205 protein-coding genes, 5 tRNA genes and 3 pseudogenes (2 of these 213 running past the window's edge) are annotated in these 228,310 nt (G+C 63.4%); 124 read left to right on the top strand and 89 right to left on the bottom strand.

The window, feature by feature from the left end:
- Positions 1 to 487, top strand: the 3' end of a protein-coding gene (gene codB, locus UIB01_RS03365; protein WP_038656869.1) for a cytosine permease. It extends 791 nt beyond the left edge of the window; only the last 487 of its 1,278 coding nucleotides appear in the window; its start codon lies beyond the left edge, outside the window; the stop codon is at positions 485 to 487.
- 13 nt (positions 488 to 500) lie between these two features.
- Complete coding sequence (codA, locus tag UIB01_RS03360) at positions 501 to 1,736, top strand: cytosine deaminase (RefSeq protein ID WP_038656867.1); 1,236 nt, start codon at positions 501 to 503, stop codon at positions 1,734 to 1,736.
- On the opposite strand, the gene UIB01_RS03355 is transcribed toward codA, so the two are convergent.
- Complete coding sequence (locus tag UIB01_RS03355) at positions 1,730 to 2,416, bottom strand: c-type cytochrome (RefSeq protein WP_038656864.1); 687 nt, start codon at positions 2,414 to 2,416, stop codon at positions 1,730 to 1,732. The two genes, codA and UIB01_RS03355, sit on opposite strands and share 7 nt — an antisense overlap.
- A gap of 487 nt (positions 2,417 to 2,903) precedes the next feature.
- Between UIB01_RS03355 and UIB01_RS03350 the strand changes: the two genes are divergently transcribed.
- Together UIB01_RS03350 and UIB01_RS03345 are read left to right on the top strand one after the other, a co-directional pair.
- A complete protein-coding gene (locus tag UIB01_RS03350; protein WP_038656862.1) occupies positions 2,904 to 3,407 on the top strand; it encodes an acyl-CoA thioesterase in 504 nt (167 codons plus the stop codon).
- A 118-nt stretch (positions 3,408 to 3,525) separates the two neighbouring features.
- Positions 3,526 to 3,843 carry a zinc ribbon domain-containing protein YjdM gene (locus tag UIB01_RS03345; RefSeq protein ID WP_038656860.1) on the top strand — a complete coding sequence of 106 codons (318 nt, stop codon included), beginning with the start codon at positions 3,526 to 3,528 and terminating at the stop codon, positions 3,841 to 3,843.
- Positions 3,844 to 4,232: 389 nt separating this feature from the next.
- On the opposite strand, the gene UIB01_RS03340 is transcribed toward UIB01_RS03345, so the two are convergent.
- Positions 4,233 to 4,958, bottom strand: coding sequence for a DUF1294 domain-containing protein (locus UIB01_RS03340; RefSeq protein ID WP_038656858.1), 726 nt, complete (start codon positions 4,956 to 4,958; stop codon positions 4,233 to 4,235).
- Positions 4,959 to 5,086: 128 nt separating this feature from the next.
- On the opposite strand from UIB01_RS03340, the gene UIB01_RS03335 reads away from it, so the two are divergent.
- A complete protein-coding gene (locus UIB01_RS03335) occupies positions 5,087 to 5,917 on the top strand; it encodes an NYN domain-containing protein (RefSeq protein WP_038656857.1) in 831 nt (276 codons plus the stop codon).
- A 10-nt stretch (positions 5,918 to 5,927) separates the two neighbouring features.
- Here UIB01_RS03335 and UIB01_RS03330 read toward each other — a convergent pair whose 3' ends face one another.
- Positions 5,928 to 7,283: a diguanylate cyclase domain-containing protein gene (locus UIB01_RS03330; RefSeq protein WP_302474634.1), complete on the bottom strand. Its 1,356-nt coding sequence runs from the start codon at positions 7,281 to 7,283 to the stop codon at positions 5,928 to 5,930.
- 258 nt (positions 7,284 to 7,541) lie between these two features.
- Between UIB01_RS03330 and UIB01_RS03325 the strand changes: the two genes are divergently transcribed.
- Positions 7,542 to 7,922 carry a hypothetical protein gene (locus tag UIB01_RS03325; RefSeq protein ID WP_038656853.1) on the top strand — a complete coding sequence of 127 codons (381 nt, stop codon included), beginning with the start codon at positions 7,542 to 7,544 and terminating at the stop codon, positions 7,920 to 7,922.
- Between the two features lie 12 nt (positions 7,923 to 7,934).
- On the opposite strand, the gene UIB01_RS03320 is transcribed toward UIB01_RS03325, so the two are convergent.
- From UIB01_RS03320 to UIB01_RS03295, 6 genes are read right to left on the bottom strand one after another with little or no spacing between them, the layout of a single operon-like run.
- Positions 7,935 to 8,861, bottom strand: a complete 927-nt coding sequence (locus UIB01_RS03320; protein WP_038656851.1) for an ABC transporter permease — start codon at positions 8,859 to 8,861, stop codon at positions 7,935 to 7,937.
- A complete protein-coding gene (locus UIB01_RS03315; protein WP_038656849.1) occupies positions 8,861 to 9,997 on the bottom strand; it encodes an ABC transporter permease in 1,137 nt (378 codons plus the stop codon). The genes UIB01_RS03320 and UIB01_RS03315 overlap by 1 nt, the downstream gene beginning before the upstream one ends.
- Positions 9,990 to 11,567, bottom strand: coding sequence for an ABC transporter ATP-binding protein (locus tag UIB01_RS03310; RefSeq protein WP_038656847.1), 1,578 nt, complete (start codon positions 11,565 to 11,567; stop codon positions 9,990 to 9,992). The genes UIB01_RS03315 and UIB01_RS03310 overlap by 8 nt, the downstream gene beginning before the upstream one ends.
- Complete coding sequence (locus tag UIB01_RS03305) at positions 11,564 to 12,667, bottom strand: BMP family ABC transporter substrate-binding protein (protein ID WP_038656845.1); 1,104 nt, start codon at positions 12,665 to 12,667, stop codon at positions 11,564 to 11,566. Before UIB01_RS03305 ends, UIB01_RS03310 begins: the two co-directional genes overlap by 4 nt.
- Positions 12,668 to 12,692: 25 nt before the next feature.
- Positions 12,693 to 13,079 (bottom strand): VOC family protein, encoded by a 387-nt coding sequence (locus tag UIB01_RS03300; protein WP_038656843.1) that lies wholly within the window; start codon positions 13,077 to 13,079, stop codon positions 12,693 to 12,695.
- The gene (locus UIB01_RS03295) at positions 13,076 to 14,086 is read right to left on the bottom strand and encodes an isopenicillin N synthase family dioxygenase (protein WP_038656841.1); all 1,011 of its coding nucleotides are present in this window, start codon (positions 14,084 to 14,086) and stop codon (positions 13,076 to 13,078) included. The genes UIB01_RS03300 and UIB01_RS03295 overlap by 4 nt, the downstream gene beginning before the upstream one ends.
- Before the next feature lie 435 nt (positions 14,087 to 14,521).
- Between UIB01_RS03295 and UIB01_RS03290 the strand changes: the two genes are divergently transcribed.
- The 4 genes from UIB01_RS03290 (at position 14,522) to UIB01_RS03275 (ending at position 19,155) form a co-directional block, all read left to right on the top strand.
- Complete coding sequence (locus UIB01_RS03290; protein ID WP_038656839.1) at positions 14,522 to 16,078, top strand: sensor domain-containing diguanylate cyclase; 1,557 nt, start codon at positions 14,522 to 14,524, stop codon at positions 16,076 to 16,078.
- A gap of 207 nt (positions 16,079 to 16,285) precedes the next feature.
- Positions 16,286 to 16,735 (top strand): DUF2231 domain-containing protein, encoded by a 450-nt coding sequence (locus tag UIB01_RS03285; RefSeq protein WP_038656837.1) that lies wholly within the window; start codon positions 16,286 to 16,288, stop codon positions 16,733 to 16,735.
- A complete protein-coding gene (locus UIB01_RS03280) occupies positions 16,732 to 18,030 on the top strand; it encodes a PQQ-dependent sugar dehydrogenase (protein WP_038656835.1) in 1,299 nt (432 codons plus the stop codon). Before UIB01_RS03285 ends, UIB01_RS03280 begins: the two co-directional genes overlap by 4 nt.
- A 201-nt stretch (positions 18,031 to 18,231) precedes the next feature.
- A complete protein-coding gene (locus UIB01_RS03275) occupies positions 18,232 to 19,155 on the top strand; it encodes a DMT family transporter (protein WP_080695044.1) in 924 nt (307 codons plus the stop codon).
- A 31-nt stretch (positions 19,156 to 19,186) separates the two neighbouring features.
- On the opposite strand, the gene UIB01_RS03270 is transcribed toward UIB01_RS03275, so the two are convergent.
- A complete protein-coding gene (locus tag UIB01_RS03270; protein ID WP_038656833.1) occupies positions 19,187 to 19,582 on the bottom strand; it encodes an SRPBCC family protein in 396 nt (131 codons plus the stop codon).
- A gap of 280 nt (positions 19,583 to 19,862) precedes the next feature.
- Here UIB01_RS03270 and UIB01_RS03265 point away from each other — a divergent pair, with 280 nt between their 5' ends.
- From UIB01_RS03265 to UIB01_RS03255, 3 genes are all read left to right on the top strand, one after another.
- Entirely contained in the window at positions 19,863 to 20,609 is a 747-nt protein-coding gene (locus tag UIB01_RS03265; RefSeq protein WP_038656831.1) for an SAM-dependent methyltransferase, read from the top strand.
- 60 nt (positions 20,610 to 20,669) lie between these two features.
- Positions 20,670 to 21,062, top strand: a complete 393-nt coding sequence (gloA2, locus tag UIB01_RS03260) for an SMU1112c/YaeR family gloxylase I-like metalloprotein (RefSeq protein ID WP_038656830.1) — start codon at positions 20,670 to 20,672, stop codon at positions 21,060 to 21,062.
- 129 nt (positions 21,063 to 21,191) lie between these two features.
- The gene (locus UIB01_RS03255) at positions 21,192 to 21,650 is read left to right on the top strand and encodes a hypothetical protein (RefSeq protein WP_038656828.1); all 459 of its coding nucleotides are present in this window, start codon (positions 21,192 to 21,194) and stop codon (positions 21,648 to 21,650) included.
- A 42-nt stretch (positions 21,651 to 21,692) separates the two neighbouring features.
- Here the strand turns inward: UIB01_RS03255 and UIB01_RS03250 are convergent, their stop codons facing one another.
- A complete protein-coding gene (locus UIB01_RS03250) occupies positions 21,693 to 22,151 on the bottom strand; it encodes a carboxymuconolactone decarboxylase family protein (protein ID WP_038656826.1) in 459 nt (152 codons plus the stop codon).
- Positions 22,152 to 22,245: 94 nt separating this feature from the next.
- On the opposite strand from UIB01_RS03250, the gene UIB01_RS03245 reads away from it, so the two are divergent.
- Positions 22,246 to 23,043, top strand: coding sequence for a helix-turn-helix transcriptional regulator (locus UIB01_RS03245; RefSeq protein ID WP_038656824.1), 798 nt, complete (start codon positions 22,246 to 22,248; stop codon positions 23,041 to 23,043).
- Positions 23,044 to 23,136: 93 nt separating this feature from the next.
- Here UIB01_RS03245 and UIB01_RS03240 read toward each other — a convergent pair whose 3' ends face one another.
- Positions 23,137 to 23,442 (bottom strand): ArsR/SmtB family transcription factor, encoded by a 306-nt coding sequence (locus UIB01_RS03240; RefSeq protein ID WP_038656822.1) that lies wholly within the window; start codon positions 23,440 to 23,442, stop codon positions 23,137 to 23,139.
- Between the two features lie 88 nt (positions 23,443 to 23,530).
- Positions 23,531 to 24,655, bottom strand: a complete 1,125-nt coding sequence (locus UIB01_RS03235; protein ID WP_038656820.1) for an alkene reductase — start codon at positions 24,653 to 24,655, stop codon at positions 23,531 to 23,533.
- A gap of 336 nt (positions 24,656 to 24,991) precedes the next feature.
- Here UIB01_RS03235 and UIB01_RS03230 point away from each other — a divergent pair, with 336 nt between their 5' ends.
- Both UIB01_RS03230 and UIB01_RS03225 read left to right on the top strand, forming a co-directional pair.
- Positions 24,992 to 25,981, top strand: a complete 990-nt coding sequence (locus UIB01_RS03230; RefSeq protein WP_038656818.1) for a GlxA family transcriptional regulator — start codon at positions 24,992 to 24,994, stop codon at positions 25,979 to 25,981.
- A 92-nt stretch (positions 25,982 to 26,073) separates the two neighbouring features.
- Complete coding sequence (locus UIB01_RS03225; RefSeq protein ID WP_038656816.1) at positions 26,074 to 27,255, top strand: MFS transporter; 1,182 nt, start codon at positions 26,074 to 26,076, stop codon at positions 27,253 to 27,255.
- Between the two features lie 22 nt (positions 27,256 to 27,277).
- Here UIB01_RS03225 and UIB01_RS03220 read toward each other — a convergent pair whose 3' ends face one another.
- Positions 27,278 to 27,652 (bottom strand): VOC family protein, encoded by a 375-nt coding sequence (locus UIB01_RS03220; protein ID WP_038656814.1) that lies wholly within the window; start codon positions 27,650 to 27,652, stop codon positions 27,278 to 27,280.
- 107 nt (positions 27,653 to 27,759) lie between these two features.
- Entirely contained in the window at positions 27,760 to 28,470 is a 711-nt protein-coding gene (gene rutR / locus UIB01_RS03215) for an HTH-type transcriptional regulator RutR (RefSeq protein WP_038656812.1), read from the bottom strand.
- A 282-nt stretch (positions 28,471 to 28,752) separates the two neighbouring features.
- On the opposite strand from rutR, the gene rutA reads away from it, so the two are divergent.
- The 9 genes from rutA to UIB01_RS03170 all read left to right on the top strand — a co-directional run bounded on the left by rutA (position 28,753) and on the right by UIB01_RS03170 (position 35,491).
- Positions 28,753 to 29,835: a pyrimidine utilization protein A gene (rutA, locus tag UIB01_RS03210; RefSeq protein ID WP_038656810.1), complete on the top strand. Its 1,083-nt coding sequence runs from the start codon at positions 28,753 to 28,755 to the stop codon at positions 29,833 to 29,835.
- Positions 29,835 to 30,581, top strand: a complete 747-nt coding sequence (gene rutB / locus UIB01_RS03205) for a pyrimidine utilization protein B (RefSeq protein ID WP_038656808.1) — start codon at positions 29,835 to 29,837, stop codon at positions 30,579 to 30,581. The genes rutA and rutB overlap by 1 nt, the downstream gene beginning before the upstream one ends.
- 79 nt (positions 30,582 to 30,660) lie before the next feature.
- On the top strand, positions 30,661 to 31,047 hold the full coding sequence (gene rutC, locus UIB01_RS03200) for a pyrimidine utilization protein C (protein ID WP_038656806.1): 387 nt from the start codon (positions 30,661 to 30,663) through the stop codon (positions 31,045 to 31,047).
- 65 nt (positions 31,048 to 31,112) lie between these two features.
- Positions 31,113 to 31,910: a pyrimidine utilization protein D gene (gene rutD / locus UIB01_RS03195; protein ID WP_038656804.1), complete on the top strand. Its 798-nt coding sequence runs from the start codon at positions 31,113 to 31,115 to the stop codon at positions 31,908 to 31,910.
- Positions 31,911 to 31,920: 10 nt separating this feature from the next.
- Complete coding sequence (locus UIB01_RS03190; RefSeq protein ID WP_038656802.1) at positions 31,921 to 32,511, top strand: malonic semialdehyde reductase; 591 nt, start codon at positions 31,921 to 31,923, stop codon at positions 32,509 to 32,511.
- A gap of 13 nt (positions 32,512 to 32,524) precedes the next feature.
- The gene (rutF, locus tag UIB01_RS03185) at positions 32,525 to 33,052 is read left to right on the top strand and encodes an NADH-dependent FMN reductase RutF (RefSeq protein WP_038656800.1); all 528 of its coding nucleotides are present in this window, start codon (positions 32,525 to 32,527) and stop codon (positions 33,050 to 33,052) included.
- Positions 33,053 to 33,230: 178 nt separating this feature from the next.
- On the top strand, positions 33,231 to 33,635 hold the full coding sequence (gene dksA / locus UIB01_RS03180; protein WP_038656797.1) for an RNA polymerase-binding protein DksA: 405 nt from the start codon (positions 33,231 to 33,233) through the stop codon (positions 33,633 to 33,635).
- A gap of 9 nt (positions 33,636 to 33,644) precedes the next feature.
- Entirely contained in the window at positions 33,645 to 34,847 is a 1,203-nt protein-coding gene (gene zigA / locus UIB01_RS03175) for a zinc metallochaperone GTPase ZigA (protein ID WP_038656795.1), read from the top strand.
- Entirely contained in the window at positions 34,847 to 35,491 is a 645-nt protein-coding gene (locus UIB01_RS03170) for a DUF1826 domain-containing protein (protein ID WP_038656793.1), read from the top strand. The genes zigA and UIB01_RS03170 overlap by 1 nt, the downstream gene beginning before the upstream one ends.
- A 49-nt stretch (positions 35,492 to 35,540) precedes the next feature.
- On the opposite strand, the gene UIB01_RS03165 is transcribed toward UIB01_RS03170, so the two are convergent.
- On the bottom strand, positions 35,541 to 35,870 hold the full coding sequence (locus tag UIB01_RS03165; protein ID WP_015275686.1) for a four-helix bundle copper-binding protein: 330 nt from the start codon (positions 35,868 to 35,870) through the stop codon (positions 35,541 to 35,543).
- A gap of 212 nt (positions 35,871 to 36,082) precedes the next feature.
- On the opposite strand from UIB01_RS03165, the gene UIB01_RS03160 reads away from it, so the two are divergent.
- The 3 genes from UIB01_RS03160 to UIB01_RS23215 all read left to right on the top strand — a co-directional run bounded on the left by UIB01_RS03160 (position 36,083) and on the right by UIB01_RS23215 (position 38,346).
- Positions 36,083 to 36,670 (top strand): IMPACT family protein, encoded by a 588-nt coding sequence (locus tag UIB01_RS03160; protein WP_038656790.1) that lies wholly within the window; start codon positions 36,083 to 36,085, stop codon positions 36,668 to 36,670.
- 460 nt (positions 36,671 to 37,130) lie between these two features.
- Positions 37,131 to 38,081 (top strand): adenosine deaminase, encoded by a 951-nt coding sequence (locus tag UIB01_RS03155; protein ID WP_038656788.1) that lies wholly within the window; start codon positions 37,131 to 37,133, stop codon positions 38,079 to 38,081.
- 100 nt (positions 38,082 to 38,181) lie between these two features.
- Positions 38,182 to 38,346: a hypothetical protein gene (locus UIB01_RS23215; protein WP_180983545.1), complete on the top strand. Its 165-nt coding sequence runs from the start codon at positions 38,182 to 38,184 to the stop codon at positions 38,344 to 38,346.
- A gap of 3 nt (positions 38,347 to 38,349) precedes the next feature.
- Here UIB01_RS23215 and UIB01_RS03150 read toward each other — a convergent pair whose 3' ends face one another.
- Positions 38,350 to 39,522 (bottom strand): Bcr/CflA family multidrug efflux MFS transporter, encoded by a 1,173-nt coding sequence (locus UIB01_RS03150; RefSeq protein WP_038656786.1) that lies wholly within the window; start codon positions 39,520 to 39,522, stop codon positions 38,350 to 38,352.
- Between the two features lie 203 nt (positions 39,523 to 39,725).
- Here UIB01_RS03150 and UIB01_RS03145 point away from each other — a divergent pair, with 203 nt between their 5' ends.
- The gene (locus UIB01_RS03145) at positions 39,726 to 40,373 is read left to right on the top strand and encodes a TetR family transcriptional regulator (RefSeq protein ID WP_038665361.1); all 648 of its coding nucleotides are present in this window, start codon (positions 39,726 to 39,728) and stop codon (positions 40,371 to 40,373) included.
- Positions 40,374 to 40,377: 4 nt separating this feature from the next.
- On the opposite strand, the gene UIB01_RS03140 is transcribed toward UIB01_RS03145, so the two are convergent.
- Positions 40,378 to 40,569 carry a heavy-metal-associated domain-containing protein gene (locus UIB01_RS03140; RefSeq protein ID WP_038656784.1) on the bottom strand — a complete coding sequence of 64 codons (192 nt, stop codon included), beginning with the start codon at positions 40,567 to 40,569 and terminating at the stop codon, positions 40,378 to 40,380.
- Positions 40,570 to 40,716: 147 nt separating this feature from the next.
- Between UIB01_RS03140 and UIB01_RS03135 the strand changes: the two genes are divergently transcribed.
- From UIB01_RS03135 to UIB01_RS03120, 4 genes are all read left to right on the top strand, one after another.
- Complete coding sequence (locus UIB01_RS03135) at positions 40,717 to 43,095, top strand: heavy metal translocating P-type ATPase (RefSeq protein ID WP_038656782.1); 2,379 nt, start codon at positions 40,717 to 40,719, stop codon at positions 43,093 to 43,095.
- A gap of 76 nt (positions 43,096 to 43,171) precedes the next feature.
- Complete coding sequence (cueR, locus tag UIB01_RS03130) at positions 43,172 to 43,585, top strand: Cu(I)-responsive transcriptional regulator (RefSeq protein ID WP_038656780.1); 414 nt, start codon at positions 43,172 to 43,174, stop codon at positions 43,583 to 43,585.
- A gap of 283 nt (positions 43,586 to 43,868) precedes the next feature.
- Positions 43,869 to 45,449, top strand: a complete 1,581-nt coding sequence (gene mqo / locus UIB01_RS03125; protein WP_051605038.1) for a malate dehydrogenase (quinone) — start codon at positions 43,869 to 43,871, stop codon at positions 45,447 to 45,449.
- 209 nt (positions 45,450 to 45,658) lie between these two features.
- Entirely contained in the window at positions 45,659 to 47,581 is a 1,923-nt protein-coding gene (locus tag UIB01_RS03120) for a methyl-accepting chemotaxis protein (RefSeq protein WP_038656778.1), read from the top strand.
- Positions 47,582 to 47,630: 49 nt separating this feature from the next.
- Here the strand turns inward: UIB01_RS03120 and bfr are convergent, their stop codons facing one another.
- Positions 47,631 to 48,098: a bacterioferritin gene (gene bfr / locus UIB01_RS03115; RefSeq protein WP_038656776.1), complete on the bottom strand. Its 468-nt coding sequence runs from the start codon at positions 48,096 to 48,098 to the stop codon at positions 47,631 to 47,633.
- 244 nt (positions 48,099 to 48,342) lie between these two features.
- Between bfr and UIB01_RS03110 the strand changes: the two genes are divergently transcribed.
- Genes UIB01_RS03110 through UIB01_RS03100 form a run of 3 tightly spaced genes read left to right on the top strand, consistent with a single transcriptional unit; the run spans position 48,343 to position 53,955 of the window.
- Positions 48,343 to 49,422, top strand: a complete 1,080-nt coding sequence (locus UIB01_RS03110) for an efflux RND transporter periplasmic adaptor subunit (protein WP_038656774.1) — start codon at positions 48,343 to 48,345, stop codon at positions 49,420 to 49,422.
- A gap of 4 nt (positions 49,423 to 49,426) precedes the next feature.
- Complete coding sequence (locus tag UIB01_RS03105) at positions 49,427 to 52,471, top strand: efflux RND transporter permease subunit (protein WP_038656772.1); 3,045 nt, start codon at positions 49,427 to 49,429, stop codon at positions 52,469 to 52,471.
- Positions 52,468 to 53,955 carry an efflux transporter outer membrane subunit gene (locus tag UIB01_RS03100; RefSeq protein ID WP_038656769.1) on the top strand — a complete coding sequence of 496 codons (1,488 nt, stop codon included), beginning with the start codon at positions 52,468 to 52,470 and terminating at the stop codon, positions 53,953 to 53,955. The genes UIB01_RS03105 and UIB01_RS03100 overlap by 4 nt, the downstream gene beginning before the upstream one ends.
- A 191-nt stretch (positions 53,956 to 54,146) precedes the next feature.
- Here the strand turns inward: UIB01_RS03100 and UIB01_RS03095 are convergent, their stop codons facing one another.
- The gene (locus UIB01_RS03095) at positions 54,147 to 55,037 is read right to left on the bottom strand and encodes a PA4780 family RIO1-like protein kinase (protein ID WP_038656767.1); all 891 of its coding nucleotides are present in this window, start codon (positions 55,035 to 55,037) and stop codon (positions 54,147 to 54,149) included.
- A gap of 158 nt (positions 55,038 to 55,195) precedes the next feature.
- Here UIB01_RS03095 and ada point away from each other — a divergent pair, with 158 nt between their 5' ends.
- The 3 genes from ada to UIB01_RS03080 are packed head-to-tail and all read left to right on the top strand — an operon-like array spanning position 55,196 to position 57,360.
- Positions 55,196 to 56,236, top strand: a complete 1,041-nt coding sequence (gene ada, locus UIB01_RS03090) for a bifunctional DNA-binding transcriptional regulator/O6-methylguanine-DNA methyltransferase Ada (protein ID WP_038656765.1) — start codon at positions 55,196 to 55,198, stop codon at positions 56,234 to 56,236.
- A gap of 52 nt (positions 56,237 to 56,288) precedes the next feature.
- Complete coding sequence (locus tag UIB01_RS03085; protein ID WP_038656763.1) at positions 56,289 to 56,531, top strand: hypothetical protein; 243 nt, start codon at positions 56,289 to 56,291, stop codon at positions 56,529 to 56,531.
- 43 nt (positions 56,532 to 56,574) lie between these two features.
- Positions 56,575 to 57,360, top strand: a complete 786-nt coding sequence (locus tag UIB01_RS03080; RefSeq protein ID WP_038656761.1) for a TatD family hydrolase — start codon at positions 56,575 to 56,577, stop codon at positions 57,358 to 57,360.
- Between the two features lie 13 nt (positions 57,361 to 57,373).
- Here UIB01_RS03080 and UIB01_RS03075 read toward each other — a convergent pair whose 3' ends face one another.
- From UIB01_RS03075 to nfi, 4 genes are all read right to left on the bottom strand, one after another.
- Positions 57,374 to 59,404 (bottom strand): methyl-accepting chemotaxis protein, encoded by a 2,031-nt coding sequence (locus UIB01_RS03075; RefSeq protein ID WP_038656759.1) that lies wholly within the window; start codon positions 59,402 to 59,404, stop codon positions 57,374 to 57,376.
- Positions 59,405 to 59,665: 261 nt separating this feature from the next.
- Positions 59,666 to 60,502 (bottom strand): regulatory signaling modulator protein AmpE, encoded by an 837-nt coding sequence (gene ampE, locus UIB01_RS03070; RefSeq protein ID WP_038656757.1) that lies wholly within the window; start codon positions 60,500 to 60,502, stop codon positions 59,666 to 59,668.
- Between the two features lie 16 nt (positions 60,503 to 60,518).
- Positions 60,519 to 61,070, bottom strand: coding sequence for a 1,6-anhydro-N-acetylmuramyl-L-alanine amidase AmpD (gene ampD, locus UIB01_RS03065; RefSeq protein ID WP_038656754.1), 552 nt, complete (start codon positions 61,068 to 61,070; stop codon positions 60,519 to 60,521).
- A 114-nt stretch (positions 61,071 to 61,184) separates the two neighbouring features.
- Positions 61,185 to 61,910, bottom strand: a complete 726-nt coding sequence (gene nfi, locus UIB01_RS03060; RefSeq protein ID WP_038656752.1) for a deoxyribonuclease V — start codon at positions 61,908 to 61,910, stop codon at positions 61,185 to 61,187.
- 157 nt (positions 61,911 to 62,067) lie between these two features.
- Between nfi and UIB01_RS03055 the strand changes: the two genes are divergently transcribed.
- Positions 62,068 to 63,057: a GlxA family transcriptional regulator gene (locus UIB01_RS03055; RefSeq protein ID WP_038656751.1), complete on the top strand. Its 990-nt coding sequence runs from the start codon at positions 62,068 to 62,070 to the stop codon at positions 63,055 to 63,057.
- A gap of 146 nt (positions 63,058 to 63,203) precedes the next feature.
- Here UIB01_RS03055 and zapE read toward each other — a convergent pair whose 3' ends face one another.
- The 3 genes from zapE to UIB01_RS03040 form a co-directional block, all read right to left on the bottom strand.
- A complete protein-coding gene (gene zapE, locus UIB01_RS03050) occupies positions 63,204 to 64,298 on the bottom strand; it encodes a cell division protein ZapE (protein ID WP_038665354.1) in 1,095 nt (364 codons plus the stop codon).
- Between the two features lie 169 nt (positions 64,299 to 64,467).
- Positions 64,468 to 65,826 (bottom strand): tryptophan--tRNA ligase, encoded by a 1,359-nt coding sequence (locus tag UIB01_RS03045; RefSeq protein ID WP_038656749.1) that lies wholly within the window; start codon positions 65,824 to 65,826, stop codon positions 64,468 to 64,470.
- A gap of 49 nt (positions 65,827 to 65,875) precedes the next feature.
- A complete protein-coding gene (locus UIB01_RS03040) occupies positions 65,876 to 66,502 on the bottom strand; it encodes an alpha/beta hydrolase (protein WP_038656747.1) in 627 nt (208 codons plus the stop codon).
- 138 nt (positions 66,503 to 66,640) lie between these two features.
- On the opposite strand from UIB01_RS03040, the gene UIB01_RS03035 reads away from it, so the two are divergent.
- Entirely contained in the window at positions 66,641 to 67,072 is a 432-nt protein-coding gene (locus UIB01_RS03035; RefSeq protein WP_038656745.1) for a Z-ring associated ZapG family protein, read from the top strand.
- A 50-nt stretch (positions 67,073 to 67,122) separates the two neighbouring features.
- Here the strand turns inward: UIB01_RS03035 and nadC are convergent, their stop codons facing one another.
- Positions 67,123 to 67,971, bottom strand: a complete 849-nt coding sequence (gene nadC, locus UIB01_RS03030; RefSeq protein ID WP_038656743.1) for a carboxylating nicotinate-nucleotide diphosphorylase — start codon at positions 67,969 to 67,971, stop codon at positions 67,123 to 67,125.
- A 428-nt stretch (positions 67,972 to 68,399) separates the two neighbouring features.
- Here nadC and UIB01_RS03020 point away from each other — a divergent pair, with 428 nt between their 5' ends.
- The 3 genes from UIB01_RS03020 (at position 68,400) to UIB01_RS03010 (ending at position 72,300) form a co-directional block, all read left to right on the top strand.
- Positions 68,400 to 70,655 carry a DUF1631 domain-containing protein gene (locus UIB01_RS03020; protein ID WP_038656739.1) on the top strand — a complete coding sequence of 752 codons (2,256 nt, stop codon included), beginning with the start codon at positions 68,400 to 68,402 and terminating at the stop codon, positions 70,653 to 70,655.
- 122 nt (positions 70,656 to 70,777) lie between these two features.
- Positions 70,778 to 70,951, top strand: a complete 174-nt coding sequence (locus tag UIB01_RS03015; RefSeq protein WP_038656737.1) for a DUF3094 family protein — start codon at positions 70,778 to 70,780, stop codon at positions 70,949 to 70,951.
- Between the two features lie 53 nt (positions 70,952 to 71,004).
- Positions 71,005 to 72,300 (top strand): NAD(P)/FAD-dependent oxidoreductase, encoded by a 1,296-nt coding sequence (locus UIB01_RS03010; RefSeq protein ID WP_038656735.1) that lies wholly within the window; start codon positions 71,005 to 71,007, stop codon positions 72,298 to 72,300.
- Positions 72,301 to 72,413: 113 nt separating this feature from the next.
- Here the strand turns inward: UIB01_RS03010 and UIB01_RS03005 are convergent.
- From UIB01_RS03005 to rluD, 6 genes are all read right to left on the bottom strand, one after another.
- Positions 72,414 to 72,489: transfer RNA gene (locus UIB01_RS03005), tRNA-Lys, on the bottom strand.
- 5 nt (positions 72,490 to 72,494) lie between these two features.
- A tRNA-Pro gene (locus tag UIB01_RS03000) sits at positions 72,495 to 72,571 on the bottom strand.
- A 9-nt stretch (positions 72,572 to 72,580) separates the two neighbouring features.
- A tRNA-Asn gene (locus UIB01_RS02995) sits at positions 72,581 to 72,656 on the bottom strand.
- 197 nt (positions 72,657 to 72,853) lie between these two features.
- Entirely contained in the window at positions 72,854 to 75,418 is a 2,565-nt protein-coding gene (gene clpB, locus UIB01_RS02990; RefSeq protein ID WP_038656733.1) for an ATP-dependent chaperone ClpB, read from the bottom strand.
- Between the two features lie 176 nt (positions 75,419 to 75,594).
- Positions 75,595 to 76,329, bottom strand: coding sequence for a peptidoglycan editing factor PgeF (pgeF, locus tag UIB01_RS02985; RefSeq protein ID WP_038656731.1), 735 nt, complete (start codon positions 76,327 to 76,329; stop codon positions 75,595 to 75,597).
- Positions 76,326 to 77,300: a 23S rRNA pseudouridine(1911/1915/1917) synthase RluD gene (gene rluD / locus UIB01_RS02980; protein ID WP_038656729.1), complete on the bottom strand. Its 975-nt coding sequence runs from the start codon at positions 77,298 to 77,300 to the stop codon at positions 76,326 to 76,328. Before rluD ends, pgeF begins: the two co-directional genes overlap by 4 nt.
- Positions 77,301 to 77,505: 205 nt before the next feature.
- Here rluD and UIB01_RS02975 point away from each other — a divergent pair, with 205 nt between their 5' ends.
- The 4 genes from UIB01_RS02975 to UIB01_RS02960 all read left to right on the top strand — a co-directional run bounded on the left by UIB01_RS02975 (position 77,506) and on the right by UIB01_RS02960 (position 81,900).
- Complete coding sequence (locus tag UIB01_RS02975) at positions 77,506 to 78,495, top strand: outer membrane protein assembly factor BamD (protein WP_038656727.1); 990 nt, start codon at positions 77,506 to 77,508, stop codon at positions 78,493 to 78,495.
- A gap of 120 nt (positions 78,496 to 78,615) precedes the next feature.
- Positions 78,616 to 78,849: a PP0621 family protein gene (locus tag UIB01_RS02970; protein ID WP_038656725.1), complete on the top strand. Its 234-nt coding sequence runs from the start codon at positions 78,616 to 78,618 to the stop codon at positions 78,847 to 78,849.
- The gene (locus UIB01_RS02965) at positions 78,839 to 80,431 is read left to right on the top strand and encodes a sensor histidine kinase (RefSeq protein ID WP_038656723.1); all 1,593 of its coding nucleotides are present in this window, start codon (positions 78,839 to 78,841) and stop codon (positions 80,429 to 80,431) included. The genes UIB01_RS02970 and UIB01_RS02965 overlap by 11 nt, the downstream gene beginning before the upstream one ends.
- Positions 80,432 to 80,562: 131 nt before the next feature.
- Positions 80,563 to 81,900, top strand: coding sequence for a sigma-54-dependent transcriptional regulator (locus tag UIB01_RS02960; protein WP_038656721.1), 1,338 nt, complete (start codon positions 80,563 to 80,565; stop codon positions 81,898 to 81,900).
- A gap of 41 nt (positions 81,901 to 81,941) precedes the next feature.
- On the opposite strand, the gene UIB01_RS02955 is transcribed toward UIB01_RS02960, so the two are convergent.
- Positions 81,942 to 83,000 (bottom strand): DUF2333 family protein, encoded by a 1,059-nt coding sequence (locus UIB01_RS02955; protein ID WP_038656718.1) that lies wholly within the window; start codon positions 82,998 to 83,000, stop codon positions 81,942 to 81,944.
- Positions 83,001 to 83,217: 217 nt separating this feature from the next.
- Here UIB01_RS02955 and UIB01_RS02950 point away from each other — a divergent pair, with 217 nt between their 5' ends.
- The gene (locus UIB01_RS02950; protein WP_038656716.1) at positions 83,218 to 84,813 is read left to right on the top strand and encodes a response regulator; all 1,596 of its coding nucleotides are present in this window, start codon (positions 83,218 to 83,220) and stop codon (positions 84,811 to 84,813) included.
- 147 nt (positions 84,814 to 84,960) lie between these two features.
- Positions 84,961 to 86,922 carry a methyl-accepting chemotaxis protein gene (locus UIB01_RS02945; protein WP_038656714.1) on the top strand — a complete coding sequence of 654 codons (1,962 nt, stop codon included), beginning with the start codon at positions 84,961 to 84,963 and terminating at the stop codon, positions 86,920 to 86,922.
- A gap of 55 nt (positions 86,923 to 86,977) precedes the next feature.
- Here the strand turns inward: UIB01_RS02945 and UIB01_RS02940 are convergent, their stop codons facing one another.
- Entirely contained in the window at positions 86,978 to 89,257 is a 2,280-nt protein-coding gene (locus UIB01_RS02940) for a YgiQ family radical SAM protein (RefSeq protein WP_038656712.1), read from the bottom strand.
- Positions 89,258 to 89,425: 168 nt separating this feature from the next.
- Between UIB01_RS02940 and UIB01_RS02935 the strand changes: the two genes are divergently transcribed.
- Positions 89,426 to 91,288: a diguanylate cyclase gene (locus UIB01_RS02935; RefSeq protein ID WP_038656710.1), complete on the top strand. Its 1,863-nt coding sequence runs from the start codon at positions 89,426 to 89,428 to the stop codon at positions 91,286 to 91,288.
- Here the strand turns inward: UIB01_RS02935 and alr are convergent.
- The 9 genes from alr to rnr form a co-directional block, all read right to left on the bottom strand.
- Positions 91,276 to 92,352 (bottom strand): alanine racemase, encoded by a 1,077-nt coding sequence (gene alr / locus UIB01_RS02930; RefSeq protein ID WP_038656708.1) that lies wholly within the window; start codon positions 92,350 to 92,352, stop codon positions 91,276 to 91,278. The two genes, UIB01_RS02935 and alr, sit on opposite strands and share 13 nt — an antisense overlap.
- 135 nt (positions 92,353 to 92,487) lie before the next feature.
- Positions 92,488 to 93,882 (bottom strand): replicative DNA helicase, encoded by a 1,395-nt coding sequence (gene dnaB / locus UIB01_RS02925; protein ID WP_038656706.1) that lies wholly within the window; start codon positions 93,880 to 93,882, stop codon positions 92,488 to 92,490.
- Positions 93,883 to 93,985: 103 nt separating this feature from the next.
- Positions 93,986 to 94,432, bottom strand: coding sequence for a 50S ribosomal protein L9 (gene rplI / locus UIB01_RS02920; protein WP_038656704.1), 447 nt, complete (start codon positions 94,430 to 94,432; stop codon positions 93,986 to 93,988).
- Between the two features lie 21 nt (positions 94,433 to 94,453).
- A complete protein-coding gene (locus UIB01_RS02915; protein WP_038656703.1) occupies positions 94,454 to 95,347 on the bottom strand; it encodes a YybS family protein in 894 nt (297 codons plus the stop codon).
- Between the two features lie 34 nt (positions 95,348 to 95,381).
- Positions 95,382 to 95,612, bottom strand: coding sequence for a 30S ribosomal protein S18 (gene rpsR, locus UIB01_RS02910; protein WP_003283112.1), 231 nt, complete (start codon positions 95,610 to 95,612; stop codon positions 95,382 to 95,384).
- Positions 95,613 to 95,640: 28 nt separating this feature from the next.
- Complete coding sequence (gene rpsF / locus UIB01_RS02905; RefSeq protein ID WP_038656701.1) at positions 95,641 to 96,057, bottom strand: 30S ribosomal protein S6; 417 nt, start codon at positions 96,055 to 96,057, stop codon at positions 95,641 to 95,643.
- A 180-nt stretch (positions 96,058 to 96,237) separates the two neighbouring features.
- Positions 96,238 to 98,403, bottom strand: coding sequence for a PAS domain-containing protein (locus UIB01_RS02900; protein ID WP_038656699.1), 2,166 nt, complete (start codon positions 98,401 to 98,403; stop codon positions 96,238 to 96,240).
- Positions 98,404 to 98,575: 172 nt separating this feature from the next.
- Entirely contained in the window at positions 98,576 to 99,331 is a 756-nt protein-coding gene (rlmB, locus tag UIB01_RS02895) for a 23S rRNA (guanosine(2251)-2'-O)-methyltransferase RlmB (RefSeq protein WP_038656697.1), read from the bottom strand.
- Positions 99,328 to 101,829: a ribonuclease R gene (gene rnr / locus UIB01_RS02890; RefSeq protein WP_038656695.1), complete on the bottom strand. Its 2,502-nt coding sequence runs from the start codon at positions 101,827 to 101,829 to the stop codon at positions 99,328 to 99,330. The genes rlmB and rnr overlap by 4 nt, the downstream gene beginning before the upstream one ends.
- 204 nt (positions 101,830 to 102,033) lie before the next feature.
- Here rnr and UIB01_RS02885 point away from each other — a divergent pair.
- A tRNA-Leu gene (locus UIB01_RS02885) sits at positions 102,034 to 102,120 on the top strand.
- 116 nt (positions 102,121 to 102,236) lie between these two features.
- Positions 102,237 to 102,323, top strand: a tRNA-Leu gene (locus UIB01_RS02880).
- A 157-nt stretch (positions 102,324 to 102,480) separates the two neighbouring features.
- Here UIB01_RS02880 and UIB01_RS02875 read toward each other — a convergent pair.
- From UIB01_RS02875 to UIB01_RS02825, 11 genes are all read right to left on the bottom strand, one after another.
- Complete coding sequence (locus UIB01_RS02875; RefSeq protein WP_038656694.1) at positions 102,481 to 103,776, bottom strand: adenylosuccinate synthase; 1,296 nt, start codon at positions 103,774 to 103,776, stop codon at positions 102,481 to 102,483.
- Between the two features lie 90 nt (positions 103,777 to 103,866).
- Positions 103,867 to 105,054 carry an ATP phosphoribosyltransferase regulatory subunit gene (locus UIB01_RS02870; protein ID WP_038656692.1) on the bottom strand — a complete coding sequence of 396 codons (1,188 nt, stop codon included), beginning with the start codon at positions 105,052 to 105,054 and terminating at the stop codon, positions 103,867 to 103,869.
- 282 nt (positions 105,055 to 105,336) lie between these two features.
- Positions 105,337 to 106,203: a protease modulator HflC gene (gene hflC, locus UIB01_RS02865; RefSeq protein WP_038656690.1), complete on the bottom strand. Its 867-nt coding sequence runs from the start codon at positions 106,201 to 106,203 to the stop codon at positions 105,337 to 105,339.
- Entirely contained in the window at positions 106,203 to 107,378 is a 1,176-nt protein-coding gene (gene hflK, locus UIB01_RS02860) for an FtsH protease activity modulator HflK (RefSeq protein ID WP_038656688.1), read from the bottom strand. Before hflK ends, hflC begins: the two co-directional genes overlap by 1 nt.
- A 98-nt stretch (positions 107,379 to 107,476) precedes the next feature.
- Complete coding sequence (hflX, locus tag UIB01_RS02855; RefSeq protein ID WP_038656686.1) at positions 107,477 to 108,778, bottom strand: ribosome rescue GTPase HflX; 1,302 nt, start codon at positions 108,776 to 108,778, stop codon at positions 107,477 to 107,479.
- 11 nt (positions 108,779 to 108,789) lie between these two features.
- Positions 108,790 to 109,044, bottom strand: coding sequence for an RNA chaperone Hfq (hfq, locus tag UIB01_RS02850; RefSeq protein ID WP_003283098.1), 255 nt, complete (start codon positions 109,042 to 109,044; stop codon positions 108,790 to 108,792).
- 93 nt (positions 109,045 to 109,137) lie between these two features.
- Entirely contained in the window at positions 109,138 to 110,109 is a 972-nt protein-coding gene (gene miaA / locus UIB01_RS02845) for a tRNA (adenosine(37)-N6)-dimethylallyltransferase MiaA (RefSeq protein ID WP_038656684.1), read from the bottom strand.
- Positions 110,110 to 110,190: 81 nt separating this feature from the next.
- On the bottom strand, positions 110,191 to 112,068 hold the full coding sequence (gene mutL, locus UIB01_RS02840; RefSeq protein ID WP_038656682.1) for a DNA mismatch repair endonuclease MutL: 1,878 nt from the start codon (positions 112,066 to 112,068) through the stop codon (positions 110,191 to 110,193).
- A complete protein-coding gene (locus UIB01_RS02835) occupies positions 112,065 to 113,480 on the bottom strand; it encodes an N-acetylmuramoyl-L-alanine amidase (protein ID WP_038665351.1) in 1,416 nt (471 codons plus the stop codon). The genes mutL and UIB01_RS02835 overlap by 4 nt, the downstream gene beginning before the upstream one ends.
- Positions 113,481 to 113,497: 17 nt before the next feature.
- Complete coding sequence (gene tsaE, locus UIB01_RS02830; protein WP_038656680.1) at positions 113,498 to 113,968, bottom strand: tRNA (adenosine(37)-N6)-threonylcarbamoyltransferase complex ATPase subunit type 1 TsaE; 471 nt, start codon at positions 113,966 to 113,968, stop codon at positions 113,498 to 113,500.
- A complete protein-coding gene (locus UIB01_RS02825; RefSeq protein ID WP_038656678.1) occupies positions 113,956 to 115,446 on the bottom strand; it encodes a bifunctional ADP-dependent NAD(P)H-hydrate dehydratase/NAD(P)H-hydrate epimerase in 1,491 nt (496 codons plus the stop codon). Before UIB01_RS02825 ends, tsaE begins: the two co-directional genes overlap by 13 nt.
- 74 nt (positions 115,447 to 115,520) lie before the next feature.
- Here UIB01_RS02825 and queG point away from each other — a divergent pair, with 74 nt between their 5' ends.
- Positions 115,521 to 116,663 carry a tRNA epoxyqueuosine(34) reductase QueG gene (gene queG, locus UIB01_RS02820; protein ID WP_230585284.1) on the top strand — a complete coding sequence of 381 codons (1,143 nt, stop codon included), beginning with the start codon at positions 115,521 to 115,523 and terminating at the stop codon, positions 116,661 to 116,663.
- Here the strand turns inward: queG and ftsH are convergent.
- The 4 genes from ftsH to mpl form a co-directional block, all read right to left on the bottom strand.
- Positions 116,614 to 118,461 carry an ATP-dependent zinc metalloprotease FtsH gene (ftsH, locus tag UIB01_RS02815; RefSeq protein WP_038656676.1) on the bottom strand — a complete coding sequence of 616 codons (1,848 nt, stop codon included), beginning with the start codon at positions 118,459 to 118,461 and terminating at the stop codon, positions 116,614 to 116,616. The genes queG and ftsH overlap by 50 nt on opposite strands.
- A gap of 97 nt (positions 118,462 to 118,558) precedes the next feature.
- A complete protein-coding gene (locus tag UIB01_RS02810) occupies positions 118,559 to 118,849 on the bottom strand; it encodes a YceK/YidQ family lipoprotein (RefSeq protein ID WP_038656674.1) in 291 nt (96 codons plus the stop codon).
- A 1-nt stretch (position 118,850) separates the two neighbouring features.
- Positions 118,851 to 119,480, bottom strand: coding sequence for a flavin prenyltransferase UbiX (gene ubiX / locus UIB01_RS02805; RefSeq protein WP_038656672.1), 630 nt, complete (start codon positions 119,478 to 119,480; stop codon positions 118,851 to 118,853).
- A gap of 141 nt (positions 119,481 to 119,621) precedes the next feature.
- Positions 119,622 to 120,971, bottom strand: coding sequence for a UDP-N-acetylmuramate:L-alanyl-gamma-D-glutamyl-meso-diaminopimelate ligase (gene mpl / locus UIB01_RS02800; RefSeq protein ID WP_038656669.1), 1,350 nt, complete (start codon positions 120,969 to 120,971; stop codon positions 119,622 to 119,624).
- A 214-nt stretch (positions 120,972 to 121,185) separates the two neighbouring features.
- On the opposite strand from mpl, the gene exaC reads away from it, so the two are divergent.
- The 4 genes from exaC to eutC all read left to right on the top strand — a co-directional run bounded on the left by exaC (position 121,186) and on the right by eutC (position 126,638).
- Positions 121,186 to 122,706, top strand: coding sequence for an acetaldehyde dehydrogenase ExaC (exaC, locus tag UIB01_RS02795; RefSeq protein WP_038656667.1), 1,521 nt, complete (start codon positions 121,186 to 121,188; stop codon positions 122,704 to 122,706).
- Positions 122,707 to 122,903: 197 nt separating this feature from the next.
- A complete protein-coding gene (gene eat, locus UIB01_RS02790; RefSeq protein WP_038656664.1) occupies positions 122,904 to 124,352 on the top strand; it encodes an ethanolamine permease in 1,449 nt (482 codons plus the stop codon).
- A 14-nt stretch (positions 124,353 to 124,366) separates the two neighbouring features.
- On the top strand, positions 124,367 to 125,758 hold the full coding sequence (locus UIB01_RS02785; RefSeq protein ID WP_038656662.1) for an ethanolamine ammonia-lyase subunit EutB: 1,392 nt from the start codon (positions 124,367 to 124,369) through the stop codon (positions 125,756 to 125,758).
- Between the two features lie 85 nt (positions 125,759 to 125,843).
- Complete coding sequence (gene eutC / locus UIB01_RS02780) at positions 125,844 to 126,638, top strand: ethanolamine ammonia-lyase subunit EutC (RefSeq protein WP_038656660.1); 795 nt, start codon at positions 125,844 to 125,846, stop codon at positions 126,636 to 126,638.
- A 6-nt stretch (positions 126,639 to 126,644) separates the two neighbouring features.
- Here eutC and UIB01_RS02775 read toward each other — a convergent pair whose 3' ends face one another.
- Entirely contained in the window at positions 126,645 to 128,198 is a 1,554-nt protein-coding gene (locus UIB01_RS02775; RefSeq protein ID WP_038656658.1) for an alkaline phosphatase D family protein, read from the bottom strand.
- 87 nt (positions 128,199 to 128,285) lie between these two features.
- The gene (locus UIB01_RS02770) at positions 128,286 to 128,714 is read right to left on the bottom strand and encodes a RidA family protein (protein ID WP_038656656.1); all 429 of its coding nucleotides are present in this window, start codon (positions 128,712 to 128,714) and stop codon (positions 128,286 to 128,288) included.
- A gap of 225 nt (positions 128,715 to 128,939) precedes the next feature.
- Between UIB01_RS02770 and UIB01_RS02765 the strand changes: the two genes are divergently transcribed.
- The 8 genes from UIB01_RS02765 (at position 128,940) to UIB01_RS23360 (ending at position 134,160) form a co-directional block, all read left to right on the top strand.
- On the top strand, positions 128,940 to 129,752 hold the full coding sequence (locus UIB01_RS02765; RefSeq protein WP_038656654.1) for a M90 family metallopeptidase: 813 nt from the start codon (positions 128,940 to 128,942) through the stop codon (positions 129,750 to 129,752).
- A gap of 107 nt (positions 129,753 to 129,859) precedes the next feature.
- Entirely contained in the window at positions 129,860 to 130,387 is a 528-nt protein-coding gene (ppa, locus tag UIB01_RS02760) for an inorganic diphosphatase (protein ID WP_038656652.1), read from the top strand.
- A gap of 192 nt (positions 130,388 to 130,579) precedes the next feature.
- The gene (locus UIB01_RS02755; RefSeq protein ID WP_038656650.1) at positions 130,580 to 131,815 is read left to right on the top strand and encodes a tyrosine-type recombinase/integrase; all 1,236 of its coding nucleotides are present in this window, start codon (positions 130,580 to 130,582) and stop codon (positions 131,813 to 131,815) included.
- A complete protein-coding gene (locus tag UIB01_RS23045; protein WP_125886051.1) occupies positions 131,812 to 132,357 on the top strand; it encodes a hypothetical protein in 546 nt (181 codons plus the stop codon). Before UIB01_RS02755 ends, UIB01_RS23045 begins: the two co-directional genes overlap by 4 nt.
- A gap of 96 nt (positions 132,358 to 132,453) precedes the next feature.
- Positions 132,454 to 132,684, top strand: coding sequence for an AlpA family transcriptional regulator (locus UIB01_RS02750; protein WP_125886052.1), 231 nt, complete (start codon positions 132,454 to 132,456; stop codon positions 132,682 to 132,684).
- Positions 132,685 to 132,686: 2 nt separating this feature from the next.
- Positions 132,687 to 132,968, top strand: a complete 282-nt coding sequence (locus tag UIB01_RS02745; protein WP_038656648.1) for a hypothetical protein — start codon at positions 132,687 to 132,689, stop codon at positions 132,966 to 132,968.
- A 1-nt stretch (position 132,969) separates the two neighbouring features.
- Entirely contained in the window at positions 132,970 to 133,548 is a 579-nt protein-coding gene (locus tag UIB01_RS02740) for a hypothetical protein (protein ID WP_230585283.1), read from the top strand.
- Between the two features lie 12 nt (positions 133,549 to 133,560).
- Entirely contained in the window at positions 133,561 to 134,160 is a 600-nt protein-coding gene (locus UIB01_RS23360) for a hypothetical protein (protein ID WP_230585282.1), read from the top strand.
- A gap of 137 nt (positions 134,161 to 134,297) precedes the next feature.
- Here UIB01_RS23360 and UIB01_RS02730 read toward each other — a convergent pair whose 3' ends face one another.
- From UIB01_RS02730 to UIB01_RS02720, 3 genes and pseudogenes are all read right to left on the bottom strand, one after another.
- Positions 134,298 to 134,753 carry a hypothetical protein gene (locus UIB01_RS02730; RefSeq protein WP_038656646.1) on the bottom strand — a complete coding sequence of 152 codons (456 nt, stop codon included), beginning with the start codon at positions 134,751 to 134,753 and terminating at the stop codon, positions 134,298 to 134,300.
- Between the two features lie 28 nt (positions 134,754 to 134,781).
- A complete protein-coding gene (locus tag UIB01_RS02725) occupies positions 134,782 to 139,668 on the bottom strand; it encodes a DEAD/DEAH box helicase (RefSeq protein ID WP_038656644.1) in 4,887 nt (1,628 codons plus the stop codon).
- Between the two features lie 1,403 nt (positions 139,669 to 141,071).
- A pseudogene (locus tag UIB01_RS02720) lies at positions 141,072 to 142,106 on the bottom strand (DinB/UmuC family translesion DNA polymerase); the annotation flags it as partial.
- 506 nt (positions 142,107 to 142,612) lie between these two features.
- Between UIB01_RS02720 and UIB01_RS22625 the strand changes: the two are divergent.
- The gene (locus tag UIB01_RS22625; protein ID WP_071534424.1) at positions 142,613 to 142,975 is read left to right on the top strand and encodes a cupin domain-containing protein; all 363 of its coding nucleotides are present in this window, start codon (positions 142,613 to 142,615) and stop codon (positions 142,973 to 142,975) included.
- A gap of 23 nt (positions 142,976 to 142,998) precedes the next feature.
- Positions 142,999 to 143,562, top strand: a complete 564-nt coding sequence (locus UIB01_RS02715) for a chlorite dismutase family protein (protein WP_026084028.1) — start codon at positions 142,999 to 143,001, stop codon at positions 143,560 to 143,562.
- A 144-nt stretch (positions 143,563 to 143,706) separates the two neighbouring features.
- Here the strand turns inward: UIB01_RS02715 and UIB01_RS02710 are convergent, their stop codons facing one another.
- The 4 genes and pseudogenes from UIB01_RS02710 to UIB01_RS02695 form a co-directional block, all read right to left on the bottom strand.
- The gene (locus UIB01_RS02710; protein ID WP_011914409.1) at positions 143,707 to 145,872 is read right to left on the bottom strand and encodes a site-specific integrase; all 2,166 of its coding nucleotides are present in this window, start codon (positions 145,870 to 145,872) and stop codon (positions 143,707 to 143,709) included.
- Positions 145,869 to 146,888, bottom strand: a complete 1,020-nt coding sequence (locus UIB01_RS02705; protein ID WP_011914410.1) for a tyrosine-type recombinase/integrase — start codon at positions 146,886 to 146,888, stop codon at positions 145,869 to 145,871. Before UIB01_RS02705 ends, UIB01_RS02710 begins: the two co-directional genes overlap by 4 nt.
- Positions 146,889 to 146,946: 58 nt before the next feature.
- Positions 146,947 to 147,195: pseudogene (locus UIB01_RS02700) on the bottom strand (Y-family DNA polymerase); the annotation flags it as partial.
- Positions 147,182 to 147,613, bottom strand: coding sequence for a LexA family protein (locus UIB01_RS02695; RefSeq protein ID WP_031310724.1), 432 nt, complete (start codon positions 147,611 to 147,613; stop codon positions 147,182 to 147,184). The pseudogene UIB01_RS02700 and the gene UIB01_RS02695, both read right to left, overlap by 14 nt.
- Before the next feature lie 83 nt (positions 147,614 to 147,696).
- Between UIB01_RS02695 and UIB01_RS02690 the strand changes: the two genes are divergently transcribed.
- Both UIB01_RS02690 and UIB01_RS02685 read left to right on the top strand, forming a co-directional pair.
- Positions 147,697 to 148,410, top strand: coding sequence for an SOS response-associated peptidase family protein (locus UIB01_RS02690; protein WP_021206726.1), 714 nt, complete (start codon positions 147,697 to 147,699; stop codon positions 148,408 to 148,410).
- An 84-nt stretch (positions 148,411 to 148,494) separates the two neighbouring features.
- Complete coding sequence (locus UIB01_RS02685; protein WP_038656633.1) at positions 148,495 to 149,145, top strand: GIY-YIG nuclease family protein; 651 nt, start codon at positions 148,495 to 148,497, stop codon at positions 149,143 to 149,145.
- Positions 149,146 to 149,363: 218 nt separating this feature from the next.
- Here the strand turns inward: UIB01_RS02685 and UIB01_RS02680 are convergent, their stop codons facing one another.
- Positions 149,364 to 150,854: a sensor domain-containing diguanylate cyclase gene (locus UIB01_RS02680; protein WP_038656631.1), complete on the bottom strand. Its 1,491-nt coding sequence runs from the start codon at positions 150,852 to 150,854 to the stop codon at positions 149,364 to 149,366.
- Between the two features lie 199 nt (positions 150,855 to 151,053).
- On the opposite strand from UIB01_RS02680, the gene UIB01_RS02675 reads away from it, so the two are divergent.
- The 12 genes from UIB01_RS02675 to dxs all read left to right on the top strand — a co-directional run bounded on the left by UIB01_RS02675 (position 151,054) and on the right by dxs (position 165,584).
- Complete coding sequence (locus tag UIB01_RS02675) at positions 151,054 to 151,989, top strand: ABC transporter substrate-binding protein (protein WP_038656629.1); 936 nt, start codon at positions 151,054 to 151,056, stop codon at positions 151,987 to 151,989.
- Complete coding sequence (locus UIB01_RS02670; protein ID WP_038656627.1) at positions 151,983 to 154,376, top strand: putative bifunctional diguanylate cyclase/phosphodiesterase; 2,394 nt, start codon at positions 151,983 to 151,985, stop codon at positions 154,374 to 154,376. Before UIB01_RS02675 ends, UIB01_RS02670 begins: the two co-directional genes overlap by 7 nt.
- A gap of 97 nt (positions 154,377 to 154,473) precedes the next feature.
- Positions 154,474 to 154,971, top strand: a complete 498-nt coding sequence (locus tag UIB01_RS02665) for an RNA polymerase sigma factor (protein ID WP_038656625.1) — start codon at positions 154,474 to 154,476, stop codon at positions 154,969 to 154,971.
- Positions 154,972 to 155,166: 195 nt separating this feature from the next.
- Positions 155,167 to 156,690 (top strand): pyridoxal phosphate-dependent decarboxylase family protein, encoded by a 1,524-nt coding sequence (locus UIB01_RS02660; RefSeq protein ID WP_038656623.1) that lies wholly within the window; start codon positions 155,167 to 155,169, stop codon positions 156,688 to 156,690.
- Between the two features lie 11 nt (positions 156,691 to 156,701).
- Complete coding sequence (locus tag UIB01_RS02655) at positions 156,702 to 158,021, top strand: lysine N(6)-hydroxylase/L-ornithine N(5)-oxygenase family protein (RefSeq protein ID WP_038656621.1); 1,320 nt, start codon at positions 156,702 to 156,704, stop codon at positions 158,019 to 158,021.
- A complete protein-coding gene (locus UIB01_RS02650; RefSeq protein WP_038656619.1) occupies positions 158,018 to 159,172 on the top strand; it encodes an MFS transporter in 1,155 nt (384 codons plus the stop codon). Before UIB01_RS02655 ends, UIB01_RS02650 begins: the two co-directional genes overlap by 4 nt.
- Positions 159,169 to 159,756: a GNAT family N-acetyltransferase gene (locus tag UIB01_RS02645; RefSeq protein ID WP_038656617.1), complete on the top strand. Its 588-nt coding sequence runs from the start codon at positions 159,169 to 159,171 to the stop codon at positions 159,754 to 159,756. Before UIB01_RS02650 ends, UIB01_RS02645 begins: the two co-directional genes overlap by 4 nt.
- Positions 159,753 to 161,561 (top strand): IucA/IucC family protein, encoded by a 1,809-nt coding sequence (locus UIB01_RS02640; RefSeq protein WP_038656615.1) that lies wholly within the window; start codon positions 159,753 to 159,755, stop codon positions 161,559 to 161,561. Before UIB01_RS02645 ends, UIB01_RS02640 begins: the two co-directional genes overlap by 4 nt.
- A complete protein-coding gene (locus UIB01_RS02635) occupies positions 161,545 to 162,306 on the top strand; it encodes a siderophore ferric iron reductase (protein WP_038656613.1) in 762 nt (253 codons plus the stop codon). The genes UIB01_RS02640 and UIB01_RS02635 overlap by 17 nt, the downstream gene beginning before the upstream one ends.
- A 141-nt stretch (positions 162,307 to 162,447) precedes the next feature.
- The gene (locus UIB01_RS02630; protein WP_003283056.1) at positions 162,448 to 162,690 is read left to right on the top strand and encodes an exodeoxyribonuclease VII small subunit; all 243 of its coding nucleotides are present in this window, start codon (positions 162,448 to 162,450) and stop codon (positions 162,688 to 162,690) included.
- Complete coding sequence (locus UIB01_RS02625) at positions 162,690 to 163,577, top strand: polyprenyl synthetase family protein (protein ID WP_038665337.1); 888 nt, start codon at positions 162,690 to 162,692, stop codon at positions 163,575 to 163,577. Before UIB01_RS02630 ends, UIB01_RS02625 begins: the two co-directional genes overlap by 1 nt.
- 108 nt (positions 163,578 to 163,685) lie before the next feature.
- On the top strand, positions 163,686 to 165,584 hold the full coding sequence (gene dxs, locus UIB01_RS02620; RefSeq protein WP_038656611.1) for a 1-deoxy-D-xylulose-5-phosphate synthase: 1,899 nt from the start codon (positions 163,686 to 163,688) through the stop codon (positions 165,582 to 165,584).
- Positions 165,585 to 165,698: 114 nt separating this feature from the next.
- On the opposite strand, the gene UIB01_RS02615 is transcribed toward dxs, so the two are convergent.
- The gene (locus UIB01_RS02615) at positions 165,699 to 166,172 is read right to left on the bottom strand and encodes a LabA-like NYN domain-containing protein (protein ID WP_038656609.1); all 474 of its coding nucleotides are present in this window, start codon (positions 166,170 to 166,172) and stop codon (positions 165,699 to 165,701) included.
- A gap of 116 nt (positions 166,173 to 166,288) precedes the next feature.
- Between UIB01_RS02615 and UIB01_RS02610 the strand changes: the two genes are divergently transcribed.
- Positions 166,289 to 166,969, top strand: a complete 681-nt coding sequence (locus tag UIB01_RS02610; RefSeq protein WP_038656606.1) for a YciC family protein — start codon at positions 166,289 to 166,291, stop codon at positions 166,967 to 166,969.
- A gap of 77 nt (positions 166,970 to 167,046) precedes the next feature.
- Positions 167,047 to 167,475 (top strand): VOC family protein, encoded by a 429-nt coding sequence (locus tag UIB01_RS02605; RefSeq protein WP_038656603.1) that lies wholly within the window; start codon positions 167,047 to 167,049, stop codon positions 167,473 to 167,475.
- Between the two features lie 10 nt (positions 167,476 to 167,485).
- Here UIB01_RS02605 and UIB01_RS02600 read toward each other — a convergent pair whose 3' ends face one another.
- Positions 167,486 to 168,316 carry an SDR family oxidoreductase gene (locus UIB01_RS02600; protein ID WP_038656601.1) on the bottom strand — a complete coding sequence of 277 codons (831 nt, stop codon included), beginning with the start codon at positions 168,314 to 168,316 and terminating at the stop codon, positions 167,486 to 167,488.
- Positions 168,317 to 168,399: 83 nt separating this feature from the next.
- Here UIB01_RS02600 and UIB01_RS02595 point away from each other — a divergent pair, with 83 nt between their 5' ends.
- Positions 168,400 to 169,215, top strand: a complete 816-nt coding sequence (locus UIB01_RS02595; RefSeq protein WP_038656599.1) for a substrate-binding periplasmic protein — start codon at positions 168,400 to 168,402, stop codon at positions 169,213 to 169,215.
- Between the two features lie 2 nt (positions 169,216 to 169,217).
- Here the strand turns inward: UIB01_RS02595 and hrpB are convergent, their stop codons facing one another.
- Both hrpB and UIB01_RS23630 read right to left on the bottom strand, forming a co-directional pair.
- On the bottom strand, positions 169,218 to 171,740 hold the full coding sequence (gene hrpB / locus UIB01_RS02590) for an ATP-dependent helicase HrpB (protein ID WP_038656597.1): 2,523 nt from the start codon (positions 171,738 to 171,740) through the stop codon (positions 169,218 to 169,220).
- Positions 171,741 to 171,799: 59 nt separating this feature from the next.
- Positions 171,800 to 172,105 (bottom strand): hypothetical protein, encoded by a 306-nt coding sequence (locus UIB01_RS23630; RefSeq protein WP_080695042.1) that lies wholly within the window; start codon positions 172,103 to 172,105, stop codon positions 171,800 to 171,802.
- 405 nt (positions 172,106 to 172,510) lie between these two features.
- On the opposite strand from UIB01_RS23630, the gene pmcY reads away from it, so the two are divergent.
- The 5 genes from pmcY (at position 172,511) to UIB01_RS02560 (ending at position 176,032) form a co-directional block, all read left to right on the top strand.
- Positions 172,511 to 172,927, top strand: a complete 417-nt coding sequence (gene pmcY / locus UIB01_RS02580) for a periplasmic Zn2+ metallochaperone PmcY (RefSeq protein ID WP_038656593.1) — start codon at positions 172,511 to 172,513, stop codon at positions 172,925 to 172,927.
- 25 nt (positions 172,928 to 172,952) lie between these two features.
- Complete coding sequence (locus tag UIB01_RS02575) at positions 172,953 to 173,843, top strand: cation diffusion facilitator family transporter (RefSeq protein ID WP_038656591.1); 891 nt, start codon at positions 172,953 to 172,955, stop codon at positions 173,841 to 173,843.
- 758 nt (positions 173,844 to 174,601) lie between these two features.
- Positions 174,602 to 175,081 (top strand): Lrp/AsnC family transcriptional regulator, encoded by a 480-nt coding sequence (locus UIB01_RS02570; protein WP_038656589.1) that lies wholly within the window; start codon positions 174,602 to 174,604, stop codon positions 175,079 to 175,081.
- A 164-nt stretch (positions 175,082 to 175,245) separates the two neighbouring features.
- Entirely contained in the window at positions 175,246 to 175,638 is a 393-nt protein-coding gene (locus tag UIB01_RS02565; RefSeq protein ID WP_038656587.1) for a globin, read from the top strand.
- Between the two features lie 175 nt (positions 175,639 to 175,813).
- Complete coding sequence (locus UIB01_RS02560) at positions 175,814 to 176,032, top strand: DUF2788 domain-containing protein (protein WP_003298283.1); 219 nt, start codon at positions 175,814 to 175,816, stop codon at positions 176,030 to 176,032.
- A gap of 20 nt (positions 176,033 to 176,052) precedes the next feature.
- Here the strand turns inward: UIB01_RS02560 and UIB01_RS02555 are convergent, their stop codons facing one another.
- Positions 176,053 to 176,691 (bottom strand): pseudouridine synthase, encoded by a 639-nt coding sequence (locus UIB01_RS02555; protein ID WP_080695041.1) that lies wholly within the window; start codon positions 176,689 to 176,691, stop codon positions 176,053 to 176,055.
- A gap of 290 nt (positions 176,692 to 176,981) precedes the next feature.
- On the opposite strand from UIB01_RS02555, the gene urtA reads away from it, so the two are divergent.
- The 13 genes and pseudogenes from urtA (at position 176,982) to UIB01_RS02490 (ending at position 192,718) form a co-directional block, all read left to right on the top strand.
- Positions 176,982 to 178,250, top strand: coding sequence for an urea ABC transporter substrate-binding protein (gene urtA, locus UIB01_RS02550; protein ID WP_038656584.1), 1,269 nt, complete (start codon positions 176,982 to 176,984; stop codon positions 178,248 to 178,250).
- A gap of 145 nt (positions 178,251 to 178,395) precedes the next feature.
- The gene (gene urtB / locus UIB01_RS02545; RefSeq protein WP_038656582.1) at positions 178,396 to 179,967 is read left to right on the top strand and encodes an urea ABC transporter permease subunit UrtB; all 1,572 of its coding nucleotides are present in this window, start codon (positions 178,396 to 178,398) and stop codon (positions 179,965 to 179,967) included.
- Complete coding sequence (gene urtC / locus UIB01_RS02540; protein ID WP_038656580.1) at positions 179,964 to 181,043, top strand: urea ABC transporter permease subunit UrtC; 1,080 nt, start codon at positions 179,964 to 179,966, stop codon at positions 181,041 to 181,043. Before urtB ends, urtC begins: the two co-directional genes overlap by 4 nt.
- Complete coding sequence (gene urtD / locus UIB01_RS02535; RefSeq protein WP_003283036.1) at positions 181,040 to 181,891, top strand: urea ABC transporter ATP-binding protein UrtD; 852 nt, start codon at positions 181,040 to 181,042, stop codon at positions 181,889 to 181,891. The genes urtC and urtD overlap by 4 nt, the downstream gene beginning before the upstream one ends.
- A gap of 171 nt (positions 181,892 to 182,062) precedes the next feature.
- Positions 182,063 to 182,761 (top strand): urea ABC transporter ATP-binding subunit UrtE, encoded by a 699-nt coding sequence (urtE, locus tag UIB01_RS02530; protein ID WP_038656578.1) that lies wholly within the window; start codon positions 182,063 to 182,065, stop codon positions 182,759 to 182,761.
- A gap of 154 nt (positions 182,762 to 182,915) precedes the next feature.
- Positions 182,916 to 185,456 (top strand): annotated as a pseudogene (gene mgtA, locus UIB01_RS02525) (magnesium-translocating P-type ATPase); the annotation flags it as partial.
- 204 nt (positions 185,457 to 185,660) lie between these two features.
- A complete protein-coding gene (locus UIB01_RS02520; protein ID WP_038665331.1) occupies positions 185,661 to 186,494 on the top strand; it encodes an urease accessory protein UreD in 834 nt (277 codons plus the stop codon).
- Positions 186,495 to 186,634: 140 nt separating this feature from the next.
- A complete protein-coding gene (gene ureA / locus UIB01_RS02515) occupies positions 186,635 to 186,937 on the top strand; it encodes an urease subunit gamma (protein WP_038656573.1) in 303 nt (100 codons plus the stop codon).
- A gap of 1 nt (position 186,938) precedes the next feature.
- Entirely contained in the window at positions 186,939 to 187,502 is a 564-nt protein-coding gene (locus UIB01_RS02510; RefSeq protein WP_080695040.1) for a GNAT family N-acetyltransferase, read from the top strand.
- Entirely contained in the window at positions 187,499 to 187,804 is a 306-nt protein-coding gene (locus UIB01_RS02505; RefSeq protein ID WP_038656570.1) for an urease subunit beta, read from the top strand. The genes UIB01_RS02510 and UIB01_RS02505 overlap by 4 nt, the downstream gene beginning before the upstream one ends.
- Before the next feature lie 105 nt (positions 187,805 to 187,909).
- Positions 187,910 to 189,610, top strand: coding sequence for an urease subunit alpha (gene ureC, locus UIB01_RS02500; protein ID WP_038656568.1), 1,701 nt, complete (start codon positions 187,910 to 187,912; stop codon positions 189,608 to 189,610).
- Positions 189,611 to 189,995: 385 nt separating this feature from the next.
- Entirely contained in the window at positions 189,996 to 191,468 is a 1,473-nt protein-coding gene (locus UIB01_RS02495; protein WP_080695039.1) for an NCS1 family nucleobase:cation symporter-1, read from the top strand.
- Positions 191,469 to 191,536: 68 nt separating this feature from the next.
- On the top strand, positions 191,537 to 192,718 hold the full coding sequence (locus UIB01_RS02490) for a GAF domain-containing sensor histidine kinase (RefSeq protein WP_038656564.1): 1,182 nt from the start codon (positions 191,537 to 191,539) through the stop codon (positions 192,716 to 192,718).
- Here the strand turns inward: UIB01_RS02490 and UIB01_RS02485 are convergent, their stop codons facing one another.
- Positions 192,719 to 192,985 carry a DksA/TraR family C4-type zinc finger protein gene (locus UIB01_RS02485; protein ID WP_038656562.1) on the bottom strand — a complete coding sequence of 89 codons (267 nt, stop codon included), beginning with the start codon at positions 192,983 to 192,985 and terminating at the stop codon, positions 192,719 to 192,721. It abuts the gene before it with no gap.
- Positions 192,986 to 193,289: 304 nt separating this feature from the next.
- On the opposite strand from UIB01_RS02485, the gene UIB01_RS02480 reads away from it, so the two are divergent.
- A complete protein-coding gene (locus UIB01_RS02480; protein WP_038656560.1) occupies positions 193,290 to 194,009 on the top strand; it encodes a TorF family putative porin in 720 nt (239 codons plus the stop codon).
- A 117-nt stretch (positions 194,010 to 194,126) separates the two neighbouring features.
- Here UIB01_RS02480 and UIB01_RS02475 read toward each other — a convergent pair whose 3' ends face one another.
- Both UIB01_RS02475 and UIB01_RS02470 read right to left on the bottom strand, forming a co-directional pair.
- Positions 194,127 to 194,990: an isocitrate lyase/PEP mutase family protein gene (locus UIB01_RS02475; protein WP_003301755.1), complete on the bottom strand. Its 864-nt coding sequence runs from the start codon at positions 194,988 to 194,990 to the stop codon at positions 194,127 to 194,129.
- A 109-nt stretch (positions 194,991 to 195,099) separates the two neighbouring features.
- Positions 195,100 to 195,972, bottom strand: a complete 873-nt coding sequence (locus UIB01_RS02470) for a DMT family transporter (RefSeq protein ID WP_038656557.1) — start codon at positions 195,970 to 195,972, stop codon at positions 195,100 to 195,102.
- A gap of 266 nt (positions 195,973 to 196,238) precedes the next feature.
- Here UIB01_RS02470 and UIB01_RS02465 point away from each other — a divergent pair, with 266 nt between their 5' ends.
- The 5 genes from UIB01_RS02465 (at position 196,239) to UIB01_RS02445 (ending at position 200,424) form a co-directional block, all read left to right on the top strand.
- Positions 196,239 to 196,724 (top strand): GNAT family N-acetyltransferase, encoded by a 486-nt coding sequence (locus UIB01_RS02465; protein ID WP_038656555.1) that lies wholly within the window; start codon positions 196,239 to 196,241, stop codon positions 196,722 to 196,724.
- A gap of 153 nt (positions 196,725 to 196,877) precedes the next feature.
- Positions 196,878 to 197,378 carry an urease accessory protein UreE gene (gene ureE, locus UIB01_RS02460; protein ID WP_038656553.1) on the top strand — a complete coding sequence of 167 codons (501 nt, stop codon included), beginning with the start codon at positions 196,878 to 196,880 and terminating at the stop codon, positions 197,376 to 197,378.
- The gene (locus UIB01_RS02455) at positions 197,375 to 198,067 is read left to right on the top strand and encodes an urease accessory protein UreF (protein WP_038656550.1); all 693 of its coding nucleotides are present in this window, start codon (positions 197,375 to 197,377) and stop codon (positions 198,065 to 198,067) included. The genes ureE and UIB01_RS02455 overlap by 4 nt, the downstream gene beginning before the upstream one ends.
- Positions 198,068 to 199,134: 1,067 nt before the next feature.
- Positions 199,135 to 199,749: an urease accessory protein UreG gene (gene ureG, locus UIB01_RS02450; protein WP_038656548.1), complete on the top strand. Its 615-nt coding sequence runs from the start codon at positions 199,135 to 199,137 to the stop codon at positions 199,747 to 199,749.
- Positions 199,750 to 199,851: 102 nt separating this feature from the next.
- Positions 199,852 to 200,424: a HupE/UreJ family protein gene (locus UIB01_RS02445; protein WP_038656545.1), complete on the top strand. Its 573-nt coding sequence runs from the start codon at positions 199,852 to 199,854 to the stop codon at positions 200,422 to 200,424.
- Between the two features lie 16 nt (positions 200,425 to 200,440).
- Here UIB01_RS02445 and UIB01_RS02440 read toward each other — a convergent pair whose 3' ends face one another.
- From UIB01_RS02440 to UIB01_RS02415, 6 genes are all read right to left on the bottom strand, one after another.
- Positions 200,441 to 200,683 carry a DUF2789 domain-containing protein gene (locus tag UIB01_RS02440; protein WP_038656543.1) on the bottom strand — a complete coding sequence of 81 codons (243 nt, stop codon included), beginning with the start codon at positions 200,681 to 200,683 and terminating at the stop codon, positions 200,441 to 200,443.
- 80 nt (positions 200,684 to 200,763) lie between these two features.
- The gene (amn, locus tag UIB01_RS02435; RefSeq protein ID WP_038656541.1) at positions 200,764 to 202,239 is read right to left on the bottom strand and encodes an AMP nucleosidase; all 1,476 of its coding nucleotides are present in this window, start codon (positions 202,237 to 202,239) and stop codon (positions 200,764 to 200,766) included.
- Positions 202,240 to 202,473: 234 nt separating this feature from the next.
- Complete coding sequence (gene scpC, locus UIB01_RS02430; protein WP_038656539.1) at positions 202,474 to 203,985, bottom strand: succinyl-CoA:acetate CoA-transferase ScpC; 1,512 nt, start codon at positions 203,983 to 203,985, stop codon at positions 202,474 to 202,476.
- Positions 203,986 to 204,321: 336 nt separating this feature from the next.
- The gene (locus UIB01_RS02425) at positions 204,322 to 205,428 is read right to left on the bottom strand and encodes an SPM autocatalytic domain-containing protein (RefSeq protein WP_230585281.1); all 1,107 of its coding nucleotides are present in this window, start codon (positions 205,426 to 205,428) and stop codon (positions 204,322 to 204,324) included.
- 56 nt (positions 205,429 to 205,484) lie between these two features.
- A complete protein-coding gene (locus UIB01_RS02420) occupies positions 205,485 to 207,134 on the bottom strand; it encodes an acyl-CoA dehydrogenase family protein (protein ID WP_038656536.1) in 1,650 nt (549 codons plus the stop codon).
- A gap of 131 nt (positions 207,135 to 207,265) precedes the next feature.
- A complete protein-coding gene (locus UIB01_RS02415; RefSeq protein WP_038656534.1) occupies positions 207,266 to 209,266 on the bottom strand; it encodes a sensor histidine kinase in 2,001 nt (666 codons plus the stop codon).
- A 224-nt stretch (positions 209,267 to 209,490) separates the two neighbouring features.
- Between UIB01_RS02415 and UIB01_RS02410 the strand changes: the two genes are divergently transcribed.
- The 10 genes from UIB01_RS02410 to lnt all read left to right on the top strand — a co-directional run bounded on the left by UIB01_RS02410 (position 209,491) and on the right by lnt (position 219,061).
- Complete coding sequence (locus UIB01_RS02410) at positions 209,491 to 210,285, top strand: hydroxymethylpyrimidine/phosphomethylpyrimidine kinase (RefSeq protein ID WP_038665328.1); 795 nt, start codon at positions 209,491 to 209,493, stop codon at positions 210,283 to 210,285.
- A 14-nt stretch (positions 210,286 to 210,299) separates the two neighbouring features.
- A complete protein-coding gene (gene thiE, locus UIB01_RS02405) occupies positions 210,300 to 210,941 on the top strand; it encodes a thiamine phosphate synthase (protein WP_038656532.1) in 642 nt (213 codons plus the stop codon).
- Positions 210,942 to 210,996: 55 nt separating this feature from the next.
- Positions 210,997 to 212,280 carry a glutamate-1-semialdehyde 2,1-aminomutase gene (hemL, locus tag UIB01_RS02400; protein WP_038656530.1) on the top strand — a complete coding sequence of 428 codons (1,284 nt, stop codon included), beginning with the start codon at positions 210,997 to 210,999 and terminating at the stop codon, positions 212,278 to 212,280.
- Between the two features lie 8 nt (positions 212,281 to 212,288).
- On the top strand, positions 212,289 to 212,912 hold the full coding sequence (locus tag UIB01_RS02395) for a hypothetical protein (protein ID WP_038656528.1): 624 nt from the start codon (positions 212,289 to 212,291) through the stop codon (positions 212,910 to 212,912).
- A gap of 117 nt (positions 212,913 to 213,029) precedes the next feature.
- Entirely contained in the window at positions 213,030 to 213,566 is a 537-nt protein-coding gene (locus UIB01_RS02390; protein ID WP_038656526.1) for a tetratricopeptide repeat protein, read from the top strand.
- Between the two features lie 96 nt (positions 213,567 to 213,662).
- Positions 213,663 to 214,976 carry a tRNA (N6-isopentenyl adenosine(37)-C2)-methylthiotransferase MiaB gene (gene miaB / locus UIB01_RS02385; RefSeq protein ID WP_038656524.1) on the top strand — a complete coding sequence of 438 codons (1,314 nt, stop codon included), beginning with the start codon at positions 213,663 to 213,665 and terminating at the stop codon, positions 214,974 to 214,976.
- Positions 214,977 to 215,094: 118 nt separating this feature from the next.
- Positions 215,095 to 216,102 (top strand): PhoH family protein, encoded by a 1,008-nt coding sequence (locus UIB01_RS02380; protein WP_038656522.1) that lies wholly within the window; start codon positions 215,095 to 215,097, stop codon positions 216,100 to 216,102.
- Positions 216,095 to 216,577: an rRNA maturation RNase YbeY gene (ybeY, locus tag UIB01_RS02375; RefSeq protein ID WP_038656520.1), complete on the top strand. Its 483-nt coding sequence runs from the start codon at positions 216,095 to 216,097 to the stop codon at positions 216,575 to 216,577. The genes UIB01_RS02380 and ybeY overlap by 8 nt, the downstream gene beginning before the upstream one ends.
- A gap of 9 nt (positions 216,578 to 216,586) precedes the next feature.
- The gene (locus UIB01_RS02370; RefSeq protein WP_015275519.1) at positions 216,587 to 217,429 is read left to right on the top strand and encodes a CorC family transporter; all 843 of its coding nucleotides are present in this window, start codon (positions 216,587 to 216,589) and stop codon (positions 217,427 to 217,429) included.
- A 117-nt stretch (positions 217,430 to 217,546) separates the two neighbouring features.
- Positions 217,547 to 219,061: an apolipoprotein N-acyltransferase gene (lnt, locus tag UIB01_RS02365; protein WP_038656517.1), complete on the top strand. Its 1,515-nt coding sequence runs from the start codon at positions 217,547 to 217,549 to the stop codon at positions 219,059 to 219,061.
- 99 nt (positions 219,062 to 219,160) lie between these two features.
- On the opposite strand, the gene UIB01_RS02360 is transcribed toward lnt, so the two are convergent.
- Entirely contained in the window at positions 219,161 to 219,934 is a 774-nt protein-coding gene (locus UIB01_RS02360) for a YdcF family protein (RefSeq protein ID WP_038656515.1), read from the bottom strand.
- 65 nt (positions 219,935 to 219,999) lie between these two features.
- Complete coding sequence (locus UIB01_RS02355; protein WP_180983543.1) at positions 220,000 to 220,452, bottom strand: hypothetical protein; 453 nt, start codon at positions 220,450 to 220,452, stop codon at positions 220,000 to 220,002.
- A 260-nt stretch (positions 220,453 to 220,712) separates the two neighbouring features.
- On the opposite strand from UIB01_RS02355, the gene leuS reads away from it, so the two are divergent.
- From leuS to UIB01_RS02330, 5 genes are all read left to right on the top strand, one after another.
- On the top strand, positions 220,713 to 223,319 hold the full coding sequence (leuS, locus tag UIB01_RS02350) for a leucine--tRNA ligase (protein WP_038656513.1): 2,607 nt from the start codon (positions 220,713 to 220,715) through the stop codon (positions 223,317 to 223,319).
- 43 nt (positions 223,320 to 223,362) lie between these two features.
- Positions 223,363 to 223,968, top strand: coding sequence for an LPS-assembly lipoprotein LptE (locus tag UIB01_RS02345; RefSeq protein ID WP_038656511.1), 606 nt, complete (start codon positions 223,363 to 223,365; stop codon positions 223,966 to 223,968).
- 36 nt (positions 223,969 to 224,004) lie between these two features.
- Positions 224,005 to 225,033, top strand: coding sequence for a DNA polymerase III subunit delta (holA, locus tag UIB01_RS02340; protein ID WP_038656509.1), 1,029 nt, complete (start codon positions 224,005 to 224,007; stop codon positions 225,031 to 225,033).
- A gap of 93 nt (positions 225,034 to 225,126) precedes the next feature.
- Entirely contained in the window at positions 225,127 to 225,285 is a 159-nt protein-coding gene (gene arfA / locus UIB01_RS02335; protein ID WP_038656507.1) for an alternative ribosome rescue factor ArfA, read from the top strand.
- 62 nt (positions 225,286 to 225,347) lie between these two features.
- The gene (locus UIB01_RS02330) at positions 225,348 to 226,646 is read left to right on the top strand and encodes a lytic murein transglycosylase (RefSeq protein WP_038656505.1); all 1,299 of its coding nucleotides are present in this window, start codon (positions 225,348 to 225,350) and stop codon (positions 226,644 to 226,646) included.
- 86 nt (positions 226,647 to 226,732) lie between these two features.
- On the opposite strand, the gene UIB01_RS02325 is transcribed toward UIB01_RS02330, so the two are convergent.
- The 3 genes from UIB01_RS02325 to lipB all read right to left on the bottom strand — a co-directional run.
- Entirely contained in the window at positions 226,733 to 227,077 is a 345-nt protein-coding gene (locus UIB01_RS02325) for a hypothetical protein (RefSeq protein WP_038656503.1), read from the bottom strand.
- Positions 227,078 to 227,289: 212 nt separating this feature from the next.
- The gene (gene lipA / locus UIB01_RS02320; RefSeq protein WP_038656501.1) at positions 227,290 to 228,267 is read right to left on the bottom strand and encodes a lipoyl synthase; all 978 of its coding nucleotides are present in this window, start codon (positions 228,265 to 228,267) and stop codon (positions 227,290 to 227,292) included.
- Positions 228,260 to 228,310, bottom strand: the 3' portion of a protein-coding gene (lipB, locus tag UIB01_RS02315) for a lipoyl(octanoyl) transferase LipB (protein ID WP_038656499.1). It continues 606 nt past the right edge of the window; 51 of the gene's 657 nt are visible here — the last part of the coding sequence; the start codon falls outside the window, past its right edge; it ends in the stop codon at positions 228,260 to 228,262. Before lipB ends, lipA begins: the two co-directional genes overlap by 8 nt.

The raw sequence follows: 228,310 nt of genomic DNA, 5'->3' as shown, positions 1-228,310 counted from the left end.
GGTGCTGCAGGGCCTGTCGATGGCGGCAGTGGTGATGCTTTTCCTCAACCTCTGGACCACCCAGGACAACACCATCTACAACTTCGCCGCCGCCGGCTGCAACCTGCTGCGCACCGAGCGTCGCCGCCTGGTGACCCTCGGCGGTGCCTTCGTCGGCACGCTGCTGGCGCTCGGCGGCATGTACGAACTGCTGATCCCCTTCCTGATCCTGCTCGGTTCGATCATCCCGCCCATCGGCGGCGTGATCATGGCCGACTACTTCTACCGCCATCGCGGGCACTATCCGAAGCTATCCGAGGCGCATCTACCCAAATACAACAGCCTTGGCCTGGCGGCCTATGTGCTGGGCGCCGCCTGCGCGTATTTCTCGCCCTGGGTGGCGCCCATCGTCGGCATACTGGTGGCCGCCGCGGCCTATATTGTGCTGTATGAGGGCCAGCGCCTGGCCCTGTCGCGCACGGTGCTGACGCAAACCGACGCACGCTGATCAAGGAGCCACCATGAACATCCTCAACGCCCGCCTGCGCGGCCGCAGCGGCCTGTACCGCATCGAACTAGACGGCGCACGCATCGCTTCCATCAGCGCGCAGCAGGCGCCGGCCGAAGCCAACGAGGGCGATATCGACGCCGCCAGCAATCTGGTGGTGCCGCCCTTCATCGAGCCGCACATTCACCTCGACGCCACCCTCACCGCCGGTCAGCCAGCCTGGAACATGAGCGGCACGCTGTTCGAAGGCATCGAGCGCTGGGGCGAGCGAAAGGCGCTGGTCACCCACGAGGACACCAAGGCGCGGGCGAAGAAGACCATCGACATGCTGGTCGACCACGGCATCCAGCATGTGCGAACCCACGTCGACGTCACCGACCCGACGCTGTCGGCGCTCAAATCGATGATCGAGGTGCGCGAGGAAACCCGCCACCTGATCGACCTGCAGATCGTCGCATTCCCACAGGAGGGCATCGAGTCGTTCAAGGGCGGTCGCGAGCTGATGACCGAGGCGATCACCATGGGCGCCGATGTGGTCGGCGGCATTCCGCACTTCGAAAACACCCGCGACCAGGGCGTCAGCTCGATCAAGTTCCTCATGGACCTGGCCGAGCGCACGGGCTGCCTGGTGGACGTGCACTGCGACGAAACCGACGACCCGCAGTCACGCTTTCTCGAAGTGCTCGCCGAGGAGGCGCGGGTGCGCGAGATGGGTGAGCGCGTCACCGCCAGCCACACCACGGCGATGGGCTCCTACGACAACGCCTACTGCTCCAAGCTGTTCCGCCTGCTCAAGATGTCGAAGATCAACTTCGTCTCCTGCCCGACCGAGAGCATCCACCTGCAGGGCCGCTTCGATACCTATCCCAAACGTCGCGGGCTGACCCGTGTGGCCGAGATCGACCGCGCCGGGATGAACGTCTGCTTCGGTCAGGATTCCATCGTCGACCCCTGGTATCCACTGGGCAACGGCAACATCCTGCGCATCCTCGAAGCCGGGCTGCACATCTGCCATATGCTCGGCTACGAGGACCTGCAGCGCTGCCTGGACCTGATCACCGACAACAGCGCACGCACCCTGAACCTGGGCGAGCGCTACGGACTGGAAGTGGGGCGTCCGGCGAATCTGCTGGTGCTGTCGGCGCCGGACGATTACGAGATGCTGCGCACCCAGGGCCATTCCCTGCTTTCGGTGCGCAATGGTGAAGTGCTGATGCGCCGCACGCCGGCGCAGATCCAGCGTTACTGAGCGGCGGCGGTGGTCTTGCGCAGGCGGTTGATGTTGGCCATTTCCTCGGCCGGGGTCAGCTTGAGGTGCGATAGATAGGCCGCCAGCGCCTCGACGTCCGCGGCCGACAGGTGACTGGCAACGCCGATCATCACCGAGCCGGCACGGCTGGGGTCGTTCTCGCGGAAGCGCGTTAGCGCCTTGCGGATGTACTCATCGGGCTGGCCGGCCAGCCGCGGCATGGTTTCCATCCCCTCGGCATGCGCGCCGTGGCAGCCGGTGCAGGTGGTCTTGAAGATCTTCTCGCCGCTTTTGTGCAATGCCAGGTTCGGTGCGCCCTCCGGCGGATTGACCTTCTGCTGGCTGAAGTACACCGCGATGTTCACCCGCTCCTCCATGCTCAGGTTCTGCGCCAGCTTGGACATGACGAAATCGGTGCGCTCACCGCTGGCGAACTTCTCGAAGGCATGGAACAGGTACAGCGGATTCTGCCCGGCGAGATTGGGGATGTGCTTGCGCTTGCTGTTGCCGGTTTCGCCGTGGCAGTACGAGCAGAACACTGCGCGTTCCTGACCCGCCAGGCTGGCCTGCTCGCGACGCTGTTCATCGGCCATCAGGTAGTTGAATCGCTCCATTGCCTCCTCGCTGGCATGGGCAAGCGGGACGAAGCAGGCGAGCAGAGCTAGAGCAAGCGTACGCATGAGGAGGCATCCGTTACTGAAGTAGTTAGTGGTCTGCTTGTAAGTTCAGTTGGTCAATTTCGGCGCCCCGATACGGTGTTGCTGCTCCTCGCCATAGCCCCGCTATGACTCGTCGCAGCGCCATGTCTCGGAGCCATGGTCACCCGAACTTGCCTCAACCCACTCACCGCACAGGCCATTAGGATTTTTTGGGCATCCGACTATAAGAAGCGCCGGACGAGCGGACCCCGGCACAGGTCAACAAAAGTGCTGTTCAGCCGGGCGTCAGGACCATCCGTGAGCCACGTCACAAGCGGCCACAGGACCTGACGACAGCACACGATACTCATGCCGTAGCTGCCGCTTTTTCCGCCAAATGACAGAAGTGCGCGCCTTTGCCGCATTGACGATAGAAAAAATCGATGAAGCGTTTAGCTGGAAACGCCAGACAGGGAGAAGGCATTCGACTAAAGTAGCAACCCTTCACCACCGAGGAGCCGTAACCCCCATGCTAGATGGACATGCAGAGCTGACCATGACCGTGCTGATGACGCCGGACAAAGCCAATTTCTCCGGCAACGTACATGGCGGCACGCTGCTCAAGTATCTCGACGAGGTCGCCTACGCCTGCGCCAGCCGCTACGCCGGGCAATACGTCGTCACCCTCTCAGTGGATCAGGTGGTATTCCGCCAGCCCGTGCATGTCGGTGAACTGGTCACCTTCCTCGCCTCGGTCAACTACACCGGCACCACTTCGATGGAGATCGGCATCAAGGTCGTGACCGAAGACATTCGTTCGAAGACCGTGCGTCACACCAACAGCTGCTTCTTCACCATGGTCGCCCTCGGCGAGGACGGCAAACCGGTGCCGGTGCCGCCGCTGAACCCGAAGACCCCCGAGCAGCAGCGTCGCTTCGCCCAGGCCTACCAGCGCCGCGAAATTCGCCGTGAGCTGGAGCACCGCTACAGCGAACTGCGTGCCGGCAACGAGCGCCTAGCCGCCGTGAAGTAAGCGTCTCACAGCGAATTGCGTGGACTCCTGGCAGCCTGGAGTCCACGGTCAGCGCCCAATTTGTAACAAAACCTTATACAATGCACGGCTTTCCGCAATTCCCACTGAAGGACCTGCCGTGAGCACCTTGCCGCCCTGCCCAAAATGCAACTCCGAATACACCTACGAAGACGGCCAGATGCTGGTCTGCCCCGAGTGCGCTGCTGCCGCGAGCGAAAGCGACAAGGTGATCAAGGACTCGGTAGGTAACACGCTGCAGGATGGCGACACCGTCACGGTGATCAAGGACCTCAAGGTCAAGGGCTCGTCGCTGGTGGTCAAGGTCGGCACCAAGGTGAAGAACATCCGCCTGTGCGACGGCGACCACGACATCGACTGCAAGATCGACGGCATCGGCGCGATGAAGCTCAAGTCCGAGTTCGTCAGGAAAGTCTGAGCCGCGGCAGTCGCGGCAACGCTTCGGTCATCCGGCCAGACGCTTCGCAGGCCGGACCAAACCAAAAGCCCAAACGCTTCGCCCCGGGGCGGGCCTCCCACAAAAAGCAGACCGGTGCACGCCGAACCTGTAGGAGGCGCGTCCTCGCGGCGAATGCAGACCGCAACGCTGCCCAGAAGCCCAGACCCGGAAGCCCAGAAGGCCCCAACCCAGGCCTCCCATAAAAGCAAACCGGTGCACGCCGAACTGTAGGAGGCGCGCCCTCGCGGCGAATGCAGACCGCAGGGCTGCCCTAGCGCCCAGAAGCTTCGCCCCGGGGGCGGGCCTCCCACAAAAGACAGGCCAGTGCACGCCGAACCATTAGGTGGCGGGCCTCGAGGGCCGACGCCTTACAACAGTCGCAACAACCAATCCAGCCGCTCGCGGGTAAAGCCGCTGCCGATGAACAGCAGATCGATCCAGAACGCCTGGTGCAGGACCACGATCAGCCAGAACGTCAGCTGATAGCTCAGTTTGCGGGTTTTGTGGCGAAAGACCTGCTGCGCCACCAGCGCGCCCGGCCAGCCGCCCGCCAGCTCGAAGAAGTGCAGCGTGGTTTCCGGCGTGCGCCAACGATCCTTCAGCGCGCTGTGCTTGTCGCGCCAGTAGAGAAAGAAGGTCAGCAGGCTGGCGATGGCATAGATTGCCAACGGCAACACCGCACCGAGGCGCAAGAGGCTGCCCATCAGCGGCAGCAGACAGAGCAGCGCGAACAGCACCAGCTTGAGCGGAAGCCGCTGAATGTTCCCGGCGACCAGCTGACGCGCAGGCTTTCGGGCGCGCCCTGTCGCGGGCGAGCGGGCCTGTTGCTCGGCCGGCTTGCGCTGGCTAGCCGGGCGTTGGCGAATCGCGGGCTGGTCCAGCGTCATTGGTGCATCCAGCCGCAGATGCTCGGCGCGCAAGCGGCCCTGCGGGTCGCGCCCGGCCACGAACAGTACCCGGTCGCCCACCAGTGGCCGCCGTTCGCCATGCACGGCCGATATGTGCGCGAACACGTCCTCGCCGCCCGCCTCCGGGCGAATGAAGCCGAAGCCTTTCTGGTCATTCCAGCTCTTCAGCGTGCCTCGCTGTTCCATGCCCCGAAATCCATGTAATCAAAGCAGCGCATGCTAACCGAGCTCGGCATGCGTTGGCTGCACGCTGCTATGGCCAGGGCACGCCCGTCGGCGTTATGGTCAGGCGATCTCCAGTCCAGGGAAGAATCATGGCCAGCAAACCCAGTAGTTCGAACAAACAGAAGCACCTCGCGGTTCTGATCGACGCCGACAACGCGCCCGCCGCCATCGTCGAGGGGCTGTTCGAGGAGATCGCCAAGTACGGCGTCGCCAGCGTCAAGCGCATCTATGGCGATTGGACCAAGCCCAACCTCGGCAGCTGGAAGAAGGTGCTGCTCGACTATTCCATCCAGCCGATCCAGCAGTTCGCCTATACCTCGGGCAAGAACGCCACCGACAGCTCGCTGATCATCGATGCCATGGACCTGCTCTACACCCGACGCTTCGACGGCTTCTGCCTGGTTTCCAGCGACAGCGACTTCACCCGCCTGGCCGCGCGCATCCGCGAGGAAGGTCTGACGGTGTACGGCTTCGGTGAGCAGAAGACGCCCTCGCCGTTCGTCTCCGCCTGCGACAAGTTCATCTACACCGAGATTCTGCGCGCCGATGCGGCCAAGACCACGTCCGAGCCACCGTCATCCGAAAAGCTCGCCGCAGGCGCCGCGCAGGTGGAGGAAAGCAGCAAGCCCTCGAAGACAGGCGACAAGGGCGACACCATCAAATGCCAGCAGGTGCCGGTGGACTTCATCGCCAAGGTGCTCGACGACCTGTCCGAGGAGGACGACTGGATTCAGCTGGGCACCCTCGGGCAGAACATCAGCAAGCTGCGCCCCGCCTTCGATCCGCGCCTGTATGGCTGCAAGAAGCTCAGCGACCTGATCGCCAATCAACCCAAGCGCTTCGACCTGGAATCACGTGGCAGCAGCGCCACGGGCGGCAAGGACCTCTACGTGCGGCTGCGCAAGCCCGGCAAGCACTGACGCGTCACCTTCAGCCCGGCTCGACCGACGCGTCCCGGCAGACCCGGTCGCGCCCGTCACGCTTGGCCCGATACAGCGCCGCGTCGGCACGTCGCAGCAGGCTGTCTGCGGTATCCGCCGGGCCAAGTTCGGCCACCCCGGCGCTGACGCTCTGGGGCTGACCAGAGCCGAAGGAAAATGCGCGCACCCGCTCGCAGATACGTTCAGCGAACACCTCGGCCTGCTGCCCGTTGGTTTCCGGACACAGCACCAGAAACTCCTCGCCGCCCCAACGCCCTACGGCGTCGGTGCCGCGCAGGCAGCTCTGCAGCAGCCCGGCAATCTCGCGCAGTACACGGTCCCCCGTCTGGTGGCCGAACTCGTCGTTGATGCGCTTGAAGTGGTCGATATCCAGCATCACGATCGACAGTGGCCGGTGATACCGCCGCGCCTGCTCCAACGCCACGGCGAAACGGCCATCGAGTGCCGCCCGATTGGCCAGGCCCGTCAGCGCGTCGGTCTGCGATTTGATATGCAGTTGCTCGTTCACCCGGCGCAGACGCCCTATCCAGAACAGGCTGGTCAACAGCACCACCGAGAAGACCACAACGAGCTGCACGACCAGCCGGTAGTCGGTGCCAGCCTCTACGCGAATCGGTACGTGGCGGTTGGCGATCTGGTTGAGCTCCACTGGCGTGACCGTCGCGATGGCCTTGTCGAGAATGTCGCGTAGCAGCGGTTCGCTGTTCAGTACACCGATCCGGAACTGGTTGTCGAAGCCGCTCACCTGTCCGGCGATTTTGAGATTGAACCAACCCTCGTGGCGGATGGTGTAGGCCGCCATGGTCAGCGAGCGGATGGTCAGATCGGCCTTGCCTTCGTTGACCAGTGCCAGCGCCTGGGCGTCCGTTTCGGTGCGGATGATACGCAGCTGCGGGAAATCATGACGGATGCGCTCCTCCACCGACGTGCCGGAAGGCAGTGCCACGCTTGCACCGACGAGCGCCGACAGATTCACCACGTGCGGATGATCCTCCCGCGCGATGAGTACGTTGGCATCCGTGAACAACGGCTGGGTGAAGATCAGCCAGGCATCACGCTCCGGCGTCTGATTGAGAAAGCTCAGCAATTGGCAACGCCCGGCCTTGGACTCAGCCAATGAGGCATCCCAGTCTCGGCTAGGCACCACCTGCAATTGCAGGCCCGCCCGCTCGGCGACCAGACGCAACAGGTCCGCGGCAATACCTTCGTGCTCACCGCGCGCATTGAGCATCTCGAACGGCAGCCAGTCCGGATCGACGCACACGCTGACGGAATCCCGCTCGGCCAGCCAGGCACGCTCTGCCGCGCTCAGTTCGAGTGTCGTCTCGGCGGCAGCACCAGCCATACCAACGTAGAGCGCGAGCAACCCGCCGCACAGAAACCTAGCCACTTGAGCCACCCCGCATAGAGCCGCATGCAAGACTGCGACAGCAGCAGTTCAACATGCTGGAAACGGGACGGCAAGGCGAACTACGGCTAAATGCCATTACTCGGCAGATGGCTGCCGCAGCGCCACCTCATCATTTGCAATCATTGATTCGCGCGGCCATCGAACCGACCGGCCCCGACTCCTTCTAAAGGGGACCGAATGACGGAGGTTCCCATGACCAGAAAGCTAATTCTTGCTTGCGGCCTGGCGCTTTGCGCTCCGCTTGCCGTAGCGCAGACACCCCAGCCGGAGATCATCACCCACCTCAACGGCCTGGACATCGAGGTCAGCCCCATGGGCGTGCCGGCCAAATCCGAAGGCGTTGAAGGCGAGCTGCTCGGCGTGCGCGCAGTGAAGGTGATGAACCGCACCGGCGGCCAGGTTTCCTGCGAGTTCCACGTGCCTGCCGACGCCCGTTCGGATACCTCGGCATCGCCGGTATTCACCATAGCGCCCAACACCCAGCGCACCGAACGCGTTCCGGGCGACTACTCGCCGGACGAGCCCTACGCGGAAATCACCTGCCGCTCCAGCGACCAGAGCCCGTCGCAATAAGCGTCGCGGGCGTCAGCGGCGCTCTTCACGGATGAAGGGAATGCCCAGTGCGCCCGGCTGGTTGCCGGAGACGTTCTTGCCGCTTGCGACCCAGATCATCACCGCCAGGGTCACGGCGTAGGGCGTCATCAGTACGAAGTACTGCGGCAGGCGCACGCCGGCGGCGGCAAGTTGTGGAATCAGCGCCTCGATGCAGCCGAATAGCAGCGCACCGGCCAGGGCCTTCCACGGCGACCAGCGCGCGAAGATCACCAGCGCTACGGCGATCCAGCCACGGCCGCCGATCATGTCGGCGATCCACAGCTTGGTGCTGAGCACCGAGATATAACCGCCGGCCAGGCCGATCAGCGCGGAGCCGGCGAGAATTGCTGCGAGCCGATAACCGAGCACGGAAATCCCTGCCGCATCCGCGGCCTGCGGGTTCTCCCCGACCGCGCGCATCCGCAGGCCGGTGGTCGTGCGAGTAAGAAACCAGACCACGGCGAGAAAGATCAGCGGCGTCATGAACACCAGCGGGTTCTGCACGAAGACCTTGCCCAGCAGCGGCAGCTCCGACAGCGGCCATAGCTCGACCGCGCCCAGCCCCTTGACCGGCTTGTTGGTCCAGTCCAGCAAGGTGCCGAGCAAGCCGGTCAGGCCCTGACAAAAGAACACCAGCGCCAGGCCGGCGATTACCTGGTTGATGCGCAGCACCAGCACCATCAGCGCGAACAGCAGCGACACCACCGCCGCCGCGCCCATCGCCAGCAACAGCGACATGCCGTGGCTGCCGAACGCAAGCTGCGCGCCGATGCCAGCCAGCGCGCCGACCAGCATCAGCCCTTCGGCGCCGAGGGCCAGCACCCCGGCGCGCTCGGTGAGAATCAGCCCCAGCGCCGCGAGGGCGAAGGGCACGGCGAAGTCCGGCGTATTGCCGAGCCAATTGGCGATCATGTCCATCAGCTCTCGCCTCCCTGAACGCGGCGGATACGGTGGCGGATAAAGAAATCCGAGGAGGCAACACAGATCACCAGGATCGCCTGGATCAGCTGCACCATGGAAAAGGGGATCTGGTAGAACACCTGCAGGCTGCGCCCGGCGACGAAGAGCATCGCCATCAGCAGCGCCACCACCAGTGCCGCCACCGGGTTGTTGCGCGCAAGGAAGGCGATAAGAATTCCGGAAAATCCGTAGCCCTGATAGAACGACTGGGTCAGCCGCCCTTCCTGCCCCGCCGTGATGAGAAAGCCGGCAATCCCGGCCATGGCGCCGGAAATCAGCACCGTGCCGATGATCATCTTCTGTACCGGCACGCCTACTGCGCCGGCCACCCGCGGGTTGGCATCGACGAAGCGCAGGTAGAGCCCGGCGCGGGAAATGCCGAGGAACCACAGCGCCAGCAGTGCAACGACCACCGCCAGCGGCACTGCCGCGCTGATACCGTCGAACAGCTCCGGCAGGCGCTCGAACGGCTGGAACTGCGGCGAATACGGGAACGAGCTCTTCGGGTCCTTCCAGCTGCCATAGAGCAGATGCAGCAGGAAGTTGATCGCCAGGTAATTGAGCATCAGCGTCGAGATGATCTCGTTGACCTTCAACCGCAGCTTGAGCAACGCCGGCGCCAGGGCCCAGAGCAGACCGCAGATGATTGCTGCTGCCAGCATCAAGGGCAGACGTAGCGCCTGCGGGCCGATCTCAAACAGCGAGATCGCCGTGGCACCGATGGCGCCCCAGATCATCTGGCCCTCGAGGCCCAGGTTCCAGAACTTGGCGCGAAACGCCATGCAGCCGGCCAGGCCGACGAGGATCATCGGCGCGGCCTGAAACAGCACCGCGGTAAGGCTCTGCGCATCGAACACCGTCAGGATGACGAACTCGTTGAGCAGCTCGCCGGCCGGCACCCCAGCGGCGATCAGGATTGCGGCGGAGATGCCCAGCCCCAGCAACAGGGCGAGCCCGATGATCGCGGCCTGCCAATGCCAGGCCAGTTGCTGGCGAATCTCCAGTGCGTAACGCCGCGACAACAGCGGCTGTCTCGGGCGCTTTGCCATCTGAGCGGCCTGCTCCAGCATCACGGGGCGTACCTGTTCATTCATGGCTTACCCCTTCTAGATTCAACTCACCATCGCCCGGCTCTGCATGGCTGACCATCGCCCTACCAATGGCCTGACGATCCGCCGGCCGGTCGAATTCCGCGACGATGCGCCCGGCATTCATGACGCCGATGCGATCGGCCAAGGCCAGCACCTCATCGAGGTCCTCGCTGATTACCAGCACCGCCGCGCCGGCATCCCGCGCCGCACGCAGCCGGGCATGCACCGCGGCGGTGGCGCGCACGTCGAGGCCACGGCTGGGGCTGTGCACCAGCACCAGTTGCGGGTCGCGGGAGAATTCGCGGGCGATCACCAGCTTCTGTGCGTTGCCGCCGGAAAGCAGCGCGGCCTTCTGTTTCAGCGAGCGCACACCCTGTACATCGAAACCGGCCACCGCATCGGCGGCCTCGGCCTCCAGACGCTTGCGCCGCAGATTGAAGAACGAGCCATAGCGCCCGCTGTGGATCTGCCCGACACCGAAGTTCTCCGCCACCGACAGCTCACCAGCCAGCGCGGTGCCGTAGCGGTCGGCTGGAATCGAGGCGATGCGCAGCTCCCGGCGCTGTTCCGGGCTGGCCCGACGCAAGTCACCGAAGCCGGTCAATTCCAACGCGCCTTCGCAGCGCTCCGGAAGCCCCATCAACACGTTGGCCAACTCGCTCTGGCCATTGCCGCCTACACCGGCGATCCCGTAGATCTCGCCAGCTCGCAGGCTCAGGGTCACGCCATTGAGTGCGCCATGCCCGCCCGCGCCGGTCGACCTGAGATCCCGCACCTGCAGGCGTATCTCGCCCGGTGTCGCTGGCTGGTATTCGCTGGCCGGCGCCGATTCACCCACGGTCAGGCGAACCAGCTCGGGCACCGAGACCATTTGCGGATCGAGGGTCTGGATGGTGCGCCCGCCGCGCATCACGGTGACGCGGTCGGCAAAGCGCTTCACGTCGCTCATCTTGTGGGTGACCAGGATCACCGCCGCGCCCTGACGGGCAAAGGCACGCACCGTTTCCAGCAGGCGCTCGGCTTCCTGATCGGTGAGTACCGCGGTCGGCTCGTCGAGGATCAGGATCCGCGCGCCAGCCAGCAGCACCTTGAGAATTTCTACCCGTTGCTGCTCGGCTACCGAGAGCGACTCGGTGGTCTTGCGCGGGTCGATAACAAAGCCCAGCTCAGCCGCCTTTTCCGTTATCTGTGCCTCCAGCGCGCTGAGGCGTTGGCGGTGGCTGCCGTTGAAGCTTTTGTTGCCGGGCTGCTCGGGCAAGCCGAGCAGGATGTTCTCGGCAACCGTGAATGGCTTCACCAGCTTGAAATGCTGGTGAACCATGCCGATGTGGTAGCGACTCGCATCCCGCGGGCCGCTAAGGCGCACCGGGTTGTCGTCGATCAACAGCGATCCGCTTTCCGGTGCGTAGAGGCCGGCGGCGATATTCATCAGCGAGGACTTGCCCGCGCCGTTCTCGCCGAGCAGCGCGTGCACTTCGCCCCATTTGGCGGTGAAGTCCGCCTGGGACAGGGCCATGAAGCCGTCGAACGACTTGCTCACCCCGGTCAGCTGGATCGCGTTCAGGTTGCTCATTGCTGAGTGATCACTCCTTTAACGAACCAGTCCATCTGCCACAGTGCGGGGTCGGCCATGACCTCGCCAGCGGCGATGCGCTCGGTGCCGTCACGGTCGAGCATCGGCCCGGCGTAGATCTTCTTCTCGCCTTTGAGCAGCTCTTCGCGGGCGGCCATGATCTTGGCCTTGTCCGCTTCGGAAACCGCAGGTCCACAGCAGGCTGCATCGGTGCCGCCTTCGGCCATGGACAGCAGCGCGCCGTTCTCCGGCGGCGTCCAGTTGCCGGTGCTGATCTTCTTCAGCTCCGGCGCGAGGAACTTGTCCCACACCCAGACCGAGGAGCAGACGGTGGCGTCCGGGGCGAATTCGCGCATGTCGCGGTGGTGCCCGGTGCCGTGCACGCCGCGCTCCTGGGCGACGATCTGCGGCGTCGGGCTGTCGACGTGCTGGCCGAGCACATCAGCACCGGAATCGATCAGCGCCATCGCGGCGGCGCGTTCCTTGACCGGATCGTTCCAGGCGCCGGTGTAGACCACGGTGACCGTGGCGTCCGGGTTGATCTGCTGGGCGCCGAGGGCGAAGGCGTTGACCGTCCAGTTCACCTGGCCAAAGGGGTTGGCCGCGACGAAGCCGAGCTTGCCGGTCTTCGACGCCGCGCCCGCGGCCATGCCGCACAGGTACTGGCTCTCGTAGGTGCGCCCGTAGAAGGATTCGAGGTTGCCGCTGTTGGTGGTGCCCGAGCCGTTGAGGAAGGCCACGCCCGGATACTTGTCGGCCAGCTCCTTGAAGGTATCGGAATAGCCGAAGGCGGTGCCGATGATGACGTTGGCGCCACGCTGGATCAGCCGGTCCACGGCCGGGCGGATCGAAGAGGCATTCTCCGGCACGCTCTCGACGTACTGGATCTTGGTATCAAGCTCGGTTTCGAGCTTCTGCCGCGCCTCGTCGAAGGCCTGGGTCCAGCCACCGTCATTGCGCGGGCTGATGTAGAGCATGGCGATCTTCGCCGGTTTATCGAGGGTCAGCCCCTGCCCTTCCTGCGCCGCGGCGGCGCCAACAGTCGTCGCCAGGCCGAGAGCCACCGCCGCACACAAGGTCCGTTTCATCTGATTGAGCATTTTTGGTCTTCCTGAGGTTGGCACGTCAAAGCATGTGGTTGATGCGAAACACGTTGTTTTCCGGGTCCAGCAGCACCGCCTGATACCAGTGGTAATAGGTTTCGTAGGGCGCCTTGATCAGCGTCGCGCCCATCGCGACGGCAATAGGCACCAGGCGGTCGACCTCATCTTTCGAGTCGACGTCGATGTTCAGCAGGAACTTGCAGCCGCGGGTGTCGGCGAATTCGTCCAGATGCAGCAGTTCGTAGGCTTCCGGCGCGTTGAAGCCGATGCAGCTCTTGCCGGTATCCAGCCCGCGAAAGATCGGCGAGGCGATCTCGGGGATGTTCGTGAAGCCGAACAGCTCGCGGTAAAACCCGCTCAGCGCCTCGATGTCCCGCGCGAAGACGTTGACGTAGGACAGCGTGCTCATGCGACCTCCAGGCCTTTGCCGAAGGTGGTCTGCTTGACGAACTTGGAGAGCAGGTTGTCGCCGGAGGTGACCGGCGCATGGCGTGGCGCTTCGCCCTCGCTCAGGCATCCCGGCAGGCACTCGATCAGCGCGTCATAGTTGGGTTGGTGGAAGAACACCAGCGACTGCCGGCCGTTGTCGGCCGGGCTGTCGGCCGGCGGGTTGACCACCCGATGCAGCGTGGAAATCCACTGATCGTTGGTCCACTGCATCATCAGGTCACCGATGTTCACGGCGAATCCATTCTCCACATAGGGCACGTCCACCCACTCGCCCTGGCGGTTGCGCGCCTGCAGGCCGCCCAGCGCGTTGTCCGGCTTGACGATGGTCAGGCTGCCGTAATCGGTGTGGGCGCTTGCGCGCAATTGCCCGGGTTCGACCGCGCCCTTCACGTCCGGGTAGCTGAGGCTGCGGAACATGCTGATGTGCTTGTCGATCTTGTCGTCGAAGAAGGTTTCCGGCAGCTCCAGCGCCAGGGCGAAGATGCGCATCAGCGCCTGCGCCAGCTCACTCATGGCCGCGAAGTACTCGCGGTAAGCCTGCTCGAAGCCTTCGATGCCGGTGGGCCAGACGTTCGGCGCGAAATGCGGGCCGGCTGCGGCGCAACGGTAGTAGTCCTCATCCGGCACATCGCTGGGCCCGATGGAAAAGGATTCCTTGAGATCGCCGGGTGCGGCCTCCTCCATCGAATACGACAGACTCTCTTCGGCAATGGCGCTGTAGCCGCGCACCATTTCCGGGCTGGGCCGGTCGACCTTGCGCTTTTCCGGCAACGGCAAGGCGAAGAATTGCCGCGTCAGCCGCGACACGCGCTCGATCAATTCAGTGGGGATCTGGTGGTTGGTGATGACCAGAAAACCGATGTCGCGACAGGCCTGGTCCACGGCCTTGGCCACCTGGGCTTTGCCCTCCGGTGTACCGGCGAAGTATGGCGCCAGGTCGATGACGGGAACGTATTGCAGAGTCATGGATGACGCACTCCTCGAACGCAAGACTGAAACCTGAGCGCTTCGCCGATGGCGCGGGCGCTTCTCTGTATGCATGCCGCAGCGGGCCGGTCGCTGCGTTTGCACGCGAGAGCGACAGCGAGGAAAGAGCAGGAAGCGTGCCACTGATCCGATTCGCTTATGGATCAGCCACTTAGCGTTTGCGATGAGAAAAAAACGGATCAAATGGTCTGGTTTGGAGCACTTGGTTTGTGCGCGCGATACGAAAGCGTGCCCGATAGCAGTTCGCCCGATGTGCTAGACCGCCCAATGGCCATTTGCTAGCGTGACGCACCGCCTGTGGTTCTGACCGCAGAAACCGGAGAGATCCAGGCCACGCATCGGTAGCCTGACGCAACAGGGCGTAAAGGACTGCCTACAGAGCCCGCGCGCAGCCCTCGGGAGAGAGAAGGAACGATGCTGACCAGACGCCGACGCTCTTTTGCAGGCTTCATCCTGTTGTCCCTGCTGCTGGTCGGTGTCTCCGCTCAGTTGCTCCTTCTTTCGGAAATCCAGCGCTGGGACGCCCGCTTCGCGCAGCAGGTGCAGAACGTCTCCGCCGTGATACGCCACCAGCTCGATACCAATGAGGCCGTTCTGGCAGGCTTCTCGGCATTCCTCCAAGCCGTGGATCAAAGCGACGAGGCCGCTGCGGCGCGCTATGCAGAAGCTGTAGTCACGGCCTATCCGCAGGTCTACATGCTCGAAGTCGCCCGCGGCGTTCCTCTGGCCGAGCAATACGCCTTCGAGGAGCTGCTGCGCCTCAGCTGGCGCGCCGACTTCAGGCTCAAGGAATTTCCCAGCCCGACACGGCAGCCTGTGCACGTGCAGCTGCCCTTGAGCGAAACCTGGCCGGTGCTGTTCATGTACCCGCAGCTGGTACAGGCCAGCACCATCTATGGTGTCCGGCTGGAGACAGTCGGGCACCTGTCCCATGCGCTGGCCCGGAGCCGGCAAACCAGGCGCCCGGTCGCTTCGCCGACATTCGCCCTGTACGAGGGCGGCAACGCCTACATCCTGCTGCAGTCGGTGAGCCGTCCCGAGTCACCTCGCCCAGGCGCCGGCCCCAACTTCTTCGGCAGCAGCATGGTCGCCCTGCTGCTGATGAAAACAGACGCCTTGCAACAGGCCGTGCTTGCCATGGATGTGGATCGGCAGCTACGCATCGAGGCGTTTCTCGATAGCGACGTCGGCGCACCGAGCCAACTACTCTCGACCGAGCCTGCGCCGGCAAGCCCGTTAGATCGCCTGTTGCTACCGCGCCTGACGGAGCGCGTCGAGATCGGCAGCCGCTCGCAGCCGACCACGTTGATTCTCGAGCGCCAGCTGCGTATGGGCAACGTACTGACTCGGGAAACGCTGACCGTCCTGCTGATCCTGATCGCCGTGCTGGCGCTGTTGCCGGCCGTGTTGCTGCGCCACTACCGCACCACCGCGATGGTAGAGCGCGAATATCAGCGTTCCAGCTACCTGGCCACTCACGATGCGCTGACCCGGCTACCCAACCGTCAGCTGCTGGCAGACCGTTTCGCCGAGGCCTACGCGTTCATGCAGCGACACGGAACACCCTTTGCCGTGATGGTCGTCGATCTGGATCGTTTCAAGGAAACCAATGATCGCTTCGGTCACAAAGTTGGCGACCAGGTGCTGATCGCCGTCACTGAGCACATGCGCCAGGCCATTCGCGTGTATGACACTGCCGCGCGCTACGGCGGTGACGAGTTCGTCGTACTGGTCAGGGATATTCCCAGCGCCGTTGACGCTGAAGCCGCCGGTCGCAAGCTACTGCAGGCGATCAGCATGCCCATTGAAACCGACGCCGGCGAGCAGCGGGTGTCCTGCAGCATCGGCATTGCCCTGTGCCCCGACGACGGCGAGTCTCTCGACGAATTGCTGGCAGCAGCCGATCGCGCCATGTACCGGGTCAAGCAACAGGGCCGCGAGAACGTCGCACTGGTCGACAGCGAAGCCTGACTAACCGCGCAGCGCTAGCCTCGCCGCTGCGTCAGTACTCTCTCCTGCGTCAATGCCTCCCCGTTGCAACGAACACCCGGCTGTCCATCGGCAGTGAACTAACCCCGCGCCGTCACGATCCCCTTTAAAGCACAGCCAGAGCGATCCCGGCCGCCAGCGCATCCGCGCCGAGCATGAGGTCAGGTCTCAAGCGATGAGGATACCTACGTGACCGTTATCACCCACCGCACCCAAACTACCACGCACAGCATCTCCCGCCACGTACCGAGCCCGCTGCATGGGACGTTGCTCGGCGGCACCGTACCGCTATTCCTTGGCGCCATGCTGAGCGACATCGCCTACTTCAAGACCTATGAAATCCAGTGGAGCAACTTCTCAGCCTGGCTGATCGCCGGCGGGCTGGTGTTCTGCGGCCTGGCGTTGCTGTTCGCCGTAGTGAACCTGATCCGCGCCCAGCACAGGAAAGGGCGACCACTGGTCTACTTCGCACTCCTGCTGGCGACCTGGCTGCTGGGTTTTATCAATGCGCTGGAGCACGCCAAGGACGCCTGGGCAACGATGCCGCAGGGCCTGGTGCTGTCGGTGATCGTCACGCTGCTGGCCTGCGCTGCAACCTGGATCGGCCTGAGCAACCTGCGCGACGGAGGTGAGGCATGAAGCATTCAAGCTCAAGCGCACTGACCGCCCTGGCCATGGCCGTTCTGCTGAGTGCGTGCGGTGGCGAGCAGGACTCCGCCCAGCATTACGGGACGAATCCCAAGCTGCCCGAGCCGGAACGTGGTCTGCTGCCCAGCATGAAGATCGCCGAGCCAACCCCCTGGGGCGATCAGGTACCCACCGTGCCGGACGGTTTCAGCGTGACGGCGATCGCTACCGATCTGAAGATTCCCCGCCAGACGCTTGTCCTGCCCAACGGCGACATCCTCGTCGCCGAGGGGCGTGGCGGCAATGCAGCCAAGCTCAAGCCGAAGGACGTCATCGCCGGCTATCTCAAGGCCAAGGGCAACACCTCGGTGGAAAGCGGCAACCGCCTGACCCTGCTGCGCGATGCGGACGGCGACGGCACCTACGAACTGCAGACCGTGTTCGCCGAAGACCTCAACGCGCCCTATGGGCTGGCCTTCCACGACGGCAATCTGTACGTCGCCAATCAGGACGAACTCGTTCGCTTCGACTATCAGGACGGCCAGACCGAGGCCAGCGGCGCACCGACCAAGGTTGCGGACCTGCCGTCGGAGATCAACCACCACTGGACCAAAGCCCTGACCATCAGCCCGGACGGCCATTACCTGTATGTCGGCATCGGCTCCAACAGCAATATCACCGAGCGTGGTATGGAAGCTGAGGTCGACCGCGCCATGGTCTGGCAGGTCAACGCCGAATCCGGCGCCTACAAGCCCTACGCCACCGGCCTGCGCAACCCCACCGCGATGGCGATACAGCCGGAAACCGGCCAGTTGTGGACGGTAGTCAACGAACGCGACGAACTTGGCGAAGACCTGGTGCCGGATTACCTGACGTCGGTTAAGGAAGGCGGCTTCTACGGTTGGCCCTACGCCTACTGGGGGCAGAACGTCGATGACCGCGTGCGACCACAGGACAAGGACAAGGTCGCCGCCAGCATCACGCCGGACTACGCCCTCGGCTCGCACGTGGCCGCACTGGGCCTCGATTTCTCTTCGGATGTCATGGGTGAGCAGTTCGCCCAAGGCGTGTTCATCGGTGAGCACGGCAGCTGGAACCGCAAGGACCCGGTCGGCTACAAGGTGATCTTCGTGCCCTTCCGCGACGGTCGCCCGGCGGGTGAGCCGATCGACTTCGCCACAGGCTTTCGCACCGACGACGGCAAGACTCGTGGCAGGCCGGTCGGCGTAACCGTCGACCCGCGCGGCGCGCTGATCGTCGCCGATGACCTGGCCAATGTGGTGTGGCGGGTGACGCGGGAGCAGTGATGAGCGAGCCGGTAACCCAGCGGCTACCGGCGGCTTATCCGCTCGTTCCAATCATCGCGGAACCCTGCGCACTGACTCTGGCTGCGCATTCGCTCTTACTCGCCGCCCTCGGGTGTAGCGGCCTGCCTCGCGGCTATAGCAACGCGCACGCGCCTCGGCTCCAAACCAGCAGCATTGAACCGAAGGCATAGGATTTACTAGATGGTGCAGCATTCACCGCCACAGAACGGGGGACCTTCAGTAGGGAAGACGGCGGGCCATGGTGCACTGTTCGTCGCGCTTGCAGCGCTATGCTGGGGGTTGTCAGGCGGGATCGGCGGCATTCTCGCCGCCGAGGGCTGGAGCCCGATCGTGGTCTCGCTCTACCGGGGCGCAATAGGGCTGCTGTTCGTTCTCGTCTGGCTTGTCCTAAGGCCGGGCGGTAGCGGATTGGCGAGCCGCCAGCTGTGGTTCTGGTCCGCAGTGGCCGGTGTGGGCGTGGCGGGCAACTTCTCTTTCTATTTCCTGAGCATCGCCGAGGGCAGCGTTGCGGTTGCGGCCACCCTGATGTATTCCGCACCGGTGTTTGTCTATCTCGTCTCCTTCGCGTGCAGGCTCGAAAGGCCCACTCCATTCAAGTGGGCGGCGATCGCCATGGTGATGCTGGGCGTCATTTTGCTAACCGGCATCTATGACATCGGAGCGGGTGACATTACCGCCATCGCTGCCGGAGCCGGCCTGCTTTCCGGCGTGTCCTACGCGGTGTTTATCTTTGCCTTCAAGTACGCCGCCCCTCATGGCAGCCCCCAGGCGATTCTGGTGATAGCGTTCGCGGTACTCGTTGGCATACTTGGCTGGATGGGCGATGCGGAACAGGCAGTGGCCGTGCTCCACGCACCGAATTGGCCCCTGTTTGTGGTGCTAGGTGTGCTGGGGGCCGGGCTGTCCTTCATCTTCTACATCATCGGCCTCAACCAAACCGCACCGGCTGTAGCGTCTATCGTGGCCATGGTCGAGCCGGTAACCGCTTCGCTGTTCGGTGTCGTGGTGTTGAACGAGAGTCTGGCTGCACTACAGATGCTCGGGATGGCTCTGATTCTGCTGACGGTCACGGCCCTGGGTGTCCATTCGAAAGATGGAACCTAGACCTGATACGGCCATGGCGAACCGCTAGCGACTATTGCTCGAGCAGATCCTTGAGCCGCTGCAGGTCCGCCTCGACCGCAAGCGCATCTGCGGCAAACTGCTCATCGCTCATGTCGGGCTGGCGGAACAGCGTGAAAACGAACTCACTTCCGCCACTGCTCCGCATAACGCGCATGGGGTTGCGCACGACCCGCCCCGACGCCAGTTCGACCTCGTGATCCATGACACCGAACGCGTTCGGCGCAGCGAAGTGGATCCGGACCTGACCGAACGGCGCCTCCGCCACCCACGCATCGCCCTGTTGCCTGACGTCGGAACGTGCCAGCCCAGCGGCCCACTGCGGCAGATTGCGCGGGTCGGCGGCAAACTCATACACCTCGTCCGGATCACGGCTGATGAAGATGCTGATATGGCGAACGTGGTGCATGGATCAGGCCTTCGGTCGTTTCGTGTCGTGCGTTTTTACTCGACATACACCCCACCCGCGAGCCCCGAAACGATGGGATAGCGACGTCCAGGCAAAGAATCCGCTGAACTGCTTCAAGTTGAGATGCTGGTCGGTCACGCCCGCACGCCCGGATTCCAAGCGCGTCGCCTACATCGCGCATCTTCCCCAGCGGGCGAGCGTGCGCGCAGGTGCGCCGAGCGGCGCTACGGATACACTGGACGGGTAAGCCATCGTCCCTGCCGCCGAGGAGGCTGCACTCATGGATATCCCACGGATCTTCAACATCACCGAGAGCGCTCACCGCATCCACAATCCGATCACACCCGAGAAGCTCGCTACGCTCGGCGCAGCGCTGCGGCTGCAGCCGGGGGATCGAGTGCTCGATCTTGGCAGCGGCTCGGGGGAAATGCTCTGCACCTGGGCGCGCGATCACGGCATCGTCGGCACGGGTGTCGACATGAGCCAGCTGTTCAGCGAGCAGGCGACGCTCCGCGCTGTGGAGCTGGGTGTCGCCGACCGAGTCGAGTTCATCCATGGCGATGCGACCGGCCATGTCTCGCACGAGAAGGTCAGCGTGGCCGCCTGTGTCGGCGCAACCTGGATCGCTGGTGGCGTCGCCGGCACGCTCGAACTGTTGGCGCGCAGCCTGCGCAGTGGCGGGATTATCCTGATCGGCGAGCCCTACTGGCGCCAGTTACCGCCGACCGAGGACGTCGCCAGAGGCTGCCTGGCCCATGCGATCAGCGACTTTCTCGTCCTTCCCGAACTTCTCGCGTCTTTCCGGCAGCTGGGCTACGACGTGGTCGAAATGGTCCTGGCGGACCAGGATGGCTGGGACCGATACGAGGCGGCGAAATGGCTCACCATGCGCCGCTGGCTGGAGGCCAATCCCGACGATGAGCTGGCGCAGGAAGTCCGCGCCCAACTCAGCTCGGAGCCGGAGCGCTACGCCACCTATACGCGGGAATACCTCGGCTGGGGCGTCTTCGCGCTGATGCCGCACTGATGCGTAGCAAACGGAGCCGGGCGCCGGCTGTCCATCCGTATTCTGCTCACTGGAATGCCCATGCTGCTATCTATCCACCACGCCGCGATCATCTGCTCCGACTATGCCGTGTCGAAGCGCTTCTATACCGAGACGCTGGGCCTCACGGTGATCGCCGAGCACTACCGGGAATCACGGCAGTCCTACAAGCTCGACCTGGCACTGCCGGACGCAGGGCAGATCGAGCTGTTCTCGTTTCCCGACGCACCGCCGCGCCCCTCGCGGCCGGAGGCGCAGGGGTTGCGGCATCTGGCTTTCGCGGTGGATGACGTCGCGGCCTGCAAGGCTGAACTGGAAGCCAAGGGCGTGGCGGTCGAACCCATTCGGGTTGATGAGTACACCGGCCGCCGCTTCACCTTCTTCGCCGATCCGGACGACCTGCCGCTGGAGCTGTACGAAAGGGCGTCGCGCTAGATCGGCAGCCGATATGGCCGAGCAAAACAGCAAGCAAGCATGCCCTTGTTTCCATACGCCGTCCTCGGCTAGGGTGCCGCCTCGACGAAATCGCGGTCATCAGGAGCATGCAGATTGATCAGAACAGGGATGTTGGCGCTGGGTTTGGCCCTGGCGCTATCGACACAGGCGGCCGAGCGACAGGTCTATCTGGTGGCCACGGTGCAACTGGATGGCTCCAGCCTGGCGCAGAGCATCTTCCTTCACGAGCCACAAATCACCGAGCTGCAGGGCTGCCTCGACGCCGTGCTCGACGGGCAGAGCAAGCGTGACTGGCTCCTGTACCGGCACATCTTTCGCCGCGACCGCTTCAAGGGCTTCTCCGGCCATATCCGCTACCAATGCGCCTACAGCGAGCAGCGCTTCAGCAGCTGGCACGATGGCCCACGCTATAACAAGCCGTACCTGATCGGTGTAAACGACGATGCCCAGATTAGCGTGGTGCGCACACCCAGCCAGGCGCAGTGCATGACCCAGCTGCGCGCGCTGCCGGCGGCGCGGCAGGCTCAGAGCTTCTGTGCCATGGGCAATCAGGAACTGCAGCCGTGAACCGGAGCCGCCCGACCAACAGGTCAGGCGGTACGGCACGCATCAGCCCGGCTGGTAGCTGCCCGGCACCGGCGCGAAGGAAACGCCGAAGCGGTTCCAGGCGTTGATGGTGGCGATGGCCAGGGTCAGGTTGGCGAGCTGGGCTTCGGAGAAATGCTCGCGCACCTCCTCGAACAGCGTCTGCGACACGCCCTGGGGCAGCAGGGTGTTGGCCTCGGCCCAGGCCAGGGCGGCGCGTTCGCGGTTGGTGAAGAATGGGGTTTCGCGCCAGGCACTCAGGGAATAGATGCGCTGCTCGGTTTCGCCCAGGGCGCGGGCGTCCTTGGTGTGCATATCGAGGCAGTAGGCGCACTGATTGATCTGCGAGACGCGGATCTTCACCAGCTCCATCAGCGGCTTGTCGACGCCATCCTCGCGGCGGCTCTGCCGTGCCAGGTAGGTTTCCAGCCCTATCATTGCCGTCATTACATCGGGGGCGGCAGCCTGGTAGTTCATGCGCATGGTGGTCACTCCTCGGTTTGAATGTGCAGCCAAGGCTACGCAGCCGCCGAGCTGAGCTATTGTAGATTTTCGACATCTTCGAACGCCGCCTGCCATGTCCGCCCTGCACGAACGACTGCCACCCATCGATGGCTTCCTGACTTGCCCGCCTACGCCTGCACTGGCTGCCTACGTGCAGCGCTTCTGGTGGCTGGAGGGTGACGCCGCCACGGTGTATGACGAGCAGATGCTGCATCCGGACGGCGCCTGCGGGGTCATCTTCAACTTCGCCGATCCGCTGGCCTTCGATGGTCATCTGCACAAGCCGCGCGCACTGATCGCCGGGCCGCAGCTGGCCAGCTCGCGGTTGCAACTGGCAGGGCAGGTAAGGCTGATGGGCGTGCGTTTTCGCCCTGGGATGGGCGCGGCGTTCTTTGGCGTCAGCCTGGATGAGCTGGCCGGCTTCCACGGTGCCGACTGGCAGCGGCTGGGCTTCGCCGCATTGGTCGACCAATTGGCCGAGTTGAGCCGCGAGGCGCAGCTGCTGCTGGTGGAGCAGGAGTTGATGAGGCGTTTGCAGGCGGCGCAGGAGCGACGCTCACCGGTGCAACAGCTGCTGGCGCAGATCACTGCGACCCAGGGCCGACAGCGTCTGGCTGATCTGCTACAGGCGGTGCCACTCGGGCAGCGTCAGCTGGAACGCCTGTTCCGCTACCAGGTGGGCCTGACGCCCAAGCAGTTCAGCCGCATTCAGCGCGTCGCGCTGGTGCGCAACCAACTGCGCTCCGGCCAGCCGCTGTTGGACACCGCCCTGGCCTGCGGCTACAGCGACCAGGCGCACTTCATTCATGACTTCAAGACGGTGGTCGGCATGACGCCGGGGCAGTATCGGACGAGCAGGATAAGGCGATAACGGCCGTAAGCCCTGAGCCAGCGTGCCACCACCTGCGGGAAGGGATCGGCCGGGGTGGCCTTACGCGAAACGCTCAAGGCTCTGCTAGCCCGCTCAGATGGCTTTGCTGAGTGCTTCGAGCAACTGGGCTACCTTCTCTTCGTTTCGCTTGTAGTAGGTCCAGGGACCGATACGCTGCGAGGTCACCAACTGCGCGCGCTGCAGCGCCGCCAGGTAGTTCGAGACGGTGGACTGCGACAACCCCACACGCTCCTGGATGATGCTAACGCACACACCCAGCTGTTCGGGATCGGCTTCCTGCTCGGGGAAGTTGATCTTCGGGTCCTTCAGCAGGGTTAGGATGGCCAGGCGTGTGGGGTTATCCAGGGCCTTCAGCGCTTCACTGATGTCTATGCTCATATCCGCGGCAGGTAATGGGTTTTCGCGATCTTACGATACTTTGTCGGTGCTGGCTGCGCGCACTCCACGGGAGCGCGCGCATGCCGACTCAGTGCGCGTACGTCGGGTAGTCGATGTAACCCTTTTCGGTGCCGCCGTACATGCTGCTGGCATCCAGCGGATTCATTGGCCAGCCATGGGCAATACGGGCCGGCAGGTCCGGGTTGGCAATGAACGGACGGCCGAAGGCGATCAGGTCCGCCCAACCGGCTTCGATCGCCGCGGTGGCGCGCTCCGGGGTGTACTTGCCTGCGTAGATGATCGTACCGCTGAAAGCCGCCCGCACTGCCTCGCGGAAACTGCCGGGCAAATCGGGCGCGGTGTCCCAGTCAGCCTCGGCCAGTGATACGTACGCGACGCCGATGGTTTGCAGAATCTTCACCGCTTCGATGTAAGTCTCATGCGGGTCTTGCTCCACCAGGCCGAGGTAGACGCGCTCCTCGTCCGTGCTGGCGAACAGCGGCGCAAAGCGAACCCCCACGCGCTCGGCACCTATGACGTCGGCTATCGCCTGGACCGCTTCGCGCAGAAAACGCAGCCGGTTCTGCAACGAGCCGCCGTATTCGTCTGTCCTGCTGTTGGTGTGAGCGGAGATGAACTGGTTGACCAGATAACCGTTGGCGCAGTGAATCTCGATGCCATCGAAGCCTGCTTCCATCGCATTGCGCGCGGCTTGGGCGTAGAGCTGCACCAGCTCTTTGACCTCGGCATTGGACAGCGCCCGCGGCATCGAGGGCTCGACCAGCGCGCCCTCGCCAGGGCCCGTCTCGATAAACACCTTGACGTTGGTCGCCGCAATGGGCGACGGCGCAACAGGTTGCTCACCGCCGGGTTGCAGCGAGGTGTGCGAGACACGGCCGACATGCCACAGCTGGGCGAAAATTACGCCGCCCTCGTCATGCACCGCCTGGGTAACGGCCTTCCAGCCTTCGACCTGTTCCGGGCTGTGAATCCCGGGTGTCCAGGCATATCCCTGGCCACGCGGCTCGATCTGGATGCCTTCCGTCACCATGAAGCCTGCACTGGCTCGTTGCTGGTAGTAGGTCGCCATTACGGCGTTCGGAATATTGCCTGGCTGCGAACTGCGCGAGCGTGTCAGCGGTGGCAGCACGACGCGGTTACGCAGGGCGAAGGAGCCAAGCGAGGCAGGTGTAAAAAGAGCTTTATGATTCATAACGTAATATTTGGATATCGTGATTTATAGATATTGGTTGACAGAGGTCATCTCACGTATGTGAGTTCGCCGCTACAGCCGTGCCGTCGGGTATTACCGCAACTGCGACAAGAGGCCGATCGTCGGCTTCATATCGATAAATGTCAATATCTAGATTTTAGCAGCGCTAGGAATATGCATATTCGGATCGAGTCTCTAGGCGGCACTCGGTGGTGGCGACTGCACCGCCGTTGGCCGCGTCCCGTCGCGAACTTGGCAAGATCCGTGGGAACCTTGTCATTGTGACAACGTCGGAGCCGCCGCACACTGCATGCATCTTCCCGCAAAGGTGCACCCATGGACGCCATTCGCACCATCGCTTGCCTCGTGTATCCCGATGTCATGAGCCTGGACGTCACCGGTCCGCTGCAGGTTTTCGCCTCAGCCAATGTAGAGCGGCAGCGCCAGGGTTGGCCGGCTGCTTACGAACTCCTTCTGCTTGGTGACGCGCCAGGCGCCGTTGCCACTTCGGCGGGGTTCAAGTTGGTCGCCGATGCAGCCTGGCCCGAGATCGATCCTGGATCGTTGGATACCCTGCTGGTTCCGGGTGGCCTTGGCGTCACGGCGCAGAGGCACAACGGGCCGCTGCTGGCTTGGCTTAGAGCCGCCGAGCAACGGGTGCGACGGCTGGGGTCGGTGTGTTCCGGCGCGTTGATCCTCGCCGAAGCCGGGCTGTTCGACGGGAGCAAGGCGACCACCCACTGGGCAGACCTCGAAGCCCTTGGCGAGTACGCCGCCGTAGAGGTGCATGGCGACAGTCTGCATACCTTCGACCCAACTGATCCTGCTGCGGCGCATCTGTTCAGCTCGGCTGGCGTCACGGCGGGCATCGACCTGGCGCTGGCCCTGGTGGAGGCGGATCTAGGCCGTGCGCTGGCCCTCTCGGTGGCTCAGCGGCTGGTGATGTTTCTGCGCAGGCCCGGCGGGCAGACGCAGTTCAGCCCGATGCTCGCAACGCCCAGCAGCGCGGTGGGCCGCCTGACCGCGCTTCTCGAGTGGCTGCCTGGTCATCTGGGTGACGATCTTTCCATCGAAGCCCTGGCCGAGCAGGCGCACATGACGCCGCGCACCTTGTGCCGGCTGTTCAATCAGGAAGTCGGCATGGGGCCGGGCCGCTATATCGAGCGGCTACGTCTGGAAGCCGCGCGCAGCTTGCTGTTGAGCGCCGAAGCCTCGATCACAACGGTGGCGCGGCTAACCGGCTTCGGGCATCCGGAGAACCTGCGGCGCAGCTTTCAGAAACACCTGTCGGTAAGTCCGCGAGATTTCTCACAGCGCTTCGGCTGAGCCCGACGCGCCACACCCTTCGCTCACAGCAGGCCCTTGGCACATCGCCGGGCACGCCTGTGCCCGTTTCCCAGCGTCGCGAGGCGATCTTCATGCATCTACTTTTCCGCAACTCCCAGGTGTTTCGCTTGTTCATGGCTCAGGCGTTGTTCTGGTCCTGTTCGATGACCGGCATCATCCTCACTTCGATCGTCGGCCTGCGCTTGGCGCCCTTCCCGAGCCTGGCATCGTTGCCGCTTGCGGTGCTGATGCTTGGCGGCCTGCTCGCGCTGCAGCCGATCGCCTGGCTCATGCAGCGCCATGGACGCAAAGTTGGCTTTCTGTTCGGCGCACTGGCCGGGGTGCTTGGCGGGCTGGTAAGCGCGCTGTCGCTGTGGCTCGACAGCTTCACCCTACTCTGCCTCGGTTCCTTGCTGATCGGTGGTTATCAGGCATCAGCCATGTACTACCGCTTTGCGGCGATGGAGGCCGTGAGCGAAGCCTTCAAGGGCCGCGCCACGGCCTGTGTGATCGGCGGTGGCGTGATCGCCGCGCTGGTCGCCCCTTCGCTTGGCAATGCCGCTCGCGGATTGATTGATACACCCTTCGCTGGCGCCTATCTGCTGATCGCTGCGCTGGCAGCGGTGGGCGTGGCGGTACTTTCCGGCCTCAGCACCTATGGCGCGACAAGCGCATCCCCGAGCGCACCGTCGCGGGTGTCGTGGCGCGAGCTGCTTTCGCGCCCGACGGTCAGGGCCGCTGTGCTGACCACTGCCGCCGGTCACGGGTTGATGATTCTGGTGATGAACGCAACGCCTTTGGCGATGCATGGCGAAGGGATGGATTTGCAGGCCAGCGGCCAGGTGATCCAGTGGCACATGCTCGGGATGTTCCTCCCGGCCTTCGTCGCCGGACCTCTGGTCGACCGGCTGGGCAGCCGCATGGTGGCCTGCGTGGGCAGTGGTCTGCTGGTCGTAAGCGCAGTCGTCGCTCTACTTGGCGTCAGCCACTGGCACTTCATGATCAGCAGCTGCCTGCTCGGTATCGGCTGGAATCTCATGCTCGTCGCCGGCTCGGCGCAGCTGGGCCAAGGCCATGCAGTGGATGAGCGAGCCCGGGCGCAGGGCTTGATGGAGCTGAGCAACGGCAGCGTCGCGGCAGTGATGTCGTTCGCCTCCGGCGCGCTGATTGCCCAGGCAGGCTGGGCGGCAGTGAATATCGGGCTGCTGCCGATCGTGACGCTGGTGGTGCTGGTGCAGATGTCGCTGGGGTATCGGCAAAGGCAGACGGCGTAACGCTACGCAGCCGGAGACGCGCTCAGGACGGTTTCTGCTCGGAAATCAGATGAATGATATTGGCCGGGCTGGAGATCCAGAACGCCCGGAAGCCGTCGGGCAGGGGTTCGATTTCGTCGCGACGGGCGCAATGCTGCTGTTGCAGAAAGGCCGAAGCAGCGTCCAGATCGTCCGTCACGATTTCCAGCCAGATTTCCGCCTGGCTGACGCCCGCCACGCGATCGAGCCAGAGCACCTTGTCGCCGAATTCGAAGCGCGGTGTCTGTTCGCCATCCGCGTCGTTCGGCGTCAGCTCCTTCAGCCCCAGGGTTTCACGGTAGAAGGCGACGGTGCTGGTGTACTCATGGGTAGGCACCTTCATCGCCATGTTTCGGCCGGGCAGGAATCTCGGATTCATCGGGTCGCTCCACTGGCGCGCCGACCACCCCGGCCGGCGCCGCTAGCAAGCCAGTACAGACGCCATCGGCCGTGCGCGCAAGGCGCCAAGGCAGGCGCTGCGGCTGCTCATCGCGGCCTCACCCCGTCCAGTATCAGCGCCTGCAGGCTCTTCAGCGTTTCCTCGAAGAACGCCGGATCATCCAGGGTCTTGCCGGCCACGGCCTCGACCTGCACGCGGAAGTCGGCGTAGTGCTGGGTAGTCGCCCAGAGCGAGAAGATCAGGTGGTGCGGTGCGATGGGGGCGAGCTTGCCGGCGTCGATCCAGGTCTGGATCACCGCGACCTTGTTTTCCACCAGGTCGTGCAGCGGCTGCTGCAGCTCGCCCAGCAGCAATGGCGCGCCCTGCATGATCTCCATGCAGAACAGCCGTGATTCGGCGGGATGGTCGCGGGAGAGTTCGAGCTTGACCCGCAGGTAGTCGCGGATCGCCTCGACCGGGTCCTGCTCGACGGAAAACGCCTGCAGCGGTTGCAACCAGACCTCCAGCAGCTGACGCAGGACGTTGGTGTAAAGCTCTTCCTTGTTGCCGAAGTAGTACAGCAGGTTGGTCTTGGAGACGTCTGCCTGGGTCGCCACCTGATCGAGACTGGTGCCGTGCAGGCCGAAACGGGAGAACAGCTCGAGCGCTGCCTGGAGGATGCTGGCACGCTTGCTTTCGATCATGCGCAGGCGTCGGTCCTGGGCACTGGCACTCGGCACGCGAGCTGCGCCCTTTGGTCGAGGGGTCTTGCTGGCAGTGAGGCGCTTGCGGGGCGAAACGGGAGGCTGATCTGTCACGGGATTACCGGATGGGTTCGTACGAGCCGCTACTGTAGCGCGGCGAGTGTGTGGCGCACGAGCGACGAAGGCGGCTGCGACTGCTGCACGATCTTCGTGCGCCGCGCACAAACCAGGTGCTCCGATTCAGACCAAATGGTCCACATTACACCACCTAAATAACTCATCTCCTTGATTCAAAAGCAAAATCAGATTCTGGCCTGCATCCTGCTAATGCACTTGCGACCCTGCCCGTCACGTTCGGGCAGCGCTTTCTAGCCATTGCGTACAGAGGTGCTACCCATGGATGTTGGTGTTTTCATTCCGATCGGCAACAACGGCTGGCTCATTTCCGAAAATGCGCCGCAGTACATGCCGACCTTCGAACTGAACAAGGCCATCGTGCAGAAGGCCGAGGGCTACGGCTTCGATTTCGCGCTGTCGATGATCAAGCTGCGTGGCTTCGGCGGTAAGACCGAGTTCTGGGAGCACAACCTGGAATCCTTCACGCTGATGGCGGGCCTGGCCGCGGTCACCAGCAAGATTCAGTTGTTCGCCACCGCCGCCACCCTGACCCTGCCGCCGGCCATCGTCGCGCGCATGGCTTCGACTATCGATTCGATCTCCGGCGGCCGCTTCGGTGTGAACCTCGTCACCGGCTGGCAGAAACCAGAATACACGCAGATGGGCATGTGGCCGGGGGATGAATTCTTCGGCACTCGTTATCAGTATCTCGGCGAGTACGCCCAGGTGCTGCGCGACCTCTGGGCCACCGGCCGCAGCGACTTCAAGGGCGAGCACTTCCAGATGGAGGACTGCCGCGTCAGCCCGAAACCTCAGGCGGACATGAAGATCATCTGCGCCGGCTCATCCGATGCCGGCATGGCCTTCTCGGCGCAGTACGCCGATTACAACTTCTGCTTCGGCAAGGGCGTGAATACCCCGACCGCTTTCGCACCGGCCACCGAGCGACTGCTCAAGGCCACCGAGAAGACCGGCCGCCACGTCACCTCCTGTGTGCTGTTCATGGTGATCGCCGACGAAACCGACGAAGCCGCTCGGGCCAAGTGGGAGCACTACAAGGCCGGCGCAGATGAGGAAGCCATCGCCTGGCTTGGCGAGCAGGGTGCCGCCGACAAGGGCGCCGACAGCAACATCCGGCAGATGGCCGACCCGACTTCGGCAGTGAACATCAACATGGGAACGCTGGTGGGTTCCTACGCCAACGTGGCAAGGATGCTCGATGAGATCGCCACCGTACCCGGCATGCAGGGCGTGATGCTGACCTTCGACGATTTCCTCGAGGGCGTCGAAGCCTTCGGCCAGAAGATCCAGCCGCTGATGCAGAGCCGCCGGCACGTCACCGCGCTGAAGGAATCGGCCTGATGAACGCCGTCGAACAGATCTCCGGCTACGGCCTGAGCGCAACGGACGAACCTGTACAACTGCCGGCACGACCCGAGCCGCTGGCGATGAAGGCGAGCGAAACCGCGCTAATCGTGGTGGATATGCAGAACGCCTATGCCAGCCGCGGCGGCTATCTCGACCTGGCGGGTTTCGATATTTCAGCGACCCAGCCGGTGATCGAGAAGATCCGCCAGGCATTGGGCGCAGCCCGCGCCGCCGGCATACAGGTGATTTTTCTGCAGAACGGCTGGGACAACGGGTACGTCGAGGCCGGCGGGCCGGGTTCGCCGAACTGGCACAAGTCCAACGCGCTGAAGACCATGCGAAAGCGCCCGGAACTGGCCGGCACACTGCTTGCCAAGGGCGGTTGGGATTACGCGCTGGTGGATGAGCTGGCGCCGCAGCCCGGCGACATCCTGGTGCCCAAGCCGCGCTACAGCGGTTTCTTCAATTCGCAGCTGGACAGCACCCTGCGTGCCCGTGGCATCCGCAACCTGGTGTTCACCGGCATCGCCACCAACGTATGCGTGGAATCGACCCTGCGCGACGGCTTCCACCTGGAGTACTTCGGCGTGGTGCTGGCCGATGCCACCCACCAGGCCGGGCCGGAGTTCGCCCAGCAGGCGGCGCTGTACAACATCGAAACGTTCTTCGGCTGGGTCTCCAGCGTCGACGCCTTCTGCCGGAGCTTCGCGACCACACCTGAAGTGGCGGTCGCCAGCTGATTACCCCCAAGTGCCCGACCGCGGCGCCCGCAGAGGCGCCCGCCGGGTTCGCCTGAATGCCTTGCAAGGAATCAACGACATGCCCAAGCAATCCATCATCCCCGCTGGCTCCGGCAAACCGCTTGCCCCCTACGTGCCCGGCTCCATGGCCGATGGCGTGCTCTACGTTTCCGGCACCCTGCCGTTCGACAAGGACAACAACGTGGTCCACGTCGGCGACGCCGCCGCGCAGACCCGCCATGTGCTGGAAACCATCAAAGGCGTCGTCGAGGCTGCCGGCGGCAGCATGGACGACGTCACCTTCAACATGATCATGCTCACCGACTGGGCCAACTACGCCAAGGTCAACGAGGTGTACGCCGAGTACTTCCCCGGCGAGAAGCCCGCGCGCTACTGCATCCAGTGCGGACTGGTGAAACCCGATGCGCTGATCGAGATCGCCAGTATCGCCCACGTCGGCCAATAGCACCTGCCGGAGCGGGCCAGCCGGCGCGCCGGCCGCCCGCATCTCGCCCCCGCGGAGGGAGTGACATGCACTACGAACTTCATGGCCGCATGGAGCCCGATGCACCGACCCTGGTGCTCAGTTCCGGCCTCGGCGGCGCCGCCGCCTTCTGGACGCCGCAGCTGCCGGCGCTGACCCAAGACTACCGAGTGCTGGTCTACGATCAACTGGGGACCAACAAGAGCCCGGCGAACCTGCCGGCGGGCTATTCCATCGAATCCATGGCAGTGGAATTGCTGGAGCTGCTGGACACCCTGGGCATCCGCCGCTGCCACTTCATCGGCCATGCCCTCGGTGGGCTGGTCGGCTTGCAGATCGCCCTGCTGCGGCCGCAGTTGCTGCAGAGTCTGGTGCCGATCAATGCCTGGAGCAGCCCCAACCCGCACAGCGCGCGCTGCTTCGCGGTGCGCCTGAAACTGCTGCACGACAGTGGCCCGGCGGCCTATGTGCAAGCACAATCGCTGTTCCTCTACCCAGCCGACTGGATCGCAGCCAACAGCGAGCGACTGGCACGCGACGATGCCCATGCACTGGCGCATTTCCCACCGACGATGAATCTGGTGCGGCGCATCGAGGCGCTGCTGGCCTTCGATATCGAGGCCGAGCTGGTGCGCATCACCACCCCGACCCTGCTGATAGCCAACCGCGACGACATGCTGGTGCCCTGGCAACACTCGCAGCACCTGGCCGCCGCCCTGCCCAATGCCCAGCTGGCGCTGCTGAACTACGGTGGCCACGCGTCCAGCGTCAGCGACAGCGAACCCTTCAACCAGATCCTGCTGGACCATCTTGCCGAGCAATGCGGCCAGGTCGCAGCAGCCTGAGGAACCGAACATGCACGCCCCCATCGACTCGAATGCCCTCGCCACGCTGTTCAGTGAGGCCCGCACCCACAGCGCCTGGCTGGACAAAGCGGTGCCGGACGGCCTGCTCGAACAGCTCTACGAGCACGTCCGCCTTGGCCCGACCGCCGTCAACAGCTGCCCCGGCCGCTTTGTCTTCATACGCACGCCGGAGGGAAAGGCAAAGCTCGCGCCCTGCCTGTCCAAGGGCAATCTGGAAAAGACCCTGGCCGCGCCGGTCACGGTGATCGTCGCCTATGACGAGGACTTTCCGGAAACCCTGGCGGAGCTGTTCCCCTTTGCCGACGCCCGCAGCTGGTACGCCGGGCAACCGGCACTGATCACCGAGAACGCACTGCGCAACAGCTCGCTGCAGGCCGGTTATCTGATCCTCGCTGCCCGCGCTTTGGGGCTCGATTGCGGACCGATGTCCGGCTTTGACGGCAGGGCGCTGGACGAGGCCTTCTTTGCCGGCACCTCCTGGAAATCCAACCTGCTGATCAACCTCGGCTACGGCGACGCCAGCAAGCTGCGCGACCGCCTGCCACGCCTGCCCTTCGACCGCGCCTGCGTCCTCGCCTGATGGAGAACCGATCATGCAACTGGCTCAATGCGAAACCACCAGTCAATTCAGCGCTCCAGTGATTCGTGAGGACTACCGCGACGCCATGGCGCGCCTGGCCGCGGCGGTCAACATCATCACCACCGACGGCCCCTGCGGCCGCGCCGGCTTTACCGCCACCGCGGTGTGCAGCGTCACCGACGAACCGCCGACGCTGCTGGTGTGCCTGAACCGCAGCGCTTCGGCACATCCCATCGTCACCGCCAACGGGCAGCTCTGCGTAAACACCCTGGCCGGCGCGCAGCGGGACTTGTCCAACCTGTTCGGTGGCAAGACGCCCATGGCCGAGCGCTTCGCCGCGGCGCAGTGGAGCACCGGCGTGACCGGTTCGCCGCTGCTCGACGGCGCCACGGTGTCGTTCGACTGCCGCATCAGCCACAGCGCCAGCGTCGGCACCCACGACATCCTCTACTGTGAAGTGCTCGCCGTGTATCGCCGCGACAGCGCCGATGCGCTGGTGTACTTCGGCCGCAACTACCACGGGCTGCCCGGCGCCGTCTGATCGACCCAGCGCCCCCCACTGCCCGAGCCCGCCGCGCGATCTGCGCTGCGGGCTTTTTTCGTTTTGTCGTGGCGAACGCTTCGTACCTGTGAGCCGTTACCGCACCTAGACAGCGCTTGCGCCTTGCTCTAACTGTTATGTTATAACTATTACATTCCTGCCAGATGCGTACCTTCCGATGACTGAAGCCGAACTCCTCGCCCAGCCCGCCGCTGCCTATATGAACGCGGAACAACAGACGTTCTTTCGCGACCTGCTGCTGCGCCAGCGTCAGGAATTGCAGAGCCGCATCGCTGAGGAATTCGACGCCTTGCGCGAAGTTGAACCCAGCAGCGATCCGGCGGATATCGGCAGCGCCGAAGAACAGCGCCAGTGGCAGCTGCGTGTGCTCGAACGTGAGAAGAAGCTGCTGGACAAGATCGACGACGCGCTGGATGCCATCGCCCGCGGCGAATACGGCTGGTGCGCCGAAACCGGCGACCCCATCGGCCTGCAGCGCCTGTTGCTACGCCCCACCACGACGCTGTCGATCGAGGCGAAACAACGCCAGGAACAGCGCGAAAAACACCAACGATCCGCCTGAGAGACCGCCATGAACCGCCTCCCCGTTACCGTCCTGTCCGGCTTCCTCGGTGCCGGCAAGAGCACCCTGCTCAACCACATCCTGAAGAATCGCGAAGGCCGCCGCGTGGCGGTGATCGTCAACGACATGAGCGAGATCAACATCGACGGCAACGAGGTGCAGCGCGGTGTAAGCCTCAATCGCGCCGAGGAAAAGCTGGTCGAGATGAGCAACGGCTGCATCTGCTGCACCCTGCGCGAGGACCTGCTCGAAGAGGTCGGCAAACTCGCCCGCGAAGGCCGCTTCGACTACCTGTTGATCGAGTCCACCGGGATTTCCGAACCGCTGCCAGTGGCCGAAACCTTCACCTTCCGCGACGAGCAGGGCCAGAGCCTGGCCGACCTGGCTCGGCTGGACACCATGGTCACGGTGGTCGACGGGGTTAATTTCCTGCGCGACTTCCAGGAGGCCGAGAGCCTCGCCAACCGCGGCGAAACTCTTGGTGAGGACGACGAGCGCTCGGTCACCGAGTTGCTGATCGAGCAGGTGGAGTTCGCCGACGTCATCCTGATCAGCAAGATCGACCTGATTTCCGCCGCCGAGCGCGAAGAGCTGACCGCCATCCTCGGCCGGCTCAACACCCACGCCGAGATCCTGCCGATGAGCATGGGCCAGGTGCCGCTCGCAAGCATCCTCGACACCGGTCGCTTCGACTTCGAGCGCGCAGCGCAGGCACCGGGCTGGCTCAAGGAAATGCGCGGCGAGCATGTGCCGGAAACCGAAGAATATGGCATAGCCTCGACCGCCTACCTGGCGCGCCGGCCGTTCCACCCCCAACGCTTCTACAACTTCCTCAATCGCGAATGGAGCAACGGCCGTTTGCTGCGCTCCAAAGGCTTTTTCTGGCTGGCTACCCGCCCCGAAGAAGCCGGCAGCTGGTCCCAGGCCGGCGGGCTGATGCGCTACGACTACGCTGGGCGCTGGTGGCACTTCACCCCGGAATCGGCCTGGCCGAGCGACAGCGAAAGCCGCACGGCGATCCTCGCCAAATCCCGTGGCGAGTTCGGCGACTGCCGCCAGGAACTGGTCTTCATCGGCCAGAACATCAACTTCGACCAGCTGCGCCGCGAACTCGACGCCTGCCTGCTGAACGACAGCGAGTGGGCCGTGGGCGTCACCGGCTGGCTGCGCCTGCCGGACCCGTTCGGCCCCTGGCACGAGCAGGTCGCCTGATGCTGGCGCAGCAGATCATCCGCTCACAGCCGCGCCAGTTGCTGGGCGACTCCCCGGCAGTACTCGGCGAAGCGCTGAACGATGGCGTCAACCTCAGCGTATGGCAGCGCCAGCTGCCGCTGCACATTGCCGAGTTCGCCGAGACACTCCTGGCCTTGGGCGAGCCGCTGGCCGAATCGCTGACCCTCGAACCAGTCGGCGAGGACGAGGTGCAGCTACCAACCCTGGCGGCTGCTTATCGGGACCTTTCCGGCCATGCCGGTTTCGTCGCCGACATCTCCTGGCTGGTGCGGGCGTTCAGCTGCCTGGTCGACGCGCGGCGTATCGGCCTGCGCCTGCGCGTGCTGGACAAACCCATGTGCCCGCGCTTTCACGTCGATCATGTACCGCTGCGGCTGATCACCACCTACGCCGGCGCAGGTAGCGAATGGCTTCAGGAGGGCGGAATGCAGCGTCGGCGCCTGGGCGATCCGGCAGCCGAACCGACTGACCCGGCCGCCATCCAGCGGCTCGTCGCTGGCGACGTAGCGTTGTTCAAGGGGGAGAAATGGCTGGGTAACGAAGGCGCGGGGATCATTCATCGCTCGCCGCAGGCGACAACGGCTGAGCGCCGTCTGATTCTGACGCTGGACTGGCTGGCCTGAAGCCGGAGGGCCAACAACCGCGGCTGCGACCCTCCCAACCAACGACCGATCAGGCGGCCATCTTTTCGCACTCTTCAGCGCACTTGCGGCAGGCCTCGGCGCAGGCCTGGCAATGGTCGTGTGTGTGCTTGCCACACTCCTCGGCGCAATCGCGACAGACCTGTGCGCAGAGTTTGCAGAAGGCTTTCGCATAGGGGCTGTCGCGAGTCATCAGCACTGCCGCGATCGCACACATGTCGGCGCAGTCACGATCGAGTTCGATGCAGCGCGCCATCATCTTCACGTCGTCCTCGCGCAAGCAGGATGCCGCACAGGTTTCGCAAACCAGCGCGCAGTTGGAGCAAGCCTGGATGCACGACTGGTAAGTGGAATTGAGCATGGAATTTCCTCCAGCTGAAGTGCCAGCGAAATGCGGTACGGCGGGACCTTCTCCAGGTCATGCGCGCGAACCGCGCCCTACTAGGTAGGGGTTGGACGATCCATCGAAGTTCAATCCGTTCGCCGGACGGGCCATGCGGCACGACGCAGCGCAGCCGCAGCGGCGCCGCTACAATGGCCACCCCGTAAATCATCACCGACGCCGTAATTGCCATGCCCTTCACCCTGTCCGCGCCATGCGAGTTACTGGAAGTCATCAGCAAAAGCCGCTTCCTCGCCAAGGCCGCACCCGTGCAGAGCGCCGAAGAGGCCCAGGCCTTTATCCAGGCGGTCAGCGATCCCACCGCTACGCATAACTGTTGGGCCTGGAAGGTCGGCAATCAGTACCGTTTCAGCGACGACGGCGAACCGGGCGGCACGGCGGGTCGGCCGATACTCACCGCCATCGAAGGGCAGGATTTCGACCGGGTCGCGGTGGTGGTGATCCGCTGGTTCGGCGGCATCAAGCTCGGCACCGGCGGCCTGGCCCGCGCCTATGGCGGCACCACGGCGAAGTGCCTGCAGGCAGGCGAGCGCAGCGAGCTGGTGTCGCGCTCGCACTGCCGCTGCCATTGCCGCTTCGCCGAGCTGGCCCTGTTCAAGGCACGCCTGGCGGAGTTCGACGCGCTGCTGGAAGCCGAGCATTTCGATGCCGAAGGCGCGACGCTGGAACTTGCCCTTCCCGCCGCTCAGCTGCAGCCACTGCAGAGATTGCTCGCTGATATCACCCGCGGGCGCAGCCAGCTGCAAGCGTTGAACTAGAGCCTGCGTTGCCCACAAATACTGTGGACGCAATTGTGGATAACAATTGTATGGCCGCCTGTGAAGCGCTTGCGGCGGGCGCTCGACGAAACTGCACAATTTTTAACCAGCCAGCCTCCTGCGCCCCAATGGAGTGCGTTAAGCGCTTGAATTGCTAGATTTTTTGACTGGCCAGTCGGCTACTGACGTTTTGCCATCAATCGCGTTCCGCCAGCTCGAGGTTATGCCCGATTTGCGTGGAGAACTTTGTGGATAACATTGGGAACAACCTCGCCAACGCCCGTCAGAACTGGGCTGCAGACCGCTGGTCAATTAATCGCCAAACTGCAGCAACGGCAATGAAGCGGTCATTCGTCTGTCATGCAAAGATGCTTGAACGGGACAAACTGGTCAGCTGGCATATCAGTTGCTCCAACCCGCCGATAGAATGCCCGCACACCCGAAAGACGAGAATTTCGCGATGCACGACTGGCTCAACAATCTGCCCAAGGCCGAACTCCACCTGCACCTTGAGGGCTCGCTGGAACCCGAACTGATGTTCCGCCTGGCCGAGCGCAACAAGATCGCCCTGCCCTGGAACGACGTGGAGGCACTGCGCAGCGCGTACAACTTCGGCAACCTGCAGGAATTCCTCGATCTCTACTATGCCGGCGCCGACGTGCTGCGCACCGAGCAGGATTTCTACGACCTGACCTGGGCCTACCTGCAGAAGTGCGAAGAGCAGAACGTCGTGCATACCGAACCGTTCTTCGACCCGCAAACCCATACCGACCGTGGCGTGCCGTTCGAGGCCGCGCTTAACGGCATCAGCGCCGCGCTGGCCGATGGCCGCGAACTGCTGGGCATCAGCAGCGGGTTGATCCTCAGCTTCCTGCGTCACCTGCCGGAAGAGGAAGCCTTCAAGACGCTGGAGCAGGCGCTGCCCTATCGCAACGCCTTCTTCGCCGTTGGCCTGGACAGCTCCGAAGTCGGCCATCCGCCAAGCAAGTTCCAGCGCGTGTTCGACAAGGCACGGGGCGAAGGCCTGCTGACCGTCGCCCACGCCGGTGAGGAAGGCCCGCCGGAATACATCTGGCAGGCGCTGGATCTGCTCAAGGTCAGCCGTATCGACCATGGCGTGCGTGCTGCGGAAGACCCGAAGCTGATTGCCCGACTGATCGAGGAGCAGATTCCGCTGACCGTCTGCCCGCTGTCCAACACCAAGCTCAAGGTGTTCGCCGACATGCGCCAGCACAACATCCTCGACCTGCTGGAACAGGGCGTGAAGGTCACGGTGAATTCCGATGACCCGGCCTACTTCGGCGGCTACGTGACGGAAAACTTCATCGCGCTGCACGACAGCCTGGGCATGACCGAGGAACAGGCCCGCCGCCTAGCCCAGAACAGCCTGGACGCGCGCCTGGCCTACTGAACCGGTCGGTCGGCACAGGCCGACCTGCGACACCATGGCTCGTCCCACGGGCCATGGCAGCGCCTAGACTGTGCGGCAACCCACATACGAGGAGATCACCATGAACATTCTCGTCCGCCCGTTGACGCCCTATCCCGACAGCGCCTGGCAGGTAAGCCTGGACCGGCAGAAAGTCACCTTTCGCAGCGAAGCCGAGGCACGCGCCTTCGTTGAAACCCTGCACCGTCGCCTGCAGGCGCCGCATCCCCTGCCACTCAGCGCCTGATTGTCATTCCGTGCTGGCACGCGCAGTGGTGTAGGCCACGATCGTTGCCAGCAAGCCGCACAGGCTGATGATTGCTGCCAACGGCACCGCCGTGCCGTTGTGCAACGCCCCCACCGCGGAAGCGGCGATAGCCGCAATGGTGAACTGCATGCTGCCAAGCAGGGCCGAGGCGCTGCCGGCATTGGCGCGCTGGTCAGCCATGGCGCAGGCCGTGGCGTTCGGCAGCAAACAACCGAGGCAGGACACGCAGCAGAACAGCGGAATCAGCAACGGCCAGAGTGATTCAGGCTGCGCCGCCGCCACCGCCAACAGCGCCAGTGCACTGCCGAAGAAAAACCAAACCCAGCGCCGCACCCAGAACTCCGGCCCGCGCCAGCGCACCAGGCGCACGTTGACCTGCGCCATGAGGATAAAGCCCGCCGCGTTGATGCCGAACAGCCAACCGAAGTGCTCGGGTTTGACGCCATACAGCTCGATGAAGACGAACGGCGAGCCGGTGATATAGGCGAACATGCCGGCCATACACAGCGCGCCGGTCAGCACGTGGCCGATGAAGAAGCGGTCACGGAACAGCCGCAGATATTGTCCCAGCGCACCGGACATCGGCTGGCGCGGCAGCCCGTCCGGATAGGTTTCCGGCAACCACAGCGTGACTGCCACCAGACACATCGCGCTGAACAGCGTCAGCAGGATGAAGATCGACGGCCAGCCGAACGACGCCAACAAAGCGCCGCCCGCCACTGGCGCGAGGATCGGCGCCAGGCCCATGACCAGCATCAGCTGCGAGAACACCTTGGCGCTGGTCATCGGGTCGCACAGGTCTCGCACCACGGCGCGCGCCACCACCATGCCGGCACAGCCGCCGAGCGCTTGGACGAAGCGCACACCGATCAGCCAGTCCATGGACGGCGCGAAGGCGCTGGCCAGCGATGCCAGGGTGAACAGCGTCACGCCGACCAGCAGCGGCCCGCGCCTTCCGTAGCGATCGGCCAGCGGCCCGTAGACCAGCTGACCGATGGCCAGACCGATGAAGTAGGCCGCCAGCGATAGCTGTACGTGATCGACGCTGGTGCCGAACGACTGCGCCAGCAAGGGGAAGGCCGGCAGGTACATGTCGATCGCCAGAGGACCGAACGCGCTGAGCGCGCCCAGTATGAGAAGAATCCGCAGGGACATCAGAAGCTCGCAAAGCTGAAAAGAAGACTGGTCGAGTGAGTTGTTGGGACCTCGACCTTGCCCGGGAATTTGCACCGGCGCGCAAGATGCTGTTACATACACCGCCGATTGTAAACATGCATCACGACGAGATGCGCCGTTACACTGGCCGCCTCCATCGCTGCTGGACGCCCGAAGCAGCTGTCATCTGCCTGAACCTGCCCATGCGCCGAACCAAAGAAGAAGCCGAGAAAACCCGAATCGCCATCCTCGCCTCTGCCGAGCGGCTGTTTCTGGACAAGGGGGTGGCCCACACCAGCCTCGACCAGATCGCCCGTGACGCCGGTGTGACGCGCGGCGCGGTGTATTGGCATTTTCAGAACAAGGCGCACCTGTTCCACGAGATGCTCAATCAGATTCGCCTGCCTCCCGAGCAGATGACCGAGCGCCTGTGCAGCTGCAATCATCAGCAGCCGCTGCAGGCACTGATCGCCCTGCGCAACCTGACGGTCGAAGCCATCAGCACGCTGGCCAGCAACGAGCAGAAGCGCCGGATCTTCACCATCCTCCTGCACAAGTGCGAGTTCACCGATGAACTGCGTGAAGCCGAAGAACGTCATCACGCCTTCATCAATCAGTTCATCGATCTGTGCGAGAACCTGCTGCGCAACGCCTCGGCCTGCCTACGCCCTGGCGTAACGCCACGGCTAGCGGCGCTGTCGCTGCATGCATTGGTGGTGGGGCTGTTCACCGACTGGACGCGGGATACCGAGCTGTTTGCGCCAGAGGTCGATACCAAAGCGCTGATCGACCCGCTGTTCCGCGGTCTGGTCCGCGACTGGCCGGCCGATCCCGACCAGCCCACCGGCTGAGCGATCAGCTCACCTGATAACCCTCTTCGCTGATTGCCTGGCGAATCGCCTGTTCGCTGGCGCTGCTCTGTACCTGCACCGTTCCGGCCGCCAGGTCCACCTGCACCTGCGCCTGCGGGTCCAGCGCCTGGATGGCCTGGGTCACCGCGCGCTCGCAGTGGCTGCAGGTCATTCCGCTCACATTGAATATTTGCATCGTGTTTCTCCTCGATTGGTGAATGCGCCGATTCTCGACCTTGCCACCCGGGCAAGGTCAAGGCACCTGCTGTCGCAGATCATGGTGTTGACCTTGCCATAGGGTTAAGGTCGATCCTGCAGCCATCGCAATCGAGGAGTCTCTGCCATGTCCAGCGCCACCCATACGCTGCCGGTCAGCGGTATGACCTGCGCCAGCTGCGCCGGCCGTGTCGAGCGCGCCCTGCTCAAGGTGCCGGGCGTCGCCGCGGCCAGCGTCAACCTGGCCAACGAACAGGTGCGTATCGAAGGCGATGACCTGGGTGTGGCGACGCTGATCGAGGCCGTGCAGAAGGCCGGCTATGGCGTACCGCTACAGAGCATCGAGCTGAATATCGAAGGCATGACCTGCGCCAGCTGCGTCGGCCGGGTCGAGCGTGCACTGCTCAAAGTGCCCGGTGTACGCAGCGCCGCGGTGAATCTGGCCAGCGAGCGCGCGCATGTCGAGGTGATCGGCACGCTGGATACTGCCCTGCTGATCCAGGCAATCGAGGCTGCCGGCTACAAGGCAAGCGCCGGCGACCAGCAGCGCCCCGAAAAAGATGCCGAGCGGCGCCTGCAGCGCGAACGCTGGGCGGTGATCGCCGGCCTGCTGCTGGCCGCACCGCTGGTGCTGCCGATGTTCGGCGAGCTGTTCGGACAGCACTGGATGCTGCCGGCGTGGATCCAGTTCCTGCTCGCCACGCCGGTGCAGTTCATCCTCGGCGCGCGCTTCTACGTGGCCGGCTGGAAGGCGGTGCGCGCCGGTGCCGGCAACATGGACCTGCTGGTCGCCATCGGCACCAGCGCCGGTTACGGCCTGAGCCTCTATCAATGGTGGGCGACCCCGGCCGGGCAGATGCCACATCTGTACTTCGAGGCCTCGGCGGTGGTGATCGCCCTGGTGCTGCTGGGCAAGTACCTGGAAAGCCGCGCCAAGCGCCAAACCAGCGCAGCGATCCGGGCACTGGAAGCCTTGCGTCCGGACCGCGCGACACGGGTGACCGACGGCCGCGAGGAAGACGTCGCCATCGCCGCGCTGCGCCTGGACGACCTGGTGCTGGTCAAGCCCGGCGAGCGCTTTCCGGTGGATGGCGAAGTGGTCGAGGGCGAAAGCCAGGCCGACGAAGCGCTGATCAGCGGTGAGAGCCTGCCGGTGAACAAGGCGCCGGGCGATCGCATCACCGGCGGCGCGATCAACGGCGAGGGGCGGCTGCTGGTGCGCACCACGGCGCTCGGTGGCGAGACCGTGCTGGCGCGGATCATCCGCCTGGTGGAAGACGCCCAGGCGGCCAAGGCGCCGATCCAGAAGCTGGTGGACCGGGTCAGCCAGGTGTTCGTACCGGCCGTGCTGGTGATCGCCGTATTCACGCTGATCGGTTGGCTGCTCAATGGCGCATCGGCCGAGGTCGCGCTGATCAACGCGGTGGCGGTGCTGGTCATCGCCTGCCCCTGTGCCCTCGGCCTGGCCACGCCGGCGGCGATCATGGCCGGCACCGGCGTGGCGGCGCGCCACGGCATCCTGATCAAGGACGCCGAGGCGCTGGAAGTCGCCCATGCGGTCACGGCCGTGGCCTTCGACAAGACCGGTACGCTGACCTCGGGCAAGCCGCAGATTATCCACCTGCATGCCGTGGACGGCGACGAGGCGCGGATACTGCGCCTGGCCGGCGCCCTGCAGCGTGGCAGCGAACACCCGCTGGCGCGCGCCGTGCTGCAGCGCTGCGAAGCCAATGGCATCGCCGTGCCGGATGTGCAGATGAGCCAGGCCCTTAGCGGCCGCGGCATCGCCGGAACGCTGGACGGCCAGCAGCTGGCGCTGGGCAACCGGCGCATGCTCGAAGAGTACGGCCTGCAGCCGGGCGAGCTGCTGGAAACCGCCCAGCGCTGGGAAGCCGAGGGCCGCACCCTCTCCTGGCTGGTGGAACATACGCCCGAGCCGCGCATCCTCGGCCTGTTCGCTTTCGGTGATAGCCTCAAGGACGGTGCCGCAGCGGCCATTGCCGCGCTGGCCGCGCGGCACATCCGCAGCCACCTGATCACCGGCGACAACCGTGGCAGCGCGCGGGTGGTGGCCGAAGCGTTGCACATCGATGACGTGCATGCCGAAGTGTTGCCGGCGGACAAGGCCGCCACCGTGGCGGAACTGAAGAAAGGCGGCGCCGTGGTGGCGATGGTCGGCGACGGCATCAACGATGCCCCGGCCCTGGCCGCGGCGGATGTCGGCATCGCCATGGGCGGCGGCACCGACGTAGCCATGCATGCGGCCGGCATTACCCTGATGCGCGGCGATCCGCGGCTGGTACCAGCGGCGCTGGAGATCAGCCGGCGCACCTACCGCAAGATCCAGCAGAACCTGTTCTGGGCCTTCATCTACAACCTGGTGGGCATCCCGCTCGCTGCCTTCGGCTTTCTCAGCCCGGTGGTGGCCGGCGCGGCGATGGCGCTGTCGAGCGTCAGCGTGGTGAGCAACGCGCTGCTGCTCAAACGCTGGAAGCCAGAAGAATGATGGTCTTGTCGTCGCTTCGAACGTCTGCAAAGCGGGCGGCACTCTGCCGGCCATTGCCGACGGGCCAGGAGCTCGTATGAACATTGGCCAGGCAGCAAAGAAAAGCGGTCTCTCGGCGAAGATGATTCGCTACTACGAGTCCATCGACCTGATCGCCCCTGCCGGGCGTGGTGCCAATGGCTATCGCCGCTATGGCGAAGAGGATCTGCACCGTCTGGCCTTTATCAAGCGATCGCGTGACATGGGCTTTTCATTGGACGAAGTGAGCCGGCTGCTCGCGCTCTGGCAGGACCGCCAGCGTGCCAGCGCCGACGTCAAAGCCCTGGCTGGCGCCCATATCGATGCGCTTAACCAGAAGATCGATGAGCTGGTAAGCCTACGCGACACGCTGCAAGAGCTGGTCAATGCCTGCCAGGGTAACGACCGGCCTGACTGCCCGATCCTCAGGGACCTGGAATCCGGCTGCTGTCGCCACGGCAGCAACAGCTGAGCAACACGCCGACCCAACTTCGCGGCAGACGGTGATTGCCATATGCTTAGCTCCCTAATAGACTCCGCGCCCCTCGCAAGGAGGCGGTCGCGATACGTCTGCAATCGACCGTTCGGAACATAGGTCGAGCATCACCGCCGCCTTGCCTTCAGGCCTTTGGCCTAGCCGTATGCGCCTGTCCTCCATCGGATCTTAATCAGCTGCCCTGCGCGGGTGGCGAGCCATTCCGTTGATCGATACGCGCTGCCCCGCTTAACCCTTACCAGGCAAAACAGAACCCTTGATGAAAAATTTGATCCTGGCGCTGACGTGCTTCGCATTGATCGCCTGCTCCAAGCCCAATGAACCCGAAAAGACCGTGGATGCCCTGCTGATCGGCGGCGGCATCATGAGTGCAACCCTGGCGACCTACCTGCACGAACTGGAGCCAAGCTGGAGCATGGAGGTCCACGAACGCCTGCCGAGCGTGGCCGACGAGAGTTCCAATGCCTGGAACAACGCCGGCACCGGGCACTCCGCCTTCTGCGAGCTCAACTACACGCCGGAGAAAGCCGACGGCAGCATCGACATCAGCAAGGCCGTGAGCATTGCCGAATCGTTCGAAGTCTCCAAGCAGTTCTGGGCTCATCAGGTCGAGCGCGGGGTGCTTCAGGAGCCGCGCCGGTTCATCAACGCCGTCCCGCACATGAGCTTCGTCTGGGGCGAGCGCAATATCGACTTCCTTCGCAAGCGCCACGCAGCCCTGCATCAGAGTCCACTTTTCAAGGGCATGGAATACTCCGAACAGCCGCAGCAGATTGCCGAGTGGATTCCGCTGGTGATGAACGGGCGCAGCGACGCCCAGCAGGTCGCAGCCACCCGCATGCCGATCGGCACCGACGTGAACTTCGGCGAGATCACCCGTCAGCTGTTCGACGCTCTGAGCAAAAGCGAGCAGGTCAAGCTGCAGCTGCAGCATGAGGTGCGCGACATCGTGCGCAACGACGATGGCACCTGGACCGTCGTCTCCGCCAATCTCGCTGACGGCGGAACCGAGACCAGCGTAAAGGCGCGCTTCGTCTTCATCGGCGCCGGCGGCGGCGCGTTGAAGTTGCTGCAGATGGCCGACATTCCCGAAGCCAAGGGCTACGCAGGCTTTCCGGTAGGTGGCCAGTTCCTCATGACACGCAACCCCGAGGTTGTCGCGCAGCATCAGGCCAAGGTCTACGGTCTCGCATCGGTCGGTTCGCCCCCGATGTCCGTGCCGCACCTGGATACCCGCGTGATCGATGGCGAGCGAGTGTTGCTGTTCGGCCCCTTCGCCACATTCTCGAGCAAGTTCCTGAAGAACGGTTCGCTGATGGACCTCCCCGGCTCCTTGAGCACTGACAACGCCGTGCCGATGGTCCAGGCCGGCCTGGATAACCTCGATCTCAGCCAATACCTGGTTGGCCAGCTCATGCTCAGCCAGGAAGATCGTATCGCCGAGCTGAAGGACTATCTCCCGGAGGCTGATGCCAACGACTGGGAGCTGATCACCGCGGGGCAGCGCGTCCAGATCATCAAGGACGATCCGGAGAAAGGCGGTGTACTGCAATTCGGCACTGAAATCGTCAGCGCTGCGGACGGCTCCATTGCCGCGCTGCTGGGCGCCTCGCCTGGCGCCTCGACCGCCGCGCCGATCATGCTCAACCTGTTGAAAACCACCTTCAAGTCGCAGGTCGAATCGGCTGCCTGGCAGGCGAAACTCAAGAACATGTTCCCGGCTTACGGTCTCGCGCTGAACGATGACGCAGCCCTCACCGAACAGGTGCGTACCATGACCAGCCAGCGGTTGCAGCTCGATACGGCTGCAGCGGCCACCCTGGAAATTTCGCCGAACTGATCCGGTGCACGAAGAATCCGCCTTGCGGGTTCTTCGTGACTTGTGGGCCGTTCGCCGACGTCGCAGAAGCCTCGACGACCATTCGTCGACTTTATGGCGTCATATTTAGAACACCCTCAAGTCACTATCCATGGTGCCGAGAACACGGCATGCCTCTGCTGTCGACGGTCTGTCGCGGCCCATCTGATCGTCCCCCAAGTGGTATTTCAATGAACAACTGGTTTGCAAACATTGGCGTCAGCAGGAAACTCGCACTGGGCTTCGGCGCCGTGCTGGTCCTGACCCTCATCCTCGCTTGGAATGGCTGGGGCAGCCTTGGCAGCGTCATCCAACGCAGCGGCTGGATGACCGAAATCTCGCTGCTGAACAAGACGCTGACCGATCTGCGCATCGCCCGTCTGCAGTTCATGCTGGCCAACGGCGACGCCGAGTCCACCGAACGGCTGGACAAGAACCTCGGCATCTACCTGGCGCAGCAGACCAAGCTGCTCAATACGTTCAAGAATCCGATCAACGTCACTCAGCTCAAAGAGCAGGCCGGCTACAACGCGCAGTATCAGAATTCGCTGAACGACATGCGCAAGGCCTATGCGCAGGCCAACGCCGCGCGCACCACCATCGATGGCGCCGCCACTCGCCTGGGCGAGCTGACCGCCGGCGTCACCAATCATGTGCTGCAGCTGCCGGACTATGAAGAAGATCGCTTCGCGCAGCTCCTGGCGATCAGCCAGATCAAGGAAGACGTGCAGCGCGCGCAATACCTGCTGCGCGTCTATATGGCAGCACCGGCCAACGATGCCGTTAAGGCCATCTACACCCAGCTTGATACCGCGCAGGCCACGCTAGGCCGCCAGGCCGGAGCTCTCGACGCCGACAGCGGCGCCGCAATGCAGCAGGTCCGCTCGGTGCTCGGCGAGTACCGCGGCGCCATCGAGTCGCTGGAGACGGCCACCCAGGCGATCGCCAAGGCACGCCAGGAGATGACCGATCAGCAGAAGGAAATCGTCCGCATCAGCGACTCGCTCTACCAGTTCCAGCTCGACCGTCTCGATATCGAAAGCGGCGATGCACGCAGCCGCCTGATCGTCAGCACACTGTTGGCGCTGGTGCTCGGTGTGCTGGCCGCCTGGGTCATTACCCGGCAGATCATCCTGCCGCTGCGGGCCACCCTGGCTGATGTCGAGCGCATCGCCTCCGGCGACCTCAGCGAAACCGCGCAGATCCAGCGTCGCGACGAGCTGGGCGTGCTACAGCGTGGCATTCAGCAAATGGGCTCGACGTTGCGCGAGCTAATCGGCGGCATCCGCGATGGCGTCAGCCAGATCAGCGCCGCCGCCGAGGAGCTGTCGGCGGTCACCCAGCAGACCAGTGCCGGCGTGAACAGCCAGAAAGAGGAGACCGACCAGGTCGCCACCGCCATGCACGAGATGTCGGCCACCGTTCAGGAAGTCGCGCGCAATGCCGAGCAGGCAGCCCTGGCCGCCACCGAGGCGGACGGCGAAGCCCGCGAAGGCGACCGTGTGGTGCTCGAGGTGGTCAACCAGATCGAACGCATGGCCGACGCCGTGGTGCGCTCCACCGAGGCGATGACCGCGCTGCAGAGCGAAAGCGACAAGATCGGCAGCGTGATGACGGTGATCCGCGCCGTGGCCGAGCAGACCAATCTGCTGGCGCTCAACGCCGCCATCGAAGCCGCCCGCGCCGGAGAGGCCGGACGTGGTTTCGCCGTGGTCGCCGATGAGGTGCGCGGCCTGGCGCAACGTACGCAGAAATCCACCGAGGAGATCGAGGGGCTGGTCGCCGCACTGCAGAACGGCACCCAGCAGGTCGCGGCGATCATGCACACCAGCCGCGACCTGACCGACAGCGGCGTCGAACTGGCGCGCCGTGCTGGCGCTTCGCTCAGCAGCATTACCCGTACCGTTTCGAACATTCAGGCGATGAACCAGCAGATCGCCGCGGCCGCCGAAGAGCAGAGTGCGGTAGCCGAAGAGATCAGCCGTAGCGTGGTGAACGTGCGTGACGTGTCGGAACAGACCGCTGCAGCCAGCGAGGAAACCGCGGCGTCGAGCACCGAGCTGGCCCGTCTGGGCGGTCAGTTGCAGATGATGGTGAGCCGCTTCCGGCTCTGACGGAACGCAAGCGCCCGGCGAGACAGGCCATGTCTCGCCGGGCGAAGGCTCAGCTGGCCTGGGATTGCAGGTAGTTCTGCAGGCCGATGCGGTCGATCAGCCCGAGCTGCTGCTCGAGCCAGTAGGCGTGGTCTTCCTCGGTATCGTGCAGTTGCAGCGCCAGCATATCGCGGGTCGGATAGTCGCCGTGCTGTTCGGCCAGCGCGATGCCCTGGGCCAGCGCGGCACGCACCTTGTACTCCAGCGCCAGATCGTTGCGCAGCATTTCCGGAACGGTATGGCCCGGATTGATCGGCTCCGGCGTCATGTCCGGCGTGCCTTCGAGAAAGAGGATGCGCTGCAACAGTGCATCGGCGTGCTGCGTCTCTTCTTCCATCTCGTGGTTGATGCGCTCGTAGAGCTTGCTGAAGCCCCAGTCGGCATACATCCGCGAGTGCAGGAAATACTGGTCGCGCGCCGCCAATTCTCCGCGCAACAGCTCCTTCAGATAGTCGATTACCGGTGCCTGGCCTTGCATTGCCTATTCCCCATGACTGATGCGTCTTCAACAGCGGGCAAGCATCCCCGCTGAGTCTGTGCCGGTCAAGCGCTGCGCAGCCGCAGCGCGCCAGCTTCAGTGTGGCAGAGCCCGGGCAGAAAGCGACCGTGTGGTCACGTCATTGGCAACACTTTGCCGGCGAACTCCTGCGCCGGCGCGGGGCTCTATTGTCAGTCCCAGCGGGTGCCAAAGTGCCCGCAACGCCCATCAGACAGGAGCCCCGATGACGTCAACGCGAGCATTCCCAGCGTCCCGGGCCTGGTTGACGATCATCGTCTGTGCGCTGCCGCTGCTCGGCGGTTGCTCCTCGGAAGCCGAGCCGGCACCCGAACCGCCAAGGGTGGCGCTGGTCGAGCCCTTGCGGCCAGCTGAACCCAAGGCCGAAGCCCTGCGCTTTTCTGGTGTGGTGCAGAGCGTGACCACCACCCAGCTGTCGTTCGAGGTAGCCGGGCGCATCGAGCGCATCCTGATCGACGAAGGCACTCGCGTGCGCCGCGGGCAGCCGCTGGCCCAGCTGGACCGCACCGACTACCGCCTGCAGATGCGCGAGGCCGAGGCGCGCCTGCGCCAGCTGGAAGCGGATCTGGCGCGCAAACGCACTCTGCTTGCCGAAGGCATCCTCGCCCCGGCCGCCATCGAAGCGCTGGAGGCCAACACCGTGGCCGCCCGCGTGGCGCGCGATAGCGCCCAGCGCGATCTCGATCACAGCACCCTGAACGCGCCATTCGATGGCGTGGTGGCGCGCCGTCTGGCCGAGCCGGACATGGTGGTGGCGGTCGGCACACCGGTGTTCGAGATGCAGGACAACCGCCATATCGAGGTCAGCGTCGACCTGCCAGAAAGCGCCGCGCTGAGCATTCCGCTCGGACCCGAGCTCGAGGCCGAGGCTGAACTGGTGATCGCCGACCTGCGTCTGCCGCTGCGCTACAAGGAACACAGCACTCAGCCGCGCGAAGGCGCGCGCACCTATCGCCTGGTACTGCAGGGCGAACCGCCGGAGGATTTCAACCTGCTGCCCGGTATGGCCATGCGCGTCAGCCTGCAACGGCCCGCATTGCCGCAGACAGCCGATGACGGTTTCCGCCTGCCGCTATCGGCATTGCAGACCGGCAGCGACGGCAAACACTTCATCTGGCAGGCTGACGATGGCCGCGCGCGGCGCCATCCGGTTCAACTGCAGCGAGTCGATGGCGATCAGGCGCTGATTCGCGGCGATGCTCTGCAGGCGCAGATGCCGATCATCGTCGCTGGCGGCAGCAAGCTGCACGACGACCAACCGATCGAAGCGCGGGAGCGGAACTGAGCCGATGGATTTCGCCCGTTACGCCATCCACCGCCCGGTCAACATCTGGATTCTGGTACTGATCTGTCTGTTCGGCGGCATTCTCGCGTTCTTCGAGATCGGTCGCCTGGAGGACCCTGAGTTCACCATCAAGCAGGCCATCGTCAATGTGCAGTACCCCGGCGCCACGGCGCTGGAGGTCGAACAGCAGGTGACCGAGCCGCTGGAAAGCGCCATCCAGCAGATGTCGCAGATCAAGGAGATCCGCTCGCGCTCGATGCCGGGCATCGCCGAGATCCGCGTGGAGATGCAGGACCGCTACGCTGGTGATGCGCTGCCGCAGATCTGGGACGAGCTGCGCAACAAGATCAACGATGCCCAGGGCGACCTGCCGCCCGGCATCGAGCCGCCGCAGGTCAACGATGATTTCGGCGACGTCTACGGCATCTTCTACGCGCTCACTGGCGACGGCCTGACCCTCAAGGAGCTGCACGAAACGGCCAAGGACCTGCGCCGCGCGCTGCTCACCGCCGACGGCGTCGGCAAGGTGGAGATCGCCGGCGTGCAGGAGGAGCGCATCCTGGTGGAGGTCGACCAGGCGCAGCTGGCCGCACTCGGTGTTGCTCCCGACGAGATCGCCGCGGCGCTGGCCGATACCGATGCCGCCGTCGATGCCGGCGGGGTGAATGCCGGTGAATTCTTCGTACGCCTGCGCCCGAGCGGCGCTTTCGATTCGCTGGAAGAACTGCGAGCGCTGCCGGTCGGCCAAGGACCGCAGCGGGTCGAACTGGGCGCGATCGCCAAGCTCTCGCGGGAATATGCCGAGCGGCCGCAGCAGATCATCCGTCACAACGGCCAGCAGGCGCTGACGCTCGGTATCAGCGGGGTTTCCGGGGCGAATATCGTCGAGGTCGGGCATAGCGTCGAAGCGGTCCTGCAGGCCAACGAGCACCGCATGCCGCTGGGCGCCGAGCTGCATCCGCTGTATGAGCAGCATCAGATCGTCGACGAATCGGTAAACAGCTTCGCGCTCAACGTGTTCCTCTCGGTAGCCATCGTGGTCGGCGTGCTGTGCATCGCCATGGGCCTGCGCGCCGGCTTCATCATTGGCGCGGTGCTGTTCCTCACCGTGCTCGGCACGCTGCTGGTGATGTGGCTAGCGGGCATCGAGTTGGAGCGGATTTCCCTCGGCGCGCTGATCATCGCCATGGGCATGCTGGTGGACAACGCGGTGGTGGTCTGCGACGGCATGCTGGTGCGCCAGCGCCAGGGCAAGAGCATTCTCGAAGCATCGCAGCAGACGCTTCGGCAGACGCAATGGCCGCTGCTCGGCGCGACCATCATCGGCATCCTCGCGTTCGCCGGCATCGGCCTGTCCCAGGACACCACTGGCGAATTCCTCTTCTCGCTGTTCTTCGTCATCGCCGTGTCGCTGCTGCTCAGCTGGCTGTTGGCGCTGCTGCTGGTGCCGCTGTTCGGCCATTACCTGCTGCGCAATGCAAAAACCGACGAGGACCCCGACGCCGCGTACAACGGCCCCTGGTACAACCGTTATCGGCGGCTGGCCGGTGGCGTGCTGCATCGGCCCTGGCTGACCATCGGCGTGCTGGTGGTGCTGACGGTGGTCAGCGCAGTGATTTTCACCCGCCTGCCGCAGAGCTTCTTTCCACCGTCGAGTACGCCGCTGTTCTACGTCAACCTGTTCCTGCCGCAGGGCACGCATATCCGCGATACGGCGCGCACCGCGAGCGACGTCGAGGAGTACCTGGCGGAGATGGAGGGCGTCAGCGGCGTGTCCAGCTTCATCGGCGCCGGGGCCTCGCGCTTCATGCTGACCTACATGCCGGAGCAGCCGAATTCGTCGCTGATGCACTTTCTCGTGCGCACCGAGGATGCCGAGCTGATCGACGGCCTGGTGCGGCAGATCAACCAGGAGTTGCCGCAGCGCTACCCCTCGGCCGATGTCACGGCTGCGCAGTTCATGTTCGGCCCCAACGCCGAGGCCAAGCTGGAGGCGCGCATCAGCGGTCCGGATATCGAGGTGCTGCGAGCCATCTCCGCCGAAGGCCGCAAGCGACTGCAGGATGAGGGCAAGGTATTCAACGTGCGCGACGACTGGCGCCAGCCGGTGCTGGTGCTGCGCCCGCAACTGGCCCTGGATCGCCTTGCAGACGCCGGTCTGACCCGCCAGGCGGTGGCGCGCGCGTTGGCCGCCGGCAGCGAGGGCCAGCGGGTCAGTCTGCTACGCGAGCGCGACGAGCTGATCCCGGTGCTGCTGCGCGCCGCGCCGGAGGACCGCGTCGGCAGCGACGACCTGCTGCAACGTTTGATCTGGAGTCCGGCGGGCAACGGCTACGTGCCGCTGGCGCAGGTCGCCGATGGCATCGAGCCAACCAGCGAGGACAGCATCATCGTGCGCTACGACCGCGAGCGCACCATCTCCATTCGCGCCGAGCCGCGGGATGGCGAGAATACCAACGAGGCACACCAGCGCATCCGTCCCCTTATCGAGGGCATCGAACTGCCGGTCAACTACAGCCTGAAATGGGGCGGCGACTACGAACAGTCATCCGATGCCCAGCAGGCGCTGGCCAGCACGCTCGCGGTGCCCTATCTGGCGATGGTGCTGGTCACCGTGCTGCTGTTCGCTAAGGTGCGCCAGCCGCTGATGATCTGGCTGGTGGTGCCCATGGCAATCTGCGGGGTGAGCTTCGGCCTGCTGCTCACCGGCCAGGCGTTCGGCTTCATGGCGCTGCTCGGCCTGCTCAGCCTGACCGGCATGCTGATCAAGAATGCGGTGGTGCTGGTGGACGAGATCGACCGGCAGATCGATGACGAGGTGCCGCGGCTGACCGCCATTATCGAAGCCTCGGCGTCGCGCCTGCGACCGGTGATGATGGCCGCCGGCACCACGGTGCTGGGTATGGTGCCGCTGCTGTTCGACCCGTTCTTCGCCAACATGGCGGTGACCATCATGGGCGGCCTGGGCTTCGCCACGCTGCTGACCCTGCTGGCGGTGCCCTGCCTGTACCTGCTGTTCATGAAAGTGCGTCCGGAGGAAACCGCATGACCGCCAAGGCCCTGGCCGCCCCGCTGCTGCTCGCCCTGGCTCTGAGCGCCTGCTCCAGCGCACCGCAGCATGCCGATCCGCAACTGCCGGAAGGCTGGTTCAGTGCCGCCGGCGCGCAAGCAGCGGATGCCGAAACGCTGGCCGCCTGGTGGCACCAGTTCGATGACCCGCAGCTCACCGCGCTGGTCAGCCGCGCCATGCAGCAGAACCACGATGTACGTCTGGCGATGGCGCGCGTAACGGCTGCACGAGCCCAGCTGCGCCAGTCGCGTGCCGGCCTGCTGCCGAGCTTCGACCTGCCCGGTTCGGCCAGCCGCCAGTGGGTCGAGAACGATCAGGACGCCGAACCTGGAAGCCCGCTGGCCGACTTCATTCCTGACGATGATGTGATCAGCGTCGACACCTGGGAGCTGGCCTTGCAGGCGACCTGGGAACTCGACCTGTTCGGCGCCACCCGCGCCCGGCGTGACAGCGCGGCCCGGCAACTGCGTTCGGCCGAGGCGCAGACGGTGGCGGCGCGGCTCGCCGTGGCCTCGAACACCGCACAGGGCTATCTGCAACTACGCGCGCTGCAGGGCCAGCGCGCCCTGCTGGTCGAAGGCATCGAAGTGGCGCGCGAGCTGGAGCGCATCGCCGGGCTGCTGTTTCACGCCGGCGAGGTGACCCGACTGGATGTGGAAGCCACCTCCGCCGAGCGCGCGTCGCTGGAAGCCGATCTGGACGAGCTGGACATTCATCTGGCCGAAGCGCAGCTGGCGCTGGACACCCTGCTCGCCGAGCCGCCGGGCAGCACCGCCGCGCGTCTCGCCGCCAGCGCGCCGGTGCCGCTGGCCGAGCAGCGCATCGCCCCCGGCCAGCCCGTCGACTTGCTGCGCCGCCGTCCGGACCTGATCGCCGAAGCGGCGCGGCTGGACGCCGCCGAGCTGCAATCGCTGGCCGCCCGCCGCGACCTGTTTCCGAAACTGGCGGTGCAGGCCGCCGTGGGTCGCTCGGGCTTCGCGTTGGGCGACGCCATTTCCAGCGCCTCGAAATTCGCCCGGGTCGGCGCCACCTTTGGCCTGCCGCTGCTGGACTATCCACGCCGCGGCGCCGCCATCGACCTGGCCGATGCCGAGGGCGAGACGGCCTATGTCGCCTTCGAGCAGGCCCTGACGCGAGCCTTGGAGGAAGTAGAGCGCGGCCTGACGAGGATGGCCGGTCAGCAGCGCAGGCACACGTCCCTGAGCCGCACCCGCGAGCACCGTGAACGGGCACATCGGCTGGCGCAACGCAGCTACGAGCTGGGTGAGGCGAACCTGAGCGAGGTGCTGGACGCCCAGCGCGGTGCGCTGCAGGCCCGCCAGCGGGCGCTGGAAGGCAGGACCGCGCTGGCGACGGCGCAGGTGGCGTTGTATGTAGCGTTGGGTGGTGGGTGGCAGGCGGAGGCCGCGGAAACTTCGGATACACCGAGCGAGGCCAGTGCTTTGGAGCGATCACAGCCCTGATTGGCGTTCAGGGACAACAAACCTAGAGAGCTCTGCGGGTTCGGATGGCGGGGCGCCCTTCTCGTTGGTTGCTTTCTCCTGGCCCAGGCGACGTTGTGCAGGCAAGAGAAAGCAACCCCGAGCAGGGCGGAACCAAACTGGCAAACGGCTGGCTAATCAACCCAACCGCACGGTACCTGAGCAGCCAACGATCAACCCCTCATCCATGGCGGCTCCGGCGGCTCATCCTTCGGCGCATCGTCCGCGCCGCGCAAGGCCTCCCGCCGCTCCTGCTCGGCCAGCGTGGCCTTGATCTCCCGCATTACCGCTTCGATATCCGCGGCATCTTCCGGCTCGGCAAACTCGCCAGTCAGCTCGGTTTCGGGCGTCAGCTTGCCCTGCTCATACAGCGCCCACATCTCCTTGGCATAGCGGGTGAACTTGAGCTCCGGTGCGAACCGGCCGAAATAGGCCGACATATTGCCGACATCGCGCTCGAGCATCTCGAACGCGTGGTTGTTGCCGGCCGCATCAACCGCCTGCGGCAGGTCGATGATCACCGGGCCGTGTTCGTCGAGCAGCACGTTGAATTCGGACAGGTCACCGTGCACCAGCCCCGCGCAAAGCATCTTGACCACTTCGTGGATCATGAAGGCATGGAACTCGCGGGCATCGTCCGGATGCAGCTCGACGTCATTGAGCCGTGGCGCGGCGTCGCCATCCTCGCCGGCGATCATCTCCATCAGCAGGACGCCATCGAGAAAGTCGTACGGCTTGGGCACACGCACGCCGGCGTCGGCCAGGCGAAAGAGCGCCGCGACTTCGGCGTTCTGCCAGTTCTCTTCCTTCTCCTTGCGGCCGTGCTTGGATGCCTTGGCCATGGCGCGGGCATCGCGGCTGCTGCGCACCTTGCGGCCTTCCTGGTACTTCACGGCCTGGCGGAAGCTGCGCTTGTTGGCTTCCTTGTAGACCTTGGCGCAGCGCAGCTCATCGCCACAGCGCACCACGTATACCGCTGCTTCCTTGCCGCTCATCAGCGGCCGCAGCACCTCGTCGATCAGGCCATCCTCGATCAGCGGTTCGAGTCGTTTAGGCGTTTTCATCAGCGGCTTGCAGGTCCTTCTCGGTCAGGGCGATGCTGCAGGTTACGGCAATCACGGGGCGGCTTCCATGCTCCCCATCGACTTTGAAAGCACGCTTTGGATTGGCGCACGGCCCGCCGAGGTCCGACAATCGCTGCATCAACCAGGGGAGTCGCGCCATGCTCGACCAGGACCGCTGCTGGCAAGCGCTATGCGAACGTGATGCCGCCTTCGATGGCCGCTTCGTATTCGCCGTGCGCTCGACCGGCATTTTCTGCCGCCCCAGCTGCCCGGCACGCCGGCCGGCCCGCGAGCGTACGGCGTTCTATATCGATCCGGCAGCGGCCCAGGCCGCCGGATACCGGCCATGCCGCCGTTGCTCGCCCTGCGGCCCGAGCCCGAGCGAGCAGCTCGATGCACTGGTGGTCGCCGCCTGCCGCCTGCTCGACGAAACCGAAGCGCCGCTGCCACTGCAGCAGCTGGCCGCGCGTATCGGACTGTCGCCTGCCTATCTGACACGCGCATTCAAGGCGCGCACCGGCATGACGCCGCGCGCCTGGTCAGCGGCACGCCGCCGCGAACGCCTGGAAACCCACCTGGCGAAAGCCGATTCGGTACTCGATGCCGCCCTCACCGCCGGCTATTCCGGCACACGGGCGCCCTATGCGGACGCGCAGGCGCTGACGCCGGCCCAGCGCCGCCGCAAAGGTGCTGGCGAAACCCTGCGCTATGCCCTGGCGCCCTGCCCGCTCGGCCTGCTGCTGATCGCCAGCAGCGACAAGGGTGTCTGCGCGCTGCTATTCGGTAACGACGAAACGGTGCTGGAAGACGAGTTGCGCTCGCGCTTTACCGCCGCACAACTGCAGCGCGATCAGGCCGGGCTGGGTGAATGGCTGCAGGCAATTGTCGGCCAACTGGAGGAACCACAGCGGGCCGCCCAGTTGCCCCTCGACCTGCGCGGCACAGCCTTTCAGCAACGGGTCTGGCAGGCATTGCAGCAGATCCCCGTCGGCGAGACCCGGCGCTACGGCGAGCTGGCGGCGACCCTCGGCAGCCACGCCCGGGCAGTCGCCCGCGCCTGCGCCAGCAACCCGGTCGGCCTGCTGGTGCCCTGCCACCGCGTGGTCGGCAGCCATCAGGCGCTGACCGGCTATCGCTGGGGCCTGGAACGCAAGGCCGCACTGCTCGAGCGTGAAGCGCAGGGTGATTCGGGAGCCTGAGGTGTTTTCGGCGGTCGGATACTTCAGTGCCGCCAACCGCAGGAAGCCCGCCATGACCGATCTAAAGCGTTACCGCATTCACTACCGCATCAACGGCGAGCCCGCCTCGCTGCTGATCAGCTCGTTCGAAGTGCCCGGTCTCGAGCAGGCCGAGCTGGAAATTCTGCTGCATCACGTGCGCGAGCCGCGCGCCGCCGGCGACGCGCCCTGGGAAGACCCGGTCCATCCAAGCGAGGCCAGCCGACTGAGCGAACTGGGCGTCAGCGACATCCAGATCGAAGAGGAAAGCCGTTGAAGGCGATGTAGCATTACCGTCCGCCCACCGTACGGAGCCTGTCGTGCAACTGATCGACACCCATACTCACCTCGATTTCGAAATGTTCGATGACGACCGGGCGCAGGTCATTGCTCGCAGCCAGAACGCCGGAGTCGAGCGCATTGTGGTGCTCGGTGTACATGAAGCCAATTGGCAACGTGTCTGGCAGCTGGCCTGCGAGCAGCCGAGTATTTATGCCGCGCTGGGCCTGCACCCGGTGTTCATCGAAGAGCATCGGGACGAGCATCTGCAGCAATTGCGCGACTGGCTGGAGCGCCTGCACGGCGATCCCAACCTCTGCGCCATCGGCGAGATTGGCCTGGACTACTACGTCGAGGATCCCGACATCGAGCGTCAGCACGAACTACTCGAAGCCCAGCTGGCACTGGCCGCGGAATTCAGCCTGCCGGTACTGCTGCATGTGCGTCGCGCCCATGCACCGATGATCGCCATGCTCAAGCGACACAAGCTGGAGCGCGCGGGTGTCGTGCACGCATTCAGTGGCAGCTGGGAAGAGGCGCGGGAGTACTTGCGCCTGGGCTTCAAACTCGGGCTCGGAGGCGCCGGCACCTGGCCGCAGGCGCAGCGCATGCAGCGGGTGCTGAAACAGTTGCCGCTGGATGCCATCGTGCTGGAAACCGACTCGCCGGACATTCCACCAGCCGGCCACGCCGGCGAGCGCAACAGCCCGGAACTGCTGCCCGATATCTGCCGGATGCTGGCCGAGCTGAAGGGTGTCAGCGCCGAAGAGCTGGCCACAGCCAGCTATCGCAACAGCTGTGAACTGTTCGGCTGGCCGCAGCCCTGAACGCTGCCCGTGCTCAGACCCGGAACGCGCCGATCAGCTGCTGCAGCCGTCCCACCAGCTGAGACAACTCGCGGCTCGCCTGCTCGGTATGCCCCGCTCCCTCGGCGGTCCGCTGGCCGGCCTCGTTGATGGCAACGATGTTGCGATCGATATCGTGCGCCACCGCAGTCTGCTGCTCCGCCGCCGCCGCGATCTGCTGGTTCTGATCGACGATCAGCCCGACCGCACCAAGGATATTCTCCAGCGCCTGCTCCACCTGCCCGGATTGGCCGACGGTGTCTTCGGCAAGCGCATGGCTGGCGTGCATGGTTTTCACCGCCGCGCCGACGCCGTTCTGCAGACGCGCGATCATCTGCTCGATTTCCGCGGTGGACTTCTGCGTCCGCTGCGCCAGCCCGCGCACCTCATCGGCAACCACCGCGAAGCCACGCCCCTGCTCCCCGGCACGCGCTGCCTCGATGGCGGCATTGAGTGCCAGCAGGTTGGTCTGCTCGGCAATCGTCTTGATAACGTCCAGCACCTGGCTGATCGCCTTGCTATCACCAGCCAACTGGTTGATCACCTGCACCGACTGCTCGATTTCACCAGCCAGCCGCTGGATACCACCGACCTGCGCCACCACCAGCTCGCGACCGCTGACGGTCTCCTCGTTGACGCTCTGCGCGCTGCCTACCGCCGCCTCGGCACTGCTGGCAACCTCCTGGGCCGTGGCGGACATCTCGTTCATCGCCGTGGCGACCTGCTCGATCTGGCCGCGCTGCTCGGACACGGTCTGGTTGCTCTCGCCGGAGACGCTTTCGACCCGCTGCGCCTGGCGCTCGACCTCGGCGACCGTCTGACCGACGCGCTCGATCAGTTCGCGGATCTGCGCCACGGTGGTATTGAACACCTGCCCCAGCTCGCCCAATTCGTCGCGGCTCTGCACCTGATAGCGGACGGTCATGTCGCCACCGGCAACCCTGCCCATGATCTCACCCAGGTTGTGCAGCGAGGCGCGTGTCGAAGCGTAGAAACCGGCATACAGGTACGCCACAAGGCACAGCACCACCGCCAGCGCCGAGAGCAGCAACGTCATCAACAGGCGCTTCTGCTCCAGCCGCTCGGCCAGCTCCACCTCGAGGTAACCGAGGATGGCATCGTTGAGCTGGTAGGTCTTCGCCATCTCGGCGCTGATGCGCTCGTAGAACTGCTCCCACGGGCGGTCCAGCGCATCGGCCATGATCACCTCGTCCTGCAGGATGTCGCTGCTCGCCTGCAGCGACTCACGGCTGGCGTTGGCGAAGGAATCGAGCTTGCGCCGCGCGGCCTCGCTCGCGCCGAGAGCATCCTGCAGTTGCGCGGCGTACTGCGCCTGCTGCTTTTCCAGCTCCAGCACGAGGTTGTCCAGCGTGTTGCTGGCATCGGAGTTCAGGTAGCCCTGGCCGAAGGTGTAGGAGCCCACCGCGCGGCCCTCGCCGAGCGATGCGCTGATGGCCGGGGTTACCGTAGTCAGCAGCTCGGCCAGCAGACGTACCTCGCGCTCGAGGTCCTGGCTGAGACCGGACTGCCCGGCGACCAGCTTGATCATCACCTGCGACTGCCCCAGCAGCGTTTCTGCCATGGCAGCTTTGGACTGTACTGATTGCTCGGCCTGGGCGGCATTCAGCCCGGCTACCAGACCATCGCGGCGAGCATTGAATTCGGCCACCTGTTCGGGCGCATCGCCGACCGGCGCAAGGGCCTGCAGCTGCGCTGCCAGCTCCGCTTCGACACGGTTCAAACGAGTCTGCAGCGCCTCGACATTGCCGGTCTGGCCGATGATCGACTCGATTCGCACGAGGTCCTTCCAGTCCTCCATGCTGCGCCGCACCTGCAGGGTCGAGCCGAGCAGCTCCAGGCTCTGCAATTCCGTGCGGGTGCCGACGAACGCCCGGTATGAATCGCGCACCAGGTAGTAATTGCTCAGCAACATGGGAACGAAGAACAGGACGCTGACCAGGCTGAACTTCATGCCGAAGCTCAGGCGGTTCATGAACGCGATCGCGGGATACAACAGACTATTCACACGACGTCTCCCAATTTTATTGGTATGGGCTTGCACGCAATTGCAGCGCGCAGCAGGGCTCGTCAGAGAGTGGCATCTGCCCGGGTTATACGGGATATCGGTAGGTGCTTTTGTAACTTAAGGTAATAGCCAAATGATGGCCATCCGACAAGCGGTTGCTGCCACAGGCGCAGCCGCTCTGGCTCGCAGGCTGCAGCGTGTCGGCGCGCGAATGGCCATCCAGCAATTTGATGGCTGGCCATTCACTGGGCCTGCTCCTGCTCAGGCGAGGAGGGTCAGGACCGCAATCACCGCGTACCAGAAGACCCGTGTGCGCACCAGCAATGCGGCTATTCCATCGAGCCGGGCGATGCCCGCCTCACCATCGATTTGAGGCGACAGGTCGGCAGCCAGCGGGCCCGCATCAGCCAGCAGGCGCCGCGCAGACACATCCCAGCTGAGCAACTCGTGCAGCAATGCCCGGTTGACGGCGACAAAGTTGCCGACCAGGGCGAAGCTGCCCAGCAGCACCCGCACCGGCAGCCAGTCGAAAGCATGCCGCAGCTGCTCGGCGCGCTCGCGCAATCCTTCTAGCTCGGCATGTTCGGCGCACAGCGCCAGCAACCGGTAGGCCAAGGCCGCCATCGGCCCCAGCAGCAGGTACCAGAAGATGACGGCGAAAAAACCCTCGTAGCTCTTCCACAGCAGCCGTGTCTGCACCGCCTGCAGCAGGCTGGGCGGATCCTGCTCCTGCAAGCCGATGTCCCGCTCGGCGGCCAGTGCCGCCGCCTCCTGATCACCGCGTCGCCACGCATCGCGGAAGGTACCGAGCTCGGACTTGGCATGCCCACGGCCCAGGCTGTAGAGCAGCACCAGCAGATGCAGCGGCAGGCTTAGCCAGCCGTACGCCAGAGGCTCCAGCGCCGCCAGCAGCAGGCCGAGCAGCGCCACCGGCAGCAGCACCAGCAGAAGCAGTACAAGCCAGGGCGCCCGCTGCAGGCTGGGGCTGGTTTCGGCCTGACGCAGTCGCGTCAGCCAGGGTCCATCGTTCTGCAGGCGTGGTCGCCAGTCGGAAAATTTGTCCACCAGCAGCACGAGCAGGATTACCAGAAAACTCATCGCTCTTTTCCTTTCGTCAGCAGGTAATGGTAGCCGTGCGCAACCGCTGCCAGTCGAATGCCGGGCCGGGGTCGGTCTTGCGCCCGGGGGCGATATCGCTGTGACCGCAAACCCGCTCGGGGGTGATGGCCGGATAGGCGCCCTGAAGAACCCGGCAAAGCTCGATCAGCGCCTGATACTGCGCCTCGCTGAAGGGTTGGTCATCAGTCCCCTCCAGCTCGATGCCAATTGAGAAATCATTGCAGCCGTCACGGCCATCGAAACAGGACACACCGGCATGCCAAGCACGGTCCAGACAGGAGACGAACTGAGTGATCGCGCCATCACGCTCGATGAGAAAATGCGCCGAGACTTGCAGTTCGGCGATTTCTTCGAAGAACGGATGCTCGCAGCGCTGCAGTGCATTCTGGAAGAACTGCTGAACCTTGCCGGTACCAAACTGCCCCGGCGGCAGGCTGATGTTGTGAATCACCAGCAGGGATATCTCGCCGGCCGGACGCTGGTTGAAGTTCGGCGACGGGCAGTGGCGGACGCCATGACACCAGCCGGTGGCGCAATCCAGATGCATCTTGAAGGTCCATGCTGACAGCAAGCCCGCAGGCTAGCGCCTGCACGACGGCGCCTGCAAGCGCAGCCGCCACGGCTGGCAATCGCGGTTACAACCTGACAGGAGCGCCAGCTACTAGGCGTTGCCGGCCATGCGGCGTGCAGCGGCCTTTTCCTCCCGCCGCGAGGCCAGCCGATCGGCCAGACGAGTCGGCTCGGGCAGGCGGTAGCGCGTCAGGTAGCGCTTTACCAGCTCCGGCGCCGTGGCGATGCTGACGCGGTTGCCAGGCGAGATGATCAGCGGCCGCACCTTGTCCTTGCTGCGCAACACGTAGCCGATCATTTCGCCAGTCTTCTTGTCGCGCAACTCGACCTGCGCACCGCGCATCAGGTCAAGCTCATCATGCTCGCCGGTGAGCAGCTTCTTCGCCACGCCAATGGTGGGCAGGCCAGTTACCACACCGAGATGTGCGGCGATTCCCAGGCGCCGCGGGTGGGCGATACCGTGGCCGTCGGAAAAGATCAGATCGGGGACCGCTGGCAGCTCGGCGAGCGCCTGGAGGACTGCCGGCAGCTCGCGAAATGACAGCAGACCAGGGATATACGGCATATTCGTGGGGATTCGCGCCAGGCTGCTGCCGACCAGCTCGAGCGTATCGGCATCCAGCAGCACAGCTGCTGCTCGGGTGATGCTTCCGCCTTCTTCGAAGCCGACATCCACCCCGGCAATCAAGCGCAACGGCGGAAAGTCATCCTGCAGTCGTACCTGCGAGGCCAGCGTCTGCTGCATTGCTCGCGCAGCTGCCGGGCTGCCGTCCCAGTCGCCGAATGGCACAGCGGGATACGGATTGGGTTCGCTCATGATTGGCTCCTGTACGTCTGCGATTCGACGCCCTGCCGGTGCAACGGTTCAGCCGCACAGCAACAGTTCAGACTGGACAGCACCCCGGAAAAATAGGACGCTCCAGCCGTCGCACGGCAGTTTTACCCTGTTATTCCATCACAATAATTAGAATCGCATGCCCAACCTCGCCTCGATCAGACACGTCAGCATACTGGCCACGGAAGGAGTGTTCGCCTCGACGCTCATGCAGGCCAAGGACTTTTTTCACATGGCCAGCCTGCGCTATGGCAAGCAGCTCGGTCTGGACTTGCACCCCGCATTCGAAACCCGCCTGGTCAGCCCCGACGGCCGAGCAGTAAACACCTTCAGCGGTACCGCCATAGCGGTGGATAGCCTGCTGGACGATGCCGATATGGTGATCCTGCCGGCATTCTGGGGCGATTTCGATGCCCTCTGCGCGCAGTATCCGGAAGTCGCGCCGTGGTTGCGCGAGCGGCACGCTGCCGGCAGCGTCATCTGCGGCGAAGCCACCGGCGTCTTCTGGATGGCTCAGGCTGGTTTGCTGGAAGGCCGCGAGGCAACCACCCACTGGCGTTTTGCCAACGACTTCGCCGAGCGCTTTCCCGGCGTGCACTTCAGCGCCGACAAGCACCTCACCGACAGCGACAACCTCTACTGCGCAGGCGGCACTACCTCGGCCTGCGACCTGTACATGTATCTGGTAGAGCGCTTTTGCGGCGCGCATGTGGCGCAGGGCATGGCCCGCGATGTGCTATTCGAACTGCAACGCAGCTACAGCCCGGGGCGTCTGGGTTTCGGCGGGCAGAAGCTGCATCTGGATACGCGAATTCTGCAGATTCAGGAGTGGCTGGAAGCGAACTTCGCCGAAAAATTCCGCTTCGAGGATGTGGCGCGCCAGCATGGCATGAGCATCCGCAACTTCATGCGGCGCTTCCAGGCCGCCACAGGCGACAAGCCGCTGCACTATCTGCAGCGACTGCGGATCGAGACGGCCAAGAGCCTGCTCGCCACCACCGGTAAGAGCATCAAGACGATCAGTTATGAAGTGGGCTACGACGATGCCAGCTTCTTCGCCCGTCTGTTCCGCCAGCACACCGAGCTATCACCCAATCACTACCGGCAGAAATACCGGCCGGAATCGTAGGGCAATCTCGGAAAAAGCTGCTGAAACAGGATACCGACTGCCCGCAAGCCCCTTCGCGATCGAGCGCGCCTACCAAGGCGCAGTACCCGAATGTTCAGAGGCAGCAGCCAAGTCGCGAAGAGTGGGACTTCGCGACCGGCGTATCGTCAGGGCTTGTGCGGGCGCGCCAGGTACTCGTGGGACTGCATCTCCAGCAGGCGACTCAGGGTGCGCTGGAATTCGAACTCCAGACGGCCGCCGGTATAGAGGTCCTTGAGCTCGACCTCGGCAGAGATGATGAGCTTGACGTTGCGGTCGTAGAACTCGTCCACCAGGTTGATGAAGCGGCGCGCCATGTCGTCCTTGGTGACATTCATCTGCTCGACGTTGGCCAGCAGGATGGCACCGAAGATCTTGCCCAGCTCGATGTAGTCGTTCTGGCTGCGCGGCCCGTCGCACAGCTCGCGGAACTCGAACCAGGCCACATCGTTGCCAGTCTTCACCGCGCGAATCTCGCGGTTCTCGACCATCAGCACGTCCTTGTCGACGACCCGGCAGTTTTCCGGCAGCAGGCTCTTGAAGCTGCGCTCCAGGCTCTGCTCGGCCTCGGCATCGAGGGGGAAGTGGAACAGCTCGGCCTGCTCCAGCGCACGCAGGCGATAGTCGATGCCGCTGTCGACGTTGACGATCTCGGTGTGCTTCTTCAGCAGCTCGATCGCTGGCAGGAAACGCGCACGCTGCAGACCGTCCTTGTACAGACCGTCCGGCACGATGTTGGAGGTCGCCACCAGGCTCACGCCGTTCTTGAACAGCTCCTCGAGCAGGGTGGCGAGAATCATCGCGTCGGTGATATCGGAGACGAAGAATTCGTCGAAACAGATCACCCGCGACTCGTCGGCGAAGCGCTTGCCGATGATGGTCAGCGGGTTCTTCTCGCCCTTGAGGGTTTTCATTTCCTCGTGCACGCGCTTCATGAAGCGGTGAAAGTGCGTACGCGTCTTCTGCTTGAACGGCAACGCGTCGAAGAAGGTATCGACCAGGTAGGTCTTGCCGCGGCCAACGCCGCCCCAGAAGTAGATGCCCTTGATCGGCTCCTGCTGTTTCTTGCCGAACAGCTTGCCGAGCAAGCCGCTCTTGCTGCGATCGTCGGCCACCAGATCGTCGTACAGACGCTGCAGGTGACGCACCGCGTTTTCCTGGGCGGCATCGTGGAAGAAGTCAGGACGTTTCAGGTCGGCCTGATAGCGCTCAAGAGGGGTCATGGCGGAGTTCGGGTAGTGAAACGGGGCCGACACTTTAGCGGCGCCCTCGGTGGTTGGCAATTTACTCAGGTCGTTCAAGCGTCAGCCCTCCTGGGACACCCATTCTTGAAGATCGCCGTAGAGCCGCGGAACGCAACCGCACGGTGCGTTCCGCCCTGGCGACAACGCGTCAGCCAACGAGCGTGGCCAGCGCCTCGCGTACCCGCAGCATGGCCGCGTCGAGCGCTTCGGCGCTCTCGAAGTGCGGACTGTCGGCGATGCATTCGTCGTCCAGCCACAGGGTGAATTGATCACCTTCGTCCTCGCGAAGTTCCAGCGCGTCCGGCCCGCCGGCGATCAGCCTTTGAGTCAGGCTACCGATCGCCTTCGGGTTGCTGAGCGGGCGGGACAGCAGCAGCTCCTCGCCATCCGGCGCGAAGAAACGGAAGCGGAAGGCACCATCGGCCTCGCGGAAGCTGGCGAAGCGCGCCACCTTGCTGGACTTCTTCTTGGCTGGCGCTGCGCTTTTCACTTCGCTGCGGAAGTTGCGCAGGCCGACGGCCTCGCGCAGCTCGCCGAGGAACGGGGTAGCAATCCGGCGCGCCTTGGCGGCGCCCGCCTGGAGGATGTCCTCCAGTTCGGCCGGCTTGGTGATCAGTTGGTGATACAGCTCGCGCGCCTCGCCCAGCTCGTTGTCGAGCAATTCGAACAGGCGCTGCTTGGCATCACCCCAAGCCAGCCCGTCGAGCAATTGCTGGCGGAAATCGGACTGCTGCTGCGCGGTGGCGAAGGCCTGATAAAGGGTGAACAGGTGGGAGTTGTCCGGGTCCTTCGGCTCGCCCGGCAGGCGCGAGTCGGTGACGATGCGCGCGACCGCTGCCTTGAGCTCCTTGGCGCTGCCGAACAGCGGAATGGTGTTGTCGTAGCTCTTGGACATCTTGCGCCCGTCGAGCCCCGGCAGCGTGGCGACACCCTCTTCGATCACCGCTTCGGGCAGGGTGAAGAACTCGCGGCCGTTGCCGAACAGGTGATTGAAGCGCTGGGCGATATCGCGGGCCATTTCCACATGCTGGATCTGGTCGCGGCCAACCGGCACCTTGTGCGCATTGAACATCAAGATGTCCGCCGCCATCAGCACCGGGTAGCTGTACAGACCCATGGTCACGCCGGCGTCCGGGTCCTCGCCGTTCTCGACGTTCTTGTCCACCGAGGCCTTGTAGGCATGGGCGCGGTTGAGCAGCCCTTTGGCCGTTACGCAGGTCAGCAGCCAGGTCAGCTCGGGGATTTCCGGGACATCGGACTGACGATAAAAGGTCACCCGCTCGGCATCCAGGCCGCAGGCCAGCCAGGTCGCGGCGATTTCCAGGCGCGAGCGCTGGATGCGCAGCGGGTCGTCGCACTTGATCAGCGCGTGGTAGTCAGCCAGGAAATAGAAGGAGTCGGCGGCCGCGTCGCGGCTGGCCAGGATTGCCGGGCGGATCGCGCCGGCGTAGTTGCCCAGGTGCGGCGTGCCGGTGGTGGTGATACCGGTCAGGATGCGGGTAGTCATACAGTCATTCTCGATCGTTGCGCGCGGCGGAGAGGAACAGGCTCGGGCATCAAAGACGCGGAGCAACCAGCTCCTTCAGTTCCACCAGTTTGCCGTGAAAAAAGTGGCCGCATTCTGCCACTTTCAGCAGCTCATGGGGGTGCTGTAGCTGTGCGGAAAAGGCGTAAACCGACTCAGCATCGATGACCTCATCCTGCTCCGGCTGAATGATCGTCAGCCGACAATCCTCAGCCAGCGACAGCTCGGCAAGGCGCGAAACCGCCGGCGCCACCATCATCAGCCGTTCTACCGCTACGCCCTCGGCGTTCAACCGCCCGGCCAGATTGCCGGCGACAAAACCACCGAAGGAGAACCCCAGCAGCGTCAGCGGCAGCTCCGGGTTCTGCTCGCGCAGCCAGCGCAGCGCAGCCTCGGCATCATCCACCTCGCCCTCGACCATATCGTGCGCACCGGCACTGCCGCCGACGCCGCGATAATTGAAGCGCAGCGTGCTGTAGCCAGCATCCCGCGCGGTACGCTGCAGGGTCGAAACCACCTTATTCAGCATGGTGCCGCCCTTGACCGGGTTCGGATGGCAGATCAGCGCCAGCCCAGCCGGCTGAGGTTGATCGAAGTACAGCGCTTCAAGCGCCCCGCAAGGGGCATCAAGCGTGAGGGGGGTTTCGCGTTTCAACAAAGCAGGAACTCCGTGACCTTGGGACGAGTCGACTCGTCTTGCTAACTAGCTGCCAATAACCGCCGCCTCGCGTTGCGGTATACAGAGCAGGTACGAGACGTTAACGTAAGCACAGCCGTTTATATAGAGGAAGGACTCGTGGAACAGACCCTCGCGACCTGGTTGCTCCCGATCGTCGGCCTGATCGCCGGCGTCGCCATCGGTTATCTGGTGGCACGCAGCAGCGCACCCAACCGCACACAGCGTCAGGTCGATGACCTGCAAGAGCGTTTCGACACCTATCAGAGTGAAGTGGTTACCCACTTCAACACCACCGCCAGCCTGCTGCGCAAACTGACCAACAACTATCAGGACATCCAGGATCACCTGTCTGACGGCGCCAACCGCCTCGCCCTCGACGAACAGACCCGTCAACGCCTGATGGCGGCACTGCACAGCGAAGAAAACCATGGCACTCGGGGGCGTCTCTCGTCGCCTACCTTCACCGAGCCGCCGAAGGACTATGCGCCCAAGGGCGACGACACCCCCGGCACCCTGCACGAGAATTTCGGTCTGAAAAGCCGCCACTGACCGATCCGCCTGGCGCACCCGCTGCGCCAGGCCCCACAACCTCCCCGCCCTTACTGCCGCAAACGCATCGACAGATCCACCGCCCGCACATGCTTGGTCAGCGCGCCGATGGAGATGTAATCCACCCCCGTTTCCGCCACGCTACGCAGGGTTTCGTCGCTGATCCCACCTGACGCCTCCAGTTTGGCGCGCCCGCCATTAATCGCTACTGCGGTGCGCATATCGTCCAGACTGAGCTCGTCCAGCATGACGATATCGGCGCCTGCCCTGAGCGCCTGCTCAAGCTCGTCCAGACTCTCCACCTCGACTTCCACAGGCTTGCCAGGCGCAATGCGATGCGCCGCGGCGACTGCTTCTGCGATGCCGCCGCAGGCCGCGATGTGGTTCTCCTTGATCAGGAAGGCGTCGTAAAGACCGATTCGATGGTTATGGCAGCCGCCGCAGGTGACAGCATACTTCTGCGCCAGACGCAGCCCGGGAATCGTCTTGCGCGTGTCGAGCAAGCGCACGCCGGTGCCCTCGACCATGTCCGCGTAGCGACGGCAGCGCGTTGCCACCCCGGAAAGCATCTGTAGAAAGTTCAGCGCGCTGCGCTCACCGGTGAGCAGTGCACGTGCAGGTCCCTCGAGGTGAAACAAAACCCGATCGGCATCGACCCTTTCGCCATCGGCGACCTGCCAATGGACCGCCACCCGCGGGTCGACCTGGCGAAAGACGGCATCGACCCAGGCAGTGCCACTAATCACGGCTACCTCACGGGTTATGACCGACGCATGCGCCAGCCGCTCGGCGGGGATCAGCTGCGCGGTGATATCACCGCTGCCAACATCCTCAATTAGTGCTCGGCGTACGTTCGCCTCGATTTCGGCAGACAGATCGGCAAGGGTTAGATTCGGCATGGCAGGCTCCTGAATATGGCGAAGATTATAAAGGCTCGATCCGCTGGCGATAGCGACAACCTGCTAACGCAAGCAGACCTCCAGACCGACCTTTCATACCTCTCGGCGGAAAACCTGCGAGTATCTGTGAGGCAAGTCATGTCCAATGAAAAACCGGACTTGGCGTATGCAACCAATGCTTATAATGCCGTCTAAGAATTTGGCGCCACCGAAATGGCGACCCTTGGCTGACGAAGCGCCGTTGTAAAATCAAACTGCTCGGCTATGCTGCGCCAGGAATCCGGCTCGATATGTCAAACCCGCACTAGATTGCGGTCTCGCCCGGAACCTTCCGCCTTGCCCTGCCGACGTGGTTACCTTTATATAAGACGCTGCTGGAAATCTGGCGTTGTGTCCGCCCTTAAGCAGGCGACCGCAGGAGAGTCTCGATGCGAACCGATGCGAAAGTGGTGCACCTGAACAAGGCTGCCCCTGAGCAAAAGCCTTCCTCGGCGGCAGGCCGCCTGCCCGTGGCGCTCATCAGCGTGCGCGACAAGGCTGCTCAGCAACTCCGCCAGGCTTTGCAGTCGTTGTTCGACAATGCCGATGACTCGCTTTTCGAGATCGCCGACCGCGCGACCAGCAATGCCGAACAGAACGCTTTCTTCGAAGCCATGCGCGACTTGCGCATGAAGCGCCGCAACATCGAGCGCGGCTTTCTGCAACAGCTGTTCGAAGCCTTTGCCAAGCTGAATCAGTACGAGATCGGCAAGCCGCCAGCCCTTGACACTGTCTCCTTTGACAGCCTGTCGCTGGTGCAGAACGACGAACTGGAAGAATCGGTCGCCATCGACACCATGGTTGCCAAGGTCATGACCCGGGCCGCGCAACCACTGGCACACCTGACCACGCGTATGAACGCACTTATCAGCAAGAAGCTCGACGATAAGAGCAATCCGCTGGGTCCACATGCGCTCTGTGACTACTTCATCGAAACCAGCAGCAGCCTGGGTGTGGAGATCAAGGTCAAGCTGATCATCTTCAAGCTCTTCGAAAAGTACGTGCTCGGGGATATCGACCAGCTATACGCCGAGGCCAACCAGACCCTGGTCGCCGCCGGCATCCTGCCGGAGCTGCACTCCACCCCGCCACGCCGCCAGCAACGGCAAGGCGCGCCAGCCGCCAGCAACGCACCATCAGCCCCACTTGGCCAAGCAAGCCATGCGGATGAGGGACTGCAGGAAGCCGCCTTCAGCGCACTGCACAGCCTGCTTTCCGAGCTCCGCGGCAGCAGCGTACTGCCAGCTCGCAACGTACCCAGCGACGCCATACCGATCTCCAGCAGTGACCTGCTTCGGCTGTTGTCGCATATGCAGGCGCGCGCGCCTCAGACCGTCGACGACTTTGACCTCCAGGACCAGCTCGGCAACCTGCTGAGCCGGGTCAGCGCCAAAACCGGCAAGTCTCGCGTGGTTGGCGAGATCGATGACGACGTGATCAACCTCGTCGCCATGCTGTTTGAATTCATTCTTGACGATCGCACCTTGCCGGACTCGCTGAAAGCGCTGATCGGCCGCCTGCAGATTCCACTGCTCAAGGTTGCGGTGCTGGACAAAACCTTCTTCAGTCGCGGCAGCCACCCGGCACGCCGCCTGCTAAACGAAATCGCTTCTGCAGCGATGGGCTGGGGCGATCAGGACGAAGCGCAGCGCGACAGCCTGTACCAGAAGATCGAGCAAATCGTCGCGCGACTGCTCAACGACTTCACCGACGATCCAGCCATTTTCTCCGAGCTGCTGGCTGATTTTCTCGCATTCATGGGCGATGAGCGCCGCCGCAGCGAGCTGCTGGAGCAGCGCACCCGCGATGCCGAAGAAGGCCGCGCCAAGGCCGAAATTGCCCGCCAGGAAGTGGAGCACGCGCTGAACCAGCGCCTGCTCGGCAAAACGCTACCGGAAGTCGTGGTTCGCCTGCTGCAGGAAGCCTGGAGCAAGGTATTACTGCTTACCTGCTTGAAACACGGCACCCAGTCCGAGGAATGGCAGGCCGCCCTCGACACCATGGACGACTTGGTCTGGAGCGTTACGCCCCATGAAGACGAAGAGTCGCGCGCGCGACTGCTGGAGCTAGTGCCCAGCCTGCTCAAGGCTCTACGCGAAGGACTGGTTAGCGCTGCATTCGACCCCTTCTCCACCGGCGACTTCTTTACCCAGCTCGAAGCGCTTCACGTTCAGACCCTGCAGCGCTTCCAGCAACCGCAGAACATTCCTGACGAAGCCGCAACGGACGACGACAACCAGCCGGAGCCAGCCGCATCTGCGGCCGCAGCCAAACCGGCGATGGTCGAAGTAGTCGACGAGATCGTTCTCCTTGCACCGGGCGAAAGCCGCGACCAGGAACCCGAAATCAGCCTGCCTGATAACGACGACGCCCTGATTCAGGTCGATAACCTGCGAGTAGGTAGCTGGGTGGAGTTCCAGGAGGACGAAGAGCACAAGTTGCGCTGCAAGCTGGCAGCAGTGATCAAGCCCACCGGCAAGTACATCTTCGTCAACCGCACCGGCATGAAGGTCTTGGAAAAGACTCGTATGGGCCTGGCCAGCGAGTTCCAGCGCGGCGCCATTCGATTACTCAACGACACCCTGCTGTTCGATCGCGCACTGGAGTCGGTAATCGGCAACCTGCGCAAGCTGAAGAACACCTAACTCATTCGGCGAGCATGCCGCCGGGCATGCTCGCACCGCCCTCCGCGCGGCAAAGTGCCGCACTTCGCGCTTGGCTTTTGCCCCTGCACAGCTAGAATGCCTGCATTCTATTCGAGGTGCCTATGCCCAGCCGCCTGAACCCCGAAGACCAGCAGCGCGTCGACGAATACCTCCGCGCACCGCAGCACCAGGTCGAACGCCAGCCGTTCCGCCCGTGGATTCTGCTGCTGATCGTACTGATCGTGGTAATCGGGCTAGGGCTGCTGAGCCGCCTCTTGAGCCGCCTGGTGCTTTGAGCTCCGCTCGCCCGGCCGCGCCGCCGACTTCTTTGTAGCTATGAGTCATCCCCATGTCACATCGAATCGTAATTGTCGGCGGCGGCGCCGGCGGGCTTGAGCTCGCCACCCGCCTGGGCAGGACCCTCGGCAAGCGCGGTAAAGCCCGGGTCACGCTGGTCGATGCCAACCTCACGCACATCTGGAAGCCCCTGCTGCACGAAGTGGCTGCGGGCTCGCTGAACTCGTCTGCGGACGAGCTCAACTATGTCGCCCAAGCCAAGTGGAATCACTTCGAATTCCAGATGGGGCGCATGGCCGGCCTGGACCGCACCAGCAAATGCATACGCCTGAACGCCACTTGCGATGAATTCGGCGTGGAACTGGTGCCGTCGCGCACGCTGAACTACGACACCCTGGTGATCGCAGTCGGCAGTACGACCAATGACTTCGGCACGCTCGGCGCTGCCGAGCACTGCATCTTCCTCGACACCCGCGAGCAGGCCGAACGCTTTCATCGGCAGCTACTGAGCCATTACATGAAGGCGCATGCCGGAGAGGGCACTTCGAGCGAGATAAGCATGGCCATCGTCGGCGCTGGCGCAACCGGAGTAGAGCTGGCCGCAGAGCTGCTGCACGCCGCCAAGGAGCTTGCCGCCTACGGCCTGGACGGCATCAAGCCGGAAGATGTGAAGATCACGCTGATCGAGGCCGGGCCAAAAGTGCTGCCCGCCCTCCCCGAGCGCATCAGCCAGCCTGTGCACCAAACGCTGCTCGATCTGGGCGTGAAGGTTCTCACCGGCTCGGCCGTCAGTGAAGTCACAGCCGAAGGCCTGCATACAAAACAGGGCGAGTTCGTCCCGGCCAGCCTCAAGGTCTGGGCGGCCGGGATCAAGGCTCCAGGATTCCTCCACGAGCTTGATGGCCTTGAGAGCAACCGCATTAACCAGCTGGTCGTGCATCCGACATTGCAGACCACCCGTGACGACAACATCTTCGCGTTCGGCGACTGCGCCGCCTGCCCCCAGCCAGACAGTGACCGCAATGTCCCGCCCCGCGCGCAGGCAGCCCACCAGCAGGCCTCGATGCTGGCCCGCTCGATCCGCAATCGGCTGGAAGGCAAGCCGCTGCCGACCTATCGCTACAAGGACTACGGCTCACTAATTTCGCTGTCGAGCTTTTCGGCGGTGGGCAATCTGATGGGCAACCTGACCGGCAACGTAATGCTAGAAGGCTGGCTGGCGCGAATGTTCTACATCTCGCTGTATCGCATGCACCAGATCGCGCTGTACGGCGTCCCGCGAACGCTGCTGATGATGCTCGGCGACAAGCTGAGCCGCACCACCGAGCCGCGTCTGAAACTGCACTGATACGAGCTGGCGCGCCTGCGGGTGCGCCAGCCACGCTGCTACAAATCGCGGGCAAAAAAAAGCTGGAGATCCATGTGGATATCCAGCTTTTCAGGCTTCTTCAGAAGCTCGTATGGTGGGTCGTGTAGGATTCGAACCTACGACCAATTGGTTAAAAGCCAACTGCTCTACCAACTGAGCTAACGACCCAAAAATGGTCGGGGTAGGGGGATTCGAACTCCCGACATCCTGCTCCCAAAGCAGGCGCGCTACCGGACTGCGCTATACCCCGATTGGAATTTGGCTCCGCGACCAGGACTCGAACCTGGGACCCAATGATTAACAGTCATTTGCTCTACCGACTGAGCTATCGCGGAACAACTTTAATTCCAGCTCTTCGGCGTTACGTTACCGCCTCAGAGGCGCGCCATTTTACGGTTCCCGGCTCGCCTGTCAACCCTAAAAATGCGATTCCTTACAACACTTTGCGTTCACCCTGCGGTTCGGCGAAAACACTGCGCCGCCAGGCATCGCCTGCAGGGATGATTCCCCTCCCGCAGGGTCACTGCATTGCTCAATCGAAAACGATTTGCTCGCCCTCGACCCGAGCCTTGACGCTGCTGCCCGGCGCGAACTGACCCGAGAGGATCTGCTGCGCCAGCGGGTTCTCGATCCAACGCTGAATCGCGCGCTTGAGCGGCCGCGCTCCGTAGACCGGGTCGTAACCGACGGCGATCAGCTTATCCATCGCCTCCTGGCTGAGCTCAAGGCTCAGTTCGCGCTCTGCCAGACGCTTGCGCAGACGCCCCAGCTGAATGTCGGCGATGCCAGCGATCTGCTCACGACCAAGCGGATCGAACACCACCACTTCGTCGATGCGATTGATGAACTCTGGGCGGAAGTGATGTGCCACCGCATCCATCACTGCTGCCCGCTGCGCATCTGGATCACCGACCAGCTCCTGGATCTGTGTCGAGCCCAGGTTCGAGGTCATCACGATCACGGTGTTCTTGAAGTCCACCGTGCGGCCGTGGCTGTCGGTCAGACGGCCATCCTCAAGCACCTGCAACAGCACGTTGAACACATCCGGATGGGCCTTCTCCACCTCGTCCATGAGCACCACTGAATAAGGCTTACGGCGTACCGCTTCGGTCAGGTAACCACCCTCTTCGTAGCCGACGTAGCCCGGCGGCGCACCGATCAGGCGCGCAACAGAGTGCTTCTCCATGAACTCGGACATGTCGATGCGGATCATCGCCTCCTCGGTGTCGAAGAGAAACTCGGCCAGCGCCTTGCACAGCTCGGTCTTGCCGACCCCGGTCGGGCCGAGGAAGAGGAACGAGCCACTTGGGCGATTCGGGTCGGCCAGCCCGGCGCGTGAGCGGCGTACGGCATTGGATACGGCTACCACGGCTTCATGCTGGCCGATGACACGGGTGTGCAGCATGTCCTCCATACGCAGCAACTTGTCGCGCTCGCCTTCCAGCATCTTTGACACCGGGATGCCGGTCCACTTGGAAACCACCTCGGCGATTTCTTCGTCGGTCACCTTGTTACGCAGCAGCTGATTCTCTTTCTTGCCGTGCTGGTCGACCATCTCCAGGCTGCGTTCGAGATCTGGAATGATGCCGTACTGCAGCTCGGCCATGCGCGCCAGGTCGCCCTTGCGCCGCGCCGCCTCGAGCTCGGCCTTGGCCTGCTCGATCTTCTGCTGGATCTGCGCCGAGCCCTGCACCTCGGCTTTCTCAGACTTCCAGATTTCCTCCAGATCAGCGTATTCGCGCTCCAGCTTGGCGATGTCGCCCTCCAGCTTCGCCAGGCGCTTCTTGGTGGCCTCGTCGTCCTCCTTCTTCAGCGCCTCACGCTCGATCTTCAACTGGATCAGACGACGATCCAGGCGATCGAGCTCTTCGGGCTTGGAGTCGATCTCCATACGGATGCGGCTGGCCGCCTCGTCGATCAGGTCGATGGCCTTGTCCGGCAACTGGCGATCGGTGATATAGCGGTGGCTCAGCTTGGCCGCTGCGATAATCGCGCCATCGGTGATGGTCACGCCGTGGTGCACCTCGTAGCGTTCTTTCAAACCACGGAGGATGGCGATGGTGTCTTCCTCGCTCGGCTCGTCGACCAGCACCTTCTGGAAACGCCGTTCAAGAGCGGCATCCTTCTCAATGTACTGGCGATACTCGTCCAGCGTGGTAGCACCGACGCAGTGCAGCTCGCCACGCGCCAAGGCGGGCTTGAGCATGTTGCCGGCGTCCATGGCGCCTTCGGCCTTGCCCGCGCCGACCATGGTATGCAGCTCGTCGATAAACAGGATGACGCGGCCTTCCTGCTTGGACAGCTCATTGAGCACGGCCTTGAGACGCTCCTCGAACTCGCCGCGGAACTTCGCACCAGCGATCAGCGAGCCCATGTCCAGCGCCAGCAGGCGCTTGTCCTTGAGCCCATCCGGCACCTCGCCGTTGACGATGCGCTGCGCCAAGCCTTCGACGATTGCGGTTTTGCCGACCCCCGGCTCGCCGATCAGCACCGGGTTGTTCTTGGTACGCCGCTGCAGGACTTGGATGGTGCGACGGATTTCGTCGTCGCGGCCGATCACCGGGTCAAGCTTGCCGTCCTCGGCGCGCTTGGTCATGTCCACGGTGTACTTGTCCAACGCCTGCCGCGACTCCTCGGCATTGGGGTCGTTCACCGCATCGCCACCGCGCAAATTGTTGATGGCGTTTTCCAGCGCCTTCTTGCTGACCCCTTGGGCCAGCAGCAGCTTGCCCAGGCGGGTATTGCTGTCCAGCGCAGCGAGCAGCACCAGTTCGCTGGAAATGTACTGATCGCCCTTCTGCTGGGCGAGACGATCAGCCTGATTGAGCAGTCGGGCGAGATCCTGCGATAGATTCATGTCGCCGGTCGGATTCTGCAGCTTGGGCAGCTGATCGAGCTCCTTGGTCAGCGCCTGACGCAGAGCATTGATATCGAAGCCAACCTGCATCAGCAACGGCTTGATCGAGCCACTCTGCTGCTCCAGCAACGCCTGCATCAGGTGCAGCGGTTCAATGGCGGAGTGATCCAGGCCGACAGCAATGGACTGGGCATCGGAGAGTGCAAGCTGCAGCTTGCTGGTCAAACGATCGATACGCATGGGTGTTCATCCTCAAGTGGAGCAGGCCGACGCCTTGAATCGCGCCATATACGAAACCTGCGAGATGCAGCATAGATGAGGATGATTGTTGGAGATTCAAGGCAGATGACATTGATGCAGGTCATGCCAAGACCGCAGAGTCACCGCTTAATTCACGCCGCGTAGCGCGGCGCATGTCATGCCAGCCAGATCAGGCTGGCGAAACGACCGGTGCGCGGGGCGCGACGATAGGAGTAGAAACGCGCGTCGCTAAAGGTACACAGGCCGCCGCCATAGACCGCGCCAACGCCAGCAGCGGCGAGGCGGATGCGCGCCAGCTGGTAGAGGTCAGCCATGAAGCGCCCTGCATTGTGGCTTGGTACGAACGCCGTCGCGGCTGCAGGGTGCTGCGCAAGGAATGCATCGCGTACCTCTGGGCCGACCTCGAATGCGGCCGGCCCGATCGCCGGCCCCAACCAGACCAACACTTCATCGGCAGGGACCGACAGAACGTCCAGCGTGGCCTCGAGCACGCCACCAGCCAGCCCGCGCCAACCGGCATGTGCTGCGGCAACTCGGGTTCCGGCACGATCACAGAACAGTACCGGCAGGCAGTCCGCAGTCAGCACGGCACAAGCCTGGCCCGGCGTCTCGCTCCAACTGGCATCGGCAGTCTCGCGGCTTCCAGATGTGGCACGGACAGCAATACTCGAATGCACTTGCTCCAGCCAGACAGGATTGCACCCGAGCACTTCTTGAAGATGCTGCCGATTCCAGGCAACCGCCGCCGGCTCGTCACCGACATGATCGCCCAGATTGAAACTGTCGAACGGCGCGACACTGATACCGCCTCGCCGCGTGGTCACACAGGCATGGACGCCTGCCGGGGCGGGCCACTCGGGTACGAGCCAATCCTCGCCCCAGGCGCTCACCCGACGAAGGCCTCGCGATCCTGTTGCAGCAGGGTCAGCAACCAGACGAAGTCGTCCGGCAGCGGCGACTCCCATTTTATCCTCTGCCCGGTCACCGGATGATCGAGTTCGAGGAAGCGCGCATGCAGCGCCTGCCGCGGGAACTCGCGCAATGTCTGCACCAGCGTCGGATTCGCCGCCGGCGGAATGCGGAAGCGCCCGGCATACAGCGGGTCACCGACCAGCGGGTAACCGAGATGGGTCATGTGCACACGAATCTGGTGAGTGCGCCCGGTTTCCAGCTTGACCCTGACATGGGTGTGCGAGCGGAACCGCTCTAGCACACGGTAGTGACTGACCGCCGGCTTGCCGCCCTCCACCACTGCCATGCGCTGACGCTGCTGGCCGTGCCGACCGATCGGCGCATCGATCGTGCCACCGGTGATGATCACGCCGATGACGATCGCCTCGTAGATGCGACTGACACTGCGCGCCTGCAGCTGCTCGACCAGGCGGGTCTGCGCCTGCAGCGTTTTGGCGACCACCATCAGGCCGGTGGTGTCCTTGTCCAGCCGATGGACAATGCCGGCACGCGGCACGTTTATCAGATCAGGAACGTGATGCAGCAGTGCATTGAGCAACGTGCCGTCGGCATGGCCGGCAGCAGGGTGCACAACCAGCCCGGCGGGCTTGTCGATCACCAGGATCTGATCGTCCTCATAGACGATCTCGAGCGGAATGTCCTGCGCCACCCATTCGCCCTGCGCCTGCTGTTCGGCATTCAATTCGAGGACGGCGCCCGCATGCACGGTGTCGCGGGGGCGCAGCACGGCACCATCTACGGTAAGTAGACCATCCTTGATCCAGGCGGAGAGACGCGAGCGCGAGTGCTCGGAAAAGAGCTGCGCCGCGACCTGGTCGAGACGCTGCCCGCCAAGGTCAAACGGCACCTCGGCACGGAGTTGGATGGCCTGTGTGGAAGTCGTGGACATACGGCGAGATAGGTTCGTCTGAGAGAGGCAGGTGACATCCACTGGTGATGGATGAACCCGGGGACCGCAGATGGCGGAGCGGCCTTTGGTTTCGGCTACACGCTTGTGTTTAAATACGGCGTCTTTGTCCCGGCGCACCGGGGCGCTCATCATAACAGGACGGCTCCGCGCGAGACAGCCAGCCGTCACAGGGACGCAAGCCGCCATGCAAGTGAAACACCTGCTGCTGATCGCCATTCTCGCCCTCACCGCCGCCTGTTCATCCAACGAAACCGTCGACGAAAACCTGGGTGAAGTCGAGCTGTACCAGCAAGCACAGGCCGACCTGGACAACAAGAGCTACACCAGCGCCATCAGCAAGCTCAAGGCCCTGGAGTCGCGCTACCCGTTCGGTCGCTTCGCCGAACAAGCGCAACTCGAGCTGATCTACGCCTATTACCGCAACGTCGAGCCGGAAGCCGCACGCTCGGCGGCCGAGCGTTTCATCCGCCTGCATCCGCAGCATCCGAACGTCGACTACGCCTACTACCTGAAGGGTCTAGCTTCCTTCGATCAGGACCGCGGCCTGCTTGCACGCTTCCTGCCGCTGGACATGACCAAGCGCGACCCGGGTGCCGCGCGCGACTCTTTCAACGAGTTCGCCCAGCTCACCAGCCGCTACCCGAACAGCCGGTACTCGCCAGATGCCAAGGCGCGCATGATCTACCTGCGCAACCTGCTGGCGGCCAACGAAATCCACGTCGCCCACTACTACCTCAAGCGCCAGGCGTATGTCGCCGCCGCCAACCGTGGCCGTTATGTGGTGGAGAACTTCCAGGGCACGCCGGCCGTGGCAGACGGTCTGGCCGTGATGACCGAGGCCTACCAGCGCCTGGGTCTCGACGACCTGGCCGACACCAGCCTGAAGACCCTGCAGCTCAACTATCCAGACCATGCAACTCTGGAAGGCGGCAAGTTCACGCCAATCGAGCGCGAAGACGACAACCGCAGCTGGCTGAGCAAGGCAACCCTCGGCTTCATTGAAGGCGAAGCGCCGCGCCCGGACACCTCCCGCGCCAACCGCGACGTACTGCGCCAGTACGAGAATGCGTCGCGCGATCTGCCTGAAGAGCTGCGCCCGGTGCTCAAGGAAGCGGAGCAGCAGGAACAGAAGCGCTCCTGGTGGAGCCGCCTGACCTTCGGCCTGTTCGACTGAATGCACTGAGCTGGCGCCGCAGCGACGCACACACCGCACGGCGCCTGCGCCACCAAGGGCCAGGACAGGCTCTGGCTCGACCGATCAACGGTCGCCACGCTTAATCGGGAAGGAATCGTTATGGGTCTGTTTCGCCTGCTCATCTGGGTCGCGCTGATCGCCGCCGCATTCTGGCTCTGGCGTCGCCTGTCGCAAAAGAGGACTTCCGCAAAGCCGCAACAGACCACCCTGCCGATGGTCCGTTGCGCCCAATGCGGCGTCCACGTGCCACAGGACCAGGCGCTGCAGTCGCAGGACCGCTGGTATTGCAGCAGGGCTCACCTGGAGCAGGACAGCAACGCTGGTGGGCGCTGAAAACCTCACCTTCTTCGGCGATCAAGGGCGGCGAATCCTTCGCCTGTATCACCTCTATCGCCTGACCATCGGCCTGGCGCTGGTGTTACTGATCAGCGCCGACCTGCATAACGACCTGCTGCAGATGAGCAATCCGCAGCTGTTCCAATATGGCGCCTGGCTCTACCTAATTCTTAATATCCTGGTCGCCGTGCTCGTTCAGAGCCCGGAGCGTGACCTGCCCGTCCTTGGCCTTGCGCTAATGGACGTGATTCTGCTGTCGGCGCTGTTCTACTTCGGCGGCGGCACCCCAAGCGGTATCGGCAACCTGCTGATCGTGGCCGTAGCCATCGCCAACATCTTGCTGCGCGGCAGAGTAGGTTTCTTCATCGCGGCAGTCGCGGCGACAGGCCTGATCTATCTGACCTTCTATCTCAGCATCAGTCGCCCTGAAGCCAGCTCCCAGTACGTTCAAGCCAGCGCTCTCGGTACGCTATGCTTTGCTGCGGCGTTTCTGGTGCAAGGTCTGGCCCGGCGCCTGCAGTTCAGCGAAACATTGGCGCGGCAGCGCGCAGAGGAGGTAGCCAATCTCGAGGCGCTTAACGCGTTGATCCTGCAGCGCATGCGCACCGGCATCATGGTTTTGGACCCGCAAGAGCGCGTACTGCTCGCCAACCAAGGCGCATTGCAGTTGCTCGGCCAGGACTCACTGACTGGCGAACGCTTGGCGCCGCGCTGCCCGGAGCTGCTCAAGGCCCTGCAGCAGTGGCGCAACAACCCTACCCTGCGCCCGCAGAATCTCAAGGCTATACCAGGCGGACCGACGCTACAGCCAAGCTTCGCCGCGCTGCAGCATGGCAACAAACTGGACACGCTGGTATTCCTCGAAGACACCTCACAGATCGCGCAGAAGGCGCAGCAGCTCAAGCTCGCCTCCCTCGGTCGACTCACCGCCAGCATCGCCCATGAGATCCGCAATCCGTTGGGCGCCATCAGCCATGCTGCGCAGTTGCTCCATGAATCCGACGAGCTGGACAGCGCGGACCGCCGTCTGGCGCAGATCATTCAGGATCATTCGCGGCGCATGAATCTGGTGATCGAAAACGTCCTGCAGCTCTCGCGGCGGCGTCAGGCCGAGCCACAGCTACTGGATCTCAAGTACTGGCTGCACCGTTTTGTGAGCGAGTACCGTCAGGGGCTCAGCGCGCAGCAGACGGTGCACCTAGAGACCGTCGGTAGTTCGCTGCAGACCCGCATGGACCCCAATCAGCTGACCCAGGTGCTCACCAACCTGGTGCAAAACGGCCTGCGCTACAGCGGCCAACAACACGAGCGAGCCCAGGTCTGGCTGCGGCTGTTTCGTGAGGAAGCCAGCGACCTGCCCATCGTAGAAGTGCTCGACGACGGCCCGGGCATTGCCGCCGAGCAACTGCATAACGTCTTCGAGCCTTTCTTCACCACCGAGAGCAAGGGCACCGGCCTGGGGCTGTATATCTCCCGCGAGCTGTGCGAGAGCAATCAGGCGCGCCTGGATTATCGCGAACGACCCGAGGGCGGCAGCTGCTTCCGCATCGTCTTCGCTCACCCGCGCAAGCTGAGCTGAACCGCGCAGGATGGTTGCCGGCAACGCATCACACATCGACCAAAGCGACAGCCACGGCGGCCGCCTAAGAGTTACCATGCTCGCCTGCCGCATTCGCGGCGACACCCGCTTCACGAATCAAGAGCAGGACCATGACCGCGCGCCAGAAAGCACTGATCATCGATGACGAGCCGGATATCCGCGAGCTGCTGGAAATCACCCTTGGCCGCATGAAGCTCGATACCCGCAGCGCGCGCAACCTCAAAGAAGCACGCGAATGCCTGGCCCGCGAGCAGTACGACCTGTGCCTGACCGATATGCGCCTGCCCGATGGCAGCGGCTTGGAGCTGGTGCAGTACATCCAGCAGCAGCACCCGCAGCTGCCGGTGGCGATGATCACCGCGTACGGTAGCCTGGACACCGCGATCGGCGCGCTCAAGGCAGGCGCATTCGACTTTCTCACTAAACCAGTAGACCTCAATCGTCTGCGTGAGCTGGTCGCCACGGCGTTGCGTCTGCGCGCCCCGGTCGCGGAGGCGCCGGTAGACAGTCGGCTGCTGGGCAGCTCGCCGCCGATGAAGGTCTTGCGCAAACAGATTGGCAAGCTCGCCCGCAGTCAGGCACCGGTGTACATCAGCGGTGAGTCCGGCAGCGGCAAGGAGCTGGTTGCCCGGCTGATCCACGAGCAGGGCCCACGCAATGAAAAGCCATTCGTGCCAGTCAACTGCGGTGCGATACCTTCAGAGCTAATGGAAAGCGAATTCTTTGGCCACAAGAAGGGTAGCTTCAGTGGAGCTATCGAGGACAAGCCGGGTCTGTTCCAGGCTGCCAATGGCGGCACCCTGTTTCTCGATGAAGTAGCGGATCTGCCGCTGCCGATGCAGGTCAAGCTGCTGCGCGCCATTCAGGAGAAAGCCGTCCGTGCGGTGGGCGGCGCACAAGAGGTGATGGTCGATGTACGCATCCTCTGCGCGACCCACAAAGATCTGGCCGCCGAGGTCGCGGCGGGCCGCTTCCGTCAGGATCTTTACTACCGACTGAACGTCATCGAGCTGCGCGTGCCGCCGCTGCGCGAGCGGCGCGAGGATATCGGCCTGCTGGCCGATGCCATGCTCCGTCGGCTGGCCCAGGAATGTGGCGACAGCATCGCCAGGCTGCATCCGGATGCCTTGGCCAAGCTGGAGAATTATCGTTTTCCGGGGAACGTACGCGAACTGGAGAACATGCTTGAGCGCGCCTATACGCTCTGCGATGGGGACGAGATCAAGGCTGGCGATTTGCGCCTTGCCGACAGCCCGGGCCTTTCGGAAAACGGCGAGGCCAGCCTGGCCCAGATCGACAACCTGGAAGACCATCTGGAAGAGATCGAACGCAAACTGATCATGCAGGCGCTGGAGGAAACGCGCTGGAACCGCACCGCAGCGGCCCAGCGCCTCGGTCTGACTTTCCGTTCGATGCGCTACCGATTGAAGAAACTCGGCCTGGATTGAGCGACGGCCCTAGAGCTCGTCGCCAATCAGTACCTGCCCAACTACCCCTGCGACAGCAGATTGCGCAGATCGATGATCGCCGCGTTGGCGCGGGAAATGTAGTTGGCCATCACCAGCGAGTGGTTGGCCAGCACGCCGTAGCCACTGCCATTGAGTACCATCGGACTCCACAGCGGCTCCTGTGCCGCCTCCAGCTCACGAATGATCTGCCGAACACTGATCGTCGCATTCTTCTTCGCCAGCACATCGGCAAAGTCCACCTCGATCGCCCGCAGCAGGTGGGACAGTGCCCAAGCCTGGCCGCGCGCCTCGAAAAACACATTGTCGATCTGCATCCAAGGCGTTTCCACAACCCGCTCCTTGACCTGCGGAACGATGCCTGCACGCTCCTGCTCAGGTGCGATATCGGTGTCCAAGCGAACCCGACCAACGCTGGCCGACAGGCGCTGTGACAGCGAACCCAGACGGGTCGCTGCATCGCCGAGCCAATTGTTCAGGTTGTCGGCGCGAGTGTAGAACAGCGCCTTGGGCTCCGGATCGCTGAGGCGCGCCAGATATCGATCCAGGCCACGGATTGCGTTGCGGTACTCGGACTCGGACGCCGGCAGCGCCCAACTGCGATTATCGAAGTTGAATAGCGGTTCGGCCTTGGCCAAGTCCGGATCTTCAGTGGACTGCGATTGCGAACGGGCAAAATCCTTGCGTAGCGCCCGGGCAAGGTCGCGAACCTGCACCAGCACGCCATATTCCCAGCTGGGCATGTTGTCCAGCCAAAGGCCAGGTGGCGCTATATCGTTGCTCAGATAACCGCCCGGTTTATCCAGCAGCGTAGTGGCCACACGCTTGAGCGTTTCCACTGTCGTATAGCCACTGACCAGCTGGCGCTGCGATGCTTCAGCTGCCTGACGGGTGTGCTGTTGAACCGGAAACATATCGGGCTCGCGGCTCCAGTACCAACCTACCAGCAGCGTCACCAGCAGATAAACACCCAGCAGGCCGACAAGAATCAGCAGAAGCGGGCTGCCTGCGCGATGACCGGTCGCCCCGGCAGAGCCATTCGAGCGGCCAAGTCGAGCGAAACGATTCTTCCAGTCCAACATGGGCAGTGTGTCCTTCTCGCGAGTTCAGGAGTTCGACCGCATGGCGTCAGAGACGTTGCGATGAGATGCCTTCACTATAACGCACCACCTCAACCAGCTCAGTGCCAAATTGAGAACTACTACCGCGCCGGCGCACTTTCAAAGCACCCACGTGGTGATAGCATGTCGCCATTATAAAGCACCAGGGCAGCGCACCTGGCGCACCAGGAAGATCGAGATGTCGGATCAGGAAGAACTCAAGCAGCATTTCGCCCAGCGGGTCATCCACCAGGCACGCGAAGTGCTTGAGGTTTGGCAGCAACTGCAACGCAGCGAATGGAACGGGGATCACCATGCGGCCCTCACTGAAGCGACCACTCGCCTTCGCCGCTTCGCCGACCGCTTCGAGCAAACCGAGCACAGCGAGCTGGCACTTAACATCGAGGACTGCCTGGGCGATATCCGCGATAACCGCGGCCGTCTTTCGAGCAGCACGATCTCGACACTCAGCCAGCTGATCTACCGCCTCGCGCGCACTGGCCTGCGGCACAGCGATCCACACAACCAGTCCTTTCTGCCGCCACTGAGCAAGCCGGTGTACATCGCCCTGCAGGATCCGCAACGCGCGGAACACCTGGTACGCCAGCTGGACTTTTTCAGCATGTCCGCGCAAGCATTCAGCGACGTTGCCGCGTTCCGCACGGCGATGCACCGTCGCCATCCTGCCGCCATTGTCATGGATGTGGATTTCAACGGACCGGGCGAGGGGCTGCGCCTGGCCGAGCAGGTGCAGCAAGGACTCGAACCGAAACTGCCGATGCTGTTCTTCAGTCACGCCGAAACCGACACCCCCACCCGCCTGGCCGCCGTACGCGCAGGTGGTCTGGAGTTCTTCACCGGCACACTGGATGCCAGCAGCCTGCTGGAAAAGATCGAGATCTTCACCCGAACGGCGCACTACGAGCCAATCCGCGTCCTGATCATCGACGACTCCCGCGCCCAGGCCACCCACACCGAGCGCGTGCTGAACAATGCCGGCATCGTGACCCAGACCCTGATAGAACCGATCCAGGCCATCGGCGTGCTGGCCGAGTTTCAACCGGACCTGATCATCCTCGACATGTACATGCCCGAGTGCCTGGGCACCGAGCTGGCAAAGGTGATTCGCCAGCACGAGCGCTACGTCAGCGTGCCGATCATTTATCTCTCCGCTGAGGACGACCTGGACAAGCAGCTCGACGCAATGGGCGAAGGCGGCGATGACTTCCTCACCAAACCGATCAAGCCCAGCCATCTGATCGCTACCGTGCGCACCCGCGCAACCCGCGCCAGGAGCCTGAAGGCACGTATCGTACGCGACAGCCTGACCGGCCTTTACAACCACACCCACAGCCTGCAGCTGCTCGAGGACGCCCGCTTCCGCGCGCGGCGCGACAACCGCCCGCTGAGCTTCGCCATGCTGGACATCGACCACTTCAAGCAGGTCAACGACACCTTCGGCCACCCCATGGGCGACCGGGTCATCAAGAGCCTGGCGCTGTTCCTTAAACAGCGTCTGCGCAAGACTGACCACATCGGCCGCTACGGCGGCGAAGAGTTCGCCGTGGTGTTGCCTGACACGCCGGCAGAAGCGGCCTGCAAGGTGCTGAACGAGATCCGTCAACGCTTCGCCGAGATTCGCTTCCCGGCCCAGCCGCAGGATCTGAGCTGCACCTTCAGCTGCGGCATCACCGAGCTGACAGGCGATGCCGAGGTCAAGACACTCACCCAGCAAGCCGACGAGGCGCTCTATCGCGCCAAGCACGGCGGCCGCAACCGCGTCGAGCGCTACTGACCCGCGACCCACCTCACCGCCTGGGCCGGACGCGCCGTTTTCATCCCGATCGCTGCAGCGCAGCCTCGGGAGACCCGCCAGCTGTAACGCAAATGACATCAAACTGCCATACCTTGCAGGCCTCTTGATCTGTTCTGCGAGGCGAGGATGCGCCTGAAGTCGCTCACCACTCTCAATACAATGCTGCTAATTGCAGTCTGTCTGGCGCTTGGCGTCACGCTCTGGTGGTCCGAGCGCGCCATGGAGCGCCCGTATCTGCTGATGGCGCGTTATCTCGCGCTCTCTCAGCAGTTCCAGCACCATGCCGCGGAAAACATCCATGGCTATCTCGCCACGGGTGACGCACTGCGCCACAGCCAGGCGCAACAGGCACTCACCGACCTGCAGAACGGCATCACCGAGCTGCCGGCCGACCTCACGGAAAGGCTGCGCCCGAGTTTGGAAGATTTGATCCGCTTCACCGCCGATGATCTGCTCGCCGCGGGTAAGCTGGCCGGTGATCCGCAGGGACTGCTGCTGCAGGCGGAGCGCGAAATGTCCGGAGCGCTGGCGCAACTCGACGACTACCGGGCTCAATCCGATCATCCTGGCGCGCAGCTTTATCAGCCGCCGCTATTCACGGCTGGGCAGCAACTGCTTCGACTCAGCCACGCACGGGGAAAACTGGTCGCATCCGGCCGGGACGAGCTCGCCAGCGACGTCGAGAAGACGTTGCACCAGCTCGAACAGGCCGCAGCGAAGCTGGACGCCTTGCCCCTGCTCGGCATATTGGCCGCCGACCAGTCGGCCGCGAGCAGTTTCGCCGCGCTGCTCGACCTCGGCGATGCTGGGAAGCAAGCCAGCGAAGACCGAGGCATCGCGCTCAAACGCGAGTTCGCCAGTCTGATCAAGCGCTACCCGGCCGAACTGCAGCGCACCCGTCAGCTGATAGGCCAACGCAGCGAACTGCTGGAAAGCAGCGTTCGTAAGATCGATGCAGTGCAGCAGGCGCTTGCCGAGCTGGAGCCAATCGTGCGTGCGGAGCATGGCCGTATCCAGGCCGAGGTGCGCCTGCTGCAGGGCGGCATCATCGCCCTGATTCTGCTCATTGCCCTGGCCATCGACCGCCTGCAGCGCCAACTCACCCGCACCCTCGGCCAACTCGTGCCGGCGCTATCGGCTTGGGCCGAGGGCGACTTCGCCAGCGATGCGCGGATCGAGTCGAAGATCCGCGAGATCGCCGATATCGAAAGCTCGCTCAATCGCCTGCGCAGCTACCTGCTGGACCTGGTCGGTACCCTGCGCCAGCAGGCGACCCAGGTTGCCGCCAGCAGCCGCAGCCTCGACGAAATGAGCAGCGATCTGCACGAAGGCGCCCAGCGCCAAACGGGCGATACTGCGCAAATCCGCGATTCGCTAGGCGAACTGGAGGCCACCATCCAGCAGGTCGCCGATGGTGCAGGGGAAGCCGCCGAGGCTAGTCGCGCCGCAGCACGCGCGGTCCATCATGGCCAGCAGGTGATCGGCCAGAGCCTGACCGGCCTGCATGGGCTGGTCAGCGAGGTGCAGGACAATGCGGCGGCCATCGAACGTCTGGCCGACGAGACCACGACCATCGGCAACGTGCTGACGGTGATCCGCGCCATTGCCGAGCAGACCAACCTGCTCGCCCTGAACGCCGCCATCGAGGCGGCCCGCGCTGGCGGTCATGGACGCGGGTTCGCCGTGGTGGCCGACGAAGTACGCTCACTGGCCCAGCGCACCAGCGGTGCCACCGAGGAAATCCAGCAGCTGATCGGTCGCCTGCAGCAGGCCGCACGGCAGTCGGTGGAGGCTATGCGCAGCCAGGTCGAGCATGCGCAAAGCACGGCTAACCTGGCGCAGAGTGCCGATCAGGCACTGGACGATATCGTCTCGACCATCGCCACCATCAGCCGCATGGCCGAACAGATCGCCCAGGCGACCGCCCAGCAGGGCGAAGCGGTAGGCGAGATTCGCGGACACAGTGAACGCATCCACCAGCTCGGCGACGCCAACCTGAGCCATATCAGCCGGGGACGCGAGCAAAGTGCGCAGATGCTGCAGCTGGGCAGCGAACTGGATCGGGCGACCCAGGCGTTCAGGTTCTGAAAAAGAAAACGGAGCCTGGCGCTCCGTTTCCTTATGCCGGCAAGCCTCCCTACCGCTAGCGGGGTGCGACCGGACGTTGCGGCTTGCCACCCTTGCCCGCCGGCTTGCCGCTCTTTTCCGCCTTGCGCCGGGCCTCGGCCGCGGCCTTGGCCTGCTCGCGCTTGTCCCAGGCGTTGCCGTCATGGCTGCGTGGCGGCAGGCCGCTGTGCTGGGTAAGGATCTTGCCGCCCTGCCCGGCCTTCTTGCTGCCGACCGGCGTCGAGTTCTTGCGCCGCGCGCTCTGATAGCCGTCCACCGCCGGCTGATGCGCCGGGATCAGCTGATGCTTGCCGTTGCCGATCAGATCGGCGCGCCCCATGCGAATCAGCGCCTCACGCAGCAACGGCCAGCCCTTGGGATCGTGATAGCGCAGGAAGGCCTTGTGCAGGCGCCGCTGCTCCTCGCTCTTGACCACGGTGACGCCTTCGCTCTTGTAGGTCACCTTGCGCAGCGGGTTCTTGCCGGTGTGGTACATCGCCGTCGCCGAGGCCATCGGCGATGGATAGAACGCCTGCACCTGGTCAGCGCGGAAACCGTTGGCCTTCAGCCACAACGCGAGGTTCATCATGTCTTCGTCGGTGGTGCCAGGGTGCGCCGCGATGAAGTACGGGATCAGGTATTGCTCCTTGCCCGCTTCCTTCGAGTACTTCTCGAACATCCGCTTGAATCGATCGTAGCTGCCGATGCCCGGCTTCATCATCTTGTCCAGCGGGCCACGCTCGGTGTGCTCCGGGGCAATCTTCAGGTAGCCGCCGACGTGGTGGGTGACCAGCTCCTTGACGTACTCCGGCGACTCCACGGCAAGGTCGTAGCGCAGGCCGGAGGCGATCAGGATCTTCTTCACGCCCGGCAGTGCACGTGCCTTGCGGTACAGCTCGATCAACGAGCTGTGGTCGGTATCGAGGTTCTCGCAGATGCCCGGGAAGACGCAGGACGGCTTGCGGCAGTGCTTCTCGATCTCATGGCTCTTGCAGGCCAGGCGATACATGTTGGCGGTCGGTCCACCGAGGTCGGAAACCACGCCGGTAAAGCCCGGTACGTTCTTCATCTCCTCGATCTCGTGCAGGATCGACTCGTGGGAACGGCTCTGGATGATGCGCCCCTCATGCTCGGTGATCGAGCAGAAGGTACAACCGCCGAAGCAGCCGCGCATGATGTTCACCGAGAAGCGGATCATCTCGTAGGCGGGAATCTTCGCGCCGTTGTAGGCCGGATGCGGCACGCGCGCGTAGGGCGCGGCGAACACGTAATCCATTTCCTCGGTGGTCAGCGGAATCGGCGGCGGATTGAGCCACAGCTCGCGATCATCGTGGCGCTGTACCAGCGCGCGGGCGTTGCCAGGGTTGGTTTCCAGATGCAGCACGCGATTGGCGTGGGCATACAGCGCCGGATCGTTGCGCACCTTCTCGAACGACGGCAGACGGATCACCGTGCGGTCACGCTCGAGCTTCGGGTGCGGCAGCAGCTCCACCGGCTTGGCCTCGTTCGGATCATCCTGCGCCCCCTTTTCCTTCTCGATGGCGCAGGCGGACAGGTCCTGTGTATTGACGTACGGGTTGATGATCTTGTCGATCTTGCCCGGGCGGTCGATGCGCGTGGAGTCGATCTCGAACCAGCCTTCGGGTGTGTCCTTGCGAATGAATGCGGTGCCGCGCACATCAGTGATCGCCTCGATTGGCTCGCCGCGCGCCAGGCGCTGCGCCACCTCAACGATGGCGCGCTCGGCGTTGCCATAAAGCAGGACGTCCGCGGTGGCGTCCATCAGGATCGAGCGGCGCACCTTGTCCGACCAGTAGTCGTAATGAGCGATGCGGCGCAGCGAAGCCTCGATGCCGCCGAGCACCACCGGCACATGCTTGTAGGCTTCCTTGCAGCGCTGGCTGTAGACCAGGCTGGCGCGATCCGGCCGCTTGCCGGGCAGGCCACCTGGGGTATAGGCGTCATCGGAACGCACCTTGCGGTCGGCCGTGTAGCGATTGATCATCGAGTCCATGTTGCCGGCGGCGACACCGAAGAACAGATTCGGCTCGCCGAGCTTCATGAAGTCGTCTTTGCTCTGCCAGTCGGGCTGGCTGATGATGCCGACGCGAAAGCCCTGTGCTTCGAGCAAACGACCAATGATCGCCATACCGAAGGACGGATGATCGACGTAGGCATCACCGGTGACGATGATGATGTCGCAGGAATCCCAGCCGAGCTGATCCATCTCCTCCCTGCTCATCGGCAGGAACGGCGCCGGACCGAAACACTCGGCCCAGTACTTGGGATAGTCGAACAATGGCTTGACGGCATGCATGGCGGGAAACCGGGACAACGAAAACGGGCGCGGAATATAGCACAAAAAATAACCAAGCCCGACCACCACGCAGGGTCTTTATCGACCTTAGCGACGGGCGCGCGAAGAGTCACTGCCGCCCGCTATACTCGCGCGACTCAACCATTGCTTCGAGCCCGGGAGTATCTGGTGCGCGCCGTCCTTTTCGCCTTGCTCCTGAGTCTTTGCAGCCTGGGCTCCGCCCATGCCGAAACCGCCCTCCTGAGTGCCAGTGACAGTGGCCGTGGCCTGAACGCCCACGTCACGCTGCTGGCCGATCCCGGAGCCGAGCTGAACATCGACGACCTGCAACGCCCGGACGTAAAGGCGCGCTTCGTGCCAGCCGAAGGCAAGGCCAGTGTCGGACAGAGTCCGCACCCCTGGTGGATTCGCGTCAGCCTGCAACGGGAAAGCGACGCGCTGTTACAGTGGTGGCTGGAAGTGGGCTCGGTCACCCTGAAGGATCTGCGCATCTATCTGCCGGACGGAGACGGTGGCTGGACCGAGCGGCAATCTGGCGAGCTGGTCGGGTTCAACGAGGGCCGCGACCATCCCTATCGGCGCATGCTGTTCCGACTTCCGCAACTCGGTGACCAGCAGCCGCTGACCTTCTACCTGCGCAGCTACGACCCGGCCGGCAACTCCTTTCCGCTCAGGGCCTGGCAGCTCGATGCCCTGCAGGAACAGGCGGTGGGCGAAAACCTGTTTCTCGGCCTGATCTATGGCCTGATCCTGGCCATGCTGCTGTACAACCTGTTCATCTTCCTCAGCCTGCGCGACAACGCCTATTTCTGGTACGTAATGACCACCAGCGGCGCGCTGCTGATGATCCTGGGCATGACCGGACATGGCTTTCAGTACCTCTGGCCGAACGGGCCGGTGCCGTTCTGGCTTGATCGCATCAGCATCCCGGCGCTCTGGGGCTTCAGCGCCTGTCGCTTCACCCAGACCCTGCTGCAAACCCGCCGTTTCGTGCCCTGGGCTCATCGCCTGCTGACCTTCGCCTTGTGCCTCTATGTCACGGCCGTACTGCTCAACGCCTTCGGCCTGCGCGCGTTTGGCGCCTGGGTGTTCGCGCTGGCCCTGACCGCGATCCCAGCCTCGCTCTGGGCCTCGTTCCGTCGCTGGCGCCAGGGTTATTTCCCCGCCCTGCTCTACCTCTGCGGCTTTGGCGTGATTCTGGGCAGCGTCAACCTGCTGTTGCTGCGCGCCACCGGCGTGATTCAGCCCGCGGCCTGGAGCGGCTACGTCTTTCCACTGGCGGTGGCCGCCGAATCCATTCTGTTTTCCTTCGCACTGGCCTCGCGCATCCAGATACTCAAGCAGGAACGAGCGGCCGCGCTGGAGCACGCCGACCGGGAAAAGTCTGCGCGACTGAAGCAGGTCCAGGCCAGCGCCGAGCAGCTCAGCCTGGCAGTGGAAACGCGCACCGCCGAACTCGCCGAAGCCAACCGACATCTCAGCGAACGGGAAGTCGAGCTGAAGCAGGCCGCCTTCCACGACTCCCTCACCGAGCTGCCCAACCGGCGCTACCTCATCGAGCGAGTCGAGATGGCGCTGAGCGACGCACGGCGCCGCGGTGAATCCATAGCCCTTCTGCTCATCGATCTGGACCACTTCAAGCCTATCAACGATGGCCACGGCCACGACGCCGGCGACCTGTTGCTGTGTACGCTCGGCCAGCGCCTGCGCCGACTGGTACGTAGCAACGACATGGCCGCTCGGCTGGGTGGCGATGAATTCGCGGTGTTGCTGACCGGCCCGAACGTCGAGCGGGACGCCGCCGAGATCGCCGAGCGGCTGCTCGATGAGCTATCGAAGCCAGTGCCCTATGGGGAGGTGAGCCTGGCGGTGACCGTTAGCGTCGGCGCTGCGTTCTTTCCACGCCACGCCGATGAGTTCTCACAGCTCTACAAGGCTGCCGACGAGGCGCTTTACCGGGCCAAGCATCAAGGTCGCGGAAACTGGGTCCAGCAGGACGAGCAAGCGCTGCTCGCCGATCACCCGACGTAGCGGCGCGGCACTCGGCCGGTCACCTTGGTCAGCAGCTCGTAGCCGATGGTCCCGCAGGCCTGCGCTAGCTTGTCGATCGGCAGCTGCGCGCCCCACAGCTCCACCGCGTCACCGAGCTGCGCCTGTGGCAGGTCGGTCAGATCCACAGCCAGCATGTCCATCGACACCCGACCGGCCAGCGGCACACGCTGGCCACGGATAACCACCGAGGTCCCCGATGGTGCGGTGCGCGGGTAGCCATCGGCATAGCCGCAGCTGACGGTGCCAATTCGCGAAGCGCGCTGCGCGACCCAGCTGGCGCCGTAACCAACGCTTTCACCTTCGGGCACATCGCGCACCGCGATCAACGCACCGGTCAGCGTCATCACCGGACGCAACCCCAACTCCTGGGCGCTCAGTTCGGCGAAAGGCGTAGCGCCGTAAAGCATGATGCCGGGGCGAATCCATGCCATGTGCGCCTGCGGTAGCGTCAGCACCGCGGCGGAGTTGGCCAGCGAGCAATTGTCGAACTCCAATGTCAGCAGCTCGCTGTAGCGCTCAAGCTGAAGCTCCGTCAGCACATGACCGCGCTCGTCGGCGCAGGCGAAGTGACTGATCAGATTGAGTTCGCCAACCGGTGCCTGACCCTTGAGCCGCGCATGGCATTTGCGCAGGTCCTCGAGCGTAAAGCCGAGACGGTGCATGCCCGAATCCAGTTTCAGCCAGACATTCAACGGCCGTGGCAGATCGGCCGCTAGCAACCAGTCGGCCTGACGCTGATCCTGGATGGCGACATCCAGCCCCAGCTCGGCGGCGCGCAGATATTCGGCCGGCTCGAAACAGCCCTCCAGCAGCAGGATGCGTGCGTCAGGTGCGCTGAGGCGAACCTCCTCCGCTTCCTCCAGGCAGGCCACGGCAAAACCGTCGGCGATCTCCTGCAGCGCCGTCACCGCTTCGCGCGCGCCATGCCCGTAGGCGTTCGCCTTGACCACGGCAAACGCCTTGCGCTGCGGGGCGCATTGCTTGGCGAGGAGGTAGTTGTGACGAAGCGCGGTCAGATCGACCGTGGCAACCAGCGGGCGCATGTAACTCTTCCTGTACAACGGTGGGTGGGCGAAATCTTACTCCTGCCGGGCCAGTCGCGCAGGCCGAGATCGCGCCCTGGTTGGGCAGCGACAGCATGCTGCCCACCCTCGAACGCAACGGTGGTGTCCGCTGGATTACTCGTCGTCGAACTGGTAACTGCCCGGCGCCAGATTTTCGAAGCGCGAATAACGACCGAGGAACGCCAGACGGGTGGTGCCGATCGGACCGTTACGCTGCTTGCCGATGATGATTTCGGCGACGCCCTTGTATTCGGTTTCCGGGTGATAAACCTCGTCCCGGTAAACGAACATGATGATGTCGGCGTCCTGCTCGATTGCCCCCGATTCACGCAAGTCGGAGTTCACCGGGCGCTTGTTGGGTCGCTGTTCGAGCGAGCGGTTGAGCTGCGACAACGCGATCACCGGACAGTTGAATTCCTTGGCCAACCCCTTGAGCGAGCGAGAAATCTCGGAAATCTCGTTGGTCCGGTTGTCACCACTTGAGCCGGGGATCTGCATCAGCTGCAGGTAGTCGACCATGATCATGGCGATCTCGCCGTGCTCACGGGCCAGGCGTCGGGTCCGCGCGCGCATCTCCGACGGGCTGATGCCGGCAGTATCGTCGATGAACAGCTTGCGGTCGTTGAGCAGGTTTACTGCCGAGGTCAGCCGCGGCCAGTCGTCATCCTCGAGTTTACCGGCGCGGACCTTGGTCTGGTCGATGCGACCAAGCGAAGCGAGCATACGAATGACGATGGAGTCAGCCGGCATTTCCAGGGAGAACACCAGCACCGCCTTGTCGGTGCGCAGCACCGCATTCTCGACCAGGTTCATGGCGAAGGTCGTCTTACCCATGGACGGACGACCGGCGACGATGATCAGATCGGCCGGCTGCAACCCGTTGGTGGCGTCATCCAGATCGCTAAAGCCAGTGGACAGACCGGTGATGGCCTCACCCGCATTGAACAGTGTGTCGATGCGATCGATCGCTTTTACCAGAATGTCGTTGATGCCCACCGGGCCGCCAGTCTTGGGCCGCGCTTCAGCAATCTGGAAGATCAGACGCTCGGCTTCATCGAGAATCTCCTCGCCAGTGCGGCCTTGGGGCGCGTAGGCGCTGTCGGCGATCTCGTTGCTGATGCCGATCAGCTGACGCAGCGTGGCGCGCTCGCGGATGATCTGGGCATAGGCCTTGATGTTCGCCACCGAAGGCGTGTTCTTCGCCAGCTCGCCAAGATAGGCCAGGCCGCCAACCTGGGGCAGATGCCCCTCCTTATCCAGCTGCTCGGAGAGCGTGACCACGTCGAAGGGAGAGTTGCGCTCGGCGAGGGTGAAGATGGCGCGGAAGATGAGGCGATGATCGTGGCGATAGAAATCGCCGTCGGACACCTGGTCGAGCACGCGCTCCCAGGCATTGTTATCCAGCATCAGACCGCCGAGCACCGCCTGCTCTGCCTCGATGGAGTGCGGCGGAACCTTGAGCGCTGCGGTTTCCAGATCGTATTGCTGGGGAACACTGATGTCGTTCATGGCACTCGGAATTCGAAACTTCAGAAAAACAAAGGGCACGCTCCACTCGCGCGGAAACGTGCCCGATGTTACTCGTCAGGCACCAGCGGTGCCAGACGATGGCTTAGCCGGCTACGACGATCACTTTGACGGTCGCTTCGACGTCGGTGTGCAGGTGCACAGCTACGTCGTACTCACCAACCTGACGGATGGTGCCGTTCGGCAGACGGACTTCGCTCTTCGCCACTGCAACGCCAGAGGCGGTCAGTGCGTCGGCGATGTCGTGAGTGCCGATGGAACCGAACAGCTTGCCCTCATCGCCCGCGGTAGCGGTGATGGTGACTTCCAGCTCGGCCAGCTGAGCGGCACGAGTTTCGGCAGAAGCCTTACGCTCGGCAGCAGCCTTTTCCAGGTCAGCACGACGAGCTTCGAACTCGGCGATGTTGGCTGCGGTAGCAGCAGTAGCCTTGCGCTGCGGCAGCAGGTAGTTGCGACCGTAACCAGACTTGACGTTTACCTTGTCGCCCAGGTTGCCCAGGTTTGCGACTTTTTCCAGCAGGATGACTTCCATTTGAGTCTTACCTCTTAACTTTTAACCTTCACCGTTCGCAGGTCCCGCGCCGTTCTTACCGGCTGCGCGACCACGAAAATCAAACAGACTGTCGACAATGGCCAAAACGGCCAGTAACGGATAAATCAACTGCATGAACAGCACCAGCGTGACGTACAGCCCCACCAGCCAAAATCGCGGCAGACGCCCCTGAGCCACCAGCCCGTGCATCAGCGCGATACCGGCGAACACCAGCGGCACACTGCACAACGGCGTCAATACGGCCAGTTGCGCGCCCAGATTCGGCCCGAGAAGCATGCCGACCAACAGCAGCATCGCCGGCAGCGCTGGAAACCGCAGCGCACGAAACTCACCGCCGAAACCGCCTGGGTTGTACAACGCAGCCTGCCAGTAGCGGCCAAGCATCAAGCTCACCAGGGTGACGACCTGCAGCAGTGCGGCCAAAAGGCCAGTCAGCACGGGCGCCAACAAGGACTCCAAGCGTCCACGCTCTTCCACCGAAAGCTGCTGATAGGCACCCGACAACGCGTCAGGCAACACTTTCTGCAGTTCGCTGGCCAGCGCCGCTATGGGCTCGCCGAACACCGCACCGAGAGCCCAGACATACAGCAGTCCAAGGCCCACACTGCACAGCATCACCCGCACCCACGAAGCCTGACTGCGCAGCAGTAACGCCAGCCCCAGTGAACCCAGCAATACCAGCAGGGTTCGCGGATCGCCGAAGTACCACCAGGCCAAAGCCGGCAATACGGCCCAGACCAGCACACCCAGCGCATCATTGAGACCACGCCGCAGCAACACCAGGCAGCCCGCGGCAGCACTCAGCCAGAACAGCATGGGCAGCGCCGCGGCGCCAGCCACCACAAAGATGGCTTGCATACGGCCGCGCATGATGAACTCAGCCAGGGCGCGCATGCGATTTATCCTTTACTTCTGCCGACCAGCCGGATCAACGGCCGTGGCTGTCGGTGTAGGGCAGCAGGGCCAGGTAGCGGGCGCGCTTGATAGCGGTAGCCAGCTGACGCTGATAACGTGCCTTGGTTCCGGTGATACGGCTAGGAACGATCTTGCCGGTCTCGGAGATGTAGGCCTTAAGAGTGTTGAGATCCTTGTAATCGATCTCTTTCACGCCTTCGGCGGTGAAACGGCAGAACTTACGACGACGGAAAAAACGTGCCATGAAATAGGCTCCTCAATAGATCCGTGGATTACTCGTCAGCGTTGTTATCGCTGTCACTGTCGCTCTCATTGGAGCCATCAGTGTTGTCAGGGCGATCACGACGCTCGCGGCGCTCGCTACGGTTTTCCTCGGCCTTGAGCATTTCAGACTGCTCGGTCTCGGCTTCATCGCGACGAATGACCAGGTTACGAATGACGGCGTCGTTGTAGCGGAAGTTGTCTTCCAGCTCGGCCAGGGCCTTGCCACTGCACTCGACGTTCAGCATCACGTAGTGAGCTTTGTGCACGTTGTTGATGGCATAAGCCAGCTGACGACGGCCCCAGTCTTCCAGGCGGTGAACCTTGCCACCGTCTTCTTCGATCAGCTTGGTGTAACGCTCCACCATGCCGCCGACCTGCTCGCTCTGGTCCGGGTGAACCAGAAAGATGATTTCGTAATGACGCATAATTGCTCCTTACGGGTTGCAGCCTGCCGACAATGCGGTCAGGCAAGGAGTGAATGACTTGTTGTCTTGCTTGCAGAAAGGCGCGCAAACGCCTGCCATCCAGGCAAGGGGCGCCATTCTAGAGAAGGGCCGACAGCGGCGCAAGGCAAACTGGTGAATATTTAACCAGCGCGGTGACCGTCAGTTGCGCAGCGCCGCGCGCTCGACACGAATTCCTTCGAGCAGCTCGCGAACCTGGTGGATATCGTACGGCTTGAGCATGGTGTGCAGCCGATCGAGCCCGATGTCCGCGGCATTGACCGGATAGCCCGAGGCGATCACCAGTGACAGTTGCGGCTGGCGTGCCCCGGCCTCGCGCGCAAGATCAATTCCGCTCATGCCAGCCAGACCAACATCGGTCAGCAATACGTCGAAGGACTGCTGCTCCAGAAGATCCAGCGCCTCCTCGGCCGTCTCAATGGCGACGACCTGATGACCAAGCTCCATCACCACCTCGCCGGTCAGCATGCGCAGAGTTGGATCATCTTCGACGAAGAGGACCTTGAGACCGCCGTCATCCAGTGGCGATTCCGACTCAACGGGCGAAAGCGGCATGTCCGCCTGCCCCTGCATCGGATCGATCGGTCGCTCGCCGACCGCCTCCGACCGCTGCTCGCCCTCTACATGCCGTGGCAAGTGAACATGCACGGCGGTGCCTCCCTGCTCGCCGCTTTCCAGCGCGACGAAACCGCCGCTCTGCTTGACGAAGCCGTAGACCATACTCAAGCCGAGGCCGGAAGCGTTGCTATCCTGTTTGGTAGTGAAGAAAGGCTCGAATGCCCTGGCGCGAACATCCTCAGTCATGCCGCTGCCCTCATCAATCACGCTGAGCAGCACATAATCACCACCCTGGCCGACCGGAACGTCCGCGCCCAACAGGCGATTCTCCAGGCGCAGCACAACGCGACCGCCACCCGCCATCGCATCGCGCGCATTGGCGGCGAGGTTCAGCACCACACTTTGCAGGTTGCCGACATCAACGAACACCGGCCAGGGCTGCCCGAGCACCTGCAGCTCAAGCTGCACGGCTGAACCCAAAGCCCCGTTGAGCAGCTCATGCATCTGCTCGAGCAAATCCGGCAGATGCACCTGGCGTGGAAGCAATGGCTGACGACTCGCGAAAGCCAGCAGCTGCGAAGCCAAGCGAGCACCCTTCTCGACACCGCTGACCGCGGAATTCAGGCGCCGCGCAGCAGTTTCGTCACTCCCTAGACTGCGCCGCAATAATTGCAGGTTGCCGCCAATGATCTGCAGCATGTTGTTGAAATCGTGCGCGATTCCTCCGGTCAACTTGCCCACCGCTTCCAGACGCTGAGCCTGCAACAGCGCCTGCTCGGCCACCTGGCGTTCGGCCTCACTGCGCTGCAATGCCAGGGTGCGCTCTCGAACCAGCTCCTCCAGATGATCGCGATAGCGGCGCAGCTCCGTTTCGTTGCGCTGCAGCTCAGTCACGTCCTGCCCCTGAACGAAGATACCAATCACCTTTCCATCATTCTCAACGATGGGTTGCAGCACGAAGTCGAGGATCACCTCTTCGGGCTCCCGCCCCGGTTGCCGCTGAAGAAACAGCGACACACGCCTGCCGATATAGGGCTGGCCAGTCCGATAAACCTCGTCGAGCAGACCGATGAGGGCCTGCCCTTCGATCTCGGGCAAACCCTCGCGAATCGTCTTGCCCAGCAGCTGACGATGCCCGGTGACCTGCCGATAGGCATCGTTGACCAGCTCGTAGACGTGCCTCGGACCGCGCAGAAAACAGACGAATCCCGGCGCCTGGGCAAAAAGCCGGCGCAGCTGTTCGCCTTCGGACTGCATCAATTTCGCGCGAGACATTACATCCTGCTCCAGCTGCTGCGTGGGCTGCTGGCCAGTTGCGGCCTCGCGCAGGGAATCCTTCATCGCCTGCAGCTCGGTGATATCCGATGTGTGTTGCAGGATCGCCGCCACCTCACCCTGCTCATTCAGGACTGGCGTGTGCGTGGCACTCCAGTAGCGATCTTCGTAGACAGGTCCCTGCGGCGTTTGGCGTGCAATGGAATAGCGAATCACCGGCAACGTATCGACGGACTTGCGACTGAGCACACGCGCAAAGGAGTCGAGCAACTCCTGTACCCGAGTCGTCTCGGGACTCAACGGGTCAGCAGCGAACGCCTCGTGCAGACGCTGCCCCTGGATGTCCTCCAGCCTTCGACCGGTCAGGGTCAGGTACGCGGTATTGGCGTCCAGGATGACCAGATCGCGATCAAGCAGAACATAGGCGTTCGGGGACAACCGGAACAGGCTTTCGAAAGACGGGCGCTGCTGCATACAACCTCCATGGTACGAGCCTGACGCCGCGTAACGAACTCAGCAAGGCTCCGACAGCGTCTGGAGCGCTCAAGCGATATGACGGGAAGCCGCTATCCGGCGGACGGGCCTGGGACACCGATTGACCACGAAAAGGCCAATCGGTTTCAGACGAACAGCGTGATTACGCGGATCAGCCAGGGGCCTTGACGCCCCTGCGCTGGCGCAGCGCCTCGAACAGGCAAACGCCGGTGGCCACCGAGACATTAAGACTACTGACGCTCCCAGCCATCGGCAGGCGCACCAGATAATCGCAGTGCTCACGGGTCAAGCGCCGCATACCGCGCCCCTCTGCCCCCATGACAAGAACGATGGGGCCGGTGAGATCCTGATCGTACAGCGACTGCTCGGCTTCGCCGGCTGTACCGACAACCCACAAGCCGCGCTGCTGCAGCTTCTCCAGGGTACGCGCCAGATTGGTGACAGCGACCAAGGGAATCACCTCGGCCGCCCCGCATGCAACCTTCCTTACAGTGGCGTTAAGCGTGGCCGATTTATCCTTCGGCACAATCACCGCGAGCGCACCCGCGGCATCTGCGGTGCGCAGGCAGGCGCCGAGATTGTGCGGATCAGTCACCCCATCCAGCACCAGCAGCAGTGGCGGCCCTTCGGCGCGATCGAGTAGCTCCTCGAGCATCGCCTCGCCCCAGACCTGACTCGGACTGACATCGGCGACCACCCCCTGATGGACGCCTTCGACCCAGGCGTCCATCTCGCGGCGCTCGCATTGCCCGACACTCACTCGCGCCTGTGCAGCGAGCTCGATCAGCACCTGCACACGCGGATCGCCACGCCCCTCGGCCAGCCAGACCTGCTTGACCCGCTTCGGGTGATGACGCAGCAGCGCTTCCACGGCGTGCAAGCCGTAGATCTTCTCCAGCTGGCTCATGACTTGGCCTTGCGCTTTCTGGGACCACCGCTGGCGGCGGACGGCTTGTCACCCGACTTGGCAGCAGACTTGGGCTTCGCGGAGCCCGACCGGGACTTGCTACCGGTCGACTTCTCACCCTTGCCCTTGCGCCCTCCTTTGGCCTCCTCCAGCAGAGCCTTCTTCAGCTCGCGGCTCTTGCGTACGTCGGCATTACTAGGCTCGCGACCACGACCCTCACCATCACGCTGGCCTGGAGCGGATTTGGTACCACCTGCGGTCAGCTCGAAATCGATCTTGCGCTCATCCAGATCGACGCGCATGACGCGCACCTCGACGCTGTCACCGAGGCGGAAACTGCGGCCGCTGCGCTCGCCGGACAGGCGATGGTGCAATGGATCGAAGTGGTAGTAATCGCCCGGCATCGCCGTGACATGCACCAAGCCCTCGACATAGATGTCGGTCAGCTCGACGAACAGGCCGAACCCGGTCACCGCTGTGATAACTCCAGGGAAGGTCTCACCAACGCGATCTTTCATGAACTCGCATTTGAGCCAGTTCACCACGTCACGAGTTGCTTCATCGGCACGGCGCTCGGTCATCGAGCACTGCTCGCCCAGCTGCTCTAGCGCCGCTTCGTCGTACGGATAGATACGCGCCTTGGGCATGCTGGTCGCGCCCTCGCGGCGCACGTGCGGCGTATCGCGACGGGAACGAATGACACTGCGAATGGCGCGGTGCACCAGCAAATCCGGATAGCGCCGGATCGGCGAGGTGAAGTGCGCGTAGGCCTCGTAGTTCAGGCCGAAGTGACCATGATTCTCGGCGCTGTAAACCGCCTGGCTCAGCGAGCGCAGCATGACCGTCTGGATCACATGGAAATCCGGGCGACCCTGGATCTGCTCCAGCAGCGCCTGGTAATCCTTGGGCGTTGGACCCTCCTTTCCCTTGTGCAGCGAAAGGCCGAGCTCGCCGAGGAACGCGCGCAGCTTTTCTTGGCGCTCTAGTGGCGGAGCATCATGGACGCGATAGAGCGCGGGGATCTCATGCTTCTGCAGGAATGCCGCCGTGGCGACGTTGGCGCAGAGCATGCACTCCTCGATCAGCTTGTGCGCATCGTTGCGCTCGGTGGGCTTGATCTCGGCGATCTTGCGGTCAGCGCCGAAGACGATACGCGTTTCCTGCGTCTCGAAGTCGATCGCTCCACGAGTGTGACGGGCCTTGAGCAGCACCTTGTACAGCGAATAGAGCTGCTTAAGATGCGGCAACACCTCAGCGTACTCGCTGCTCAAGCGCTTGCCTTCGTCGGACTTGGGCTGCTCGAGCATGGCACTGACCTTGTTGTAGGTCAGCCGGGCGTGGGAGTGGATCACCGCCTCGTAAAACTGGTAGTCAGTCATCTTCCCCGATTTGCTCAGGGTGATCTCGCAAACCATGGCCAGACGATCGACCTGCGGATTCAACGAGCAGAGCCCGTTGGACAGCTGCTCGGGCAGCATCGGGACCACCCGCTCGGGGAAGTACACCGAATTGCCGCGAACCACGGCTTCCTTGTCGAGCGCCGAGTCGACCTTTACGTAGTGCGAAACGTCGGCGATGGCGACATACAGGCGGAAGCCCCCTGTCAGCAGCTTCCAGCCGCCAGGCTTCTCGCAGTACACGGCGTCATCGAAGTCACGCGCGTCCTCACCATCGATGGTCACGAAAGGCAGGTGGCGCAAGTCGACGCGCTTGTGCTTGTCCTTCTCATCCACCTCGGGCTTGAGCCGGGAAGCTTCCTTCAGCACCGCTTCCGGCCAGACATGCGGGATATCGAAGCTGCGCAACGCAACGTCGATCTCCATGCCCGGCGCCATGTAGTTGCCGATCACTTCAACGATGTCACCCTGCGGCTGGAAGCGCTGGGTCGGCCAGTGAGTGATCTTGACCTCGACGAACTGCCCCGGCTTGGCATCGAGAGCGCGGCCCGGCGTCACCAGCACTTCCTGCTGGATTTTCGGGTTGTCAGGAATGACAAAACCGACGTCGCTCTCGATGTGGTAGCGACCGACGATGCTCTCGTGGGCACGGCTGATCACTTCGACGATCGCGCCCTCACGACGCCCACGCCGATCGAGCCCGGCAACGCGCGCCAGACAGCGATCACCGTCGAACACCAGGCGCATCTGCGCTGGACTGAGAAACAGGTCATCGCTGCCATCATCTGGGATGAGAAATCCGAAACCGTCACGATGACCACTGACGCGGCCACAGACCAGGTCAAGCTTGTCCACCGGGGCATAGGTGCCGCGCCGGGTGTAGATCAGCTGGCCATCACGCTCCATCGCCCGCAGACGGCGACGCAGCGCTTCGATATCTTCTTCGGACACCAGTCCGAATTCTTCAACCAGCTCTTCGCGGGCCGCCGGGGAGCCGCGCTCACCGAGATGCTGGAGAATCAGCTCGCGACTGGGAATAGGGTTGTCGTACTTTTCCGCTTCACGAGCGGCCTCGGGATCGAGGGATTGCCAATCGGCCATTAAGAGATGTCACCTTTCATTCATTTATAGGGCCAGAACGCCCTTTTTCTATTGAAGCGCGAATCGCTCCCGGACGGCAGCTTTCGCGCGAATTATTTTTCGCCATCAGGGGTTTACAAGGCCATACCTCGGCCGTATAGTTCGCGCCCACAATGTCTGGCAGACGTTGTAACACGGAAACGGCTTAGTATCATCGTTTCTTGTGCCCAGGTGGCGGAATTGGTAGACGCACTAGGTTCAGGTCCTAGCGGTGGCAACACCGTGGAAGTTCGAGTCTTCTCCTGGGCACCACTTATTCAAATGAAACCCGCCGCAACATGGCGAGTCTCATGCAAGACGAAGAAGCCAACTTCGGCCGATTTGATCGGTAAAACGGCAAAAAAGTCGATGAGCAATCATCGCAATGTGCCCAGGTGGCGGAATTGGTAGACGCACTAGGTTCAGGTCCTAGCGGTGGCAACACCGTGGAAGTTCGAGTCTTCTCCTGGGCACCACTCTTCAAGAAAAAACCGAGCCTATGGCTCGGTTTTTTCGTTTCAGCCATCAGCTGACCAAGCTGCGCGCCCCGCCACCTGCAGCCCCTCACAACCACCAACGCCAGACATTAAAAGACCGCCCGAAGGCGGTCTTTTTTGTAGCGCAGAGCCTAAATCAAGCGTACGGATGGCGCAGCACAATGGTCTCGTTGCGATCCGGGCCGGTGGAGATGATGTCCACTGGCGCCTCAACCAACTCCTCGATGCGCTTGATATAGGCGCGAGCATTGGCTGGCAGCTCATCGAGAGCCTTTGCTCCGACGGTCGACTCGCTCCAGCCCGGCATCTCTTCGTATACCGGCTGCAGACCATCGTAGCTGTCAGCGTCGGTAGGTGCGTCGATGAGCACGTCGCCGTTGCGATCCTTGTAGCCAACACAGATCCGGATGGCTTCCAACCCATCGAGCACATCAAGCTTGGTCAGGCAGATGCCGGAAATGCTATTGATCTCGATGGCACGACGCAGAATGACCGCATCGAACCAACCACAGCGACGCGCACGCCCAGTAGTCGAGCCGAACTCATGGCCGCGCTCAGCCAGACGAGCACCAACATCATCGAACAGCTCGGTCGGGAACGGACCGGAACCTACGCGCGTGGTGTACGCCTTGGTGATGCCAAGGATGTAATCCAGATACAGCGGACCGAAGCCCGAACCTGTAGCAGTGCCGCCAGCAGTAGTACTGGAGCTGGTCACATAGGGATAGGTGCCATGGTCGATATCGAGCAGCGAGCCCTGCGCGCCCTCAAACATGATGCAGGCGCCCTGCTTGCGCAGCTCGTGCAAACGGGCAGTGACATCGGTGATCAACGGCTTGAGGATTTCCGCGTAGCCGAGTGCTTCGTCGAGGGTTTTCTGGAAATCAACCGGCTCGACCTTGTAGAAGTTCTGCAGCACGAAGTTGTGATACTCCAGCAACTCGCGCAGCTTGACCGCGAAGCGCTCCGGATTGAACAGATCGGCAATGCGCAGACCGCGACGTGCAACCTTGTCCTCGTAGGCCGGGCCAATACCGCGACCTGTGGTACCGATCTTACCTTCCGAGCGCGACGCTTCGCGCGCCTGATCCAGGGCCACATGGTAAGGCAGGATCAACGTGCAGGAGGGGCTGATGCGCAGACGCTCACGAACCGGCACACCCTTCTCTTCCAGCTTGGTGATCTCGCGCAGCAGCGCATCGGGAGCGACCACCACGCCATTGCCGATCAGGCATTGCACGTTGTCGCGCAGGATGCCGGACGGAATCAGGTGCAACACGGTCTTCTCACCGTCGATGACCAGAGTGTGACCGGCATTGTGGCCGCCCTGGTAACGCACGACCGCAGCCGCCTGATCGGTCAGCAGATCGACGATCTTGCCCTTGCCCTCATCACCCCACTGGGTGCCCAGGACCACGACGTTCTTACCCATAACCCTTTGTCCTCTTCGGCGAAGCATGTGCCGGTCGCAACCGGCGATAATCGAAATCAGGCAGCACCGCTCCGCGCGGCACCCTAGCCATCAGGACGCCAGCGAGGCTACCGTCCAGACATCATTACTCAACAGCAATTGCCGATCACAACCGAACTGCGCGGCATCAGCCTGCGACTGGCCATCGAGAGCCTGCACCACGCGCTCACCCTGGCGACGCAACTCACGAATCGCACCCCACAACCCAGGCTCATCGCTATGCGGCGCCCAGATACCTGACTCAGGCGCCGTAAGATCGGCATTACCCAGACTGACCAAGCTCTTCAGATCCGTAGAGAACCCCGTCGCCGGCCGCGCACGTCCAAAATCGGCGCCGATGTCATCGTAACGACCACCTTGAGCGATCGACTGACCAACGCCAGGCACGAATACGGCGAACACCACTCCAGTATGGTAGTGATAGCCACGCAATTCGCCCAAATCGAAATACAGCGGCACATCCGGATAACGCGCAGCCAGCTGATCAGCGATCGCCACCAACGTTTCCAGGGCTGTCTGTACATCGCCCGGCGCGCCGGCCAGTGCTGTCCGTGCATCGTCGAGCGCTTCGCGCCCACCGCACAGCCGCGCCAGCGCACGCAGCATGCTCGCCAGCCCCGGTTCGAGCACAGCCGTCAACCCGGCAATCTCGTCCATTGCCTTGCGCTGCAACGCATCGAACAGGCGCTGCTCGGCGTCGCCGCTCAGCCCAGCGGCCTTGGCCAGCCCGCGATAGATGCCGACATGACCGAGGTCCATGTGCACATTCGGCACATCGGCCAGCTCCAGCATCTCCAGCATCAGACTGATCACTTCGATGTCGCTGGAAGCAGACGCGTCGCCGTACAGCTCCGCACCCAACTGGATGGGACTGCGCGATGTGGAAAGCGCCTGCGGCTTGGCGTGCAGCACGCTGCCGGCGTAGCACAGGCGACTTGGACCCTCACGGCGCAAGGTATGCGCATCGACACGGGCCACCTGCGGCGTGATATCGGCGCGAAGACCCATCTGCCGCCCGGAAAGCGGATCGATGACCTTAAAGGTTCGCAGATCAAGGTCCTGCCCGGAGCCAGTGAGCAGAGACTCGAGAAACTCGACATGCGGGGTGATGACCAGCTCGTAGCCCCAGCGCTGGAACAGGTCCAGCACGCGCCTACGCGCCGTTTCGATACGCGCCGCCTCGGGCGGCAGCACCTCTTCGATGCCATCTGGCAAAAGCCAGCGGTCTACCGTTGCCATTCGCGAAGTCACCTCTCGTTCCGGTAAGCCCAGACGAAAACCGTGGCAACAGCCTTAGCTGGCCTTCGGTCGCGTGCAGTTGTATTCGAACCATGGCATCCGAGCCATGCCCCTGAAGGGGTCGGCATGCGCCGCATGCCTGGGATAGCCTGCGACCTCAAGGGCACAGACGCAAAAAAGCCGGGACTTTCCCGGCCGGCGGATCATAGCAATCTTTTCCCTACCGGTCACCCGGCGGCACTCACGCACCGCCGGGAAAGCCGGCCAAGTGGCCATGAAGCGCTACTTGCTGCTCTCCAGATAACGGAAGAAGTCGCTCTTCGGATCGAGCACTAACACATCTTCCTTGCTCGAGAAGCTTTCGCGGTAGGCCTGCAGACTACGGTGGAACGCGTAGAACTCCTGATCCTGCCCGTATGCAGAGGCATAGATCGCAGCCGCCCTGGCATCACCATCACCACGCAGCTCCTCGGCCTCACGGAACGCCTCGGCAAGCAGCACACGGCGCTGACGATCTGCATCAGCACGGATGCCCTCGGCAAGTTCCTTACCCTTGGCGCGATGCTCTCGAGCCTCGCGTTCACGCTCGGAACTCATCCGCTCGAACACGCTGCGGTTCACTTCACGCGGCAGGTCGATACCCTTGACCCGCACGTCAACGACTTCAATGCCAAGCTCCTGCTGTGCCGCACGATTCAGGCTGGTAGTAACCTGAGCCATTAGCTCGTCACGCTGCCCTGACACCGATTCATGTAGCGTGCGCTTACCAAACTGGTCGCGTAGCGCCGCTTCGAGACGACGCGCCAGGCGCTCATCGGCGATCTGCTTTACGCCCGAGGTTGCGGTATAGAAGCGCTCGGCATCATCCACACGCCACTTGGCATAGGAGTCGACCATCAGCGCCTTCTTCTCCAGCGTGAGGAAGCGCGAGGTGGTCGTATCAAGTGTCAGCAGTCGCGCATCGAACTTGCGCACCGAGTTCACGTACGGAATCTTCATGTGCAGGCCAGGCTTCACGTCAGGCTCGACGATACGGCCAAAGCGCAGCAGCACCGCACGCTCGGTCTGAGACACGATGTAGAAGCTATTCCACAGGACGATTGCGGCGACTACACCCACGATCAACGCCGTAAGGGATTTATTGCTCATCAGCGACTCTCCCTCGTACGAACTTCACGCGGATCCAGCTCCGGCGGCAAACGAGTGCCCTGAGTTGCAGCACCCGAAGCAACGCCGGCAGGCGCTGGCGTGCTAGCGCCACGGCTGTTGATCATCTTGTCCAGCGGCAAATAGAGCAGGTTCTGCCCACCGTCACCGCTGACCATGACCTTGCTGGTATTGCTCATGACTTCCTGCATGGTTTCCAGATACAGACGCTCACGAGTAACCTCCGGCGCCTTGCGGTACTCGGCGACCAGCTTGCTGAAGCGATCAGCTTCACCCGTGGCACGCGAGATTACAGCATCGCGATAACCACTGGCCTCTTCCAGCATTCGCTGGGCCTGACCACGCGCCTCAGGAATCACGCCATTGGCGTAGGATTCCGCCTGGTTCTTTTCACGCTGTTCGTCTTCACGCGCACGAATTACGTCATCGAACGCTTCCTGCACCTCACGCGGCGCGGCGGCACTCTGCAAGTTGACCTGAGTGACGACAATGCCAGTGCCGTAGTTGTCGAGGAACCGCTGCAAACGTTCCTTGACCTCACCAGCCATGACCTCACGACCTTCGGTGAGCACCTGATCCATCGCCGTGGAGCCCACCACGTGGCGTACAGCGCTATCGGTGGCGTGCTGCAAGCTCACTTCAGGCTGGTCAACACTGAGCACGAACGACTGCAGATTGCTGATCTTGTACTGAACGGTGAGCGGCACCTCGATGATGTTCTCATCCTCGGTGAGCATCTGGCCCTGCTTGCTGTAAGAGCGCTCTCGCGTCACGTTCTCTTGGAACTTGCGATCGATCGGCGGGAAGTAGATGTTCAGACCAGGTCCTACTGTCTCGTGATACTTGCCGAAGCGCAGCACGACTGCCTGCTCCTGCTCGTCAACGATGTAGATGGCATTGAACAGCCATACCGCCAGCAGTACGACCAAGGCAATCCAAACCAGACCGAAACCGGCGCGCTTGCCGCTACCGCCGAAATTGCTGCCGCCACCACGCTTCTTGCCGCCAAACATGCCGTTCAGGCTGTCCTGCAGCTTGCGGAAAGCCTCATCGAGATCCGGCGGGCCTTTCTGGTCGCCGCCGCCACGTCGGCCACCGCCACCACTACCCCAGGGATCCTGGTTGTTCGAGTTGCCACCCGGCTCATTCCAAGCCATAGCGCTCTCCATTCAAATAAAGCTAAAGGCGCGCCCACGGCGCGCCCGCCAATGCTACAGAAAGCCCCGAACGACCGGCAAAATTGCCAGCGCAGGCTTTATTGCAAAGTGTGTTGCTCGATGAACTCGTCCACCCGCAACCCTTCGCGGCTGATCAAGCGATTCAATTCGATTCTCGGCAGGCGAACCTCAAGCAGACTACCACCCTCTTCATCATGCGTTTCGCGCTGCACGGCGCTGAGCTCGAAGAATTGCGCACGCAGCCGTCCGAGTTGTTGCGGCAGGCGCAGCGTTCCGACGAAAAGGTCATTACCCAGCAGTTCGGCGATCGCCTGGCGTACGAGGTCCAACCCAAGCCCGTCACGCGCAGACACCCACACGCGTTGCGGCTTGCCATCGGCATCACGCTGAATCTGCGGCTCGATGCCTTCCATGAGATCGACCTTGTTGTAGACCTCCAGCATCGGCAATTCATTGGCGCCGATCTCTCCGAGCACCGCCAGCACTTGCTCGATCTGCTGATCGCGTTCCGGCTCGTGCGCATCGATGACATGCAAGAGCAGATCGGCATTACTGGATTCTTCCAGCGTCGCCCGGAAAGACTCCACCAGTTTATGCGGCAGATGACGAATGAACCCCACGGTATCGGCCAGCACCACCGGCCCGACATCGTCGAGTTCCAGTCGGCGCAGCGTCGGATCGAGCGTGGCGAACAGCTGATTTGCCGCGTAGACGTCTGACTCGGTCAGCGCATTGAACAAGGTGGACTTGCCGGCGTTGGTGTAACCGACCAGCGACACTGACGGAATATCAGCGCGGCGACGGCCACGGCGAGCCTGCTCGCGCTGCCCACGGACCTTCTCCAGGCGCTGCTTGATCTGGCGAATACGCACACGCAGCAGACGGCGGTCGGTTTCCAACTGGGTTTCACCCGGCCCACGCAGGCCAATACCGCCTTTCTGGCGCTCGAGGTGGGTCCAGCCGCGAACCAGACGGGTACTCATGTGCTCTAGCTGGGCCAGCTCGACCTGCAACTTGCCTTCATGGGTACGGGCGCGCTGGGCAAAGATATCCAGAATCAGACCGGTGCGGTCCAGCACACGGCATTCGAGCGCGCGCTCGAGATTGCGCTCCTGACTGGGCGTCAGCGTGTGATTGAAGATCACCAGTTCGGCCTCGCCATCCTTGACGAGGTCATGCAGCTCTTCGACCTTGCCGCTGCCGATCAGGAACTTGGCAGACGGCTGATGCCGAGAAACATTGACGAAGCCGACCGTTTCGGCGCCAGCAGAACGCGCCAGTTCCTGGAACTCCTGTGGGTCCTCGCGTGCCGCGGGGTCCTGGCCGTCCAGGTGCACCAGGATAGCCCGCTCACCACCACCGGGACGTTCGAAAAACAAGTAAACCTACCTCAGTCGTTACCCGACTCGGATTGCTCAGCATCGCCAGCGGTCGGCAAGCGCACAGGGCGGCCAGGAACCACGGTGGAAATGGCGTGCTTGTAGACCATCTGGCTGACGGTATTCTTCAGAAGAATGACGAACTGGTCGAAGGACTCGATCTGGCCTTGCAGCTTGATGCCATTGACCAGATAGATGGAAACCGGGACGCGTTCCTTACGCAGTGTGTTGAGGTAAGGGTCTTGTAGCGAATGCCCTTTTGACATGTGCCGCACTCCTTAGAGGATCTGATTTCATTAGTGTTCTAAAAGTACAACCGACGATCCACGTGTTTGAGAATAGACGGTCAATTCGCAGTGTCAGCTCAATATGGAGAGCGATTGCAGGTATTTCAATGCGCGCGGCAGATTGTCGCGGGACAAACTGTCCAGCCAGTGTACGTCTCCCCAGCCCCGCAACCAGGTGAATTGGCGTTTGGCCAATTGCCGGGTCGCGATGATGCCGCGCTCAACCATTTCCTCTCGAGTCGATGATCCGTCCAGATATTCCCAGACCTGACGATAACCGACAGCTCGAATCGACGGCATACCGAGATGCAGATCACCGCGGCACCGCAGGGCTTCGACCTCTTCGACGAAGCCCTGTTCAACCATGTGCACGAAACGCCTCTCGATGCGCTCATGCAGAACGTGCCGTTGCGCAGGAGCGATACACAGTTGCGCGACAGTATAAGGCAAGACACCGGAGCCCGGCGCGTCTGCGGCGGCTTTTTGCGACCTTTGTCGGGCGCGGTGCTCGCTCATGGTCAAGCCGCTGACGCGATAGACCTCCAGCGCGCGTACCAACCGCTGCGGATCGTTGGGATGAATGCGCGCCGCCGATTCCGGATCCACCTGGGCCAGCTGATCGTGTAGCACCTGCAAACCTTGCGCCGCGGCCAGCGCTTCGAGCTCGGCGCGCACCGAAGGGTCAGCCGCCGGCATATCAGCCAGGCCTTCCTGCAATGCCTTGAAATACAACATGGTTCCGCCAACCAGCAACGGAATCCGGCCGGCAGCACTGATTTCCGCCATCGCCACCAGCGCATCGGCACTGAACTCAGCCGCCGAGTAGCTCTCGGCCGGATCGCGGGTATCCACCAGGCGATGCGGAAACTCGGCCAGCACTTCAGGGGAAGGCTTCGCCGTGCCGATGTCCATGCCACGGTAGACCAGCGCCGAATCGACGCTGATCAGCTCGCAGGGCAGCACGCGCGCCAGTTCCAGCGCCAGATCGGTCTTGCCCGAGGCGGTGGGACCCATGAGAAAGATCGCGGGAGGCAGAGAAGACATCGGTGAGCTCGGCAGGCACGGCCGCATAGTTTCCAGTGGCGGGCGACAGGTCGCAAGCACGGTCTGCAGCCCGGAGCTGGGTCAGCGACCGCGCAGGAACAGTCTGTCCAGTTCGTCCATGCCCAGCTGGGTCCAGGTCGGGCGGCCATGGTTGCACTGTCCACTGCGTTCGGTGTGCTCCATGTCGCGCAGCAAGGCGTTCATTTCCGGCAGCGTCAGGCGGCGGTTGGCCCGCACTGCACCATGGCAGGCCATGGTTGCCAGCAGCTCGTTGAGATGCGCCTGGATGCGGTCACTGGTGCCGTACTCCAGCAGATCGGCAAGCACGTCGCGCACCAGCTGGGTGGCTTCGGCCTGCTTGAGCAGCGATGGGATCTGCCGAATGGCCAGCGTTTCCGGGCCCAGCCGCTGCAGCTCGAAGCCCAGCTTCTGGAACCACTGCGCATGCTCTTCCGCGCAATCGGCCTCGCGCTGGCTGAGGGCAATGGATTCAGGCACCAGCAGCGGCTGACCCCGCAGCCCTTCGCTGGCCATGGCGGTCTTCAGCCGCTCGTAGGTGATCCGTTCGTGGGCGGCGTGCATATCCACGAGCACCATGCCCTGGGCATTCTCGGCGAGGATATAGACCCCCTTGAGTTGCGCCAGCGCATACCCAAGCGGCGGCACATCATCCTGGCTCGCCGGCAGTGCCGCAGGACCGCTTTCGGGTAGCGGCGTGAAAAACTCGCGATAGGCGCCCTGGGCCTCGGCGGTGTAGCCGGTCGATGCCGGGCGTGGCGCCTGATAGCCCGCGCCAGCGCCCCGCCAGGCAGGCGCCTCGCCTTGCGGCCGCTCGAGCACGGTGGCGGCCAAACGCATTTCGTTCTGTCCGGCGAACTCGCCGGCAGCCAGCCCGGAGACCTGAGTCATCGGCGCTACGCTCGCCGGCGCGGCCAGCTGGTCCTCGGGGCGCACATCGCCCAGCGCGCGGTGCAGCGTGCCGTAGAGAAAGTCATGCACCATGCGGCTGTCGCGGAAACGCACCTCGTGCTTGGTCGGGTGCACGTTGACATCCACCACCGCCGGATCGACGTCGAGAAACAGCACGAAGGTCGGGTGCCGCCCATTGAACAGCACATCGCGATAGGCCTGGCGCACCGCGTGCGCGACCAGCTTGTCGCGGACCATGCGGCCGTTGACGTAGAAATACTGCAGATCGGCCTGGCTGCGCGAGAAGGTCGGTAGACCGACCCAGCCCCACAGCCGCAGGCCGTTACGCTCGATCTCGATGGGCAGCGCCTGCTCGAGGAACGCCGCGCCGCAAACGGCAGCGACGCGCCGCGCACGCGACGCGTCATCGCTGGCCTGATGCAGCGCCAGCACCGCCTTGCCGTTGTGACGCAGATGGAAAGCGACATCGCAACGCGCCAGCGCCAGTCGCTTGATCACTTCCTGCAGATGATCGAATTCGGTTTTCTCGGTGCGCAGAAACTTGCGCCGCGCCGGTGTATTGAAGAACAGGTCGCGTACTTCCACCGAAGTGCCAACCGGATGCGCTGCCGGCTGCACCCGCGCTTCCATTTCGCGGCCTTCGGTTTCCACCTGCCAGGCTTCGCTGGCATCGGCGGTGCGCGAGGTCATGGTCAGACGCGAGACGGAACTGATGGACGCCAGCGCCTCGCCACGAAAACCGAGGCTCATGACCCGTTCGAGATCTTCCAGATCGCGAATCTTGCTGGTGGCATGGCGCGCCAGGGCCAGCGGCAGGTCATCCGGCGGAATGCCGCAACCGTCGTCTCTTACCCGCAACAGCTTGACGCCACCCTGTTCGACGTCCACCTCGATGCGCCTGGCGCCTGAGTCCAGGCTGTTTTCCAGCAGTTCCTTGATCACCGATGCCGGACGCTCGACCACCTCGCCGGCGGCAATCTGGTTCGCTAGCCGCGGACTGAGCAGCTGAATGCGCGGAGTATCGGTCATGGCTGGGAAGCCAGCGTGGTAGCGGGGATATTCAGTGTCTGGCCGACCTTGATCACGTCGTTGCTCAGGCTGTTGGCGCTGCGCAAGGCAGCCAGGCTGACCTGATAGCGCTGGGCAAGCAGTGCCAGGCTTTCACCGGAGCGCACGACGTGCTCGCGTGGGCCGGCGGCAATCTTGCCGGAGTCACGCAGCCAGGCAACATAGGTGCCCGGCGGCGGATTCTCGTGGAAGAACTGCCGCACTCCGCTATGAATCGAGCGCGCCAGCGCCTGCTGATGGCTGGAGGTTTGCAGCTTCTTGGCTTCCGACGGATTGGAGATAAAGCCGGTTTCAACCAGGATCGACGGGATGTCCGGCGACTTCAGCACCATGAAACCGGCCTGCTCGACACGGCGCTTGTGCAGCGGCGTGATGCGGCCCATGTTGCTCAGCACTTTCTGCCCGACGTTCAGGCTTGAGGACAGCGAGGCGGTCATCGACAGATCCAGTAGCACGCCTGCAAGCATCTGATCCTTGTCGCCGAGGCTGACGTTGCCGGCACCGCCAATCAGGTCGGAACGGTTTTCGCTGTCGGCCAGCCAGCGCGCGGTTTCCGAGGTGGCACCGCGGTCAGACAGGGCGAACACCGAGGCACCGTAGGCCGCCGAGCGCGGCGCGGCATCGGCGTGGATCGAGACGAACAGGTCGGCGCCCTTCTTACGCGCGATCTCGGTACGTTTGCGCAGAGGAATGAAGTAGTCGCCGGTACGCACCAACTCGGCACGGAAGCCCTTGTCGGCGTTGATCTGACGCTGCAATTCCTTGGAAATCTGCAATACCACATGCTTCTCGTAGACCTTGCCGGGACCGATGGCGCCCGGGTCCTCGCCACCGTGGCCGGCGTCGATAGCGATCACGATGTCGCGCTTGCTGCCGCCCGTGGCCGGCAGCTTGACCGCGGGCAGGGTTGGCGAAACCGGAGCGGCAGGCGTGGCAGGCGTAGCGGTGGCTGGCGGTTGAGTCGCAGCGCGGGCAGCCGTGGCCTGGTCGAACAGATCGACCACCAGCCGGTGGCCGTATTGCTGATTGGGCGCCAGGCTGAAGCTCTTCGGCGATACGGGCGCATGCAGGTCGACCACCACGCGCAGAGTGTTCGCGTCGTGCTGGCCGGCGCGCAGGGAGGCTACCGGTGTGTTCTGCAGTGCGAGCTTGTCGAGTTCGGCCTTGAGCGTGGCGCCGGTCACGTCGATGACTAGCCGATCCGGCGCGGTGAGGGTGAAGATCTTGTGCTCGACCGGCCCGGACAGATCGAACACCAGACGGGTGTTGTCCGGCGCGCGCCACAAGCGCACGCTCTGCACATCGCTGGCTGCTAACAGGTCCGTTGCCATCAGCAACAGCGCCAGGCCGCCAATAAAGGTGCGAATGCGCATACCCAAACCCATGTTATTCATAGCTCTCCGTCGGTCAGGGCGACACACCAGGCTTCGCCCCGCGCAGTGTGGGGCGATAGGCGCAGCGTACGGCCGGCCTCATGCGGTGCAATGGTAATGTCCATGTCGGCCTTTGGCAAAATGCCGGCCCCACGTTCCGGCCATTCGATCAGGCACAGCGCGTTGCCTTCGAAGTAGTCGCGGATACCGAGGAACTCCAGCTCTTCCGGATCGACCAGGCGATACAAATCGAAGTGAAACACCTGCACATCGCCAAGCTCGTACGGTTCAACCAGGGTGAAGGTCGGACTCTTGACCTTACCCTCATGACCGAAACCACGAATCAGGCCGCGCGACAGGGTGGTCTTGCCCGCACCGAGATCACCGTGCAGATAGATGACGCCACGACCACCGGTCGCCTGAGCGATTCGCGCGCCTACTGCCAACATGGCTGTCTCGTCAGGGGCGTATAGATTCACTTCAGGCATGGCGACTGCTCCTCGAACAGCTGTCGAATTACGGGAATCAGGTCGCTGGCAGCCAGGCCGCGCCCTTGCTCACCGAGACGTTCACCGGCCGCGGCATGCAACCACGCTCCCAGGCAGGCTGCATCAAATGGCGTCAGCCCCTGCGCCAGCATGGCACCGATCACCCCGGCCAGCACGTCGCCTAGCCCGGCACTGGCCATGGCCGGATGGCCGCGATCACAAAGCGCCAACCGACCATCCGGTCCAGCGATCAGCGTACCGGCGCCCTTGAGCAGCGCCACGCAGGCATAACGCTGGGCCAATGCGCGCACCGCGGCCGGGCGATCGGCCTGAACTTCGGCTACCGAACATTGCAGCAGACGCGCAGCCTCGCCCGGATGCGGCGTGATCAGGCTACCGGACGGCAGGTCGACGACCCCACTCGCCAGAAGGTTCAGCGCATCGGCGTCCCACACCTGAGGCAATTCACGCTGCGCCGCCACCGACAGCAGGCTCCGCCCCCACGGCGCCTGGCCCAGGCCTGGGCCGACCACCAGCACATCGGCGCGTTCGACCAGCGCCGTCAGACCATAGGTCGACTCGACGCCGCTGCACATGATCTCCGGACGGCGCACCAACGACGCGGTAACCTGCTCCGGCCGGGTCGCCAGCGTCACCATGCCGGCACCGCAGCGCAACGCCGCTTCGGCGCTAAGCAGTGCGGCGCCGCCAGTCCCATGATCGCCGCCAATCACCAGCACCTGTCCGAAGCTGCCCTTGTGCGCGGTCGGCGAACGTGGGGCGACCCGCGCCAGAGAGCCGTGGTCGAGACGCACGGCCGCACTCGCCACCTGCGCGACGATCCCCGGGTCGGCCTGCAGATCATCGAATACCAGCGATCCGACACGATCAGGGGCATCCGCGGTGAACAGCCCGAGCTTGAGGCCTATAAAGGTGATGCTGAGGTCAGCGCGTACCGCATGGCCCAGCACCCGCCCGGTGTCGGCGCAGAGCCCGGAAGGCAGATCGATCGCCAGCACCGGCAACCCACCGGTATTGATAGCCTCGATCGCGCTGACATAGGGCTCGCGCACGTCGCCGGAAATGCCGGTACCCAGCAGTGCATCCACCAGCACACCTTGCAAAGACACCTCGGCGCGCCAGGGCTCGATGGCCACGCCGCAAGCCTGCGCCTCGGCCAAGGCCTGCGCGGCGTCGCCCTGCAAGGCTTGCGGATCGCCCACCGCCAACACCCGCACCTGCCAGCCGGCGCGCTGCGCCAGCGCCGCCACCAGGTAGCCATCACCGGCATTGTTGCCGCGCCCGGCCAGCACGGTAATCGCACCTGCATCGGGCCAGCGCCTACGCAGCGCTCGCCAGGCGGCATGGGCGGCGCGCTGCATCAATTCGAAACCGGGAGTGCCGCCAGCAATCAAGCGCGCATCGAGTTCGCGCACTTGGGCGGCGGTATACAGAGCGACGGGCAGGGAATCGGTCATCGGAGCAGGGATCATCGCGGCGGAATGTCTGGCAGAATTATACGCACCCACCCGCCAAGCCGCCCTACTCTCCGATGTCCAGCCAAGTTCTAGATCCAGCCGCCCTCGCCACCTCCATCAAGGAGTGGGGCCGTGAGCTCGGCTTTCAGCAGGTCGGCATCACCGACGTGGACCTCGGCGAGCACGAAGCACACCTCGAAGCCTGGCTGGCGGCCGGTTATCAGGGCGAGATGGATTACATGGCCGCCCACGGCAGCAAACGTTCGCGGCCGGACGAGCTGGTCCCCGGTACGCTGCGCGTCATCTCCCTGCGCATGGACTACCTGCCCGGCGACACGCGCATGAGCCAGCAGCTCGCCAGTCCGGAAAAGGCCTATGTGTCGCGCTACGCGCTGGGCCGCGATTATCACAAGCTGATCCGCAAACGCATCCAGCAGCTTGCCGAGCGCATTCAGCAGGTGGTCGGCCCGTTCGGTTTTCGCGCCTTCGTCGACAGCGCACCGGTGCTGGAAAAAGCTGCCGGGCAACAGGCCGGGCTCGGCTGGATCGGCAAGAACACCCTGCTGCTCAACCGCAAGGCCGGCAGCTGGTTCTTTCTTGGCGAGCTGTTCGTCGATATCGCCCTGCCGGTCGACGAACCGACGAGCCGCGATCACTGCGGTAGCTGCCACGCCTGCCTGGACGTCTGCCCCACCGACGCTTTCGTCGGCGAGCGGCTGCTGGATGCGCGACGCTGCATTTCCTACCTGACCATCGAGCTGAAAGGCGCGATCCCGGTCGAGCTGCGCGACAAGATCGGCAATCGTGTATTCGGCTGCGATGATTGCCAGATCGTCTGTCCGTGGAACCGTTTCGCTCGCCCCACCGAGCAGAGTGACTTTCAGCCACGCCACAGCCTGGACAACGCCGAGCTGGCAACGCTGTTCCGCTGGACAGAGGAAGAATTTCTCAGCCGCACCGAGGGTTCGCCGCTGCGCCGTGCCGGTTACCAGCGTTGGTTGCGCAATCTCGCGGTCGGCCTGGGCAATGCGCCGTCGAGCATTCCGGTGCTGGAAGCACTCGAGGCGCGCCGTGACGACCCATCGGAATTGGTGCGCGAGCACGTCGAATGGGCACTGGCACAGCACGCACGGCGCCGGCCCGGCGATCCACCGGGCCTCGACAGGATCAAGCCTGAGGAGACGCCGGCGCCGGCTCGCTCGCCGGAGCAGCACTGAGCTCGCGCAGCTCCGCAGCATCCAGCGTCTCCTGCTGCAGCAACCGACGAGCGCAACGCTCGAGCAGCTCACGGCGCGCTTCGAGCAGGCCCAGGCTGCGCTGGAAGGCCGACTGCACCAGCTCCTGCACCTCCTCATCGATGGCCGTGGCGGTGCTCTCTGCATAGTCGTGCTGCGGTTTGAGGCCGAGCATCGCTTCGTTACCGAGGAACGAGTTGGGTTCGCGCTCCAGCGCCAGATGCCCGAGGCGCTTGGACATGCCGTAACGGGTGACCATGGCGCGGGCGATGTCGGTGACCTTGGCCAGATCGTCCGCTGCCCCGGTGGACAGATGGGCGAACACCAGCCACTCCGCCGCACGCCCGCCGAGCAGCACGGCCATCTTGTTTTCCAGCTCGTCGCGGGTCATCAGGAAGCGATCCTCGATGGGCCGCTGGATGGTGTAGCCCAGCGCGCCCATGCCACGCGGGATGATTGACACCTTGTGCACCGGATCGACGCCCGGCAGCGCCATGGCCACCAGCGCATGGCCCATCTCGTGATAGGCGACGATCTCACGCTCGCGCGGGTTGAGCAGACGATTGCGCTTCTCCAGGCCGGCGATGATGCGCTCGATGGCCGCGGTGAAGTCTTCCATGGCAACCGCCTCGGCATTGCGCCGGGTCGCCAGCAGCGTCGCCTCGTTGACCAGGTTGGCCAGGTCGGCACCGGTGAAGCCCGGCGTCAGCGCAGCGATGGCCTGCGGATCGACATCGGTGCCCAGTCGCGATTTCTTCAGGTGCACATTGAGAATCTGCACACGCCCGACCTTGTCCGGCCGATCGACCAGCACCTGACGGTCGAAACGGCCGGCGCGCAGCAGGGCCGGGTCGAGAATTTCCGGGCGATTGGTGGCGGCCAGCAGAACCAGACCGCTGGAGGTGTCGAAACCGTCCATCTCCACCAGCAGCTGGTTGAGCGTCTGCTCCTTCTCGTCATGCCCACCGGACAACGGCCCGGCACCGCGGGCGCGGCCGAGCGCATCCAGCTCGTCGATGAAGATGATCGCCGGCGCCTGGGCCCGCGCCTGTTCGAACAGGTCACGCACCCGCGCAGCACCGACGCCGACGAACATCTCGACAAACTCGGAGCCGGAAATGGAGAAGAACGGCACTTTCGCCTCACCGGCCACGGCCCGTGCCAGCAGCGTTTTGCCGGTGCCAGGCGGGCCGACCAGCAGCACGCCTTTCGGCATGCGCCCGCCGAGTCGACCGTAAGTCTGCGGGTCGCGGAGGAATTCGATGATTTCCTTGAGCTCGTCCTTGGCCTCGTCGACCCCGGCCACGTCAGCGAAGGACACCTTCATGTCGGTCTCGACGTAGACCCGCGCCTTGCTCTTGCCGATCTGCATCATGCCGCCGCCACCCAGACCGCTGCCGATGCGCTTGAGCAGGAACAGCCAGATACCGAAGAACAGCATGGCCGGCACGATCCACGACAGCAGGTCACGCACCAGCGTGCTTTCCACCTTGCCGGTGTAGCGCACCGGATACTGCTGCAGATGCTCGGCCAGCTGCGGCTCGACGCGATTACTGATGAACCGCCGCTGACCACTGGCCAACGGCTCCTTGAGCAGACCTTCGATACGCCGCTCGGTGATGGCCAGCTCTTCGACGCGACCTTCCTTGAGGTGCTGTTCGAACTCGCTGTAGGGAATGGTCGCCACCTCTTGCTGGATCGACAGCAGATACTGCAGGCCGAGGAAGACCAGAATGGCGATCATCCAGTAATTCATGTGGAACTGAGCCCGGTCTTTCACTCCCTTCTCCTTGTGCCGCCATGCGCAGCGCTATCAGACGCCTGGATTATGCCTGCTACCTGCCCGGCAGCACTGGACTCAGATCAGTTCAGCGCAACTAGAGCCCACCGCGCACGCCAAGACCTACCCCCAGCTCCGCCGCCACCGCGAAGGGCAGCAGCAGCGTATCCAGCAGAGCGCTGGCGGGCAGATCCAGCGCCGGATACCTCGGTGGTATGGCACCGAAACGATCCATCGGGCAGCAGCCACCGTTGAGGCTGTACCAGTCCAGACGCGTGCCGGAATAGATGATCGGCGCGCCGGGCTTGGCCGCATCCAGCGTGCGCACGCTGGCGCAGCCACCGAGCAGGCTCAAGGCAAGCAGCAGAAGCACGCCGCGGCCGATCATCTCATTCGTCACTGACAATATGGTGTTCACCCCAGCGCGGCAGCATGTCCTGCGGGATGTTGAGCAGATTGAGGATGCGCGCGACAACGAAATCGACCAGGTCGTCGATGGTCTGCGGCTGGTGATAGAAGCCCGGCGAGGCTGGCAGGATGGTCACGCCGAGGTTGGACAGCTTGAGCATGTTCTCCAGGTGAATGCTCGAATAGGGCGCCTCACGCGGCACCAGGATCAACTGGCGACGCTCCTTGAGCGCGACGTCGGCGGCGCGCTCGATCAGGTTGTTACAGGCACCGCTGGCGATTGCCGACAGCGTGCCGGTCGAGCACGGCACCACGACCATTGCCGTTGGCGCGCCGGAACCGGACGCGGGAGGAGCCATCCAGTCCTCCTTGGCGAACACACGAATCTGCCCCGCAGCGGCACCGGTGTATTCCGAGAGGAACGCCTGCATGGCCTGCGGCTTGGCCGGCAGCACCACGTCGGTCTCGGTGGCCATCACCAGCTGTGCGGCCTTGGAGATCAGGAAGTGCACCTCGCGGTCCTCCTGGATCAGGCAATCGAGCAGGCGCAAACCATACTGCGCGCCGGATGCGCCGGTCATGGCCAGGGTGATGCGTTCCGGTCCGTTCATTCAATCTGCTCCTGGTGCGATCCGCGTGGAAATGCCTTCGGCGATTTCCACCCTACCCGCTCGCGACGCTTTGAAAAAAAATTCGCCGTATCTCGAAATTTTGTAGGTGGAAAATCGCGAAGCGTTTTCCACCTTGAGCAATCAGCTCAACGCCTCGGCCAGCTTGCCATGCAGCCCGCCAAAACCGCCATTGCTCATCACCACCACCTGGGTACCGGGCGTGGCGTCAGCTTTCACCTTGGCGATGATCGCCTCCAGCGAATCGCAGACCGTGGTCGGCACCGGCGAGCTGGCGACGGTCGCAGCCAGGTCCCAGCCGAGATTGGCCGGTGCGTACCAGATGGCCTGGTCAGCCAACGCCACTGATTCGGCCAGGCCCTCGCGATGCGCGCCGAGCTTCATCGAGTTGGAGCGTGGTTCGATCACCGCGATGATCGGTGTATCGCCCACGCGCTTGCGCAGGCCATCCAGAGTGGTGGCGATGGCGGTCGGGTGATGGGCGAAATCGTCATAGATGGTCACGCCATTGACCTCGGCGACCTTCTCCATGCGCCGTTTGACGCTACGGAATTCGCTCAGTGCCTCGGCTCCCTGCTTCGGCAGCACACCGACATGCCGCGCTGCGGCGAGCGTCGCCAGCGCATTGTTGACGTTGTGCAGGCCAGTCAGCTCCCAGTCCACCTCGCCCTGCACCTCGCCCTCGAAGATCACCTCGAAGCGCGAGCCGTCGGCGCTGAGCAGGTTCGCCTGCCACTGGCCATTGTCACCGGTGGTCTGGACAGGGGTCCAGCAGCCCATCTCGATGACGCGCTTGAGCGCCGTTTCCGATTCGGGATGGATGATCAGTCCCTCACCCGGCACCGTGCGCACCAGATGATGAAACTGCCGCTCGATAGCAGCGAGATCCGGGAATATGTCCGCGTGATCGAATTCCAGATTGTTCAGGATCGCGGTGCGCGGGCGGTAATGGACGAACTTGCTGCGCTTGTCGAAGAAGGCGCTGTCGTACTCGTCGGCCTCGACCACGAAGAACGGCGTGCCGCCCAGGCGCGCGGAAATGCCGAAGTTCTGCGGCACCCCACCGATGAGAAAGCCCGGGCTCATGCCAGCATGCTCCAGCACCCAGGCCAGCATGCTGCTGGTGGTGGTCTTGCCGTGAGTGCCGGCCGCGGCGAGCACCCAACGCCCCTGCAGCACATGATCAGCCAGCCACTGTGGCCCGGAAACATAGGGCAAGCCCTTGTTCAGCACATACTCGACCGCCGGATTGCCGCGCGACAGCGCATTGCCAACCACCACCAGATCAGGGGCCGGCTCCAGGTGCGCCGGCTCGTAGCCCTGCATCAGCTCGATACCCTGGGCTTCCAACTGAGTGCTCATGGGCGGATAGACATTGGCATCGGAACCGGTGACCCGGTGTCCGAGCTCCTTGGCCAGCACCGCCAGCGAACCCATGAAGGTGCCGCAGATGCCGAGAATGTGGATATGCATGGATGTCCTCTGCAATGCCCCGCAAGGCGCCCATCTGGAACGGCTCGCGGCTGTCGGAAATTGCGCGGCAGATTAGCACAGCGCCGCGCCGGGAACGGCCCCGCCAGCGCGGACGCAGCACCCGAATGTCGGTTCGGTCGCAGGCCGCCGCAAGCTGATCTACGCTGAAACCACCGCCGTTTCCACAGACCATTACAAGAACCGGAGACTTACCATGCGTTACGCCCATCCCGGCACCGAAGGTGCCAAGGTCAACTTCAAACCCCGCTACGGCAACTACATCAACGGGCAGTTCGTCGAACCCGTAGGCGGTCAATATTTCACCAACCTGTCGCCGGTCAACGGCCAGCCGATTGCCGAATTCCCCCGCTCCGACGCCGCCGATATCGAGAAAGCCCTGGACGCCGGCCACGCCGCTGCCGACGCCTGGGGCAAGACCAGCGTGCAGGCGCGCTCGCTGATCCTGCTGCAGATCGCCGACCGCATCGAGCAGAACCTGGAGATGCTCGCCATCACCGAAACCTGGGACAACGGCAAGGCGGTGCGGGAAACGCTGAACGCCGATATCCCGCTGGCGGCTGACCACTTCCGCTACTTCGCCGGCTGCATCCGCGCCCAGGAGGGCACCAGCGCCGAAATCGACGAGCACACGGCCGCTTACCATTTCCACGAACCGCTGGGCGTGGTCGGGCAGATCATCCCATGGAACTTCCCGATCCTGATGGCCGCCTGGAAGCTCGCCCCGGCATTGGCCGCCGGCAACTGCGTAGTGCTGAAACCGGCCGAGCAGACACCGCTGGGTATCACGGTACTGATGGAGGTCATTGGCGACCTGCTGCCACCGGGCGTGCTCAACGTGGTGCAAGGCTATGGTCGTGAGGCCGGCGAGGCCCTGGCCAGCAGCAAGCGCATTGCCAAGATCGCCTTCACCGGCTCCACACCGGTGGGCTCGCACATCATGAAACGCGCCGCCGAGGCCATCATCCCGAGCACCGTCGAGCTGGGTGGCAAGAGCCCGAACATCTACTTCGAAGACATCATGCAGGCCGAACCGACCTTCATCGAGAAGGCCGCCGAAGGCCTGGTACTGGGCTTCTTCAACCAGGGCGAGGTGTGCACCTGCCCGTCGCGCGCGCTGGTGCAGGAGTCGATCTACGCACCCTTCATGGAAGCGGTGATGAAGAAGGTGTCGCAGATCAAGCGTGGCGACCCGCTGGACACCGAGACCATGGTCGGCGCCCAGGCCAGCCAGCAGCAGTTCGACAAGATCATGTCCTACCTGGAAATCGCCAAGGGCGAGGGCGCGGAAGTGCTCACCGGCGGCGCAGCGGAGAAGCTCGAAGGCTCACTTGCCACCGGCTATTACATCCAGCCGACCCTGCTCAAGGGCACCAACCAGATGCGCGTGTTCCAGGAGGAGATCTTCGGCCCGGTGATCGGCGTTACCACCTTCAAGGATGAAGCCGAAGCCCTGGCCATCGCCAACGACACCGAGTACGGCCTCGGCGCCGGCGTCTGGACCCGCGACATCAACCGCGCCTACCGCATGGGCCGGGCGATCAAGGCGGGCCGTGTCTGGACCAACTGCTACCACCTCTACCCGGCGCATGCCGCGTTCGGTGGCTACAAGAAGTCCGGCGTCGGGCGCGAAACCCACAAGATGATCCTCGACAGCTACCAGCAGACCAAGAATCTGCTGATCAGCTACGACATCAATCCGCTGGGCTTCTTCTGATGGATCAGCATGGGCGGCGCATGCCGCCCATGCCTTGAACAAGACGCCTGCCGGCTCCGCCGTGGTGCTGCGGAGCACGCAAAAGGTGCGTTCCTGCCGAACTTGGCTGACAAAACACCGTAAATATCGCATTTCCGGCGTGGGGCATGACGCTTGCTAGGGAGAGACCTGCCAACCTATCCAAGAGGATTCCCCCCATGGCTCTCGAACACAGCCGTTCAACGCCACCGCACCATGCAATCGATTTCGAAACCGTTGGCAGTAGCTATTTCCAAGAACGCGAACTGAAGAAGGGCGCCGCCGGCTGGGTGCTGCTGGTCGGTCTCGGCGTCGCCTACGTGATCTCCGGCGACTACGCCGGCTGGAACTTCGGCCTCGCCCAGGGCGGCTGGGGTGGATTGTTCATCGCCACGTTGCTGATGGCGACCATGTACCTGTGCATGTGCTTCTCGCTGGCCGAGCTGTCATCGATGGTGCCCACGGCTGGTGGCGGCTACGGCTTCGCACGCACCGCGTTCGGCCCGCTGGGTGGCTTTCTCACCGGTACGGCGATCCTCATCGAGTACGCCATAGCGCCGGCGGCCATCGCCGTGTTCATCGGCGCCTATTGCGAGTCGCTGTTCGGCATCGGCGGCTGGATGATCTATCTCGCCTTCTACATCATTTTCATTGGCATCCATATCTTCGGCGTCGGCGAGGCGCTGAAGCTGATGTTCATCATCACCGCCGTCGCCGCCCTGGCGCTGGCCGTGTTCATCGTGGCGATGGTGCCGCACTTCTCGGTGGACAAGCTGCTCGATATCGCACCGACCACCGCTGCCGGTGCCAGCAACTTCTTGCCCTATGGCTACGTCGGCATCTGGGCGGCGATTCCCTACGCGATCTGGTTCTTCCTCGCCGTGGAAGGCGTACCGCTGGCCGCCGAGGAAACCAAGAATCCGCAGCGCGACATGCCGCGCGGCTTGATCGGCGCCATGCTGATCCTGGTCGCCTTCGCCGGGCTGATCCTGCTGGTGGGCCCGGGCGGCGCCGGCTCCAGCACGCTGGTGGCATCCGGCAACCCGCTGGTGGAAGCGCTGACCACCGCCTACGGCTCGTCCACCTGGATGAGCGGCTTCGTCAATCTGGTCGGTCTGGCCGGGCTGATCGCCAGCTTCTTCTCGATCATCTATGCCTACTCGCGGCAGATCTTCGCGCTGTCGCGGGCCGGGTACCTGCCGCGCAAGCTGTCGCTGACCAACAGGAACAAGGCGCCGGTGCTGGCCCTGGTGATCCCCGGCGTGATCGGCTTCCTGCTGTCGCTGACCGGCCAGGGCGACCTGCTGATTCTGGTGGCTGTGTTCGGCGCCACCATCTCCTACGTCTTGATGATGGCCTCGCACATCGTCCTGCGCCTGCGCCGGCCGGACCTGCATCGCCCGTACAAGACGCCCGGCGGCATCGTCACCTCGGGCGTGGCGCTGGTGCTGGCCTGCATCGCGGTGATCGCGGGCTTCCTGGTCGATCCCCGCGTGGTGATCGGCGCCGCGATCATCTACGGGATCTTCATCGCCTACTTTGCGATCTACAGTCGACATCATCTGGTGGCCGGCACGCCGGAAGAGGAATTCGCGGCGATCGAGAAGGCCGAAGCATCGCTGCACTGAAGAAGGAGGCTGACATGGCGTACTCGCACAGCGTGGGCGGCACCACCTGGCGCTTCGACGACCTGCGCGAGGTGATGGCCAAAGCTAGCCCTGCGCGCTCCGGCGACCTGCTCGCCGGAGTCGCGGCGGGCAGCGATGCCGAACGCGTCGCGGCGCAGATGTGCCTGGCCCATGTGCCGCTCAAGCGTTTTCTTGATGAAGCGCTGATCCCCTACGAAAGCGATGAAGTCACTCGGCTGATCATCGACAGCCATGACGCCGCTGCCTTCGCCCCGGTCAGCCACCTGACCGTGGGCGATTTCCGCAACTGGCTGCTCGGCGAGGAGGCGGACGAGTCGTCGCTAAAGGCTCTGGCACCCGGCCTGACGCCGGAGATGGTCGCCGCAGTGTCGAAGATCATGCGCGTGCAGGACCTGATCCTGGTCGCGCAGAAGGTCCGCGTCGTCACCCGCTTTCGCAACAGCATCGGCCTGGCCGGGCGCATGTCCACCCGGCTGCAGCCCAATCACCCGACCGACGATGGTGCCGGCATCGCTGCGAGCATCCTCGACGGCCTGCTCTACGGCAACGGCGACGCGGTGATCGGTATCAACCCGGCCACCGACAGCACCGCCGGCATCTGCGAGCTGCTGAAGATGCTCGATGCGGTGATCGGCCGCTACGAGATCCCGACCCAGGCCTGCATCCTCACCCACGTCACCACCTCCATCGAGGCGATCAATCGCGGCGCGCCGCTGGATCTGGTGTTCCAGTCCATCGCCGGCACCGAGGCGGCCAACGCCAGCTTCGGCATCAGCCTGGCGACGCTGCAGGAAGGCTACGAGGCCGGGCTGTCGCAGAAGCGCGGCACCCTCGGCGACAACCTCATGTATTTCGAGACCGGCCAGGGCAGCGCGCTGTCGGCCAACGCCCATCATGGCGTAGACCAGCAGACCTGCGAAGCCCGCGCCTACGCCGTCGCGCGCCGCTACAAGCCGCTGCTGGTGAACACCGTGGTCGGCTTTATCGGCCCGGAATACCTCTACAACGGCAAGCAGATCATCCGCGCCGGGCTGGAGGACCACTTCTGCGGCAAGCTGCTCGGCGTGCCCATGGGTTGTGACATCTGCTACACCAACCATGCCGAGGCCGATCAGGACGACATGGACATGCTGCTGACCCTGCTCGGCACGGCGGGCATCAACTTCATCATGGGCATCCCGGGCTCGGACGACGTGATGCTCAACTACCAGACTACCTCCTTCCACGACGCCCTCTACGTGCGCCAGGTGCTTGGCCTGCGGCCCGCGCCGGAGTTCGAGGAATGGCTGGCGAAAATGCAGATCCTCCGGCAGGACGGCAATCGCCTGCAGCTCGGCCGCGAGCTGCCCGAAGCCTTCCGCCGGGCGCTGGAGAAAATGGCATGAAGCCGCTCGCGTTACCTCGCCCATCCTCAGGTGGAAAACGCTGCGCGCTTTTCTACTCGCCTGCCCGTCACACTCCGAGGTAGCCATGCACGACCGCTCCCCCACCACCGAAAATCCGTGGCAGCACCTGCGCCAGCTGACCCCGGCGCGCATCGCCCTTGGCCGGGCTGGTGTCAGCCTGCCCACCGACGCGCAGCTGGATTTCCAGTTCGCCCACGCTCAGGCGCGCGACGCCGTGCATCTGCCGCTGGACTGCGAAGCGCTGGCTGCCGAGCTGAAGAAACATGAACTTGGCTGCCTGCACCTGCGCAGCGCCGCTTCAGACCGACAGATCTATCTGCAGCGTCCCGACCTCGGTCGGCGCCTCGACAAAGCCAGCGCAACCACGCTCGACGAGCATGCGGGAGACGGCTGCGACCTGGCGCTGGTGATCGCCGACGGCCTCTCCGCCCTGGCCGTGCAACGCCACGCCGCACCGATGGCCTTGAAGATCGCCGAGCACTGTCAGGCCGAAGGCTGGTCGCTCGGGCCGATCACCCTGGTCGAACAGGGTCGCGTGGCGATTGCCGACGAAATCGGCCAGCGCCTCAAGGCGCGCATGGTGGTCATTCTGCTCGGCGAACGCCCAGGGCTCAGCTCGCCGGACAGCTTGGGCCTGTACTTCACCTGGGCGCCGCAGGTCGGCCGGCACGATGCGCAGCGCAACTGCATTTCCAACATTCGCCCCGAGGGTCTGAGCTACAACCTCGCCGCGCACCGCCTGCTCTATCTGATGCGCGAAGCCAGCCGCCGGCAGCTCTCTGGCGTACAGCTCAAGGACGAAGCGGAAGTACCGGCGCTGGAAGGCGAACCGCGCGCCGGCAACTTCCTGCTAGGCTGAGCCGGGTCAGGCCTGCTGCCAGGGCTCAAGCGCCTGGCTGTAGACCACCGCGCCATCGATGTCGCGCAGGCTGACCTGCAACGCAGCGGTCTGCGCGTCGATCTCTACCTCGCCGAAGAACTGGAAGCCTGCCCGCGGCGAGCTGTTCGCGGTCGGCGGCGCCTTCTGGAACACCACCTCCGGGCCGAAGGTGCCATCCAGCGGATTCGGCCCGAAGCTGCCGGCATTCAGCGGGCCGGCGACGAACTCCCAGAACGGCTCGAACTGCTGATAGGCCGCGCGATTGGGATGGTAGTGATGCGCCGCACAGTAGTGCACGTCGGCGGTCAGCCAGACGGTGTTGCGCACTCGTGCGCGCTGGATGAAGGTGAGCAGCTCGGCAATCTCCAGCTCGCGGCCAAGCGCTTCGCCGTCATGGCCATTGGCGATCGCCTCCCAGCGCGGACCGTCCGGTACGTGCAGGCCGATGGGCATGTCGGCGGCGATGACCTTCCAGGTTGCGCGCGAGGCCCGCAGCTCGCGCTTGAGCCAGCGCAGCTGCTCGCGGCCGAGGAACGCCGTGTCGGCGCCCTGCTCCGCTTGCAGGTTGTGGGTGTTCGGCCCGCGATAGCTGCGCATGTCCAGCACGAACACATCCAGCAGCGGCCCATAACTGACCTTGCGGTAGATGCGCCCCTGGGTGTCGCCGCGGGCCATGCGCATCGGCGCGTATTCGAGATAGGCCTGACGTGCGCGCTGCACCAGCGTATCGATGTCGCGCACCTGCTGGTAACGGTCATCCAGCTCTTTGCTCGGCGACCAGTTGTTGGTCACCTCGTGATCGTCCCACTGCCAGATCTGCGGCACCTCGGCGTTGAAGGCCCGCAGGTTCTCGTCCAGCAGGTTGTAGCGGTAGTTGCCGCGAAACTCGCGCAGTGTCTCGGCAACCTTGCTCTTCTCTTCGGTGACCAGATTGCGCCAGATGCTGCCGTCCTCGGCGGTTACCTCGGCTGGAATCGGCCCGTCGGCGTAGATCACGTCGCCGCTGTGCAGGAAAAAGTCCGGCCGCCGCCGACGCATGCTTTCGTAAATGCGCATGCCGCCGAAGTCCGGGTTGATGCCGTAGCCCTGGCCACAGGTGTCACCGCCCCAGACGAATCGAATGTCGCGCGGGCGCGTTGGTGCGCTACGCAGATGGCCGAACCAGGGCTCGCTGAGCATGCCGCTGCGGGCATCTTCAAAGCGCGCGCGGTAGAAGATCGATTGATCCGCCGGCAGCCCGCGCAGGTCGACGCGGGCAGTGAAGTCCTGGCCGGCATCGGTGATCGAAGAAAGCATTCGCCGCGGATTGCCGAAACGGCTGCGCGTATCCCACTCGACGATCAGGCGGCCGGGGCGGTCGCAACGGCTCCAGATCAGCGCACGGTCGCCCGCTACGTCACCGGACTGCACGCCGTCGAGCATCTGCGGACGCTCGCGCGGCGCGGCGATGATGGCGGGCGCAACGCCCAGGGCCGGCAGCGCGAGGCCGGCGCCGATGCCCTGCAGCAGTTGGCGGCGTTTCTGATCCGGTGCGGTCATCTCGGAAGTCTCCAGGCGAGTGGGGGTCATTCCGATGTACCCGTCCCGCTTGACAGTCCCGTGACGCGCCGACCGACGGCACTACGACTAACCCGCTGCCAATAACACAACGGCCTCGATTTCGAAGAGCATGCCATCCAGCGCCAGACGCGGCACCGGGATCAAGGTGCAGGCCGGTTTCGGCCCCGGTCCCAATGCCCGCGCCAGCTCCTCGCCAAAGATGTGCAGCCGTGCCTCGCTGTGATCGACGATCAGTACGCCGAGCTTGGCGATCTGCTGTGGCGTACCGTCAGCCGCCTCGATGGCGATGCACAGATTGCGCAGCGCCTGACGCACCTGCTCGCGAAAATCGTCAGACAGACGCCCATCGGCGGTTTCTCCGCCCTGCCCGGCGATGAAGGCCAGCCGCGCGCCAGGCGGCAGCAACGCCACATGGGAATAGCCGTTCGGGGCCGGGTCGTACAATCCGGGCGGATTAATCAGGGAAAGCTCGTTCGGACTGGTCCGTTCACGCATGGCAGGCTCCTCATCGCTACGAGATTCACGCCGGGCGAGACCAAGGCCATTGCCGCGTGCCGCTCGCCCGGAATACTCACCGTAGCAGCGGTCCGACGATCCGACCTGCATTATCGCGGGAGACCTGTGGTGAAAGCCCGGCCGGCCGATGACTCGGGAGGACCGGCTTGCCGCTGGTAAGCGCCGCGCTTATGGTGAGCGCCCCGCCCTGCTGGAAGCTTCACCATGTGGTCCTACCGCGCCTGGCAGCGCAAACGCATCCTCGCCCGCAACCCGGTTGATGCCGAACTCTGGCAGCGGGTGCTCGACAGTCTGCCGATTCTCGACGGTCTGAGCGAGGACGAGCTGGATCGCCTGCGTGAGCGTGCCGTGCTGTTCCTGCACGACAAGCGCCTGACGCCGCTGGCAGGCGTCGAGCTGCAAGCCGAGGATCGCCTGCGCCTGGCGCTGCAGGCGCAATTGCCGCTGCTGCACCTGGCCGATCTCGGCTGGTACCACGGCTTTCATGAGATCGTCATCTACCCCGACGACTTCCTCAGCCCGCAGAAACACCGCGATGCCGCGGGAGTCGAGCACGAATGGGACGCCGAGCACAGCGGCGAAGCATGGCTACAGGGGCCGGTGATCCTGGCCTGGCCGGGCGTGCAGCAGAGCGGCGGCTGGGAGGCCTACAACCTGGTGATCCACGAGCTGGCGCACAAACTGGACATGCTCAACGGCGACGCCAACGGCCTGCCGCCGCTGCATCGGCACATGCGCATCGATGCCTGGGCCAGCGCCATGCAGCGCGCCTACGACCAGCTCGACCACCAGCTCGACGCCGACCCAGATGCCGAGACGCCGATCGACCCCTATGCCGCAGAAAACCCGGCAGAGTTCTTCGCCGTTACCAGCGAGTACTTCTTCAGCGCACCGGACGTGCTGCAGCAGATCTTTCCCGATGTCTACGCGCAGCTCGCGGCGTTCTATCGGCAGGACCCGCTCGCCCGACTGCAACGCCTGCAAGCCGAACATCCGGCCTACCGGGAACCTGCGTAGGCCGAGCGCGTCGAAGCCGGCGTGCATTGCACGCGACATTGCGCCTATAATCGCGCCCACTTTTTCCGCCCCCAAGGCCGCGCTGGCCGATCAGGAGCCCATCGTTCATGAGCTACAGCAAAGTCCCGGCTGGCAAAGACCTGCCGAACGACATCTACGTCGCCATCGAGATCCCGGCCAACCACGCGCCGATCAAGTACGAAATCGATCACGACACCGACTGCCTGTTCGTCGACCGTTTCATGGCCACCCCGATGTTCTACCCGGCCAACTACGGTTTCATCCCGCACACCCTGGCCGATGACGGCGACCCCCTCGACGTGCTGGTCGTGACCCCCTATCCGGTTGCCCCGGGTTCGGTCATCCGCTGCCGTCCGGTTGGCGTGCTGAACATGACCGACGAAGCCGGCGGTGACGCCAAGCTGATCGCCGTCCCGCACGACAAGCTGTCCCAGCTGTATGTGGACATCAAGGAATACACCGACCTGCCTGCCCTGCTGCTCGAGCAGATCAAGCACTTCTTCGAGAACTACAAGGATCTCGAGAAGGGCAAGTGGGTCAAGGTCGAGGGCTGGGGCAACGCCGACGCGGCCCGCGCAGAGATCACCAAGGCGGTTGCGGCTTACCAAAAATAAGCCAACGCCACCCCCTGAAGCCGGCCACAAGCCGGCTTTTTTATTGTCTAGTGATTTCTGCCCGCTTCCGCCAAACCCTAGACGCCATGCGGGTTACAGCCTAATATCTGTCCACTAGCAGCCACCCAAAACTAGCCCCATCCAGCGAAAAAGTGTGGGGACAAGTGTGGGGACAGAATCAGGGAGTGAAGCATGGGCAAGCTGAACCCGAAGCAGGTAGAGAACCTGTGCGAGTCGGGCACCTACGAAGACGGCGACGGGTTGCGCCTTGTTGTGAGGGCATCCGGGAGCAAGTCCTGGCTACTGCGATACCAGATTGCAGGCCGGCGCCGCGACATGGGTTTGGGCAGCTATCCAGAAGTCAGCTTGAAGGAAGCGCGCTTAATCGCTGCCGGGCACCGCAAGCAACTGGCGACGGGTATCGACCCGATGGCAGTCCGGGATGCCCAGCGCGAAGCCGAACGGGAGGCACAAAGAGCCAGGGAAGCTCAGCGTGTAACCTTCCAAGGCCTGGCGATGGACTACCACACCGCGCATAGCGCTACATGGTCAGAGAAGTGGCGCAAGGGCTGGCTGCGCAAGCTGGAGCTCTACGCATTCCCCATCATCGGCAAGAAATCCGCGGGGGATATCGAAACCGAGGATGTGTTACGTGTCCTCCAACCGATCTGGGGCAGCAAAACCCGCACCGCCGACGAAGTGCGCGGACAGATCGAACAGGTACTGGATGCAGCCAAGGCCCGCAAGCTGCGCAAAGGCGACAACCCCGCCCGCTGGCGCGGGCACTTGGACAACCTACTGAGCCGTGCGGAGAAGAAGAAAGCCCGCAAACGCGAGCATTTCGCCGCGATGAAATGGCAGGATGTACCGACGTTAATGGCCACCCTCGCCGCCCACGATTCGCGCGCCGCCGTGGCCGCTCGCCTGATGATCTTTACCGGCGCACGAGCACAGATGATTCGCTTGGCCGCCTGGGATGAGTTCGACCTGGAGTCGGGCGTCTGGTCGCTGCCGGCGGTGCGAATGAAGATGCGCAAGGCGTTTGAGATACCGTTGGCGCCGCCCGTTGTGGAGATGCTTAAGGAGCTACCGCGTGTTGAGGGCAGCCCTTTCCTTTTCCCAGGTCAGGGTAAAACCGGAGCTATCCACGCGAACGCCGTTCGTACCCTATTGCACAGCCTGGGTCATGACGACATCACCCGCCACGGCTTCCGGTCGAGCTTCAGGGACTGGGCAAACGAGCGGACACACTACCCGCGCGAAGTCTGCGAACTAGCGCTGGCGCATGACGAGCGCGACCAGACCGAAGCCGCCTATTCCAGATCCGACTTTCTGGAAAAGCGCCGCGCGCTGATGGCCGAGTGGGCGTGCTTTATTACCACGCGGTCATCGGATAATGTCATTCAAGGCGAGTTCAAGCGAGCATGAGCGCGTCAGAAGACTGCCCTGGACATAAGTACAAACCAGGTGATCGGCTGACATTGAGTCAAGCCGCAGCGCTACTTGCCGCACGAGACATACGACCTCATGAGAAAGAAAGGCAGGCGATAGATCGCTGGAGAAAGCGTGTCCGGGATGCTGAGCTGAAGAGCCTACTGCGCAGCAGTAGGCAAACCTATGAGATCACCGAACTTGTTTCGTGGGCTCAGCTATTAAAAGTCAAAGGCAAAACTGATTGGCCTCTCACTCTTGCCGACCTTCCCCGGAAGCCCGCCCAGAACGAGGTAGTAAACGAATACGCAACCGTCTCAGACGACATCGTTGATCTTGTTCTACCTGCCGACCTGAATCGCAGCCATGACCTGATTCGCAAGGTCGTAGAAGAGAGCAACAGACTTCGCCAGCAACTCTCGCTCCTACAAACCGAAGTTTCGATGCTGCGGCCAAAGGCCGAGCAATATGATCGTATCTGTAAGAACAACCGACTTTCAGGGCGGAGGCCAAAAACCCCACGCAATCAGAATAAGTAGAGATCTTTCGTAAGCCTCGCTTCAACATTTTCTCTACCCATAATCGGGATACCAGATCCATCCACTCAAGCGTTTTGAACGCCAAGGAGATTTGGTATGCCCACCACAGTTATAGCCCCGAAAACCCACGCCCACGCCCCACGAGCTCAACGCCGAATTTACCGCCTGCGGCACGTTATGGAGGCCACCGGCTTTGGCCGCGCCTGGATCTACCAGCTCATGGCCGATGGAAAGTTTCCAAAAGCCATTCGCATTGGCAAGCGCGCCGTTGGCTGGGATGGTGCCCTTGTAGACCAGTGGGTAGCTGACCGTCTGGAGGGTCGTTAATCATGAGCAAGTCGACCCACACCGAAGCCGCCAGCAAGAACGTCCGCATCCTATCCCACTTGCTGTCTGGCGCCACACTCAACCGCTTTGAAGCGGAAACGCTGGGCGACCACTGCCTGAACAGCACCATTTCCGAACTGGCGAACCGTCACGGTCTGGCGTTCACCCGCCAACCAGAACGGGTGCCGAATCGCTGGGGCAAGCCTTGCCGGGTCATTCGGTACGGCTTGCCTCCGAGCGAGATGGCCATCGCCAAGCAGGTTCTTGCTCGCTTGGAGTCCTAAAGTGGCTCGCAGCCGACTTAAAGCCAAAGGCCGCGCAGAGGTGGGGACCTTTGCGCTGCTGCCCCACGCAGTGATGGATAGCGAAGATTTCCGAAGCCTTTCCGGCAGCGCGCATATCGTACTGATGCTGCTGCTGCGTCAGTACCGTGGCAGGAATAATGGAGACCTTAGCGCCGAGTTTAGCCGCGCCAAACAGTGGGGAATTGGGAGCAAAAGCACCCTTGCCAAAGCGCTGCTTGAGCTACAAGCGCGTAATTTGATTCTGCGGACACGTGAGGGCCGATTTATGAAGCCCGGTGGCTGTTGCGCGCTGTACGCCCTTACCTGGCAAGCCATCGACGAGTGCGACGGCAAAATTGAAGTCGCGGCCACCGCAACAGCACCTCGCAAGTTCAGCCTGGAAAGAACAAAACACCCGGTACAGAAAGTGAACGGGCAGGGTACAAAAACTGTACCGATACCCTCCCGTACCGTACCTGATAATGCGCTCATGGGTATAGAAATCGTACCGACGGCGCGCGATGGCCCAGTACAAAAACTGGACTCCTTTTTAGATTTACCAGGGCAGAGCCCGCATTAGTCGGAGTTTGACGTGAAACAGAAACTACAAGTTGAGCTGCGCCACGGAGAAGCCCCCAGCCAGGCACTGGCCCGTACCGTCACCAGCCCAGAATGCCTTAGCGCTTCGGTACTGAAGATCTGCCAGAACATTGATCGCACCGAGATCAATGGTTTGATCACCGAGCTCAAGCAGCAAACCGCAGCCGTTCATGGTGATGATCTATCGCGCGCGGAAAGCATGCTTATGGCGCAGGCGCACACCCTGGATGGCCTGTTCGCCAGGCTCACAAGCAATGCGCTGACCAGCTCCGACATGGACAGGCTGGAACGCTACATGAAGCTGGCGCTGAAGGCGCAAAATCAGGCGCGCGCCACCCTGCAAACCCTGGGCGAACTTAAGGCGCCGAAACAGATTGCTTTCGTTAAGCAGGCCAACATCGGAAACCAGGTTCAGGTGAACAACGAACACAGCGCTATGCGTTCGCGCGCGAGGAAAAACAAATACCCGCCAAACGAACTATTGGAGGTGCAACATGGCGAACGGCTGGACACCCGAGCGACGGGCTCGGCAAGCGGACTTGATTCGGCAATGGCAACCTTGGAACAACAGCACCGGCCCGATCAGCGCTGAAGGCAAATACACAGCTTCACGTAATGCTTGGAAAGGTGGAACTCGCCCGCAGCTGCGGGAATTAAGGGCGCTACTAAAAGAACAGGACCAACGGCGGCGGGACCTACTGTAGCCCGCCTAGCGCTAGCGACGGACACTCAGTCCCATTCATATCGGCCATCTAGGTAGCCCTGGATCCGTGAGTTACTCCAATTAGTGGCCTCTGACAGCAGTTCATCCTGCAAGTATGCGGCCACGTCATGTTCGGAGACTGGGTAGCGTCCGCGGTCCTCCTCTAGCTCACTATCCCATTCGTCACCCGGACGAGTTAGTAGCCAAATGGCGTCCAGCTCATAGCGCTTTAATTGGCTTACCCGGTACTCGATGAAAGCGTCCATCGTTGCCACGTACGCATGCCAAGAGAATGAGTGCTCGATCTGCTGCTGAACGCAGATTTCATCCCAGGTATTAACTAGACCGGAGTCATCGCCCGATAGCATGTGACCCTGCATCCGCTGAAGGTCACGGATACAGCCGCCAACCATACGGCGGCAAAGGGCCTCTCCAAGATCGCGAGCGATGCGGTGTTCTGAAAGCGTCCGTGCTTGCATCATAGATTTCCTTTCCTTAGTTGCCGACGCGCTAGATATCCAACGGCGGCAGCGCATTCACGATCTTTTGGGTTTCCAAACTTACTGTGACCACGCGCTGAAACAACTCAAGCGGGTACTTGGGATTGCCCATGGTTTCGATGGCCCAGTCGTTGGCGTCATTGACGATGCCACTGGCTTTGTCGGTGCGTACGGCTTGTCGCTCCATCACCCAGTCCAGTGCGGCCTTGCCGTTGACCACATAGTCCCATGCCGCCTCGGGTATGCCCTTGAGGGTGATGCGGTGGTTGTAGATGACGGTGGTTTTGTCGCCCTTCTTGGCGAACTTCATCTTCTCAACGCGGTAGTCGGCGTCGGTGAGCGTGCCCTTGGCCTCGATGGTCAGCGGGTACGGCTCGACGGTTTCGTAATTCAGATGAAGCTCGGCCAGGGCGCGGCCAGCCTTGCTGAAAGCCCAGAAGGCGGCGGCTTTCTTCACTGCCGGGATGCGCGGTAGCTCTTTGCTTAGGTTGTCCGCGTAGCGCTCGCGGTAATCGGGCGAATGGAGGATGCCGTAGACGTAGTAGAACAGGTCTTCCTTGCTGATCTGCTCGCCGGGGTAGGCCGCGTGGAAGTGGGTTAGGGCGGCGTCGGTGATGGCATCGCGGCGGCGCATGCCTCCTTCAATTGGCTCGGCAAAAAAGTCGTCATCGGCTGCTTGAGCTGCTTCGACGTAGAGGTAGCGAGGGAAGCATTGGCCCTTCTCAAGATTGTCAAAGTTGGGGGGTAAATTTGTAGCAAATGCAGAGAAGCCCGTGCGCGCTCCAATCCCAGACACACAAATCACCAAATTCTCCACCCCTGCCCGAGGGAAGATACGTGGCATTTGGTACACGCGCTCATTGAGGGTTCGGTTGTAATAAATCCATTGTTTGGTAAAGGGGCGGTAGAGGGATGGTGTCAGGGATGTCACCTCGCACTCAAAAGCGCGATCCTTGGCCAGTTCTTGTTTGACATTGTGCGTCCAACTAATGCGCTGCGGGTTGGTATCGATAAATCCATCCAGAACAGCCTCACGCCCCTTTTTGTCCAGTCTAGGATGTGCCGCATTGAAGCGCGTCAGCTCAGAATTGTAGAAGCCGATCATGCGGCTGATGTTGGCTTCCAGCTTGGCAAAGCTGGCGTTATAAGCCCAAGCATCGCGAGCGGTCAGGATGCCTTGCGAGAAGTTATCGAACAGTTTGGGCGCATCACCTCTCTTGTCACCCAAGACAATGAACTGGTTAAAGCTGTTATCACGTTGTTTAAGCCAGTCGCCATGCTCATCGGGAGTGATGACCTGCCAATCGACTATTCCTGCCACGCTGACGCAGCTGGCGATCTTTTCCAGCTTGTCTTCTTTGCTGAGGTCGTCACCTACGTCGTGATAATAAATTTGACCATGGGCAGCGGTATCTGGGTTCTTAACCAAAACAGAAATGGCAATGCCCGCCATGCTGCCGCTACCAAAGATATTTCCGCCTTCTTTGGCTCTACCTTTACTCAGCATGTTTTTGCGTATATCTCCGCGCAAATTAAACACATGAATGCAAGAGAATTCCTCAGCAAGACACTTGCGAACACCATCCATAGCAGACTTTTCTAGGAAGCCACCATTCGTGACAAAGCCAATCACGCCTGCATTACCAATACGATCACTGGCCCAGCGAATGGCGCGGATATAACTGTCATACAGCCCTTTAGTGAGAGTGGCGGTAGAGTGTTCGGCATAGGTGGAACGAATGCGGGCATCTAGAGTTGGATACTCAACATTATCGTTGTTGTCGTTCTCGCTTTTTTGTCCGACCGAATACGGCGGATTGCCCACGATCACCCGAATATCCAGCGCCTTCTGCCGCTTGCGCCGAGCACTATTGTCCTCTAGTAGCGCGTCCACCAGATCGTCCTTCTCATACATCTGGAAGGTATCGGTCAGGCAGATGCCCTCAAACGGGGTGTACTCGTCGATCACTTCGCCGTGGTAAGCCGCTTCGATATTGATGGCTGCTATGTAGTAGGCGAGCAGTACCAGCTCGTTGGCGTGGATCTCGTGCTTGTATTTGTGCGGCAGTTCGTCCGGCTTGATCAGGCCCGACTGGATCAGGCGAGTGATAAAGGTGCCGGTGCCGGTGAACGGGTCGATGATGTGGACGCCCTTGCTGCCCAAGGTCTGGCCAAACTCCTGTTGCAGCAGGAGGTTGACGCTGTGAAGGATGAAATCGACCACTTCGACCGGGGTGTAGACGATACCCAGCCGCGCGGTCATCTTGGGGAAGGCGTTGCGGAAAAACTTGTCGTACAGTTCGACGATGATCTTCTGCTTGCCCTGGGCATTGTTGATGCCGGCAGCGCGTTGCCGCACGCTGGCGTAGAACTTCTCCAGAGTGTCCGCTTCTTTGGCCAATTGATGCTCATTAAGAGCGTCCAGCACGCCTTGCATGGCCTTGGACATGGGGTTGTGGCTGGCAAAGCTGTACTCATCGAACAGGGCATCGAACACCGGTTTGGTTACCAGATGCTGGGCGAGCATTTCGACGATCTCGCCATCGCTGATGCTGTCGTTGAGGTCGTCGCGTAGTTCGGCCGCGAAGGCGTTGAAGGCAGCCTTTTCCTGGGTGTTGGCGGGGTTCTCCAGAATGCCCTGGATGCGGTCGATGTGGGTGCGGGCGATCTTGGCAATGTCGTTGGCCCAGTCTTCCCAGTGGTGGCGGTTACCGCACTTCTCAACGATCTTGGCGTAAATCGCCTTTTCGATTTCACCCACTTCGTAAGTCAGTTCGGCCTGCTGAGTCAGCTGGCCTTCGTCTTCGTATTTGCTGCGTTTTTCGCCAATGCCGTACTGACCTTTGCCGGCCTTACCGTTGCTGGTGCCGCTGGATTTCTTGGCCTTTTTGTCCACCTTATCGGTGATGGCGATGACTTCCATCTTGCGTGGGTCGGAGCCGATCAGATCGAGCTTGTTGACCATGGCGTCGAAGCTGTCGTCGTGCGAGCGCAGCGCCTGGAGTACCTGCCAGACCACCTTGTAGGTCTGGTTGTCGTTGAGCGCTTCGTGAGGCTCCATGCCAGCTGGAATAACCACGGGCAGCACGACATAGCCGCGCTTCTTGCCCGGTGCGTTGCGCATCACCCGGCCAACCGATTGCACTACGTCCACCTGGGAGTTGCGCGGGGTGAGGAAGAGCACGGCATCTAGCGCCGGCACGTCCACGCCCTCGGAGAGACAGCGCACGTTGCTGAGGATGCGGCAGGTGTTGGCTGGTGGTTCTTCCTTCAGCCAACTGAGCTTGGCTTCTTTCTGGCTGGCATTCATGCCGCCATCGACGTGCTCGGCTTGGCAGGTGATGCGCGAGACTTCGTCGATGTTTTCGGACTCCTGGTAAGCCTCCACCACCGACTGGAACATGCTGGCGATGTTGATCGAGCTGACCTTGTGCTTGGTGCCCTTGTAGTTGGGCGAGATCACCTGACAGAAGGCGACAGCGCGCTTCATGGGCTGATCATCACCCACCAAGTTTTCGGCGAGGCCCTGCTTGGCCAGCGCCTTCCAGCAGCCGACGATCTTGGCGGCATCGTCCACCTTGAGCTGGTTGTCTTCGTCCTTGAGCAGGTCCTGAAGGCGGCGGTTAATGACGCTCTCTTCAACCGTGAGCACCAGCACCTTGTAATCGGTGAGCAGGCCACGCTGAACGGCCTCGGAGAAGTTGATGACGAACAGCTCTTTGCCATACAGCGCTTCGTCATCCATTGAGCAGAGGGTGACTTCGCCGCTCTCTGCCTTGATCTTCGCGTTGTCGCCGTAGATGCGCGGCGTGGCGGTCATGTACAGGCGCTTGGCGGCACGGATGTAGTCGGCGTCGTGGATGCGCACGAACTTGCTTTCGTCATCTTCGCCAAAGGTGGCACCCGTGGTGCGGTGTGCTTCGTCGCAGATCACCAGGTCGAAGGCTTCCAGGCCGTGATCATGTTGGGCGCGGCTGATCACGTCGATGGAGTGGTAGGTGGAGAACACCACACTCATGTGCTCGGCGTCGTGGCGCTTGGGCATCTCCGCTGCGAGCCGATCAGCCTTGGTGGTGGCCGGGTAGCGCAGCTCGTGAGTGAACACCTGTACGGCATCATCCTCCACCTTGCGCTTCTTGCCCACGTCGCTGTCGGAGCACACGGCGAAGCTGTGGAGCGGGGTTTCGCTTTCCTGCGTCCATTCGGTGAGGGTCTGCGACAGCAACGACAGGCTGGGTACCAGGAACAGTACGCGCTTACCCTTACCGGCGAGGCGCTCGGCAATCTTTAGGCTGGTGAACGTCTTGCCGGTGCCGCAGGCCATGATCAGCTTGCCGCGTTCCGCGTCTTTTAGACCGGCCGCTACAGCGTTCAGCGCGGTCTGCTGGTGCTCACGCAGTTGTTTCTTGGCCTTGAGCGCAACAGCCTGGTTGGGCTGGTACTTCGCCCAGTCGATCTGGCTGTCTTCGAGGGCTTGCAGGTCGATCTTACTGACCGGGGGCTGCTGGCCCTGCAAGGCATCCTCGGCGTGCTCGCTCCAGTTATTGGTGGTAGTAACAATGACGCGGTGCGAGAACGGCGCCTTGCCCGAGGCAGTGAAGAAACTGTCGATGTCCTTCTTCTGGACGCGGTAATTCTCTGCGTACAGCTTGCACTGGATCGCGTGGTGCTCGCCGGTGCCCTGTGTACGCGCCACCAGGTCGATACCAGTGTCGCGGCCGTCGAGCCCTTGCTCTTTGGCCCAGTCAGCGTATGTCCAAACCTTGTCGTACAGATCGCGGTAGGTGGCTTCGTTGCGCAGGTATGCGCAGATCAGCTCCTCAAAGTAGGTACCTTTTTCGCGTTCGGTAAGTGCGGCAGAGCGGTAGGCGTCGAGCAGAGCGGACAAGGCAGACATGCGCGGAATTCCCTTTTGGATACGGCTGGCGCGATGCTTGCGCCAAATGGCGCGAGTTTATCACTGCTCTGCCGCTTGCCTGCGTGGACAAGGCGTCACGAGACGACCGGCTCATTATCGTTATGCTCGGCTTACAGCAGCTCGTAGGCGAGTGGCCAGCAGTTTGAACTGGGCTGTTCGCAACCCCGGACATGGCTTACCTTCAACGATTCCGAACCATTAAATGGACCGACGCCAGTGAAGATCTGCAATGTCACTCGACGCAAATATGATGCGTTTGTGCGCTTTTGGAATTTCCACATAAGAGGGAGGGCTCCGACCAGGCCCTCCAACGGCGCATTTACCCATCTTCTGGATGGCAGCTTGCTCTGGTGCCCTCCAGTCAAGAAAGAATCGGGGCCAGACGAAGCCCCGTAGTCCTACCGCAGCTATTCTGATGTCTACAAAGATCAGCCCTAGCGCGGTTTTTTTACAAAAACGTTCTTAACGGGTTAGGTAGGAAACGCGCTCAACGCGAATCCGATCGTCTGTCCCCAAAATCCGCTCCCCCGTACACCGCCTCCACCCGGAACCCGAGCCACTCGACAAAAGCTTTTCGCCTAGTTACTTTTTTCGCGCTGGCAAAACGCCGCTCACCCAAAAGCGAATGGCCAAAATTTCTGTGGAATAATTCACGCAGGGAGTTGCGAGGATGGAAGTGGGCGCGATTGTTATAGTGGCCCTTGTCGTTTTATGGCTACTCGACCGTGCTGCTTCGCTGGGAGCGACACGGAGGCCTGAAAAACCCGTAAATCTGACACGGATTCCCTTATCTTCTGCTGCCTTGCCCGAACGGCTCGACTCGCCCGCTAAGGGACGGCCGAATTCCGCCGTTTTGTCGTTGCCCTGGCTGGAAGGCCAATGCATCTATGACCCTCGCTATCAATCCCATGACCGATTCATCTATCTTTGGATACCCAGTACTTCGGATGTAGTGCGAATAACCTTGTCGGACTACATCGACTTGCACGGTTTTTCAGCAGAGGTAATGGCTACTTCCCGCCTAAACGCCCAGCATTATCAGGCATACCAAGGTTGGCTTAAGGAGGGCATCCGGGAGGCCAATCTTGATTTCCCTTACATGCTGTCTGACACCACGTATCCAATCGAACGCCGACAGGTGACTAGCTCGGCTCCGTCCCCTGTTGCCGAGGCGCTGGAGAGGCTTAACAAGTTGGACGAGTTTGGCCCTTCCTTCCCTAGCACGGGCCGCGGGCCAAGAGGCTATTGCACCCGTTGCGGCGGAACTGGATACATCCCACATTTCAACCATGTACAAGGGGGCGTCTGCTTCGCCTGTTTCGGTAGAGGCTAGAATGAGAAGCCCCGAACGGATCGGGGCTTTTTGCAATCCAACGCTTACCTTACTCGCACCGCACCAGCCAAAGCTGATCGATTCGCGTAGTAAAGCTCTGACTCATCATGTCCCGCCGCATGCCCCAGTCGGGCGCTGTGGGTACACGCCCTGGCCTAAGGGTGTTGCGCCCCCACTTGGCGTTAATCGCATCCAGCACACCCATCACCCGCGCTGAGGCGGCGGGCTGGATTTCGGTAAAGAGATCGTCGGTGTACTCGCCGCGCTGTCTGAGATCCATCAGCAGCACCTCGGCCTTGCTGAATGAAAAGCCCTCTCGATAGACATGCTCCAGGCCAGCGATAGCCGCGCGGGTGATGTATCTGGTGTCGTCCGTTGGATAAGGCAGCTCAACTACCACCCCTTTGGCAAACTTTGGCTCGTCTGGGTTGAACATGCCGGTGCGGATGCTCACTCGCACTCGTTTGCACATGGACTGCTGCGCCCGTAGCTTCTCAGCAGCGCGGGCGGCATACGTTGCCACAGCCTCCCGGATCGGCCCCAACTCCAGGAGGCGCTTGCCGAACATCCTTGAACAGCAAATCTCTTGCTTGGGCGGCGCCGCTTCCTCTAGATCTAGGCACGGCGTACCGCGTAGCTCACGGGCCGTTTTCTCTACCACCACGCTGAACTGCTTGCGCAACGTCCAGGCGTCCGCGCATGCCAAATCCCAGGCGGTGCGGACACCCATGCTGTTCAGATGCTCGGTCATTCGGCGGCCTATCCCCCAAACGTCACTCACGTCAGTCACGCGCAGCACCTTGTCACGCCGAACCGGATCGAGCAGGTCTACAACGCCGCCGGTTTGCTTTTGCCAGCGCTTCGCCGAATGGTTGGCCAGCTTCGCCAGAGTCTTTGTGCCTGCGATACCTACCCCGACGGGAATACCAGTACTCGCCAAGACTTGCGTGCGAATCCGCCTGCCGAGAGCTTCAACGTCCGGTACTCCAGTCAGATCAGCGAAAGATTCATCGATCGAGTACACCTCGACGGCAGGGACAAGCCCCTCGATGACTGTCATCACTCGTTCGCTCATGTCACCGTTTATGTGTAATAGAAAGTCAATAAGAACCGGGCCATGCTCGCCCTTGGAGCTTCTCATACCCAACCGGTATGGCTGTAGCTTCTGAGGAGATCGCCGTCGCTCACCGGATCATCCGGTCATCCTGTTAGTAACCGGTCAAAGCTGATCTGTTACATCGAAGGCGGACACCTGTCCATCGACAACACCCCTGCCGAGCGGTGAACCGCCCTCCCATGTACATATGACCAAAACGTCGCCGTTATCCTACCGTTCTGTCATGCCTACCCACGACGGAGTATTGACGGTCTCCGTCCTATAACATAGCTTTTCCGAAAGGCGCTCAAGTACATATCGTCATGTGCATACGAGCCTCGTGTCGTTAAAAGAAATGGTTGGTGCCGCATGAAAGTGCTCTTCATGATGCCGTTCGGCGTGTCGAGCTTCTCCGCCCCCATCAAGATCAAGGCTTCGTCTTGGTGTTAGTGCCAGATGCACGTCACCTTGCGGTGCAGGAATGGAGTGTGAACATGAAAGCAGAAACGGAATCGCGGATTTTTTCGGTGGACGAATATGTCCGTCCGTCTAACGGCGAACCGATCCGTTCAGTTGTTCTGGAGACCAACGATTCTGTCGTTGTAGTTTGGCACGCCTACCCTAGGCAGGAAATAGCTGCCCATGTCCATCCTCACGGCCAAGATACTTGGACGGTTATCTCAGGTGAGGCCAAGTATTATCAAGGCAACGGCGTAGAAATTCATCTTAAAGCTGGAGATATTGCCATTGCAAAACCTGGGCAAGTACATGGTGCCGTGAACTCTGGTCCAGGACCTTTCATATTTGTCTCCGTGGTTGCGCCGGGCAGTGCAGGTTTTGCGTTATCTGAGAAATAGGCGAAAGGCCTGAGAGGAACCTGATGAATACACGAGTATTTACGTTCGCTGGTGGAGAAACGGGGGTTTGGCGCGTTGTTGCGATGAATGCCGTGGCAGGAGCCCCTCTCCCTGGAATCCCACGGCTCAACGTAGCCGCTGGCTCTGTTTCGCCGCAGCCTCCGGGCACCAAATGGCTCCTTCGCGGGATAACGAGTAACGAGCGCTATGTCGTGCGTGAAGAGAAGGATCGTCTCGTGGCGAAGCAGCCAAGCTTGGGTCGAGCAGAGGCTACCTGCGCCGCCCTGATCCCTATCCGGAAAAACCCCTCATGGTGGGGACTGTCTCAAGACGAACGCCGGAAGATTTTTGAGGAACAGTCCCGTCACATTCACATCGGGCTCCAATATCTCCCTGCTGTGGCCCGCCGCCTCCACCATTGTCGGGACCTGGGCGAGAACGAACCCTTCGACTTCTTGACTTGGTTCGAATATTCCCCGTCTGATGAGACGGCCTTTAACAGGCTTCTGGCCGAACTCCGAGCCTCGGTGGAGTGGCAGTATGTCGACAGAGAAATCGACATCCGGCTAGTGCATGAGCCGGCCTAGCATCAGGTTTAACTTCGATCTACGTGCGGCACACTCCTGCGACACCCGCAGCCCAGCAAAACCCCGAAAAATCTAGTGTGTCGCATAACTTAGGAGTAACGCGACAGGTATGTCTAGCGAGCCACTAGTCGCTTAAGAACTTTTCTACTTATAGCCTCCTCTTTCTCTCATCGATCTCCTCGGCATCCTGCCGTCTAGAGCCGGCACATTGTCCAGCTTTCGAATGAGGCTCTCCAGCTTTTCCAAGTCGCCCTCGGCAATGGCTCGCTCGTCGGGAGTTAAAGGCACGGCCTCCAAGTACCGTCCGATAGACGATTTGCTTTCCAATGCTTGGGCCCTTGCGCTGGCTTTCGGCAAGTTGAAGTCACACCCCGCACAGGCCATGCGATGTGGGCAGCTGCTCCAGAAGGGATTTGAACAATACGAGTCGCCCAAGTCATAGAAGGTGTAGGGGGCATCTGAATGGCGAACAATTACGTCATGATCGATCAAAACGGAGACCATATGGGCCATTTGATCGGCTTTAACGAAGGATGCTGCCAGCTTGGTAGGCCGAATTCGAATGTAATGCAAAGTCGAATTCGGCGAGCTATGTCCCGACCACTGCATTAGCTCGATCAGCGACATGCCCTGAGGGACGCTGGCGAGCGCCGTCACTGCGGAGGCACGTCCCCGGTGGCTGGTGATTCGCCCGCGACTGTCCTCCAGTGGCACACCCGCCTTGGCGCATAGCATTGGAATGATGGTGCCATTAATGACACTGGAGCCTATGCGCTTGCCTCGAAACTGAAATAGGTAGCTAACTTTTTCCCCGGTTCGCTCATCCAGCAAAGCGGCCTGGTTAGCAGGCCTGTCCTCCAGCCAGGCGTCAATGCGCTCCTTCACGACCACCGCTACAGGTTTGACGAAAGCTTTGAACGTCTTGCTGGCAGGAATATCGAGATAGCATAAAGTTTTTGCTGGAACGATGGTCCCATCCTCGTGTACCACATCATTGGTCTGAGGATGCGCGCATCTTTTATCCAAGCGCATGATTTCATTGCTGCGCAAACCAGCGTGCGTCCACACTACAGCAATGGCTTGAACCATCGACAGCGGATAGTGAATCTCCGAAAGCAGATCACTACGCTCAAGATTTAGACTCGCCCAAATCAGCTTGAGCCAGGTCGAGTCATCAATTACCCGCGGGTTGATACCCGAGTTGAATGTCACGGATCGCGGGGTGGCGAGGTGATGCCGGGGGCTGAACTTCAAACGACCCCATCCCCAGAGTTCAAAGTCTGTAAAAAATCGTCGCAAGGCATGTAGAAAGCCGCGCTTCGAGTTGGCAGCGATAGGCTGACCAAGCCCCTTTAGCTGTGTTCCCTTCGCTGACTCCAAAGCCCACTCACCGACCGTCATCCGGTCGACGGCAGCAATAAATGCAGCGCAAGTGGACATGCTCCAATCGGTAGGCGCCGCCATTCCTGATTGCTCGCGCGCTAGCCAGACACCGGTCCTCAAGATAAAACTGTAATTGCTTTCACGTGTGCGTGGACGCAAGGTGGAAGTGTCTCGCCATCGACGGCACCACATTGCCCAAGTCGGATCGATGCCTTCGATGCTTTTCGCCCGCCAACAGGTATAGCCTCGCATGCGTAAAGGTTTCGCCAAAATCCCCATGGCAGCGAGGCCGTGAGATACCTTTCCGACCGATCTCGCGACACCTTCGCTTCGATGCTGTTGGCCCTTCAGTAGCAGTTCCTCGGTGAATGTCTCCAACCGCGGATCGCCGTTTTCCAGCATCAAGGCACCCAGCACGTTGGAAAGGAACTGCTCAAGATGGCGAGCAGCGTAGCCCAGCGATCTCAACGCTTGGCTCAAGCGAACGTGCTCATGTCTGAACACGGCATGGCCGAAGATAAAAGAAGCATATATCGCCGGCTGCCGGAATTTGGCGATACGCTGCGGGGTTCGAAAATCGCCGAGATGGTAAGCAACGGAAGCGAGATATGGTCGTGATCCTGCTCGATTACTGAGCAAGGTCAACCACTGCGACTCAGACCAACACCAGTAGGGTTTACCGGTTTTGCTGACATTCCAGAGAATGACTGCCACTGATGAAATGGCTAATCGCTGAGAAACGCCGCTGTGCGCCGCTATATCAGCTAGCGGCCTCATGAGCTCAGGTATCTCTGATTGGAGGTAGCCCCAGTCTGAACGGTGAGAGCGATTCGAAAGTATGCTCAGCTCGATTTTCGATAGATCGCTCTGACGTACGTACTTGCTCGCGTCGAACGGAACATAAGGGGTGACTGAGGGGGTGCTCATAGCAATGCCTCAGACCCAAAGAGTTCACAGAACATCCGAGCATCGAGACTGCCGACGGAGTGCGCCATCTTTGCGGTTAAATCCGCGCCAGATAGGTGCAGGTAAATCAAAGTGGTTTTGGGGTCTCGATGTCCAGCATACGTGGTCAGTTCATGGAGCTTCCAGCCCGCACGGGCCAGATGGGTAAGCCGAAGGTGGCGAAAGGTATGAGTGCTCAGGTGCGATAGTTTCGCTTCCTTGGCCCACCCTTCAACCGTTTTACTCCACGCCCAACGGGACAGTGGCGAGCCTCGATTACGATCTGATGCTGATCGAAACAACGAACCTCGCATCCAGCCAGCGCCGCGAAGAGCATGTAGATGCTCTATCAAGACAGGTGCAATGTCTGGGCTGTAGCACACGACGCGGCTGCGTTTGCCTTTGGTCGTTTCCGCTCGCACCGAGATCAGTCGGTGTGCAACGTCTAAATCCTCAATACGCAAGGCCACCAACTCGGCACGGCGAAGAGCCCCGAAATACGCCAACGACAGCATTAGTCGATCACGGATAGACGACCTGGCCGCAATACTGAGAAAGTGTCGCCACTGCTCATCGGTGGGAATGTCTGGCAACTTAATCAGCCGTGGGAGCAAGCCCCTGACAAACCCTCCATGTCCAGGCACTTGGGCCAGCCGACCATGCTGTCCGCGGGGCACGGGGTTGTGCTCGCAAAGACCCTGAAAAACGAGGTGGTCGTACCACAACCGGATAGCAGTAAGCCGCTGGTGCAAGGTTGAATTCGCCACCGCGCTCTTTGCGCCAGGTAGCAGCTCACGGATGTAGAGCGTGACTTGTTCGAATGTCGCGGATTCGGGTTTCAGCCCACTCCCTTCGCAATGCAATAAGTAATGCGCAAGGGCACGGCCATAGGCGTCAAGGGTGGCCGGCGCACGCCCCAGATTACCCAAGAGCTCCAGCCAAGCTTGTACACTGGAATAACGACTTAACACTTGCTTGTGCAATGGGGTGGTGGTCATGGGCGCCCCCTGAGCGTCAACGGATTCAGCCTAGCTCAAAAGCATTCCACCTAACTTAATACAGTGCGTAGTTGCTGGAAAACACCACCACGCCCCAGCGCTCCAGGTCACGGCGAATCTGAAAGTACGGCGCGCCCATCTTGATTCCGAGTGCTTTGGCCTCGGCCGAGCGAGCTATCACGCAGCCGTCATTGTTGGAGAGCACTACGATCGGGGTGCGCCGCAGATCCGGGCGGAAAACTCGCTCACAGCTCGCATAGAATGAGTTGCAATCGATGAGGGCGATCACTCGCTCAATACTTGCCATGGATTCGGATGCTGTAAGGCACCACGCCCCAGACGTAGAGCTCCTCGCTTTCGAGGAGATAGCGCGCCGGATATTTTGGGTTGGCCGAGCGCAGGATGACCTGGCTGCCGTCGCGATCGAATATCTTCACCAATGGCTCATTGTTCAACGCCGCAATGATCACCTCGCCTTTCTCCGCATCGCGCCCTCGCTCAACGACCAGGATGTCCCGGTCGAAAATGCCGACGTGGATCATGCTCTCGCCACTCGCGCGCGCCAGGTAGGTATGAGGTGCCCGGATGTTCATCAGCTCGTCCAGCGAGATGCTGCCCTCCAGATGATCCTGTGCCGGGCTTGGAAAGCCGGCCGGCACGCAGAAGCTGAAGAACGGTAAGGCAATTGTTGAGGGAGCCGTGGGTCCCAAGATATGAACGGGCATGGCGCAGTCCAAGATGCTGTATTTATATACAGTATTCTTGGAGGCGATCGGCCGGTCAATCGAAGCAGACGTGCGGAGGCATCATGTGTGGACGTTTCGCCCAGTACCGAATTGCTTACGAGTATCTAGACAAGATTGGTGCGCAACTGCCGTTGCCGTTACTCGGAGGCGCAAGCCCTGAACCTATCGGGCGGTACAACGTGCCGCCCCGATCAAACGTTCAGCTCCTACATCAAGACGCGGACGGTCTCCGAATGGATCCGGTGCCTTGGGGGTATGCGCCTTGGTGGGCGCACGGAAAGAGACCGCCGGCGATCAATGCCAGAGTAGAGACCGCTGCGACATCAAAATTCTTTCGTGATGTCTGGGGTACAGGACGCGCTATCGTCCCGGCAGACGGTTGGTTCGAATGGAAGAAGGACGAGCGGAACCCGAAGATCAAACAGCCCTATTTCATAACGCTGCGTAGTGGTGAACCGATGTTCTTCGCGGCGATAGGCCAGTTTCAACGGGGCGGTATGCTGGAACCGCGAGACGGCGATGGTTTCGTGATCATCACCTCTTCCAGCGATGACGGCATGCTCGACATCCATGACCGCAGGCCACTGGTTTTCTCCGGAGAATGTGCCGCTCACTGGATGGACCCCGAACTGGCGCCTGGCGAGGCTGAAGAGCTTGCGCTTGAACATGGGGAGGGAGTCGATGGGTTTGAGTGGTATGCGGTAGGACGAGAAATCGGAAACGTGCGCAATGAGGGGGCTCGGCTCATTGCGCCTATAAGTGATCCGCTGCTTTAACCACTTTGCCTGCCGTCAACCAATCGCCGTCGCCACCGCCTCAGCGCATAATCTTGGGTCTTTTGTTCGAGACGGATCTTGGCGATGTTCAAAAACCTATGGCGGTGGTTCAAACGGCCAAAAAACCCGGCCGGCTATGTGTATTACGCACGCCTGAAGACTAACTGTGGGCTTTTGTACAAACTCGGCTACACCAAAAAGCCCAGTCTCAAGGAACGCCTCGCCTACGGCGGGCAAGGCGATGAAAAGATGATTGACCAAGAGTTCTTCTTTACCTATTGCGAAGACGCCTGGGACGTCGAACAAACCCTGCTTGAGCACTTCACCCGTCAGCGCGCCTTTGGCAAATACAGCAAAGATGCTCGCAAGCCGCTGTGCGGCCGTGGCCAGACAGAGCTGTTCGCCCACGACATACTGGGGCTGGATGAGAACCTCTACATCAAGCCCGATGCGCAGACGCTGGCAAAAATCCGGGAGCAGAACAAGGATGTGGGAGGCGGCTGCCTATTCGTATTCCTCGGCTTAATCCTAGTGCCTTTCACGTTCGGGCTATCGCTTCTGTTCATAGTGGGCGGATTAAGCGGGATGTTCGGCAGACCAGGGGGTATCGAAAATTTTGCCGCGCAGTACAAGCAAAAGCCTGTTCATCCGCCTGCCATTGCTGATCTCATCAAGAGCCTTAGTCAGCCTGTGTCCGATTCGGTACAGCCCAAGGCGCTCCCCACTAATTGTTGATCTGGACTGGATTCGCGAAACCATGGAGCTACGCACGAAGAAAATGTGGGGACAAGTGTGGGGATAGAGAAAGCAGGATTCATATTATCTTTTGATATCAATAAGTTGAAGAGTCAAAACGCCGGCCACAAGCCGGCTTTTTATTGCCTGCGATTTACTCCTGACGCCACTGCGCTGCAGCCCAACGGCTCATCGTTGAGCTGAATTCAGCTACCGGGTTATGCACTTGGGCAGTCGAACGGTCGCGGCTCCGCCGCACATACCCGATTGCGGCCGCCGTGCTTGGCCTCGTAAAGCGCCTTGTCCGCCCGCGCAATCAGCTGTTCGACCTCATGTTCCCCGGCATCCGCCTGGGCTAAGCCGATGCTGACGGTGATATGGATATCGCCGACGGATGTCGCAATTGGCATTTGCTCGATGGCCGTGCGGATTTTCTCGGCGACGCTAAGAGCACCCTCGGTGTCGGTATGCGGCAGTGCGACGGCAAACTCCTCACCGCCGAGCCGGCCGAATAGATCGTGAGCGCGAAGCATGCCGGCGCATGTTGCGGTGAACTGCTTGAGCACCGCGTCGCCGATCGGATGGCCGTGTACATCATTGACGCGTTTGAAATGGTCGATGTCGAGCATCAGCAGACTCAGGCTCTCGTTGTGACGGCGAGCCCGAGTGAGTTCCGCCTCCAGGCTCGCAAGGAACGAACGGCGGCTGCTAATGCCCGTCAGCACGTCGGTATTGGCCAGCTGCGCCAGCTGGTCGTGAGCCTGGCGCAGTCTGTCGGTGCTCTGGAAATATCGACTGCTCAGCACAAACAGCAACAGTGCAACCAGCGAGAGCAGCAACGAGATGATGCCTGCCGAGGCGATCAGCAGTTCTTTGCGTTCATGAAAGGACGCCATGAAATCCTTGGGCGCCAGCAGCACGACAACCACAACGCTCTCGGCAGGAAGACGCCGATAGGCGCCCAGACGATAGTCGCCATCGATGGAACTTACGCCCTCGTAATAGCCATGTGCAGGCGCCTTCGGGTCGAAATAAGGTCTGTCCTCAGGCAGTTTGAACCGACCGTAGCGGCCTGGGATTGGGGTACCGGAGGCGATGGCGCGCAAGCTGCGATCCGTGCCCACCAGTGCGATGGTGCCGTTCGGGCCAACGTTGATCTGCTGGTAATAGTCGGCGAAGAAGCTGGTTGGCACAGACAGGACCAACACACCGGCAAACTCGCCATTCTGGTGGATGGGCCGGGTGAACTGGATGGTCCATTGTTTCGACACCCGGCCCAATACCGGCTTGCTGATGAACAAGCGGTCCTCCTGCGGATTGTCGCGGTGAACGCGAAAATGCTCGCGATCGCTTAGGTCCACAGGTTTGACAGATGGCGCGAGATTGGAAAAAACCAGCAAGCCGTTCCTGTCTATCACCGCCAGCTGCGTAACGAAGCTTCCGTAGGCCTGCAACTCCTCGTGCACGTACTGTTGAAAGTCGGAGTGCTCGAGCACGTCTTCACGCATGTCCAACAGCACGATATCCATCAGCCTGATCGCGCTGTGCACATGCGCTTCGAACGCGGTTGCCAGGTTCATCGCATCGTTACGGGCGGCCTCCACCGTCGCGCGCCGCTGATGCTTGATCTCGTCGAGAACAACGCTCCACATGGGCACCAATGTAAGCGCGAGGATAAGAGCTGCCAGTAGTCCTGCCTTGCGATTCAAGCTGTCTCCGTCGCGTCCTACGCGAAGTTCGTATCCATGAAGCTACCAGACGCCCAGTGGCGACCGCCAGACACGTCGGCACGTCCCGATTGATCCATATTCGCGTATATCCGGCGAGTGAATATCCACTTCTTTAGCAGGGATTCCCGTGACCGTACGGTTCCGCTATGGTGGCTAACAGATATTGCGGAGAAATCGCATGATCCGCTGCACGACTGTCCTACTGCTGTTAGTCGCCTTGCTTGGCTGCCAACCTGACCCGGAAGCAATTAGGGTGGGGGGCAATCGCTGGCTTGGCTATGCGCCGCTCTACCTGGCGGACGATCTCGGCTGGACGGCGCCCAGCGGTATTCGTCTGGTCGAGTACCCGACCACCACTGGCGTGTTGCGTGGCTTTCGCAGCGGCATGCTCGATGCTGCGCTGCTGACGCTCGACGAAACGCTCGCCTTGCAGCACAGCGCCGCCGATCTCGATCTGGAGATCATCCTGATTGCCGATGTCTCCGTGGGCGCCGACGCGGTGTTCGCCCGGGCACCCGTGACCAGTATCACCGAACTCGCAGACCGCCGGATCGGCGTGGAGAACACGGCACTGGGTGCCTATCTGCTTTCGCGCGTACTGGACCATGCACAACTGGACATCAGTGACCTGCACGTCGTCAGCCTGCCTATCCATGAGCAGCTCGAAGCCTTCAGCAGCGACCGTGTCGATGCAGTGATCACTTTCGCCTCGGAAGGTCCCGCCCTGGAGGCCAAGGGCGCGCGGCGCATCTTCGACAGTCGACAGCTGCCTGGGGAAATCGTCGATGTGCTGGTGGTTGATCGCCGCAGGGTCAGCCCAGAGCAGCGCAGGCGCCTCCGAGCACTCTGGTTCGACGCGCTGATCACGTGGCGGGAAAATCGCACCGCGACCGACCCACGTCTCCAGGCCCGCCTGGGCCTGACGAGCGACACGCTGGACGTAACGCTGGGTGGGCTCCTGATGGGCGACGCCAGTGTCAACCGCGCCTGGTTCGACGGTGGGCAGCTGGCGCAGAGCATCGAGCGCATGGGCCAGTACATGGCGGAAAAACACCTGCTCAACGAAACACGCCACTATGGGCTGCTGCCCCGCTGCGAGGTGCTTGGATGCTGACCAGACTATCGCTGCGTAGGTCACTGCCGCTGCTGCTCGGGCTGTTCGGCCTGCTGTTCACCATCCTGCTGACCGTATGGCATCTGCCGACCCGGATCGAGGAAACACTGACCGACTGGCGCAGCCACACCTACCAGCATCTGGCGCTGCTGCAGAGCAGCCTCAGCGACCACCGACGCCTGGGCCGCACCGCCGAACTGGAAACCGAGCTGGCTGACCTCGCCAGCCTGGAAGGCGTGCGCTGGGCGATGGTGATCGACCATGAGCTCGCAGTGATCGCGGCGACTCGCCTCGGCCTGCTGCCGGAACGGCTGGACCTGATCAGCGCCGCAGAACTCAAGGCGCTCGTCGCCAGCGGGCGCCCCAGCTGGACCGGCGAAAAGGCCGATCATCAGTTGGCGATCTTCCCGCTCGACCGCGTCGCCGAGGATGGCACGCCACTGCGCGAGGCGCTGTTGGTGGAGTACGACTTCGCCCCGGTACTCGCGCAAACCAAGCGCGACGCCTGGTTCTATCTGGCGCAGACCCTGGCCCTGCTGATCTTGCTCGGTCTGATCCTCAACCGGCTCTACGGGCGGCTACTGACCCGCCGTCTGGCCCGCATCGATCAGGCCGCACGCCAGTTCGCCCTCGATCAGCAGCCTCAGCCGCCAGCGGTGAGCGGTCGCGACGAGATCGGCAAGCTCGCCGTCACCCTCAGCCACATGATGAACCAGCTTCATGACCGCCAACTGGCGCTCGGCGAAAGCGAGCGACTGTTCCGCGAGCTGGTCGACACGGCGCCAATCGGCATGCTGGTGGTCGATCAGGAGCTGCGCGTACTGCAAGCCAATCCAGCGGCCTCCGCGCTGTTCGGCTGTACCCCTGAGGAGCTTCTCGACAACCTGCCGAACGACCGCCTGGTGGAGAGCGATGCCACAGCACGCCTGCGCAGCACCCCGGCCAATACCACACTCGAGCTGACCGGCCGCTGCAATGACCAGGAGGTGCCACTGGAGATCAGCTGCACGCCCTTCCAGCGCTACGGCGAACAACGTTTCCTGGTGCTTTTGCGTGACATCAGCGACCGGCTGCGCGCAGAGCAGCGCCTGCGCTTTCTCGCCCACTTCGATCCGCTGACTCAGCTAGCCAATCGCAACTACCTGATGCAGCGCCTGGAGCAGCTGCTATCGGCGCAGCTGCCACTGACCTTGCTTTACCTGGATCTGGACCATTTCAAACGCATCAACGACAGCCTCGGCCACGAAATCGGCGACAAGCTGCTGGTGCAAGTTGGCGATCGACTCGGCCGGCTGATGCCAGAGCACGCGCTGCTATCGCGAACTGGCGGTGACGAGTTCATGCTGCTGCTCGCTGGCAACGACATCATCAGCGCGGAAAACCTGGCCCGACGCATCATCGACGGCTTCCAGCCACCGGTGCGCATCGGCCAGTACGAATGTTTCGTCAGCCCCAGCATCGGCATCACCGTCAGCGACGGCCGGCACAGCCCCACAGACCTGCTCAAGCAGGTGGATCTTGCGCTGTATGCGGCCAAGGACGCCGGACGCAACTGCACGGTGGTCTACAGCGGCTCGCTCAGCGAGGCCGCTGCCAGTCGACGGGAACTCGAACAAGCATTGCGCCGTGCGCTGGATCGCGAGGAGTTCGTCCTGCACTACCAGGCCCAGGTCAACGCCCAGGGCGAGCCGGAAGTCATGGAGGCACTGCTGCGCTGGGACTCTCCGGAGCGCGGACTGGTGCCACCCGGCGAGTTCATCCCGGTACTCGAAGAGAGCGGCATGATCATCGAAGCGACGCGCTGGGTATTCCGTGAAGCCTGCCGCCAGGCTTGCCGTTGGCACGCCATGGGTTATTCGCTGCGCATTGCAGTCAACCTGTCACCACTGGATTTCCGCCAGGCCGACCTGGCCGGCAGTCTGCTGGCGATCCTCGAAGAAGAAGGCGCCTCGGCCAGCATGCTCGAGCTGGAGATCACCGAAAGCGCACTGCTCGAAGCGGACGAACATGTGCAGCAGACGCTCACCCGCCTGAAGGCGGCCGGGCTGCCGCTGCTGCTCGATGACTTCGGCACCGGCTATGCCTCGCTGACCTACCTGCAGCGCTTCCGCTTCGACGGCATCAAGATCGATCGCGAGTTCGTCAGCGGATTGCCGGATAGCGAAGAGTCGGTCGCGCTGGTGCGTGGCATCCTCACCATGGCCAGCCACCTCGGCCTGCACGTGGTTGCCGAAGGGGTCGAGAATGAGCGCCAGGCGGCCTTCCTGCGTCTCAACGGCTGCCCCAGCCTGCAGGGCTTCCACTATGCGCGACCGCAACCAGCAGCGCAGTGCCGGCTGCAGCAGAACGGCCGGACGATCAACCTGCAGCTACCGCTGGACGCGTGATCGGCGGCAAGGCGGGAGGCATGACGGCAATCCGCCTGCAATTGCGAAGCGTTATCAATTGCGCTAGTTTCGTTGCCCCCTCTGGCGGCACGCCCCCATGCGCAATAACAACAAGATCCCCGATTCCTGCCTGCAGTGTTATGTCCACCATCGCCAGCAACTGGTCGCGCACCTGACCCGTGTCGGCGGCTGCCGCGCGCTGGCCGAAGATCTGGCCCAGGACGCCTGGCTGAAGCTCGCCCAGGTCATGCCCGAGCAGCGTCTCGACAACCCCAAGGCCTATCTCTTTCGCATCGCCACCAACCTCTTGCGTGATGCCCTGCGCCATCGCGCCCTGCTCGGTGCATCGGACGAGTGTCCACTGGAACTCATCGAAGCGGTCCAGGCCGACCCTTGCGGGCTGGTGGAAAACCAGTGCGCGCTGCAGTGCGTGCTGCGCCAGCTCGATGACCTACCGCCGCGTTGCCGCGAGGTATTCGAACTGGCGCGGCTGGAAGGACTCAGCCAGGCGGAGATCGCCGAGCGTCTGGGCATTTCGGTGAACACCGTGATCGCACAGCTGGCCAAGGCGCGCCAGCGACTGGAGCGGCCGTAACTTTTTTCTTCGCCGCCGTAATGGTTTTTCCGTGCTGATTCGTCTTGCCTGTGCCCTTGCGCAATTGAGAGTAATTCTCGATTAACCAGCATCCTCGCAGATGCTTCGTGCGGCCCCGCCGCCAGACAAGAAACCACCGAAACCGCGAAAACGGCCCGTACCGGGTCGCGGCCGCGCTCGGCCCGAGGAATGTGCATGACCCCGTCCAGTACCGTAGTGCCCTTCGCCCCAGGCCCCGTCAGCAACGGGCTGTTCACCCGCAGCAATCACGATGACTACCGCCAGCTCCTGCAGCAGGGGCTGAACCTGGTGCAGCAGTGCCTGCAGCGTCAGCAGCAGCCGTTCAGCGGCATCCTTCCGCAGGAACTGGCCGCCGATTTCGAACGCGTCGATCTGGAGCGCCCGCTGGGCGACGCCGGCGCCGCGCTGCGCGAGCTGGATCAGCTCTATCTGCGCGACGCGGTGTACTTCCACCATCCGCGCTACGTTGCCCACCTCAACTGCCCGGTGGTGCTGCCGGCACTGCTGGCCGAAGTGCTGGTGTCGTCGCTCAATTCCTCGCTGGACACCTGGGACCAGAGCGCCGGCGGCACGTTGATCGAACAGCGCCTGATCGACTGGACCTGCGCGCGCATCGGTCTCGGCAGCCAAGCCGACGGCGTGTTCACCAGCGGCGGCACCCAATCGAACCTGATGGGCCTGCTGCTGGCCCGCGAGCACGTCTGCAACCGCCTGCCCGACCACGGCGGCAACCTGCGTCACGGCCTACCGGCCGAGGCCACCGGGCTGCGCATCTTCGCCTCCCGCGCCAGTCACTTCAGCGTGCAGAAATCCGCCGCGCTGCTGGGTCTGGGCTACGACGCCGTGCGCAGCATCGAAACTGACAACACCCAGTGCATGAGCGTGCCGGCGCTGGCCCAGGCCCTGGCCGACTGCCAACGTCTGGGCGAGCTGCCCATGGCCGTAGTCGCCACCGCCGGCACCACCGACTTCGGCAGCATCGATCCGTTGCCGGAAATCGCCGCGCTGTGCCAGCACTACGGCGTCTGGCTGCACGTGGACGCCGCCTATGGCGGCGGTCTGCTGGTCGCACCGCGCTACCGCGACTGGCTGGCCGGCATCGAACATGCCGACTCAGTCACCGTCGACTATCACAAGTCGTTCTTCCAGCCGGTCAGCTGCAGCGGTTTCTTCGTTCGCCAGCGTCAGCACCTGAGTTACATCACCCACCACGCCGACTACCTCAACCCGCGCAGCCAGACCAGCGAGGGCACGCCGAACCTGGTCAACAAGAGCATCCAGACCACCCGCCGCTTCGACGCACTGAAGCTCTGGCTGACCCTGCGCATCCTCGGTGCCGAGCACATCGGCGCGATGTTCGAGGAGGTCATTGACCGCGCCGCCGATACCTATCGCCTAGTTGCCGACGACCCGGCCTTCGAGGTCTTCACCCCGCGCCTGAGCACGCTGGTGTTCCGCTTCGTCGCCCCGGGCGTGGCGAACGAGCGCCTGGATGCGATCAACCGCGAGATCCGCAAGGCGATCTTCCGCTCCGGCGCAGCGGTCATTGCCGCCACCGTGGTCGAGGGTCGGCAACACCTCAAGTTCACCCTGCTCAACCCGGAAACCACGCTGGACGACCTGCGCGCCATCGTCGAGCTGATTCGTGGCCACGGCACCCGCCTGCTCGACGACCTACCCACCGCCGCCAACCAGTAAGGAGATCGCACATGGACAAGATGTATGACTTCATCGGTATCGGCATCGGCCCGTTCAACCTCGGTCTGGCCTGCCTGGCCGAGCCCATCGACGGGCTCGAGTGTCTGTTCCTCGACCGCGCCGAGGGCTTCAGCTGGCATCCCGGCATGATGCTCGACAGCGCCACCCTGCAGACGCCGTTCATGGCCGATCTGGTGACCCTGGCCGACCCCACCAGCCGCTTCAGCTTTCTCAACTACGCCAAGCAGGTCGGGCGGCTGTACGCCTTCTACATCAAGGAAGACTTCTTCCTGATGCGCCGCGAGTACAACCAGTACTGCCAGTGGGTGGTCGAGCAGCTCGACAGCCTGCGCTTCGAGCACTTCGTCCAGCAGGTCGACTACCTCGACGAGCGCCGCTGCTATCGGGTGCGCGGCGTGCACACGCGTAGCGGCGAGAGCTTCGAGTTCCTCACCCGCCGCCTGGTGCTCGGTACCGGCACCACGCCCTATCTGCCGACCTGCTGCGAGGCACTGGCCGAGCACGTCAGCCACAGCGGCAACTACCTGCAGGACAAGCCACGCCTGCAGGGCAAGCGCTCGATCACCGTGGTCGGCAGCGGCCAGAGCGCGGCAGAGATCTACTACGACCTGTTACAGGAGATCGACCGCCATGACTACCAGCTGAACTGGATCACCCGCGCGCCGCGCTTCTTCCCGCTGGAATACACCAAGCTGACCCTGGAGATGACCAGTCCGGAGTACATCGACTACTTCCACAGCCTGCCGCGCAGCACCCGGGAAAAGCTCATCGACAGCCAGAAGGGCCTGTACAAGGGCATCAATGCCACCCTGATCAACGCCATCTACGACGAGCTGTACAACCAGAGCCTCAAGGGCGAGGTACCGACTCAGCTGCTGACCAACGCCGAGCTGCGCCGCTGCCAGCGCCTGGGCGATGGCACGCTGGAGCTGGAATTCTTCCAGCACGAACTGGAGCAGAGTTATCGTCACCGCTGCGATGCGCTGGTCATGGCCAGCGGGTATCAGTACCGCCTGCCGCGCTGCATCCAGCCGATCGCCGAGCGTATCGCCTGGCAGGCACCGGAACGCTTCGCCGTGGCGCGCAACTACAGCATCGACCGCAACGGCGGCGAGGTCTTCGTACAGAACGCCGGGATGGTCGATCACGGCCTGGTCACGCCGGATCTCGGCATGGGCTGCTACCGCAACGCCTCAATCCTGCGCGAGATCTGCGGGCGCGAGCACTACGCGGTGGAAACGAAGATCGCCTTCCAGCAGTTCAGCCTGCCGCAACCGCTGACACCGCAGGGCGCGGTGGCGGCGCGATGACGCTGCGACGCGCGCTGATCGGCATGACGCTGCTGGCGGTGCTCGGCGACAGCCTGCTGATGCCGTTCTACCCGCAGTACTTCGCCGAGCGTTTCGGCGAGTTGCGCAGCGAGCAGGTCGGGCTGTACCTGGCCGCGGTGTGCCTGGTGGCGATGCTCGCCTTGCCGCTGTGGGTGCGCCTGTCCAGACATGCGCATCCGCTGCGCCTGCTGATCTTCGGCCAGTTGATGGCTGGGCTGCTGGCGCTGGCCTGCGCGGCGATCGAGCAACAATGGCTGTTCTGGCCGGTGTCGCTGACGATGATCGCCTTCAAGGCCAGCTACCTGCTGATGTACCCCTACGTGATGGGACTGGTGGGCGCCGACCAGCAGGTGCGCACCATCGGCCTGCTCTCGGTGGTGGTGCATCTGGGTGCGATTGCCGGCGCGACGCTGGGCGGCGGGGTGCTGCATTACCTCAGCCCGGCGCGGATGTTTGTACTGATGGGGCTGATGGATTTCGTGCAGATGGCCGTCAGCCTGCTGCTGTTGCGCCATGCGCCGCAGCCAACCCGGGTCGATGCAAGCACGCCACCACGGCCGCGCGGGGAGCACCTGGCAATCGCCCGGCTGTGCCTGCTGATGCTGGCGTTCTACTTCTGCATCTACCTGGCGCGGCCGTTCTTCACGCTGTACTGGGAACAGCTTGGCGGACCACAAGCCAGCTGGATCACCGGCCTGGTCTACGCCATTCCCGGAATGCTGGCGCTGCTAGCCCTGGCCCTGCACTACCACGCCGGCCAGCGACTGACCGCTTGGCTGCTGCTGGGCGCGGCCGGACTGGCACTGCAAGGCATCGAGCAGATGCCAACGGTGCTCGCCGGCCGGATGCTGTTCGGCTGGGCGCTGTTCCAGCTCACCGTCGCGCTGGATGCACGATTGTTCGCCCTCAGCAGGCCGGAGCACTACGGCCGCGACTACAGCCTGATCAACATCTTCCAGAACCTCGGCGTGCTCGCCGCCTCCTGGCTGGCCGGGCTGGTGGTGCGCGATGCCGGCCTCGCCGCGCCGTTCTTCCTGTCCGCCCTCGGCCTCGTTCTCACCGCCTGCGTACTGCGCTGGCTGCTGGTTTCAGCACCAGTCAGCGCGCCTCTCTGTGGAGCCAAATCATGAATACCGCTCTTTCCCGCGCGGATGGTCCGCGCTTCGTTCGCTACTGCAGGCTCGGCGCCATGCATTTCGAGACCGTGCAGGCCGAGCATCTGCCGCTGCTGCACGACTGGCTGCGCCGCGACTACGCGCGCTTCTGGGGCATGGGCCATTTGAGCCTGGCGCAGCTGGCCAATTACGTCGACGAGATCCAGCACAGCAGCCATCGCGACATTGCCCTCGGCATGTGCAACGGCGAGCCCGCGTTCCTGTTCGAGGGCTATCACCCAGCCCATGACCGCCTCGCCGATCACTACCAGGTGCGCCCCGGCGACCGCGGCATGCACCTGCTGCTCGCACCCTGCGAAAAGCCCGTGCACGGCTTCAGCCTGGAAGTCATGCGCAGCATCCTCGCCTACCAGTTCGCCGACCCGTTCGCGCGGCGCATCGTCGTCGAGCCAGATGCGCGCAACGCCAAGGTGCATGCCTTGAACCAGCGCGTCGGCTTCGTCTACCAGCGCTTGCTGCAGCTACCGGAAAAGGATGCCTGCCTGGCGTTCTGCACCCGCGCGCAGTTCCTCGCCACCCTTCAGGAGAATCCGCAATGAATCAGCTCGTGCACCTACCAACCGCCGCCGGCGACCTGGCCACCGAACACCTGCAGGCCGAACATTGGGCCCGCGCCAATCGTCTGCTGCTGAAGAAAGCCCTGGCCGAGTTCAGCCACGAGAAGCTGTTCAGCCCCGAGCCGCTGGGCGAAAGCCACTACCGCGTCGCAGTGCCGGACAGCTCGACCGAGTACCGCTTCAAGGCGCGACGGCTGGCGCTCGATCACTGGTCCATCGTTACCGACTCCATCGAGAAGCTCAGCGATGGCCAGCAACAGCCACTGGACGCGCTGAGCTTCATCATCGAGTTCGCCGACACCCTGGGCATCTCGGAAAACAACCTGCCGGTCTACCTCGACGAGATCAGCAGCACCCTGTTCGGCAGCGCCTACAAGCTCGCCAACAGCCCGCTGAGCGCCGCCCAGCTGGCCCTGGCGGATTTCCAGCAGATCGAGACAGGCATGCGCGAAGGCCACCCGGGCTTCGTTGCCAACAACGGACGGATGGGCTTCGATGCCCAGGATTACCGCGCCTACGCGCCGGAAGCGGCTAGCCCGGTGCGTCTGGTCTGGCTTGCCGTGCACCGCAGCCGCGCCAGCTACAGCGCCATCGACGGGCTCGACCAGCCGACCCTGCTGCGCGAGGAGCTGGGTGGTCAGCTCGACGTGTTTCATAGCCAGCTGCGAGCGCGGCAGCTTGACCCCGACGACTACCTGCTGATGCCCGCGCACCCCTGGCAGTGGCACAACATCCTCGCCATCGGCTTCGCCGCCGAGATCGCCAACCGGCAGATCGTCTATCTCGGTCTGAGCAATGACCGCTACCTCGCACAGCAGTCGATCCGCACCTTCTTCAACCAGAGCCAGCCACAGCGGCGCTACGTAAAGACCGCCCTGTCGATCCTCAACATGGGCTTTATGCGTGGGCTGTCGCCGTACTACATGCAGGCGACGCCCGCGATCAACGCCTACCTCGCCGAGCGCGTGGCCAGCGACCCGCTGCTGCGCGACTGCGGCTTCCAGCTGCTGCGCGAAGTCGCGGCGATCGGCTATCGCAATCCGTATTACGAGCAGGCACTATCGGCCAGCAGTCCTTATCGCAAGATGCTCTCGGCGCTCTGGCGGGAAAGCCCCTATGGCCACATTCAATCCGGCCAGCGGCTGATGACCATGGCCGCGCTGCTGCACAGCGACGGCGAAGAACGCGCCCTGCTGCCGACGCTGATCGGCGCCTCCGGCCTGACCGCCGACCGCTGGCTGCGCCGCTATCTCAACGCCTACCTGACGCCATTGCTGCACTGCTTCTACGCCCACGACCTGGTGTTCATGCCGCATGGCGAGAACCTGATCCTGGTGCTGGAAGACCATGTACCGGTGCGTGTGCTGATGAAGGACATCGGCGAGGAAGCGGTGATTCTCGATGCCGACGCGCAGATTCCCGAGGCCGTAGGTCGCCTGGCGGTATCGGTGCCCGACGAACTCAAGGTGCTGTCGATCTTCACCGACGTGTTCGACGGCTTCTTCCGCTATCTGGGTCAAATCCTCGATGAGCAGGTCGGCCTGCCGGAGCAGCGTTTCTGGCAACAGGTGGCCGACTGCATCGCCGACTATCAGGCCCGCCAGCCGCAGCTGCGCGACAAGTTCGCCCGCTACGACCTGTTCGTCGAGGAATTCGCCCGCTCCTGCCTGAACCGTCTGCAACTGGGCAACAACCGGCAGATGCTCGACCTGGCCGATCCGGCCGGTGCGCTGAAGTTCGCCGGCACCCTTAAAAACCCCGTCGCGCCCTATGCGCCGGAACGCTGAAACCCAATGGGCGGATGACGAGGCGCTGAACGACCTGCTGTTGCGGGTGCGCAACGCCCTGCCCGGACTGGACGGACGGGTTGGCTCGCCACGACCCGACGAGCTGATGCTGGATCGCCCGCAGTCGCTGGCCGCCCTGCTGGCGCACTGGCAGGCGGCGCATCCGGAAGCGGGCCGGCACTACTGGGCGGCGCGCTGCTGGACGCTATTGGTCTGGCAGCCCATCTATCTGCAGGTGCTGGCTGTGCAACTCGACGGCCAGTCACCCGAACTGGACGGTATCGCGCAAGGTATGCAGCAAGGTTTCGTCGCCGGTTTCTGCCTGCCAGCCCACCAGCCGCTGCATACCGACGCGCAACGCATGCTGCGCCACGCCGGGCAGCAGATCCGCCAGTTCTGCGCCCAGGCCCACGCGGCCTGCGGCGCGTTGCTCGGCCTGCATCTCAAGCTGGCGCAGCGGCTGGCGGCCGATTGCGTCATGGCCGCACTGCTGCATAGCCAGCGCCTCGACGGTTGCGGCAACCTGCAACTGTGCCGGCGCGCCGATGCCTGGCTGGATGCCTGCGCCATGCGCGGCGCCAGCGGCCTGCTGGCGGTGCAGCTGGGCGATGGCGGCACCCGTCTCGGCTTGCAGCGCAAGGCCTGCTGTCAGCACTTCCGCCGCGCCGACGGCGAGCTCTGCGACAGCTGCCCAAAGCTGACGCTTGCCGAACGGGAAAGGCGGCTGCGCGAGCTGGATCACTGAGCGGCTACGCGGGACGGCGGGCGTCCCGCCAGCCTACGCAGGTTGATACACATCACACCGACGAACCTTGTGGCTGCCGCGGGCGTTTCTTTGCTAATGTCGCGCCCGTTTCCGACTCGCCGCCGACGACAGGTTCCCGCCATGGCCCGCAAGAAAGCCGCACTCGATTTCGAACAATCCCTTGCCGAGCTGCAACAGCTGGTGGAACGCCTGGAAAGCGGCGAGCTGTCGCTGGAAGATTCGCTGACCTGCTTCGAACAGGGCATCGGCCTGACCCGGGACTGCCAGGCGGCGCTGAGCCAGGCCGAGCAAAAGGTACAGATCCTGCTGGAACGCGACGGCAGCCTGCAGGAAGCCCCGTTCGAGTCGGACCCCGAAGCATGATGATCGGCGACTACCAGAAAAGCTGTCAGCAGCGCGTCGACGGCTGCCTCGAAACCCTCTTCATACCGCCACTGCCGCAGCTCGACCGCCTCTATCAGGCCATGCGCTACAGCGTGATGAACGGCGGCAAGCGCGTCCGCCCGCTGCTCGTCTATGCCGCCTGCGAAGCACTCAATGGCGACAAGGCAGACGCCGACGGCGCCGCCTGTGCCGTCGAACTGATCCACGCCTACTCGCTGGTGCACGACGACCTGCCGGCCATGGACGACGACGACCTGCGCCGCGGCCAGCCGACCACGCACAAGGCGTTCGACGAGGCCTGCGCCATCCTCGCCGGCGACGGCCTGCAGAGCCTGGCCTTCGAGGCCATGGCCGAGGCCAAGCGCAATCCGCAGGACGCCGCGCTGCGCCTGCGCATGTTCGCCGTGCTGGCCCGCGCCGCAGGGCCGGCGGGCATGGTCGGCGGCCAGGCCATCGACCTCGGTTCGGTCGGCCTCAAGCTCGATCGCGACGCGCTGGAACTGATGCACCGGCACAAGACCGGCGCACTGATCGAAGCCAGCGTGCAGCTCGGCGCCCTCGCCAGTGGCCGCGCCGACGCCGACAACCTCGCCTCGCTGAGCCAGTACGCCCGCGCCATCGGCCTGGCCTTTCAGGTCCAGGACGACATTCTCGACGTCGAAAGCGACACCGTGACCCTGGGCAAGCACCAGGGCGCCGACATCGCAAGGGACAAGCCGACCTACCCGGCACTGCTCGGCATGGACGCGGCCAAGGCCTACGCACTGGAGCTGCGCGACCAGGCGCTGCACGCGCTGCGCCCGTTCGATATCGCCGCCGAGCCGCTGCGCGAGCTGGCGCGCTACATCGTCGAACGACGCAACTGAGCCTTTCGCTGAATTAGCAGTCAAACCCGTACCGGACCCAGGGCCGTTCTTATCGAAGGACCCTTCGGGTAAACTGCCGCTCTTTTTTCAACAACAATGATCCGCCTGATGCCCAAGACTTTTCACGAGATTCCTCGGGTTCGCCCCGCGACGCCCGTTCTTGACCGAGCGGCGACCCCCGAACAGCTGCGCCGACTGGGCGAGGCGGAACTCGAAGAGCTTGCCAACGAATTGCGCCAGGAGCTGTTGTACAGCGTCGGCCACACTGGCGGGCACTTCGGCGCCGGCCTCGGCGTGATCGAACTGACCATCGCCCTGCATTACGTCTACGACACGCCGGATGACCGGCTGGTGTGGGACGTCGGCCATCAGGCCTATCCGCACAAGATCCTCACCGGGCGCCGCGAGCGCATGGCCACGCTGCGTCAGAAGGACGGCCTGGCCGCCTTCCCGCGCCGCTCAGAGAGCGAGTACGACACCTTCGGCGTCGGTCATTCCAGTACCTCGATCAGCGCCGCCCTGGGCATGGCGGTCGCCGCCCGTCTGAAAGGCGAGCAGCGCAAGTCCATCGCGGTGATCGGTGATGGCGCACTCACCGCCGGCATGGCCTTCGAGGCGCTCAACCACGCCCCGGAAGTCGGCGCCAACATGCTGGTGGTGCTTAACGACAACGACATGTCGATCTCGCGCAACGTCGGCGGGCTGTCCAACTACCTGGCCAAGATCCTCTCCAGCCGCACCTATTCGAGCATGCGCGAAGGCAGCAAGAAGATCCTCTCGCGCCTGCCGGGCGCCTGGGAAATCGCCCGCCGCACCGAGGAATACGCCAAGGGCATGCTGGTGCCGGGCACGCTGTTCGAGGAGCTGGGCTGGAACTACATCGGTCCCATCGATGGCCACGACCTGCCGACGCTGATCGCCACCCTGCGCAACATGCGCGACCTCGACGGCCCGCAGTTCCTCCATGTAGTGACGAAGAAGGGCAAGGGCTTTGCCCCGGCCGAGGCCGACCCGATTACCTGGCATGCGATCAGCAAGCTGGAACCGGTCGGTGCGCCGCCGGCGCCAAAGAAGCCCTCCGGGCCGAAGTACTCCAACGTGTTTGGCCAGTGGCTGTGCGACATGGCCGCCGCCGACCCGCGCCTGACCGGCATCACCCCGGCGATGAAGGAAGGTTCGGACCTGGTGGCCTTCAGTGAGCGCTACCCGCAGCGTTACTTCGATGTCGCCATCGCCGAGCAACACGCGGTGACGCTGGCGGCCGGCATGGCCTGCGAAGGCATGAAGCCGGTGGTGGCGATCTATTCGACCTTCCTCCAGCGCGCCTACGATCAGCTGATCCACGACGTCGCGGTGCAGAACCTCGACGTGCTGTTCGCCATCGACCGCGCCGGACTGGTCGGCGAAGACGGCCCGACCCACGCTGGCAGCTTCGATCTGTCCTACCTGCGCTGCATCCCCGGCATGCTGGTGATGACGCCCAGCGACGAGAACGAGATGCGCCGCATGCTCACCACCGGCTACCACTTCGAAGGCCCGGCGGCCGTGCGCTACCCGCGCGGCAGCGGCCCCAACGCAGCCATCGAACCCGGGCTGGAACCGCTGGAGATCGGCAAGGCCGTGGTGCGCCGTCAGGGCAGCAAGGTGGCGCTGCTCGTGTTCGGCGTGCAGTTGCCCGAGGCGCTGCTGGTCGGCGAAAAGCTGGATGCCACGGTGGTCGACATGCGTTTCGTCAAACCGCTGGACGAAGCCCTGCTACGCGAACTGGCGGGCAGTCACGAGCTGCTGGTGACAGTCGAGGAGAACAGCATCATGGGCGGCGCCGGCAGCGCGGTGGCCGAGTTCCTGACTGGGGAAAGCGTCCTCAAACCGATGCTGCATCTGGGCCTGCCGGACTACTACGTCGAACACGCCAAACCCAGCGAAATGCTCGCCGAGTGCGGCCTGGATGCCGCCGGCATCGAAGCGGCCGTACGCAAGCGGCTTGCGGCGCTCGGCAAAGCCTGACGTCGTTTTGGTGGATGGGTGGAGCGTCATCCACCCTACGTCTGGCGCGCCCGTAGGGTGGAAAACTGCGAAGCATTTTCCACCAGCCAACGCCTCGACCACCTCCTCCCATACTCAGCGCAACAGCAGATCACCCTCGATCGGCACGTAACGCGTTGCGGCGCGGATCAGCGATTGCGCGGTGAGCCCCGGCACGCCATAGGCGGTCGCTTCAGCGCCACCGGCCCGCACCCGTTCGAGCAGCAGGTCGAAGTCGCCGTCGCCGGAAGCCAGCACCACCTCGTCGACCCGTGCCGCTGCGTCCAGCACGTCGATGGTGATGCCCACGTCCCAGTCGCCCTTGGCCGAGCCGTCGCTGCGCTGGATATAGGGCTTGAGCTTCACCGTGAAACCCAGATTGCGCAGGATCTGCTGGAACTGCTGCTGGCGCGCATCGCCGCGCTCGATGGCATAGGCATAGGCTTCGACGATGGTGCCGCGGCGGCTGACGTCGGCCCACAGCGCCGCATAGTTGAAGTGGCAGCCATGGGCCTGACGCACGGTGTAATAAAGGTTCTGCACATCGGCGAACAGGGCGATCTTCTTCACGCGGCAGCCCGAGTCTGGAAAGGGCGAACAGTATGGACGGCGAAATCGCGCATGTCCCGCCCTTGCCGCATCCGTTACAGTGGCGCCCCGAAACGATCCCTCACCTTCGGTCTGCAATGAACGTTCTTGCCATCCTGCGCGACGCCTGGTTCTTCTACTCCCGCCACTTCCTGACCATCGTCCGGCTCTGCCTGCCGCTGATCCTGCTCGAAAGCATCGCCCGCCTGGCGCTCGAGCACTCGCTCGGCAAGGATGCACCGCCCGCCCTGGACCTGCTGGTGGGCCTGATCTTCTACCCGCTGTACGTTGGCGCGCTGATCCTCTATCTGGACGCACGCAGCCGGGGCCATGACCCGGCGCTGCGCGCGGTCTATGCCCGGGCCCTGCCACTGTGGCCGGCGCTTGCGGTGCTCTCCGGACTCGGCTCGCTGCTGATCCTGCTCGGTGCCTCGCTGTTCGTGCTGCCCGGCATCTGGGTGATGGTCAGGATCGCGTTCGCCGAGTACCTGCTGGTACTGCGCGGCCTGTCGCCGTTGGCAGCGCTGAAGGAGAGTTTCGTCCTCACCCGCGGACATTTCCTGCTGATACTCGCCTGCGTGATGACCGTGCTGTTGCCGATCTGGATGCTCGAAGTCTGGATCGCCGCTCAACTATTCGCCGAACAGACGCCGCCGCTGTTGCCAGCAATGCTGCTGGATGCCGTTGTCGGCCTGCTGCAATTGCTGCCAACGATCATGCTGTTCCGCTGCTTCATGCTCTGCACCGCGCCGCCGACGCGCCAGCCGGACAACGACTGAGCCGCCTTCCGACCGGGGTTCAGGCGAGGTCCGCAGAGCCTGCTAGGCTTGCTCCGGCCACATCAGGAGACAGCGCCATGGCTGAGCAGAACCCAAGCATCCTTTCGCACATTTCTCTGGGCAGCAATCGCTTCGACGAAGCGGTCGCCTTCTATGACCAGGTGCTCGCTACCCTCGGTTGCAAGCGCATCCTGGAACACCCCGGCGCGGTCTCCTGGGGCCGCGAATATCCCGAGTTCTGGATTCAGCGGCCATTCGATGGCGGCACCGCGTCGGTGGGCAACGGCACGCATGTGGGCTTCTTTGCCGCCGATCAGGCCGCGGTGGACGCCTTTCACCGTGCCGCGATAGCAGCCGGCGGCATTGACGAAGGCGCGCCCGGCCCGCGGCCCGAGTACGGCGAGCCCTACTACGGTTGTTTCGTACGCGACCTGGACGGGCATAAGGTCGAGGCGGCGTATTGGGACGCCGCGCTGATGCAGCAGCTTTACGGCACGCCAGGCTAGTCGAGGCAGGTCACGACGCGCGGCTGCCCAGCAGCCGCGGCAACAGCAGGTTCTGGTACAGCCGCGGGAAGCAGCGGGCCAGCAGTCGGGCCTTCCAGTCGAGATTGGATAGCACCAGCAGGCGCTTGCGGCGCAAGGCGCCCTGATAGATCGCTTCGGCCACGTCCTGCGCCGAGGCTACCCGACCGATATCCAGCACCGGAGAAGGCGCCGTGGAGCCATCGCCGACCAGCACATGTTTGCGCAGGTCCGTGGCGGTATAGCCGGGACACACCAGCATGACGCTCACTTCGGTATCACTCAGCTCGCCGCGCAGCGTTTCGAACAAGCCGTGCAATGCATGTTTGCTGGCGTTGTAGGCCGCGCGATTGGGCACCGGGGCGTATTGCGACAGTGAGCTGAGCACGATGATCTGCCCACCGCGGGCGACCAGGCTGGGCAGCGCGGCCTGGGTGCAATGCAGCGCGCCGTAGAAGTTGACTGCCATGACCCGCTGGAACACCGCCAGGCTGGTGCTGGCCACCGGGCTGCGATGGGTGATGCCGGCGTTGTTGATCAGCACATCGATACCACCGTAGCGCTCCACCACCAGCGCCACTGCACGCTGCACCGCCTCGGCATCGCTGACGTCACAACACAGACCCAGCGCCTCGGCGTTGTGGTGGTCCGCCAGGTGCTGCACCAGCCCGTCCAGGGCATCCTGTTGCAGATCGAAGATCACCAGCCGCGCCCCCGCCTGTGCCATGCGCACCGCCAGCGCGCGGCCGATGCCGGCGCAGCCTCCGGTGATCACCACCAGCTTGCGGTCGAACACCTTGCGATCGAATACCTTGCGCTGCATGCCGTTCTCCTGATTGGCGCATTCTTCACCTGTTGCTCTGAGCATAGGTCGATATAGGCAGACATTCCTCACACCGCAACAAGATGGCGCATGGACAACCGGGCATCGCCTGCGCATCCTTGCCGGAACAGCGCAAGGCAGCGATCGATCCATTGAAAGCACTTACTTATCTAGCCCTGGCTGCGGTCCTGGGCGCCCCTGCCGTCGCCATGGCCGACCCCGTTCCGCAGCGAATTCTCAATATTGGCTATTACGAGTTCGCCCCTGCCATCTACACCGACGCTCACAGCACGGCACGCGGCGAGCTGGCTGAACTGACCCGCCGTGTAGCGCGCCAGGCTGGTTATGGCGTGCGCTTCCGCCCATTGCCCAGCGCGCGGCTGTATGCGGCGCTTGAGAATGGCAGCATCGATCTCTGGCCCGGCGCCCGAGGCAAGCCAGAACTGGCAGCGCATACGCTGGAGGGTCGACATACCCTCAGCCAGATCAACCTCAATCTGTACCACCGCACAGGCACCCCAGCGCCGCGGATTCCGCAAGATCTTGCTGGCAGATCGCTGATTCTGATCGGCGGCTACAGCTACTGGCCGAACGTCAATGCACTGCTCGACGATCCTCAACTCAACCTGCGCCTGCTGCGCACCAGCAATCATCTTTCTGCCGTGGAAATGCTGCGCCGCAACCGCGGCGACTTCCTGCTCGATTACCAGATCCCGGTAGAGCAGGCCCGGCAACGGCTACAGATGGATGCGCTGCCCTACCAGCGTCTGGCCCAGGTGCCGATTCACTTCATCGTTTCGCGACATGCGCGCGACGCCGAGGCCGTCGTGACCGCACTGGACGAGGCCTACGAAGCGCTGCGTACGGCGGGCGAGGACCTCAGCCTGCCATCGGACTGAGCCTACTGTCCGCGTGGCTTTGCTCGCGCGGTGGGCTCGGCGATCAGCGGGTCATCCGGCCAGTAATGCTTGGGATAACGCCCCTTCAGATCCTTCTTTACCTCGGCGTAGGTGTTCGCCCAGAAACTCGCCAGATCCTGGGTGACCTGCACCGGGCGGCGCGCCGGCGAGAGCAGGTGCAGCTTGACGACCTGCCGGCCGCCGGCGATGCGCGGGGTGTCGGCCAGACCGAACAGTTCCTGCAAGCGCACCGCCAGCACCGGCGGCTGCTCGCTGTAGTCGAGGCGAATGCGTGACCCGGATGGCACCGTTATCGCCATCGGCGCCTGCTCCTCCAAGCGCTGCGGCAGCGGCCAGGGCAGCAGTGTGCCGAGCATCCCGGCAAGATCGAGCTGGGCGAAGTGCGCCAGCCGCGTAACCTTGTCCAGATAGGGCAGCAACCAGTCTTCCAGCCGCTCCAGCAGCGCGGCATCGCTGACGTCCGGCCATTCGCTGTCATTAGCGGAAGTCAGATCGAGCTGACGCAGCAGGCCGATACGCGCCTGCCACTGGCGCAGCTCCGGTGTCCAGGGCAGCAGCTCCAGACCCTTGCGTCGCACCAGACCGAGCAATGCGCGACCGCGCGCCTCTGCGTCAAGCGAGGGCAGCGGCTCACTACTCAGCACCAGCTCGCCGACCCGGCGCTGTCGCTCGGCACGCAGCACACCCTCACGCTCGTCCCATTCCAGCTCGTCATGCAAGGCGACCTGCTCGGCCAGCGGACCATCGAACAGCATCGGGTCCAGCGCCACGGCGCGGTAGATGCGCTCCTCGCGCTGGCCCTGATGGCTACCCAACTCGGCGATCACCAGCCAGCTCTCCTTCATCAGCGGGTCCGGCTCACCGAACAATGCTGCGCGACCATTGGCCAGGCGATAGCCACCGCCACCTTCCCGACGTTGCCGGGCGACCCGGTCTGGATAGGCGAAGGCGAGCAGCAACGCCAGGGCGTGCTGCTCGTCAAACTCGGCGGTGGCAGCCGTCGAGGCACTGCGCAGCAGGCCGCGGAATTGCCGAGCCAGCTGGCGCACGCGCTGCACCCCAGCGCCGCGACCATCCTGCAGCTGATGCAGGCGCAAGGCGAGATCGGCACCGTCGCGCTGGCCGCCGCGCTGGAGATCGCGCTCGACCAACAACGCCGCAATATCGGCAGCCAGCGCAGCCATGCCCATGGCCTGGCCGCGCAGCAGCATATGCGCCAGGCGCGGATGTGTCGGTAGCTCGGCCATGGCCTGGCCGTGGCGGGTCAGCTGCCAGCCGCCGTGATCATTGCGCAGCAGCGCGCCGAGGCGTTCGAGCAGGGCTTGGGACTGGGCATAAGCCGCCGCTGGCGGACGGTCGAGCCAGGCCAGCTCGCCCGGTTCGACACCCCAGCGCGCCAGCTGCAGCGCGACACCGGCGAGATCCGCCTGGAGGATTTCCGCCTCGCCATAGGCCGCCAGCTGAGCGTGCTGCTCTTCGGACCACAGCCGATAGCACACCCCTGGCTCCAGACGCCCGGCGCGACCCGCGCGCTGCGTGGCCGAGGCGCGGGATATGCGTCGGGTCTCGAGGCGCGTCATGCCGGTACCGGGATCGAAGCGCGGCACCCGTGCCAGGCCGGCATCCACTACCACGCGCACGCCTTCGATGGTCAGGCTGGTTTCGGCGATGTTGGTCGCCAGCACCACCTTGCGTTTGCCTGCTGGGGCCGGCTCGATGGCCGCGCGCTGCTGCGCCAGTTCCAGCTCTCCATGCAGCGGGCAGAGCAGGATGTCGCTACGTCCTGACAGCTGATCGGCGAGCGCCTCGTTGACCCGGCGGATCTCGCCCTGCCCCGGCAGGAACACCAGTACGCTGCCCGGCTCGTCTTCCAGCGCCTGCAGCACCGTCTGCACCACGCGCGGCTCGATGCGCTCGCCCGAAGCAACGGCGCGACCCCAACGCTGCTTGACCGGATGCATGCGCCCTTCGCTGCGCAGCACCGGCGCATCGTCGAGCAACGCCGACAGACGTTGCCCCTCCAGCGTTGCCGACATCAGCAGCAGCTTCAGCGGCTCGTCGCGCAGCAGCTGCCGCGCGTTGAGCGTCAACGCCAGGGCCAGGTCGGCGTCCAGGCTGCGCTCGTGAAATTCATCGAAGATCACCAGGCCGACGCCTTCCAGCGCCGGGTCGTCCTGCAGCCGCCGCGCAAGGATGCCCTCGGTGACGACTTCAATGCGGGTGTTCGGGCCGACCTTGCTGTCCAGGCGGATGCGGTAACCGACCGTCTCACCAACCCGCTCACCCAGCTCGCTGGCCAACCGCTCGGCCGCAGCGCGGGCGGCGAGCCGGCGCGGTTCGAGCATGACGATGGACTGCCCCGTCAGCCAGGCTTCGCCGAGCAGCGCCAGCGGCACGCGGGTGGTCTTGCCGGCGCCGGGCGGCGCTTCGAGCACGGCCTCGTCACGCGTTTGTAGCGCCTGGCGCAACGCCGGCAGGACTTCGTCGATCGGTAGGGAATTCATGGGTACTCGTTTAGGGCTGACGACTCAACAACTGAAGCGTCCGCCCTAAACTGGGCGCATCAGTTGACGCTGTAGCCGCGTCCGGTCAGGCAGGCGCCGAGGCCGCGTTTATAGGTATCGGCGACGCTTGCCGCCGGCGCCGATTGCGCGCTGGCCGGGTCGAACCCGCTCTGACTCACAGCCCAGGTGTGGCATTCGTAGCGGTCGCGGCTTTGCTGCTCGGCACTCTGGCCCTTGGCCGGATAGGCGATGACATCATATCGCGTGGCTTCGCTGGTCGGCAGCGGAGGCTGGCTGACCGGCTCGTAGACATTGCGCTCGGCGTTCCACAGGTAGTAGGTCCCGGCGGCCATGAAATACAGCATGCTGCCGATCCAGATCTCCCGCGCCCCGGGTGGCAGGCCATGACCATGACGTGGCCCCGGCGCGTGGTAAGGCCCTGGTCCGCCTGGCGCTCGGTGGATACCTGGGCCCGGTCCCGGTCCGGGTGGAGCGGCAAACGTTGTCGATGCGATGCAGAGTGAGAGACACGCGCCGAGCGCCATGCGCGGCAGTGAGCAGGACATGATTGACCTCCGGGATGGGATGGATTCGCAGCGCGATTATCTGCCCGGTCCGCTCAACTGATCGTCAAGCCAGGGTAAGGCCTGGGTAAAGCCGATGGCGGGCGACACCCAACCCACCGAACACCCGAGCATTTGGCATGGTCTGATGTCGAGAAAACATCATCCAGCCCTTGTATAGTTGCGCCACTTTTCCAGGAGGTCTTTATGCGTACTCGTAACCGAATCATCGGCGGCGTGTTGGCCGTTTCCCTGTTCACCCAGCTGACCGCTTGCGGCACGCTGTTCTATCCGGATCGCCGTGGCCAGATCGAAGGCCGCATCGACCCAGCCATCGCCGTGCTCAATGCCGTCGGCCTGCTGTTCTATGTCATTCCCGGGCTGATCGCCTTCGGCATCGACTTCGCCACCGGCGCGATCTACCTGCCCGACAACCAATACTCGATGGCGCCGGAAAAACTGCAGGAAGCCATCGGTGCTGATGGCCAGATCGACCAGGCGCGCCTGAAAGCCATCATAGAGAGGGAAATCGGCCGCAGCCTGCCGCTGGACGACCCGCGTCTGATCCAGCACAACGGCAGCATGGAGCAGCTGGCAGCGTTCGGTCTGCGCCCCGCAGCCTGATGACGAAAACGGGTAGCAGCCACTGATGAGCATCAACCGCGACCACGCCCGGCTCATGCGCCGGGCCACCGCTGCGGCGTTGGCGACGGCAATCCTGCTGGCGCTGAGCAAGGCCGTGGCCTGGTGGCTGAGTGGTTCGGTGAGCCTGCTCGCCGGCCTCACCGATTCGCTGCTGGACGGTGCCGCCTCGCTGCTCAACCTCCTGGCGGTGCACTACTCGCTGCGCCCAGCCGACGACGACCATCGCTACGGCCATGGCAAGGCCGAGGCGCTGGCCGGGCTGGGCCAGGCGGCGTTTATCTGCGTCAGCGCCATTCTTGTAGGCGTGCAAGGTATCGACCGCTTGCTGCACCCACAGCCGCTGGGTGCGCAAGGCGTGGGCATCGCCGTGATGATCTTCTCGCTGCTGATGACCGCCATCCTGCTGAGCTACCAGCACCATGTGGTCAAGCTCACCGGCTCCACCGCAATCCGCGCCGACTCGCTGCACTACCGCTCCGATCTCTTGCTCAATACCAGCATCCTGCTCGCCCTGGTGCTGGCCAGCATCGGCTGGGAGCGACTGGACGCAGTGTTCGGCATCGGTATCGCGCTGTACATCTTCTGGAGCGCCATCACCATCGTCCGCGAAGCCGGTGCGGTGCTGATGGATACCGAGCTGTCTCCGGAAATCAGCGGTGATATGCAACAACTGGTTTGCCAAGTGCCCGGCGTGCATGGCTGCCATGACTTCCGCACCCGTATTTCCGGCACCCGCTGGTTCGTGCAGATGCATCTTGAGCTGCCCGGCGAGTTGCCGCTGTCGCAGGCGCATGATCTGTGCGTGGCGGTGGAGAACGCAATTCACGATCGCTATCCGAATGCGGAGGTGCTGGTGCATGCCGATCCGCTTGAGGTGGCGCCGCCGAAGCGGTGATTGGAGTTTTCGGATTCCGTTTCCAACGGCCGATTTTTTGGCGCTGTCTGATGGCTTCGTTTCGCCGTAGGGCGATCAGCAACGCCAGGTCGCTTCGTTTAGTTCAGCCATGCACGGCGTCACAGGCAACGCCAAACGCCCCTTCAGGACGCCGAATGGAATCGCTGCGCAGAGGGCGAGCGGCATGGATGCCGCGAGAAAACTAGGCGTCCCCCCGTAAAGGGCCGTGGATGGCCCTTGCGCGGCGACCCTCGGAGCTGCGACGGAATGAGGGGAGTCGAGCGCAGCGAACCGGGGACGCCCAGTCCGGACGTAGGGGCAAGACTTTTTGGTTCCCTTTTGGCGGGGCCGGCCATCCGGGCGGCTGCCAAAAGGAACTCGCCCAGCAAGGCGAAACCAAGCCATCAGCCGACTCGACAACCGGCTTTGGCTCGACACCCAAACCACCACAACGCCCACAACGAAAAAGACCACGCCTGGGCGTGGTCTCTTCGATTCGTCTGGCCGATGGTAACGGCTGCTTCGCGCGGCGCCTCGTGAGCACCGGGGGCCCGGACCGTCGGTCTTGGTAAGACCTTCGGTGGTCGCGGCGGGGATACTGCGCCGCGTCCGTTTCTGCCGGGGGCTGAAGTTGAGATAAAGCTTACGCCTCGAAACCCGGCAGAGGATTGCGAAGATTGCTAAAACAATCATTACTTGCGCAACTAAAGCTCGCCAATCCATCATCTAACGCAACCCACAGCCTGACGAAACCTTAAATGAGCAAACTCGACCGCTACGACCTGCGCATCCTTGCCGAATTGCAGCACGACGCCCGCATCTCCAATCAGGAGCTGGCCGAACGTATCGGCCTGTCGCCCTCGCCCTGTTCCCGCCGGGTCAAACAATTGGAAGACGATGGTTACATTGCCCGTCAGGTCGCCCTGCTCGACCGCAAGAAGCTCGGCCTGACGCTGACCGCGTACGTCCTGATCGGCATGGACCGGCACACGCCGGAGCGCTTCGAGCACTTCGAAAGCGTGATCGGCAAATGCCCGGAGGTGCTCGAATGCAGCCTGGTCACCGGCATGGATGCCGACTATCAGCTGAAGGTCGTGGTGCCCGACATGGAGCACTACCAGCAGTTTCTGCTCGGCACCCTGACGCGCATCGAAGGCGTCTCCAGCGTGCGTTCCAGCTTCGTCTTGCGCCAGGTGGCGTCGAGCACCGAGCTGCCGCTGGAGCATTTGCGCAGCTGAGACTTCGTTCACAGCTTGCACCCGCACATTTCGCAGGGTTACTGCCTATAATCCGCCCCCTTCTGCACCGCCCCGCATACGGATGATCCCGGCCGGGGCGGACCGCCCATCGCCTGCTCACCGGCGGGCCTCGCTGCAAAATGCCCTCGTGCAAGGGAATGCCCATGAAAGACACCAACCGCGTCATGCAGAGTTACGGCCGCTGCTGCGCCAGCCCCGACTTCTTCGATGATTTCTATACCGCCTTCCTCGCCAGCTCGCCGGCGGTGCGCGAGAAATTCGTGCGCACCGACATGACCGCGCAGAAACAGCTGCTGCGCGCCGGCATCCTCAACCTGGTGCTGTTTGCTCGCGGCATGCCGGATACCAAGCTCCGCGCGCTGGGCAAGAGTCATTCACGCGAGCAGCTGAATATCCACCCGGAACTCTATGACCTGTGGATCGCCGCGCTGCTGAAAACCATCGGCCAGCACGACGGGGATCTGGAACAACAAGACCTGCAGGCCTGGCGCACGGTGCTGAACAAGGGCATCGACGTGATCAAGGCCGGCTACTGAGCGCAGGCGAGACATTTCGCCGCACCTGCGCCCGGCCTACTCGATTCGAACGCTTTCGGAGCACGACCGTCCAACCAGCGGTGGCACACGCGCCACTCGCTGGCGGCGTATACTGCGCCGCTTTCGCGCCCGGCCCGCCACGGGCGCATTCGTCGAAGTCAATCAGGAGATCCCTGTGGAGCCCGAAGTTTTCGAAAAGTGGATGATGATCGTGCTCGTCGGTGGGCTGATGGCCTTCATGGCGTTCATCATCTGGGACCTGGCCAAGAAGTCGAAGGCCGGCCGCCTCGGCACCGCCATCCTGTTTCTCGGTTTAGGCCTGTGTCTGTTCGCCTTTCTCGCCAAGCCGGTCATCGGTTACGTCATCGAAGTCACTCAGGGCATCCCGCACTGAGTTGACGCACCAGCCGGCGCCTACAGTTGCGCCGGCACTTCCCGCCACTCGCCCGGCTGCAGGCCGCCCAGTGTCCATGGGCCGATGCGCACGCGCACCAGGCGCAACGTCGGCAGCCCAACCGCGGCTGTCATGCGCCTGACCTGGCGATTGCGTCCTTCGCGGATCACCAATTCCAGCCAGCTGGTCGGCACGCTCTTGCGAAAACGCACCGGCGGGTTGCGCGGCCATAGCTCGGGCTCTTCCAGCTGCCGCGCTTCGGCGGGCAGAGTCATGCCGTCATTGAGCTCGACGCCATCGCGCAAACGCCGCAACTGCTCGGCGGTGACCTCGCCTTCTACCTGTACCCAGTAGGTCTTGGGCAACTTGTGCTTCGGGTCGGCGATTCGCGCCTGCAAACGGCCATCGTTGGTCAACAGCAACAGCCCCTCGCTGTCGCGATCCAGCCGCCCGGCCGGATAGACGCCAGGGACCGAGACGTAGTCCTTCAAGGTCGCGCGGCCATCGGCATCGTTGAACTGGGTGAGCACGTCGAACGGCTTGTTCAGCAGCAACAAGCGCGGTTCGGCGGGCGGCGCTTTGGCGACCCGACGCGGTACTGGCGGGCGCGCGGTTCGTGCAGGCGGACGCGAAGAAGGAGAGCGCGGTGGACGGGGCATGGCGACGGGTCTCGATGCGGGCCGGCCATGCTAGAAGTGACGCCCGGCAGCCGCAAGTGGCTGAATCCTGCTGTGCGGCACCGAAATCGGGCAAAGCGGCCTCTAGCAGTGCACCACGCGTCTCTGCGTGCACCAGCATGGCCCACCGCGAATGCCGCCCAGTCATCGGCTGATCGGCGCAAAGCCGCGCCGCTGCGCGCTTTGCGCCATTTGGCACGGATGCTGCGATTGCTCCTGGTGTTCCGATGTTTTCAGCCCACAGTTGCGCACGGACAGCCAAGGAGCCCCAAATGAAACGCCGTCCTCTGATCAAGACCACCCTCGCCGCCAGCGCCCTGATGCTCAGCGGCCTGTTTCCGTTCACCCTGCAAGCCGCCGAGACCATCAAGGTCGGCATCCTGCATTCGCTGTCCGGCACCATGGCCATTTCGGAAACCTCGCTGAAAGACATGGCGCTGATGACCATCGACGAGATCAACGCCAAGGGCGGCGTGCTCGGCAAGCAGCTCGAGCCGGTGGTGGTCGACCCGGCGTCCAACTGGCCGCTGTTCGCGGAAAAGGGCCGGCAGCTGCTGACCCAGGACAAGGTTGCGGTGACCTTTGGTTGCTGGACGTCTGTTTCGCGCAAATCCGTGCTGCCGGTCTATGAAGAACTCGACGGCCTGCTGTTCTACCCGGTGCAGTACGAAGGCGAAGAGCTGTCGCCCAACGTCTTCTACACCGGCGCGGCGCCAAACCAGCAGGCCATCCCGGCCGTCGAGTACCTGATGAGCGAAGACGGCGGCAGCGCCGAGCGCTTCTTCCTGCTCGGCACCGACTACGTCTACCCACGCACCACCAACAAGATCCTGCGCGCCTTCCTGATCAGCAAGGGCGTACCGGAATCCAGCATCGAAGAGGTCTACACCCCCTTCGGTCACAGCGATTACCAGACCATCGTCGCCAACATCAAGAAGTTCTCCGCCGGCGGCAAGACCGCGGTGGTGTCGACCATCAACGGCGACTCCAACGTACCGTTCTACAAGGAGCTGGCCAACCAGGGCCTGGATGCCACCGATGTGCCGGTGGTGGCCTTCTCGGTCGGTGAAGAAGAACTGCGCGGCATCGACACCAAGCCGCTTGTCGGGCACCTGGCCGCCTGGAACTACTTCCAGTCGGTGGAAAACCCGGTCAACGAAGCCTTCGTCAGCAAGTGGAAGGCCTACGCCAAGGCCAAGAACCTGCCGGGCGCCGAAAAGGCGGTGACCAACGACCCGATGGAAGCCACCTACGTCGGCATCCACATGTGGGCGCAGGCGGTAGAGAAGGCTGGCAGCACCGACGTCGGCAAGGTTCGCGACGCCCTCGCCGGACAGACCTTCAAGGCCCCGAGCGGCTATACCCTGACCATGGACGAGAAGAACCACCACCTGCACAAGCCGGTGATGATCGGCGAGGTCCAGGAGGACGGCCAGTTCTCGGTGGTCTGGGAAACCGAAAGCCCGGTCCGCGCCCAGCCGTGGAGCCCCTACATCCAGGGCAACGACAAGAAGCCGGATTACGCGGTGAAGTCGAACTAAGCGCTGTTTTCGTTGCGGTGGATGGATATGCGCCATCCACCGTCAACTGAAGCGGGTCCGTAGGGTGGATGACGCTTTTTTCATCCACCTGTCGACACCCACAAGCTCCATCAAGAGAGCTCCGGGGTCCCTGGGGAAAACACGAATGAACACTGCCCTGCACCGATTATTGCTGCTGCTCCTACTGGGTCTGCCCTGGGCAGCCCAGGCCGGAGACGCGGCCGACTACGCCAAGGCCAGCCCGGCCAAACAGGCCAGGCTGTTGGAAAGCTGGGCCGCCGCGCCCGCACCTGAACGGCTGCCGTTGATCGAAGCGCTGCGCGCCAATCGCGTGGCCATCGACCAGCACAAGACGCCCTTTATCGAGGAAAACGGGGCCTACCGTGCCCTCGAAGGTGATGCCGAGCCGGTCGGCACGCCGAAGAAGCTGCGCCTGAACAACCGCCTGCGCGGCCTGCTCAACACCGCACTGGCCAGCCATCAGCTGTTCGCCGAAGACACGGCCCAACGCCTCGCCGCGGCCAAACGCTTGCAGCGCAGCGGCCAACCGGAACAGCTCGAGCTGCTCCAGCAGCGCCTGGACGTAGAGGAAGATGCCGCCGTCAGCGAAGCGCTGACCCTGGCGCTGGCCAACCTGCAGCTGACCGCGAGCGACCCCGCAGTACGCCTCGCCGCAGTGCGCCTGCTTGGCGAAACCGGTGCGCCATTGGCGCGGGTACGGCTGGAAAACCTGCTGGCCGACGAGGCGGAAACCGACGCAGGCGTACGCAAGGCGGCGGAAACCAGCCTGGCCCAGGTCAAGCGCAAACTGCTGATCGGTGAACTGCTCGGCCAGGCGTTCAGCGGTCTGTCGCTGGGTTCGATCCTGCTGCTCGCCGCCCTCGGGCTGGCGATCACCTTCGGCCTGCTCGGCGTGATCAACATGGCCCACGGCGAGATGCTCATGCTCGGCGCCTACACCACCTACATGGTGCAGGTGCTGATGGCGCGGCTCGCGCCTGAAGCCCTCGCCTTCTACCCGCTGGTGGCGCTGCCCGTGGCCTTCTTCGTCACCGCTGCGATCGGCATGGCGCTGGAGCGCACGGTGATCCGCCACCTCTACGGCCGCCCGCTGGAAACCCTGCTGGCGACCTGGGGCATCAGCCTGATCCTGATCCAGCTGGTACGGGTGCTGTTCGGCGCGCAGAACGTCGAGGTCGCCAACCCGGCCTGGCTGTCCGGGGGCTGGCAGGTGCTGCCCAACCTGGTGCTGCCGTACAACCGCATGGTGATCATCGGCTTCGCGTTGTTCGTGGTGCTCTTGACCTGGCTCTTGCTGAACAAGACGCGCTTGGGCCTGAACGTGCGCGCGGTAACGCAGAACCGCAACATGGCCGCCTGCTGCGGCGTGCCCACCGGACGCATCGACATGATGGCCTTCGGGCTGGGTTCCGGTATCGCCGGCCTCGGCGGCGTAGCGCTGAGCCAGATCGGCAACGTCGGCCCGGACCTCGGCCAGAGCTACATCATCGACTCCTTCCTGGTGGTGGTGCTCGGCGGTGTCGGCCAGCTGGCCGGCAGCATCTTCGCCGCCTTCGGCCTCGGCATCGCCAACAAGATCCTCGAACCGCAGATCGGCGCCGTGCTGGGCAAGATCCTCATCCTCGCACTGATCATCCTCTTCATCCAGAAGCGTCCGCAGGGACTCTTCGCTCTCAAGGGGAGGGTCATCGATTGAACCAGCCACTTACCCTCACCGCCGCGCAGAAAGCCGGGCCAAAACTCACCGCCGTCGCCCTCGGTATCGCTCTGGTCGTGTTGCTGGCCATGCCACTGCTGCACCTGCTGCCGGCCGAGCATGCCCTGCACGTTTCGGCCTACACCCTGACCCTGGTAGGCAAGATTCTCTGCTACGCCATCGTCGCCCTGGCGCTGGATCTGGTCTGGGGTTACGCGGGGCTCTTGTCCCTCGGCCACGGCCTGTTCTTCGCCCTCGGCGGTTACGCCATGGGCATGTACCTGATGCGCCAGAGCGCCGGTGACGGCCTGCCGGCCTTCATGAGCTTCCTCGCCTGGAACGAGCTGCCCTGGTACTGGTACGGCACCTCGAGTTTCCTCTGGGCGATGTGCCTGGTGGTGCTGGTGCCGGGCGTACTGGCCTTCGTGTTCGGGTTTTTCGCCTTCCGCTCGCGGATCAAGGGCGTGTACTTCTCGATCATGACCCAGGCGCTGACCTTCGCCGGCATGCTGCTGTTCTTTCGCAACGAGACAGGCTTCGGCGGCAACAACGGCTTCACCGATTTCAAGACCATCCTCGGTTTCTCGATCTCGGCGCCGGCGACCCGCGCCACGCTGTTCTTCGCCACTGTCCTCCTGCTTGTTGGCAGCCTCTATCTCGGCTGGCGCCTGGCGCGCAGCAAGTTCGGCCGGGTGCTCACCGCCCTGCGCGATGCCGAGAACCGGCTGATGTTCTGCGGCTACGATCCGCGCGGCTACAAGCTGTTCATCTGGACGCTGTCGGCGGTGCTCTGCGGCCTCGCCGGTGCGCTCTACGTGCCGCAGGTCGGCATCATCAACCCCAGCGAGATGGCACCGACGCAATCCATCGAGGCGGCCGTCTGGGTCGCCCTCGGCGGACGTGGCACGCTGATTGGCCCGTTGCTTGGCGCCGGCATCGTCAACGGCATGAAGAGCTGGTTCACCGTGGCGTTTCCCGAATACTGGCTGTTCGCCCTCGGCGCGCTGTTCATCGTCGTCACCCTGTACCTGCCTAAGGGCGTCATCGGCCTTATCAAGCGGAGGGGCGAAGAATGAAAACCGTACCCTGCAGCGCCGTCATCGACGGCTTCGACCCCACCGGGGGTGGCCTGACCCGCGATGCCATCGGCCTCGGCCGGGTCGCCGAGAAGGGCCTGGATGTACGCCATGGCACCATCCTCAGCCTGGAAGACATCAACGTCAGCTTCGATGGCTTCAAGGCGCTGACAGACCTCAGCCTGTACATCGGCGTCGGCGAGCTGCGCTGCATCATCGGTCCCAACGGCGCCGGCAAGACCACCATGATGGACGTCATCACCGGCAAGACGCGCCCCACCAGCGGCAGCGCCTGGTTCGGCGAAACCCTGGACCTGACCCGCATGAGCGAGGTGGACATCGCCCAGGCCGGCATCGGCCGCAAATTCCAGAAGCCCACGGTGTTCGAAGCGCTTTCGGTGTTCGAGAACCTGGAGCTGGCGCAGAAGACCGACAAGTCGGTGTGGGCGAGCCTCAGGGCCAGGCTTTCCGGCGAGCAGAAGGACCGCATCGACGAAGTGCTGGAGACCATCCGCCTCGGCCAGTCGCGTCATCGCCCGGCCGGGCTGCTGTCTCACGGGCAGAAGCAGTTCCTTGAGATCGGCATGCTGCTGATGCAGTCGCCGCAGCTCTTGCTCCTCGACGAGCCGGTGGCCGGCATGACCGATGCCGAGACCGAATTCACCGCCGAGCTGTTCAAGTCCTTGGCGCGCAAGCATTCGCTGATGGTGGTCGAGCACGACATGGGCTTCGTCGAGACCATCGCCGACCACGTCACCGTGCTGCACCAGGGCCAGGTGCTGGCCGAGGGTTCATTGCAACAGGTGCAGGCGGATGAGCGGGTGATCGAGGTGTATCTGGGGCGGTAGAGCGGCTCGCAGGGGGAATAAGGCCGGCTTGATCCATCAATGCCATTCCACGGTGGATGGGTAAAGCGTCATCCACCCTACGCGCGCCGAACGCCCATGCCCGCATCATCACAAACCTAATCGTAGGGTGGATAACGCCAGAGGCTTATCCACCAAGTGAAGGAGTCGCACATGCTGCAAGTCCAGCAACTGCACCAGTACTACGGCGGCAGCCACATCCTGCGCGGCCTCTCGTTCGAGGCGAAGGTCGGCGAAGTCACCTGTCTGCTCGGACGCAACGGCGTCGGCAAGACCACCCTGCTCAAGTGCCTGATGGGCCTGATCCCGGCCAAGGAAGGCGCGGTGAACTGGGAGGGCAAGCCGATCACCGGCTTCAAGCCGCACCAGCGCGTGCACGCCGGCATCGCCTACGTGCCGCAGGGGCGCGAGATCTTCGGCCGGCTGACCGTCGAGGAAAACCTGCTGATGGGGCTTTCCCGCTTCAGCGCCAGCGAGGCCAAGGAAGTCCCCGAGTTCATCTACGAACTGTTCCCGGTTTTGAAGGAAATGAAGCATCGCCGCGGCGGCGACCTCTCCGGCGGTCAGCAACAACAGCTCGCCATCGGCCGCGCGCTGGCGAGCAAGCCGCGCCTGCTGATCCTCGACGAACCCACCGAAGGCATCCAGCCCTCGGTGATCAAGGAGATTGGTGCGGTGATCAAGAAGCTCGCTGCCCGTGGTGACATGGCGATCTTGCTGGTCGAGCAGTTCTATGACTTCGCCGCTGAACTGGCCGACCACTACCTGGTGATGAGCCGTGGCGAGATCATTCAGCAGGGCCGCGGCGAAAACATGGCCGCCGAGGGTGTGCAACGCCTCGTAGCGATCTAGCCTTGCCGCAGCGCCCCGCGAGGGGCTGACCGATGTCAATGCCGCACCCGGCCCGCACGGTCAACCATTGAGGTCTGCTCGCACTCCGAGGATGCAAGGCATGCACGCTGCGTTCGGTCGCTGGTTTTCCGACAAGTCCCGTCTCCATGACACCGAAGCCGGCACACCGGAGTACTGGAGCCAGCCGCTGGAAGCACTCTATGCCAGCCTCAGGACGAGCCCAGGCGGGTTGACCAGCGGCGACGCCGCCGCGCGTCAGCCGTCGGTCAGGCGTACGTACCGGCCAAGCCTGGCGCGGCAGATCGGCTCTTCCCTGTTCCGCCAGCTGTCCAGCCCGCTGGTGCTGATCCTGCTGATCGGTGCCGCTGTCGCGCTGGTGGCCCACGACTGGCTGGACGCACTGATCGTGCTGGCCATCGTGATCGCCAGCGCGCTGGTCGGCAGCCTGCACGAAGTCCGCTCCAACCGCGCGATTGCCCGTCTGCGCGAGCAGGTGGCGAGTCGTGCCGATGTCTGGCGCGACGGGCGCATCCAGAGCATTGCGGCGGACGAGGTGGTGCCTGGAGATATTGTCGAGCTCTCGGCCGGCAGCCTGATACCGGCCGATGGCCGGCTGATCGAAGCGCGCGATTGCTTCGTCAATCAGGCACTGCTGACCGGCGAGACCTTTCCGGTGCAGAAGGAAACCGGCCAGTTCGCCGCCGATGCCGCCCTCGCGCAGCGCGACAACTGCCTGTTCCGCGGCACCTCGCTGCGCAGCGGTACGGCTCGCTTGCTGGCTGTGCGCTGCGGCGTGCATACCGAACTCGGCCATATCGAGCGCTCGCTGGTGTTGCGCCCGCCGGAGACCGAGTTCGAACGCGGCCTGCGCCAGTTCGGCGGCCTGCTGCTGCGCGTCATGCTGGTGATGGTCACCGCAGTGCTTGGGCTCAACCTGTTTCTCGACCGACCGCCGCTGGACACCCTGATGTTCGCCATCGCCCTGGCCGTCGGGCTCTCGCCGGAGCTGCTACCGGCGATTCTCAGCGCGACCCTCTCCGCCGGTGCGCGGCGTATGGCCGGACGCGGGGTGATCGTGCGCCATCTCAACGCGATCGAGAACCTCGGCGCCATGGACACCCTGTGCACCGACAAGACCGGCACCCTGACCCGCGGCGTGGTGGCCCTCGACGGTGCGCTGGACATCGACGGCCAACCCAGCACTGCCGTGCTGCGCATGGCCTGGCTCAACGCCACTCTGCAGTCCGGGCTGCGCAATCCGTTGGACGAGGCGATCGGCGAATTCGCCCGCGACAAGGCGCCGGCCATGACCGGCGCCGACAAGCTCGATGAAATCCCCTACGACTTCGTCCGCAAGCGCCTGAGCGTGCTGGTGCGCGACGCCGGCGAGCCCTCGCCGCGACTGATCTGCAAGGGTGCGCTGGATAACGTGCTGCAGGTCTCGGCGTTCGTGCAGCAGGGCGATGCCGTGCTGCCACTCAGCGAGGAGCGGCGCGATGCGCTGAACGCGCGTTTCGCCGCGTGGAGCGCCGCCGGCTACCGGGTACTCGGCCTCGCCTGGCGTTCCCTGGAAGGCGCGCGCTGCACCGCCGATGATGAGCAGGCGCTGGTCTTCGCCGGCTTCCTGCTGTTCTTCGACCCACCCGAACCGGGGGTGCGCGAGGAGCTGGCGGCGCTGCGCGAGCTGGGTGTAGCCGTGAAGATCATCAGCGGCGACAACCGCCTGATCGCGCGGCAGGTGGCCGAAAGCGTCGGCATCGACGTCGAGCGGGTCATCACCGGTGCCGAGCTGGGGCAGATGCGCGACGAGGCGCTGATCAACCTGGCACCGCGCATCAGCCTGTTCGCCGAGGTCGACCCCAATCAGAAAGAACGCATCATCCGCGCGCTGCAGAAGACCGGCCACGTGGTGGGCTTTCTCGGCGACGGCATCAACGATGCGCCGGCGCTGCATGCCGCGGATGTCGGCATCTCGGTGGACAACGCGGTGGACGTGGCCAAGGAGGCAGCCGACTTCGTCCTGCTGCGTCATGAGCTTGGCCTAGTTCGCCAGGGCATCGATGAAGGCCGACGGACGTTCGCCAATACCCTCAAGTACATCTTTCTCACCACCAGTGCCAACTTCGGCAACATGATCAGCATGGCGGTGGCCTCGTTCTTCCTGCCGTTTCTGCCACTGCTGGCCAAGCAGATCCTGCTTAACAACTTCCTCTCCGACATCCCGGCCATTGGCATCGCCGGTGACCGCGTCGATCCCGACTGGTCGCGTACGCCGCATCGCTGGGACATCAGTGAGGTCAGGCGCTTCATGATCACTTTCGGCCTGATCAGCTCAGCCTTCGACCTGCTGACCTTCGGCGTGCTGCTCTACCTGGTCGGCGAGCAGCCAGAGCTGTTTCGCAGCGGCTGGTTCGTCGAATCGCTGATCACCGAACTGGCGATCATTTTCGTGGTGCGCACGCACAAGCCGTTCTACCGCAGCCGCCCAGGCCGCTTCCTGCTGGCGAGTGCCATCGCGGTCGGCTTGCTTGCCGTCTTGCTGCCGTATACACCCGCGGGCGGCTGGTTCGCCTTGCAACCTCTACCGGCAGCCGTTCTGGGCGCGGTACTGCTGATCACCCTGCTCTATGCGGCCTGCTCGGAATGGGCCAAACAACGCTTCTTCGCCCGGCTTAGCGCGTCCCGACAGACGTGACGCAACCGTAACGCACCATTTGCGAGCGCCACGCTGTGCGATCCCGCACTTCGCACCACAACGGTGCATCAGATTGCCGTTTTCATCGTCACAATCCGCCTGCGTATGCGAGCACCTCGGCCGCGCGCCCCGAAGCTGCGCATCGCGCCGGGTGGAGGCACGACTATTGCTGTCTGCCCAGTCAACTACGACTGGCAGCTGCGCATGACCGTTCTGACGCAACCATTCACCCCGCACTGGCACGCTGAGCTCGAGCTCGGTTATGCACGCGTCGGCGCGAATACGCGGCCGGTGCTACGCCGCCATAGCGGGCCGCTGCGGGTGCAGAAGCATCTCTACCCGGAAGGGCCAGAGGTCTGCCAACACATCATCGTGCACCCGCCAGGCGGCATAGCCGGCGGTGACCGGCTGGACATCAGCGCCACCGTCGGCGCCGGTGCCTGGGCTCAGCTGACCAGCCCCGGCGCGGCCAAGTGGTATCGCGCAGCAGGCCCGGCGTATCAGGACCTGCGCCTGCATGTAGAAGCCGGCGCCACGCTGGAATGGCTGCCGCAGGAGACCATCGTCTACTGCGCGGCGCAGGCTGAGCTGAGCACCGCCATCAAGCTGGAAGGTGATGGGCGGCTGTTCTACTGGGACATGGTCGCGCTGGGGCGTCCGGCTGCAGGAGAGCGCTTCGATGCCGGGTATTTTCAGGCGCGCCTGGATATCCGCCGCGATGGTCAATTGCTCTGGCACGAGCGCCAGCGCATCACCGGTGGTGACGGCCTGCTCGACTCGCCGATCGGCCTCGACGGCAGCTCGGTGTTCGCGACGCTGATCATCAGTGGCGAAATCGACGCCGAGCTGCTGGAGCGCTGCCGCGAGCTGCCCAGCCGCGTACGCGGCGACCTGACCCAGCTGCCCGGCCTGCTAGTGGCGCGCTGCCTCGCCGATGAAGCGCTACATGCGCGCGCCTGGCTGATCGACTTGTGGCGGCTGTTGCGCCCCGAACTGCTGGGCCGCGAGGCGGTGCCGCCGCGAATCTGGAGTACCTGAATGATCGGAGGGCAAGGCTATGCCGTTGCCCACCCTGCCTGGCGAGCCTGCGTGCACGCTGCCCTGAATAACGCTACGTGGTTTGCCGCCACAAGCCGGTGGATGTGAAAAGCGACATCCACCCTACGACTGGAGCTGTTATGGATCTGTCGCCAAGAGAGAAGGACAAGTTGCTGATCTTCACCGCCGGCCTGGTGGCCGAGCGCCGGCTGGCGCGTGGCGTGAAGCTCAATTACCCGGAGGCCATGGCCTACATCTCCGCCGCGCTGCTTGAAGGCGCCCGCGACGGCCAGACGGTCGCCGAGCTGATGCACTTCGGCACCACCCTGCTCAGCCGCGAGCAGGTGATGGAAGGCGTGCCGGAGATGATTCCGGAGATCCAGGTCGAGGCCACCTTCCCGGACGGCACCAAGCTGGTCACCGTGCATCAACCTATCGCCTGAAATGTCGGTCAATGTCTACTGCGAAGACCCCAGACCCGCTTTGAAGGAACTCAACGTGCAGATACGTGACGCCCTGGATGCCGACCTCGAAGGCATCCTGCATATCTACAACGACGCGGTGCAGAACAGCACGGCGATCTGGAACGACCACTGCGTCGACCTCGACAACCGCCGCGCCTGGCTGGCCGAGCGGCACGAACAGAACTACCCGGTGCTGGTGGCCATCGACGAGCAGGGCCAGGTTGCCGGCTATGCCTCCTTCGGCCCCTGGCGCCCGCATGACGGCTTTCGCCACACCGTGGAGAACTCGGTGTACGTGAGCCCCGACCACCGCGGCAGCGGCATCGGCCGCAGCCTGATGAAGGCGCTGATCGAACGCGCCCGAGAGCTCGACAAGCACGTGATGGTCGCCTTCATCGAAAGCGAGAACCGCGCCTCGGTGCACATGCACCAGCAGCTCGGCTTCATTCACGTCGGCCAGATGCGCCAGGTCGGCTGCAAGTTCGGCCGCTGGCTGGACCTGACCATGATGCAACTGACCCTGAACAGGACGTCCCAACCATGATTCCCGGCGAATACCAGATCCAGGACGGCGACATCGAGCTCAACGTCGGCCGCCGCACCGTCACGCTCAATGTGGCCAACAGTGGCGATCGGCCGATCCAGGTCGGCTCGCACTATCACTTTTTCGAAACCAATGATGCGTTGGCCTTCGACCGCGCGGCCGCCCGCGGCATGCGCCTGAATATCCCGGCCGGCACCGCGGTGCGCTTCGAGCCGGGGCAGAGCCGCGAGGTGGAGCTGGTCGAACTGGCCGGCAAGCGGCAGGTGTTCGGCTTCGCCGGGCGGGTAATGGGCGCGCTCTGAGCCGAAGCTATTCGTAGGGTGGAAAACGCCTAAGGCTTTTCCACCACTTAGATTGCCGGTGGACAAGCTTCGCGTTGTCCACCCTACGGACAAGGATGAGATTCGATGAAGATTTCCCGCCAAGCCTATGCCGACATGTTCGGCCCCACCGTCGGCGACAAGGTGCGCCTGGCCGACACCGAGCTGTGGATCGAGGTCGAAAAGGACTTCACTACCTATGGCGAGGAAGTGAAGTTCGGCGGCGGCAAAGTGATCCGCGACGGCATGGGCCAGGGCCAGCTGTGCGCCGCCGACGTGGTCGACACGCTGATCACCAACGCACTGATCCTCGATCACTGGGGCATCGTCAAGGCGGACGTAGGTTTGAAGGATGGCCGCATCGCCGCCATCGGCAAGGCCGGCAACCCGGATATCCAGCCCGACGTGACCATCGCCATCGGCGCCGCGACGGAAGTCATCGCCGGCGAAGGGATGATCCTCACCGCCGGCGGAATCGACTCGCACATTCATTTCATCTGCCCGCAGCAGATCGAAGAGGCGCTAATGAGCGGCGTCACCACCATGATCGGCGGCGGCACCGGGCCGGCCACCGGCACCAACGCCACCACGGTGACACCCGGCCCCTGGCACATGGCGATGATGCTCAAGGCCGCCGACGCCTTCCCGATGAACATCGGTTTCACCGGCAAGGGCAACGCCTCGCTGCCAGAGCCGTTGATCGAACAGGTAAAAGCCGGCGCCATCGGCCTCAAGCTGCACGAGGACTGGGGCACCACGCCGGCGGCCATCGACAACTGCCTGAGCGTCGCCGACCAGTACGACGTGCAGGTGGCCATCCATACCGACACGCTGAACGAGTCCGGCTTCGTCGAGACCACCCTCGGCGCGTTCAAGGGCCGCACCATCCACACCTACCACACCGAAGGTGCTGGTGGCGGCCACGCGCCGGACATCATCAAGGCCTGCGGCTTCGCCAACGTGCTGCCGAGCTCGACCAACCCGACCCGGCCGTTCACCCGCAACACCATCGACGAGCACCTGGACATGCTCATGGTCTGCCACCACCTCGATCCGAGCATCGCCGAGGACGTGGCCTTCGCCGAGAGCCGCATCCGCCGCGAGACCATCGCTGCCGAAGACATCCTGCATGATCTCGGCGCGTTCTCGATGATCAGCTCCGACAGCCAGGCCATGGGCCGTGTCGGCGAGGTGATCACCCGCACCTGGCAGACCGCCGACAAGATGAAGAAGCAGCGCGGCGCTCTGCCCGGCGATGGCGCCGGCAACGACAACTTCCGCGCCAAGCGCTACATCGCCAAATACACCATCAACCCGGCGATCACCCACGGCGTCAGCCACGAGGTGGGCTCGATCGAAGTCGGCAAGTGGGCCGACCTGGTGCTCTGGCGCCCGGCGTTCTTCGGCGTCAAGCCGACGCTGATCCTCAAAGGCGGCGCCATTGCCGCGAGCCTGATGGGCGATGCCAACGCCTCGATCCCGACCCCACAACCGGTGCACTACCGGCCGATGTTCGCCAGCTACGGCGGCTCGCTGCATGCATCGAGTTTCACCTTCATCAGCCAGGCGGCCTTCGAGGCCGGTGTGCCTGAGCGGCTGGGCCTGAAGAAGAAGATCGGCGTGGTAAAGGGCTGCCGCTCGGTGCAGAAGAAGGACCTGATCCACAACGACTACACGCCGGACATCCAGGTCGACCCGCAGAACTATCAGGTTCGCGCCGACGGCCAGCTGCTCTGGTGCGAGCCGGCCGACGTGCTGCCGATGGCACAGCGCTATTTCCTCTTCTGACGCCGCAGCGCCGGGCATCGCGGGCCGCGGCTCAGCTTAGATGGAGCCGCCCGGCACTCAACCCCGCGAATAATCGGGCGGCCTCACGGCGCCGCCTATTCCATCCGGGCGATGCCCAGTGTGGAAACGGGCACCCTGATGAGGCATCGGCCATCGCTGTGCCACGCACTGGTGCAGGCTTCTTGAGCCGTGCCGGGCACAGCAAACCGAGACCCGACTCCTGTATACAACTCGATCTCTAGCGGAACGCCATAGCGGCCGCTGCATTCGCCACCTGGCGTCTCAAAGCTAGCCCTCGACACTCATCTGCAAGGCAGGCAGAGCTCAACCGGAATAGAAAGTGCATACAACATTGCATCCAGCCTTGCACAAAGAGCGCATGCCCATGCACCACGACGACTTCCAGATCAAACAGATCGATCCCAGCCTGTATAACGCCGATCTCGCGCCACTCGCCCCAGCTGAGCGCAAATGGGGCTGGTTCGAGATATTCAATGTGTGGTCCAACGACATCCAGAGCCTGTTCGGCTACACCCTCGCCGCCACGCTGTTCATCAGTTACGGCCTCAACGGCTGGGCGGTGCTGGCGGGCATCGTGCTGGCCGGCTTCATCGTCATGGGTCTGGTGCAGCTCACCGGCAAGCCCAGCGTGAAGTACGGCATCCCCTTCCCGGTGATGGCGCGGGCGAGCATGGGGGTGCGCGGCGCGAATTTCCCGGCCGTGGTGCGTGGCATCGTCGCAATCTTCTGGTACGGCGTGCAGACCTATTTCGCCTCGACCGCGGTGGCCCTATTGCTGCGGACACTGCTCGGCAGCGAGCCACAGGCCGCCACCCTGCTCGGCCTGACCGCCATCGACTGGGCTGCCTACGTGATCGTCTGCGTGTTCCAGGTGGCGCTGTTCGTCCGTGGCGTCGACTGGGTAACGCGCTTTCTCAACTGGGCCGGCCCGCTGGTGTACCTGGTGATGATCGTACTGATGATCGCCATCTGGTATCAGGCCGGCCCGAGCCTGCTCGGCGCGCTGGGCGAGATCTTCAGCGGCAGCGGCGAGCACGCCGGCGGACCGATTGCCGCGTTCGCCGCAGTGGTCGGCACCATGGTGGCCTACTTCGCCGCAGTGGTGATCAACTATGGCGACTTCGCCCGTTTCGTGAAGAGCGAGCGGCAGATGCGCCTCGGCAACTTTCTCGGCCTGCCGGTGAGCCTGGCGATCTTCTCGCTGATCGCGTTGGTGATCACTGCCGGGACCGTCGTAGTGTTCGGCGAAACGCTGACCAACCCCACCGACATCGTCGCGCGCATCGACAACGTCACCCTGACGGTAGTGGCCGCCATCACCTTCTTTGCCGCCACGGTCGGCATCAACCTGGTCGCCAACTTCATCCCGCCGGCCTATGACATCGCCAACCTGGCGCCAGCCAAAATCAGCGCCCGTACCGGCGGCTTCATCACCGCGGCCATCGCCTTCTTCATCGGCGCGCTGTGGGTGGCCTTCATCAGCGAAGTGGGTATCGCCGCCTTCGTCGACACGCTGGGCGCGGTGCTGGCGCCGCTGTACGGCATCATCGTCGCCGACTACTACCTGGTTCGCCGCCAGCGCCTCGATCTGCAGCAGCTGTTCTCTGCCGAGCGCAGCGGGATCTACCACTTCAATGCCGGCTGGAACCGCAAGGCGATGATTGCCTTCGGCGTCAGCGCGCTGTTCTCGGTGGCCTCGGTGTGGCTGCCAGGGCTGGAGAGCCTGTCCGGTTTCGCCTGGCTATTGGGCGCGCTGTTCGGCGGGGTGTTGCACTACGGGCTTATGCGTAAACAGCCACTGCTCGCCAGCGCGGCACAACCCGCTCCGCTCGGCTGAAGGCAGCCTGCTGCAGAGGTCGGCCATGTTAAAGTGGCCGGCCTTTTTCTGCCGCTCAGGGCCTGCAGATGGCGCAATCCATCCTCGACGACCTGCTCACCGTCCAACGCATCAGCGCCGTCCCCGCCATTCTGCAAGTCGTCAGCGAAACAACCGGATTGCGCTTCGCTGCGGTCGCTCGGGTTACCGAAAATTCCTGGACGGCCTGCGCCGTGCTCGACCGCATCGAGTTCGGTCTGAAGGTTGGCGGTGAACTCGACGTGACCACCACGCTGTGCAGCGAAATCCACGCTTCGCAACAGCCGATCATCATCAGCCAGGTGAGCGCCGACCCTGACTACTGCAAGCATCACACACCGCAGATGTACGGCTTCGAAAGCTATATCTCGGTGCCCGTACTGCGTGCCGACGGCAGCTTCTTCGGCACGCTCTGTGCGCTCGATCCCTTGCCACGTGATCTTTCCAACCCGACGACGCGGGCGATGTTCGAATCCTTTGCGCGCCTGCTGACGCTGCAGATCGAAGCCGAGGAGCAACAGCAGGCCACGCGTGCGGCGCTGGCCGATGAGCGCATCACCGGCCATCAGCGTGAGCAGTTCATCGCCCTGCTCGGCCATGATCTGCGCACCCCGCTGGCCTCGATCCAGGCGGCCAGCGATCTGCTGGTTCGCCGTTCCACGGAACCCGGTACGCAACGACTCGCCGAGCATGTGCGCACGTCCAGCCAGCGCGCCTCACGCATGGTCGACGATCTGCTGGACTTCGCCCGCGGCCAGCTGGGCAATGGCATACCGCTGAACTGGACGGCTGCCGCCAATCTTCATCTCACCCTGCAGCAGGTGGTCAACGAGCTGCGTACCGCCTATCCACGCCGGGTGTTGCTTGACCAACTGCCGGAGCTGCCGGTGTTCGAGTGCGACCCGGACCGGATCGCCCAACTGCTGGCCAACCTGATCACCAACGCGCTGCACCATGGCGCCAGCACCGGCCCGGTGATCGTGAAGGCTGAAATAGTCGACGGGCATTTCCAGCTATTGGTACACAACCGCGGCACGCCGATCCCAGCTGAACGGCTGGAACAACTGTTCCATGCCTATTCCCAGGAAGACGACACCTCGCGCAACGGATTGGGGCTCGGGCTGTTTATCGTCGAGCAGGTGGCGAAGGCCCATGGCGGCCGCATGCAGGTGAACTCCAGCGCCGATGCCGGCACCACCTTCACCTTCTCGATGCCAGTGCGCCGCGACTGATCAACGCAGCTGGCTGTCCTTGCTGCCGCGTCGGTTATAACCGCTGGACGTGGCGTCTTGCTTGTCCCGCTCGACCTGGCACTTGATACATAGCCGCACGCCAGGAACTGCCTGACGCCGGGCTTCGGGGATCTTATCCCCGCATTCTTCGCAGTGGCTCAGACTCTCGCCACGGCCGAGTCGGCTGCGTGCGCGCTGCACGGCATCCTCGACGGTGCTGTCGATCTGGTCCTGTACCGCGCCATCCCCTGCCCAACCGGTAGCCATTGCAACCTCCTCTGCCTGTCCGGACGCGCTTATGAATGTAAGCATTCGAACCACAATTGCGCCGCGCAATTCAATTCATAGAGCAGCCACCGCCGGATTCCCGCCTAGCCAGCACGCCGGCGCCGCCTGTCGATTCACTGGCGCCAAATCGACGAGCGGAGCTCGTCCAGCGACTGCTTTGTCTATCCTCGGGTCCGAACCGTAAAAAGGCCTGATCCGCTGCGCTGGAGCGCTGCGGGTCAGCCTTCTTCAATCGTGGTCGTCACTGGTCGGCCTACCAGACACCTCACCAGTGAAGCGGTGTATGGACTACAGATATCTGATCGCGCTGAGCATTCTGCTTGGCGGCTGTGCCAGCCAACCCGAAGTGGTCGAGCGCGAGATCGGGCAATTCGATCTCAAGCTGGGCACGGCACCGACGCGCAGCATGGCCCAGGGCCTGGTGCAGCCGACCACCGCCAGCACCTTTCGTGGCGGCCTGGACCTCGCCCATGACAGCGGCGTGTACGTCGGCCAGTGGTCGCCCAGTGTCGGCCTGTTCGACGGCAGCCAGCTGGAGCTCAACAGCTACGTCGGCTATGCCCAGCCACGGTTCGACGACTCGGTGGGCTATGAGCTGGGTGTGATCCGCTACAGCTTCCCGGAACTCGAGACACGCAATCGCGAGGAGTACTACGCCGGCATCAACCTCGGCAGCAGCCGCCTGGGCGGCGCGATGAGCAGCGCGCTGGGGCGCACCGACAGCACGCTGTTTCTCGAGCTGGGCGCTCTGCGGCCGTTCGATGTCGACGTCCGGATGAAATACGCCAGCCACTCGATGGACAGCCCCATGTACCACCCCGGCGGTAGCGTGCGGGTATTCAACGACTGGTCGCTGAACCTTTCCCGCCGGCTGCTGGGCATGCAGATGGACCTGTCCTACAGCGACTCGAGCCTGCGCGGCGCGCAATGTAGCGTCTATTCAGGGCAAAACGCCTATTGCGAAGGCTTCATGATGTTCAAGGCCGAACGCTCGTTCTTCTGAGCCCGTAGGCGCCGGCCCAGCAACGCCGAGACGCCGGCGCGCTGGTGCTGAAGCCCGCGTGGCGATTGCTGACCCGCTGTGCAACAACCTGTCGGGCGCCTACCAGCGCCCAAGGGCTTACTCCTTGACCTGCATATATTCCTCGGCCCATACGACGTACTCGTCGGCGGTGGAATATTTGACCGACAGCTGCGAGGCATTCAGATCCAGCGCATCGACCTGGCGCTGCTCGCGCAGGCAGTCGTAGGTTGCCTTGATCGCCGCGAAGTACGCCGCGTGGCCGTTGACCACGATGCGCACGCCGAGCGCCGCCAGCCGCGCGTTGTCGCGCAGGTTGGGGTTGCCGTAGGTGACCAGCATCAGCGGCTTGCTGAGTTGGCTGGCGATGCTTTCCAGGTGGTCGAAATCCTCGATGCCGACCAGGCAGATGGCATCGGCGCCGGCCTTCTCGTAGGCCTGGGCGCGGGCGATGACTTCCTCGAAGCCGATCACGCCGGCATTGGTCCGGCCGATGATGGCCATCTCCGGATCGACCCGCGCCTCCAGCGCCGCGCGGATCTTGCCGACCGCCTCGAACATGCCGATGAGGTCGGTGGAACGGCGACCGAATTTCGGCGGCAGCAGGGTGTCCTCGATGGTCAGCGCGGAAATCCCGGCGCGTTCCAGTTCGGAAACGGTGCGCATGACGTTCAGCGCGTTGCCGTAGCCATGGTCGGCATCGGCCAGCACCGGCAGCTGGGCGACGCGGCAGATGCGCGTGGCCTGCTCGACGAACTCGCTCAAGGTAATGAGGTTGAAGTCCGGCGCGGCGAGAACCTGCAGCGAGGCCACCGAGCCACCGAGGATGCCCACTTCGAAGCCGAGGTCGGCGGCGATGCGCGCGGACATCGGGTCGAACACCGAGGCGGTATGGAAGCAGCGGTCGGCGTTGAGCAGCTCGCGAAAGTTGCGGCGCAGATCATGATGAGAGAGTCGCGGCATATAGGCTCCGTTTGTTGTATGCGTTGCACGCAAGGGTCGATTCGCCCTGTCTTTTCATTTCAGTGTTGTTGAGAAGCTGCTTGGTCGGCTGAATGGCACATTTCGCTGCTTATCCTTCGATCGGTGCCTGGCGGCGCTGCACATAAGCCATGCACAGGCCGCTGGCGATGATCACCGCCATGCCGATCAGCGCACCGGCATCCGGCGCGTGATCGAAGGCGACATAGCCGACCACTCCGGCAAAGACGATCTGGCCGTAGGTGAAGGGTGCCAGCGTCGCCGCGCTGGCGAAGCGGAAGGCATTGGTCAGCAGCAGGTGGCCGAGCATCGCCATGCCGCCGAGCCCGCCCATCAGCAGCGCGTCATGCAGCGTTGGCGTGCGCCAGTTGAAGACCACCAGCACGCTCAGGGTCACGCAGCCGACCAGACTGGTCAGGTAGTTGCTGGTCACCGGGTGGTCGGTACCGGCCAGGCGCCGGGTCACCAGCTGATATACGGTAAACGACAGGGCCGCGCCGAAGGGCAACAGCACCGCCGGCGTGAACAGCGCCGAACCGGGCCGCACGATGATCAGCACCCCGAGCAGACCGAAGCCCACGGCGAGCCACTGACTGCGGCTGACCCGCTCGCCCAGCAGCGCTGAAGCGATGGTTACCAGCACCGGGGTCAGAAAGATCACCGCCGTCGCTTCGGCCAACGGGATGAAATGCAGGCCGTTGATGAATAGCAGACTCACGCTGACCAGGCTCAGCCCGCGCAGCAACTGTGGCCAAGGGCGCAGGGTGCGAAACACGCGCTGGCCCATGCGCGGCACGAACAGCGCGGTCATCAGCACCGTCTGCGCAACGTAACGGGCCCAGATGACCAGAAACACCGGGTAGATTTCCGAGAGGTGTTTGGCCAGCCCGTCATGGCTGGCCAGCAGCAGACCCGACAGCAGTATGAGCAGAACGCCGTAGAGCGGGTGGTGGTGATCGTTCAACGCAGCCCTCAACCACTTGTTAGCAGGCTAACCATTATGCCTGTCATCTTGTCGCACCGCTGCACCAATCAGCTGAAACCATTCACCCGAGTCCGCACCGGAGCACCACTGCCTTGGCCGTGCCGCTGCGTACGCTGACGGAGCGTGGATGCGGCGCCCGGCGGCAAGCGGGACGCCGGCATTTCACGTATGATCGCCGGCTTTTGGCCGAGTCGCGCGGCGTTTCGCGGCGTTCGAGTGTAGTCGTGATGTACCAGTTGAGAGCGATGCAGGAGCGCGATATCCCTGCCGTCCTGGCGATCCAGGAAGAATCCTATGCCGCAGAGGTCCTGGAAGACGAGGCGGTGATCCGCTCACGTCTGGCGGCATTCCCGCAACTGGCCTGGGTCGCCGAAGACGCATTGGGCGTCTGCGGTTACCTGTTCGCCTACCACTCCCGGTTGGGCAAGGTGACCCCGCTGGACGGCGAGTTCTGCAGCGAGGGCGAAGCCGATTGCCTCTACCTGCATGACCTGGCCGTGGCCGGGCGAGCCGCAGGCCGCGGGATCGGTCCGGCACTGGTGCGGCACAACCTGCAGCAAGCCGGCACAGCACAGCTGCGCTATTCGGCGCTGGTCTCGGTGCAGGATTCCACCGGCTTCTGGTCGCGCCTGGGCTACGAAGCCCATGACGACCTCGACCCGCCACAGGCCGGCAACCTGGCCAGCTACCAGATCCCCGCGGTGTACATGGTGCGCGACCTGCACCAGTAAGGCGCACACACCTTACCTGACCCCTGAATGCGCACCGTAACGGTGCGTACATAGCCCCAATATCAGGCACACCGCCACGCCAGCCGTGCGTATGGCGTTGGTTGGCAAGCCACTTGCTCTTGTTCCGGAAACCATCCGACCGGAATTCTGCGCATGCTGGTGATTCGCCAACGTATCGACGCCCGTCCCGAATGGCAGGCCGAACTCGAACTGACCTACGACGCACGCAGCAAGAGTCGCCTGCGCTGCTTCAGTACCAGCGGCGAAGACGTCGGCCTGTTTCTCGAGCGCGGCCAGCCGCCGCTGCACGATGGCGAATGTCTGCTCGCCGGTGATGGCCGTGTCGTGCGCGTGCGCGCTCGGCCGGAGCAGCTACTGCACGTCACCTGCGCCAGCGCCTTCGAGCTGACCCGTGCGGCCTATCACCTGGGTAACCGCCATGTCGCGCTGCAGGTCGGCGACGGCTGGCTGCGGCTGCTCGACGACTACGTGCTCAAGGACATGCTGCTGCAGCTGGGCGCCGGCGTCGAACACATCGAAGCGCCCTTCCAGCCGGAACACGGCGCCTATGGCGGCGGCCATCACCATTCCCACGCCGGCGAAGCGGAGTTCAGCTACGCACCGCGCCTGCACCAGTTCGGCGTACGTACGTGAACACGACGGCCGCTCCCGGCTCGGCCTGGGCGCTGCTCCGGCTGGCCAGCCCGCAGCTGCCGATCGGCGGCTACAGCTACTCCCAGGGGCTGGAGATGGCGGTGGAAAACGGCCAGGTGAACGACCCCGACAGCGCCCGGCGTTGGCTGGAGGATCAACTACTGCTGAACCTGGCCCGCTTCGAGGCGCCGCTGCTGCTCGCGCATTGCGAAGCGGCGGCACGGGACGACTGGCCGCGCCTGCTGCAACTCGCCGCGGAACACCGCGCCAGCCGCGAAACTCGCGAGCTGCAGCTGGAAAGCCGGCAGATGGGCTATTCCCTGACGCAGCTGCTCGACGGCCTGCCGGAACTCGACCAGCCGGCCCGCGACTGTTTTGCCGCTGCCGGCGAACCGGGACTGGCCATGGCCTGGGCGCTGGCCGCCCGTGCCTGGCGGATCACGCCCGCCGATGCGCTGGCCGCCTGGTTGTGGGGCTGGCTGGAAAACCAGTTGGCAGTGCTGATGAAGACCCTGCCGCTGGGGCAGCAGGCGGCGCAGCGGTTGACCTCGCAACTGCTGCCCACTCTGACCCAGGCGCAGCGGGAAGCCAGCGAACTGCCGGAGCGGGAATGGGGCAGTGCGCCGTTTGGGCTGGTGTTGACCAGCATGGCGCATGAGCGGCAGTACAGTCGGTTGTTTAGGTCATGAGAGGTGTTGGCACGTGGGTGCTGGCGGCACCTTCTTCCCAGGACGGCTCGGCCCGGTTGTCGGCACTGGCCTTAGGTTTCGCCCTGCTGGGCGACTCACTTTTTTCAGACGCGAAAAAAGGAAGCAAAAACGCTTGCCCCTGCATCCGGCCCATCGCTTCGCTCTGGGTTCGCTCTCTCCGCCGCCGCTCCGAGGGTCGCCGTACAAGGGCCATCCATACCGATGGCGGCCCCGACCCTTTACGGCTCTTGCGGCATCCATGCCGCTCACCCCTCTCCACGACGACTCCGTTCACCCTCCTGAAGGGGCGATTGGTGTCGCCTGCTCGTCCGTATAAGAAGAACCAAGCCCAGGCTACTGCCTGGAGCTTACAGACAGCCCTGCCCCTATCTCTCGCCCGCAATGTAGGGTGGAAAACTGCGCAGCATTTTCCATCGCTGGCTACAAGCAAGTTATCGCCGGGCCATGGCGGATTACTTTGCAAAACGGTGGGTAAGTTTCGCGTTACCCACCCTACAGACCTCGCGCCCCATCGCGCCGAATCCATTCGGCCTCCTGAAAGGGGCGTTCGGCGTCGTCTGTTAGTCCGCACACATGAAAACAAGCGAAGCGCTTGGTTTCTCTTGCTTAACAACTTTCAGACAACTCGGACTCGATTCCCCTTCAGGAGGCCGAGCGTAGGTGCTGCGCAGGGGGGCGCGAGGCATGGATGCCGAGCGAGGAGTGATGGGCCAGGGATGGCCCTTCGCGACGACCCCCGAAGCAGCGCCGGAGTGAGGGGAGTTTTGCGAAGCAAAACCCGGATGTCGGGGTGGCCTTCTTTTTGGTTACTTTTTCTTGGCCACACAAGAAAAAGTGACGCGCCGTGCAAGGCGCAACTGGTAGGTCGCGCCGAGGAAAGTGCGGCGCCCCACAGCGATGCCCGGGCCACAGCCAATACACGCCCAGCATTTTCATGCGAGCAAAAAGCTCACCCCAACGAATCCCATATCCCCGCCCCACCAACAGCGGCGATCCCCCTGCATCAACCCCGAGGCAGCCACACTGCCTCCCAGAGGAGAACACCCATGAGCACCCAACCCCTGCGCGTCGGCATTGGCGGGCCGGTCGGTTCCGGCAAGACCGCTCTGACCCTCGCCCTGTGCCAGGCCCTGCGTAATCGCTACAACCTCGCCGTGGTGACCAACGACATCTACACCCAGGAAGACGCCCAGTTCCTCGTACGTAACGAGGCCCTGGCGCCCGAGCGCATCATCGGCGTGGAAACCGGCGGCTGCCCGCACACGGCGATCCGCGAGGACGCCTCGATCAACCTCGAAGCGGTGGAGCAGCTCAATCGGCGCTTTCCCGGCCTCGACCTGATCATCGTCGAATCCGGTGGCGACAACCTCTCGGCGACCTTCAGCCCCGAGCTGTCGGACCTGACCATCTACGTGATCGACGTGTCCGCCGGCGACAAGCTGCCGCGCAAGGGCGGGCCGGGCATCTGCAAGTCCGACCTGCTGGTGATCAACAAGGTCGATCTGGCGCCGATGGTCGGCGCTTCGCTGGAAGTGATGGATCGCGACGCCCGCAAGATGCGCGGCAAACGGCCGTTCGTCTTCAGCAACCAGAAGGTCGGCCAGGGCCTCGACGAGATCATCGCCTTTATCGAGAAACAGGGAATGCTCAGCGCAGCCTGATCTACCCCGAGAGTTATGCCGCGTGGCTTCGCCCACCAACGGAAACCGACCGAGCGACGACGGCTCGGCCAAGCTTTTAGCCATGCAACCAGAGGAAATCGCATGAACGTTCAGAAAATCCTTGTCACCTCCGCCCTGCTGCTCAGTCCGGCGCTGGCCTTGGCCCACCCCGGGCATGACCATGCCGGCGTGATGTCCGGCATCGCTCACCCGATCTTCGGCCTTGACCATCTGCTGGCCATGCTGGCGGTGGGTCTCTGGGCGGCGCAACAAACTGGCAAGGCGCGCTGGGCGCTGCCGCTGACGTTCGTCGCGACCATGCTGTTTGGTGGGCTGGTTGGCTTCGCAGGCGTCGAGATGCCGCTGATGGAAACCGGCATCGCCGGCTCGGTGCTGGCCCTCGGCCTGCTGGTTGCCCTGGCGGTGCGCCCACCGCTGGTAGTGGCTGCCGCGCTCACCGCGCTGTTCGCCGCTAGCCATGGCGTCGCCCACGGTCTGGAATTGCCGGAACTGTCCAGCCCGTGGGGTTATGCCGCCGGCTTCGTTGCTGCTACAGCGGCCCTGCATGCAATCGGCTATGCACTGGTGCGCTACCTGCCGCAAGCGGCCGCGCCGCTGGTGCGCATCGCCGGCGCCGCTTCGGCACTCACCGGTGCCTGGTTGCTGGCCAGCTGAGAAACCATGCCACGCGTCAGTGATAGTGCCGTCGCAGCGCCACATTGAGGCGATCCACCACTTCGGCCCAGTCGGCATCCTCGAGGATTTCTTCGCGCAGGAAAGCCGCCTGGGCCGGCGTCCAGAAGGAAGCATCGGCCAGGTAGACGTCTTCAGCCAGGGGCGAGTGGGTTTCGATAAAACGCCTGATCGAGACGTCGTCGTTGGGCAACCCCAACTGCTCGAACAGGCTATGGAAGGCGTGGATCGACTGCTCCATGTTGGACCTCCAGTGCTGACGCGGGATGAACGATGTGAGTATCGTCCATTCCCGCGAAAGCGTCGGTGGCAAATCCCGGATCAGCGGAAGGGCGGCTCGTCGAAGCTGCGCAGCTTGCGCGAGTGCAGCGAGTTGAGCTGACCGCGTAACAGGTCGAGTGCGGCGATGCCGATCTTCAGGTGCTGGGTCACGGCACGCTCGTAGAACGCATTGGCCGAGCCGGGCAGCTTGATCTCGCTGTGCAGCGGCTTGTCCGACACACACAGCAGCGTGCCGTACGGCACGCGCAGGCGGTAGCCTTGGGCCGCGATGGTGCCGCTTTCCATGTCCACGGCGACAGCGCGCGACAGGTTGATCAGCGGTCGCTCCTGCGCCCAGCGCAGCTCCCAGTTGCGGTCATCGTAAGTCAGCACGGTGCCGGTACGCAGACGCTTCTTCAGCGCGTCCCCCTGCTCGCCAGTGACTGTCGCTGCCGCCTCCTGCAGCGCCTGCTGCACCTCGGCCAGCGCCGGCAGCGGGATGTGTGGCGGCAGTACGCGATCGAGGATGCCATCGCGGCGCATGTAGGCGTGGGCCAGCACGTAGTCGCCAATCGACTGCGACTGCCGCAAGCCGCCGCAGTGGCCGATCATCAACCAGCAGTGCGGACGTAGCACGGCTAGGTGGTCGGTGATGTTCTTCGCGTTGGACGGACCGACGCCGATATTGACCAGAGTGACACCGTGGCCGTCCTCGGCGATCAGGTGATAGGCCGGCATCTGGTAGCGGTGCCACATGACGCCGCCGATGATCGCCTGTGCCTCACCTTCGTCCATGCCGCGTTCGACGACCACGTTGCCCGGCAGCACCATGCGCACGAAGCGGGTGTCATCGCGCAGCATGTCCAGACCGTGGCGGATGAACTGGTCGACGTAGCGGTGGTAGTTGGTCAGCAGAATCCATGGCTGCACGTGGCGCCAGTCGCTGCCGGTGTAGTGCACCAGGCGGCGCAGCGAGAAATCCACTCGCGCGCCGTCGAACAGCGCCAGCGGATAGGGATCGGCGTGCTCCCAGTCGTAGAGCCCGTCAGCGATGTCATCGGTGGCGGCGGACAGGTCGGTGCTGGGAAAAACCCGCGCCAGCTCGGCGGCAGTCACGCCGGTGCCGGCCAGCTCGTCGCCCTGCTCGATCACATAGGGATAGGGAATGTTGCGGTCACTCATGCCGACCTCAACGGTGACGTTGAAGTCCTGGATCAGTGGCTTCAGCTGATCCAGCAGGTAGGCGCGGAACGCCGCCGGGTGCGTCACGGTGACGCTGTACACGCCGGGCGCCTGAACCTTGGCATAGGCACGGGTCGAGGCCGGCACTTCGCCGTGGCATTCGTAGGTCAGGCGCAGCTGCGGGTAACGGAACAGGCTGCGCTCCTGCAGGCTCGGCTCGGTACGGCTGGCCACGTAGCGCTTGAGCGCCTGGTTGAGCGCTGCGGTGGCCTGAGCATGCAGCTCGGCCAGCTTGTCGACCGCCTCCTCAGCGCAAGTGGCGACGGTGAAGGATCTGGATTCGTTCGAAGTCATGGTTAGTCCTGGCTTAACACTCCGGCCTATCTTGGCTGCATTTGGTGACGGATGTATATGCAGCCGAGCAGATGGAAGCGCCTTGTGCCGCCATCCGGCTCGGTACGCGCTGGAACGACGGCTGCCATCGGCAAAAAAAATCCGACGCCAGAGTCTGGCGTCGGATTCGGGCATTGCTGCGAACCTCGCGGCCGATGCTCTGCAGCATCGGCCTTGTTCGGGCTCCGTTCGCGCTTACTTATCCAGCAGCATGGTGCCGTTCTTGGCGAAGTTGGCGTGCCAGGAGAACGCCTTTTCCAGCACATGCGGAGTGTGGCCACCACGCTGCTTCGCCTCCTCGAGGTATGCAAGCGCCTGGGCTTTGTAGTCCGGATGCATGCAGTTCTCGATGATCCGCGCCGCCGCCTCGACCGGCGCCAGACCGCGTAGATCGGCATAGCCCTGCTCGGTGATGATGACGTCGACGTCGTGGTTGGTGTGATCCACATGCGTGACGAACGGCACGATCGAGGAGATCTTGCCGTCCTTCGCCGTCGAAGTCGTCACGAAGATGCTGATACGGGCGTTGCGGGCGAAGTCACCCGAACCGCCGATACCGTTCATCATGTGGGTGCCGTTGACGTGGGTGGAGTTCACGTTGCCGTAGATGTCGACTTCCAGCGCGGTGTTGAAGGAAATGATGCCCAGTCGGCGGATCACTTCCGGATGGTTGGAGATCTCCTGCGGACGGAACACCACCTTGCCGGCGTACTTGGCGAGGTCAGAGGCCAGGTTGTCCACGCGCTTCTTCGACAGGGAGAAGGCGGTGGCGGCGGCAAACTTCACCACCCCGGCGTCGATCAGGTCGAAAACGCCGTCCTGCAGCACTTCGGAAGCGACGGTCAGGTCCTTGAACTCGGAAGTCTTCATGCCGGCCAGCACCGCGTTGGCCACCGAGCCCACACCGGACTGCAGCGGCGCCAGGCTGTTGGTCAGGCGCCCAAGCCGCACTTCCTCACGCAGGAAGGCCAGCAGGTTGTCGGCGATCTTCTGGGTTTCGGCGTTTGGCTCGAACAATGGGGAAGGAATGTCCGGCTCGCTGGACAGCACGATGCCGCGCACCTTGGCCGGATCGACTGGAATACCGATCGAGCCGATGCGCTTGCTGACGTTGTAGACCGGGATGTCCTTGCGCGAATCCTCACCGGCCGGGCCGGGGATGTAGATGTCGTGCATGCCTTCGTACTCGCGCGGAGCAGAAGTGTTCAACTCGATGATCACGTGCTTGGCGTTCTGCACGAAGATCGGCGAGTTGCCGACCGAACCGGTCGGAATGATCTGACCGTCCTCGGTGATCGCAGCCGCCTCGATAATGGCGTAGTCGACCTGCGGCAGCACGCCCTGACGCAGCAGCTCGGCGGTGTGCGACAGGTGCTGATCGATGTAGAGCACCTCACCGGCGTTGATCTTCTTGCGCTGCACCGGGTTGCCCTGATACGGGATGCGCTTGTTGATGATGCCGGCTTCGGCCATCGACTGGTCGGCCGCCGGCCCCATGGATGCGCCGGTGAACAGATTAACCTTGAATTTCTCGTGCTGGCCGCGCTCGGACAGCGCCTTGGGAAACACTTTCGGCTCCCCGAACAGGGTGAAACCGCTCATGCCCAGCGTCATGCCGTCCTCGATCCACGACGCGGCCTCTTCTGCCGAGACGACCTTGTCGAGAAACGCTGCATTGCGGATGTACTTGCTTAGATCGGTTGCCATGAACTCACCTCAGAAACTCATCGAATGCTCGTCCGTGAAGGCTCTGCAAAGAAATTCGCCAGGCCTGACGAGGCAGGGAGACGGCCACTTCATGTCCGGAGACCAAGCGCCCATGTCTTTTGCCGCTCAATATCGGAACCTCAAAAAATCATGCGGCACTTGCAACCCCATAACGTAGTCGCTCGCCCCATTCTAGGAGCACCAGCTCGTTTGGCTGTTATACAAAGGTACTAGCAGGCCACCGCACAGAAGAGGTCAGAGCTTTATAGACGGAGCAAGCGTAACCGGCAATCGCCTGGCGAAGCCTGCTATGACCACTTTGGCCACTGACGTCCTTCAGACCGCCAGATCTACCTGCTGCACACTGCCGGTCTGGCCATTTTCGAACAGGAAGATTCCGGTGCTCCTGACACGCCCTTCCAGCTGTTGCTGGGCGATCAGCTCGAAGTCACCATAAGCACGTGCCAGGCCGATGGCGCCTACTCCGGCAGACAGCAGATCGACCAGCTCTCCTTTGCCTTGCGCGTCCGGGCGCCACAGACGAAGTTGCGAGAAGACGCTGTCGCCTTCGTCAATAAAGCCGTTGCCATCTTCATCATGGGCGCTCAGGTCGGCGAAGCCATCGCCGGATAGCGCACCAAACAGTTCACGACCGTCGTCGATACGGCCATTGCCATTTCGGTCCAGCGCTAGGAAGGCGCTGCCGGAGGCGAGACTGGCCATGCTATCGCGGTGACCGTCGGCATTCAGGTCGAACTCGACGCGGTTGTTGGCATCCAGGCGTACCGGGCTGCCTTGGAGGTTGAGCACCAGCGGGTCCTGCAATACTGCTCCGGCGCGCACCGAAACGCTGGCACTGCTGTACTGCAAATTGAGCATTTCCAGGCTGAGCCCGTATTGGATCTTGCGCCCATCGGCGGTGCTGACCGTACCGCTGGCCTTTACGCTCAGCGACTCGCCGCGCCATTCCTGAACGCTGTACTGGTAGTTCAGAAAATCACCAGCGGACTCCACCTGCGGCATGGTGCTGCCTGCAGAGGGCGCCGATCTCGCCGGTGCGGACAACCCCTTTACGAGCTTGTCGAGGGTGGCATCGATTTCATCCGCTTCGCGTCCCAGCACCACCAGCAGCATTCGCAGCTTGTGCAGACTTTCTTCATCGGGCGTGAAATCCAAGACCGGCGCTCCGTCTGCGGGGGCTGTCGGCGTCGCTCTAGGCAAACCGGCGCTCAGGCTTCCCAGCTGGTTCTGCGAGATCATCGGGCGGTCCTGCGCGAAGCTGAGCTCGGCCCGGCTGGAACTGCTCACTTCGCTGCGCTCATGACGGCTGATCTGCAACCGCTGGCCGCCGCGCTGCATATCCAGCGTCTCACTGACCGCACGGCCGGCGGTGTAATTTCGCTCGACGCTCAACCCATACTGTTCACTTGAGATAATTCTCATGCCCGACCCTCCGCCTGATGCCACTACTTCGGCATCACTGAGCAAAAGTTGAGCAATTATCCTGGGAACGGGGCGCTGCGGCTCAGCAGGGCCTGAATGTCGAGCCCGCGCGGCAAGGTGCCATACACGCGGCCCTGCCCTTCCAGTCGGCTGGCAATGAAAGCATCCGAAACGGCGGAGTTGCCCGCCTCGAGCAACAACCCGGCCTGCAGCGCGACGGCCACGTCCTCGGTCAGCTGGCGGGCGCGGTACTGGATGTCATCGGTATCGGTGAAGGCGCGCTGCAGCCGCTGGATATGCGCCTTAAGCCGCGCCTCACCGTGGCCATCGCCGAGCTCGGCAAATAGCACCTCGATTACGCCCGGCTCCTTCGACAGGGCACGCAATACATCCAGGCACTGCACGTTGCCCGAGCCTTCCCAGATGGAGTTGACCGGCGCCTCGCGGTATAGCCGCGGCAGTATGGTCTCCTCGACATAGCCGGCGCCGCCCAGACATTCGCTGGCCTCGGCGATCATGTTCGGTGCGCGCTTGCAGATCCAGTATTTGCCAACGGCGGTGACCAGCCGGGCGAACTTGTCTTCCTGCTCGTCGTGGCGGTTGTCCTGAGCACGACCCATGCGCAGGGTCAGCGCCAGCGCCGCTTCGCTTTCCAGCGCAAGATCAGCCAGCACGTTCTGCATCAGCGGCTGCTCGAGCAGGACGCGGCCGCCGACCAAGCGGTGCGCGCAGTGGTGCATGGCCTGGGTCAATGCCTGACGCATCAGCGAGCTGGAGCCGATCATGCAGTCGAAACGGGTCGAGGAAACCATTTCGATGATGGTCGGCACGCCGCGCCCTTCCTCACCGACCATCCACGCCAGCGCGCCGCGGTATTCGACTTCGCTGGAGGCGTTGGCCCAGTTGCCGAGTTTGTTCTTCAGGCGCTGGATATAGAACTGGTTGCGCGTGCCGTCCGGCCGATGGCGCGGCAGCAGGAAGCAGGACAGCCCCTTGTCGGTCTGCGCCAGGGTGAGGAAGGCATCGCACATCGGCGCCGAGCAGAACCACTTGTGGCCGACCAGCTCGTACGCCTGCCCTGGCCCGCCGGTATCGATCGGATAGGCGCGGGTGCTGTTGGCGCGCACGTCGGTGCCGCCCTGTTTCTCGGTCATCGCCATGCCGATGGTCACGCCAGCCTTCTGCTCCATCGGCAGGTTGCGCGGGTCGTACTCGCGGGCAAGGATCTTCGGCAGCCAACGTTCGGCAAGGTCTGGCTGCAGGCGCAGTGCCGGCACGCTGGCGTAGGTCATGGTCAGCGGGCAGCTGCTGCCGGCCTCGGCCTGGTTGTGCAGGTACATCAAGGCGGCACGCGCCACCTGAGCGCCGGGCTGGGGATCGCTCCAGGGCAGCGACGGTATACCGTGCTCGATGGCCGTGCGCATCAGCTCGTGATAGGCCGGGTGAAACTCCACCAGATCGATACGATGGCCGTAGCGGTCATGGCTCTTGAACACCGGTTTGTTCTCGTTGGCGAGAAAGCCGGCCTGCATCAGCGGCCCACCGGCGAGCGCGCCGTAGCAGTCCAGACGATCCTCGGCCCAGCCGGCATGGTAACGCTGTACCCACTGCTGCAGCGGCAGATCGATGCGGTAGAGGTTGGCACCATCGAGCGGCGGCACCTGATTGGTGACCTCATGGGTTTCGGCGCTGGTCTGCAGATTCATCTGAACGTCCTCCTTCGATACCGATGCCGCGACGGCTGTCAGCAAGCGTAGTCGGCAAGCACGGTGGACCAGCAGTGAAACACGCGCTGCGGCGACGATTGAAGCGAGGTATCGGCCAAAAGGTCCGCGCGTCAGGCAATCGGCGCGGAGGGCGGAACGGCAGACGCTGCGTCGGCAGCCGGCCCGTCGGCAGAACTCAGGGCAAAGCGGACATGAATGCCGAAGCGGCTGCCCAGCCCCGGCCGCGACTGCTGTTCCAGCCAACCGCCGAGCACCTGGATCAGACCGCGACTGATCGCCAGGCCGATGCCGAGACCGCCGTAGCGGCGCGTCATCGAGCCATCCACCTGGCGGAATTGATGATAGAGGAAGGCCTGGTCGGCATCGCTGAAACCGATGCCGCTGTCGACGACCTCGACGTTCAGCTGCAGCTGGCGCCGCTCGATCGCGCCCGTGAAGCGCAGGTTCACGGCGCCACGGGAGGTGAACTTGACCGCGTTGTCGAGCAGATGACAGATGCTCTGTTCCAGCTTTTCGCCATCGCCGTAAACGCGATCGGGCAGCTTCTCGTCGAACTCGAGATCGAAGGCCAATCCCTTGTCCCGGGCCAGGCCACCGAACTGCTGGTGCAGCCGTGCCGCTGTATCCCTGAGGCTGAAGCGCTGCTCCTGCAGACGCAGCTTGCCGGCACGCAGTTCGCTGAGGACCAGGATGTTGTTGACCAGGCGCATCATGTCGCGCGCCGATCCGGTGGCGATGTGCTGATACTGCTGCAGCTCTTCCACTGTATCGGACTTGGGCAACAGCTCCAGGGCACCCATCACGCCCATCATCGGCGTGCGCAATTCATGACTGATGTTGGAGAGGAACTCGTCCTTGAGCCGGTTGCTCTCGGCGAGTTCGCGGTTCAGCTGCTCCAGCTCGGCACGGGCGTTTTCCAGGATCTTCGCCCGCTCGTCCTTGAGGGCATTGATGCGATCGGCCAGCGCCATCGACAGCAGCACCACCTCCAGCGCGGCGCCCAGCTGACTGGCGTACATGGTCAGGAAATTGTGCGGCAGGTGCCCGAGCACCATCAGCGTGTTGATCTGCCCGCCGACCAGCAGCGCGCTCCAGGCGATGATGAAGTAGCGCGCCACGCGCATGCCGCGCAGCCAGGCCAGGATGCCGGCGGCAAACACTGCCAGCGTGAACAGCAGCGCCAGGGCGGTGGCCAGACGCAGGGCTACTCCGTAATCGGTCGCCAGCGCCAGCACCATCACGACCACGGAGAAGGCAATGATCAGCCGCAGCAGCCAGTCCACCCAGCGGCTGTGCTCGGCGGTGCGCAGGAAGCTGCGCGTGAACAGGCAGCCGAACAGCCCGGTAGCCCCGATCAGCAGCGGCGTCGCGGCATTGGCCCACCAGGGCCGGTCCGGCCAGAGGAACTGCACGCCGGCGCCATTCACCGAAACCTGATAGAGACCGAACGCGGCGATGTAGAGGATGTAGTAGAGATAACTGGGGTCGCGGATGCTGATATAGATGAACAGGTTGTAGACCAGCATCGCCAGCAGCACGCCGTAGATCATGCCCAGCACGTAGATGCGCCCCGGCTGCGCTTCGAGGTAGGCGTGCTGCGACCAGAGGCTCAGCGGCACCTGGATCGACCCCTCGCTCTCTACGCGCAGATAGGCCCGCTGCGGCTGCTCGGGCTGCAGTTCGATCTCGAACAGGTAGTTGCCCTGGCGGATCTCGCGACTGGCCCACGGTTTGGTGTCGCCAGTATCCCGGGCCAGGCGGTAGCCGCCCTGGCCGTCGGCCAGATAGAGCTGCAGGCTGTCCAGTGGCGGATAGGCCACCTCCAGCAACCAGCGCCTGGCTCCCTGCGCCACCTGTGGCCGGTAGTGCAGATCGACACGCACCCAGTGCACGGAGCGGGAATAACCGGCGTTGAACACGGCGGTCTGATGCGGCTGGAAGCGGCTTTCGAAAGCGGTCGAGGCGACGTCTTCTATGCGCGCCTCGCCGAGCGGATCCTCGAACACCTGCATCACCTGGCCAAGCGGCAAATGGCGCGTGTGCTCATCAAGCTCGACGGCAGCAGCCAGGGCAGGCAGAAGAGCCAGGAAGAAGAGGAAGACGTACCGCATAATGCCTCGTGCTGGCCGCGCGGCGAACACGAATTCACGCCCGTGAACCCCGCCGCTGCGTCCGAAAATCAAAGTGCCAGCAATCTACCACAGCGCCCGTTCCCGCCGGAAAAGCGAATCGCACACACCGCCATTAGCCGATGACTGGCTAGAGTGCGTTGATGGCGGATCGACGCACAACTGCTGCGTCCCGCCAGCATCGTTTGGTGATAAGCTCGCACGCCATGAAAAACCCTACTTCACGACCTGTCGTCCTCTGTCTTTCCGGCCATGATCCCAGTGGCGGCGCCGGTCTGCAGGCGGACATCGAAGCTCTGTTGGCGCAGGCTTGCCACGCCGCGCCGACCGTCACCGCACTGACCGTGCAGGACACCGTCAACGTCTCCGACTTCCGCGTGCTCGACCGCGAATGGGTGCTCGCCCAGGCCAATGCGGTGATCGCCGACATGCCTATTGCGGCGGTCAAGCTGGGCATGCTCGGCTCGGTGGAAATGGTCGGGACCGTTCTCCAAATCATGAACAGGCTGCCTGGCGTCCCGCTGGTTTGCGACCCGGTGCTGCGTGCCGGTGGCGGTGGCGCGCTGGGCAAGGACGATGTCGGCTACGCCATGCGCGAGCGGCTGTTTCCAGTGTCGACCATCGCCACGCCGAACCTGCCGGAAGCGCGCATCCTTGCCGAACTGCCCGAGGGCAGCGCCGATGAGTGTGCCGAACGGCTGCTGCCACATATCCGCAACCTGCTGATCACCGGCGGCCACGGCGACGAAAGTGAAGTGCACAACCGCCTGTATTGCCGAGATGGCAGCCGCCACGATTTCACCTGCGCACGCTTGCCGGGCAGCTACCATGGCTCCGGTTGCACCCTGGCCAGCGCCCTTGCCGGACGCCTGGCACTGGGCGAGGAGCTGACCAGCGCGGTCAGGTCGGCACTCGATTACACCTGGCGCACCTTGCGCGATGCCGAGGCGCCCGGCCACGGGCAATACATTCCGCGGCGTCTGCCGCTGGATCTCGCCTGACTGGAGAGCAGCGTATGAAGGAATCGACTCGCCTGCGCGGCCTGTACGCCATCACCGACAGCAAGTTGCTCGCCGAAGGCCGCCTGCTGCCTTACGTCGAAGCCGCTCTGAAAGGGGGCGCCCGGCTGCTGCAGTACCGTGACAAATCCAGCGACGAAGCCCGCCGTTTACGCGAAGCCGACGCGCTGCAGGAACTCTGTGCCCGGCATGGTGCGCAGCTGATCATCAACGATGACGCCGAACTGGCCGCCCGATTGGGCGTCGGCCTGCACCTCGGGCAGGAGGATGGTTCGCTCGCCGCGGCCCGCGCCCTGCTCGGCCGCCAGGCAATCATCGGCGCCACCTGTCATGCACAGCTGCCCCTGGCCGAACAGGCCGCGCGTGACGGTGCTAGCTATGTCGCCTTCGGCCGCTTCTTTCAGTCACAGACAAAACCGGGTGCACCCTCGGCCAATCCCGAGCTGCTGCGCGAAGCCCGCACCCGCATCGGCCTGCCCGTCGTTGCAATCGGTGGCATCACCCTGGACACCGCGCCTTCACTGATCGCCGAAGGTGTACAGATGATCGCCGTCGTCCATGCCCTGTTCGCCGCCGAGAGCCCGGCCGAGGTCGAACGCCGCGCTCGCGCGTTCAGCCAGTTGTTCATCGCCCCCTGAATTCCGCCACGGCGGACCGCAGCACGGCGGTCCGCCCTTGTTTTGCGAGGCCCGCATGTCCCGTTCCGAAACCCTTTTCGCCAGCGCCCAGACCCATATCCCGGGCGGAGTCAACTCACCCGTTCGCGCGTTCCGCAGCGTCGGCGGCACCCCGCTGTTCCTCAAGCACGCCGAAGGCGCCTATGTGATCGACGAGGACGACAAGCGCTACGTCGACTACGTCGGTTCCTGGGGCCCGATGATCCTCGGCCACAGCCATCCGCAAGTGCTGGATGCCGTGCGTCGCCAGCTCGAACACGGCCTGTCCTATGGTGCGCCAACCGCCATGGAAACCGAGATGGCCGAGCTGGTCTGCCGCCTGGTGCCGTCCATGGAGATGGTGCGTATGGTCAGCTCCGGCACCGAGGCGACCATGAGCGCGATCCGCCTGGCCCGCGGCTATACCGGCCGCGACGCGATCATCAAGTTCGAAGGCTGCTACCACGGCCACTCCGACAGCCTGCTGGTGAAAGCCGGCTCCGGCGCACTGACCCAGGGCGTGCCGAGCTCGGCCGGCGTGCCGGCGGATTTCGCCAAGCACACGCTGACCCTGGCCTATAACGACCTCGCCGAAGTCGAAGCCACGCTGCAGGAAAAGGGCGAGCAGGTCGCCTGCATCATCGTCGAGCCAGTCGCCGGCAACATGAACTGCGTGCCGCCGGCGCCGGGCTTCCTCGAAGGCCTGCGCACCCTGTGTGATGCGCATGGCGTGGTACTGATCTTCGACGAGGTGATGACTGGTTTCCGCGTCGCCCTCGGCGGCGCCCAGGCCTACTACGGCGTAACGCCGGATCTGTCGACTTTCGGCAAGATCATCGGCGGCGGCATGCCGGTCGGCTGCTTCGGCGGCAAGCGCGCCATCATGGAACACATCGCGCCGCTCGGCCCGGTGTACCAGGCCGGCACCCTGTCCGGCAATCCGCTGGCCATGGCCGCAGGCCTGACCACGCTGGGCTTGATCAGCCGTCCAGGCTTCCACGACGAGCTGAGCGCCTACACCAGCCGTATGCTGCAGGGCCTGCAGGACCGCGCCGATGCTGCCGGCATCCCCTTCGTCACCACCCAGGTCGGCGGCATGTTCGGCCTGTATTTCAGCGGCGCCGACGATATCGTCACCTTCGGTGATGTCATGGCCAGCGATGCCGATCGCTTCAAGCGCTTCTTCCATCTGATGCTCGAAGGCGGCGTGTACCTGGCGCCGAGTGCATTCGAGGCGGGTTTCACCTCCATCGCCCATGGCGATGCCGAGCTGGCGATCACCCTGGAGGCCGCCGAGCGCGCCTTCGCCAAACTCAAGTGAGCGAGACGATGCAGCTGCTGCAAGCGGTACTGCTGCTCCTCGCGGCGGGCGTCAGCGCGGTGTGGATCGGCCGCGCTCGGCGCCACTACGGCGAAGCGGACCAGCCGGCGCTGTTCAGCGCGATGCTTGGCCTCATCCTCGCAGCGGCGAGTGGCGCGTGCGGCGCCGCCAGCCTGATCGGCATCGACCTGGAGGAAGCCCATCAGTGGTTGGAGCGCGCCAGCCTGCTGCTCGGTCTGCCGCTGATCGCAGCGGCGGCGCTGACCCTGGCACGCCGCTGGCGCTGGAGCCGGCCGAACTGGGGGCGTGCGATATTGGGTCTGTGCGTGTTCTTCGAGCTGGCGCGACAGCTCGGCTGGAGCGAGCCCTACGCATTCGGCCTGATGCTGGCCAGTGCACTGCTGGTGGCCTATGCCGCTGCACTGCAATGGCCCGCTAGCCTGCCGACCGCCGTAGGACTGGCAGCCGGCGTCCTCTTACTCGGCACCGCGCCGCTTCCAAACAGCTTGCTGATAGACAATCCGCTCAGCGAACTGCGCCCGCTGCTTCTGGCAATTGCCAGCCCGCTTATCGCCGCCTTGCTGGTACACCTGCCGGGCAGCGCGACCGAGGACCAGCCGGCAGCCACATAAAAAGCCGATGGCAGGCGGTTAAAGGCTTTGTAAGCAGACTGCAGCTTATCCATAATGTGACGGCTGGCTCGTTCCAGCCTTTCATTACCGCCCTGCTCCTCGAGGCGCCAGATTTTCATGATCCGCACCGGCCGCATCCTGTCTTTGGGCTGTCTGCTGCTTCTCTCGCCTCTCACGGCTATCGCCGGCGGGAACACCCTGCTGATCCCGGCGACTGCCCGCTGCGCGCTCGATACGCTTCCCGAAGAATTGCCCGAAGCCCTGCGCAGCTGTCAGCAGGCTGCCAGCGAAGGCGATATGCAGGCTGCCTACGAGCTGGGCGAGTTCCATTACGACGGTCGCCGCGCACCGCGCGATCTGGCCAAGGCGCTGTACTGGTTCGAGCAGGCGTCCTTGCGTGGTCATGGGGCCGCGCAGCACCGGTTGGGTGTGATGTTCTTCCGTGGCGAGGGCGTCAAGGCCAACAACGTGCAAGCCTACATCGTGCTGAAGATGGCTGCCGTCAACGGCGAGGACGATGCACTGGATACCGCCGACCGGGTCTCCGCGCAGATGCGCCGCGACGAGCTGGAAATCGCCACCCAGGTACTCGGCCAGATCTTCCGTGACTACCTGATGCAGCTGCAGGCAGCCGACGCGCCGCTGATCCCCTGAACGTCACAAAACCCTGCGGCATCCGCCTGCGCTTTCCCCTGCTCGGCCGTGGGCATATAATCGCCGGTCATTTTTTGCACAACGCCGGCCCGTAACATGACCCGCAAGCTTTTCATCGAAACCCATGGCTGCCAGATGAACGAGTACGACAGCTCGCGCATGGTGGACCTGCTGGGCGAACACCAGGCCATGGAAATCACCGAGAACCCGGCTGAAGCCGACGTGATTCTCCTCAATACCTGCTCGATTCGCGAAAAGGCTCAGGAAAAGGTCTTCTCGCAACTGGGTCGCTGGCGCGAACTGAAGCTGGACAACCCGCAGTTGGTGATCGGCGTCGGCGGCTGCGTGGCCAGCCAGGAAGGCGCGGCGATTCGCGACCGCGCGCCCTATGTCGACGTGGTCTTCGGCCCGCAGACGCTGCATCGCCTGCCGGAAATGATCGACGCCGCGCGCACCACCAAGAAGCCGCAGGTGGACATCTCCTTCCCCGAAATCGAGAAGTTCGACCGCCTGCCCGAGCCGCGCGTCGACGGCCCCAGCGCCTTCGTCTCGGTCATGGAAGGCTGCAGCAAGTACTGCACCTTCTGCGTGGTGCCCTACACCCGCGGTGAGGAAGTCAGCCGGCCGCTGGCCGACGTGCTGGCGGAAATCGTCCACCTCGCCGAGAACGGCGTGAAGGAATTCACCCTGCTGGGACAGAACGTCAACGGCTACCGCCACGACGGGCATGATTTCGCCGACCTGCTGCACGCGGTCGCTGCGATCGAAGGCATCGGCCGGATTCGCTACACCACCAGCCACCCGCTAGAGTTTTCCGACGCCATCATTCAGGCCCACGCCGACATTCCGCAGCTGGTGAAATACCTTCACCTGCCGGTGCAGGCCGGCTCCGACCGCATCCTCGCGGCAATGAAGCGCAACCACACCGCGCTGGAGTACAAGTCGCGCATCCGCCGGCTGCGGGCAGCGGTGCCGGACATCCTGATCAGTTCGGACTTCATCGTCGGCTTTCCCGGCGAGACCGACAAGGACTTCGAGCAGACCATGAAGCTGATCGAAGACGTCGGTTTCGACTTCTCCTACTCCTTCGTCTACAGCGCCCGCCCCGGCACGCCAGCAGCCGATCTCGTTGACGACACGCCGGACGAGGTCAAAAAGCAGCGCCTGGCCATCCTGCAGCAGCGCATCAACCAGCAGGGTTTCGAAAACAGCCGACGGATGGTAGGCACGACCCAGCGCATCCTCGTCAGCGATTACTCGAAGAAGGACCCGGGCATGCTGCAAGGCCGGACCGAGCACAACCGCATCGTCAATTTCCGCTGTGACAACCCTCGATTGATCGGCCAATTCGTCGACGTGCACATCGACGATGCGCTGCCTCACTCGCTGCGTGGCACCTTGCTGTCTTGAGAAACGCAGTCGCGGCCCCTATATGCAATGGGGCCGCGACCACCAGCGCTTTCCGCTTTGCGCCCGCGGCGCTATTCTTCCCCCATCATTTCGCCGACCACGGCCATAAATAAAGCCCTTGAACGCACCCATAGAACCGCATCGCTTTACCCTTGAACCCTTTGAAGCCCGTCGCTTCGCCAACCTCTGCGGCCAATTCGATGAGCATCTGCGCCTGATCGAACAGCGTCTTGAGCTGGAAATCCGCAATCGCGGCAATCAGTTCGAGCTGATCGGCCCGACCGACGTGGCCAAATCTGCCGAGCAGCTGCTGCGTCGGCTGTACCGAGAAACCAAGAACACCGAACTCTCTCCCGACATGGTGCATCTGTACCTGCAGGAATCCGGGATGGAAGAGTTGGCCAATCCGAATGCCCATCAGGGCGTCGCCCTGCGCACCAAGAAAGGCATGATCCGCCCGCGCGGCGCCAACCAGCAGCGCTACGTCAAAGCCATCCTCGACAACGACATCAACTTCGGCGTCGGCCCGGCGGGTACCGGCAAGACCTACCTGGCGGTGGCCTGCGCGGTGGATGCGCTGGAGCGCGAGCAGGTACGGCGCATCCTGCTGGTACGCCCGGCAGTCGAGGCTGGCGAAAAGCTCGGCTTCCTGCCCGGCGACCTGGCGCAGAAGATCGATCCCTACCTGCGACCGCTGTACGACGCGCTTTATGAAATGCTTGGCTTCGAATACGTCGCCCGCCTGATCGAGAAGCAGGTCATCGAGATCGCGCCGCTGGCCTACATGCGCGGCCGCACGCTGAACAACAGTTTCATCATCCTCGATGAAAGCCAGAACACCACCCAGGAACAGATGAAGATGTTCCTCACGCGGATCGGCTTCGGCTCCACCGCGGTGATCACCGGCGACATCACCCAGGTCGACCTGCCCCGCGGCACCAAGAGCGGCCTGGCGCATGTCATAGAGGTGCTGAAGGACGTCAACGGCATCAGCTTCACCCATTTCAAGCCCAAGGATGTGGTTCGTCATCCGCTGGTACAGCGCATCGTCGAGGCCTACGAGTCCTTCGAAGACCGCCAGTCTCCGGCCAGCAAGCGTGCGGCACAGGACGCCACCGATGATTGAGCTGGACCTACAGTGCGCCAGCTCCGGCGCTGCGCCGGCGCTCGCCGATCTGCAGCGCTGGTGCGAACTGGCGCTACGCCAGCGCAGCGGTGACTCCGAACTGACCATTCGCCTCGTCGACGAAGACGAGGGCCGCGAGCTCAACCGCACCTGGCGCCAGAAGGATTACGCGACCAACGTGCTGTCGTTCCCGGCCGATGTCCCCGATGAGCTGCTGGATATTCCGCTGCTCGGCGATCTGGTCATCTGCGTACCGGTGGTCGAGCGCGAGGCGGCAGAACAGGGCAAGGCGCTGACGGCGCACTGGGCGCACCTGGTCATTCACGGCTGCCTGCACCTGCTCGGCTACGATCACATCGATGATGACGAAGCCGAGGAGATGGAAGATCTGGAGCGTCAGCTGCTGGCCGAATTGGGTCATCCCGACCCCTATGCCGAAGAATCGCCCGTTTCGGGCACTTGCAAGGACTCTTGAGTCAACGACATGAGCGAAGATCGATCGATCAGCGGGCAGAAGACCTGGCTGGAAAGAATCACCCAGGCTTTTGCCCATGAACCCAAGAATCGCCAGGAGCTACTGGAAGTCCTGCGCGAAGCCCATCAGAACAAGCTGCTCGACAACGAAGCACTGGCCATCGTCGAAGGCGCCATCCAGGTCGCCGACCTGCAGGTACGCGACATCATGGTGCCGCGCTCGCAGGTCATCAGCATCCGCGCCGATCAGTCGCCACGCGAATTCCTGCCGGCCATCATCGCCGCCGCGCATTCGCGCTATCCGGTCGTCGGTGAAAGCCTGGACGAAGTGATCGGCGTGCTGCTGGCCAAGGATCTGCTGCCACTGATCCTCAAGGAGGACCAGCAGAATTTCGACATCAAGGATCTGCTGCGCCCAGCCACGTTCGTGCCCGAATCCAAGCGCCTCAACGTCCTGCTGCGCGAGTTCCGCGCCAACCACAACCATATGGCCATTGTCATCGACGAATACGGCGGCGTGGCCGGCCTGGTGACCATTGAGGACGTGCTGGAGCAGATCGTCGGCGATATCGAGGACGAGCATGACGTCGAGGAAGACAGCTATATCCGCCCGCTGCCCAGCGGCGACTTCCTGGTCAAGGCACTGACACCGATCGACAGCTTCAACGAGTACTTCGGCAGCGCCTTTCCCGACGACGAATTCGATACCGTTGCCGGCCTGGTGATGAGCACCTTCGGTCACCTGCCCAAGCGCAACGAGGTGACCGAGATCGACGGCTTTCGCGTGCGCGTATTGAACGCCGATAGTCGCCGCGTGCACATGCTGCGTCTGAGCCGCACGGAAAGCGCGTAGAACGCGACCGAGCAACCCCGCGCAGCCAGCCTGCGCGGAGCTCGCGCCGAACCGGCTTGCCCGGCCGCCCCATTGCCCTTAGCCTCCCCTCCCGCATCTATTGCGCAAGGAACCTCCATGCATTGGATCACCCGCCCCGGCTGGCCGGGCAATCTGCTGGCGCTGGTCGCCGGCACGCTGACCACCCTCTCCTTGGCGCCCTTCGACATCTGGCCATTGGCCCTGCTGTCGGTGGCGCTGCTGTACCTCGGCCTGCGGGATACCGCAGCGAAGCAGGCGGCACAGCGCGGCTGGTGCTATGGCTTCGGTCTGTTTGCTTCGGGCGTCAGCTGGGTCTATGTGAGCATTCATGATTTCGGTGCGGCCTCGCCGGCCCTGGCCGGCCTGCTCACTCTTGGCTTCGTCGCCGGGCTGGCACTGTTCTTCGCGCTGCTTGGCTGGCTATGGGTGCGCCTGCTGCGCAATCGCCATTCCGCGCTCGGTGACGCGCTGGCCTTCAGCGCACTCTGGCTGGCGTTCGATGCGCTGCGGGGCTGGGTTCTCACCGGCTTCCCCTGGTTGTACATCGGCTATAGCCAGCTGGATGGCCCGCTGGCCAGCTTGGCTCCGCTCGGTGGCGTCTGGCTGCTGAGCTTTGCCATCGCACTGAGCGCGACGCTGCTGGTCGCGCTACCTCGTCTGCGTACCGAGAAGCCGCGTCTGGCGCTGGCCATCGTGCTGCTGGCGGTGCCCTGGATTGCCGCGCCGCTGCTGAACGGGCATGCCTGGACCACGCCCAAAGGCGAGCCGTTGACCGTCGCCGCGGTGCAAGGCAACGTCGCGCAAAGCATGAAGTGGGATCCGAAAAAGCTGGAAATGCAGCTGCTGCTGTACCGCGACATGACCTTTCGCAGCCGCCCGGCAGACCTGATCGTCTGGCCGGAGACAGCTGTGCCGATCCTCAAGGAACACGCTGAGGGCTATCTGAAGATGATGGCCGGCTTCGCCGAACAGCGCGATTCGGCATTGATCACCGGCGTGCCGGTACGCCAACCCAATGCCGACGGGGATCTGCGCTATTACAACGGTCTGACCACCGCCGGTGATGCTAGCGGCACCTATCTCAAGCAGAAACTGGTGCCGTTCGGTGAGTACGTGCCACTACAGGATCTGCTGCGCGGCCTGATCGCCTTCTTCGATCTGCCGATGTCCGACTTCGCCCGCGGTGAAGCCGGCCAGCCGCTCCTGCAGGCCAGGGGGCTGCAGATTGCCCCGTACATCTGCTACGAGGTGGTCTATCCGGAGTTCGCTGCCGGCCTCGCGGCGCAGAGCGACCTGCTGCTGACTGTGAGCAACGACGCCTGGTTCGGCCGCTCCATCGGCCCGCTGCAACACTTGCAGATGGCACAGATGCGCGCTCTGGAAGCCGGGCGCTGGATGATCCGCGCGACTAACAACGGGATCACCGTGCTGATCGACCCTTACGGTCAGATCACCGAACAGATTCCCCAGTTCGAACAAGCCGTGCTGTATGGCGAGGTTGCCGCGATGCAGGGCCTGACACCCTATCTGCGTTGGCGCTCCTGGCCGTTGATTGCGCTGTGCGTGCTGCTACTCGGCTGGGCGCTGATCAGGCGCCGGGCCGTGGTCTGAGAATGCGCAAGCTGTAGGTGGACTTGAAAGCCGCCCTGCAGGTTCTCTGCCCGGGCCTTTGGAGCCTGGAGCACGCACCACCACGGCGGCGAAATCGACTCACTCGGCCACGCCACTATAAACCAGCGGGTAGACGGCCATCCCCACGACCTCATTGAGCAACATACCGTTCTGCCAGAAGGCCTTGGCCTCCGGCAACCAGCCATTCAACGGCCGACCATTGGGCACGCCCATGAAGCCCACCGGCGCAGCGATCACCTCGATACCGTTTTGCTCGAAGCACCAGCGCGAGCGCGGCATGTGCGATGCCGAGGTGACCAATACCACGCGCTCGATGCCGGCGGCGCGCAGCATCTCGGCGCTGAAAACTGCGTTCTCCCAGGTCGTGCGGCTGCGCTCCTCGAGCCAGCGAGTCGGTACACCCAGATCACGCTGCAAAACCTCCGCGCCGAGCATGGCCTCGCTGGGTTGCTGGCCGAAGTGCAGGCCACCGCTGGTGAGAATCGGCAGCCCCGACGCCTTGGCCAGCCGCGAGGCATAACGCAGGCGCTCCAGTGCTGTGTAGCCGGGCTGATCGCCGCCCCAGGCCGGATCACTCTGCTCGCGCCCGGCCCCCAGCGCCACGATGGCGCCAGCCTCTTCACGCAGCTGCGCCCACTGCGTCTCTACCAGCGCCGGCTCGCGCTCGACCAGACGCGCGGTCCATTCGACCACGACGGGCAAACTCATCAGCCACAGCCCTGCTAATCCGCTGATAAAGCAAAACGCAGCCAACCTAGGCGCGCGGCGACGCAGCCACCAGCCAAGCAACAGTAGAAGCAGCAGCAGACCCGGTGGCAGCAGCAGTTGCTTGAAGAAATAGCGAATCGGCATCCAAGCTCTCCGGCAAAGGCCGACACTCTAGCGGCTGGCGGCGCATTTGTCGGCGCAGGCTTGGCTCAATGACGCGGATAGGTATGCAGACGTTGGCGCGCGCGCAGCAGCTGCGAGCCACAGGCCGGGCAAGCCGCCGGGCCTGCGCCTTCCGGCCAGCTCACCTCGGAATTGCACAGCGCGCAGCTCAATGTTTGCTTTAATGCCAGCGGGGCATGCCTGGCGCGCGAGCCGTTCCGCTGCCGACAGCCGCCACGTGCCGTGGGACGCAGCGCCTGCCGCGTCAGATGAGCTTGCTCTTCCGCGGCGGCATGCCAGCCGGAGAGCCATTGCGAGTCACGCTGGAGATAGGCACGGATCAGCTCGAACTCCGCAGGCGTAAGGCCACGCACCTCCAGCTCGCCCGCGGCGCCTGGCTCGCCACTCGATCCACGTTCCGCTTCCTGCAACGCCGAACTCAATCGCTGCAGCACCCGCGCATATACACTGCCGTCGTCGGACTGCGGCTCTCTGTTCATCAAACTCACCTCGCTTTCGCCCCGCCCTGGATTAAGCGTAGCTCAGCCTGACTCCCTCAGGCCGCGCGCGACGGACGGAGCCCCCGCCGGATACGGAAATCGGGTTTCCCTAGGCTGCGGGGGGTCATGTATGCTACGGCGCTTCCATGCCTCCGCCCGCAACCCGCGGGACCGCGTTTGCGCCAGGCCCGCCGGCCTGCCAGCCGAGCCTGCGGCAGCGCATTCGCGGAGAGCCAGCCCCCATTTCAACGCCAGTAGCCATGCACGAACAGTATCAGCCCCGCGAAATCGAAGCCGCCGCGCAATCCCATTGGGACGCGCAGAAATCCTTTGAAGTGAGCGAACAGCCAGGCAAGGACACCTTCTATTGCCTGTCGATGTTCCCCTACCCCAGCGGCAAGCTGCACATGGGTCACGTGCGCAACTACACCATCGGCGACGTGATCGCGCGCTATCAGCGCATGCAGGGCAAGAATGTCCTGCAACCCATGGGCTGGGACGCGTTCGGCATGCCGGCGGAAAACGCTGCGATGAAGAATCAGGTCGCGCCGGCCAAGTGGACTTACGAGAACATCGCCTACATGAAGGCCCAGCTGAAAAGTCTGGGCTTGGCCGTCGACTGGACGCGCGAAGTCACCACCTGCAAGCCCGACTACTACCGCTGGGAGCAGTGGCTATTCACGCGGCTTTACGAAAAGGGCGTGATCTACCGCAAGAACGGCACGGTGAACTGGGACCCGGTCGATCAGACCGTGCTGGCCAACGAGCAGGTGATCGACGGCCGCGGCTGGCGCTCGGGCGCGCTGATCGAGAAGCGCGAAATCCCGATGTACTACTTCAAGATCACCGCTTACGCGGATGAGCTGCTGGAGAGTCTGGACGAACTGGATGGCTGGCCGGAACAGGTCAAGACCATGCAGCGCAACTGGATCGGCAAGTCGCGCGGCATGGAGATCAGCTTCCCCTACGATGTCGCCAGCATCGGCAGCGAAGGGATGATGAAGGTCTTCACCACCCGTCCTGACACCCTGATGGGCGCCACCTATGTAGCGGTCGCCGCTGAACACCCGCTGGCCACTCTGGCAGCGCAGAACGATCCCGAACTGCAGGCTTTCATCGACGAGTGCAAGCGCGGCGGCGTCGCCGAAGCCGACATTGCCACCCAGGAGAAGAAAGGCCAGGCCACTTCCCTGTGCGTCCAGCATCCGCTGACCGGCGAGCTGCTGCCGGTGTGGGTCGCCAACTACGTTCTGATGAACTACGGCGAGGGCGCGGTCATGGCCGTGCCGGCGCATGACGAACGCGACTTCGAATTCGCCAGCAAGTACGGCTTGCCGATCAAGCCGGTGGTACGCACCAGCGCCGGCGACCAGACCCCGGCGCCTTGGCAGGACGCCTACGGCGAGCACGGTGAGCTGATCAACTCCGGTCTCTTCGACGGCCTGGATTTCGAAGGTGCATTCGACGCCATCGAAGTAGCACTGCAGAAGAAAGGCCTCGGTCAGGCGCGTACCCAGTTCCGCCTGCGTGACTGGGGCATTAGCCGCCAGCGCTACTGGGGCTGCCCGATTCCGATCATCCATTGCGACAGCTGCGGCGACGTGCCGGTCCCAGAAGACCAACTGCCCGTCGTGCTGCCGGAAGACGTGGTGCCGGACGGCGCCGGCAGCCCACTGGCGCGCATGCCGGAATTCTACGAATGCAGCTGCCCGAAGTGCGGCGCGCCGGCCAAGCGTGAAACCGACACCATGGACACCTTTGTCGAGTCGTCCTGGTACTTCGCCCGCTACGCCAGCCCGAACTACGACAAGGGCATGGTCGACCCGGCTGCCGCCAACCACTGGCTGCCGGTGGATCAGTACATCGGCGGCATCGAACACGCGATCCTGCACCTGCTCTACGCGCGCTTCTTCCACAAGCTGATGCGCGACGAAGGGCTGGTCAGCTCCAACGAGCCGTTCAAGAACCTGCTGACCCAGGGCATGGTGGTCGCCGACACCTACTACCGCACCCTGGATAACGGCGGCAAGGACTGGTTTAACCCAGCTGACGTCGTCGTCGAGCGTGATGCCAAAGCCAAGGTCATCGGCGCCAAATTGGCGAGCGACGGCCAGCCGGTGGAAATCGGCGGCACCGAAAAGATGTCCAAGTCGAAGAACAATGGCGTCGACCCGCAGGCCATGATCGATGCTTACGGCGCCGATACCTGCCGCCTGTTCATGATGTTCGCCTCGCCGCCGGACATGAGCCTGGAATGGTCCGACTCCGGCGTCGAGGGTGCTAGCCGCTTCCTGCGCCGCGTCTGGCGTCTGGCCCATGCGCACGTCAGTGCAGGCGTTGCGGGCGCGCTGGATACCGCCAGCCTGAGCGACGAGCAGAAGGCCGTGCGCCGCGCGATCCATCTCGCCATCAAGCAAGCCAGCGTCGATGTCGGCCAGCATCACAAATTCAACACCGCCATCGCCCAGGTGATGACGCTGATGAACGTGCTGGAAAAAGCCGCGAGCGCCAGTGAACAGGACCGCGCCCTGCTGCAGGAAGGCCTGGAAACAGTTGCCCTGCTGCTCGCGCCGATCACACCGCATATTTCTCACGAACTCTGGCAGCAACTCGGCAAGCCGGGCGCGATCATCGATGCCTCATGGCCGAAGGTCGACGAATCCGCCCTGGTGCAGGACAGCCTGACCCTGGTGGTGCAGGTCAACGGCAAGCTGCGCGGCCAGATCGAAGTAGCGGCCGCCGCCACTCGCGAGGAAGTCGAGGCCGCTGCCCGTAGCAACGAGAACGTGCTGCGCTTTACCGAAGGCCTGACCATCCGCAAGGTCATCGTGGTGCCGGGCAAACTGGTCAATATCGTCGCTAACTGATTCGGCCCCGGCGCATGCGCCGGGCCTGCAAGGGGATAACAAGATGAACAAACGGAATCTGATGGTGCTGGGCCTGACACTGCTGCTGAGTGCCTGCGGCTTCCAGCTGCGCGGCACCGGCGACGTCGAGTTCGGCCTCAAGGAAGTCAACCTGCAAGCACGCAACAGCTACGGCGAAACGGTGCAGCAGCTCGAAGACCTGCTCAAGAGCAACGGCGTACGCGTCACTCCGGCCGCCAAGTACAGCCTCAACCTGGCCAACGAACAGACCCGCCAGCGCACCGCGAGCTACACCAGCTCGGCACGCAGCGCTGAGTACGAACTGACCAGTACCCTTGATTACGAATTCCGTGGCCCACAAGACCTGCTGCTGCTCGAAGACAGCATCGAGGTACAGAAGGTTTACGTGCACGACAGCAACAACCTGATCGGCTCGTCCCAGGAAGGCGATCAGCTGCGCCAGGAAATGCGCCGCGAGCTGCTGCAACAACTGGCCCTGCGCATCCAGCGCATCACGCCGTCGCAGCTCGATCGCCTGCAGCAGGAAGCCGAAGCCAAGGCACGTGCCGAAGCTGAAGCCATGGAAGCAGCCCGCCGCGCCCAGGATGCACAGCCGCAACAGTCGCCCATCCAGCTGCCCATCCAGTAACAGGTACGGGGGCCTCAAGGCCCCCGTCTTCGCATCATGAAGCTCTCCCCCGCTCAGCTCGGCAAACACCTGCAAGGCCCTCTAGCGCCGGTTTACGTCGTCTGTGGCGATGAGCACCTGCTGTGCCAGGAAGCCTGCGATGCGATCCGTGCCGCGACGCGCGCAAAGGGCTACAGCGAGCGTCAGGTCTTTCATGTGGAAACCGGCTTCGACTGGGGCCAGCTGATCGAGGCCGGCGCCAGCCTGTCGCTGTTCGCGGAAAAACGCCTACTCGAGTTGCGCATTCCCAACGGCAAGCCCGGGGACAAGGGCGCCGCTGCGCTGCTGGACTACCTGGCGCGCCCGGCCGAGGACACCGTTCTGCTGATCAGCCTGCCCAAGCTCGATGGCAGCACGCAGAAGACCAAATGGGCGAAAGCGCTGATCGACGGCAAGGACGTGCAGTTCCTGCAGATCTGGCCGGTAGATGCCGCGCAGTTGCCGCAATGGATTCGCCAACGCCTGGCCCAGGCGGGCCTGTCCGCCGATCAGGAGGCGGTTGAACTGATCGCCGCCCGGGTTGAAGGCAATCTGTTGGCTGCGGCACAGGAAATCGAAAAGCTCAAACTGCTTGCCGAAGCCGGCCAAGTCACCGCGGACACCGTGCAAGCTGCAGTCGCCGACAGCGCCCGCTACGATGTCTTCGGCCTGATCGACGCTACTCTGCATGGCCAGGCGGCTCACGCCCTGCACATGCTGGAGGGCCTGCGCGGTGAAGGGGTCGAAGCGCCGGTGATCCTCTGGGCGCTGGCGCGCGAACTGCGCCTGCTGGCCAATATCGCGCAGCAGTATGCCCAGGGCATCCCGCTCGACCGCGCCTTCAGTCAAGCCCGACCGCCGGTTTGGGACAAGCGCCGTCCGCTGGTTTCCAAGGCACTGCAACGGCACAACGTGGCCGGCTGGAGCCGATTGCTGATGGATGCGCAACGCATCGACGAACAGATCAAGGGCCAGGCGGCCGGCGACCCCTGGATCGGACTGGCCGACATCTGCCTGCAACTGAGCGGGCGCCGAATCGGCGCCTAGCAGCCAGAACGCTTCATAGGTCCGCACTGGACATTTTTTGTACAAGGCCTATGATGCCCTCGCCCGACAGCGGGCCACCATGAGGGAAATCGGATGAGCACACGCAAGAAACGGCCGAACAAGGCCAAGCGCCTGGTCGCGCAACCCCTGTTCCGCCAACGCCAGGAAACACCGAAAAAAGGCAAAGGCAGTTATCGCCGCGAAGCCTCCCAGTCCACCAACTGGGAGGCTTCGGTCCTTCTGGCAGCCTGAAAACCCAACACCGCCAAAGCGTGATAATGTCTGCGGCCGACGACACGTTTCGAGAGTGGTGCATGTATCACACCTTCGTTCCCGTTCTGCTGCTACGTACCCTGGTTGCCGCGTCCGCGATGAGCCTGGTCGTTGCCTGTGCAGCCGAACCTCTTGCGCAGTCCACTCTGGTCAGTAACGCCCCGCCGTCAAGCAGTGCGCATAGCAACACCGCATCGGTCGGGCTGGTCCCCGAAAGTCCTCATCTGAGCTTCAGCCAGTGGCGCGATCAGTTTCGTAGCGAAGCCCTGGCGGCAGGTATTTCCTCCAAGACCTTCGATCAGGCGTTCGCCGGCGTCGAACCCGATCCTGCAGTGATCGCCGCCGATCGCAGCCAGCCTGAATTCACTCGTCCCGTGTGGCAGTACCTGGAAGGCGCCATCTCCCCCCAGCGCGTGCGCAGCGGCCAGCGCCTGCTCAGCGAGCATGCCGCCACACTGGACAAGATCGAGGCGCGCTATGGCGTCGATCGCGAAACTCTGGTTGCCGTCTGGGGGCTGGAGAGCAGCTTCGGCCAGATCATGGGCGACAAATCGGTGATCCGCTCGCTGGCCACCCTCGCCCATGAGGGTCGGCGTCCGACCTTTGCCAAGAGCCAGCTGATCGCTGCCCTGGAAATCCTCCAGCACGGCGATGTGTCGCCGCAGCAGATGCGCGGCTCCTGGGCCGGCGCCATGGGCCAGACGCAGTTCATTCCGACCACCTACAACACCCACGCCGTGGATTTCGACGGCGACGGCAAGCGCGACATCTGGAACAGCTCAGCCGATGCCCTGGCTTCGGCCGCACACTACCTGCAGGCATCCGGCTGGAAACAGGGGCACCCCTGGGGGTTCGAGGTGCAACTGCCCAAAGGATTCGACTACGCATTGGCCGATAACGAGATCCGTAAGCCACTTGCCGAGTGGCGCCGCCTTGGCCTTAGCGGCCTGCCCAGCGGCCAGGATGAAGCCAACGCCAGCCTGCTGCTGCCTTCCGGGCATCGGGGCCCGGCGTTTCTCATCATGGATAACTTCCGGGCCATCCTGCGCTACAACAATTCTTCGGCCTATGCGCTAGCCATCGGCCTGCTGGCGGAGAGTTTCCAAGGCAAGGGACAGGTTGCCGGCAGCTGGCCACGCGGTGAGCAGCCGCTCAGTCGCTCCGAGCGTCTGGAATTGCAGGAGCGCCTCGTCGCCCAAGGCTTCGACCCGGGCACACCGGATGGCATCATCGGCGCCAATACGCGCAAGGCCATCCGCGGCTTCCAGCAACGCCTGGGCTGGCCGGCCGACGGGCACCCTACCCAGGAGCTGCTCGGCCGTCTGCGCGCCCAACCCTGATTGCCAAACACAACAGAAAGATACGAAAAGCCCCGGCCATGCCGGGGCTTTTGCTTTCATCTACAGGCGAGAACCGTTGGTTACCATCAATGCTTGATGGCTACCTCATAGAGGTAATCCGGCAGCGGGTCGATGACCACCTGCTTGCCCTGGTAATGGGCTTGCACCGCCTCGCGCGGCACGACGCCATGGGGCACGCGCTGATCACCGCCAAGGCGCTGGCGAGCGCGGTAGTCGATCACGCAACCGTCGGTTTCGACCCAGAAATGCGGTGCGACCACCTTTCCGTCCAGCTCGACCTGCCCCAACATCGCCCGGTACGGAACGTGCTGCTTGGCCAGCCGAGTCACGACCAGGCGACTCATCGCATCGCACTCGACCTTTGCGGCATCCAGATCGTCAAGGAGGTTCTTTAACTGGGGTTCGTTCATCTGCTGTGGCCCTCGGTTGGCCTCATGGTGTAAACGAGCGCCACTATAGACCAAAGTCTAATGCGGCGTAATGCCGCAAATTTCTTGCCAACCGCTTCGCAATTAATCTCGAACACTTTCCGACGCCGCATATTCGGCGGAGAAGAAAAAGCCGCGCAGACACCCTAGGCTGTCTGCGCGGCTCTCGTGAACCACGGAAGCGATAAGCAGATTTAGTCCTGCTTGGCTCCATGCGCCTGCTGATCGGCATGGTACGACGACCGCACCAGCGGACCGGAAGCGATGTTCTTGAAGCCCATCTTCATACCTTCTTCGGCAAACCAGGCGAAGGTATCGGGATGGACGAAGCGCTGTACCGGCAGGTGATTGCGCGACGGCTGCAGATACTGGCCGAGCGTGAGCATGTCGATGTCGTGCTCGCGCATGCGGTGCATGACCTCGATAACCTCTTCGTCGGTTTCGCCCAGCCCGAGCATCAGCCCGGACTTGGTCGGTACGCCCGGCACGCGCTGCTTGAACTTCTCCAGCAGATCCAGCGACCACTCGAAGTCCGAGCCCGGGCGTGACGACTTGTACAGTCGCGGCACGGTTTCCAGGTTGTGGTTGAACACATCCGGCGGTTCACTGGCAGTGATGTCGAGAGCGATATCCATGCGGCCGCGATAGTCCGGAACCAGCGTTTCCAGCTGGATCGATGGCGACAGCTTGCGAATCTCGCGCAGGCAATCGGCGAAATGCTGGGCGCCGCCATCACGCAGATCGTCACGATCCACCGAGGTGATGACCACGTACTTCAGGCGCATGTCTGCGATGGCCTGGGCGAGGTTCTTCGGCTCATCCGGATCCAGCGCATTCGGGCGACCATGGCCGACATCGCAGAACGGGCAGCGGCGGGTGCAAATGTCGCCCATGATCATAAAGGTCGCAGTGCCGCTGGAGAAGCACTCACCCAGGTTGGGGCACGACGCCTCTTCGCAAACGCTGTGCAGCTTGTGCTTGCGCAGGGTCTGCTTGATCTGGTCGACCTCGGGGGACACGGGGATACGCACACGAATCCAGTCCGGCTTCTTCGGCAGTTCATCGGTGGGAATGATCTTCACCGGAATCCGCGCAACCTTCTCGGCGCCGCGCAGCTTGACGCCGGCCTCTACCTTGGCTGGGCGCTTGCCTGCTGTTTCTACACTACTCATATGCTTCAATTCCGCCCGCGAGGGTCTTCTGTTGCGCGTATCC

This window comes from Stutzerimonas decontaminans, from assembly GCF_000661915.1.
Classification (GTDB): domain Bacteria; phylum Pseudomonadota; class Gammaproteobacteria; order Pseudomonadales; family Pseudomonadaceae; genus Stutzerimonas; species Stutzerimonas decontaminans.
The sequence above is the reverse complement of the archived record's forward strand: the minus strand, read 5'-3'. Positions and strand labels throughout refer to the sequence as shown.

Bases quoted from the DNA above. Each gene is read 5' to 3' on its own strand.
- codA (WP_038656867.1), top strand. From the start codon at position 501: ATGAACATCCTCAACGCCCGCCTGCGCGGCCGCAGCGGCCTGTACCGC.
- UIB01_RS03355 (WP_038656864.1), bottom strand. From the start codon at position 2,416: ATGCGTACGCTTGCTCTAGCTCTGCTCGCCTGCTTCGTCCCGCTTGCC.
- UIB01_RS03350 (WP_038656862.1), top strand. From the start codon at position 2,904: ATGCTAGATGGACATGCAGAGCTGACCATGACCGTGCTGATGACGCCG.
- UIB01_RS03340 (WP_038656858.1), bottom strand. From the start codon at position 4,958: ATGGAACAGCGAGGCACGCTGAAGAGCTGGAATGACCAGAAAGGCTTC.
- UIB01_RS03335 (WP_038656857.1), top strand. From the start codon at position 5,087: ATGGCCAGCAAACCCAGTAGTTCGAACAAACAGAAGCACCTCGCGGTT.
- UIB01_RS03330 (WP_302474634.1), bottom strand. From the start codon at position 7,283: ATGGCTGGTGCTGCCGCCGAGACGACACTCGAACTGAGCGCGGCAGAG.
- UIB01_RS03325 (WP_038656853.1), top strand. From the start codon at position 7,542: ATGACCAGAAAGCTAATTCTTGCTTGCGGCCTGGCGCTTTGCGCTCCG.
- UIB01_RS03320 (WP_038656851.1), bottom strand. From the start codon at position 8,861: ATGGACATGATCGCCAATTGGCTCGGCAATACGCCGGACTTCGCCGTG.
- UIB01_RS03315 (WP_038656849.1), bottom strand. From the start codon at position 9,997: ATGAATGAACAGGTACGCCCCGTGATGCTGGAGCAGGCCGCTCAGATG.
- UIB01_RS03310 (WP_038656847.1), bottom strand. From the start codon at position 11,567: ATGAGCAACCTGAACGCGATCCAGCTGACCGGGGTGAGCAAGTCGTTC.
- UIB01_RS03305 (WP_038656845.1), bottom strand. From the start codon at position 12,667: ATGCTCAATCAGATGAAACGGACCTTGTGTGCGGCGGTGGCTCTCGGC.
- UIB01_RS03300 (WP_038656843.1), bottom strand. From the start codon at position 13,079: ATGAGCACGCTGTCCTACGTCAACGTCTTCGCGCGGGACATCGAGGCG.
- UIB01_RS03295 (WP_038656841.1), bottom strand. From the start codon at position 14,086: ATGACTCTGCAATACGTTCCCGTCATCGACCTGGCGCCATACTTCGCC.
- UIB01_RS03290 (WP_038656839.1), top strand. From the start codon at position 14,522: ATGCTGACCAGACGCCGACGCTCTTTTGCAGGCTTCATCCTGTTGTCC.
- UIB01_RS03280 (WP_038656835.1), top strand. From the start codon at position 16,732: ATGAAGCATTCAAGCTCAAGCGCACTGACCGCCCTGGCCATGGCCGTT.
- UIB01_RS03275 (WP_080695044.1), top strand. From the start codon at position 18,232: ATGGTGCAGCATTCACCGCCACAGAACGGGGGACCTTCAGTAGGGAAG.
- UIB01_RS03270 (WP_038656833.1), bottom strand. From the start codon at position 19,582: ATGCACCACGTTCGCCATATCAGCATCTTCATCAGCCGTGATCCGGAC.
- UIB01_RS03265 (WP_038656831.1), top strand. From the start codon at position 19,863: ATGGATATCCCACGGATCTTCAACATCACCGAGAGCGCTCACCGCATC.
- gloA2 (WP_038656830.1), top strand. From the start codon at position 20,670: ATGCTGCTATCTATCCACCACGCCGCGATCATCTGCTCCGACTATGCC.
- UIB01_RS03255 (WP_038656828.1), top strand. From the start codon at position 21,192: ATGTTGGCGCTGGGTTTGGCCCTGGCGCTATCGACACAGGCGGCCGAG.
- UIB01_RS03250 (WP_038656826.1), bottom strand. From the start codon at position 22,151: ATGCGCATGAACTACCAGGCTGCCGCCCCCGATGTAATGACGGCAATG.
- UIB01_RS03245 (WP_038656824.1), top strand. From the start codon at position 22,246: ATGTCCGCCCTGCACGAACGACTGCCACCCATCGATGGCTTCCTGACT.
- UIB01_RS03240 (WP_038656822.1), bottom strand. From the start codon at position 23,442: ATGAGCATAGACATCAGTGAAGCGCTGAAGGCCCTGGATAACCCCACA.
- UIB01_RS03235 (WP_038656820.1), bottom strand. From the start codon at position 24,655: ATGAATCATAAAGCTCTTTTTACACCTGCCTCGCTTGGCTCCTTCGCC.
- UIB01_RS03230 (WP_038656818.1), top strand. From the start codon at position 24,992: ATGGACGCCATTCGCACCATCGCTTGCCTCGTGTATCCCGATGTCATG.
- UIB01_RS03225 (WP_038656816.1), top strand. From the start codon at position 26,074: ATGCATCTACTTTTCCGCAACTCCCAGGTGTTTCGCTTGTTCATGGCT.
- UIB01_RS03220 (WP_038656814.1), bottom strand. From the start codon at position 27,652: ATGAATCCGAGATTCCTGCCCGGCCGAAACATGGCGATGAAGGTGCCT.
- rutA (WP_038656810.1), top strand. From the start codon at position 28,753: ATGGATGTTGGTGTTTTCATTCCGATCGGCAACAACGGCTGGCTCATT.
- rutB (WP_038656808.1), top strand. From the start codon at position 29,835: ATGAACGCCGTCGAACAGATCTCCGGCTACGGCCTGAGCGCAACGGAC.
- rutC (WP_038656806.1), top strand. From the start codon at position 30,661: ATGCCCAAGCAATCCATCATCCCCGCTGGCTCCGGCAAACCGCTTGCC.
- rutD (WP_038656804.1), top strand. From the start codon at position 31,113: ATGCACTACGAACTTCATGGCCGCATGGAGCCCGATGCACCGACCCTG.
- UIB01_RS03190 (WP_038656802.1), top strand. From the start codon at position 31,921: ATGCACGCCCCCATCGACTCGAATGCCCTCGCCACGCTGTTCAGTGAG.
- rutF (WP_038656800.1), top strand. From the start codon at position 32,525: ATGCAACTGGCTCAATGCGAAACCACCAGTCAATTCAGCGCTCCAGTG.
- dksA (WP_038656797.1), top strand. From the start codon at position 33,231: ATGACTGAAGCCGAACTCCTCGCCCAGCCCGCCGCTGCCTATATGAAC.
- zigA (WP_038656795.1), top strand. From the start codon at position 33,645: ATGAACCGCCTCCCCGTTACCGTCCTGTCCGGCTTCCTCGGTGCCGGC.
- UIB01_RS03170 (WP_038656793.1), top strand. From the start codon at position 34,847: ATGCTGGCGCAGCAGATCATCCGCTCACAGCCGCGCCAGTTGCTGGGC.
- UIB01_RS03165 (WP_015275686.1), bottom strand. From the start codon at position 35,870: ATGCTCAATTCCACTTACCAGTCGTGCATCCAGGCTTGCTCCAACTGC.
- UIB01_RS03160 (WP_038656790.1), top strand. From the start codon at position 36,083: ATGCCCTTCACCCTGTCCGCGCCATGCGAGTTACTGGAAGTCATCAGC.
- UIB01_RS03155 (WP_038656788.1), top strand. From the start codon at position 37,131: ATGCACGACTGGCTCAACAATCTGCCCAAGGCCGAACTCCACCTGCAC.
- UIB01_RS23215 (WP_180983545.1), top strand. From the start codon at position 38,182: ATGAACATTCTCGTCCGCCCGTTGACGCCCTATCCCGACAGCGCCTGG.
- UIB01_RS03150 (WP_038656786.1), bottom strand. From the start codon at position 39,522: ATGTCCCTGCGGATTCTTCTCATACTGGGCGCGCTCAGCGCGTTCGGT.
- UIB01_RS03145 (WP_038665361.1), top strand. From the start codon at position 39,726: ATGCGCCGAACCAAAGAAGAAGCCGAGAAAACCCGAATCGCCATCCTC.
- UIB01_RS03140 (WP_038656784.1), bottom strand. From the start codon at position 40,569: ATGCAAATATTCAATGTGAGCGGAATGACCTGCAGCCACTGCGAGCGC.
- UIB01_RS03135 (WP_038656782.1), top strand. From the start codon at position 40,717: ATGTCCAGCGCCACCCATACGCTGCCGGTCAGCGGTATGACCTGCGCC.
- cueR (WP_038656780.1), top strand. From the start codon at position 43,172: ATGAACATTGGCCAGGCAGCAAAGAAAAGCGGTCTCTCGGCGAAGATG.
- mqo (WP_051605038.1), top strand. From the start codon at position 43,869: ATGAAAAATTTGATCCTGGCGCTGACGTGCTTCGCATTGATCGCCTGC.
- UIB01_RS03120 (WP_038656778.1), top strand. From the start codon at position 45,659: ATGAACAACTGGTTTGCAAACATTGGCGTCAGCAGGAAACTCGCACTG.
- bfr (WP_038656776.1), bottom strand. From the start codon at position 48,098: ATGCAAGGCCAGGCACCGGTAATCGACTATCTGAAGGAGCTGTTGCGC.
- UIB01_RS03110 (WP_038656774.1), top strand. From the start codon at position 48,343: ATGACGTCAACGCGAGCATTCCCAGCGTCCCGGGCCTGGTTGACGATC.
- UIB01_RS03105 (WP_038656772.1), top strand. From the start codon at position 49,427: ATGGATTTCGCCCGTTACGCCATCCACCGCCCGGTCAACATCTGGATT.
- UIB01_RS03100 (WP_038656769.1), top strand. From the start codon at position 52,468: ATGACCGCCAAGGCCCTGGCCGCCCCGCTGCTGCTCGCCCTGGCTCTG.
- UIB01_RS03095 (WP_038656767.1), bottom strand. From the start codon at position 55,037: ATGAAAACGCCTAAACGACTCGAACCGCTGATCGAGGATGGCCTGATC.
- ada (WP_038656765.1), top strand. From the start codon at position 55,196: ATGCTCGACCAGGACCGCTGCTGGCAAGCGCTATGCGAACGTGATGCC.
- UIB01_RS03085 (WP_038656763.1), top strand. From the start codon at position 56,289: ATGACCGATCTAAAGCGTTACCGCATTCACTACCGCATCAACGGCGAG.
- ampE (WP_038656757.1), bottom strand. From the start codon at position 60,502: ATGAGTTTTCTGGTAATCCTGCTCGTGCTGCTGGTGGACAAATTTTCC.
- ampD (WP_038656754.1), bottom strand. From the start codon at position 61,070: ATGCATCTGGATTGCGCCACCGGCTGGTGTCATGGCGTCCGCCACTGC.
- nfi (WP_038656752.1), bottom strand. From the start codon at position 61,910: ATGAGCGAACCCAATCCGTATCCCGCTGTGCCATTCGGCGACTGGGAC.
- UIB01_RS03055 (WP_038656751.1), top strand. From the start codon at position 62,068: ATGCCCAACCTCGCCTCGATCAGACACGTCAGCATACTGGCCACGGAA.
- zapE (WP_038665354.1), bottom strand. From the start codon at position 64,298: ATGACCCCTCTTGAGCGCTATCAGGCCGACCTGAAACGTCCTGACTTC.
- UIB01_RS03045 (WP_038656749.1), bottom strand. From the start codon at position 65,826: ATGACTACCCGCATCCTGACCGGTATCACCACCACCGGCACGCCGCAC.
- nadC (WP_038656743.1), bottom strand. From the start codon at position 67,971: ATGCCGAATCTAACCCTTGCCGATCTGTCTGCCGAAATCGAGGCGAAC.
- UIB01_RS03020 (WP_038656739.1), top strand. From the start codon at position 68,400: ATGCGAACCGATGCGAAAGTGGTGCACCTGAACAAGGCTGCCCCTGAG.
- UIB01_RS03015 (WP_038656737.1), top strand. From the start codon at position 70,778: ATGCCCAGCCGCCTGAACCCCGAAGACCAGCAGCGCGTCGACGAATAC.
- UIB01_RS03010 (WP_038656735.1), top strand. From the start codon at position 71,005: ATGTCACATCGAATCGTAATTGTCGGCGGCGGCGCCGGCGGGCTTGAG.
- clpB (WP_038656733.1), bottom strand. From the start codon at position 75,418: ATGCGTATCGATCGTTTGACCAGCAAGCTGCAGCTTGCACTCTCCGAT.
- rluD (WP_038656729.1), bottom strand. From the start codon at position 77,300: ATGTCCACGACTTCCACACAGGCCATCCAACTCCGTGCCGAGGTGCCG.
- UIB01_RS02975 (WP_038656727.1), top strand. From the start codon at position 77,506: ATGCAAGTGAAACACCTGCTGCTGATCGCCATTCTCGCCCTCACCGCC.
- UIB01_RS02970 (WP_038656725.1), top strand. From the start codon at position 78,616: ATGGGTCTGTTTCGCCTGCTCATCTGGGTCGCGCTGATCGCCGCCGCA.
- UIB01_RS02960 (WP_038656721.1), top strand. From the start codon at position 80,563: ATGACCGCGCGCCAGAAAGCACTGATCATCGATGACGAGCCGGATATC.
- UIB01_RS02955 (WP_038656718.1), bottom strand. From the start codon at position 83,000: ATGTTGGACTGGAAGAATCGTTTCGCTCGACTTGGCCGCTCGAATGGC.
- UIB01_RS02950 (WP_038656716.1), top strand. From the start codon at position 83,218: ATGTCGGATCAGGAAGAACTCAAGCAGCATTTCGCCCAGCGGGTCATC.
- UIB01_RS02945 (WP_038656714.1), top strand. From the start codon at position 84,961: ATGCGCCTGAAGTCGCTCACCACTCTCAATACAATGCTGCTAATTGCA.
- UIB01_RS02940 (WP_038656712.1), bottom strand. From the start codon at position 89,257: ATGCATGCCGTCAAGCCATTGTTCGACTATCCCAAGTACTGGGCCGAG.
- alr (WP_038656708.1), bottom strand. From the start codon at position 92,352: ATGCGCCCGCTGGTTGCCACGGTCGATCTGACCGCGCTTCGTCACAAC.
- dnaB (WP_038656706.1), bottom strand. From the start codon at position 93,882: ATGAACGACATCAGTGTTCCCCAGCAATACGATCTGGAAACCGCAGCG.
- rplI (WP_038656704.1), bottom strand. From the start codon at position 94,432: ATGGAAGTCATCCTGCTGGAAAAAGTCGCAAACCTGGGCAACCTGGGC.
- UIB01_RS02915 (WP_038656703.1), bottom strand. From the start codon at position 95,347: ATGCGCGCCCTGGCTGAGTTCATCATGCGCGGCCGTATGCAAGCCATC.
- rpsR (WP_003283112.1), bottom strand. From the start codon at position 95,612: ATGGCACGTTTTTTCCGTCGTCGTAAGTTCTGCCGTTTCACCGCCGAA.
- rpsF (WP_038656701.1), bottom strand. From the start codon at position 96,057: ATGCGTCATTACGAAATCATCTTTCTGGTTCACCCGGACCAGAGCGAG.
- UIB01_RS02900 (WP_038656699.1), bottom strand. From the start codon at position 98,403: ATGCAGCAGCGCCCGTCTTTCGAAAGCCTGTTCCGGTTGTCCCCGAAC.
- rlmB (WP_038656697.1), bottom strand. From the start codon at position 99,331: ATGAGCCAGCTGGAGAAGATCTACGGCTTGCACGCCGTGGAAGCGCTG.
- rnr (WP_038656695.1), bottom strand. From the start codon at position 101,829: ATGGCCGATTGGCAATCCCTCGATCCCGAGGCCGCTCGTGAAGCGGAA.
- UIB01_RS02875 (WP_038656694.1), bottom strand. From the start codon at position 103,776: ATGGGTAAGAACGTCGTGGTCCTGGGCACCCAGTGGGGTGATGAGGGC.
- UIB01_RS02870 (WP_038656692.1), bottom strand. From the start codon at position 105,054: ATGGCAACGGTAGACCGCTGGCTTTTGCCAGATGGCATCGAAGAGGTG.
- hflC (WP_038656690.1), bottom strand. From the start codon at position 106,203: ATGAGCAATAAATCCCTTACGGCGTTGATCGTGGGTGTAGTCGCCGCA.
- hflK (WP_038656688.1), bottom strand. From the start codon at position 107,378: ATGGCTTGGAATGAGCCGGGTGGCAACTCGAACAACCAGGATCCCTGG.
- hfq (WP_003283098.1), bottom strand. From the start codon at position 109,044: ATGTCAAAAGGGCATTCGCTACAAGACCCTTACCTCAACACACTGCGT.
- miaA (WP_038656684.1), bottom strand. From the start codon at position 110,109: ATGTCTTCTCTGCCTCCCGCGATCTTTCTCATGGGTCCCACCGCCTCG.
- mutL (WP_038656682.1), bottom strand. From the start codon at position 112,068: ATGACCGATACTCCGCGCATTCAGCTGCTCAGTCCGCGGCTAGCGAAC.
- UIB01_RS02835 (WP_038665351.1), bottom strand. From the start codon at position 113,480: ATGCGCATTCGCACCTTTATTGGCGGCCTGGCGCTGTTGCTGATGGCA.
- tsaE (WP_038656680.1), bottom strand. From the start codon at position 113,968: ATGCCTGAAGTGAATCTATACGCCCCTGACGAGACAGCCATGTTGGCA.
- UIB01_RS02825 (WP_038656678.1), bottom strand. From the start codon at position 115,446: ATGACCGATTCCCTGCCCGTCGCTCTGTATACCGCCGCCCAAGTGCGC.
- queG (WP_230585284.1), top strand. From the start codon at position 115,521: ATGTCCAGCCAAGTTCTAGATCCAGCCGCCCTCGCCACCTCCATCAAG.
- UIB01_RS02810 (WP_038656674.1), bottom strand. From the start codon at position 118,849: ATGATCGGCCGCGGCGTGCTTCTGCTGCTTGCCTTGAGCCTGCTCGGT.
- ubiX (WP_038656672.1), bottom strand. From the start codon at position 119,480: ATGAACGGACCGGAACGCATCACCCTGGCCATGACCGGCGCATCCGGC.
- mpl (WP_038656669.1), bottom strand. From the start codon at position 120,971: ATGCATATCCACATTCTCGGCATCTGCGGCACCTTCATGGGTTCGCTG.
- exaC (WP_038656667.1), top strand. From the start codon at position 121,186: ATGCGTTACGCCCATCCCGGCACCGAAGGTGCCAAGGTCAACTTCAAA.
- eat (WP_038656664.1), top strand. From the start codon at position 122,904: ATGGCTCTCGAACACAGCCGTTCAACGCCACCGCACCATGCAATCGAT.
- UIB01_RS02785 (WP_038656662.1), top strand. From the start codon at position 124,367: ATGGCGTACTCGCACAGCGTGGGCGGCACCACCTGGCGCTTCGACGAC.
- eutC (WP_038656660.1), top strand. From the start codon at position 125,844: ATGCACGACCGCTCCCCCACCACCGAAAATCCGTGGCAGCACCTGCGC.
- UIB01_RS02775 (WP_038656658.1), bottom strand. From the start codon at position 128,198: ATGACCGCACCGGATCAGAAACGCCGCCAACTGCTGCAGGGCATCGGC.
- UIB01_RS02770 (WP_038656656.1), bottom strand. From the start codon at position 128,714: ATGCGTGAACGGACCAGTCCGAACGAGCTTTCCCTGATTAATCCGCCC.
- UIB01_RS02765 (WP_038656654.1), top strand. From the start codon at position 128,940: ATGTGGTCCTACCGCGCCTGGCAGCGCAAACGCATCCTCGCCCGCAAC.
- ppa (WP_038656652.1), top strand. From the start codon at position 129,860: ATGAGCTACAGCAAAGTCCCGGCTGGCAAAGACCTGCCGAACGACATC.
- UIB01_RS02755 (WP_038656650.1), top strand. From the start codon at position 130,580: ATGGGCAAGCTGAACCCGAAGCAGGTAGAGAACCTGTGCGAGTCGGGC.
- UIB01_RS23045 (WP_125886051.1), top strand. From the start codon at position 131,812: ATGAGCGCGTCAGAAGACTGCCCTGGACATAAGTACAAACCAGGTGAT.
- UIB01_RS02750 (WP_125886052.1), top strand. From the start codon at position 132,454: ATGCCCACCACAGTTATAGCCCCGAAAACCCACGCCCACGCCCCACGA.
- UIB01_RS02745 (WP_038656648.1), top strand. From the start codon at position 132,687: ATGAGCAAGTCGACCCACACCGAAGCCGCCAGCAAGAACGTCCGCATC.
- UIB01_RS02730 (WP_038656646.1), bottom strand. From the start codon at position 134,753: ATGATGCAAGCACGGACGCTTTCAGAACACCGCATCGCTCGCGATCTT.
- UIB01_RS02725 (WP_038656644.1), bottom strand. From the start codon at position 139,668: ATGTCTGCCTTGTCCGCTCTGCTCGACGCCTACCGCTCTGCCGCACTT.
- UIB01_RS22625 (WP_071534424.1), top strand. From the start codon at position 142,613: ATGAAAGCAGAAACGGAATCGCGGATTTTTTCGGTGGACGAATATGTC.
- UIB01_RS02715 (WP_026084028.1), top strand. From the start codon at position 142,999: ATGAATACACGAGTATTTACGTTCGCTGGTGGAGAAACGGGGGTTTGG.
- UIB01_RS02710 (WP_011914409.1), bottom strand. From the start codon at position 145,872: ATGAGCACCCCCTCAGTCACCCCTTATGTTCCGTTCGACGCGAGCAAG.
- UIB01_RS02705 (WP_011914410.1), bottom strand. From the start codon at position 146,888: ATGACCACCACCCCATTGCACAAGCAAGTGTTAAGTCGTTATTCCAGT.
- UIB01_RS02695 (WP_031310724.1), bottom strand. From the start codon at position 147,613: ATGCCCGTTCATATCTTGGGACCCACGGCTCCCTCAACAATTGCCTTA.
- UIB01_RS02690 (WP_021206726.1), top strand. From the start codon at position 147,697: ATGTGTGGACGTTTCGCCCAGTACCGAATTGCTTACGAGTATCTAGAC.
- UIB01_RS02685 (WP_038656633.1), top strand. From the start codon at position 148,495: ATGTTCAAAAACCTATGGCGGTGGTTCAAACGGCCAAAAAACCCGGCC.
- UIB01_RS02675 (WP_038656629.1), top strand. From the start codon at position 151,054: ATGATCCGCTGCACGACTGTCCTACTGCTGTTAGTCGCCTTGCTTGGC.
- UIB01_RS02670 (WP_038656627.1), top strand. From the start codon at position 151,983: ATGCTGACCAGACTATCGCTGCGTAGGTCACTGCCGCTGCTGCTCGGG.
- UIB01_RS02665 (WP_038656625.1), top strand. From the start codon at position 154,474: ATGCGCAATAACAACAAGATCCCCGATTCCTGCCTGCAGTGTTATGTC.
- UIB01_RS02660 (WP_038656623.1), top strand. From the start codon at position 155,167: ATGACCCCGTCCAGTACCGTAGTGCCCTTCGCCCCAGGCCCCGTCAGC.
- UIB01_RS02655 (WP_038656621.1), top strand. From the start codon at position 156,702: ATGGACAAGATGTATGACTTCATCGGTATCGGCATCGGCCCGTTCAAC.
- UIB01_RS02650 (WP_038656619.1), top strand. From the start codon at position 158,018: ATGACGCTGCGACGCGCGCTGATCGGCATGACGCTGCTGGCGGTGCTC.
- UIB01_RS02645 (WP_038656617.1), top strand. From the start codon at position 159,169: ATGAATACCGCTCTTTCCCGCGCGGATGGTCCGCGCTTCGTTCGCTAC.
- UIB01_RS02640 (WP_038656615.1), top strand. From the start codon at position 159,753: ATGAATCAGCTCGTGCACCTACCAACCGCCGCCGGCGACCTGGCCACC.
- UIB01_RS02635 (WP_038656613.1), top strand. From the start codon at position 161,545: ATGCGCCGGAACGCTGAAACCCAATGGGCGGATGACGAGGCGCTGAAC.
- UIB01_RS02630 (WP_003283056.1), top strand. From the start codon at position 162,448: ATGGCCCGCAAGAAAGCCGCACTCGATTTCGAACAATCCCTTGCCGAG.
- UIB01_RS02625 (WP_038665337.1), top strand. From the start codon at position 162,690: ATGATCGGCGACTACCAGAAAAGCTGTCAGCAGCGCGTCGACGGCTGC.
- dxs (WP_038656611.1), top strand. From the start codon at position 163,686: ATGCCCAAGACTTTTCACGAGATTCCTCGGGTTCGCCCCGCGACGCCC.
- UIB01_RS02610 (WP_038656606.1), top strand. From the start codon at position 166,289: ATGAACGTTCTTGCCATCCTGCGCGACGCCTGGTTCTTCTACTCCCGC.
- UIB01_RS02605 (WP_038656603.1), top strand. From the start codon at position 167,047: ATGGCTGAGCAGAACCCAAGCATCCTTTCGCACATTTCTCTGGGCAGC.
- UIB01_RS02600 (WP_038656601.1), bottom strand. From the start codon at position 168,316: ATGCAGCGCAAGGTATTCGATCGCAAGGTGTTCGACCGCAAGCTGGTG.
- UIB01_RS02595 (WP_038656599.1), top strand. From the start codon at position 168,400: ATGGCGCATGGACAACCGGGCATCGCCTGCGCATCCTTGCCGGAACAG.
- hrpB (WP_038656597.1), bottom strand. From the start codon at position 171,740: ATGAATTCCCTACCGATCGACGAAGTCCTGCCGGCGTTGCGCCAGGCG.
- UIB01_RS23630 (WP_080695042.1), bottom strand. From the start codon at position 172,105: ATGCTGTATTTCATGGCCGCCGGGACCTACTACCTGTGGAACGCCGAG.
- pmcY (WP_038656593.1), top strand. From the start codon at position 172,511: ATGCGTACTCGTAACCGAATCATCGGCGGCGTGTTGGCCGTTTCCCTG.
- UIB01_RS02575 (WP_038656591.1), top strand. From the start codon at position 172,953: ATGAGCATCAACCGCGACCACGCCCGGCTCATGCGCCGGGCCACCGCT.
- UIB01_RS02570 (WP_038656589.1), top strand. From the start codon at position 174,602: ATGAGCAAACTCGACCGCTACGACCTGCGCATCCTTGCCGAATTGCAG.
- UIB01_RS02565 (WP_038656587.1), top strand. From the start codon at position 175,246: ATGAAAGACACCAACCGCGTCATGCAGAGTTACGGCCGCTGCTGCGCC.
- UIB01_RS02555 (WP_080695041.1), bottom strand. From the start codon at position 176,691: ATGCCCCGTCCACCGCGCTCTCCTTCTTCGCGTCCGCCTGCACGAACC.
- urtA (WP_038656584.1), top strand. From the start codon at position 176,982: ATGAAACGCCGTCCTCTGATCAAGACCACCCTCGCCGCCAGCGCCCTG.
- urtB (WP_038656582.1), top strand. From the start codon at position 178,396: ATGAACACTGCCCTGCACCGATTATTGCTGCTGCTCCTACTGGGTCTG.
- urtD (WP_003283036.1), top strand. From the start codon at position 181,040: ATGAAAACCGTACCCTGCAGCGCCGTCATCGACGGCTTCGACCCCACC.
- urtE (WP_038656578.1), top strand. From the start codon at position 182,063: ATGCTGCAAGTCCAGCAACTGCACCAGTACTACGGCGGCAGCCACATC.
- UIB01_RS02520 (WP_038665331.1), top strand. From the start codon at position 185,661: ATGACCGTTCTGACGCAACCATTCACCCCGCACTGGCACGCTGAGCTC.
- ureA (WP_038656573.1), top strand. From the start codon at position 186,635: ATGGATCTGTCGCCAAGAGAGAAGGACAAGTTGCTGATCTTCACCGCC.
- UIB01_RS02510 (WP_080695040.1), top strand. From the start codon at position 186,939: ATGTCGGTCAATGTCTACTGCGAAGACCCCAGACCCGCTTTGAAGGAA.
- UIB01_RS02505 (WP_038656570.1), top strand. From the start codon at position 187,499: ATGATTCCCGGCGAATACCAGATCCAGGACGGCGACATCGAGCTCAAC.
- ureC (WP_038656568.1), top strand. From the start codon at position 187,910: ATGAAGATTTCCCGCCAAGCCTATGCCGACATGTTCGGCCCCACCGTC.
- UIB01_RS02495 (WP_080695039.1), top strand. From the start codon at position 189,996: ATGCACCACGACGACTTCCAGATCAAACAGATCGATCCCAGCCTGTAT.
- UIB01_RS02490 (WP_038656564.1), top strand. From the start codon at position 191,537: ATGGCGCAATCCATCCTCGACGACCTGCTCACCGTCCAACGCATCAGC.
- UIB01_RS02485 (WP_038656562.1), bottom strand. From the start codon at position 192,985: ATGGCTACCGGTTGGGCAGGGGATGGCGCGGTACAGGACCAGATCGAC.
- UIB01_RS02480 (WP_038656560.1), top strand. From the start codon at position 193,290: ATGGACTACAGATATCTGATCGCGCTGAGCATTCTGCTTGGCGGCTGT.
- UIB01_RS02475 (WP_003301755.1), bottom strand. From the start codon at position 194,990: ATGCCGCGACTCTCTCATCATGATCTGCGCCGCAACTTTCGCGAGCTG.
- UIB01_RS02465 (WP_038656555.1), top strand. From the start codon at position 196,239: ATGCAGGAGCGCGATATCCCTGCCGTCCTGGCGATCCAGGAAGAATCC.
- ureE (WP_038656553.1), top strand. From the start codon at position 196,878: ATGCTGGTGATTCGCCAACGTATCGACGCCCGTCCCGAATGGCAGGCC.
- ureG (WP_038656548.1), top strand. From the start codon at position 199,135: ATGAGCACCCAACCCCTGCGCGTCGGCATTGGCGGGCCGGTCGGTTCC.
- UIB01_RS02445 (WP_038656545.1), top strand. From the start codon at position 199,852: ATGAACGTTCAGAAAATCCTTGTCACCTCCGCCCTGCTGCTCAGTCCG.
- UIB01_RS02440 (WP_038656543.1), bottom strand. From the start codon at position 200,683: ATGGAGCAGTCGATCCACGCCTTCCATAGCCTGTTCGAGCAGTTGGGG.
- amn (WP_038656541.1), bottom strand. From the start codon at position 202,239: ATGACTTCGAACGAATCCAGATCCTTCACCGTCGCCACTTGCGCTGAG.
- scpC (WP_038656539.1), bottom strand. From the start codon at position 203,985: ATGGCAACCGATCTAAGCAAGTACATCCGCAATGCAGCGTTTCTCGAC.
- UIB01_RS02425 (WP_230585281.1), bottom strand. From the start codon at position 205,428: ATGAGAATTATCTCAAGTGAACAGTATGGGTTGAGCGTCGAGCGAAAT.
- UIB01_RS02420 (WP_038656536.1), bottom strand. From the start codon at position 207,134: ATGAATCTGCAGACCAGCGCCGAAACCCATGAGGTCACCAATCAGGTG.
- UIB01_RS02415 (WP_038656534.1), bottom strand. From the start codon at position 209,266: ATGCGGTACGTCTTCCTCTTCTTCCTGGCTCTTCTGCCTGCCCTGGCT.
- UIB01_RS02410 (WP_038665328.1), top strand. From the start codon at position 209,491: ATGAAAAACCCTACTTCACGACCTGTCGTCCTCTGTCTTTCCGGCCAT.
- thiE (WP_038656532.1), top strand. From the start codon at position 210,300: ATGAAGGAATCGACTCGCCTGCGCGGCCTGTACGCCATCACCGACAGC.
- hemL (WP_038656530.1), top strand. From the start codon at position 210,997: ATGTCCCGTTCCGAAACCCTTTTCGCCAGCGCCCAGACCCATATCCCG.
- UIB01_RS02395 (WP_038656528.1), top strand. From the start codon at position 212,289: ATGCAGCTGCTGCAAGCGGTACTGCTGCTCCTCGCGGCGGGCGTCAGC.
- UIB01_RS02390 (WP_038656526.1), top strand. From the start codon at position 213,030: ATGATCCGCACCGGCCGCATCCTGTCTTTGGGCTGTCTGCTGCTTCTC.
- miaB (WP_038656524.1), top strand. From the start codon at position 213,663: ATGACCCGCAAGCTTTTCATCGAAACCCATGGCTGCCAGATGAACGAG.
- ybeY (WP_038656520.1), top strand. From the start codon at position 216,095: ATGATTGAGCTGGACCTACAGTGCGCCAGCTCCGGCGCTGCGCCGGCG.
- UIB01_RS02370 (WP_015275519.1), top strand. From the start codon at position 216,587: ATGAGCGAAGATCGATCGATCAGCGGGCAGAAGACCTGGCTGGAAAGA.
- lnt (WP_038656517.1), top strand. From the start codon at position 217,547: ATGCATTGGATCACCCGCCCCGGCTGGCCGGGCAATCTGCTGGCGCTG.
- UIB01_RS02360 (WP_038656515.1), bottom strand. From the start codon at position 219,934: ATGCCGATTCGCTATTTCTTCAAGCAACTGCTGCTGCCACCGGGTCTG.
- UIB01_RS02355 (WP_180983543.1), bottom strand. From the start codon at position 220,452: ATGAACAGAGAGCCGCAGTCCGACGACGGCAGTGTATATGCGCGGGTG.
- leuS (WP_038656513.1), top strand. From the start codon at position 220,713: ATGCACGAACAGTATCAGCCCCGCGAAATCGAAGCCGCCGCGCAATCC.
- UIB01_RS02345 (WP_038656511.1), top strand. From the start codon at position 223,363: ATGAACAAACGGAATCTGATGGTGCTGGGCCTGACACTGCTGCTGAGT.
- holA (WP_038656509.1), top strand. From the start codon at position 224,005: ATGAAGCTCTCCCCCGCTCAGCTCGGCAAACACCTGCAAGGCCCTCTA.
- arfA (WP_038656507.1), top strand. From the start codon at position 225,127: ATGAGCACACGCAAGAAACGGCCGAACAAGGCCAAGCGCCTGGTCGCG.
- UIB01_RS02330 (WP_038656505.1), top strand. From the start codon at position 225,348: ATGTATCACACCTTCGTTCCCGTTCTGCTGCTACGTACCCTGGTTGCC.
- UIB01_RS02325 (WP_038656503.1), bottom strand. From the start codon at position 227,077: ATGAACGAACCCCAGTTAAAGAACCTCCTTGACGATCTGGATGCCGCA.
- lipA (WP_038656501.1), bottom strand. From the start codon at position 228,267: ATGAGTAGTGTAGAAACAGCAGGCAAGCGCCCAGCCAAGGTAGAGGCC.